The organism is Heyndrickxia faecalis (assembly GCF_040267745.1).
Taxonomy (GTDB): Bacteria; Bacillota; Bacilli; order Bacillales; family Bacillaceae_C; genus Weizmannia; species Weizmannia faecalis.
This window is the reverse complement of the sequence record NZ_CP158453.1, coordinates 1,153,431-1,384,116: the sequence shown is the minus strand read 5'-3', so window position 1 is coordinate 1,384,116 and position 230,686 is coordinate 1,153,431. Positions and strand designations below refer to the sequence as shown.

Sequence of the window (230,686 nt, the reverse complement as noted above, 5' to 3'; positions counted from 1 at the left end):
TTTAAAGCTGGCAGACTAAAAGAAGGCAAATCCGCTTTTCCGGCGGTTCTGCCTTCTTTTTTTACCCTTCCTTGCAGAGCGCGATTAATTCCTTTTTTACCGCCTCTGCCGTTTCCCACGAATACGCGGTGGCCCCGGCCGCAAGCGGATGCCCGCCGCCGCCGTATTTGCGGGCCAGCTCATTGATGGCAGGGCCTTTGGAGCGGAAACGGAGGCGGATTTGGCCTTCTTCTTCGATAAAGAAGCACCAGGCTTTAAGCCCTTTAATATCGCCGAGCGTGGTGACAAGCTGGGAGGCTTCGCGCACCGTTACGCCGAATTTTTCAATCAGTTCTTTTTTCAGCACGACGATGGCCGCCCCGTGCTCAAGAATGTCCAGGTTCTGGTAGATATACCCTTGCAGCCTGGCCACACTTGGTTCAATCTCGTACATCTTGTTAAAGAGCGCTGTCCGGTCAAAATGGTAATGGATCAGTTCTCCGGCATAGTCAAATGTTTTTTCCGTCGCACTCGGATACAAAAACCGGCCCGTATCCCCGACAATGCCGGCAAACAGCAGCCTTGCCGCGGCATCTGTCATCCTGAGCCCTTCTTCTTTCCCCGATAAGTAAAACTCATAAATCATTTCGCTGACAGAGGACGCGTCTTCATCGACCCACTGCAAATCCCCGTAAGCATCATGGTTCGGGTGATGGTCGATTTTGATCAGCCTTTCCCCCAGATGGAAACGCTGGTCGCTGATCCGCTCGCGGTTCGCGGTATCACAAACGATGACAAGCGCCCCGCGGTACGTTTCATCGGAAATCCTGTCCATCCTATTCAAGTAGGCGAGGTCCGGTTCATCATCGCCCACGATGTAAATGTTTTTATCCGGAAAAGACGCCTTCAATATTTCCGCAAGTCCCCCCTGCGATCCATATGCATCCGGATCAGGCCGGACATGGCGGTGGATGATGATCGTGTCAAAAAGCTTGATCGTCTGTAAAATTTTTGTTTTCATCTTACTCCCCGTTTCTCTGGCAAGTTCTTTTTTCATTTTGTAAAATAGAAGAAAATACTGACAACCCAATTTGGAGGTGCACGATGCCGATCCTTGCCGTTTTGATTCTCGCATCCCTTTGCGTGTATGTATATTTTAAACTAAAATACATCCGCAGCCTTTTAGCGATGGAAAAAAAGGTGTTCTCTGCCAAAGCCAATATGGCGCTCGGTTCGTTTATTTTTTTGTTCGGCGTGAATGAATTGTTTCTGTTTCACACTGCCGTCACCTATGCCATCGCAGCCATTTTTATCGCGCTCGGGCTGTTCAATATCGCAGGTGGTTTCAAAAGACTGCAGTTTTACCGGCCCGAAATGCAGAAAGAAAGAAACGAATCGCGGCGCACACTGTAAAAAGGAGTGGGCACGTACCGTTATCTTTCAATCAGTTGGCACATCAGCAGGGCTTTACCAACAAGGCTGCCTTGGTTGAAGACTTCGACATCAATTTTGGCAAATTTCCGGCCGGAATCGAGAATTTTCGGTACAATCCGGATCATACTTTCGAGCTGGACTGGTTTGATAAAATAGACCGTTAAACTTTCGATGATCATTTCGCCTTTTTTTCTGGAGCGCAAAAAGCGGTTGGTCGTTTCGTGCACGAGTGTCGTGAATACACCATATGAAATCGTCCCTAAAGGGTTGGTCATTTGCGGCGTCACTTCAAACTGGTAATCATCCGGGTCTTCCGTTTTGGCCGATGATGCATCAAGCTGGGTCGTGACGATATTGTCGATCGTTTCCCCGACTTGCGGCTGGCGCTGTGTCATTTGCAGCTCCTTTAAGACGTCCTGGCGGCTGACAATCCCCCTCAGCCGGTTAAAATCGTCGGTCACCGGCAAGATTTCGATCCCTTCCCAGACCATCATATGGGCAACAGATGTAACGCTTGTTTTTTCGCTGACCGTAATCGGATTTTTCGTCATCACTTTCTCGATGCTTAAGTGCGTGTCGGTTTCCATCACGTCTTTTGAAGTAATAATACCCGCCACCTTTAAATTGCGGTCGACAACAGGAAAGCGCGAGTGGCCTGTTTCCCGTTTTTTGCGGTACCAGTCCTGAACCGTGTCCGTTGTATTCAAATAAGCCGTTTTTTCAATCGGTGTTAAAATATCTTCAACGAGAATAATTTCTTTTTTGATCAGCTGGTCATAGACAGCACGATTAATCATCGTCGCAACGGTAAACGTGTCGTAGCTCGTCGAGATGATCGGCAGCGATTTTTCATCCGCAATTTTTTTTACATAATCTTTCGTATCAAATCCGCCGGTGATCAAAACGGCAGCTCCTGACCTTAACGCCAGTTCATGCGCGTCCGTGCGGTTTCCGACAATGAGCAGGCTCCCCGGATCCGTATACTTCGACATCGCCTCAAGCTCCATGGCGCCGATCACGAATTTTGTAAGCGTTTTATGCAAGCCGGATTTTCCGCCCAGCACCTGGCCGTCGATAATATTGACGACTTCCGAAAAGGTCAGCTTTTCAATGTTCTCTTTTTTCTTCTGCTCAATCCGGATGGTGCCGACCCGTTCAATCGTGCTGACATACCCTTTTATTTCAGCATCTTTAATGGCGCGGTAGGCGGTCCCTTCACTGACATTCAGCGCTTTTGCAATCTGGCGGACGGATATTTTTTCCCCGACCGGCAGCTCATTGATATATTGTAAAATCTGTTCGTGCTTTGTCGCCATTTTTTCACCTTCTTTCCGTTTTTGTCCGCTTTCAAGGAATATGTATGGAGCAATCTGTATATTTCTATTATAGATGGAAAAAGGGGGAAAGGGCAATCAGGCACCTTTATCTTTCCATCATGGAAAAGGGGAAGTGCGGCCGGCACTTTTTCAGCACATGCCGGCTGCAAGCGAACCCCTGTATTTACCAATCTTGGGCCTCTGTTACAATTCGATCGCATCTCCGGCTTTCATAATTTTACCGTTTACGCCGTCGAGCAAATCGATAAATTTCTGCGGATCCTGCTGAATGAGCGGGAACGTATTGTAATGGATCGGCACGACCGTTTTCGCCTGCAAAAATGTTGCCGCCACTGCTGCGTCTTCCGGTCCCATCGTGAAGTTGTCGCCGATCGGAAGAAATGCAAGATCAATCGGATGGCGTTCGCCGATTAATTTCATATCCGAGAACAGCCCGGTATCACCGGCGTGGTAGATCGTTTTCCCTTCCGCCATCAGCAAAACGCCCGTCGGCATCCCGAGGTAAACGATTTCTTTCTTTTCGTCATCCACAACCGCCGAGCCGTGGAACGCCTGGGTAAGCTTCACTTTCCCGAAATCAAACTGGTACGAGCCACCGATATGGAGCGGATGCGTATTCAACCCTTTCCAGGCAAAGTAATTTGCGATTTCATTATTGGCAATAATAAGCGCATTCTTTTTGCGGGCAAGCGTTTCTGTATCCCCGATATGATCGCCGTGCCCATGTGTGAGAATAATCACATCCGGGCTTTCTTCCTCCACTTTCAGGTCTGTCTGGCTGTTGCCGGTAATAAATGGATCAAAGAGTATCGTTTTGCCCTCCGTTTCCACTTTTACAATCGAATGGCCGTGAAAAGAAACTTTCATCAACATATCACTCCTTTTAAAAATTTGTACGGCTTTTAGGGGCCACTTTCATTATATTATTTCTTTGTCCCGTAATCCTGCCTCGCGCTTCACCTGTAGCATCTTAACTTGTTTTTTGCTATGCTAGTAACGTCTGATAAGGAGATGAATGGAATGAATAAGCGTTTAGCAAGTGTGGCGGCGTGGCTGAAAGCGGAAAAGACCGATGCCGCTTTTATTACATCGCCCGACAATGTCTTTTATTTGAGCGGTTACCGCAGCGACCCACACGAAAGGCTGCTCGGCATTTGCGTATTCCAGGAAAAAGAGCCGTTTCTCGTCTGCCCGGCAATGGAGGCGTATGACGCGAAAAAAGCCGGCTGGGAATATGACATTCTCGGCATCCAGGATACGGATAACGCGTGGGATTTGGTTGCGGAAGAAATACGCGGGCGAATCGGTGATGTCCATACGTTAGCGATTGAAAAAGAGCATTTGAACGTGGAACGGTTCGAAGCGCTGAAAGAACGGTTTGGCGGCGCCCGCTTTACCGCTGCTGAAGAAAAACTGCGCATGATGCGCCTTATTAAAGATGAGCATGAACGGAAGATTTTAAGGGAAGCGGCTGCTTTTGCCGACCTGGCCGTTGAAACGGGCATCCGCGAAATTAAAGAAGGGAAAACCGAACTTGAAATCGTGGCAGCCATTGAATTTGCAATGAAAGAAAAAGGGATTTCAGAAATGAGCTTCGCCACCACCGTCCTCTCAGGTGCGAAGGCGGCTTCCCCGCACGGCGTCCCCGGCCTTGACAAGATCGAAAAAGGGAATTTTGTCCTATTTGACCTTGGCGTTGTGCATCAAGGCTACTGTTCCGATATTACAAGGACGGTCGCATTCGGGGGGCTTAACGAAGAGCAAACCCGGATTTACGAAACGGTATTAAAAGCGGAAGAAGCGGCCGTTGCGGCAGCAAAACCGGGGGTAAAGGCAAAAGAGCTCGACTTGATTGCACGCCGCATCATTGAAGACGCGGGATACGGCGAATATTTTACACACCGGCTCGGCCACGGCCTCGGGATCAGCATCCACGAATATCCTTCTGTCACCCATACGAATGAGCTGGTGCTTGAAGAAGGGATGGTCTTCACGATCGAACCGGGGATATACGTGCCAGGGGTTGCCGGCGTCCGGATTGAAGATGACGTCTGCATTACAAAAACGGGTGCCGAAGTGCTGACAAAGTACCCGAAAGCCTTGCAATATGTTTAAAAAAGAAGCACAAGCGGCTTTCATGCTGCTTGTGCTTCTTTTTTTGTTCCGGCAATTCTTGCAGCCGGCTTTTCAAAACTTATTTTAAAAGCGTTTTCACATCTGTATAGGAGAGCCCGAGTGAATCGGCCACCGCTTGATATGTCACATGTCCTGACAGCGTATTGACCCCTTTTAACAGCGCTTCATTTTCCAAAACCGCTTTCTCATACCCCTTATTGGCAATTTGCACCGCGTACGGCACCGTCACATTGGTAAGGGCAATCGTCGATGTGCGGGCAACCGCGCCCGGAATATTTGCGACTGCATAATGGACGACATCATGCTTGATATAAACCGGATCATCATGTGTCGTGGCACGGTCTGTCGTTTCAAAACTGCCACCCTGGTCAATCGCAATATCCACGACAACAGAGCCCGGCTGCATCGCTTTGATCATCTCTTCCGTTACCAGTTTTGGCGCTTTTGCACCCGGGATCAGAACGGATCCGATGACAAGGTCCGCATCACGCACTGCTTCCGCAATATTGTATGGATTCGACATCAAGGTTGTAATTTTGCTGCCGAAAATGTCATCAAGCTGGCGCAAGCGATCCGGATTCAATTCGACAACGGTCACATCCGCCCCAAGGCCGATCGCGACTTTTGCCGCATTCGTTCCGGCAACCCCGCCGCCGATAATCGTAATCTTGCCTCTTTTGACGCCCGGTACGCCGGAAAGCAGGATCCCTTTTCCACCGTTATTTTTTTCAAGAAACTGTGCGCCAATCTGCGGCGCCATTCTGCCCGCCACCTCGCTCATCGGCGTCAGAAGCGGCAGCGAACGGTTGGCAAGCTGCACGGTTTCATAAGCAATGCCGGTCACTTTCTTTTTCAGCAGTTCTTCCGTAAGCTTTGGTGCTGCAGCAAGATGCAAATATGTAAATAAAATCATGCCTTCACGGAAATAGCGGTACTCGCTTTCGATCGGCTCCTTCACTTTCATAACCATTTCAAAAGACCACGCCTCACGAGCGGTCTCAACGATCCGGGCACCGGCTTTTACATATTCTTCATCACTAAACCCCGATGCAAGGCCCGCATTCTTTTCAATAAAAACTTCATGCCCCGCTTTGGTCAGGGTCACAACGCCGGCCGGGGTCATGGCCACACGGCTTTCATTGTTTTTAATTTCTTTTGGTACGCCAATTCGCATAGAAAGTTCCTCCTCTTGTTCGTGTTTTGCAATCCGTTTTCTTATTATTGTAAGAAAACATATCAAACGGTTGAAAACTTTCTTAAACATCTTTAGTGTAGCAAAAATTCCCTCTTTTTCCTATGCTTTTTTTGCAAATTTCTTATTCGCGCCCGGGAACGGGATAGCGTTTTTATTTTTCCTGGCTTCCGCCCTTTTTGATTAAAAAATAGATCGCCAGGTTTTTTCATTTTTCGCACACAAACCCGGAAAATTCTAGTAAAATAGACATGAAAGGCAGGCAGTTTATAAAGGAGATGAAAGAAGATGGGCACACAATACCGGAATATTTTAGTAGCGGTAGATGGCTCCAAAGAAGCCGACTGGGCTTTTACGAAAGCGGTTGAAATCGCCAAACGGAATGGGGCCGAATTATCGGTTGTCCATGTGGTCGATAACCGAGCACTCGCCACTTTGACCCCGATTGATTCAACGCTCTATGAGCAAAACGAAAAATTTGGGGATGAACTGTTAAGCAATTATAAAGACCGCGCCGCAGAAAAAGGGATCAAAGTCCAGACGATCATCCAGCTCGGCTCTCCAAAACTTCAAATCACAAAAAATGTCGCGCCGAAAGTGCATGCGGATTTAATTGTGTGCGGCGCAACCGGTTTAAACGCGGTGGAAAGGCTCCTGATCGGAAGCGTTTCCGAACATATTGTCCGCACTTCCCCCTGCGATGTGCTTGTCGTGAGAACGCCTAAGGAAGAAGAAGGCAAAGGGGAAAATTAAGCAAAAACCAGCCTTTTACGGGCTGGTTTTTTAACGGCCGCTTTTTTCTGTTAAAAACCGGTATTGATAATATTTCTCCGCAATTTCACAAACCCTTTTAGAAAAATAGTAGTTTGTAAGAGCCCCGATGGCCATCCCGGCCCAGCTGTTTTCTCCCCGCTTTTTCGGCCGGAGCAGCGCCAGAAAAGCGAGTTTGCCGGCATGCCCGATTGCCCCCGGCCACAAATACCGGTGGAATAACTTATCGTTTCCCACATAGAAGCCGGTCTCGCGCGCTTCCAGTTCATCCATCAATTCTTCCCAGAGCGCATATTTCACCATGTCCGGGGCAGCGGCCATCAGCACCATTTTCAGCGCCGCCACGAGTTCGCCGGGCGTTTTTGTTTCAAATCCGTAAGCTGCACCGGTGAGCTGGACCGCCCGGAGATTCACAGCCAGCAGGAAAAACGGATCCGCCGCGGCAAAAACAGCTTTCCCCGTCCCGCTCAATGCTCCTTCGAAGAGTGAGAAACGGCGGTATTTTGCCTGCTGCCGCGCCGCAATAAACCCTGCCTGGTCGATGGTAAGCTTCCTCATATCGGGAATCGTTGCAACAGAACTGTCAAAAAGCCGCCCCGCAGCAAGTATTTTTTCGATTTCATGCCCGTAAGGCAGATTTTCATCGGCAAATGAACAGATTTGAAACAAAACAGCATCTATTTTTTCATGAATATTTTCGAGCGCCTCATCCGGAAAATGGGCAAAGAGCGCATCCAGTTTTTGCTTGCGCCCGTCCCCTTCTTTTCCGGCCGTTTTTAGCTTCTCCGCCCAGTCGTTGATTTCATCCAGTACAATTTTTTCCCTGCCTGTCCATTCCGCCATTTTCAATCCGCTCCCTAACGCTGTTTTACAGCCATTATATCATAAAGTTCATGGACGGCTGTTCGTTTATGCCATGCCAAAGTGACCCTGAAACAATTTATTCGGGCACGGGCAGCAGGAAAGCAAACTGTCGGCGCCAGCCGTTAAGATTCCGCGGTCATGAAGAGAGCCGGACAACATCGCGTGCGATCATCAGCTCTTCGTTTGTCGGGATAACGAGTACTTTTACAGGGGAATGCGGATAATTGATAAACGCTTCCGTCCCGCGGATCTGGTTCAAAGTCGGGTCCCAGTAAATGCCCATAAATTCCAGTCCCGTTAAAATTCTTGCGCGGATGGCATCGCTGTTTTCCCCGATGCCAGCCGTGAAAATAATCGCATCGACGCCGGCCATTTTCGCCGCATACGACCCGATGTATTTATGGATGCGGCTTGCAAAAATGTCAAGCGCCAGTTCAGCCCGCTTGTTCCGCTCGAGTTCCGCCGCCACCTGGATATCGCGCAAATCGCTGGAAACGCCCGAAATGCCGAGAAGCCCGGATTCTTTGTTTAACACTTCGAGCACTTCTTCTGCCGTTTTGCCTGTCTTCTCCATAATAAACGGGATCAGTGCGGGGTCGATATTGCCGGAGCGCGTGCCCATCGTCACGCCGGCCAATGGCGTAAAGCCCATGGACGTATCGATTGACCGGCCGCCCTGGATCGCCGCAATGCTTGCCCCGTTGCCCAAATGGCATGAAATCAGGCGCAGCTGTTCAATTGGCCTGCCGAGCAGCTCAGCGGCACGCATCGCCACATATTTATGGGAAGTGCCATGAAACCCGTATTTGCGGATCCGGTATTTTTCGTAGTATGCATAGGGGAGGCTGTATAAGAAAGCACTTTCCGGCATCGTTTGGTGGAAAGCGGTATCAAACACGGCCACTTGAACCACATCCGGCAGCACGGCACGGAACGCCCGGATCCCCGTTGCGTTCGCCCGGTTATGAAGCGGCGCGAGTTCCGCCAAATCTTCAATTTGCGCGAGCACCTGGTCATTGACGACAGCAGAATCATTGAAAATTTCGCCGCCGTGCACAACCCGGTGGCCCACGCCTTCTATTTCATCCAAAGACCGGATAATGCCGGTTTCCGTTAATTTTTTTAATAAAAACTGCACGGCAATTTCATGGTTCGGAATATCGGTAATTTCCTTCACCCTGTCCCCGTTTACCGTAATGGAAAACAAGGCATCGTTTAACCCGATCCGTTCAATCAGGCCTTTCGTTATAACGCTTTCATTCGGCATCTCAAATAATTGAAATTTTAAGGAGGAGCTCCCCGCATTAATTGCCATAATTTTTGCCATTGCTCGTCTTCCCTTCGCAAAATCAAATGAACCCTTTTATTTTTTTAAAATAGTGATCTCATTTTCTCATTTTGCCATTCTATCCGACTTTTTTCAACCGGTTTTTGGTTCCGTCTCCCGGGAACATATAAAATGATACCATAAAAAAACAAACAAATGGGGGCCGGAACGCAATTTCCTGCTTTCCAGCCCCCATTTTTCCCAATTCGTCAAATTTTGCCGCTTTGGATATTTTCTTTGCACCAGGCGTCAATCTTTGCCATCAGCTGCCTTAGCGCCCCCTCGTTAGACAGGGACGGGAGCGACGCCAGCAGCACTTGTTCCGGTGCTTTTACGTCTTCCGCTTTCTTGCGGATGACAAAAATGCTTTTGGCAGCCTGCTCGTTTTTGAAGATGGTCATCGGCAATTGCAAAATCGCCTGGATATCCGCTTCTTCTTTTAAAAACTGGCGAAGTTTCGGAGCTTCTTTTGTTTCAAATAATCCGTTTGGGATGAGAAAAAACAAAAATCCGCCCGGGCGCGCCGCTCTCAGGCTCTGCTCGATAAACAAATGATGGGCGTACGAATGCCCTTCATCTGCCTTCAGCTTGTAATCCGCGGCGCCCGCATCATTCGGATAGTACCCGACTGGCAAATCGCAAACAACAACATCGACAGGGTCAATGAACAATTGGGACAGGGCATCCTGCGTAAACAGTTCGATTTCATGGTGCAGAAGGTTTGCCCCCGTGTATGCGAGCCGGATCAGCACATCATCGATATCCACGCCGTAAGCGGTGATGTTTTTCCCACTGAGCTGGTTCAAAATGGTCGCAAGCAAATTGCCGGTGCCCACCGCAGGGTCCAAAATTGAAAACGCACTGGTATCTTCTGTAAACTTGCCGATAAAATAGCTCATCAATAGACCGATCGAATCCGGTGTCATTTGATGGTTTGCCTGGACGTTTGCTTTCATCCCCTTCAGAATGGCGAGCTGGTAGGCTTTCCGGATCTGCTCGCGGGTAAAATCCTCGAGGCGGACCGTTCCGTATAGGTTTTCAAGGCGGTTTTCATCATGCGCACCGATCCCATTTTGGCGGATGCTTCCGCTGAATAAGTTTTCCCCGGTCATCGCCACAGCTTCCAGGTACGGAACAGAGAGGCGGTTTTCCAAAATGTGTGCGGATTCGTTTAAAACGTTAAAAAGGGTTTCAACAGGAGAGTCCGACATTCATGCTCCTCCTTCGTATTCTTCTTCCATATAAAATCCCCGATGGAGATCGGGGATTTTATCGCAGTATAGCAAGTGCTCTTCGCTTTTCTTGACGCGAATACCTGTTTTACTCTGCATCTTTTGCAGCTTGCAATGCTTTTTCGTAGTCAGGATGGTTGGTGCCTTCGCTTACATATTCCACATATGTAACCGTATCATTGGAATCTACGACAAATACGGCACGGGCAAGCAGGCGAAGTTCTTTCATCACAACCCCGTAAGCTTTGCCGAAAGACAGGTCGCGGTGGTCGGACAACACTTTTACATGGTCAAGCCCGGACGCCGCACACCATCTTTTTTGCGCAAAAGGCAGGTCACAGGAAAAAGTATAAACGTTGACTTCTTTCCCGAGTTTTGCCGCTTCTTCGTTAAAACGGCGCGTCTGTGCATCACAAACACCGGTATCAATCGACGGAACAACGCTGAAGATGCGGACGCCGCCTTTTGTATCCGAAAATGTCACCTCATTCAAATCATTATCCAGAACCGTAAAGTCCGGTGCCTTATCGCCGACTTTCACTTCTGTCCCTTCCAATGTGACTGGATTTCCTTTAAATGTAACCGAAGCCATGAGATACCCTCCTTATTTTTACCGGGGCTTTCAATCCCCCGTTTTTCAACTGTGCTCATACCCTATCATAATGGACAACGAAAAAAATTTCCAATTTAAAACCCGCGAATCATGCGGGTTGTTAAAAATCAAGATCCTGTTTTTGCTGGTTGGCCGGCTGTTGCCCGCCATTTTGGCCACCTGCATTTTGGCCGTTTTGTTTCAGCATGCTCTGGATTTTTTCGACAACGCCCGGTGCGACATCCATAATTTTTTCAATCAGATGTGTGTTTTGGTCCAGATGCAGCATTTTCACGCCTTGTGCGCCAACAACCAAAAAGGCAATCGGCATAATCGAGACGCCGCCGCCGCTGCCGCCCCCGAAAGGCAGCTCTGCCGGGCGGGATTCGCCGCTGCCGCCGGATCCGGATGGCCCGTTAAATTGGCTGCCGCCTGCCGCAAACCCGAAACCGACTTTGGATACGGTTAAAATGACGCTTCCATCTGGCGTTTCCACCGGATCCCCGATAATCGTATTTACATCAATCATTTCTTTTAAATTTTCCATTGCGGCCGTCATCAGGCCTTCAATCGGATGTGAACCCATTGTTGTTTCCTCCTGTCATTCGTTTCTGCCGGGATTTAAGCATGCCGGCCGTTTTCTGATTCGGAAATCGGTTTAAGCGCGATTTCCGCTTTTCCTCCCCGCCAGTATTTCAACACTTTAAATGCGGCCAGTATAGCTTTCCCAATCTGGATTTTCACCATACATTTTAACTGCGTTTCAGAAACCGGATTTTGGAAAAAGGGTGTAACAGAGAGGACAGGATCCGTTTTTACCCGCAGATTTGTGGTTATGAGGCTTAGTATTCCCCCTTTTACCGCCCAAATACTTCCGGCGGCAATTCCCGTCCACGCGGCGTCATGCAGCCCGATTGCTGTATGCCATTCGAATTTTCTCAACTGGACACTGCGGATGAACTTGCCTACAATCGCCTTTAAACCGATGACGCGCTCCGCAATTTGTTTCACATCTTCAATCCGCTGTTCGAGCACATCCGGCGTAATGCTCCTTTCATACTCTGCATGTTTTGTCTCTTTTTCATATACGACGCCGGGTTTTTTCCTGTCCACTTTCACTGCCGGGATTTTCACGGTATAGCGGATGATGCCCCAAACCCTGATTTGAATAAAAATTTTATCATCATCCCGGCGGTGCCCGTATTCAATGAGGACGGACAGGGAAGAGAACCAAAGAACCGCAACGATTGCGGCAATGCCGAGAACCGCGGACAGCCACCATATCATTTCCATCATCAGCCTTTTTTGCCATCATTATCGCCAACAGGGCAAAAAAATAAACCTGCCTTTAAGCAGGTTCATAATAAGGATAGACCGGTTCCTGGGAACGTTCATGAATGACGACCGTATCGGCAAACAAATCGTGCACCCCTTGTTTTTTCGGCGTAAATGCAACGATAATATAGATGACCGAAATGGTGACACAAACATAACGGACGATCCATTCCCGGAATAAAACGGTGCTCCATTTCAGCGGACCGGGATGGTTCACCGGCACAACCCTGAGGCCAAATACCATTTTTCCAAGCGTCTGGCCGAAAAATTTCGTCATCAGGACAAAGTACCCGTAAAATACAACGGCCGATGCCACCGTAATCGGTGCATAAATTTTATCTTCTGTGAGAGACAAGCCGGAAAACCGGAAAATGGGATGGATAACCAGCCACTTCACACTTACCACAACAAGCAGATCAAGCAAATAGGCCCAAAACCGCATCCAGAACCCGGCATAACGGGCCCCGAATAACTCCTCCCGTTTTTGTTCCTTCCCGGGGTTCACCGTTTCAGGCATTTGGTTTTCGTTTGAATTCATTCAAGCTCCCCCCTTACTCAGCCCCGGAATACAGGTACATCAGGCGCGGTGCGTTCGATTGCGACAATAAACGTGCAAGCCCCGAGGCTTCTGCTTCTTTGCCGAGCATTTTTTGCGCTGAGGCGGAAAACAGCGACCCAAACCCGCCACTTGTTTCATATTCCACAACCTGTGCTTTTCCGAGATGAAGATCTTTTTTCATCGCCGCAATGGTGTCATCCAGGTAACCGTATTTGTCAATCAGATGCAAATCCAGCGCCTGCTTGCCGTCGTATACACGCCCGTCCGCAATTTTGCGCACCTGTTCTTTCGGAATGTGGCGCCCTTCAGAGATGACTTTGACAAAACCGTTATACGAATTGTTCACCATTTTCTGCAACATTTCTTTTTCGCTCTTCGTCATGTCCCGGTAAGGGCTCATAATGTCTTTATACTTCCCGCTTTTGATGACAGGAAAATCAATGCCGTATTTTTTGGCAAGCTTCCCGTAATTCACGCTTTCCATGATCACCCCGAGCGATCCGGTCAATGTTTCCGGACTTGCGAATATTTTATTGGCCGGCGTTGAAATATAATAAGCGCCGGATGCGCAAGTCGGCCCCATGGACACATAAATTTTCTTCTTCGTATCTTTTTTAATTTCCATCAGATGGTGATGGATTTCTGCCGACTCGGCCACCCCGCCGCCCGGTGAATTAATATGTAAAATGATCCCTTTTACATCGCTGTCTTTTTTCGCCTGATCCAGTTCTTTCAAAAAACTTTGGTGGTTATATTCACCGGTGTCAAGCAGTGATGGTGTCGTGCCGGTATCCTGAATTGTCCCGTTCACATTCAGCACGACGATTTTCTTTGACTCATTCCCATCCTGCAATACATTTTCGGAAACATCCCCTTCCCCAGCTTCCACGGTCTCTTTAAAGATTTTGGAAAAGTTGGTTGATGCCGCCATGCTCGCCAAGTTCACAATAATGGAAACGACGAACAGCCCGCCTGCCAAAGCAAGCGCTCCCCATCTTTTTTTGTTCATGCCAACATTTCATCCTTCCACTTTTTTGGTTTTTCTTTTATTCTACTTGAAGATCCGGGACATTAAAACAAAAAGCCGGGCATTTTTTTAAAAAAATGCCCGGCTTTTTGTTTCTTATCTATTCCATTCCTGCTGCCTGAGCTCGACACGGCGAATTTTGCCGGAGGCCGTTTTTGGCAATTCCTTGATAAATTCAATTGCACGCGGATATTTGTACGGCGCGGTCAGTTGTTTGACGTGGTTTTGCAGTTCTTTTACAAGCCCCGGCAAATTCTCGCTGATGCCGTCTTTTAAAACGACAAAAGCTTTCACAATGCTGCCGCGAATTTCGTGCGGGCTTGCAACAACGGCACATTCTTTCACATACGGATGCTTGACAAGGGCATCTTCGACTTCAAACGGTCCGATCGTATAGCCGGAAGAAATAATGATATCATCCCGCCTGCCTTCAAACCAGAAATAACCGTCCTCGTCTTTTCTTGCCCTGTCCCCTGTAATGAAGTAATCGCCGCGGTACTGCTTGGCCGTGCGCTCTGGCTCTTTATAATAGCCTTTAAAAAGCGCAGGCGTGTCTCTATGGACGGCAATATCGCCGGTTTCACCCGGTTTGCACGGCTTCCCGTCATCATTTACGATTTCGACTTCATTCCCGGGAAACGGTTTGCCCATTGAACCCGGGCGCAACGGTGTATCAAGGGAATAACCGACGAGCAGCGTGCTTTCCGTCTGGCCGTAACCGTCGCGGATCGTGATGCCGAAATGGTTTTGGAAAACATCGATGACTTCGCGGTTCAGCGGTTCTCCGGCTGAGACCGCGCTCCTTAAGCTTTTCAGATGATACTGGGACAAATCATCGACTTTTGCCATTAAACGGTATTCAGTCGGTGTGCAGCAGAGCACATTGATTTCATATTTATCTAAAAGGGACAAATATTTTTCAGGGTCAAAACGGCCGTTGTAAACAAACCCGATTGCGCCTGAACCGAGAACGGAAAGGAACGGACTCCACACCCATTTTTGCCATCCCGGTGCGGCCGTCGCCCAAACACGGTCGCCTTCTTGAATGCCAAGCCAGTTCGGGGCAGCCGTGCGCAAATGGGCATATCCCCAGCTGTGCGTATGGATAACGCCTTTCGGATTGCCGGTTGTCCCGGAAGTATAGGACAAAATGGCGATATCATCTTTTGACGTTTTGAAGATTTCCAGTTCACAAGGGGCTGCTTTTTTCTTTTCATCCAGGAACGCCCATCCCTGTTCCGGTTCTCCAATCACGAATTTTTCCAAATTTTCAATACCACGTACATCTCTAAACTGTGCAGTGCATGAATAATGGGCGACAACGCCTTTTACATCCCCTGCTTCGATCCGGTAGTCAAGGTCTTTTGTCCGCAGCATTTCCGATGCCGGCAAAAGAACGATGCCGCATTTCATTGCAGCGAGATATACTTCGTATGCTTCTACAATACGCGGAACCATGACAAGTATGGTATCTCCCTTTTTCAGCCCGCTTTCCAAAAAGACATGGCCGGTCCGGTTTGCATTTTCAATTAATTCTTTATATGTGACTTCTCTGTGCATGCCTTCTTTGTCTTCCCAAATCAGCGCAACTTTGTGCGGGTCCCGGGCATATTTCTCAATTTCTTCGGCTATATTGTATGTTTGTGGCGCAATCAGGTCACTACGACGCAAGCGAATCGCCTCCAGAATTTTTTAGTACCTCATTATTATACCTGATATTAAAAAAATATGATACAAATTTACGCCAAAAACAAGTAGAAGCGGACCCGATTCAGGCCCGCTTCTCTATCCATTCTTCATTCAGTTATCGGGAAGTACCGCCTAATTGTTGTTCAGCCATCGAAACAAGGCGTTTCGTGATTTCGCCGCCGACAGACCCGTTTGCGCGGGAAGTCGTATCAGCACCAAGGTTTACGCCAAATTCCTGAGCGATTTCGTATTTCATTTGGTCCAGTGCTTGTTCAGCACCGCTTACAAGCAATTGGTTGCTGTTGTTGCTTTGTGCCATGTGTCTCACCTCCTTGTGAGTATAGATTGCGCATAAACACATGGCATCATGTTGTAAGTTTATTGGCGGTGCTGCCAATTACTGGATTTTATAACAGCTCAGAAAAATCTTCTTCCTGCGCCGTTTCATTTGGTGTAATAAAGACGTCCTCCGTATTTTGCACCGCTTCTTCAATCAATGGTTCCAGGTCGAGGCGGCTTTCGTAAAGACGCGCAAGCTCGAGTTTCGGCCGTGTTTTCGGCGAAGGCGGCGTGAAAATCGTGCAGCAGTCTTCATACGGAAGGCTTGAGATGTCGTATGTGCCGATTTTTTGGGCAATATCAATAATGTCCAGCTTATCCATCGAAACAAGCGGCCGCAACACTGGTGTCGTTGTGACATCATTGATTGCAACCATGCTGTCGAGCGTCTGGCTGGCAACCTGGCCGAGGCTTTCGCCGGTTACAATCGCAAGCCCGTTATGGATTTTACGGAGCCGGTCGGTAATCTCAAGCATTACCCTTCTTTGCACGGTCATCGAATAGCCTTCCGGAACCCCTTTATGGATCGTCTCCTGGATTTTTGTAAAGGGGACAATATGCACTTTCATGGAGCCGCTGTAGGCGGAAATTTTTTGCGCAAGGTCAAGCGCTTTTTGCTTTGCACGCGGGCTTGTAAACGGCGGGCTGTGGAAATGGACCGCTTCCACTTTCACGCCGCGTTTCATCGCGAGGTATCCTGCAACCGGGCTGTCAATACCGCCCGAAAGCATGAGCATCGCTTTGCCGGATGCACCGACCGGAAGCCCGCCGGATCCTTTTATCACTTCAGTGGACAAATAAACGCCGTTTTTCCGGACATCCACAAGCAGCTCGATATCCGGCTGTTTTACATTGACTTGAATGCCGTCCAGTTGCTTTAAAATATAGCCGCCGACGAGATGGTTCAAATCATTCGAATTGTATTCAAATGTTTTATCGCCGCGGCGGGCTGACACTTTGAAGGTTTTGCCTTTCGCAAAATTTTGCCGGACGAGTTCGAGCCCCGCCTGCTCGATGTCTTCGAGCTGTTTCCGGGTGCGGACGGCCGGGCTGAACGACTGAATCCCGAAGATCGATTTTAAAATGTCGATGACTTGCCCGCCATCTGCGCCATGTAAAAGCACGTACATGCGGTCGTACAGTGCCTGAACTTCAATGCCGGGAAAAGGCCTGAGCGCTTTTTTGACATTGTCTTTTAAATGGCGGATAAAAAACTGGCGGTTATGCCCTTTTGTCGAAAGTTCCCCGTAACGGATTAAAATGCGGTCATAGTTCATTGATTTCTCCCCAACACTTGTTGTAAATTTGTGATTGTTTGCCTTAATATGCGGATAAAACGTTCCGCTTCTTCCATTGTATTTTCATAAGAAAGGCTCACACGCACCGCCCATTCGGCTTCGTCTTCGGAAACCCCCATGGCAAGAAGCGTGCGGCTCAGTTCCCGCGTTTTAGAAGAACAGGCGCTTGTTGTTGAAATATAAATGCCTTCCTCTTCAAGCGCGTGCACGAGCACTTCACCGCGGATGCCGCGGACGGAAAAATTCAGGATGTGCGGCGCTGATACAGCCGGATTGGTATGGACGGTTACAGCAGGCATCTCCTGAAGTTTTTCGATCAGGGCATCCCGGATACGGGCCGTTCTTTCTGCCGCCCCGGCTTCAAATTTTTCATAGATCAGGCGGAGCGCTTTGCCAGCTGCAACGATTCCGCCTGTATTCTCGGTGCCGCTGCGCAAGCCGCTCTCCTGGTGCCCGCCGGTTAAAAGCGGCGACAGGCGGAGATTTGCCCGTTTATATAATATCCCGGTTCCCTTTAAGCCATGGCATTTATGCGCGGAAACCGTGCAAAGGTCGATGCCGGCACCATGCAGGGAAAGCGGGACTTTTCCGCAGCCCTGGACATCGTCTGTATGGAACAGGATTTTCGGATAATGTTTCAAAAGCTGCCCGATTTCTTCCACCGGTTGCACTGTTCCGACTTCGTTATTGACATGCATCACGGAAACAAGAATTGTTTCATCCGTGATGGCCTGTTTTAAATCGTCCAGTTTGATTCTTCCGCTCTTATCAACCGGCAAATACGTGACGCGAAAGCCCCATTCTTCCAGCTGCCGGCACGTTTCAAAAACAGATGCGTGTTCAACAGCCGTCGTAATGATATGGCGCCCCCTTGAACGGTACGCGAGGGCTGTCCCTTTAATGGCCAGATTATTGCCTTCCGTGCCGCCGGATGTGAAAAAAATTTCGTTCTCGTCTGCGCCGAGAAGACTCGCAATTTGCCGTCTTGCCTGCGTAAGAAGTTTCTCTGTACGCGCGCCGAGGCTGTGCAGGGAAGAGGGATTTGCAAAATAGTTTTCCGATGTTTTCACAAAAGCATCCAGCACTTCCGGATAAGGCTTCGTTGTGGCACTGTTGTCAAAGTAAATCATTTGAACACCCTCTGTTGGCATAAAATTGGATCCAATCCTGCATCATTGCCTAATATACCATGCCGGATACCGAACCTACAACCGATATACTCCCGTTATGCAACACCAATTCCGGTCTCCCTGCCGCTTTTTTGCGGCACCGGCTTTAATCTTCAAAATGGGGTGGTAATGGTCCTGCGCCTTCCGCCCGTGCGTGGTTAACCCGTTCAGGCAGAAATGCGTCGCTTAAGGCTCAAAGGTCTTCACCCGTACCTGTTTACCAGGCTAAAGAACCCGGCGTCAAAACGAATGCGTGCGTCCGGCTGAAAGGCATGGAAAAAAGCAAACGAAAAAAACGGGGAGCGCTCCGTATTTTTTCCGTTTGCTTTAAAGTAATTCTTCCGTTTCCAGCATTTTTTCAATTTTTTTCAATGCACCAGGCTCAACCGCCTCCACTGTCGTTGCGGCTTCTTCAAGCGCCTTCTCATAATCATAGCGCCGGAAAGCTACTTCTGCGCGCTCCAGCCCGTCCGCCACTTTCTTATATTTAGCACGGTAACGGTTGCCGTATTGAATCACTTTTTCAGCAAGCTGAACATTTTCCAATAAAGCTTTCGTGCTTTTTTCAAAGTTTCCGACTGCCTGTTCCGCCTCCAGCAGATGGTGGTTGACCCTCTCCATGTTTAGCGGCGTGGCATGGAGGCTGTCGGCAGTATCACGAATCGCGTTCCAGGCCGCTTCATACAGGCTGCGGTACGAGTCCGGCAGCCCGGGGATATTGCTTCTTTCGACAAGGCGGCGCATATCCTGGATTTTCCGCTTCAATCCCGCGATCTTCGCGCGTGCCTCCATTTCTTCCTTCCGCAGGTTCTGCAGAAATTCGTTAAACGTCTTCTGGTCATCCTGCAGTTTTTCAATCTGCCCTTCCATTTCTTTGAGCTGTTCGCTTAACACGGTATAAATCGTTTCGTTTTCGGGAATTTTTACTTCAAGGACCGCCAAACGCGCGGCCAGTTTCTCCAACTGTTTATCGAGTTCAGCAGGAACGGCCATGTTTTCCTCATGCAGTTGGTATGTCTTTTGCACGGATTCTGTTTCTGTTGTGAGGCGCTTGTTTTCTTCCCGTACTTCATCCAGCATATCCTTCACTTCGCGGAAATGCTTGAGCACATAGTTTTTTGCGTACGCTTCTTTTTCTAAAACATCGTAAATCGTTTCTATTCTTTCCTTGATTTCCCGGATGCCTTCCTCGACATCCGCTGTGTCAGCCTGTTCAAGTTGTTTCCGGTAAGCCGATAGCTTTTCTGTAAGCTCCTTCATTTCTTCATCAAACTGCAGGTGATCGAGCGCAAAGCCTTGTGCAGCCATTTCTTTGTAGCCCTCTTTCAATTCAGCAAACTGCATCGGCAAAAGCGATTCCGTTTCCGCCAGCAAATCCGGAATTTTTCCGGCATCCTCCTGCAATGTTTCTGTTTCAGTTTTCAGTTCATCGGCTAATTTCTTTGCCTCCAAATAGTTCCCGGCTTCCGTCAATTCATGGTAACAGACAAATTTCTCCGCCAGGCTGTCCACTCTCAGGTCGAGGCTTTTAATGGCTTTTCCGAATGTATGGCGCCGTGTCAGAAGCTGTTTCTTCAAGTCTTTGAAGATTTTCCCGAGTTCTTCCACTTCTTTCCGGGATTCTTTCTCGGCATCCATCAGTTCATTGACGCCGTCCAGTATATCTTTTATTTTTTGTTCCGCAGTTTGAAGAATCGCCTCTGCTTCCGCCTGTACGGCCTTCGCCTTTTTGAAACGGTATTTGTCAGTGTGCTCCTCGATTTCAAAGAGCTTATCTTCCACTGCCGGCAGTTCCTCGTTTAAAAGGTCCTCCCAGTCTTTGCGCCAGCCTTCAAATAAACTTTCCGCCTCCCCGCCCATATTGAGCCGTTTGACTTTTCCCAGCTCATCGGTGACAGGCCGGTTCATGATTTCAATTTTCCATGCTTCAAGCTTGTCAATCTCTTTGTAAAACTGCCTCCTGATAAAAAAACCGCAAGTCAATAAAACCAGCAATAAAAGAATAGCGCCAATGATGCCATACATCATAAACTTGAAAGCCTCCCGTTCGTCCACAAATCAAGCCTTAATATCCGCTCATTATGTATGTATGAATACCGGAACAATCCTTCCCGATACCCACAGGCATGTATGTTTATTTTTATTCTATGATACCATGTAATGACAATATTTGACTATGAAATTCGAGATTTTTCGATTCATTTTGGGGAAGGTTTTTTCCGTACCCACAATAAAAAAAGCCGGCGCTTATTTTTTGCACGTCGGCGGGCTTTTTCGGAAAGCTGCCGGCATTTTAAAAACAGCCAGCCCGCTCCGGCCATTAAAAAGCGGTTTCAAGCAGCAGCGGTTCCGGCTGCGCCCCCGCGTTTTGCCGGATGCTGTCCAGCCATTCGGCAACCGATTTGCCGTATTTTTCGGCAAAATACGGCTCTTCCGGCTGCATGCCCCATACTTCGCGGATATACTGGCTGTTTAAATACGGCATCGACAGCATGCTTTTCAGCTGGATCATGAGAAAGTTCAGTTTGCCCGCCTGGATTCCGGGACCGCACCAGGCTTTGACGAGCTTTTTTAATAAATAACGCTCTTTCATGAAGTAAGTGGACAAAATTTCGCGGACAATTTGCGAATCAATGGTGACTTCCCGCCATACAAATCTGGACAGCAGGTGGTTTTCGCTTTGAAAGTGCAGGATGCGGAAGGCCGCCCGTTTTAATCCATCCTCCGAAAGATTTTGCACTTCTTCTTCAAGGCAGGCAATATACGGTTCAAAAAAGCGGATAAAACACGCTTCCAATAGCCCCTGTTTGCCGTTAAAGTAATAGGAAATATTGGCCGAATTGACTTTTGCGGAAGCCGCAATCGCCCTGATTGTTGTTCCTTTATAGCCCTTCGTATGAAATAAAGCAATCGCCGTATTAAATATTTTTTCTTTTGTTTCACTGCTGTTTCCGTCCATTTGTTCCACCCTTTCCTCTGTATGTGTAAAATTTTACTCGAAGGGGCAAATGAGTGGAAAAAAATGGGAAGACGCTCTATCATCTAATTGTACACTTCAAGATGAACATCTAGAGAGAGGTCTTCCCATGGATATTATATCAATAATTGCTGGATTATTAAAGGATACAAAGAGTCTTATCGAATTTGAAGAACAGCTTAAACTTCTGATGCAGAAGGCTTTTACACAATGGGTTGGGGATGTATTTGAGGAGTTAGATAAAACAATTAAACAAAAGAAGTTGGAGGAAGGCTGGGAGTACTGCCGTAGTGATAACAGAAGCGTTCAGTTTCTATTTGGAAGTGTGACTTTTAAACGTTCATTAATGCGTGATAAGAGAGGGAACTCACATTATCCCTTGGATGAATGCTTGGGGCTGGTACCCCACCGGAGATATAGCCCGTTAGTGGAATTAAAGGTGGCAGAGTTGGCAAGTGAGAACACCTATCGGGAGGTGGCGAATATTTTAAAAGAATGGACAGCCGTGAGTCTTAGTCATACAACTGTAGGGGAAATGGTGAAACGCGTAGGAAAAACGCAGGTGGAAGCCGACAAGGCCCTTGTAGAAGAGATGGAAATAGCTGCTTCACTGCCTGATGGGAAGAAGGTAGACTACCTGTTTTCCGAAGCAGATGGCGTATTCATCCGGGGACTGGAAAAGAAACAGGGTATGGAAGTCCGCCATGCCATTCTCTATGAAGGTTGGGAAACCAATGGAAAAAGGGTCTCCCTGCGTCAGCCCACAGTCATCATGACGACGGAAGACATTCAGACATTTTGGGATGAAGTCCAAGCCACAGCTGCCAACACCTATTCCCTCGAAAAAGCGCAAGTCATTACAAACAGTGATGGAGGTGCTGGGTACACAGCTGAACGGTTTCAAACAGCATTCTCACAGTCGGAATTTCCGGTGCTCAACCAGCTGGATACCTACCACGTTGCACAAGCCATCATAAGGACATTTGGGGGCGGAAAGAGCGAGATCAAGGAGCAAATTAGAAAAGCGATTAGAACGCATAACCTGGACCAATTCACGTTATATTTGGATACGCACGAAAGCACCTTGACGGATAAAAAGGCTCTCAAGAAAATCAAGGAATTCCGTTCGTATATCTTGAAAAACTGGGACCGCATTTTTGACTGGAGGGACAGGGTGAAAAACGTGCCGGAAGGTGCGAGAGGCCTAGGAGCGATGGAATCGAACCAAAGGCATATCTCCTTCAGGATGAAAAAAAGGGGCATGCATTGGAGTGAACTTGGCGCAGAAGCCATGGTGAAAATCAAACAAGGCATGCTCAATGGGACATTGAGAGAAGCCTATCTGAAACACCGTTCAAGAAGCGAGAGAAAGCAACGGAACTTGAAACAATCCATCAGGATGTCTCAACTACTCAAGCAGCCTGTACGCCCGTCAGTGGGCGTAAAGCACGGATCAGTTGCCCTGCATTCAAGCAGTTCATCGGCAATGGGACATTTAAGCAAAATATTAGAGCTTTCGTTTTAAGCCTGGCTCAGTGGGGACTGATCGTTGAGGCGCGCGAAATTTACGAGACTCCTGCGGGAAAAGCGAGCCAGGAGAGACCCCGCAGCGAGGTACGAGCGAGGAGGCTCGCCGGCCGCCCCCGCGGAAAGCGAGTGAATTTCGCGCGCCTCAACATCCCCGTTATCCATCTTTATACGGAAATATTACATCTTTTCCGAAAATTACACCGAGCAAGTAAAGCACGGTAGCCGAAAGTGTACAAAAAGAGTGTCTTGGAATACCCGATATTTAAACCTTGTCGAGAAAAACTTGACACATACCTTTCCTCTTTTTTGCTTGCCGGGCTTCCCCTTTTGTGTTAAAAATATTCTATTCCGTACTATTCCATATGCCGGGCCGGGGTTCCTTTAAAAACTTTCCGACAAAATCCCGCCCCGTTTTTAAAAAATTTGCTGATGTAAGGATGATGGCGATGTTTCATGCAGAAAATCCCCAGGGAACGAAGAAAGAAAAGTATGATCTTGTCGTAAAACAGCTGATCGCGCTCACAGAAGACGAACCGGATAAAATTGCCAATTTAAGCAATGCTGCAGCGCTGTTAAACCAGTTTCTTGACCGGGTGAACTGGGTCGGGTTTTATTTCGCAAGCGGGGATGAACTCGTCCTCGGGCCGTTCCAAGGTTTGCCAGCTTGTGTACGGCTTCCGTATGGAAAAGGGGTGTGCGGGACAGCCTGGAAAGAAAAACGGGTGCTCCGGGTCGCCGATGTGCAGCAGTTTTCGGGCCATATTGCCTGTGACGCCGCTTCCCAATCCGAAATTGTCGTCCCGCTGATGAAAAACGGTGAAGTGATCGGCGTTTTGGATATCGACAGCCCGGAAAAAAATCGATTTGATGCAGAAGATGAAGCGGGACTGGCAGCTTTTGCCGCAGCGCTGGAAAAAGTGCTGTAAGGCCGGTTTCGCAGGTTGATAAATAAGGAGATAAAAGCATGCCGAGTCCCAAAGGCCGGACGAACTTGGCAGGCAGCAAGGATTAAGCGGCCTGAAGCAGATATTAAAACCATAACCGAATGGATAAAAAATGCCCCCATTGCCGGATCAGGCAATGGGGGTTTTTTAAGGCGGCTGTACAAAAGCAATCAGCTGCAGTGCGCCCTTAATTGGCTTTCATTTCCATATCGCTGATGACCACCTGGTTTTTTCCGAGGCTTTTCGCATGATACAATCCGGCGTCTGCCCTGTTAAAAAGCGATTCCACCGTTTCATTCATCTCTTTATTCCAGTACGACACCCCGCACGAAATGGTAACCGGAGGATTTGTATTTTTCTCAACAGCCGCAAGCACCCTTTTGGCGACCTGCACCCCTGTTTGAAGCGGCACGCCGGGAAGATAAATCGCCATCTCCTCTCCGCCCCATCTTGCTCCGATATCGGTTGAACGAATGTTTTCTTTGATCAGCTTTGCAACCTGGATCAAAATTTCATCCCCGACTTGATGGCCGTATGTGTCATTGACTTTTTTAAAGTCGTCAATATCGAGCAAAATCAGCGTGCCCTGCTCATCTTCACCGATAGAAGTTTCCATCCGGCTGTTCAAGTAATTTTTGGCAAACAGCTGGGTAAGATGGTCGGTGATCACCATTTTTTCAAGCCGCTCGCGAAGCATGGAGTTGGTTAAGGCCATGCCCGATTGATAAATAAGCGACTGAAAAAGTTTGAACCTGTCAAAAGAAAAATGGTAAGGCGCTTCATGAAGAACAAGGCAGAACCCCTTTAAATCATCTTCCTGGATAATCGGGACAGCCATCAGCGAAGAAAAGCAATAGTTTCTGCCGGGAAAACGCTGGTTTAAGTTGCTGATAAACAGGGATTCTTTCGTATCAGCAAAAGAACGGTTTGCAAAATCAAGATACCGGATGCCTTCCTTTTCTTCAAAAATGGGGCTGCTGCCTTCAAGCAGGTCCATTTTTCCATTCTCCATCATCACGAACCCGATTGCCTGGGTATCAAATGAACTGGAGATCTGCTCCATTAAAAAATCGACGGTTTCTTTTAAATTCGCGCTTTTATTTAACTGGCGGGAAACCGAATTGATCAGGCGGAGTTCTTCAATGGACTGCATCGACTGCTGGTACAGCTTGGCATTCTCAAGCGCACTTCCCGCCGTATTGGCGAGCAGGCTGATAAATTCCAGATCGCTGCGGTTAAATTCATAGTTGGCAAAAGTGATGACCTGCAACACGCCGTACACGCCCTGCTTTCCCCTTAGCGGCGCATAAAGCATCGTTTCGTTTGTCCGCCATACCGTGGCAAGATGGACCTGGCCGTTTACATATGATTCGAGCGCCATTTCGTCGACCGCATCATATTGCAGCGATTTGATCGGCAAATCAAGATTGTGGTGATAATCGTCCGACAGCATTAAGGTGTATTCAAAAACCGGATACAGCCTTTTCAGCGTGTAAATGATTTCTGCAAGGATCGTATCCGTATCCATGGAAGAATGGAATTTTCCGGTCACTTGGAATAATTCGATGTAACGCTTTCTGTCGGCTTCGACAACAGACAACTCATACTTCAGCTGCAGGAAGTTCCGGCTTTCCCTGACAAACGCCTGCAAATCCGCGTCAGACAGCTCCCCGAACATCCTGTTTGGAATGGAAAGAAGCAGGCAGCCATCCTCCATGTTTTTTTCCGGAATAAAAAAAGCAATGTTAAACTGTTTTAAATAAGGATCCTTTTGCAGTTTCCCATTTGTGACAACCTGGGAGGCTGTTTTTAAAGCTTTAATTTTTCCGGATGGCACGACAAGTTCGACGTCATGCCGGAAAGGATTGTAAAAGCCGCATATTTTGTAAAACTTTGTGTTCTCGCTGTCCGGCTTATAATACACGATATGATCAGCGCTGAGCACTTCTGCCACGACCGCCACCCAGTCATCCAGGCTACTTGCTGTCTCAAGATTCATTAAATCCAGTAAACGGGACTTATAATATAGGATTAAATGATTTTCTTTCTTTTCCATTTCCTAATCACCCTGACCCTGTTTCCGTATAAAAGCGAAAAACGCATAAAAAGCGCGAGCCTTGAAAATGAAGAATATTAAAACAAAAAACTGCACGGGAGACGTAAAAATGTTAAAAACCGGTCAAATTAATACCATTATAATGCAAAAGAACTATAAATGTACAGTCTGCCTAACCGATATACTGTATATATTGTGTCTTAAGTCCTGTTATGAAGCCGTGCGAACGGGATGTGAAAATTTTTTGTCGCAACACAGACCAATTTGCATTTGTTGTTGACTTTTTATCTTTGAAAACATATAATCAACGTTGTGTAAAATAATGCAGCCTTATTGGACGGCTTTGTGTTTGTATTTTGTTCCTTGCCTGAATGCAAGGTGTATCGTGTAACCCTCTGCTGCTGGGGCGATGGTACATGAAAACAAAATACGCATGAAGAAGTGTCCATGATATCTGTTTTTATTTTACAACAAAATAAAAACAAAGGAGGAGTCTTTCATGGCTCGTTATACAGGTCCAAGCTGGAAATTGTCCCGCCGTCTCGGGATTTCTTTAAGCGGTACCGGAAAAGAATTGGAGAAGCGTCCTTATGCACCTGGACAGCACGGCCCGAATCAGCGCAGAAAATTGTCTGAATATGGCTTGCAATTACAGGAAAAACAAAAGCTTCGCCATATGTACGGCTTAAATGAACGCCAATTCCACAACACTTTCCTGAAAGCTGGCAAAATGCAAGGGAAACACGGTGAAAATTTCATGGTTCTTTTGGAATCACGCCTTGATAACCTTGTTTACCGTCTCGGTTTGGCTCGCACACGCCGCCAAGCACGCCAGCTCGTAAACCACGGGCATATTCTTGTTGACGGCAAACGCGTCGATATCCCGTCTTACCGTGTAGAACCGGGGCAAACGATCGGCGTACGCGAAAAATCCCGCAACTTGGATGTCATCAAAGAAGCGATCGAAACGACAACTTTTGTGCCGGATTACCTTTCTTTTGATGCAGACAAGCTTGAAGGGACTTACAGCCGCCTCCCTGAACGCTCGGAACTGCCGGCTGAAATTAACGAATCGTTAATCGTCGAGTTCTACTCAAGGTAATGTGTAAAACCCCGAAACCGCTGTGGTTCCGGGGTTTTTTATATTCTGAAGGTAACCGGTTGTTCAGCAAGCCATCCCGGCAACCAAGTTAAACATGAGATACAGTCTGGCCATGCCAACGCCAAAGAGAATAGCAAAGCAGCGTCCCTCAGCCTTGACCAAATCATGATGACCGAGGCATCAAAAGACGAACAGCAAAGTATAATGGGAAGCAACACAAATATCGTACGAATGTTTCTAAAAATCGGCCGTGTCATGGTCATTGCCCCTCATTTATCCATATTTTGTGTGCGCACCACGGCTTTCGCTTTCGGAATCCCCGCGGCGGGCTTCATGGTTCATTTTTCTTTTTCAATATTCAGATTCATTGTATAGAAAAAATTCCCCAAAAGTCCACATCATTTATTCGACAAATTGCGGGACGGTTAAAAGGATGGACCCCTTAACCGGACGGGAAAATGAGCAGAGATGGGTCTGTGCCATTGGTTTCCGCTGTTGCGGCACGATTTGCTGATCGCTTGCCCATGCCGGGTTGGGCATGGCAGAAATGCAGATCAACGGGATGAGATAGAAAAGGCCGCTCTGGGCATGGTTGCTTTGCGGAGCGGCCTTTTTCTTATTTCTTCCTTTTGCGTCTCCACAGCATGAAAAGCGAGGCTGTCAGGGCGGCGGTGAGAAGCGGTTCTTTTTTCAATTTGTTGTCTTTTGTATACAGTGCATCCTTTACAATCAGGTTCAAATTTTGTGGGCGTTCGGCAAGGCGCCGCATATAATAGCCGAACCAGTCATTTCCGAACGGCATGTACGTCGTGAAATGGTATTTTTTCGCTAGTTCATACTGCATCTCCTGGCGAAATCCGTACAACATCTGAAACTCAAACCGGTCGTGCGGGATTTGGTTTTCTTCAATAAACGCTCCCAGTTCGCGAATGAGGTAATGGTCATGGGTGGCAATGGACGTATACGCCTCACCGAGCAGCCGTTTTTTTACAAGCTTTACATAGTTCCGGTCAATTTCCGCTTTTGACTGAAAAGCGACTGTCTCGCTTTCTTTGTAGGCACCCTTTACAATTCTGAGCCGGACATCTTTCAGTTCATCCATGACCGCTTCAGCATTGCGCAAATACGCCTGGATCACCGTCCCGACATTTTGATACGATTCAAGCAGGGTTTTCAAAACCTCTATTGTCGCATGAAAATGGGCGTAATCTTCCATGTCAATATTGATAAAAATCCCGTATGCTGCTGCACGCCTCAAAATGTCTTCCATATTTTGCAGGCAGAACGCACGGTCAATATCAAGCCCGAGCTGGGTCAGTTTCACCGAGATATGGCAATCCAGGTTCTCCTCATGAATCCTGTCCAGCATTTGCAGAATGCGCTGTTTCGCCGACTCCGCTTCCGCTTTTTCAGATACGAATTCGCCCAGATTGTCAACGGTACAGCTGATTCCACGGGCATTCATTTCCCGGATGGTCCGGGTGACGGAATCAATATCCGTCCCCGCCACAAATTTTTCAGCACCGAACCGGAAACCCCATTTTTGTGCACTTTTATTTAAAAACCTGCTGTTTGAAAGGCCGATGAAAAAATCTCTCGTCAAATTCGCCATACGCCTTTCCTCCCGTTAAAACATTTCCGATACAGATTTTGCTTCCATAAACAGCTTCAAATAATCCGGGCCGCCCGCTTTCGAATCGGTGCCGGACATTTTAAAACCGCCGAACGGCTGGTAACCGACAACGGCCGCCGTGCATCCCCGGTTAAAATACAGGTTGCCGACATGGAATTCGTACCGGGCGCGTTCCAAATGCTCCCTGTTTTTCGAAATGACGGCGCCTGTCAGCCCGTATTCCGTATTATTGGCAATTTCAAGCAGTTCGTCAAAATCTTTTCCTTTCGCAAAAGCGACAACCGGCCCGAAAATTTCTTCCTGCATGATCCGTGCCTTTGGATTTACATCTTTAAAAATCGCCGGGTAAACGAAAAATCCTTTTTCGCCATCCGTTTCCCCGCCAAAGACGAGTTTGCCCTCTTCTTTGCCGATTTCTATATAACTTTTAATCTTGTTAAACTGCTTTTCGTTAATGACAGCACCCATATACACATTTTCTTCGGACGGGTCGCCGACGGTTACGTTTTTCGCAAGGGCGATCGCCTTTTCGAGCACTTCTTCATATACGTCTTCATGTACGACTGCCCGCGAGCAGGCTGAACATTTCTGGCCGGAAAAACCGAATGCCGACTGGACAATCGCATCTGCGGCGAGATCGAGATCCGCTTCTTTATCGACAATAATCGTATCTTTGCCGCCCATTTCAGCAACGACCCGTTTTAAAAAGTGCTGGTCCTTCTGCACTTTCGCAGCCCGTTCATAAATGCGCAGGCCCGTTGCTTTGGAACCCGTAAAGTTAATCCAATGGGCAGACGGATGATCCACCAGGTAATCGCCGATTTCTGCCGGATCGCCCGGCACAAACTGGAGCACGCCTTTCGGAACCCCCGCTTCTTCCAAAATTTCAACGAGTTTGTATGCAATAACAGGCGTGCTTTCCGAAGGCTTCAGCAGAACCGGGTTCCCGGCAACAAGCGGGGCAACCGTCGTGCCGCAAACAATGGCGAAAGCAAAATTCCACGGTGGAATCGTTACCCCCGGCCCCATCGGCTGATAAAAATAAGTGTTGTGCTCATTTTCACGCTGTTCCATTTCCTGCCCCTTTGCAAGCTCAAGCATCTGGCGGCCGTAGTATTCCAAAAAGTCGATTCCTTCCGCCGTATCCCCGTCCGCCTGGCTCCACGGCTTGCCGGCATCAAACACAAGCCACGCCGACAGCTCATGTTTGCGGCGGCGCGCAATCGCAGCGGCTTTGAACAGCACATTCGCCCGCGCTTCGGGTGCCATTTTCCGCCAGCTGCGAAATGCCTCATTGGCGCCTTCGAAAGCTTTGTCAACCAGTTCTTTCGATGCTTTCGAAACTTTCCCGACAACCTGTTCTTTATTCGCAGGATTGACGGATACGAGCTTATCCTCTGTAAAAATCCGTTCTCCGTTTATTACAAGCGGGTACTCCTTCCCGAGTTCCGCACGCACTTTTTCAAGTGCCGCTTGAAACGCCTGTACGTTTTCAGGCTGGTTAAAATCCGTTAATGGTTCATGTTTAAAAGGCAAGACCAATGAAAAAACCTCCTTCATCCTCGTTCTGGCTTAATACCATGCAAGAATCATGCCAACTTCCGGAACATCCCTATTTCCCTATATCCGCAAAAAAATAAACCGTTTTCTATGTACAATATATTTACACAATTGTAAATCGAATGTACAATACCTTTACACGACAAAGGGAAGGAAGACGGAAATGGCAAATGAACTGTCTTATTTGCAGGCGGTATTATCGGCGGAAAATGATGCGATTACGATCGTAAACGAAAAAAAGGAAGTCATTTATTGGAATGATGCCGCCGTCCGGACCTACAATATTCCAAAAGAAATGATCTTAACCAAAAAAATTACCGATTTTTTTCGCGATGATGATTTAATGGTGCTCAAAGTGCTGCGGACAAAAGCCCGTATTACCGACCAATATCATCGGCCCCGCCCCGACAAGCATGTCGTCGTCAATGCGCGGCCCATTTTTGACAACCGCGGCAGGCTGATCGGCGCGGTATCCGTGGAACGCGATATCACCCAGATTGTTAGGCTGAACGACAATCTCGTCTCCACTTCCATAGAACTGAATGAACTGCGCCAAAAAATGTACACAAGCTATGAAGAAACGCCTTTTTCCAAATTAAAGGGGAAAAGCCGCGCGCTCCGGGATACGATCCAAATTGCGGCGAAAGCGGCGAAAACGGATGCCGTCACGCTTATTCTCGGCGAGTCCGGCACCGGGAAAGAAATATGCGCGCGCGCCATCCATGAAGCAAGCGCGCGGAAAAACGGCCCTTTTATTCCGGTGAACTGCGGCTCGATCCCTTCCGCCCTGTTTGAAAGCGAATTATTCGGCTATGAACCAGGCACGTTTACGGGTGCGGAGAAAAAAGGAAAAGCGGGAAAAATTGAAGAAGCGGACGGGGGTACGCTGTTTTTGGACGAAATCGGCGAACTGCCGCTAGATATGCAGGTGAAGCTGCTGCGCGTGCTGCAGGAAAAAGTGATTTACCGCATTGGCGACGCTTCGGGCAGGAAAATCAATGTCCGTTTTATTGCCGCCACCAACCAAGACATTGAAAAAATGATGAAAGAAAAGACATTCAGGTCGGACCTTTATTACCGGTTAAATGTTATTCAAATTACGATGCCGCCATTAAGGGTGCGCACAGACGATATTCCTGTCCTCGCCCGCTACTTTCTGAAACAATTTGCCGTCCAGTACAAGATGCCTGAACCGGAACTCGCCCCTGATGCCCTTTCTTTCCTGCAAGCGTATCATTGGCCAGGGAATGTCCGGGAGCTCCGGAATTTAATGGAACGGATGGTGATCCTATCAGAAAAGCCGTTTATTGACCGCGCCTCCCTTCTCCGCTTTTTCCAGGGAAATGAAACCCAACCGTCCGGAAGTGCCATCCCGGAAAGCGGCACTTTGCCTGTGGAAAAAGAAAATATGGAAAAACAGCTCATCGAAAAAGCATTGCGCAAAGCAGGCGGGAACAAATCCGCCGCAGCAAAAGAACTGGGCATTTCAAGGGTCACCTTGTATCAGAAGTTGAAAAAATTTGGAATTGGGAGCTGACTTCCGGCGGGAAAAACGAAAAGAGAAAGGCAAGTCGCAATTGGAACCATAAAAAAGGGATGCACATTTTAGGCATCTCCATTGTGCATCCCTTTATCCTCAATGTTTAATTAAAAAGTATTTTTTCTTTCCCCTTCTAATGACGGTAAATTCGCCGCCGATTTTATCCTGTTCCCCTAACGCATAGCCGAGATCCGTTATGCGGTCACCGTTTACGTAAATGGCACCGTTTTGGATATCTTCGCGTGCCTGGCGTTTTGACGGGGAGATTTTGGCGGCAACGAGCAACTCCACAAGCTGCTTTTGTTCTTCGCTTTCAAGCTGGAATGACGGAACATCTTTAAATCCCTGCTTCATTTCTTCAGCCGACAGTTTCTTCACATTGCCGCTGAACAATGCTTCCGTAATATTCAAAGCCTGCTGCAATGCTTCCTCCCCATGGATCAGTTTTGTCATTTCCGCGGCCAGCGCTTTTTGGGCTTTGCGGAGATGCGGTTCGGTTTCAACCGATTTTTCCAGCTCTTCGATTTCTTCTTTTGGCAAGAAGGTGAAGTACTTCAAGTATTTTACGACATCGAGGTCAGCCGTGTTGACCCAGAACTGGTAAAACTCATATGGCGATGTTTTCTCGGCATCGAGCCAGACTGCGCCGCTTTCTGTTTTCCCGAATTTGGTGCCGTCCGCTTTTGTGACAAGCGGAATGGTTAGTCCGAAAGCTTTTTCGCCTTCCGGTTCAAGCTTGCGGATCAGCTCAAGGCCGCTTGTAATATTGCCCCACTGGTCACTTCCGCCGATTTGCAGGCGGCAGTTGTATTGTTTATACAAGTTAAAGTAGTCGACGGCCTGGAGGATCGTATATGTAAATTCCGTAAACGAAATACCAGTTTCAAGCCGGGATGCGATCGTATCTTTTGCAAGCATGTAGTTGATGCCGATATGCTTTCCGTAATCACGCAGGAAAGTAACAAGGTCCATCGAGCCGTGCCAGTCATAGTTATTGACCATGATGGCGGCTGACTCGCCGTCAAAATCGAAAAATCGTTCCAGCTGTTTTCTCAATGCTTCGCCGTTTTGCTTGACCTTTTCAACCGTTAACAGCTTTCTTTCTTCCTTCTTGCCGCTCGGGTCGCCGATCATGCCGGTTGCCCCGCCGAGCACGACAATCGGCCGGTGTCCCGCCTGCTGGAAGCGACGCAGCGTGAGGTACGGGAGAAGATGCCCGATATGCATGCTGTCGCCTGTCGGGTCAATCCCGCAATACAGGGTCACTTTCCGGTTTTGAAGCAACTCCGCGAGCCCTTCTTCGTCTGTTTGCTGGTAAATGATCCCCCGCCATTTTAAATCTTCAAGTAAATCCATTTAAAATCCCACTCCTTTTTTATGTAGCCTCTGGTGCCGGCATCTTTCAGGTTCCAAGTGCCCTACTTAACGATGATGGGATCATGAAACCTGTATGCTGCCTTCTTTTTCCTGTAAACAATAAAAACGCCCCTCCGTCAAAACGAAGGGACGATTGTATCGCGTTACCACCCAACTTGAGAATTGCTTCTCCACTCATTTGGATAACGGCTGGGGGCCGTCTGCCGTATCCGGCAAAAGCTCCGGGGTGTAATTCGCCGCCTGCCTGTACCGGTTCGCACCAACCACCGGCTCTCTTGTATGCAGCAACAGGAAGCTACTTGATCCTTTCGACGCTTCATTCATCAAATTGTAAGTTATTTTTACCATATACATTTTGAAATGTCAACCTTGCCAAGCAGGCTGCACCAGCGCTTTCTTCAAATCCGGTAATGCCCATTTTAACCTTTCCTCATCCGGCAAAGGCCCTGTTCCGTCCCGAAGCACGCCTTCCAGCGTGTCTTCCCGTTTTCTTCCAACCCAAACCGTGCCTTTCCGATCGTATACACCCGGCAATCACCGGGCATGGGCGGCAACACCGGCAATCCGTTCCGGGCAGGTGTAAATATTCATCGACCCGCCGCGGATAAAGCCGATCGTGGTAATGCCGAGTTCTTCGGCGGATTCCAGGGCGAGTGTGGTGGGTGCCGATTTCGATAAAATCACCTCGCAGCCGATTTTGGCTGTCTTCAATAAAATTTCCGAGGAAATGCGCCCGCTGAATGCAAGGATTTTCCCTTTTGTGGAAACCTGATTTTTCAAACAATATCCGTAAATTTTATCAAGCGCGTTATGGCGGCCGATATCCATCCGGCTGACAAGGATCCCGCCGGCATCGCACAGCGCAGCATTATGGACGCCCCCTGTTTTTTTAAACACTTCGGCATTCTCCTGCAATGCTTCCATCAGCCGGAAACAATCATCAACTGTAATCCGGACGTGCACACCGTCCATTTTTTTCGCCGCCAGAGCATCATTGACAAAAACAAACGCCTGCCTGCTCATTCCACAGCAGGAGGTGATATAACGTTTATTTTGCAGCTGTTCGTAATAAGGATTAAGATGATCGGTCCGGACATGGACGAATCCTCCTTTTTCATCCGTCCAGATGTCGCGGATATCTTCATAGCGCCGGACAACCCTTTCCGACACAAGATAACCGACCGCCATGTCCTCGATATATTCAGGTGTGCACACCATCGTCACCCATTCCTGCCCATTCACTTTTAATGTCACCGGGAATTCCGTTGCGACTGTATCCAGCGCCCGTTCGAGCCTCCCGTTCTTGAAACGGAGAATTTCCCTCTGCGTGTCCACATTTTTCATGGGTTCAACAGCCCCCTGTCTATAATGTTTTATTTTAAAGGAATCAGATTAAAAACAAAAGCCGCCCGCTCAAATAGGCAAAACACTCTGATGGTTTGTTCATTTTTGCATCAGATGCTAGAATAAAAAAAGAGAATGATAGTTTTATTTTTGCAAAGGTTTGGTATAAGTAACAGAGTTGCCGGTTTTTTGTATTCTTTTCTGAAGGCCTGCCTTCACTGTTTGCAAAAGGAGGAAAAGAAATGGAAACCAAATCGATTCACATCACGATTGATGGCCGGGATTATGAAGCCCGCCCCGGCGAGAAAATCATCGATGTGATCAACCGGAATGATATTTTTCATCCACAAATTTGCTATTACCCGGAAGTAGATCCGATCCAAACTTGCGACACGTGTATTGCGGAAGTGAACGGGGAACTGATGCGCACCTGTTCGACGGCGGCGGAGGACGGCATGGTGGTCCGCCTCAGCGATGACCGGTCGGAAGCGGCCCGGCATGACGCGATGGACAGGATTCTCGCCAACCACCTTTTATACTGTACGGTGTGCGACAATAACAACGGCAACTGCATCGTCCACAATACAACGGAAAAAATGGGCATCGAACACCAGAAATATCCGTTTACGCCAAAAACGGACGCAAGCGGGGTCGACTATTCGCACCCGTTTTACCGGTACGACCCGAACCAGTGCATCGCATGCGGGAGATGCGTGGAAGCCTGCCAAAATCTGCAGGTGAACGAAACGCTTTCCATTGACTGGGAAGTAGAACGCCCGCGCGTCATTTGGGATAACGGCGTTCCGATCAATGAATCGTCATGCGTTTCCTGCGGGCATTGCGTCACCGTCTGCCCTTGCAATGCACTGATGGAAAAATCGATGCTCGGCGAGGCAGGCTATTTAACCGGGCTTGAAGAGGATCTGCTCGACCCGATGATTGATCTTGTGAAAAAAGTCGAACCGGGTTACGGCAGCATTTTTGCCATATCCGAAATCGAAGCTTCGATGCGCGAACAGCGCACGAAAAAAACGAAAACCGTTTGCACCTTCTGCGGTGTCGGCTGCACATTTGAAGTATGGACAAAGGGCCGGAAAATTTTAAAAATCGAACCGAAGCATGAAGGCCCGGTAAACGCCATCTCCACTTGCATCAAAGGCAAATTCGGCTGGGATTTTGTGAATTCCGATAAGCGGCTGACAAAACCGCTTGTCCGCAAAGACGGAAAATTTGTAGAAACGTCATGGGATGAAGCGCTCAGCGTGGTGGCAAGCCGGCTGAAAGAAATCCATTCCCAATACGGAAAAGATTCCGTCGGTTTTATTTCTTCTTCAAAAGTTACCAATGAAGAAAACTATTTGATGCAAAAGCTGGCGCGCCAGGTGTTTGAAACCAACAATGTCGACAACTGTTCGCGCTATTGCCAGTCGCCGGCAACGGACGGCCTGCTCAGAACCGTCGGCATGGGCGGCGACAGCGGCACGATTAAAGATATTGCGTCAGCCGGCCTTGTCATGATTGTCGGCGCGAACCCGGCGGAAGCCCACCCGGTCCTTGCGACCCGCATCAAACGGGCCCATAAACTGCACGGCCAGAAACTGATTGTTGCCGATATGCGCAAAAACGAAATGGCAGAGCGCGCCGATCTTTTTATCCATCCGAACCAGGGCACAGACCAGGTATGGCTGATGGCGGTGACAAAATATATCATCGACCAGGGCTGGCATGACCAAAAATTCATCGAGGAAAAAGTGAACTTTTTCGATGAATTTAAAGAAACGCTTGAAAAATACACGCTCGACTACGCTGAAAAGATTACCGGCATCCCGAAGGAAACGCTGGTCCAAATCGCCGAAATGATCCATCAGGCAGACGGGACATGTATCCTCTGGGGCATGGGCGTCACGCAAAATACAGGCGGTTCCGATACGTCCGCCGCTATTTCCAATCTGCTCCTTGCCACCGGAAACTACGCGCGCCCGGGTACAGGCGCTTATCCGTTGCGCGGGCATAACAACGTGCAAGGCGCATGCGATATGGGCACGCTGCCGGGATGGCTGCCGGGCTACCAGCATGTGGAGGATGATGCGGCACGCGAAAAATTTGAAAAAGCGTACGGCGTCAAAATCAGCAACAAACCGGGACTGAACAATATTGAAATGCTGCATGCGATTGCAGCCGGGCAGTTAAAAGCGATGTATATCATCGGCGAAGACATGGCGCTTGTCGACTCCGACGCCAACCATGTAAGCGAGGAACTTTCCAATCTTGACTTTCTTGTCGTCCAGGATGTCTTTTTCTCAAAAACGGCCCAATATGCGGATGTTATTTTGCCTGCAGCTCCGTCGCTTGAAAAAGAAGGCACCTTTACAAACACGGAACGCCGTGTGCAACGGCTATACCAGGCGCTCCCGGCTTTGGGCGAATCCAAACCGGACTGGTGGATTATCCAGGAAGTGGCAAAACGACTCGGCGCAGACTGGAATTACAGCCACCCGGGCGAAATATTTGCCGAAATGGCCAGCCTGACCCCGCTGTTTGCACAGGCAGACTACGACAAATTGGAAGGCTGGAACAGTTTCCTTTGGGGAAGCCTCGATGGTGCCAATACCCCGCTTCTTTACAAGGACGGCTTCCCGTTCCCGGACGGCAAAGCGCGGTTTGCCCTGACAGACTGGGTAAAACCGGCCGAATTTCCGGAACAATACGATTTGCATATTAATAACGGCCGGATGCTGGAACAGTTCCACGAAGGCAACCTGACCAATAAATCGGAAGGCATCGAATCAAAAGTCCCAGGCGTATTTGTTGAAGTGTCACCGGAGCTTGCAAAAGAACGCAATCTCGACACCGGAGACCTTGTCCGCGTCACTTCCCCGTTCGGATCGCTGAAACTGCATGTGCTGGTTACAGACCGCGTGCAGGGCAATGAGCTGTACTTGCCGATGCACTCGACGGAAAAGGAATCGGCGATCAACTTCTTAACCGGGCCGATTTACGATAAACGGCAAAGCACACCGGCGTTTAAACAAACGAAAGTGAAGATGGAACTGATCCAAAAAGGCGGGAAGCCGCCGCTGCCAAAAACAAACCACCGCGATAAGAAACGCAATCCTACACGCGGCGTGGAAGTCGAACGGAAATGGCAGCGCGAAGGCTATCAACCATTAACAGACGTACGCTAAGGGAGGGAGAAAAAGGATGGCCGCTCCGATCACAGAGATTGTAAAACAGCAGCCGGCGGAAGAAGAAATCACCCGGCAAAAGCTCGAGGAATTGGAAAAACTGGTTGCCGATCATAAAGATGCGTTTGAAAATTTGATCCGCCTGATCGATGATTTCAATGATACCGGTGCACTGGAAGCCGCAAATGCAATGATTCTCGCAAAAAACGATATTTTAAAAATCGTCCTCGAGCAATTGTCCCGGGAACAGGTCGTCAACCTGATCAACATGCTGCTCGGCACGGCCGGCGTCTTTATGAAAGCCGACCACGACCTTATTATCCACTTGATGAACGGTGTATCATCAGGCTTTGATGAAGGCAAGCAATTCATTGGCTCGGAGGAAAAAGTGACATTGTTCGGGCTGCTGAAATCGTTGAGCGACCCGGACGTCAACCGGGCAGTCGGTTTCGCCATTTCCTTTTTGAAAGGCATGGGAAAAGCGCTCCAGGAACCGGTGCCGAAAAAAGAAGACGTGGATAATGAAACATTGGCAAATATTTAACGCCATTCGAAAAGGAAGCACGGAAATGCGTGCTTCCTTTTTCATTGAAAATATTTTTGGTAGAGCGAACGGGCCTCTCTCTTATCTTTCGTACCGTGAATGAGCATCCTGCCGTCCGGAAATAAAACCGTCCGGTGACCTTCAAGCGCGGTGATCATTAAGTAGCCGTTATACTCTACGGCAGCACCGCCCGCTTTCATCTCCCGCGCCATGTTTTCAAGCTCGAACGCGCCCGGATGACGGATTTGTACTGTATCCCGCCCGCATAGCACATCAGCCGATGATTGGGATTGTAGGGCCGGATAGACCGGATGCCCCCCGCATGACGGACAGTCCTTATTTTTCATTTTTCCTGCTTTGATGAAATGATGTTCGCCTTGCCAAATATCAAAAACGGCAACGGAATCGCGCGGCTTTTCCCCGGAAAGCAGTTTTAAAGCTTCCGTTGTCTCGTAAGCCGCAGTCATTTGCACAGCCGGCGCGATAATGCCTGCTGTATCGCACGTCGCGTGGTAAGCGGGGAGATGGCCAATCAGGCAGCGGAGGCAAGGCGTTTCTCCGGGAATGATCGGAAACGAAACACCACAGCTGCCGACGCAGGAGCCGTAAATCCACGGGATCCGGTATTTTTGCGCCAGGTCATTCACATAAAAGCGCGTCTCAAAATTATCGGTCCCGTCAATGATCACATCAACGCCTTCTCCCAAAATAGAAAGCAATTTCGGATCAAATGCATCGATCACATGCGCCTCGATACGGATGGTGCTGTTGATGGCTTTAAGCCGGTTTTTTGCAGCGATCGCTTTTGGCAAATGGTTGCGCGCATCTTCTTCGCAGTACAAATTTTGCCGCTGCAAATTCGTTTCATCGACATAGTCGCGGTCCACCATCGTGATTTTTCCGACCCCCGCCCGCGCCAAGCTTTCCGCAACAGCGGAGCCGAGCGCGCCGGCGCCAATTATGAGCACATGGCCTTTTGAAATGTTTTGCTGTCCGTTTTCACCGATCGGGGCAAACAGTATTTGCCGGGAATACCGTTCCATGCTCATTCCTCCTGCCTGATAAAATGCCCGCTTTTTCCGCCTGTTTTTTCGATCAGATAGGTCGGCCCGATGACCATGCCTTTGTCCAGTGCCTTGCACATATCATAGACGGTCAGCGCACATACGGACGCCGCTGTCAAAGCTTCCATTTCCACGCCCGTTTGCCCTTTCGTTTTGGCCGTTGTTTCGATGTCAAGGCGATACCCGTCTTCCCGTTTTTGCCAGCTGAACGAAATGTCAACGCCTGTCAGAGGCAACGGGTGGCACATCGGAATGACATCCGCCGTTTTTTTCGCGCCCATAATGCCGGCCACCTGCGCGACGGCAAGCACGTCCCCTTTTTTGATTTTAAAGTTTGTAATCTGTTCATAGACTTCCTTTGAAACGAGCACACTGCTTTTTGCACGCGCCGTCCTGGAGGTTTCCGGTTTTGCCGTTACATCGACCATTTTGACGCGGCCCTGTTCGTTCATATGCGTCAAGTTTCCCATTTTTCAACCTCCGCTGACCGGCGGAATGAGGGCAACGGTATCGCCGCTATGGACCATTTCCTCATCGCGGGCAAATTCTTCGTTCACGGCCACCATCACCGCGTCCTGCTGCAAAATCCCTTTTTCCGCAAGCGTCTCGCGCAGTTCGCCGACCGTCATATTTTCGCCATTGATTTCCATTTCAGAACGGCCAGCCTGTTCTTTTAAATGAGCAAATAACAATACTTTAATCATCATTCAAACGCCTCCGGTGCCCCTGATTCGTAAAAAACCGTTTCCTTTTGGTTGCCAACCCACATTTCGCCGTTTTCCCAATGTTCTTTTTTCCAGATCGGCACCATTTCTTTGATTCTTTCAATTGCGTACCGGTTTGCCCGGTAGGCCTCATCTCGGTGCGGGGCGGAAACCGCAATCGCAACCGCAATGTCGGAGATGTCGAGGCGTCCGATCCGGTGCACGATGGCCGTTTTGGCTGCCGGGAACTGCTGCCGGATTTCGGCACCGATTTGTTCCAATTTTTTCCGGGCCATTGGTTCGTATGCTTCATATTCCAGATACAATGTTTTCTTTCCTTTTGTCATTTCCCGGACAGTGCCGATAAAAGTGACAATAGCGCCCGCATTCCGGTCGGCAACCGCCTCGATCAGTTTGGAAACGTCCACCGGTTCTTTTACAATTTCAAACATACTTTCACTCCTTTAAAAACGCTTCAACCCATTCAATGCAGCTTTTCCGGTCAAAAAGTTTTATGCAGCCGGATAACGCCGGATTCAGGCTGAAGGCGGCCCGCACATTCGGCAGGCTGAGCAAATCCCTGTCTTGTTCATCACGGAGGCAGACCACTTTCGGATAGGGCGCGTATTTGTAGCCTTCAATCAGCAGCAAATCAAGCGGCAATGTCTCGTACCAGCCGATGAGCTGCTCCAGTGCGAGTCCTTGATCGACATGCACAGCGAGAACAAACAAGCCGTCCCCTTCCACCCCGGCTGCCTGGGCGCCCGCTTCAAAGTGCCGCGTGGAATCTTTGCCGGGGGCGAGCAACGGCTTCCCGCCATGGCCGTGGTGTTTTAGTGTGCCGACCCGGTATCCGTTATCCGCCAACACCCGTGTCCAAAGTTCGGCAAGGGCGGTTTTACCGCTGTCTTTGCGGCCTGCGATCTGTAATATTTTCATCCCACAGCGGCGCCCCTTCCCCGTCTTCCAGCATCAGCACATCGACCATCGTCCCTTTTGTAAAGCCGCGGGACCCGCCCGGCAGCACAATCAAAGCATCCGCCTCTATTAAAGAGGAAACAATATTCGATTTATCCCTTCTTACCGGAAGCGCGTGCAGCAGGCCTTCCTGATAAGAAAGTTTGGCGCGGACAAACCGGGTAAACGGGTTTGGTTTCGGGAAATCCTCCCCAAGTAAGGCCTGCGTTTTTTTCAAATAAACATTTCGTTCGCCAAGCATCGTTTTTAAGTACGGGCGGACAAACAGTTCAAAACCGACATAGCAGGCGGACGGATTGCCGGAGAGGCCGAAAAGAATTTTCCCGTCCAGTTCGGCTGCCGATGTCACGCTGCCGGGGCGCATCGCCACTTTATTGAATAAAAGCGTTGCCCCCAGCTTTTCGTAGACTTTCGGAATATAGTCAAAATCGCCGACTGAAACACCGCCCGTTGTCATGACGATATCCGCTTCCTTCACCGCCTGCCTGACCGCTTCATATGTTTCCTCGAAATCATCTTTCACAAGCCGGTAAAAAACCGGTTCGCCCCCGGCGCGGATGATTTGCCCCCAGAGCATATAGGCATTGCTGTTACGGATTTTCCCTTTTTCGAGCGGTTCACCGACTTCAAGCAGTTCGGATCCCGTCGCAATCACAGCAGCTTTCGGTTTTTTTGTGACCGGTACTTCTGTCATCCCGAAAGTTGCAAGGGTCGCCATTACGCCCGGATTAACGATCGTGCCTTTCGGGACAAGCACTTCGCCTTTTTTCATATCTTCGCCAATGCCGACAATGTTCTCACCGGGCCGGACTTTCCGTTTTATCTGCACAAATGTTTTCCCATTTTGCACTACTTCTTTTGTGAGTTCCACCATAATCATGGCATCCGCCCCGTCCGGGATAGCGGCGCCAGTCATGATTTTCACGGCTTGATTCGGCTTTATCCCTTCATCCCATGTAAAACCTGCCCCGATTGTGGCGACCACTTCAAGGAGAACAGGGTGATCCGCGCCCGCTTCAAGCGTAGATCCGGAAAAAATCGCATACCCGTCATATGGCGACCGTTTAAACCACGGCACGTCATGGGTTGCAGCCAAATCTTCGGAAAGCACTCGGTTAAAACTAGTCTGAATCGGCACAAGCTCCTTTTCGCCTGTAAGCGGATGGGCCATCACTTTGCGGATGGCCTCCGCCACTTTGATTGGTTTTCTCATCAACATCACCGGCTTCTTTTTGTTGTAAAATATAATCTTCTTTTGTATTGATATTGGCAAACACCATTTCCTGCGCAAAATCGATACATTTCAGGCGGCAGCGTGCAAAAAGTGCCCGCATGCTGAGGCGGTCTGTTTCCAGCTGCTCCCTTATTTTTTCTTTCACGCTGTTGTGAAAAACGGCAACGAGTGGCTGAATTCTCCCCTCTGTCCGGGCCACGATGGCGTCATATGCCGGATCGCGTTCTTGAAGCAGCCGGGCAACCGTTCTTTTTCCGATCCACGGCGTATCGCACGGCAACACAGTGTACCACCGGGCGTCCACTGCCATCATCGCCGAATAAATGCCGGCGAGCGGACCTTTTCCCCGGTATCGGGGGAGATCACAAATCACCGCAATCGGCCGGTTGCGCGGGATTTTTTCCGCAAGCTCGGCCCGCGCCACCACAACGATCGCGTCAGTTCCGGCGAGCGCATCCACGCTGCGTGCGACCATGGCTTTGCCACCGATTTTCGCAAGCGATTTTTCGCCGCCGAACCGGCTCGACTTCCCGCCGGCCAGCACAATTCCGGCTGTATTCATTGCCGGTTGAGCTCCCAGACGATATGCTTTAATTCCGGCAAAATGAGTTTTTTCATGGCGAGGGACACGGCGTTGCTGGAGCCCGGCATCGAAAATACGGCTTTTTTCCCGATTGTGCCGGCAAGCGCTTTGCTGAGCATCGAGGCGCTTCCGATTTCTTCATAACTTAAATAGCGGAACAGCTCGCCAAAACCTGGCATTTCTTTATCGAGGAGCGGCCGGACCGTTTCAACCGTCACATCCCGTTTCGTAAAGCCGGTGCCGCCGTTCAGCAAAATGGCATTGATGGTTCCTTTCGTCTGTAAAACCGCCTGTCTGATTTGTTCCGCTTCGTCTTTTACGATGCTGTATTCCGCCGCTTCCATCCCTTCCTGCTTTAACAAATTGATCATCAGCCTGCCGCTTTTATCTGTTTCTTCCGTCCGGGTATCGGAAACGGTGATCACTTTGCACAGTACCGGAATATCGGCCTGTTGTTTATGTTCTTTCGTGCTCAACCCTTTACCCTCCAATATACGACATTTCGATTCGTTTTCCTTTCATCGTCGGGTTTTTCCCCCGTTCTTGTGAATAGCGGTCCACCCGGTTTTGCCATACGCCTGCAATGCGGGCAGCCAGCATTTCATCGCTTGCGCCTTCTCTTATTGCCCCAAGCAGGTCCGTGCCTTGTGCGGCAAACAGACAGGTGTATATTTTCCCGTCTGCCGACAGCCGCAAGCGTGTGCATTCGCCGCAAAAAGGCTGGGATACGGATGAAATGAAGCCGACTTCCGTATCTGTCCCTTTGTAACGGTACCGTTTGGCAACTTCCCCGTAATAATTTTCTTTCAACGGCTCAAGCTGCATTTCTTTTGAAATCATGTTGAGAATTTCTTTGCTGGTCACGACTTCATCCAGCTTCCATCCGTTCAGGGAGCCGACATCCATAAATTCGATAAAACGGAGGGAAATCCCTTTTTCCTTGAAATAGGCGGCCATCGGTAAAATTTGCGAATCGTTCATCCCTTTTTTGACCACCATATTCACTTTGACTTTGATGCCCTGGCGGATGGCTTCCTCTATCCCTTCCAAAATTCTTGCCGGTTTTGCCCCAACGCCGTTGATGACTGGAAAGATTTCCGGATCGAGGGCATCCAGGCTGACATTGATGCGCGAAAGGCCGGCCTTTTTTAACGGTGCGGCATATCTTTTCAACAGAAAGCCGTTCGTTGTCACCGATAAATCTTCAAGGCCGTCGATTTGATGGAGCATGGCCACAAGCTGATCGATGTCTTTCCGCAGCAAAGGCTCCCCGCCCGTCAGCCGAATTTTCCGGACGCCAAGAGATACAAAAAGTCTCGCAAGGCGCGTGATTTCTTCAAATGTCATGAGTTCGGACCGGTTCATAAAACAATATTTCTGGCCGTTATCGGCAGGCATGCAGTACGTGCAACGGAAATTGCAGCGATCCGTTACCGAAATCCGCAAATCCAAAAGCGGCCGGTTCAGCATATCGGTCAGCATGTTCTCCATCATCTCCGTTTTAAATTCTGTTTCCCTGTTAAAAATGGACATTTACCAAATGTTTGCAGGCGCCCGGCTGCCATTCTTAACGCCAAAGTTCCACTGCCAATTGTGAGGCACACGCACTGTTCATGGTTTGTCATACGTCATGAACCCGGGCATCTGCCGGGTGGCACACCTCTTTCTTCGATCCCCGGCTTTCATGTTCTGATAGCTGCAGGGTTCCGGGCATCTTGCCGGGCGACGGCGTGTTTCAGCACCTCTTTTTTCGGGCCCTGCTGTAATACTTTCCCATTTCTGTACAAAATGACATTGTCACAAAGCAGATCAGCCTCTTCCATATTGTGGGTAACCAGTAAAACGACCCCGTGAAAATGATCGTGAAGAAACGATAAAAATTCTTCCATCACAAGTTCCTTCGTGTCCGGGTCCAATGCGGAAAAAGGTTCATCCAAAAGCAGGCAGGAGGGCTCGGTGATAAGCGTCCTCGCAAGTGCCACCCGCTGCTTTTGCCCACCGGACAGTTCAGCAGGGTAGCGGTTTTCAAAACCTTCCATTTTGATTTTTTTCAAAAAAGCAGCCGTCTTCTCTTCTATTTCCTTTTTTGGCTGCCCTTTTAAACCAAATGCAAGATTTTGTTTTACCGTTAAATGCGGAAAAAGGGCGTAATGCTGGAACATATACCCCGTATGGCGGTGCCGCGTCTTGATATTCATATGCTTTTCTTTATCAAATAATATCCGGCCGTTTAGTTCAATCTTTCCTTCATCGGGCTTGTCGATCCCGGCAATGCACTCCAGCGTCAGGCTTTTGCCGCTTCCGGACGGTCCTAAAATGCCGGTGACGCCGGGACCCGCCTCAAACGCGATATCCAGCTCAAATTCCGGAAATGTTTTTTTGATGTTTACGCGAAGCATGCCTACTGCCACCCCTCCCCATCTTTTTTTCCATCCGCTTAATGCCGTACAGGACGGCCAGCGATAAAAACGTCATGATCGCAACGAGGAGCCCTGCCGTCCGTTCATCCCCGTTCATCAGGCAATTGTAAATGGCAATGGACATCGTTTCTGTTTTTCCCGGAATACTGCCGGCCACCATTAATGTTGCCCCGAAATCGCCAAGGGCGCGCGCAAATGCGAGCATGACGCCACTTGTAAGCCCCCGCCACGACAAAGGGATCATGACGGAAAAAAAGATATTCCATTCCGTTCGCCCCAAAAGGCGTGCAGCATGAAGGAGCGATTCATCAATACCGGCAAAAGCCGTGCGCGCCGACTGGATGAAAAATGGAATGGAGACGCACATTGCCGCAATGACCGCTCCTGTCTGCGTAAACACAATCGTCACGCCGAATTGTTGTTCAAGAAACCGGCCGAGCACACTTTGCCTTCCGAGAATGACGAGTAGATAGTAGCCGAGCACGGTCGGCGGCAGCACAATCGGAAGCGTCAGCAAAGCGTCTGCTACATCCACCGCTTTTCCCTCCGACCGGCTTAATAGATAGGCTGCCAACAGTCCGGGGATAAGGGAAAAAACGGTTGAAAGCAATGCTACTTTAAAAGACAGATAAATGGGAAATAAATCGATCTGTCCCACTTGTTACTGCCCCGCAGACACTGCATAGCCGTATTTTTTCATCGTATTTTGTGCTTCTTTGCTGGCTAAGTATTGCACAAATTTCTTTGCGGCTGCCTGCTTTTTCGAGCTTTTCACAACCGCTGCCATCTGTTTTAGCGGATTGTACAGGCTGCTTGAAATGTTGGCAACATCCAGCTTTTCACCTTGCGCAAGCGAGAGGGAAACGATGCCAGCTTCTGTATTCCCCGATTTCACGTACGTCAGGGTATCTGCAATATTTTTGGCGTAAACCAATTTTGGTTTCACTTTATCCCAAATCCCCGCTTTTTGAAGCGCCTGTTTTGCCGCCAATCCGTATGGCGCAGTTTCCGGGTTGGCAATGGCGATTTTCTTCACCTCAGGGCGGGTTAAATCTTTAAGGCTGTGGATGGAAAGATGGCTGCTTTGTTTAGCAGCAATCCCGATTTTCCCGTATGCGTAGACGGTTTTCGTGCCGGGAACAAGCATGTTTTTATCCGCCAACTGGTTGACATAATCCGCGTTCGCCGCCGCAAACACATCATACGGCGCACCATTTTCAATTTGCTGCTCCAGTTCGCCCGATGCGGCAAAAACAAGTTTCACCTTGATACCGGTCTTTTTTTCAAACTGTTTGTTGATTTGCTGGAAAGATTTTGTCAAATCTGAAGCTGCCGCTACACTGATTTCTGTTTGTTTGGATTGCTTTTTGGCGGAGCCGGATGCACTCCCTTCTGCAGAACAGCCCGCAAGTAGGAAAAGGCAAAGCAATACCATACCGAACCTTTTCATATCAAACACCAACCTTACACTTTTATAAAAGGATATGTTTTTATGATAGCCGAATATTTTTTCTTTCTCAATTTTTTCACTTACCCGGGGACTTTTCCACTGTTTTCTATCACTGAAACCTTTAGACAGAAAAACCGGGCAGCACTAAAGCTGTCCGGTTGCTTACTCAATCTTCCATTGTCGAAAGGTCGCCGGTTGGCAGGTCCAGTTCCCAGGCTTTCAGGACGCGGCGCATGATTTTCCCGCTCCGGGTTTTCGGCAGTTTTTCGCAAAACTCGATTTCCCGTGGCGCGGCATGGGCGGCCAGCCCTTTTTTCACAAATTGACGGATCTCTTCCTTCAGCTCATCTGACGGTTCGTATCCGTCCCTTAAAGCGATAAAGGCTTTAATGATTTCACCGCGGACCGGATCCGGCTTGCCGATGACGCCGGCTTCCGCAACGGCCGGATGTTCGATCAGTTTGCTTTCCACTTCAAACGGCCCGACCCGCTCACCGGACGTCATGATAACATCGTCCACGCGGCCCTGGAACCAGAAATAGCCGTCCTCATCCATATAAGCCGAGTCACCGGAAACGTACCAGCCGTTCGGGAAAAAGTAAGATTCATATTTTTGCGGGTTGTTCCAGATGGCGCGCATCATGGAAGGCCAGCCTTTTTTAATGGCGAGATTGCCCATCCGGTTCGGCGGAAGCGGGTTTCCCTGGTCATCAACAATGGCCGCTTCAATGCCAGGGAGCGGTTTTCCCATCGATCCCGGTTTGATATCCATGCAAGGATAGTTGCAGATCAGTTGTGCGCCGGTTTCCGTCATCCACCATGTATCATGGATGCGGAGTCCGAATACTTCATTGCCCCAGCGGATAACTTCCGGATTCAGCGGTTCACCGACACTTAAAATATGGCGCAAAGTCGAGAGGTCATATTGGTTAATGATTTCATTGCCGGCCCCCATCAGCATCCGGAACGAAGTCGGGGCGCTGTACCAAACAGTGACGCCGAACCGTTCAATCGTATTGTACCACGCTGCCGGGCTGAAGCGGCCGCCGACAACGACGTTTGTTGCGCCGTTTAACCATGGCGCAAACACGCCGTAAGAGGTCCCCGTTACCCATCCCGGGTCTGCTGTGCACCAGTAAATATCGTCTTCTTTTAAATCAAGCACCCATTTTCCCGTCTGGTAATGCTGGATCATGGCATTGTGGACATGGAGGACGCCTTTTGGCTTTCCGGTCGAACCGGACGTATAGTGGAGGATCAGCCCGTCTTCCCGGTCAACCCATTCGATTTCCAGTTTATCGGAAGCTGCGTTAAAATATTTCAGATAGTCTGCGTACTTTCCTTCTTCTTTGACATTTTCCCCGACAACAAAAATGGTTTCCAATGCCGGAAGTTGATCAGCCGGGACGCGCCCGACAAGGTCAGGGGTTGTCACAAGCACTTTCGCTTCACTGTCTTCAAGGCGGTCTTTTACGGCCCCTTCCATAAACGCTTCAAACAGCGGACCGACAATGGCGCCGAGCTTGATGGCGCCAAGCATGGCAAAATACAGTTCCGGCGAGCGCGGCATAAAGATGAAAACACGGTCACCTTTTTGGACGCCTGCTTTTTCTTTTAAAACATTTGCCGCCTTGTTTGTCAGCCTTTTCATTTCATAGTAAGTATATTTCTCGTTGCGTGAATCACTTAAATACATGAGCGCTACTTTATTTTTTCGGGAGCTTTCGGCGTGTTTGTCAATGGCTTCATACGCCAGATTGACACGCCCAGTTTCATACCATGAAAAATTTTTCTCGGCGTCTTTCCAGCTGAACGTTTTGCGGGCTTCTTCATAGTTTTTCAGATTGAAATCCCCTTGTACGGTTGGTAACGCTTCCAGTTGCATGTAATGTCCCCCTTTGTTTAGATTCACATATTTATTATATATGAAAACTGTTTTATTCACAATTTAAAACTTCTTTCCGCAAATGCCACCATTGTGAACAATTCTGGAATTTCCCTCTTTCCATATTGTTTTTGTTCTGTAAACATGAGATGATGAAATTGTGAAATGAACGGTCATTCATCATACGTTTTTCTTTTGATTTGTTCAAGGGATGGTGGAAAAATGGAACATAAGAAAACATACTACTCTATCGAATTGCCTACAAAAGCAGGGCCACTTGTGATTGAAGGGCCGGTTCCGGGGAAAAGGCTTGCGGAAATGGCATTCCATGAAGACTTAAAAGCTTTCCGCCCCGCGCCGAAACAGCATGCTGCCCTGATTGAAATTGCCGACCTGCCGGAGGGAAGGATCATTCTGGCACGCAGCGGCAATACAGTCGTCGGCTATGTCACGTTTCTTTTCCCGGACCCGCTCGAACGCTGGTCAGAGGGCCATATGGATAATCTTCTCGAACTTGGCGCGATCGAAGTCATTCCGAAATACCGGGGATGCGCTGTCGGCAAGCATTTGCTGAAAGTCTCCATGATGGACGACGCGATGGAAGATTATATTATTATCACAACCGAATATTACTGGCACTGGGATATGAAAGGGACCGGCCTGAACGTGTGGGAATACCGGAAGATGATGGAAAAAATGATGGCAGCAGGCGGATTGAAATGGTTCGCAACGGATGATCCCGAAATTTGTTCACATCCGGCAAACTGCCTGATGGTGCGGATCGGAAAAAGAGTCGGCCAGGAATCAATTGAAAAATTTGACCGGATCCGCTTTAAAAACCGGTATATGTACTAAAACTTCGGCAAAAAGGGGATGGGTAAAGATGATTGTGGAAGAAATCATGCAAAAAGACGTCAAGACGCTGTCACCCCGGCATACCGTACAAGACGCGCTAAAATTGATGCAGAAGGAGCAGATCCGCCATATCCCGCTACTCGATCAAAACGGCAAACTGTGCGGCGTCGTCACCGAACGGGACATCAAGGAAGTGGCGCCCAATCCGTTTTTCCCAGGCGAGCAGCTGGAAAAACTTTCGCTGCCGCTTGAAAAAATTATGAAAACGGACCTTTTGACAGGGCATCCGCTCGATTTTATCGAAGACATTGCCGCGCTCATGAATGACAACCGGATCGGCTGCCTGCCGATTCTTGAAAACGGGCAGCTGGTCGGAATTGTGACAGGGACCGATCTGCTTCAGACTTTTGTAGATCTGACCGGCGCAGGACATCCGAGTTCGCAGATTGAAATCCGCGCCCACAACCGGACCGGCATCCTGCGCGATATCACCGAAATCATATACGAACATCATCTGAATATTTTAAGTGTGCTGATTTACCCCGACCGTAAAAATGAGGAAAACCGTGTGCTCGTGTTCCGTGTCAGCACGATGAACCCGGTGTCCCTCATTACGCATTTGAAGGAGGCCGGCTATGAAGTACTCTGGCCAAATATGCCGGGGATGCCGCGATGAAAGATGCTGTTTTCGTCTATTCCACCGATTTGCTGGCTTATCGTTTCCGCGATGACCACCCGTTTAACCAGATGCGGCTCCAATTGGTTAAAGAACTGCTCGAAGCGATCGGGGCTTTGAGTGGGGAGGATATTGTCAAACCACGGAAAGCTACTGATGAGGAACTGTTGCTCATCCATGACCCGTCATATGTGGAAGCCGTAAAACTGGCCGGGCATGGAAAACTTGATCCGGTCAAAGCAGAGAATTACGGGCTCGGGACAGAAGACACCCCTGTTTTCCCGAATATGCACGAAGCGAGCGCTTTAATCGCCGGCGGTACATTGCAGGCAGCCGAAGAAGTGATGTCGGGGAGGGCGCGGCATGCTCTGCACCTTGGCGGCGGGCTGCATCACGGATTCCGCGGCAAAGCTTCCGGATTTTGCATCTACAACGATACGGCAATTGCCATTAAATATTTGCGCAAACAATACGGCGCGCGCGTTCTTTATGTGGACACGGATGCCCACCACGGTGACGGCGTGCAGTGGGCTTTTTACGATGATGAAAATGTTTGTACGTTTTCCATCCACGAAACGGGCCGTTACCTTTTCCCTGGCACCGGCAATGTTAACGAATGGGGAACGGGAAAAGGATATGGCTATTCTTTCAATATTCCTTTGGATGCGTTTACAGAAGACGAATCATGGCTGGAATGTTATGCAAAAGCATTGGAAGAAATCGCAGCATACTTCAAGCCGGATGTACTGGTCACGCAAAACGGGGCGGATGCCCATTATTATGACCCGCTCACCCATTTGTCCGCGACGATGAACATTTACCGCGAAATTCCGAAACTGGCCCACAAAATGGCGCACGAATATTGTGAAGGCCGGTGGATTGCAACTGGCGGGGGCGGCTATGACATTTGGCGGGTCGTGCCGCGGGCCTGGTCGCTCATTTGGCTGGAAATGGCGGAAAGGGAAGGCGGAAGCGGAGAGATCCCTACTGCATGGCTTGAAAAATGGCAAAAAATCTCCCCCTACCCCCTGCCTGAAAGATGGGACGACCCGGTAGGTTTATACCGCCCGATCCCGCGCAAACCGGAAATTGAAGAAAAAAACCGGCTTGTGCTGAACCGGTTGCTGCAATTCATTAAACAGACAAAATAAAAAGCCGGCCCTGCCAGATCATTCTGGCAGCACCGGCCTTATTCATTCTATTCGTTTCAATGGTGAGCGTTACCGTTTACGCCCATGCTGCTTTTTTATTTTGTCGAATTCCGGTATTCCACACGGTGCGGCAGGATGACCTGGTTTTCCGTTACGGTTTCTTTGTTCATGTATTTCGTCAAAAGCCGCATTGAAACAGCACCGATATCATACAACGGCTGGACAACGGAAGTCAGCTGCGGGCGCACCATTTCAGCGAGACGCGTATTATCGGAAGAAACGACTTCCAGCTGTTCCGGAATGTTAACACCGGCATCAAGGGCGCCGTGGATTACGCCGAGTGCCATTTCATCGTTTCCGACAAACACGGCCGTAGGGGTCTTGTCCAATTCCTGAAGCCGTTGCCATGCTTCTATGCCGGAATCATATGTATAGTCCCCTTCCAGAACATAATCCTCATTGAATTCGATGCCCGCATTACGGAGCGCTTCTTTGTATCCTTCCAGGCGCAATTCGCGGTTGACCGCATCATGCAGCGGCCCGATTACCAATGCAATTTCCTTATGTCCCTTTTTGACAAATTCGCTGATCACTTCAATTGTCGCTTTTTTATAATCGATATTAACGGACGGAATTTTTCCCGTAGGTTCAATCGACCCGGCGAGTACGATCGGAACAGAAGATTTTTCAAATTCCTCAATATGCTCTTCCGTAATATTCCCGCTCATAAACACAATGCCGTCCACTTGTTTGCCGAGCATCGTGTTCAAAAGGCGCAGTTCCTTTTCCTTATTCTGGTCGGAATTGCTTAGAATAATATTGTATTTGTACATCGTTGCGATATCTTCAATCCCGCGGGCAAGTTCCGCATACAGCATATTCGACACATCCGGGATAATGACGCCTACGGTTGTCGTCTTTTTGCTGGCGAGGCCGCGTGCAACCGCATTCGGGCGATAGCCGAGCCGGTCGATCACTTCGAGCACTTTCTTCCTTGTTGTCGGTTTCACATTCGGGTTTCCGTTAACAACCCGCGACACCGTTGCCATGGAAACGTTGGCTTCACGGGCAACATCATAAATCGTAATGTTCATCTTTCAATCACTCTCCAATATACAAGTCCTGTTCATAGTTTTCACCATTCAGCCTGTCTTAAACATAGAAATGTAAGGCTTTTTCCTCTGGTGTATCGTACAAAAAAATGCCCAAACACGATCACGTTCGACACTTTTATCAGTTCATTAGACTTCTCATTATACCATATATGATAAGCCAGGCAAAAACTTCCTGCAAGGTTTGACACAAAATTGCCACATTCTTCACAAAGAATTTTAGGGGTAAAGACGACGTCTGGACGTTGGCGCCGCTTCTTTCGTGCCGTATGTAGCAACATGACAGCGGAATTTTGGCCAATTTGAGCTTTTGCTGGAATATTGCCCGCTTCCTTAGCCGTGGCTGCCTGAACTTTGGATGGATTCCTTTACTTAGAGCGCGTCTACGTTAAGAAAGCAAGCTAATATGAAGGCATTCCTTCACTTAGAACCCGTCTATGTTAAGAAGGCGCGAAAAACGATGGCATTCCTTTACCTAGAGACCGTCTACGTGAAGGAATTTCGCTTATTCAACAATCCCTAGTTTATCCGCCATTCGATGTTCTTGCGTTTAAAAATGACAGGACGACGCCACCACACGGCCGGAAAAATCCCCCACAAAGAAAAACCTTCTGCAAGGCAGAAGGCCGGATGCTGATCCTTATATTTTCGCCGGCAAAGCGGATTGGATTTCCTGATAAAATGCATCGAACTGTTTCAAATCCATTTGCTGAGCTGCGTCCGAAAGTGCGACTGCCGGATCCGGGTGCACTTCCGCCATGACACCGTCCGCTCCGATCGCAAACGCCGCTTTGGCAGCTGGAAGGAGCAAATCCCTTCTCCCTGTCGAATGGGTCACATCCACAAATACTGGCAAATGCGTTTCCTGTTTTAAAATCGGCACCGACGTAATATCGAGCGTATTGCGGGTCGCCCGTTCGTACGTCCGGATGCCCCGTTCGCAAAGTATAATCTGTCCGTTTCCTCTTGACATAATATATTCAGCGGCATTCATAAATTCTTCAATCGTTGCCGCGAGTCCGCGTTTTAAGAGAATCGGCTTTTGGATGGAACCTGCCGCTTTCAACAGCTCGAAATTCTGCATATTGCGCGCGCCGATTTGGATGACATCGAGGTAATCGACCGCTTTTTCGAGATCAGCAGGTGTCACGATTTCACTGATAACAGCGAGATCATATTCATCGGCAATCTGTTTTAAAATTTTCAGGCCTTCAAGTCCAAGCCCCTGAAAATCATACGGAGAGGTGCGCGGTTTGTAAGCGCCGCCGCGAAGCAGTTTCAGCCCCTTCGCTTTTACGGATGCCGCAACAGCCGCAACCTGGTCGTACGATTCAACCGAACACGGGCCGAATACAAAATACGGGTTGCCGTCGCCCACTTTTTCGCCTTTAATATCAACAATTGTATTTTCTGGCTGTTTCTTCCGCGAAACGAGCAATGCTTTCCGATGGTCATCTTCCTGCAGTTCAAGGGCCGCTTTAAAGATCTCTTTAAATAAATGTTCAATGGTAGACATTTCAAACGGGCCATCGTGATGTTCTTTAATGGCATTCAGCATTTCGCGTTCCCGGACTGGATCATAGCGGTTTACACCCTGAGCTTCTTTCAGTTTCCCGATTTCCTGGACGAGCTCACCCCGCTTGTTGATCAGCTCCAGCAGCTTTAAGTTTACTTCTTCAACTTCTTTCCGCAATTGTTCAAGCTCTCTGTTCCCCACGAACCTCTCATCCTCTCTGTCAATATCCTTATCTCATTTTGTTGCCGGCATCTATTACCATAGAAGCTTACAAGTGATTAGCACTTATTATAATCGATTCTTTTTAAAAAGTCACGAAAAAATTCTTTATCGGATAAACGCTTTTATGTGCTAAAGCAATACCCGTCCTGTTATAGTTTTATATGTTTTTCTCGGAAAAAGGTTCCCTCTTTCTTTTCGTTTTGCCAGTCGCCATGTCCATCCTGATCGTAATTGATTATGTCGTGAAAAACTTCAATTCATATTATACCGCTCCATTTGAAAAAAACGCACAAAGAGCGGCTGTCGTTTGGCGCGTATCATCCTTCTTGTTCTGTTTTCCTGTCTGAAAAGCACAAAAAAAGCGGCTGATATGCCGCTTTTTTTGCGCTTACTCACCGACCGATGAGGAACTGCCTGAATTTGAACTTTGTTGATTCACATTTTCCATATCCGTTTGTGCTTTATCTTTTGCCTGCTGCGCGGTCTGAACGGCGCTGTCTTTCAGCTGGCTGCCTTTCTGCACGGCAAAATCGCGGACTTGTTTTGTTTTTTCAGCAGCCTGCGAAGCGAGCTGGGTCCCTTTTTCGGTCGCAAATTCGCGCCAGCCGTCTGTTTTTCCTTTAATGGTTTCCACCTGGCCGCTTAAGTCTTCCCGAAGTTCTTTCCCCGATTTCGGCGCCAGCATAAGCGCTACTGCAGCACCGACAACACCACCGACAATTGCACCAGTCAAAAAATCTTTCGTGGACATTTGTTCTTCAGACATGTAAATTCCTCCTTAAGTTTATGAATTTCTTACCCGTTGGAGCAGCCTTTCATCATTGCGGACCGGTTCTTCAAGAAGGTGTTTCGGGACAGGGTCTTTGGCATGGACAGGATGGGTTTCATTCGTGCCTGTGCCTGTACCTTTTTTACCCGACCATCTATCTTTTATTTCCTTCAGCGCAGCGCCCCATTGCACGGCCTGTGCAATTTTGTCCTGCCTTTTGCTGACGGCCGAAGCAATCGATGTTGTGACTTTACGCAGCGCCTGACTCAGTTGCTGGGCGGAAACACCGATATCTTCCACGGCATAGACGACACTGTTCAGCCTTTCCGATTTATGCTCGATGTCTTCAACCAACACATTCGTTTTTTCCAGTAATTTTGTTGATTCCTCTGTAATGCCGTGCATCTGCCCTTCAAGGCCCTTTACCGTATCCGACAAGTTGTCCAATGTTTTGCTTAATGATTTCAATGTCTTCGTCAGGGCGATGACCAGAATAAGGAATGCAACAGCAATCAGCGCCACGCTTAAATACAGGATGATTTTCATCTTTCGTTACCACCTCCATGTACAATAAAATTACCCCAAATCGCCTTCCTTAAACTATGGGGTTGAAATCTTTGCGGGTACCATCCTTATTTTCGCATAACGGCCGCCTTGTGCCAACAAAAATGGAAACATTTTCTGCTTGACAAATCTTATAACAAAAAAAGACATTGCCCGCCTGTTTTTCGGACAATGCCTTTGCCTTACCGGCTTACATGCTTTTGCAGCAATGCTTCGTATGCCTTTTGGTACTTTTGGATGTCCCCGGCACCCATAAAGAGAATGACACTGTTTTCAATGCCAAGAAGCGGGGACATGTCCTCTTCCTTGATAATTTGAGATCCGCTGACTTTTTCCTGCAAATCGTAAATAGAAAGCTTCCCGTGGTGTTCGCGCGCCGAGCCAAAAATATCGCACAGAAAAACCCGGTCTGCAAGGTTTAAGCTTTCCGCAAACTCTGTAAGAAATGCCTGCGTGCGGCTAAAAGTATGCGGCTGGAATACGGCGACAAGCTCTCTTTCCGGATATTTTTTCCGCGCGGCATCAATGGTTGCCTTGATCTCAGTCGGATGGTGGGCATAGTCATCAATGATGATTTGCGTGCCGATTTCTTTTTCCGTAAAGCGGCGTTTGACCCCGTGAAATGTTTTTAAATGCGTTTCAACCGCTTCTTTTTCGATGCCTTCGTATTGGCAGAGGGCGATGACCCCAAGCGCATTCAGCACGTTGTGGTTCCCGAAAGAGGGAATTTCGAACGTCCCATAAAAATTATTGCGGACCACCACATCGAATTTCGTTCCTTGCGGCTCCGTCACAATATTTCTTGCCTGAAAATCGTTGCCTTCTTCAAAGCCATAAAAAACAACCGGCACTTTCGCCTGGATTTTTTGCAGCTGCTCGTCGTCCCCGTAAGCGATGATGCCTTTTTTGACTTGCAGTGCCATTTCTTGAAAGGCGGAAAAGACATCGTCAATGTTCGCATAATAATCCGGATGGTCGAAGTCAATATTGGTCATAATCGCATAATCCGGATGGTAGGAAAGAAAGTGGCGCCGGTATTCACACGCCTCAAATACAAAATATTCCGCTCCCGGAACCCCTTTTCCCGTTCCGTCCCCGATCAAATAGGAAGTGGGCTTGATCTCATGCATGACATGGGCAAGCAGCCCGGTAGTCGATGTTTTACCGTGCGCGCCTGTTACAGCAACGCTCGTAAAATTTTTCAAAAACTCACCGAGAAATTTATGGTAACGGATCACAGGAATACCGCGTTTCATCGCTTCATCAATTTCTTCGTGCGTATCGGGAAAAGCATTGCCGGCAATCACCGTCAGGCCGGGGTGAATATTTTCCCGGTTGAAAGGCAGGATCTTAATGCCAGCATCTTCTAATGCCTGCTGGGTAAAAAAGCGCTTTTCCACGTCAGACCCCTGCACTTCGTATCCGATGTCATGCAGGATCTGTGCCAGTGCGCTCATGCCCGATCCTTTAATCCCTACGAAATGGTATACAGTCATAATAGAACCTCCAACACTGTCTATATGTATGCAGTATATGATAAAAACCCGCCATGTGCGATAAGGCATGTTTCCATAGCAGCTATACAGGCTTTATACGGCTGCCTTCATGCCCATCATAAAAAATTCATACTCCATCATTATATCATTTCCAGGCAGCCGTGAACATGAAAAAACGGAATTTTGCCCGCAGCCCGCCGGAAGCCGGAAAGGGCAGCGCACATCCGCATTCCGCATGCCCTTTTTCCTCTATCCTTGCCAAAACAGCTGCCGGCTATAAGGAAAAACGATCACTCTCTGCTTTCCGCTTCCTGCATTTGCATAAATTCGCTTTTCGTTATTAAAACATCCCGCGGCTTGCTTCCTTTCGCCCCGGAAATAATCCCCTGCTGCTCCATCATATCAATCAGACGGGCGGCCCGGTTATAGCCGATCCGAAAATTGCGCTGCAAAAGTGACGTGGACGCCCCGCCCTGGTGAATGACAAATTCGCAGGCGTCGGGAAAAAGCTCGTCTTCTTCTTCGCCCGTTTCCGTTTGTCTCAGCAATTCTTCAGGCTGGAACAAATATTCCGGCTCTGCAGTTTCCCTTACAGATGACACAACATCGTCGATTTCACGGTCGCTCACAAAAGTGCCCTGCAGCCGGACCGGTTTGGAAGTGCCGTTTTCCAAAAACAGCATGTCCCCTTTGCCTAGCAGTTTTTCCGCCCCACTCATATCAATAATGGTGCGCGAATCGACCTGTGAAGAGACGGAAAAAGCAATGCGCGTCGGGATATTGGCCTTGATTAAGCCGGTAATGACATCCACGCTCGGCCGCTGTGTCGCCAGAATCAGGTGAATCCCGCAGGCGCGCGCTTTTTGTGCAATCCGGCAGATGGCATCTTCGACATCCCCCGGTGAGGTCATCATTAAATCAGCGAGCTCATCGATGACAATGACAATATACGGCAGCTTTTCGGAAAACCTGCGGGTACGGACGGCCATTTCATTATAACGGTGAATATCGCGCACACTTTCATGGGCAAACAATTCATAACGCCTTTCCATTTCTTCAACCGCCCACTTTAATGCCGCTGTTGCCATTTTGACATCTGTAATGACAGGGCTGACGAGATGCGGAATTTGATTATATGGCGCAAGCTCCACCATTTTCGGGTCGATCAGGAGCAGTTTCAAATCCTGCGGCGCCGCTTTATACAGGAGCGAAACAAGCACCGAATTGATACAGACGCTTTTTCCCGATCCGGTGGCGCCTGCAATCAGCCCGTGCGGCATTTTTTGCAGGTCGGTTACAACCGGTTTCCCCGAAATATCCAGGCCCATCGCAACCGTCAACGGAGATTTGCTGTTTTGAAATACGGGATCACCGATGATCTCACGCAAACGGACAGGGCGGCTTTTCAAGTTCGGGATTTCAATGCCGACCGTATGCTTGCCCGGAATCGGCGCTTCGATCCTGATATCTTTCGCAGCGAGGCTTAATTTTAAGTCGTCGTTCAGATTGGTGATTTTATTGACTTTTACGCCCGGTTCAGGCTGGACTTCAAACCGGGTGACGGAAGGCCCCTGGCTTGCGTTTACCACTTTCGCGCGGACATTGAAATTTTCAAGTGCCTCATCCAGCGTATAGCTTTGTTCTTTGATCCACTCCTCATCCCGGGTCTGCTTCACCGGCGGCTCCAGCAACGAAAGCGACGGGAAAGAAAACGGTTTTTCACCGCTGTTTTCGGCCGGATTTTCTTGTTCCGGCCGGGGACCCGGGGCCTCTTTCTTTTCTGTGATCCTCCGGCGGTCCTGTTTCAGCATCAGCACGTTAAACGGCAGATGCTTTCGCGGGCGTCTTTCCGTTTTTGTTGCTTCGCCGGATGACGGAGAAGTGCCCGCCATCTCCGTATGCCGCTGTTCCGGTTCATTTCCTGCATTTTTTTCGGTTTTTTCCGAAGCATATGCCGAAGGGGTTCCCGGCTCATTTGCAAGGTCCGCCATGCTTGCCTCTTGAGAAACGGCGGCATCCTCTTTTGACAATTCACTTGCCGGATTGAATCCCAGTGTTCCTGCGTTTTGCTGGTCTGGTTCATTTACCAGGATGGCTTCGGTTTTTTCCGAAGCATATGCCGAGGAAGCTTTTTCCGGTTCACTTGCAATGGCCGCCGTACTTGCTTCCGGAGAAACAGCCGCTGCATCCTCTTTTGGCAGCACACTTGCCGAATCGGATCCCGGCGTTTTCGCTTTTAGCTGTTCCGATTCATCTGCCGGGTTTGTGCCGGGTTCTTCCGGAGAAATGGCCGTGGCATTCCCTTTTTCCGGTTCGTTTGCCGGATCGGTTTCGGCTTTTTCCGGTTCACTTGCCGAAGCAGCTTTCTCTGTTTCCGGCTCATCTGCCAGGCTTATGCCGGATTTCTCCAGCATGCCTGCTGCTAAAGATTCCGGCGTGCCCATGCTATGTTGTTCTGGCTCCATGTTCTCCAAAGCGGATGCCGGAGTCTCTTCCGATTTTGCCGGGTCACTTGCCGGGTCGGATCCCAGTGTTCCTGCGTTTTGCTGGTCTGGTTCGTTTACCTGGATGGCTTCGGCTTTTTCCGAAGTATATGACGAAGAGGTTTCCGGTTCATTTGCAAGGCCCGCCGTACTTGCTTCCAGAGAAATGGCCGCCGCATCCTCTTTTGGCAGTTCACTTACCGGGCCAGATTCCGGCATTTCCGCTTTCGGCTGTTCCGATTCATCAGACGGAATTGTGCCGGTTTTCTCAAGCTTGTATGTCGCTTCGGCTTCATCTGCCGCACCTGGTGAATCTTCGCCGCGCCCTGTTTCCGTTTGGACAGGTTCGCCCTTTTCCGCCTGATCCGCTGTTGCGCGCCCGGCTTGATCTGCCGGTAAATCCATTTTTTTCTCTTCGAACAATTGATCCGCCATGCCGTGTTCAGGTGTTGTCAGGTTCCGTTCGCCGTCCGTGCCCGGATTTTCTGCAAAATCAAGCAATTGCTGCAGTTTCGCCATATCCAAGAGACGGATATCCTTTTTGTAATGATCTTCCAGCTCGTATTCCAACACTGTTGTTTCTTCCTGCGCAGAATCATTTGTCGGCCGTTTAAATCCAAAGACCGGGGACGGGATATCCGTCGGCCGGAAAGGATGGCCTTTTTGCACTTTTTCGCTCCGTTCAGACTGTGGCTCGGGACGATGTTTTTTTGCCCGTGGCCGCTGCTTTTCCGGTTTTTCAGCCGTCTTCCGGCGCGCCCCTTCCTGATCCGGAATTACAGGAAAACGAAACTGTTTTTTCGGATAATGATAAGCCACACGGGTATCTATTTTGTCCGGGCGTGCCTGGTAAAGCCCGGGTTGTTCCGGGGCCTCTTCGTGCACGTTTTCATCCTTAAAATATTTTGCCATTTTTTTAATCCAGCTCAAATTCATCACTCTTTCCTTTGCTCATGCGTCCGAAGAGCCTTTCAAAAATTCTTCTCACCTTCCATTATACAAAGGAAACACATGTTTTTCGAGGGATTTTTTAACACAGGCATGCCGGCATAAAAAAATCGGGGTTAGGCACATTATGAGTGATACTATTTTTTTGAAGGAGGGAATGGATTGAAGATCGCAAAAGCATTGCTCGGCATCGGGCTTGCATCCGGGCTGTTGATGGGATGCGGAAACAATAACGGTGCTGGCGACAATAATGGCAACCGCAACAATGCACGGCCTGTACGCTATAACGACACAGCCGACAATAATGATGTGCGTTACAATAATGTCCGTTACAATACAGGAAGAACAAACGGCAATAATGGCGCTGATTTGACAAATAATACACGGGGTACACAAGGGATCAACAACGCCAATTTGACGAACAATAACGGCAACGGCAACAACAACAATAATAACAACAATAACGTCCGGGTGGCCAACCGTATTGCGCGCAGCATTGAGAATTTAAAAGAGGTAGCACAAGCGCGTGTCATCGCCACGAATGACAATGCTTATGTGGCTGTCTTACTGGAAAGGAACCAAAACAACGACAAACTTGACAAAAAACTGAAAAACAAAATTTCGAAAGTTGTCAAGCAAACCGATCCATCGATCAATGATGTGTACATTTCCGAAAATCCGGATTTCTTTGACCAGATGAGTGATTACGTCAATGACATCCGAAACGGCCGCCCGATTTCAGGATTTTTTAACCAGTTTAACGATATCATTCAGCGTGTCTTTCCGAACGGATCAAGATAAGCGAAAAAGGGCCGCATCCCGCGTGATGCAGCCCTTTTTTTGGCATCCGGCTTTTTATTCCGGCAGCGGAAATTCGCTTCCGACTTCGTATTGCCCGTCCAGCACAAGGATGCCTTTTTTCTGCGGTGCATTCGGGAGCCCGAGTTCACGCGCCGAGCAGATCATGCCGCTTGAAGCCACGCCGCGCAGCACGGCATCTTTGATGATCATCCCGTTCGGCATAACAGCGCCTGTTTTTGCAACCACAACTTTTTGCCCGGCTTCCACATTCGGCGCGCCGCAGACAATTTGCAATGTCTCAGCACCGGTGTCAACCTGGCAGATGCTTAAATGATCAGAATCCGGGTGCTTTTCCTTTTCTTTTACATACCCGACAACGAATTTCGGGGACAAGTCGGCGTCCAGTTTTTCATCGAACCCGTTTTCGGCGAGTATTCCGTTCAGCTTGTCGAGTAAAGCTTCCGTCAGTTTCACGGGGCCGCTTCCTTCAAACGCGCCGTACCGGGATGCTTCAAAAATATTGAACCCGGCTGTTTCTTTTGTCTTTTCATCATAAATGCGGGCAACCGTGCCTCTCTTTTCATAAGCGGCATGCTCCGCGTCTTTGATCATAACAATCAATGTATCGCCGATGCCTTCGCGGTTGTAAAAAACATTCATAAACGAAACGTACTCCTTTCAAGACTTCCGGTTTTTGCCCAAAATAAAGACCGGCTCCAATTCGCCGTCCTGATATAAAAATGAGAGGGCAGTAATCGGCACATGGCCGTTTGCAAAAAAATTCATCGCCATTTGCGCGATTATATCATAACCTGTTTCATTGCGGATGTCACCTATAATTAAAACATCCTGATGGGGAACAGCAAGAACCATTTCCCCTTCCGTTTTCTCGGACATTTCCTGCAATAACTTTTCATTTAAAATCCGGCTTGCATCATAGCCATCATTCGTGTTCAAGAAATAAAAATCATTCCCTGCGACAGTGTCTTTTTTCATTTTCGTGGAAAGCGACCGTAAATTAAACCGCGCCGTTTCCCGAATTTGTTCCGGGCTCCACTCTTCCCGCTCCAGCATTTGAAGATCGATCAACCGGTACGTATTCCCCAGATCAAGCGCGTAATAAATGCGCGTCTCGGCCGTGTGCGCATCGGTTAAAAACGGGATGCCTCCTGGAGCTTCTTCTGGAAAAGAAGTGGACCGGATCACAGGAAAAATACTTTTTTCCCGGCCATTAAGCGAATGGTTTTTCCCCATTACACCGAGCGCTGCTTCCGCATAATAGACAACTTCTTTAATCGCTTCTTCTTTTTGGGTAGCCCATTTGGCGGCAATCTCCGGCAGGGAAATATTGAGTCCCTGGTGTGTGTCTTCATTTTCGACCCGAAGTACATCTTTTTCACGGTCATAGGAAAAAATCCGTCCTTTTTTCTCCAGCCTTTTTTCCAGCTCCCGTCTTAATTGTTTCGTATCCATTTTCCGGTTGGCACCTCCTTTATCCCCCAGCTTAGGAAAAATCCCCCGTCCGCAAAGAGGGGGATTTCGGCCTGCTTTTTGTCTTTCCTGAAAATATGCGTATGCATTCGGATGGTGCCGCGTTCAATGCGGCTTGATCATCTATGATTCAGGCAAGGCTTTCGATAAATTTTTCGACTTCTTCTTTTGTTTTCCGGTCTTTGCTGACGAAACGGCCGATTTCCTTGCCGTCCCGGAATGCGACAAAACTCGGGATCCCGTATACATCAAGATCCGCACATAAATCCAAAAATTTATCGCGGTCAACATGGACAAAAGTATAATCGCTGTATGCTTTTTCAATTTCCGGCATAAACGGGTCTAAGAAGCGGCAGTCTGGACACCAGTCCGCTGAGAACAAAAAAATGTGTGTCCCGTTTTCTTTCAAGTTTTTAAAATCTTCCATTGATTGCAATTCTTGCATGGTTAAACCCTCCAGTTTCTGTGTCTTCTTTTTATTATACCGTAACGGCAGAGCTGTTTCATTTTTCACCACCCGGCTTTCCCGGTATAATGAAAATTGAGCAGTTTGCGGGAAATGGACTTTTTACATAAGGGGTAGACTTCATGACCATTTTAATTGTAGATGACCATAAAGTAAATTTATTTGTCATAGAAAAAACTTTAAAAAATGCCGGATATAATCAGTATGTATCTTTCACTTCGGCTAAAGGATTATTCGCTTATTTGCATCTTGGTGAGGAACACGCGCCAAAACCGCCTGCCGACTGCATTTTGATGGATATTATGATGCCCGAAATCGATGGTATTGAAGCGTGCCGGATGCTGCAGCAGTCACAGCGTTTTCGTGATATTCCCGTCATTTTCCTGACTGCGCTTGATGATGCCCGGAAGCTGGCGGAAGCACTGAACGCCGGGGGAATCGATTATATTACTAAGCCGATCAACAAAGTCGAGCTGATCGCCCGCCTTAAAGTAGCACTGCGCCTGAAAGAAGAGAAAGACTGGCATGCGGAACAGGAAAGGCATTTAAAAGACGAGCTCGATCTTGCCATGCAGGTTCAGCGCACACTTTTGAGCGAACCGATAAAAGAAAACTGTCTTTCCATTACATCTTCGTACAAACCGGCTCATCAACTGGCCGGTGATCTTTATTACTGGTATAAAATGGATGATCACCGTTACAGCCTCATGCTTCTCGATGTGATGGGGCACGGGATTTCAGCATCGCTCGTCTGCATGTTTATTTCTTCCAAATTAAGGGATTTAATGCAAAGCAAGGCAGACCCTGAAACGGTGATGCAGAAATTAAACGAACTGATGCTTTACCTGAATAAAAATGGCGGGTTGCAGCATTATTTTACGGCCATCTACCTTGTGCTCGACTGTGCCAGCAAAACGATCGAATATGTGAATGCCGGCCACCCGCCCGCTTTTGCCCTCGTGGATGAAAAGGAAGTTGTGCCGCTTTTGGAAGGCGGATGTGCTGTCGGCTTCTTCCCGCAATTGAAAGTGGAAAAGCAGGTGCTCCGCTACCATGAGAGCCTGCAGCTCCTTTTATTTACAGATGGCGTAATGGAAGCACTCGATTCGGACAGCCACGACGGCTTGAAAATCCTGCAGCAGCTTGCTTCATCCGTCTGGTCTCCGGAAAAGGCCACTTCCCCCTTGGATACCGTCCTTGCCAAAGAACTACAGGAACAACAGCCGGATGATATGTGTGTTGTGCTCGTGCAGGCAAAATAAGTGCTAGGGCTTACTAAGCGAGATATAGGGGTTGTCCGGCGCAAATACAGTAAAAAACGGCGAGATCGCAGTGTCTCGCCGTTTTTTAAATGGTTATGCTTTTTTTCGGTAAATTTTTTCTTCTCTTTCAAAAACCTCATACTTTCCTTCCGTATCAATCGTCCGCACGGTTTCTTTATGGCCGAGCCCTAAAAATCCCCGGTTCGTTAAGCTTTCATCAAATAAACGAAGGACTTTTTTCTGAAGGTTTTGGTCAAAATAGATCATAACGTTCCGACAAATAATCGCATGGAACTCATTAAACGAACCATCCGTGACAAGATTGTGCTGGGCAAATACGATATTTTCTGCAAGGCTCTTATTGAAATAGGCATGCTGGGCATCGGCCGTGTAATAATAGGAAAATTCGCGTTTCCCGCCTGCTTGGAAATAATTTTTCGTATACGTCTGCATTTTATGAAGCGAAAAGGCGCCGCTTTCCGCCTGGCGCAACACTCGTTCATTCATATCGGTTGCATAAATTCTCGTTTTTTCGCGTAGCCCCTCTTCGTCCAAAAGAATGGCCATCGAATAGGCTTCTTCACCCGAGGAGCAGCCTGCATGCCAGATCCGGATTTCCGGGTACTGCCTTAATTCCGGGACGACTTTTTCGCGAAAGGCGACAAAAAAGTCCGGATCCCGGAACATTTCAGTCACTTGAATGGACAAATCATTTAACAGCACTTCAAGGAATTCGGGTTCATGGATCACCCTTTCGATCAGTGCGCTGATGCTCGGGAGATTTTCGAGCCGCATCCGGTGCGTAACCCGTCTTTCAATGGAAGAACGGGCATACTGGCGGAAGTCGTAGCCAGATATCCGGTAAATGGCAAATAGCAGCATATCCAGTTCGAGCTTCCTGATGTCCTCATCCGTTAGTTGGTTTTTTTTCACGCTTTTTGCACTCCATCATTCTAAAGTTTGGGCTTGTTGAAATTGCGGAAATGGCATTCATTCCGCAACGGCCGCTAAAAAGCAACAAAATTTCCCGTGCTTCCTTTACTTGGAGCATGCCTATGTGAAGATAGCGGGCTAAATTTGCGGCCTTTTTTACAAAGAAATTCCTGTAACGAATTTTTTTCGGACTTCCCTGCGTGAAGAAAGCAAGCAAAATGTACAGCCTTCCTTCACCCCGTACCCCTCTCTCCGCTTTTTCACGGGCTTCCTTCCCTCAGCCTGCCTTTATTCTAGCGGCAGCCATACCCGCATGACAGATAACAGCTGGTCCATCTTCAGCGGTTTGCTGATGTAATCTGTTGCGCCGGCATCCAGACACTTTTGCCGGTCGCCTTTCATCGCTTTTGCTGTCAGAGCGATAATGGGCAAATCCGCAAATGCATCGTTCTTCCGAATTCTTTGCATCGTTTCATAACCGTCCATGCCCGGCATCATAATATCCATGAGGACGATGTCGACCTCTTTGTGAAGGTCCAGCATATCCAGGCATTCGAAACCGTTTTGCGACACAAGCACTTTCATGCCTTCTTTCGACAGCGCCTTTTTCAGTGCATAAATGTTCCGGTTGTCATCGTCACAAATCAGCACCGTTTTATTTCGGAGCGCCTGATCGGCTGATTCGGGGTTTCCACCACGCCACCTTCAAGACCAATACCAATATCCGCATTTTTTGCTGCCAGGACCGCCCTCGAGCGGTTAATGGCCCCTTGCAGCGTTTCTTCGTCGGAAAAAGGCTGTTCTTTTACGCCGGATGGCACACCTGCAGCCACAAATTCCATTTTCTGCCCGTCAAGCACTTCAAAGGCTTTCCGGACAGCCGACACTTTTGCCGGATTGGTCGAACCAATTGCAATCATCAAATTCTTTCACCTCTGTATTTCGGGCATTTTTGCCTCAGGAAAATCGAATATTTCTTTATTATTTACTGCGGATCGCATCAACGGTTGAACGGTCACAGGCCTGTACCAATTTCACGATCAAGGCCTTGGCTGCCGCATAGTCATCGACATGAAGGATCGCGGCATGCGTATGGATATAGCGGGCGCAAACCCCAATCACAGCACTCGGGATCCCTTCATTGGTAGTATGAACGCGGCCGGCATCTGTCCCGCCATTCGGGGCTACGAAATACTGGTAGCGGATATCATTGCTCTCGGCTGTGTCGAGAACAAACTCGCGCATGCCTTTATGTGTCACCATCGTCCGGTCGTAAATCCGCAGCAATGCGCCTTTTCCAAGCTGCCCGAATTGTTCTTTATCGCCGGACGCATCATTGGCGGGACTAGCATCCAGGGCAAAGAAAATATCCGGCTTAATCATATTGGCTGCTGTCTGTGCACCGCGCGTCCCGACTTCCTCCATAACCGTAGCGCCCGAATAAAGCGTGTTCGGAAGTTTTACACCCTGCAGTTCTTTTAACAATTCGATGGAGAGGCCGCAGCCGTAGCGGTTATCCCAAGCTTTAGCAAGAATTTTCTTTTGATTGGCCATTGGGGTGAACGGGCAAACCGGCAAGATGGGCTGGCCCGGGCGAATCCCGATTTTTTCAGCATCTTCACGGTCATCTGCGCCGATATCAATCAGCATATTTTTAATGTCCATTGGTTTGGATTTCTGATTTTCATCCAATAAATGTGGCGGAATTGAACCAACAACACCGATGACAGGACCGTTATCCGTATAAATTTGTACGCGTTGAGCCAGCAACACCTGGCTCCACCAGCCCCCTAGTGTTTGAAAGCGGATCATGCCATTTTCAGTGATGGATGTAACCATAAATCCAACTTCATCCATATGCCCTGCCACCATCACGGTTGGCCCGTCTTCCTGATCACGTCTTACGCCAAAGACGCTGCCGAGATGATCTTGTATGATTTCATCCGAATATTTTTGCAACTCCTGCTTCATAAACTGGCGGACGGCCGACTCGTTACCCGGTGCGCCTGGCAGTTCAGTCAGCGTTTTAAATAAATCGAGCGTTTCTTGTTCCATGCTTTTTACTCCTCGTTTCTGTATTTTTTTATCATACCGTATGTACAAGGTTTATTTTACATAATGGGTGGTTTTCTTGCCAGATTTTCACTTCATTTTGTACTTTTGTAAGTGAATTCATTTTCGGTTACCGCCTTGAAAGTATATAATGAGGGGGAGCACCGATTTATTCTGATTAATTGCAGAGGAAAGGATAGGAGAAAGATGAATTGGAAAACTTTTATCGCCGGTATCGCTGTGGGTGCAGCCGCCGGGTATGCCGTCAATGAAACATTGCACCGTACTGTTAGCGTATCCGCCGAAACCGTTCTTGCAAAAGTTAAGAAAGCGTTTAAAGAAAACGGTCCGATTGACGGTTCCTGGATTCAAATGACAGAGGAAGATTATGAAAAGTACCCGTTTAAAACGAGGGTCTATAAGGGCGGGGTTTCGCTTACAAAAGACGGAGAGAAGAAGCAGTACGAATTTATTGCCGACGCCAAAACCGGTACCGTCCTCGATGTCTATCCGATTTAACAGAAAAGCAAATCCGTTTTAAACCGGCTTGTGCCGGATGGCTGGAAAAGCAGAATCCTTTAAGGCTGGCTTTTCTCGCCAGCTCTATCAGGATTTTGCTGAATGGTAACCGGCTCTGTTTCGGAGATCCCGGCTTAGGGCTGGCTTTTCTTGCCGGCTCTATGCGGGAAAGCAGGATAAGCTACTGCTATTTTTAAACTGGCACCCTTCGGAATATTTTATTGGAAAGCAGACGCGCCCTATGTGAAGGGAGATCCTCAATTTTTCGCGCTTCCTTAACGTAGACGGGCTCTAGGTGAAAAAAGGCTTTCGTTTTTGCGCGCTTCCTTCACGTAGACGCCCTCTAGGTGAAGGAAGAACCTCATTTTTGCGTGCTTCCTTCACGTAGACGCGCCCTATGTGAAGGAAGGCCGTCTTTTTTCCGCGCTTTCTTAACGTAGACGCCCTCTAGGTTAAGGAAGACCCTCAATTTTCCGCGCTTCCTTAACGTAGACGGGCTCTATGTGAAGAAAGACCTTCGTTTTTCCGTGCTTCCTTAACGTAGACGGGCTCTAGATTAAGAAAGCGCCTTGTTTTTGCTTGCTTTCTTAATGTAGACAGGATCTATGTAAAGAAAGGCCATCTTTTTTCCATGCTTCCTTAACGTAGACGCACTCTATGTGAAGAAAGACCTTCGTTTTTCCGCGCTTCCTTAACATAGACGGGTTCTATGTTAAGAAAGGCCTTCGTTTTTCCATCCTTCCTTAATGTAGACGCCCTCTATGTAAAGCAAGAGCCTCGTTTTTGCTTGCTTCCTTAACGTAAACGCCCTCTATGTAAAGAAAGGCCGTCTTTTTTCCGCGCTTTCTTAACGTAGACGCACTCTAGGTTAAGGAAGATCCTCAATTTTTCGCGTTTCCTTAGCGTAGACAGGCTCTAGATTAAGAAAGCGCCTTGTTTTTGCTTGCTTTCTTAATGTAGACAGGCTCTAGGTGAAGAAAGGCCCATCTTTTTTCCGTGCTTCCTTAACGTAGACGCACTCCATGTAAATCCCGCGCTTCCTCACATTTTTAAGCCGGCCCTTTGCTGGATGGTTGTTCATTTAACAGGATAAGATGCATTTCGATGTGAAATTTAAAACGGCGCGTTCTCGTTACCGGGTCGGTTTAGCAGGAAAGCCGCAGGGGTTTATGCCATGCAAAAATCGGCACGGATCTTTTCCCATACGCGGCAGTAAAAAACGGTGGACCTTTTGTTCACCGTTTTTTACCACTTTATACGGGCATTTTTTCACGTTCCACTTTTTCTATCATATTCCCGTCCGTATCCCACTTCAGCGCCCGGTAGACAGCGTCGTGGTAAAATACAAACCAGGCATTGTCCCGGATCGCCTCTTCAATCCATTTCTGTTTTTGAAAAATGGAGGTCATCGGGTAATCATCATAAGCCATCACCCAAAGCGGGTTGCGGTGCGCGTGCGTCGGCAAAAGATCTGCCATATGGATCCATTTCTCGCCGCCGGACTCCGCCATTACAATCGCATGCCCGTCACTGTGCCCGCCTGTATGTACCATCCGGACTTTGCCTTCAATGGTAACCTCTTCTTTAAACGTTTGCACCTGATGCTGGATTGCTTCCCAGTTTTCCTTCCAATACGTGCTTTTTGAACGGATATTCGGGTGACGCATTTCGTCCCATTCCGTTTCAGATACATAGATGGCGGCATTTGGAAATGAAGGGACATATCCATTTGTATCATCTGGCATGGTCAAGCCGCATGCATGGTCAAAATGCAAATGCGTCATGAGCACAATGTCGATATCCTCCCGTGTCAACCCGAATGCGCTTAATGAACGGTCGATCTGCGACTCCTCTGTGACGCCGTAATTCCGCTTCTGCTTGTCTGTCAGTTTTCCGTTGCCAATCCCGGACTCAATGAGAATGTTTTTCCCGTACAGCTGAAAAAAGATCGGGTCTGTCCGAAGTTCAATCTGGTTTTTTTCATTATATGGATATTTCCGCGACCAGAGCGGTTTCGGAACAACGCCAAACATGGCACCGCCATCCAGATGCGTGACGCCACCATCGAGCCAGTAAAGTGTCATTTCACCGACTGTTAAATGTTCCATTCTTCTCCCTCCTGTAATCGGTTTCAATTCATTATATTCGCCACCATTTCCCATTTTTCCTGCCTGTGTCGCGTTGTAAAAAAGGCGATCCTGCCTGTCCGCTTTGCCCTGTGGTGTTTCCCCGCCAATTCTGTAATGCAAAAAATTGAAAATGCCGTTCCCTTTTTCCCCAGCCTGTTCCGTAATGTAAAAAACTGAAAATGCTGTTGCGTTTTCCCCAGCCTGTCCCTCCTTGCAAAAAATCGAAAATACCGGTCCCGTTTTTCTCAGCCTGTTCCGCTTTGCAAAAATTGAAAATGCTGACCCCTTTTTTCCCAGCTGTTCCGACTTGCAAAAAAGGAAAATGCCACTCCCATTTTCCCTGCCTGCTTCGCTTTGCAAAAATCGAAAATACCGGTCCTGTTTTTCCCAACTGTTCTGCGTAGCAAAAAATTAGAAATCCCGTTCCCGTTTTTCCATGTCTGGTGCACGATGCAAAAAAAAGCGCCCCGCACTGCCATTATCCTTGCAGTGCGCCGGGCGCGTTGCGGTATTTTGCCTCACAGCGGTAAATGCGCTGCCCTTGTGCGGAAAACTTTTCTTCATATTCTGTCATGACATTGCCGGAAAAATCACTGCGATGCAAATCAAGGCTGATATTTTTTAACTGCAGGCCATATTCCGAAAAACTTTGCAGCGAGTATTCAAACAGACCTTGGTTGTCCGTTTTTAAATGAATTTCCCCGCCGTCCGCCAAAATGTCTTCATACAGCTGCAAAAAAGTGCGGTATGTGAGTCGCCGTTTTTCATGGCGTTTTTTTGGCCACGGGTCGGAAAAATTCAAATAAATCTGTTCGACATCGCCTTTTGCAAAAAATTCCCGCAGCTTTGCACCGTCCACATTTAACAATTTTACATTCGGGCGGTTTTTTTCAATCAGTTTATCGAGTGCAGACACGATCACGCTCGGCTGTTTTTCGATCCCGAGAAAATTGATTTCGGGATGCTGTTCCGCCATTTCAGAAATAAACCGGCCTTTCCCTGTTCCGATTTCAATATGGAGCGGGTTGCCGTTTCCAAACAGCGCCTGCCAATGGCCGCGCCATTTTTCCGGGTCAGGTACGACGAATTGCGGGTACTTTTTTAATTTTTCTTCCGCCCACGGCTTATTCCGTAATCTCATAAAAACACCCCAACTTATATTTTTTGGCAAAAGCCTGGCCTATCTGCATAAAAAAAGAGACAGGTTAAACAATAGAGTATGTATGGAGGTACCGGTGCAAGGCCTTCATGCACATGTCAACAGCTGCATATCTCTAGTGAAGGATGTGTTCCACTTGGCACTCAGCCATCGCGACCAGTTAACCTTATTAACGGATATTTTGTACGATCATCAAACAGACTGCTGCGGATCTGTTTCGGAATGTGAACAATTGGAAAGGCTGGTCAAATCATTGCTCGTCAATCCGGCTGTCGCAAATGATATGAAACAAACGCTGACAGATGTGTACAGCTACAGCCAGGCGGGAAAATATGCCCAGCATTTGGACGACCATATTGAAGCCCACCAAAACAAGCTCGGGGAATGGGTTGACCAGCTGAACACCTATTTTTAAAGAATGAAGAGCGGCAAAAAGAAGAGGAACCATCACCCGGTTTCTCTTCTTTTTCGTTCGAAACCGGTACACTTTTTTCGCTGCAAGCCCTCAACTGGCAGTTTCTCTAAAAAAGAAGACCCAGGCAAACGCGGGATGCAGCCTTCTTTTATTTTTTCACGCCGCCATGCACGTTCTGCAAAAAATCAAGCCAGCGTTGCATTTCTTCGTACCGGCCTTTTTCTTTATGCCAGCAAATCATCACAATCGCTTGGTAAATGGTGTGCCATTTCATCCGGAGCGAAAGGCTTGCGGTCATTTTCGTGCCGTATTGCAGCAACCACCTTTCCCAATTTTCGGGCGGAATGTAGGCGTACAGGAGCATGCCGATGTCCATCGCCGGATCGCCGATCAGCGGGCCGTCCCAATCGATCAGAAACAATTCATTTTCGTTTGATAAAAGCCAGTTGTTATGATTGATATCGCCGTGGCAGACGACACAATCCCCGTATGCAACGTTCGGCTGTTCACGTTCGAGAAATTCAAGGGCATCCAGAACACCTGGTGCATCGGGCCATTCCCCTTTTGCGCCGGATTTAAGATCATGCAGCATGTTTTCAGGCTTCATCGATTCCAGCCCGAGCCTTTGCAGCATCGTTAAAAGCGGTTTTGAATCGTGAATTTTTTTCAGCATCTTGGCAACGCGTTCTTCTTCCATTTCGTAAGGCTTTAGTTCCCTGCCCTCCACCCACTGCTGGGCCGTGATGGTGTCGCCGTTTTCTAGCCTTTTCGTCCAGACAAGCTTCGGGACAATGCCTTCAGCGGATAACACGGCCAGAAACGGCGATGAATTCCGTTTTAAAAAGAGGGATTGTTCCTGGTATTTGGCATAGAAGGCTTCTCCTGTCGCCCCCCCTGCCGGCATGATCTCCCAGCCTTTTCCTAATATATCTTCCAACATGTTCACCTTCAAATTCAGTAAGTCAACCTCACACCGATGAAAAAACAGCGATATCCCTGTTATAAAGCCAGGAAAAGTAGGATTTGTAAAAAAGTAAAAATGCCATTCCATTTTACACAAAACATTGACGCGGATTCTTCCTGTTTGCTGAAAAATCCGCAGCTGCCGGTTTTTTCACTCGGCAAACGGAGACAAAAACAAAAAAAGACAGCTATTGGCAAGTATCATTCACAATAGCCACCTTTCAGTAAATTTTATCGCTTTTTGACTTTTTTCGTCAAGCGTAATTTTGGTTTAACCCGGGGCCGGATTTCCCAGAAATATTGAAATACCGGTAAGGCGGCTGTTTGTACCGAAAATTTTCCAATGTTTGCAGGAAAAATTCCCGCTCTATTCCCCGGCGCCGTCACGGGCAGCCTCGTTCGTTCCGGCACTTTTTTTGTCCAGGCATTCGTTAAGCAGCACTTGGGCCGACTTCAGTTGCATATATTTAAACGGTGAGCGCAAATTTCGCTGTTGCCGGAACCATTCGACATGCGGGCGTTTGTCAAGAATATGGAGGCCATCCGGCGCATCCGGCCATTGAATAAACCCGTTCCGGCAAATGAGCGCCCTTTCGACCGGAAAGGTGATATCATGCCGTTTCAGAATGCTGCGCACGATTTTTTCCGTCCGCGCGAGGGCAATGGCCGGATTTAAAATATTTTCTTCGTTCCCGGCTGTCCGCTTCTTCCAGAAACGGCCGTTCGACCCGAAAAAGACGGCATCCTTTTCTTTTTCCACAAAGGCAATACACCATACCGCCATTGGCGAAATCAAAAGATGTTCCATTTCCAAAACGGCTTTTTTGAATGAAAAAACCGGCCGGTACATCAATAAAAATGTATCCGGAAATCTTTGCAAAAAATATTTTAAGTCCGGGTCAAAATAAAGGACGGCTGGGATTTCGGACTGTTGCAGCAAAGTGGAACTGGCCCATTTCAGCTGGAACCGGAACAGCTGGTCGAGAAATAATTTTTTTAACTGGTCTTCCGTCTCCGGCAAAAAGGCAAGCTGCGGGGCAAAATCCAATTCCCCGGGTGGCGCGTGGAAAACCGGCGCGTCCGGCTCCTCTATTTCGGCCGTATCTTTTCTTTTTAACCAGTGTTTCATGCGGGAAAGGACCTGGCGCGATTCTTCCTGCGCAGGCGCTTCCTCTTCTTCCTCCGGCCCGTTTTCCCAGTTTTCCCGGAATTTTTCCCACTGTTGTTTTTTCAGCCGGATAAACTGGTTGGTGTAGCGGATTAAGTCTGTTTCATAACGTGATACAAAGTCTTGCATTTTTAATAACTGTCCCATTTTCCTTTTCCCTTACTTCAAATTCTGTGCATCAGCTAGCCTGAAAGACTGCACGATTTCGTATTTTGGCGTTTGATGGAGATTCGTCCGGTAGAGCACGATCCGGTCTGCCGAAAAAGGCACCGGTTCAGGCGAAAACGCATCCAGCATGCCGTCAGCAAAAGGTCTGTCACCGTCCCATTTCCGCGCCAGCGTCATATGCGGGTGAAACGGTCTTCGATCAAGTGAAAAACCTGCTTCAAGGCAGCAGCCGGCCACCATTGTCTCAAGATCAGAAAGCGGCGGTGATTCCTGTATGCCTGCAAAGAGTACACGCGGTTCGTCTTTTTTCCCAAAAGTACCGAAGTGGTCGAACACAAGCGGCAGCACGTGGAATGCACCGATTTGATCTGCAATCAGCCGGTTCGCTTTTTCCAATTGCGCCTCTTCTGCCGCTCCCAAAAAGGCAAGGGTAATATGAAGATCATCGCGGTGCACCCATCGCTTAAACGGCAGGCTCCCTTTCAAGCCGGCCGTTGCCTGCTGCAATTTTTGTTTGAACGCTTCCGGCAGCAAGACGGCATAAAAATAATGGTTTGCCATCGCTTTTTTCGCCCCTGTCCATCGTGGTTTTGTGTTTATTTTAACAAAAACTGCCCTGCAGGTATACTGTGCAAAATCTGGTTTCCGGCATTTCCGATGTTTTCATTTTTCCGAATAGGGTATATAAATATGTTAAGGGGGGAGAGCTGGAGTGAAGATTGGCGACCATGTCATGTACAAAGGTGAGAATTGTGAAATCGTATTTATTTACAAAAGCGGGTATTGTGAACTGAAGAAGCCATTTCTTCATCAAATTGTGCTTGCCCACATGTCGGAGCTTGAACCGGCAGGAGAAGAAGAAGCCAGGCTCCAAAAATAGCAAGGGGCATTCCTTTAACCGTTCCTCCGGCTAAAGGAATGCCCCTTCTTTTATTTTGGCGCGCCCGGCACCGCTGCCGAAAGAGCATGAATCTCCCTGTCAAAAGCTTGCTGCAGTTTTAACGTTATTGCGCCTGGTGTGCCGTCTGCAACGGGTTTACCGTCAATGTCCACAATCGGCATGATTTCGGATGTCGTGCTTGTCATCAAGACTTCATCCGCCGCGCGCAAATCCGCTACCGTAAACGGCTCTTCCCGGAAAGGAATGCCTATTTTCCCGCAAATGCCAAAGACCACTTGTCTTGTAATCCCGTTTAAAATGAGGTTCGTTGCCGGATGTGTCAAGAGCACGCCGTCTTTTACGATAAATACATTCGACGACGAGCCTTCTGTCACTGTTTCGCCGCGGTGCTGGATTGCCTCATAAGCGCCGTTTTCCACAGCTTTTTGTTTGGCGAGCACATTGCCGAGCAGGTTCAGGCTTTTGATGTCGCAGCGCAGCCAGCGGATGTCTTCCGCAAGCACCGCTTTTACGCCTTTTCTCATTTTTTCAAGCGGCCGTTCCATTTCACTCGTGTATGCAACAAACGTCGTTTCGCTTGTTTCCGGAAAATGGTGTTTCCGCTTGGCAACGCCGCGCGTAAATTGCAAATAGACAATGCCTGTATCGAGGCGGTTTGCTGCAACCAGTGCTTCCAGTTGTGCCGTGAGCTGCTCCATTGTATACGGAATGTGGAGCGAAAGTTTTTCCGCGCTTTGATAGAGCCGCTTTAAATGCATTTCGCTTGTAAAAAGCCTGCCCCCGTATACGCGGACCACTTCGTAAATGCCATCCCCGAACTGATAACCACGGTCTTCAATATCAACGCTTGCTTCTCCCCTGTCGATCAGGGTGCCGTTTAAAACCAGTTTCTCCATGATGCAACCCCTTTGCCTTTTTTCATTTTATTGCGGCTTTCCCGCTCGTTCTTCTGCTTGCTTGCGGCCCGCCGGCATTGACGCAGCTAAAGTCACGCGTGCTTCCCGGCCAGTTCATAAATGGACTGTGCATAAATAGCCGTTGCTTTAAGCAAATCTTCCACATACATGTACTCATCTTTCTGGTGCATGACATCTTCGCGGCCCGGGAAAAGCGCCCCAAATGCCACACCTTTTTTAAGGGTACGTGCATATGTACCGCCGCCGATTGCCAACAGCTTCGCTTCCTCTCCGGTCTGCTCCTCATACACTTTCGCAAGCGTCGTAATCAGCGGGTCATTTTTGTCAACATAATGCGGTTTCTGATCGGAAAAATGATCAAAACGCAAGCCGTCTTCTTTTAATTTCGACACAATTTTTGTTTTTCCTGCTTCGAGATCGAAAGTAACGGGATAACGCATATTTAATCCTATGCGGCCGCCTTTTTCCTGATGATAGGACATGATCCCGATATTGATCGTCAATTCCCCTGAAACTTCATCTTTGTACCCGATGCCGAAATATTCACCGCGTGAACGGCCGAAGAACTGGTTGAGCGTTTTGATAAATTTTGCCCCGGCACGGTCAAGCGCCACATTATTTAAAAATTTTGCCAAATAAAGCCCCGCGCTTTTTCCGTTTTCCGGTTCCGCACCATGGGCCGAAACGCCTTCCAGTTTTAAAATCAAAACGCCGTCGTCCACAAAATCCTGCCCGCGAAGTCCGGTTTCCTTTTGAAAATCCTGGAATTTTTGCAAAAGTTCCGTCTGCTCGCCGTGCGTGACAATGCGTGCCTCCGCATAATCTGGCACCATATTGTAGCGGCGCCCCGATTCAAAAGAAAGCAGTTCCGCCTGCCCCGTATTTTCCGTTTTTTCCGGATCCTGGATGATGTCAAAATCGGCAATTCCTTTTTCTGCGTAAATAATTGGGAAGTCGGCATCCGGCGAAAACCCGATGGCCGGCATTTCCTCGTTTGCAAAATAGGCGTCCATGCATCTCCAGTTGCTTTCTTCATCTGTGCCGACAATGAGGCGCACCCTTTTTTCAAGCGGCACCCCGAGTTCTTTTACAATTTTCATGCCGTAATAAGCCGCCATTGTCGGGCCTTTGTCGTCGCTTGAGCCGCGTGCATAAATTTTCCCGTCTTTGACTATGCCGCTGTACGGATCAACTGTCCAGCCGTCCCCCTCCGGCACCACATCGACATGCCCGAGGATCCCGAGAATGTCTTCTCCTTCCCCCATTTCAAGGTGCCCGGCGAGATTTTGCACATTTTTCGTTTTGAAACCGTCTTTTTCACCGAGATCGAGCATATATTGGAGTGCCTCCCTGACGCCTTGCCCGAGTGGTGCTTCTTCTGTTGCATTTGCTTCATCGAGGACACTTCTGATCTGCAAAATCCCTTGAAGGTCGCGGATCAAATCCTCTTTCCTTTTTAATACTTCTTCCATCCAGTGGATATCGGCCATTTTTGTCGCTCCTTTACGTTGTCATTCGTTCTTTATTTTACTTCTTTTTCCATTGATTATAAAATGAATTGATATTTTTTGCCGGCCGGGGAATGAAAGACAAAAAGGGAGACGGGAAACAGCATATGGTCTTTCTTTGGAAGGATGAAGGACAAAACATAGGTCGGGGAAGCGGAATATTGTCTTTCATCGGCGGGATGAAAGACAAATCAAAGGTCGACAAGCGGAATATTGTCCTTCATAGGCGTGATGAAAGACAAAACACGGGCCGGCAAACGGCGTTTTGTCCTTCATTACCATGAGTGACCACTGAAAAAAGCCATTTTTTTATGTAAAATTTGCTGTGTAGTGTAAGAAATTTTCTGTAAATGGTACTCTTTACCATAGAAATTAGTAAAAATGACAAATGTTTGGCTATAATTCGCCTTTTTAGAGGATAGTATGGCGGCTATCCTCTTTAAATTTACTGCCAAGGCTGTTAGCTTGGCTTGTAAGCCCATGCTTTTTAGACCGTACCATTTGGCACGATCTAACCCGTGGAAATTCTTCATTTCGCCATTTTTCCCTTCTTGGCATGCTCTTTTTTTATACTTCTCTTTAAATCCCTCCGATTTCTGTTGTTGACTATACTCATAAAATTCTGGGGTGTTGATTCCGATCCCTAATACTTTTCCGACTGTTTTTCCGGTTATGCAAACTTCTCGCATTGGGCAATTTCTACATTGTTCTCTGTCAAAATAGTAATTATACGTTTCTTTTCCACATTTTCTTATATAGTGTTTCTTTTTGATTGTTTTGTTTCCTTGACTACAGAACCACTCGTCAGAATCTTTGTTATAACTGAATCTTTCTTCGTCTATGCGATATGCAGCTTCACTTACAGGGATGTATGCCTTTGCTTTAAGTTCAGAGATTTTGTCTAAGATTGGCTTTTTAAAATAGGCTTTATCACCATATACTTCTGGTATTTTTATTCTCGTTTTCTTGGTTAACTCTAATAATTCATCAAACTTCGTTCCATCCACATAAGCTCCATTACCAGTATGAACAGCTGTAATCATTCGATCTTCTGTTGTCATCATAAATTCCGTTTTATAACCAAAGAAAGGATCATTTTTGCTTTTATACCCTATTCTCGCTTCTTGGTCGACAATCGATCGTACCCCTTTTTGCTCCATAAACTTCGGGTCTGCTAAAATTTCTTTCGCATTATTAACGAGTGCTTTTGTTTCAGGTGCTTTCTCCAGTTCAACTAGTTCTTCTACCTTTGATACCGTTTCTTCAAGATAGGACTTCATTGTTTTTCTAGCTTCATCATGGTTTTCTATTTCTTTATAATCAGGGATTTCTTGGTTGATTTCACTTGGTATTTCTCCGTTTTCTTCTTTAACGGTTTTAAAGATTTTTTTCGCTAATTGTTTCATGACTCGTTCCGGTCTATATTTTTTGGTGTTGGCTTCTGTATGAGTGGAATCAATCGTTATACCAGAAACCTTTTGTAAAATTCCTTTTTCAATGCATTGGTTTATGATTTCAATAATAATTTCATCTATAGTGAGATTGCCTTCTAATCTACTTTTACGAAATTTTGCCAAAAGACTTGGGTGAGGGAGGTCGTCTTCCGGATTGATTCCTAAAAAATACATATATGCAAGGTTTAATGAGCAATTTTCTATAACTTTCTCATCAGATAAGTCATAGAGTTTTTGTAACACCAAGATTTTAACCATAAGTTCGGGCTCTTTTGCTGGCCTTCCATATTCTTTACAGTAAGTTTTTTCAAGCATTTTATTGATAAAACTAAAATCCACTTCATCTCTTAATAATTTAAGTGTATGATTTTCAGGAATTTTATCGTATAATATGGAATAGATGCTTAATTGATTATCTTTTTCTTTAAGCATGATAGATACCCCCAGTTTGGTTTTGGTTTGTAGTATAACTTTATTATACCAAATACTGGGGGTATTTTTTTTCAATTTATTGTACATATAATTATTTTGAATTTTCAGATTGACTTTTTCAGTGGTCCCTTACCATGATGAAGGACAAAACACGGGTCGGCAAGCGGCGAATTGTCCTTCAAAGGCGTGATGAAAGACAAATCACAGGTCGGCAAACGGCGAATTGTCCTTCATAGGCGTGATGAAAGACAAATCACGGGTCAGCAAACGGCGTTTTGTCCTTCATTACCATGATGAAGGACAAAACACGGGTCGGCAAGCGGCATATTGTCCTTCATAACTATGATGAAGGACAAAACGGATGCCGGGAAACAGCTAAATGTTCTTCATCAGGGTGATGAAAGACAGAACGTGGTGCTGGGACCGTTGAAATGTCCTTCATCGGGCTGGTAAAGGCATACCCAGCCGGATAGCGGCAACCCAGGAAAAGGACGGTAAAAAGAAAGCGCTACCAATAGTGGTTATAAACTTAGTGGGCACAACATATGGTGTAAACAAGAGCTGATATATTTGTCAATTCAGGCAAAAAGATGTACAATATAATTGTCTGACATCTTAGAAAAAATTTTTAGAAAAAGGAGTTGTCCGAACGGCACGCATATTCCTGTAAGCTAAACATGTTGTAAAGCTGTTTGTCGTCTTTGTCTTTGGAAAAAAGATGAGGGAGTGGTATTTTGAAACCATCAACAGACCGTATGCTTACTCGTATTAAGTCAATTTATGTGTTTATTAAAGAGAAAGGGACTGTGACAACCCAGGAACTGGTAGATGAGTTCGGCATCACTCCTCGCACCATTCAAAGAGATTTGAATGTGCTGGCATACAACGACTTGGTCAAAAGCACACACAGGGGGATTTGGACAACAACAAGCAAAAAAGTTAAGATGTCATCTTAGAGAAAGAAACAAATTGTTTTTTTGGAAAGCGGCAGCGGAGACATGCAGTGCCGCTTTTGGCATGTTTAAGAGCCGTTTATCCCTGCCATTTACAACCTATTCCCGCAGGTTCAATACTCCTCACCCGTACATCAGTTTCGCCTATCCTGCACCAACTTTTTACCCAAATATGCAAACCCCGCCTCCATGTGATGACCACTACACCGGACAGTTTATCCGCTAAAATGAAGTTAAGCTTTTTACTCCCGCTTGCAATCCCTGCTTCCACACGCTGAACCCTGACACCGGACAACTATCCGCTTAAGGTGGGTTCAACTTTTTATCCAAATATGCAACCCCGCCTCTATGTGATGGCCACTACACCGGACAGTTTATCCGCTAAAATGAAGCTCAGCTTTTTACCCCCGATTGCAATCCCTGCTTTCACGCGTTGAAACCTGACACCGGACAACTATCCGCTTAAGGTGGGTTCAACTTTTTACCCAAATATGCAACCCGCCTCCAGGTGTTGACCGCTACACCAGACAGTTTATCCGTTAAATGGGGTTCGGCTTTTTACTCCCGCTTACAACCCACGGCTAAACGGTTGAACAACCGAAAACGCCAGGAAGTTCAGCGTTTTACCCCCACTTGCAATCCCGCCAGCCATACACAACTTTATTACGCGTCTTGCCCGCAAGCCTTCCTGCCGCACAAATCATCCCGTCTGCTTACCGCATATGCAGCCTCGCCTTCACGCGTTGAATCCTTACGCCGAACAGCTTGTCCGCAAGTTTCGATTTCAGGCCAAGGTAGGCATAAACAACCGCACCGGCCGCGGCGCAAATCACAACAATCAGCAATGCCTGCCACCTTGAAGAAGGCGAAAGCACAAGTGTGAGCCCTTTATAAACAGCACCGACCACCGCCAGCATTACAGCATTAAAAATCAAAATCAGGATCGTGCGCCGGATCACCGTCCGATACGGATAGGCTGCGAAAATTTTGATCACAATAAAGCTGATCAGAATCGACGCTGTATACCCGATTGCCGTGGCGTAGACTGCGCCGAGAATCCCAAACATTTTGATCAGCGGGATATTCAGGCTTAATTTTAACAATAGCCCGACGAGCAAGCTTAAAATCGTCCAGCGCTGCTCATTGACCCCCTGCATGATCGCCGCTGTCACGGAATAAAGCGAGAACAAAATGGCAACCGGTGCATAATGCATCAGCACGCTGACCGAGACGGCGTTATCCGTATTATAAAAAATCGCAAAAATAGGCTTGGCCAAAAGCGACATCCCAAGCGCAGCCGGCACCGTAATAAAAAGCAGCACCTGCAATGTCTGGTCAACAGATCGGACGAGCATATCGCGCTCCCTTTTCGCGAAAGCTTCCGTAATCATCGGAACAAGCGTCATGGAGAAGGCGGTCGCTAGGGAGACCGGAATAATGACAAGCTTGTGCGACTGGAAATTCAATATCCCGAGCTGCGTCTGCCACATTTTCCCGAGCCCGACCGCTTCCATACCGCGCTTCACTGTCAGCTGGTCAACCATCTGGTAAAGCGAATTGGCGATCCCGACAAATACAAACGGCAAAGCAGAAAGGATGATTTCTTTATACAACGTGGGAATCGAAACATGCATTGTGCCTTTATCCTGTTCAAGCAGCCGGTCAAGATGCGGTTTTCGTTTGAACCAGTACCAAATGAGCACAAACAGGCTCGCCATCCCACCGACAAATGCGGCAAATGTCGCCGCGCTGATGGCGGACACGATGCTGCCGTGGAGCATATGTAAAATCACGTAAGCACCGATCAGCATAAATAAAATCCGGACAACCTGCTCCACAACCTGGGAAACAGCAGAAGGCCCCATTGACTGGTGCCCCTGGAAAAAACCGCGAATCAGGCTCATCACCGGAATAATGATCAGCGCAAAACTGACCGCCCGGATCACCACTGTCACGTCGGCTTTTGAGAAAACCTGGGCTTCCTGCTTACCGGCCATTGCCAAATCCGTAAAATACGGGGCAAAAACATACATCACAAGAAAGCCGGCAATACCGGTCCCAATCATTAAATACATGCTCGACCTGAACAGCTTCCGGCTGACTGCATATTCTTCCAGCGCATTGTATTTTGCCACATATTTTGCGACAGCAAGCGGGACGCCTGCCGTGGAAATGCTAATAAAAATATTGTAAGGGACATACCCGAACTGGTAGAGTGCCTCCGGTCCTGATCCGCCGATGATCGCATCAAACGGAATCACATAGAACACCCCGAGAATTTTCGAGATGATCGTCCCAAGTGTTAAAATAAATGTGCCGCGCAATAATTTTGAAGACATAAAATCCCTTCCCGCCCGAAATGATCTTCCGGCCGCCCCTGATGCGGACGGGCCTTTTTTCACACACTATAATGTAGTGTACCGCGAACATACCCGCTTGACAATTTTTTTATGAAGAATTTTTTTCACGGACAGATGGCGGGATGGATGGCAGTTGAGGCTGCAGCTGCCCTGGATCATCTTTTACAATCGTGTGGACAGAAAAAGCCGGGCCGGGCAACCCCCGCTTTATTTATGGTACAAAATCATCGCCGAAAAACAGTAAATCTGGTCATCTTCCTCCGGCTCCACCATGGCGGCAATATTATATTTGATATCAATGAGTTGGTCCTCGCCGATTTTTTCCAAAAACGTATTCATGCTTTCCTCAAGATCCTTTTCATGTTCACAATCAAAAAGTTTGACCTGTACCATTTGTGACCCCTCCCCGTTTTATTTATTTCTATTGTCTCCAATTTCAGAACATTTTAATCAGACGCATCAATTTTTAAAATCCAATTGGCATAAGTATAAAATATCGGGAAAAGGACGCAATAGGCAACAAGCGAATGGAGATTGTCCCATCCTTCCAAATAGTGGAACACCCTGAACTTAACAGCCATCATTTCCATCAGAGACGTGAATGCGATCCAGATGAGTAAATAAAAAAGCACGTGGCGTACAGAGCGGATCCGCGCCCAGGATAAACGCTGCACCGTAATAAACAAATAGCCATACAAGGTAAAGACAGGTATATAAATAATGAAGTCAAAAAGCTCGAGATCAGGCGAATCAAACGTGTTGTATAAGTTTAAAGGGTGCATCGCGCTAAGCACTTCATCCGCAAAGCAGGCCATTGCTGTAAAAAACAGCCCGTTCGCAAGCCCTGCTTTCCATGAAACAGCTTTTGGCAGGAGATACAGCGCCAGTATCAACCCTGCCAAAGCGGCAAGGGTAAAGATTTCATTCTCGTCAAATTTTTTCGGAAGCATGCCGGTGTACCTCCTTTTTCCTGTCCAACCATCTATAGAGCGCATCGCCTACGTGTAAAACCGCAAGATCAGTGAAGAAGAAAGCAAGGACATACCGCCATGACCATCCGTAGGTATACAAAATTTGCAAAAAATGGAGGATGGCGACATAACCTGTAAAAACAAGGAAAAAGCACACTGCAGCCAATGTTTTCCAGCCCGACGTCCGTGACAGGTGAAACACGTGCAAATACAGCAGAAACAAAAGGGGCACCTCAAACAGCACAAGCTGTCTGGAAATATAAAAAATCGGGGTATGGTGATCATGAACAAAGTGCAGGTTCATTTCCAGTATCCTTAAAAAATTGATTGTCCAGTAGTATAGCCATAAGTAAAGCAGCAATGATTTCATTTTTTCTGCCTCAAACAGCGCGCGGGACAAATAGGCCAGCCCTGCCCCTGCCAAAAGTGAAAATAAAAGAACCATCTTTTTTCCCCTTTTTTGTGGTTGATAGTCCTAGTTTGCCATTTCACAAACAAATTATGAATTTCACGCATAAAAAACGGGGCTTACGGCCATTTCACCGTAAAACCCCGTTTTCCGGAAATCCATCAGTTTGCCACAATGTTGACGAGTTTGCCCGGTACGGCAATGATTTTGCGAATCGTTTTTCCTTCCGTAAATTCCTTGATTTTTTCATCCGCAAGCGCGAGTTTTTCCATGTCCTCGCGGCTCATATTGCGGTCGATCTTTACTTTGTTGCGCACTTTGCCATTTACCTGAAGGACAATTTCCACTTCATTTTCGATGAGTTTTGAAGCATCAAAAGCAGGCCATGCTTCATATGTGATCGTGCCGCTGTGGCCGAGTTTTTCCCACAGTTCTTCGGCAATATGCGGGCAAAACGGCGACAGCAGCTTGACGAAGCCTTCCACATACGTTTTCGGTATCACTTCCACTTTATAGGCATCGTTGATAAACACCATTAATTGCGAAATGGCCGTGTTAAAATGAAGGGCATCGATATCTTCTGTCACTTTTTTGACCGTCAGATGATACGTTTTTTCCAGTGCCGGATTGGCCTTGTCCTGGATTTTTTCTGACAGGCTGCCGTCTTCATTCACAAACAGGCGCCAAATCCGGTCAAGGAAGCGGCGGGAACCGTCAAGGCCGTTCGTCGACCACGGGATCGATGCATCCAAAGGGCCCATGAACATTTCGTACAGCCGGAGCGTATCGGCCCCGTGTGACTCAAGAATGTCATCCGGATTAACGACATTGCCGCGCGATTTGCTCATCTTTTCATGGTTCGCGCCCAGGATCATGCCTTGGTTGAACAATCTTTGGAATGGTTCTTTCGTTGACACCACCCCGATATCGTACAAAAATTTATGCCAGAAGCGGGCATACAGCAAGTGCAGCACCGCATGCTCGGTTCCGCCGATGTACAGGTCAACCGGCAGCCATTTTTTCAGCTTTTCCGGATCGGCAATCGCTTTATGATTTTTCGGATCGATGAAACGGAGGAAGTACCAGCAGCTTCCCGCCCATTGCGGCATTGTGTTTGTTTCGCGCCGGCCTTTTTTCCCTGTTTTCGGATCGACAACATTGACCCAGTCTTCCACATTCGCAAGCGGTGATTCACCTGTTCCGCTCGGTTTGATTTCCTTCATTTTCGGAAGCATGAGTGGCAGCTCTTCTTCCGGCACGGCCGTTATGGTCCCGTCTTCCCAGTGGATAACCGGGATCGGCTCGCCCCAGTAACGTTGGCGGCTGAACAGCCAGTCACGCAGGCGGTATGTCACTTTCTTCTGTCCGATCCCTTTTTCTTCGAGCCACTCGATCATGCGTTTAATCGCTGCCTGTTTATCCAGCCCGTTTAAAAATCCGGAATGGACGTGTTCGCCGTCACCGGTATAGGCTTCTTTTTCAACGTTGCCGCCTGCGACGACTTCTTTAATCGGCAAATCGAATTTGCGGGCAAATTCATAGTCGCGTTCGTCATGGGCCGGCACCGCCATGATTGCGCCTGTCCCGTAGCTCATTAATACATAATCGGCAATCCAGATTGGCATTTTTTCGCCGTTCGCCGGGTTCACGGCATACGCCCCCGTAAATACGCCGGTTTTGTCTTTCGCAAGGTCCGTCCGTTCAAGGTCGCTTTTTAATTGCACCTCGGCAATGTAAGCCTGAACTGCATCGGCCTGCTCATCTGTTTTGATTTTATCCACAAGCGGGTGTTCCGGCGCAAGCACGGCATAGGTCGCCCCGAACAGCGTATCCGGGCGGGTCGTGAAAACGGTAAACGTTTCATTTGTGCCTTCAACCTGGAATGTCACTTCCGCCCCTTCCGAACGGCCAATCCAGTTGCGCTGCATATCCTTAATGTTTTCCGGCCAATCCAGCTCCTCAAGGTCTTCAAGAAGGCGGTCTGCATAGGCGGTAATTTTCAACATCCACTGGCGCATCGGTTTGCGGATGACCGGATGCCCGCCGCGTTCGCTCTTGCCGTCAATGACTTCTTCGTTTGCCAGCACGGTTCCGAGCGCAGGGCACCAGTTGACTGGCACTTCATCAATATAAGCAAGCCCCTTTTTCCACAGCTGCAGAAAAATCCACTGCGTCCATTTATAATATTCCGGATCAGATGTGTTGATTTCCCTATCCCAATCATAAGAAAACCCGATCGATTTCATCTGGCGGCGGAACGTATTGATATTTTGAATCGTGAAAACAGCCGGATCATTGCCGGTATCAATCGCATACTGCTCAGCCGGAAGCCCGAATGCATCCCACCCCATCGGATGGAGGACATTATATCCTTGCATCCGTTTCGTCCGCGACACGATGTCGGTCGCCGTATAGCCTTCCGGGTGCCCGACGTGAAGGCCTGCCCCCGACGGATACGGAAACATATCCAGGCAATAAAATTTCGGTTTATTTTCGTCTTCACCGGTACGGAACGTGTGATGCTCTTCCCAGTACTGCTGCCATTTCTTTTCGATTTTCCGGTGGTCAAAACTCATGACAGACTCCTCCTTTTTTATGTATCGACATTGACAATATAGGACGCAAAAAACCTCCCATCCCAAGAAAAAGGGACGAGAGGGTTCTCCCGCGGTACCACCCAAATTAGTGCAAGCACTCACTTTAAGTCCTTAACGCGGAATACGGCAAATACTAAAACGGGTTCATATTTGCAACTCAAAGGCGAGTTCACGGGGTTCCCTGATTGGCTTGCACCTCCCGCCAATTCTCTTGTTTCAGTGCCGCCGTTACTGCTCCTTGTCAACGTTCTTCTATCGTTTATTCAATTTATAACCTATTTTACAGAAATTCATTCCCGGTTTCAACATTATTTTCCTGCCACCTCAGAATGCGGTTTTTTTGCGAGCGGGCGGTCATACAACAAGGCCAGTAAAAGGGAAACGGCGAGAAAGAAAATGAGCAATCCGAACAATGCCTTCATGCCGAATGCATCTGCGACAAACCCGCCTACAACAGGGCCAATCATTCTGCCGCATGTTGCGACACTGTTAATGATGCCCTGGTAAAACCCTTCCCGCCCTTTCGGCGAAAGCGTATTGGCAACTGCGGGCACAGCCGGCCAGACAAGCATTTCCCCGACCGTTAAAATGCCCATTGCCACTGCAAAACCGGGAAAATGCCCGGCAAAGGCAACGACAGCGAATGACAGCATAAAAATGGCCGTCCCAGCAACAATTTGCTGTTTGACTTCCGGCAAGAACCGCTTTAAAAACGACAAAAGGAGCGGCTGGCCGAGCACGATGATCGCGCCGTTCAATGTCCAAAGAAAGCTGTACTTGTTCAGCGATATATGAAGCGTCTGCGTATAAGTGGAAATCGTAGCCGTCCATTGCGTGTACGCCGTCCATGCCAGGAAATAAGCAAAGCATAATATGATGAGGGATGCCACTTGCGCCCTTCCTGCACTTTTGGCAGAAACAGCGGCTGCTCCCGCATACCCAGCATGTTTTTCGGCAATATTCCGGTAGCCGAAGATGGCAATCGCCATAAAAACGAGAAAAAGTGCAAGATTCGCTGCAAAAATAAGGTCAATGGAATAAGAGGCAATCACACCGCCCAGCGCGGCACCGAGTGCAACCCCGATGTTGTTGGCGACATAGATGGCATTGAACGCTTTTCTCCCTCCGCCTTTCCAAGCCGCGCCCGCCATTGCAAGGATCGCCGGGCCGATCATACCGGAACCGAGCCCGATTGCGCCGAGGAAAAATACATAATCCGGCCAAGCGTGGTTCCATGTCAAGCCGGCAAGCGCAACGGCGGAAATCAGGCCGCCCAGCAGCACGGAACGATAACCCCCGATTTTATCATGCAAATAGCCGCCCAAAAGACTGCCGATGACGCTTGTAAAATTATTCAGCATGAGCACGAGCCCGGCGATAAACAGCGATTTGCCGAGATGATCGTGAATATAGATTGAATTTAACGGCCACAAAAAAGAAGCGCCAGTCATATTGACAGCCATGCCAATGACGAGCAGCCACACAGTTTTTGGCAAAATGAATGCCCCCCTGCTAATGAATCGGTCAAAGGAAATTGTAGGGGTTTTTCCCGGCAGTTACAAGCATTCTTGCAAAATATAAATATTATGGCAATTCCCCGCCCTCTGTTTGCGCCGCCATTTGCATTGAAAGCGGGATAAGGCCCGTGCCTTATCCCGCTTTCATGAATCCGGCCGGCTTTACTTGCTGTTTTTCCCAAGTTGCCGTGCCGAAACCGTTCCCATATTCCCGTTGTTCACGCCGGATTTTTCGCAGGAGTATCTTGCCTGGCTTTTCTGTTTTGCTTATCGGCAATTTTGCTCCCGCAAGCTTCGTTTTTGCCGGCAATTACATGGTCGGTTCATGTTCCTGCAAAATCATCTCGTTTTGCAGCTGCTGAATCACAAGGCGCATACGGTGGAGGCGCTCGCGCTGCTGGGAATTGGCACTGATCGCCAGTTTGCAAAGCTCGTTATAAGCGTCTTCCAGCTCTGTTAACGGCTCCGAAAAATCATAATAGCCGTAGTTTTCCTGGCGGTTGCCTTCCGCAAATTGCTCACGTGCCGATTGAACGGCTTGCTCGCAGCGGTTGATACAATTTTCGACTGCTTCCCGTGTGGCCATCACGATTCCCCCTTTATGCTTTGAAGCGTACAAGCTTCATTTGTATGATGCCCCGTGCAGAAAAATTGTTTCCCCTGCGCATTGGGAGTTTCTTCCGGACAGCAATTCCGAATCCGCCCACCTTTGCACCTGCATCCGTTCATGGTAAAATGCAAAAGAGCGCGCTGCAGAAAGACGGTTTATTACCATTTTGGCGCGCGAGCCTGCATGTCTGAAGAATAAGAACGATTTTGCCGTGTTCATTCCGGCATTCCTGTTAGAATGGAAATTTGATGTAAAACATGATTTTTAATGTGTCACTTATGCCTTTTTACGGTAAAAAAGAAACAGGCGTTCAACTTCCGCCTGTAGACCAATCAAAAAATGGAGATGCTGCAAAGATGAATATGCTTCCTGTTCTTCCATTTGCCCATTCACTGTTGGAAAAAGCCGTGAAAGAAGGCAGTTTTGCCATTGATGCCACGGCCGGGAACGGGCATGATACCGTTTTTCTCGCCAAACGGGTTGGAAAAAGCGGAAAAGTGTTTGCTTTTGATATCCAGCCGGAAGCGGTAAAACGGACAAAGGAACGCCTGGAGAAAGAAGGCCTCGTTACGCGCGCCGAACTTTTCTGCACCGGCCATGAACATGCCGGCGAATGCATCCCGGCATCGCTGCACGGCAAAATCAGCGGAGCGGTGTTCAATCTTGGCTACTTGCCGGACAGCGACAAAACGGTCATTACCCGGCCGGAGTCAACCATTGCCGCACTCGGGCAGATTTTCCCCATGCTTGAAACCGGCGGGATCATCGCAGTTGTGGTTTACCACGGGCATGAAGGCGGCGCATATGAACGTGACCGGCTCCTCGATTATGTAAAACAGCTCGACCAGAAAAAGGCGCATGTGCTCCGGTATGAATTCCTTAACCAGGCAAACCATCCGCCTTTTCTCATTGCCGTCCAAAAACGGTAACAAAGCGGACGGGTACGAATCCCTTTTTTCAATCGCGTATAAACACGGCCGGCTCCTGGTTAGCAAAAAGCCCGGACGGAAAAAATGCATGTGCTCCGGTATGAATTCTGTAACCAGGCAAACCATCCGCCCTTTCCCGTTTCCATCCGCCGGCTTATTTTACAATTGTTTTTGCCAGGCTGGCCGGGATCATGTTTTTGATGGCGCGGTACATTTTTCCGTTAACATAAAAGAATAAACTGATCGAGCCGGCAAATTTGATCATTTTCCGCGACAATTTCTGAACGCTCCGCTGCTTCCTCACCTTTTCATCTGACAAATAAACAGCCAAAAGCCCCCGGTTAATCAGCTTATGGAATTTTTCATTCGGAAGCCGGGCCGTATGTTTATCCGCCTCCTGCAAGAAATGCTTCAGCCGCTTAAACAGCTCTTCTTCTCCCGGGTAATAAAAACAAAAATTCAAATCCCCGCCTTTTTTGTCTTCGTCCTGGTCGATAAAATAATCCAGCAAAATATGCAGCCCCTGAATATAAGGAAAATACCCGTCACGGATAATTTTCGCATATTCAGGGCGGAAATCATCCCGGAGCGCATAGGAAACAAGGCAGAAAATCCCGAGGGTCGAGCCGGAACAGGCGGAAAATTCATACCATTCCATATCCGGAAAATCCGCCTTGTAGTGCAAAAACCATTCCTTTAGCCGCGGCACCCGTTCCTCTACGCGCACATGTTTATGTACCTGCAGATCCGAATAATAACGGCAAAGTTCCAGCAAATAAGGCTGAATGGCTTTATATTGGGGGATGCGGCTCAACACAACCTGGCATGTCCGCACGAGTTCATGCAAATAACCGCCGTCATCCTGGTCCTGCCTGTGCCGGTAATAATTTTTCAACGGTGCGCCGACCGTAAGCGCATCGGACATGGACTCGTGCAGCGCCCGGAAATCAACCGGGTCAAGCGATGTGCTGCGGTCGCATAAATTATCAAGATAGTCGCTGATCGTCTGGTATGCGACAATAAACCGGAAAGCCGCTGTCCGCTCTTCCATTGCCAAAAGGCCGAGAATCGACCCGCCTTCGCAGTGGAACGTTTTATGCTGAATGCTGGCGAGCGCCTGTGTCTTTAATTCATCATTGGGAATCCGGCGTGCCTTTTCCCGCCAGTAATGGAGTTCATGGTGGACAGCCGGCATCACCCGGCGGTAAACTTGCGCCATTAATGAGATCGGATAGGATGGGATTGTCACAAGCGTCACCTCATTCTAATATATAGCCTAACGTGCGGAGCCGGTTTTCCACAAAATTTTTCGCATAAAGGAAAACATCTTCCCTCTCCGGTTCATTGAAAATTTCATGGTAGCATTTCGGCCATTCTTTGTATAATTTTTCGGACACGGAAGTTTGGTTAAACCAATTCACGACAGCTCCCTTGTCCACAATTTTATCACTTCCGGCCTGCATGACAAGAAACGGGACGTCCGGCAGCCGCACGGTATCCATGTGTGCCTGCCGCATGGCTGCGAGCAGCTCGCGGTACCAGCGGACAGACACTTTTGTCAGCATCAATGAATCGTTGACCGCCTGCATTTGAATATCCTTATTCCGTGTTGCCATTTGCACGGTCAGCGGGCTGTTAAAGCGGAGGCCCGGGGCAATCCGGTTTAACCCGATTGAAAGCAGGCCGAGCAGCTTTGAAGGATACTGGACAAGCCCGAGGCACGGCGAGGAAAGCATAACCCCCGCAATTTTCAGATGTTCCTTCTCAAGCAGCCGGATGACCGCCAGCCCGCCCATGCTGTGGCCGAGGAGAAAAATCGGGAGGTCGAACTGGTATGCTGCCGTCACCCACTCTTTTATCTCTGTTGTATATTCATCAAAGGAATCAATATGCCCCCTTTTTGCTCTCGACGTCATCCCATGGCCGGGAAGATCACCCATCACAACATGATAGCCGCTTGATCTCCACATCTCAATCAGCCAGCTGTAGCGGCGGTGATGTTCCATCGCGCCATGGACCATGACGATGACTGCTTTTGGGTTTTCATCTGCTTCCCATTTCCACATGTTCCTGCCTCCTTCAAAACCTGCGAAACCATCCTGCTTTTATTTTACCCATAATCCTTCTGTTCTGAAAAACATATGCCATTTTTAATCCGATTTATTCACAATTTGTTCCCAATTCTTTAAGATAAAAGAAAAGATCAAAAAAGGAGGGTACGAATATGATCTATGCTTACAATGGAAAAACCCCTTTGATTGCGCCGACCGCTTATATCGCAGACAATGTGGCCATTACGGGGGACGTTGAAATCGGCGGCCAGTCCGGCATCTGGTTCGGGACCGTCATCCGCGGCGATGTCGCACCGGTAAAAATTGGGCAAAAAGTGAATGTCCAGGATAACTGCGTCCTGCACGAAAGCCCGCAAACGCCGCTCATACTGGAAGATGAAGTGACGGTCGGCCACCAGGTAATTTTACATAGCTGCCATGTCCGGACAAAAGCTTTGATCGGCATGGGTTCAATTATCCTTGACGGCGCCGAAATCGGGGAGGGCGCTTTTATTGGCGCCGGCAGCCTTGTCACGCCCGGGAAAAAGATTCCGCCGCATACGCTTGCATTCGGCCGCCCGGCAAAAGTGATCCGCGCGCTTACCGAAAAAGATATCCAGGATATGCGCCGCATCGTCCGTGAATATGCTGAAAAAGCGCAATACTATAAAAATGCCGCCGGGCGCTGACAAAGGTTAACGGCGGGCACCGGCAGCCGCATTGTTTTAAGCCGCAAACAGGCGAAAAAAGCATGATAAAAATAGGGCCATACTGCTAACCGGGTTTAAAAACCGCCGCGATGCAAAGCTTGCGGGCATGTGCGAAAAAAAGCGTTATACGATAAAGGGCCTGCCCCCGTTTCCGATTGATTACGGAAGCGGGGCCAGACCCCCCTTTTTTCTGTTACAACGAAGCGCCGGCAAGCCGCCCTTGTGCTCCTTTTTGAAAATCGTACTTGTCTTCCATATACACGGCATGCCACAGCATGAAAATCAGCACGGTCCAGATTTTCCGGCTGTAATCCAGCTTGCCTGCACAATGGTCTTCCAGCAGTTTTAATACATATTGTTTGTTGATGATGTCGTCCGTCGGGCTCGTTTTGATGATCTCTACCGCCCAATCATGCATTTCATCTTTCAGCCAGTGGCGGATCGGAACCGGGAACCCGAGTTTTTTCCGGTTCAGCACATGGTCTGGCACGATGCCTTCCACTGCTTTTCGCAAAATATACTTCGTTGTGTTATGGGACGTTTTTAAGCCCGCCGGAATTTGTGAAGCGACCCGGAACACTTCTTTATCCAAAAACGGCACACGCAGTTCAAGCGAATGGGCCATCGTCATCCGGTCCGCCTTCAGCAAAATATCGCCGCGCATCCACGTATGGATATCGATATATTGCATCCGGTCAACCGGGTCGTAGCCTTTCGTTTCATCGTACAGCGGCTTTGTGATATCGCGGTAGTCAAGGCTGTTGTTATAAGTCAACAGCAAGTCGCGTTTTTCTTCTTCCGTGTACATTTTCGCATTGCCGATATAACGGTCTTCCATTGGCGTGACACCGCGTTCGATAAAGCTCTTTCCTTTTACCCCTTCCGGCAGCACTTTCGCCAAAGCCTTCAAAATTGATTTTCCGGCAGCCGGAATTTTATCAAAAACTTCAAGCGACTGCGGTTCACGGTAAATATTATAGCCGCCGAACAATTCATCCGCGCCTTCGCCGGACAGAACAACGGTCACATGCTTTCTTGCTTCACGCGCCACAAAATAAAGGGGTACACAAGCAGGATCTGCGAGCGGATCGTCCATATGCCAAATAATTTTTGGCAGTTCTTTCATATATTCCTCCGGCGTGATCACATAGCTGATATTTTCAACACCGAGTTTTTCCGCCGTTTCTTTGGCAACATCAATCTCGCTGTAGCCATCGCGTTCGAAGCCGACGGAAAATGTTTTAATGCCCGGGTGGAACTGTTTTGCAATCGATGCCGTAATCGAGGAATCGATCCCACCCGACAGGAATGCGCCAACCGGTACATCGCTGCGCATATGGACTTTCACCGAATCAATCATTACGTCACGCACTTCTTGAATAAATTCGTCCTCGCTTTTATGAACCGGGTGGAAGGATGCTTTCCAATATCGTTTGATTTCCATCGGTTTGCCAATTTTTTTCACAAAATAATGGCCCGGTTCAAGTTTCCGGATGTCTTTTGTCATGGTGAAAGGTTCGGGCACAAATTGGTAGGTTAAATAATATTGGACAGCATCATAATTCAGTTCTGGTTTTTCCATGGCAAGCAAAATGCTTTTCTTTTCAGAACCGAAATACATTTTATCGCCGTCTTCATAATAGAAGAACGGTTTAATGCCGAACGGGTCACGCGCGCCGCAAAGCGTTTGTTCCTGCTTATCCCAGATCGCAAACCCGAACATCCCGCGCAGACGTCCGATTGCTTTTTCGCCGTAACGGCTGTACATGGCAAGAATGACTTCCGTATCCGAATTCGTTTCGAATGTCATCCCTTCTTTTAGCAGTTCTTCACGCAATTCCACATAGTTATAAATTTCGCCATTAAAAATAATCCAGTACCGTTCGTTTTCGTATGTTAAAGGCTGGTGCCCCGCCTCGATATCGATAATGCTCAGGCGCCTGAAACCGAACTGGATATGCTCGTCTTCATAAAAGCCTTCATCATCCGGGCCGCGGTGCTCAATCATATGATTCATCTGTTTAAACCGTTGCCTGTCTTCGTCTGATAATGTAACGGGATGGTCATGGACGCAGCCAATAAATCCGCACATGTAAAAAGTCACCTACTTCATTTCGATATACTCTATTGTAAATTTATTTCTTTAAAAAACAAATGCATTTCCGCCAAAATTTGACGGCCAAATTCTGCACATGTAATATAGTTTAGCATGTTTTCCGCCAGTTTGCAGGGTTTTTGTTAAAAATGAGGCAAACAGGATTCCTTATTCCCGCCGTTTTATGAAAAAGAGCGGCCTGTATACCAGGCGCGCTCTTTTTCATATTATTTTCCGATATGATTGCGGGCGAATTCGTTCAACGCCCCGGCTTTGTCCGTTTTTTCCCAAGGCACATCCAAATCATCGCGGCCGAAATGCCCGTACGCAGCGATCTGCCTGTAAATCGGACGGCGCAAGTCGAGCATTTTGATAATGCCGGCCGGGCGCAGGTCAAAATGAGCTTCGACCGCCTCGATCAGCACTTTTTCCGGCACTTTTCCGGTCCCAAACGTATCGATGGAAATAGAAACGGGCTTCGCCACCCCGATCGCATACGCAAGCTGTACCTCGCATTTTTCCGCAAGGCCTGCCGCAACAATATTTTTCGCAACATAGCGGGCGGCATAAGCAGCGGAACGGTCCACTTTCGTCGGGTCTTTCCCGGAAAATGCGCCGCCGCCGTGACGGGCATAGCCGCCGTAAGTGTCGACAATGATTTTGCGGCCGGTCAGCCCCGCATCCCCTTGAGGGCCGCCGATAACAAAGCGGCCGGTCGGATTAATCAAATACTTTGTATCCGCATCGAGCAAGTGTGCCGGCACAACCGGTTCAATGACGTATTTTTTCATATCTTCCTGGATTTGTCCGGCGCTGATGTCAGGATCATGCTGCGTTGAAATGACAATCGTATCAATCCGGGCAGGCTGGTTGTTCTCGTCATATTCAACTGTCACCTGTGTCTTTGCATCCGGGCGCAAATACGGGATCACTTCTTGTTTGCGGAGTTCAGCAAGACGGCGGGCAAGCTTGTGGGCAAGCGAAATGGGAAGCGGCATCAGCTCTTCTGTCTCATTGCAGGCAAACCCGAACATCAGGCCCTGGTCGCCGGCTCCGATTGCCTCAATCTCTTCGTCGCTCATCCCGCCTTCGCGGGCTTCCAAAGCCTGGTTAACGCCGCGCGCAATATCTTCGGACTGTTCGTCAATCGATGTCAGCACCGCGCAGGTTTCCGCATCAAACCCGTATTTCGCGCGCGTATAGCCGATCTCTTTAATGGTCTTGCGCACCACTTTCGGAATATCCACATATGTATTGGTGGAAATTTCCCCCGTGACGAGCACAAGCCCTGTCGTGACGGAAGTTTCACAGGCAACGCGGGCATTCGGGTCTTTTTCTAAAATGGCATCCAAAATGGCATCGGAAATCTGGTCGCAAATTTTGTCCGGATGGCCTTCCGTCACCGATTCCGATGTGAACAAATGCCGTCCTTTTAACATCCGCTTTTCCTCCTTATATGGTTACATATTGGAAACGGTACTCATACCCTAAACTCGATTCATTTCATGTACAAAGCCAAAAATAAAAACCTTCCCCATTCATCATGAGTGGAAAGGTTTTGACTTCAATCAATCGCGCCTTTCACTCTTATCGTTCAAGGAAACATTCCTTGCTGCAGGTTAGCACCTTTGCCTGGAAGTCAAGCGGCAGCTGCGTTGCGAGCGCATTGCCTGTTCCAGAGGCGGGTTGCTGGGTTTCATCGGGCCCGTCCCTCCACCAGCTCGGGATAAGAGTATCCGTTCAAAGTAAAATCATACGCAATTTAGCAGGCGCTGTCAATGATTTTTTCGCCCTTCTCCCCTTTGTCCTCTGCATTTTTCCCGGAAAAAAGTATGTAATAAACGGATGAATATGTTATACTGATATCGTTTAAAGTGAAATAAGTTATTCAAAGGGGCGGTTTATGAAAATGGATCTGATTGGCGCTTCTGACGATTTAAAGTTTTTGTTGTCGGGGGAAAACGTACGCATGCAGCTTTCCGTGCCACAATTAATGGAAAAAATTATCGAACGGAAAGAAGCTGTACTGACAACGGAAGGGGCCATTTCTGCAGCAACAGGAAAATATACAGGAAGGTCACCGAAAGATAAATTTATTGTCGTCGACTCCGAATCAAAAGACCGTGTCGACTGGGGCAAAATCAACCAGCCGGTTTCTCCCGGCGTGTTCAACAGGCTTTATGAAAAAATGGTCCGGCATTTAAAAGGGAAAGACGAAATTTTTGTGTTTAAAGGTTTTGCGGGTGCCGATCCAAAAAGCCGCCTTCCGATCCAGACCGTGAATGAGTTCGCCTGGCATAATTTATTCGCGCATCAATTGTTTATCCGGCCGGATGCGGAGGAGCTCTATCAACACGATGCGCAATTTACGATTCTTTCCGCGCCGCTGTTTAAGGCAGACCCGGCGCTTGACGGCACGCATTCCGAAGCGTTCATCATGATTTCACTTGAACGCCGGATAATTTTGATCGGCGGGACGGAATATGCAGGCGAAATGAAAAAAAGCATTTTTTCCATCATGAATTACTTGCTGCCGCAAAAAGGCATCCTTCCCATGCACTGCTCCGCCAATACTGGGAAAAACGGCGATACGGCCCTGTTTTTCGGCTTGTCCGGGACCGGGAAAACGACGCTTTCCGCCGATCCGGAGCGCGCACTTATAGGGGACGATGAGCACGGCTGGTCCGACAGCGGTGTCTTCAATATTGAAGGCGGATGCTATGCAAAGTGCATCGGGCTTACGGAAGAAAAAGAACCACAAATTTACCAGGCGATCCGTTTTGGGACCGTACTTGAAAATGTGGTCGTAGATCCGGTGTCCCGCAAACCGCAATATGACAACAATGCACTGACGGAAAATACAAGGGCTGCTTACCCGATTGAAAACATCGGCAATATTGCCCGCTCCGGCATGGCCGGCCATCCGTCAACCATTATATTCCTGACGGCCGATGCATCCGGTGTCCTGCCGCCGATCAGCAGGCTGACAAAAGAGCAGGCCATGTACCATTTCTTAAGCGGTTACACTTCTAAACTGGCCGGTACCGAACGCGGCGTCACGCGCCCGGAAGCCGTGTTCTCCACTTGCTTCGGCGCGCCGTTTTTGCCGCTTGAGCCCGCCGTTTATGCGGAAATGCTCGGCGAGAAAGTTGACAGGCACAACGTCCAGGTATTTCTTGTCAATACCGGCTGGACAGGCGGCCCGTACGGAACCGGTTCCCGCATGAAATTAAGCGATACGCGGGCCATGGTCCGGGCTGCGATAAACGGCAAACTGAAAGATACCGAAACACGGCAGGATGATATTTTCGGGCTACACATCCCGGTTCATATTGAAGGGGTGTCAGATGACGTCCTTTATCCGGCAGATACATGGACGGACAAGCAGGCTTACCGTGAAAAAGCGTTCGAACTTGCAGCCCGGTTCAAAGAAAATTTCCGGCAATTTTCGGTGCCGGATGACATTGAAAAACTCGGCGGCCCGCTTATATAAGCATAAACGGGAGCCCGCATTTTAAATTAAAATGAGACTCCAATTAAATTGTGGTATGCTCATTTCTGTAAAAGCGGAAACGCTGCAGCAACCCAAAAGGTTACGGCGAGTACCAAGGGTCTGCTCATTTAAGCAAAAGCGGAAACCCAGTTAAAACCAGGTGCTTGTCTGGACGGCGCTGATTCCTTCCTGCACTGCCCATTGATGGTGGGCACCGGCCATTTTTTCCACAGCCTCGTGAAGGTTGAGCCATTCCAAGTTATGGCTTCCTTTGCGGGGCTGTTCCCATTTTCCTAAATAAAACAGGCCTTCATCCATGGACCGCGCGCCCGTTTCCTGTGCCGCTTTGCCTAAAAAGCCCGCGATTTCAAGTTCCGCGCCGACTGTCCGCATCAGGCAGGCAAGTTCAGACTCCCCGCGGCTGATTTCCCCACCCGGCAGCCTGTAGCCGCTGCCCGATGGCACCACCCCGACTTTTTCTTTTTTCGCATCAAAAATGACGGCATATGCGCCGCAAGCTTTTTTGTAGTCCGTTTCCATCTTTGGACTTCTCCTCCTTTTTCAAGCAAATGCGGAAGGCCGGCCCTTTACCTCAAGTATTCGATTCTGGCGGGAGTAGCTGCCAGCCTTTTTAAATCGCTGCGACCAGTTCTCTTTTCCAGTTTTAGAAGCCGGCCTCTCTTCCGATTAGTATTTTCAATCCTGCCCATTTCATCCCGAAGAACCAGGCTGGCGGCACACTTGCAAGACGTGTTGCGTTCGCCAATATTCCTGTCCACACCGGTCTAGGCCCAGTTGAAAAATTTTAGCAGTTCCATTCACCAATACTCCGGCACCACTCCCGCCGGATCCGTTCTTTCTCCGCGCTACCCGCAAGCTGGTTCACCATTCACAAGGCATTGCCCTTTGGCCGAATTCCGGCGTTCTCCGCAAGACCAGCCAGGCATTACACTTGTAAAATTCCCTTCCGCCCGTCCTGATAAACTAAACAGGCGCCGCGGACCATGGTGCGGCGCCTGTTTAATTCGGCGTGTTCAAAGAAACCAATTCATAGTGAACGATCGTTGTATTGTTTTCCCATTCCAGTTTGCGGATGACAGCGCTTCCGCTCGGCCCGTGTTCCTTCTTTTTCCGGATTTCAACCGGCGTATCAAGCGGATACACGCAGTATCCCGGTTGTTTTAGCAAAAAGAGGTTTTGCTCAATACGCTCTTCTTTTCCGTTCGTCACGAGCATCGTATCGAGTTCCATCGGCATTCCCATTCGGCTCACCTCCGTCGTTGCTTCTATTGTATCATGTGCGGAATGCCTTTTCATCCAAACGCTGGCAGCATGGACAACCCGCCGGTTTACAGGCGGCGGGAAATGGTGGCCAAGTTCCGGGAAATACCATGTTTCAACCGATTTTCCAAGCTGTTTGAGACCGTGTTCGAGACGAATGGCGTGTTCCACGGACACATTTTGATCCTTCTCCCCGTGGATAACGAGAACGGGGCAACCAATTTGCCCGAGCTTATACAGTGGCGTCCGCACCCGGTACCGTTCCGGATATTTTTCCGGCGTGCCCCCGATCACGCGCTTCATCATTTTTCTTAAATCGACCCGTTCCGCATAACAGAGCGCAACATCCGAAACGCCGCCCCATGTGACAATAGACGCGGCCGGCCGTGCTTCCGCGGTGCCGAGTGCCATGATGCCGCCGCGGGAAAATCCGAAAACGTGGACACGCCCGCTCACCCGCTCATTCTCCATCAATACGTCAAAACCAAAATACGCATCATGCATATCGTCTCCGCCAAAGTCTTCATCGCCTTCCCCGCCCCAGTTGCCGCGGTAAAAAGGCGCGAAAACGATAAACCCTTCCGACGAAAACTCGCCGATCCGCGCCGGCCGCACCATCCCGACGCTTTTGATGCCGCCGCGTAAATATAAAAACCCGTCATAAACGCGCCCGTCATCCGGCTCTGCCAGCAACCCTTTCACTTTCAAGCCGTCCGACCAGTATGTCACAAGATACATGCGCACACGCGGATTTGGGGACGGAAAAAGCTGCTTTTCGATCACGGTCTTCAAATTGCATCACCTTTTCAGTGCTTCGTTTAATTGATCCGCTGCAAAGATTGCCTCTTTATCTTGTACAATATCGCCGGGTTTATTGCCTTCTCCAAGAATGTAACCGTCAAAACGCATGCCTAAAAAGTCAAAAATATATGCAAACTGCTGAATCAGCGGCAGCCCTTTGACACGCGGCATATCCCCGCCGACTGCAATCACATAAATTTTTTTCTCCGCCATTCTTTTTTTAAAATCCGGAAACTGCGGATCCCGCAACGTTTGCGACCAGCGATCGATGAAGTTTTTCATCAGCCCCGACATCCCGTACCAGTAAATCGGCGTTGCAAAGATAATCGTATCGCACATGAAAATATGCTGGATGAGAATGCTATAATCATCCTCCACTTTTGAAAACCCTGAATCCGTATGGCGCTTGTCTTCGATTGGAAGAATATGCGCATCTTTCAAATAGAAGCGCTCCACATGCATGCCTTCCACTGCCCGCTCTGTCAGCATCTCTGTATTGCCGCGCGGGCGCGAACTTCCGTAAATCACTGCAATCGTCATGGCTGTACCCTCTTTTATCCATTTACTTTTACTTTCTATGTTAGTATGTCGGCCGCAGCCTTCGCCTGTCAAGCAATTCGGATTCCAGCGATTTTCCAAAAAACTTTTAAAACCCGTCCAGTTTCAGTTAAAATAAAGGTATTGGAAAAAATTAAAAAAACGCTGAACTGTAAACCATTTTGAAGCAACAGGTTCATAAAAAGGAGATTGACTTTTAATGACCTATTATTTAGGCGTAGATATCGGTACAACAACAACAAAATCTGTTTTATTCGGCGAAAAAGGGAAAGTCATCAGCATGCACCATGCAGGCTATCCGCTTTACAGCCCATCCCCTCAGGTCGCCGAGCAAAATCCGGATGAAATTTTCCGTGCTGTCATTGACTCGATGAAAACAGCGATCGTAAAAAGCGACATTGATCCTTCCGAAATAAAACTTGTTTCGTTCAGTTCCGCGATGCACAGCTTGATTGCAGTGGACAAAGACGGAAAACCGCTAACCAACTGCATTACTTGGGCGGACGCACGCGCTAGAAAATGGGCTGAAAAGATAAAGAATGAATGGCACGGCCAGGACATTTACAGGCGGACCGGCACCCCTATCCATCCGATGTCCCCCCTTTCCAAAATCACATGGCTCCGCCACGAGGAACAGGAGCTGTTCAAAAAAACGTTCAAGTTTATCGGCATTAAAGAGTATATTTTTTACCGCTTTTTCGGGCAGTATGTCGTCGATTATTCGCTTGCCTCTGCGACCGGCCTTTTTAACCTCCACGACCTGGACTGGGACAAAGAGGCGCTACATGTGGCCGGCATTACAGCGGACAAGCTGTCAAAACCTGTGCCGACGACCTTTTCCCTCACCGGGCTTGCGCCGGAATATGCGGTCGAAACCGGCATTCCGCAAGACACGCCGTTTGTTGCCGGCGCAAGTGACGGGGTGCTTTCAAATCTTGGTGTGAATGCAATCGACCCCGGTGTTGTCGCGATCACGATCGGGACAAGCGGCGCGATCCGGACCGTTACCGACAAACCTGTGACCGATCCAAAGGGAAGGATTTTCTGCTATGCATTAACGGAAAACCACTGGGTCGTTGGCGGGCCGGTCAATAACGGCGGCATGACGTTCCGGTGGGTGCGCGATGAACTGGCCGCAGCTGAAGTCGAGACGGCAAAACGGCTCGGCATTGATCCGTATGAAGTGCTGACGAAAATTGCCGCCCGTGTTGCCCCGGGATCGGACGGACTCATCTTTCATCCGTACCTGGCCGGCGAGCGCGCACCCATTTGGAACGCGGATGCAAGGGGCTCGTTTTTCGGCCTTGGCCTGCACCATAAACGCGAGCATATGGTCCGCGCCGTGCTGGAAGGCGTGATTTATAATCTCTATACGGTCATGCTGGCGCTTCAGGAAATGATCGGCATTCCGAAAAAAATCCAGGCGACCGGCGGCTTTGCCCGCTCCGATTTGTGGCGGCAAATGCTCGCTGATATTTTCAACCAGGAAGTCGTCGTGCCGGAAAGTTTTGAAAGCTCCTGCCTCGGGGCGATCGTCCTCGGCATGTACGCGCTCGACGAAATAGATGACTTCTCGGTTGTCTCCGACTGGATCGGCGCCACGCACACCCATCGCCCGATTCCGGAAAACACTGCGGTATACGAAGAGATCCTCCCAATTTACATCCGGATCTCCCGCCTGCTTGAAGGGGAATACACCAACATTGCCGCATTTCAGCGAAAATGGGTAAAATAACACACACGTAATGGTGAAAACAACAGACACACATGGATTTGATAGGGCCGCCATTTGCTTTTGTTCATTCTGCAAATGGCGGCGTTTTTTGTAAAACTAGGCCGCCCACTTTGCGAGATCCAATTCGCAAATGGGGGCGTTTTTCCCAAAACCCGTTCGTTCGCTTTGCAAGATCCAATTCGCAAATGGTGGTGTTTTTCGCAAAAACAGTTCGTCCGTTTTGCCTTTAGAAAGACACAGTGTGGGGGTGTATGGAAGACAACCATTCCGCTTTAAAATTTGCGAAGGACCTGGGTTGCAAATAGGGATTGCTGAATAAGCAAAATTCCTAGATTTAGCAAGAATGCTGACAGCTTTGGCATTTATAAAAAATGCAGGGAAAAGCTTGCACTTGAAACGCGCCCTATGTGAAGGAAGGCCGTCAATTTTACGCACTTTCTTAACGTAGACGCTCTCTATGTGAAGAAAGAGACTCGTTTTTGCTTTCTTCCTTAACGTAGACGCTCTCTATGTGAAGAAAGGCCTTCGTTTTTCCGTGCTTCCTTAACGTAGACGCTCTCTATGTGAAGGAAGCGCCTCGTTTTTCCACGCTTCCTTAACGTAGATGCACTCTATGTAAAGGAAGCGCCTCGTTTTTCCGCGCTTCCTTAACGTAGATACTCTCTATGTGACGGAAGACCTTCATTTTTCCGCGCTTCCTTAACGTAGATACACTCTATGTGAAGAAAGGACGTCAATTTTCCTCGCTTTCTTAACCTAGACGCCCTCTATGCCCCGGCATCCGGCTGGTCTCCAGTACTGTCATCGTTTTTATCATAAGCTCTCTTCTCTTCCCCTAACCCGGCAAAATAAATTTTTAATTGATTAGGCGTTCACACAATCAGCGCCCGCGGCATAGGCTGTAAAAAAGCCCAATGAGGAGGTTGCATGATGAAAAAGTGGCTCAAATCCGGATGCACGCTTCTACTTGCCGCATTGCTTGCATTCAGTTTAAGCGCGTGCGGCACTAACGGTTCAAAGAAAAAAGCATTGCAGAAAGTACGGGTTGCCGAAGTGACACGCTCCGTCTTTTACACTCCGCTTTATGTCGCGCTTGAAAAAGGATATTTCAAAGAGGAAGGGCTTGATATTAAGCTGACCACCACATGGGGCGGGGATAAAACGATGACTGCCCTACTTTCAGGGGGAACCGATATTGCGCTCGTTGGATCGGAAACGTCCATCTATGTATACAAACAAAAAGCGGCAGACCCGGTTATCAATTTCGCACAGCTGACGGCGACAGACGGAACATTTCTCGTCTCGCGCAAAAAAATCGACCATTTTTCGTGGGATATGCTGAAAGGCACCACTTTTCTCGGCCAAAGGAAAGGCGGAATGCCGCAAATGGTCGGCGAGTTTGTCCTGAAAAAGCACGGTATTGACCCGCACAAAGACACGAAGCTGATCCAAAACATCGATTTTGCCAATGTCGCTAATGCTTATGCATCCGGAACGGGGGATTTTGTCCAGCTGTTTGAACCGACCGCATCCACAATGGAAAAAGAAGGAAAGGGTTATATTGTGGCTTCTTTCGGCAAAGAGTCCGGCGCAGTGCCGTACACGACCTTCATGGCAAAACAAAGCTATTTGAAAGAGCATGAAAAAACAGCGGTGGAATTTGTCCGCGCCCTGCTAAAGGCCGGAAAATGGGTGCAAGAAACCGATGCGGAAACGGTCGCAAAAACGGTTCAGCCTTATTTTAAAGACACGAAAACTGATATGCTCGCCTCCTCCATTGAACGGTACCGCAGCCAGGGCTCGTTCAGCAGCGATATGATTTTAACCAAAAGCGGCTGGAACACGATCCAGGACATCATGAAAGAAGCCGGCGAACTCGACCATACTGTGCCGTACGACAAACTGGTCAATGCATCGATTGTGAAAAAGGCAAAATAATGGAAAGGGGGTGCGCCCCTCTTCAGGCGGGCAGCACAAATGCATTTTTTGACCGTACAAAACGTCAATCACACCTATTTTACGGCAAAACAGGCCACAAAGGCGCTTGAAAACATTTCGTTTCAAATGGAAGAAGGCGAGTTTGTTTCGCTTTTGGGCCCGAGCGGCTGCGGAAAAACAACGCTGCTTTCGATTCTTGCAGGGCTTCTGCAACCGACTGCGGGGATTGTACAGATTGACGGCAAATTGCCAGGTTCCCGGCAATCTTCCATCGGCTATATGCTGCAGCAGGACTATTTGTTTCCGTGGAAAACAATTGAAGAAAACATCATGATCGGGCTGAAATTGGAAAAACGGCTGAATCCGGAGTCAAGAAAACATGCTCTCGGGCTTTTACAAACGATTGGCCTTGCCGGCACCGAAAAGCAATACCCGCGCCAACTTTCGGGAGGAATGCGGCAGCGGGCGGCACTTGTGCGGACGCTCGCGGTCGATCCGAAAATCCTGCTGCTGGATGAACCGTTTTCCGCCCTTGATTTTCAGACGAAGTTAAAACTGGAGGACCTGGTATTTGACACACTGAAGCAATTCCATAAAACAGCGGTGCTTGTCACGCACGATATCGGCGAAGCGATTGCGATGAGCGACCGGATCCTGCTGTTGGCATCAAAACCCGGCAGGCTCTATAAAATTTTTGACGTGCCAACAGAGCTGCGCCGCCTCCGCCCGTTTGAAGCGCGAAGCCAAAAAATTTATTCCGAACTTTTTAATGACATATGGAAGGAGCTGGAGTCCCTTGAAAACAGCTGAAAATACGGCGCTCCGGCATGAAGATTACCTCGCCGCAATGCGCAAAGAAAAACGCCGGGTTCGCTTTTTCCAGCTTTTCATTTTAATTGTCTTTTTCTGCCTATGGGAAGTGGCGAGCCGCCTGCATTGGATTGACCCGTTGATTTTCAGCTCCCCGTCCAAAGTGTGGGCGTTATTGGTGGCAAAGTTAGAAGACGGCTCGCTTTACGTCCATTTGGGAATCACCGTTTTTGAAACCGTCATGGGCTTTATCCTCGGGACTGTGCTCGGCGCGGCACTTGCCGCCGTTCTTTGGTGGTCGCCGTTTTTATCGAAGATTCTTGACCCGTATCTCGTCGTCCTGAACGCCATGCCGAAAGTAGCGCTCGGGCCGATTTTAATTGTCAGCATGGGCCCGGGATTTTCTTCTATTGTTGCCATGGGCGTCATTATCTCCGTCATTGTGACGACAATTGTGATTTATACGGCGTTCCGGGATGTCGACCCAAATTACACGAAAGTGCTGCACTCGTTCGGCGCCTCCCGTTTGCAAGTGTTCCGGGAAGCCATTTTTCCGGCATCGATTCCTGTGATCATTTCCACGTTGAAAGTCAATGTCGGGCTTGCATGGGTTGGAGTCATTGTCGGCGAGTATCTCGTATCTTCAAAAGGGCTCGGCTACATGATCATCTATGGTTTCCAGGTGTTTAATTTTACGCTCGTCATGCTTTCGATGATCCTGATTGCCATTGTGGCAACCATGATGTACCAGCTTGTCGGGTGGCTGGAGAAAAAGCTGGTAAAAGACAGATAGGCCGGTAAGCTGTTCTGGTATAGCATCTTAGCGTAGACGCGCTCTATATGAAGGAAGCGGCCGTTTTTGCCGACGTATCTTAATGTAGACGCGCTCTATGTTAAGGAACTCCTTCTTTTTTGTTTGCTTCCTTAACGTAGACGCACCCTATGTTAAGATACGCCTTCTTTTTTCCATGCTTCCTTAATGTAGACGTGCTCTATGTTAAGGAACTACGTCTTTTTTTCACGCTTCCTTAACGTAGACGCATCCTATGTTAAGAAACATTTTCTTTTTTTCACGCTTCCTTAACGTAGACACGCCCTATGTAAAAAAACAATGTCTTTTTTGCTCGCTTCCTTAACGTAGACGCGTTCTATGTTAAGGAACTACGTCTTTTTTGCTCGCTTCCTTAACGTAGACGCGCTCTATGTTAAGGAACTACGTCTTTTTTGCTCGCTTCCTTAACATAGACGCGCCCTATGTGAAGGAACATCTTCTTTTTTTCACGCTTCCTTAACATAAACGTGCCCTATGTTAAGGAACATCTTCTTTTTTTCACGCTTCCTTAACATAGACGCGCCTTATGTGAAGATACGGATACCTTCACCGAGATTCACGCTATGTTAAAAAAGGCCCCAATCACCCCGAAATCTTAACGTTTGCGAGATTTCCGTTTAACCCGAGAAACTTCCTGCTGCTTTTTCTTATTATTCGACGTGTCTGAGCGCTGTTTCGACAACCCCGTCTTTCATGAGAAAACTGAATGACGAGGACTGCAATTTTTCAACAAGATCGCCTTCCACAAGCACAGGTCCATCCGTTTCCAAATAGTCGTGTTTGGTTTCAAGCCGGCCGATGTCCGCGTAAAAAACCGCCTTCACAAACGGCCCGCGCACCTGATCATCGACGCAGTATTCCCCGATATATTGAAGGTTTTCCGGAATGCCGCCCGTTTCTTCATACAGCTCGCGTTCAGCCGCTTCTCGGACCGTCTCGCCCGCTTCCCTTTTTCCGCCCGGAAATTCGAGCCCCCGCTTCGGATGCCTTGTCAAAAGCCAGTTTCCACGGTACCGGGCGAGCACAAGCACATGCTGCGGCTCTATAGGAAAAGCATTTTTTTCAAAAATAAATGTAACTGGATTGCCGTTCAAATCTGTAAACCGATACATCAAATCCCTCCTGTTCTTCATTATACGGCAACCGGGTGCAAAAATTGGCGAAATTTTTCTTGAAACCCGTTGCATTTTTCGAGGTACATCGCGTGAAAATAATCATAAAATGTTTAAAAGGGCTCCATTGCGGATAGTGAATAAGAAATGAATAAAGGAGGAGACGGCATGAGGCTAGTCGATGAATTATTTGAGCTGTACCGGGACCGGCTGACGGGGGATGAAGAAGATTTGGACGCCATTTCTGCAGCGGTCGTCGAAAATTACAACCGGAAAGACCTGCTTGGGATTGTGCGCGAAATGAGCACGGCCGAACTGGAACATTTTATCGGATTATACATACTGGAGACACTGAAAGATAAATTTTCCGATTACGCAGGCTTTGATGCTTACCCGACAACAAAATATTTGCAGTAATAAAGGCTGTTCCGCTTTGGCGGGACAGCCTTTATAGCGGGGGCCGGCTCCATTTGACCTCCCACTTTTGCGTTACCGTCTTCCAAGAAAGGCGTTCAGCATCCAAATGTTTTTATCGAGCGTTTCCTGGATGTTGATAAACATGTCGGCGGTTGCGTCATCGCCAATCCTGTTGGCAAGCCCGATCGCTTCCTCCAATTCTTTCGCGATCATCGCAAAGTCATTGGCAGTCGCCTGTACCATTTCCTCCGTGCTCTCATTGCCGCTTGCTTCCTGTACCGATGACAATTCAAGGCTTCCTTTCAATGTCGCTACCGGATTGCCGTTTAAAGCGAGAAGACGTTCAGCCAGTTCATCGAGATAGTCATTTGCAAGATTGTACAATTCCTCAAATTTAGCGTGAAGGCTTAAAAAATTCGGTCCCTTCACATACCAATGGTAGTTGTGCAATTTTGTATAAAGCACTGTCCAGTTGGCAACCTGCTTATTTAAGATTTCCATCAATTGTTCGTTTTCTGCCATGTTTCATCAACCTCCTGCTTTGTTTGTACCCTTTTCCCGGGCCTTCAAACACCCAATCATATGTTGCACATCTTTTTTGAAAACATGCTAAAATAAACGAAGAAAGGGGCAGATCGATGGTGAAGTTCATTTTTATTAAATTGATCCGTTTTTATCAACTTGCGATTTCCCCGCTGTTCCCGCCAAGCTGCCGGTTTCAGCCGACCTGCTCGAATTACGGGCTTGAAGCGGTAAAACGGTTTGGCGCACTACGCGGCGGCTACCTGGCAATCAGAAGAATTTTAAAATGCCACCCATTCCATGCCGGCGGGTACGATCCCGTTCCGGACCAGTGGCCAGTGAAAAAACATTGAACACCATTCGGTTGCTACTCCGCCGTACCGATGAAAAAACAACCCCTCCCCCGTATACGTTTCCCATTTCCGGAAAACGCTACAGGTGGAGGTGTTTTTTATGGAAGAGAAAAAAGAACAGCAAAAAAAGAGCGGCGATTTCGGCGCTGATCCCGACGAACAGGCCATAAACGGCGATTACGGTATGCTTGAAACCGAAGAAGAAGACAAAAAAGATTAAGGGGCAGCATTTGCTGTCCCTTAAAAATTTTTCTTGCCATATGAAGCGGAGTTTAGTAATATATTTTTTGTGAGTAAATCGTAATCATTACGAATTAAAAAAGAAAGGAATCGTCCGCTTTGAAAAAACTTTTTCCCGTACTGCTCGCTTTTACCATGCTATTTGTTACGGCATGTGCAAACAAACAGGAAAGCAAGCAGGATCATAAAATTTCGGTCTATACCACCGTCTATCCACTGGAATATGTTACACAGCAAATCGGCGGGAAGTATGTGTCGGTTAAAACGATTTATCCACCGGGCACAGATGAACATACATACGAACCGTCACAGAAAGATATCCTAAAACTCGCTGATTCCGACTTTTTCTTTTACATTGGGCTCGGGCTTGAAGGTTTTGCGAACAAGGCAAAACAAGTGCTCGAAGGCCAGAATGTGAAAATGATGGCGCTCGGGGACCGGCTTCCTGTTCCGGATAAAACAAGTACGAAGGCCGATCCGCATGTCTGGCTCGACCCAATTTACGTCAAGCAAATGGCCGGCATGATTACAACACAACTTTCGAAAAAAATGCCGAAGCAAAAAACGTATTTCAAGAAAAATTACGCACAACTCGCAAAGAAACTGGATCAAGTCAATGCGGCATACAAACAGGCAGTTGAAAAGTCAGACAACAAAGAACTTGTCGTTTCCCATGCGGCATACGGCTACTGGGTAAAACGATATGGCATCAAACAAATTCCGATTGCCGGGCTCTCCACTTCGGATGAACCGTCACAAAAACAGCTGGAAAACATCATCCAGAAAGTAAAACAAGACCATATTTCCTACATCGTGTTTGAAAAAAATGTGCCTTCCAAAATCGCGGAAGTGGTTCAACAGGAAACGAATACAAAAGCGGTTTACATCCACCATCTCGGCGTCCGAACGAACGCAGAAATCAAAGCGCATAAAGATTACTTTACTTTGATGGACGACAATTTAAAAGCATTGGAAAAAGCTTTACAGTAATGGTTTGCCGCACGCTGCAAAAACTAGAAACGTACGACATGTTTTAAGGGAGGGTGTCCGGATGGCAAAAGATGTGTTATGCGAAGTCAGGAACTGTGTGTTCTGGGAGGAAGGCAATCTTTGTTCTGCCGAAGAAATTTACATCGTGAGCCATACAGGAACCCAGGCTGAAAACCAGCGGGAAACCGATTGTAAAACGTTTGAATCGATGTTTTCATGAAAATTGGCGTGAAGGGTCATTCCATTTATAAAACATTTGAATGAAAAAAAGCCTCGAGCGTCAGCCGTGTGGGCTAATTTCATTTGTGAAATCGAAACTCAAGTGACGTTTGAATCGATGTTTTCACGAAAAAACATCGATTGTCCAGGTGTGAAAACTAAAATCCATGTTTTATGAAAAAATCAAGCGGGATTTCACAAAAAACATCGTTTGTCCCGGCGTGAAGATCGATTTCATATGTAAAATCGAAACTCGAGCGGGATTTCACTTATAAGACATTTGATTCGATGTTTTCAATCGAGTAGGAGGCTAATCATTATTTGATTAGCCGACCTCTCACACCACCGTGCGTACGGTTCCGTACACGGCGGTTCTAAAGTTTACGACCGTACAGACAGATAGTAATCCAGAAAACTTATATACCTTGCTCTTCGGAAGAGTTCGTTTGTAAGGGTTCTAGCTAAGATATGGCTGCCGGAGATTCTCCAGTAGCCTTTTCTTGTGTTAGCCCATTCCCACGCCTTTCTTTTATTGATCCCTAATTTCTTGAGCCAATAAAATCTTGTGCGTACTCTCTTCCATCTTTTCCAAGTTACCATTCGCATTCTTCTTCGTGTCCATTGGTCCAGTCTGGTTACCAGACTTTTCATATCCGCTAGCTTGTAGTAATTTACCCATCCTCGGACAGTGTCGTTTAGCCTTTTCTTTCTTTCCTCTACGCTTAATCCGTTGCTTCTTCCTGTGATTCTGCGAATTTTCTCCTTTAATTTTTGAACACCCTTCGGGTGTACCCGGAATTTGCATTTTCCTTCATAAAGGTAAAATCCATAACTCAGGAACTTGATGTTTCTAATATGTGTGATCATCGTCTTCTCTCGGTTCACTTTGAGTCGCAATTTCTTCTCAATGAATGGGAGAATGTTATGGTATGTTCTTTCGCAGCTTCTTCGGCTTTTACAGAATATGATCACATCATCAGCGTAACGGACAAATCGGTGATTTCTTGCTTCCATTTCTTTATCCAATTCGTTTAACATTACATTGGCAAGAAGCGGACTTAGTGGTCCTCCTTGTGGAACACCGAAATCATTTGTTGTCCTTATTCCTTTGATCATAACACCTGCATTTAGGAATTTATGGATTAAGGAGATTACACGTCCGTCGTGAATTGTTTCACTCAATATCTGGATAAGCTTACTATGGTTTACCGTGTCAAAGTACTGTTCTAAGTCCAGGTCTACTACATACTGGTATCCTTCATTTACATTCTTTTGGCACTTGAGAAGTGCCTGATGTGTACTTCTATGTGGTCGGAAACCATAGCTATTGTCTGAGAACTTTCTTTCATATATAGGGACTAGGACCTGCGAAATGGCTTGTTGGATGACTCGGTCTACTACCGTTGGTATTCCAAGTTTCCTTGTTTTCCCGTTGTCTTTTGGAATTTCTACCCTTCTAACGGGTTGGGGCTTGTATGTCCCATTTCGAATGGAGAGGACGAGTTCCCTCTGATGTTCAGTTAGGTATGCCAAAAGTTCACCTGTTTTCATTCCATCGACACCGCCCGCACCTTTGTTTTTCTTTACCTTTTTATAGGCACGGTGCAGGTTATTACTTGAAAGGATTCGTTCGAGCATCCATTCGTTCTGTCTGTTGGTGTTAGTGGTGTTGTTTTCAGTTATCCTCTTGAAACTATGCCCTCTGCCATATCCTTCCTGTTCCGCAGTATCTTTTTGACAGCAGGTTTCTTCCTGTTTTCTGCATTTGTTCGTTTCTTCGGTAACTTTCATTGACTTCCACTTCCTTTAGTTCAGCCCTTCCTTCGATGCTCCAGGCATCTCCGTACTATGGCTTCTGCTGACTTCTCACGGCAAATCTTGTTTCAACCAGGTTTCATACTCTGTTTCCACCTGTCCGTGAGACCTCCCGTGGTAAGGTGATTTGCTTTCATTCCATGTACCCGCACCATTTACGTTTCCACATCCGGATAGCTTTTGGGCTTTGACTTGTTCAGCAGCCTTACCCTGTGAGAGTACGCCTAATGATGTTCGTGTTCCTCGGGTCAGAATTTTGCCTCCAGCTTCCTTCAGATTCCATCTCACGATGGACACCCTTGCTCTTGGCTAATGGTTGGTCGCTACCTACCCCCATAGCGGACTTACACCGCCTAGCGAATCGCCATGCACGGCGCACTGAAAAAACTGCCGTCTTGTGCGGCAGTTTTTTCATATCGTTTCGGTATATGTCCGGATTTTTTTCGCATAGGCGCGATCGATCTCAAACCCGATTCCCGGTCTGTCCGGCAGGCGGATTTGTCCGTTTTCCACCGTGATTTCCGGTTCAATGATATCTTTTTCCCAGAACCGGCTGGATGAAGAAATATCGCCCGGAATCGTAAAGCCCGGCAAAGAGGCGAGCGCGAGGTTAAAGGCGCGCGATACGCCAAATTCGATCATGCCGCCGCACCAGACCGGAATGCCGCGGGATGCACAAAGGTCATGCAGCTGAATCGCCGGATAGAGCCCGCCAACCCGCCCAATTTTAATATTGAGCACCCGGAAGCTGCCGAGCCGGAGCGCGCTTTCTGCATCATGGTATGTTACGATGCTTTCATCCATACAAACCGGCGTCTCCAGCTGCTTTTGCAAGGCCGCGTGCTCCACAATATCATCGGCGGCAAGCGGCTGTTCAATCATCAGGAGCCCGTACCGGTCGAGCCTTTTCAAACGCGGCGCATCCGCCAGCGTGTAAGCGGAGTTCGCATCCGCCATTAGCGCGAGATCAGGAAATGCATGCCGGATTTCGCGGATAAACGCTTCATCATGGCCGGGCTTAATTTTGACTTTCACCCTTTTATAGCCTTCATCAACAAACGCAGCGATTTGCCGGAGCGCTTCCGCTGTATCATGGCTGCCGACCGCAACGCCGGCATCCACATGGTCCCGCGCACCCCCGATTAACTGCCAAAGCGGCTTTTGCTTCTTTTTCGCATACAAATCCCATATAGCCGTTTCGATTGCTGCTTTTGCCATATGATTGCGCCGGACGGATCGGAACCGGCCGCTCACTTCTTTTGGGTGTGCAACCGGCTTTTCCCGAAGAAGCGGGATGAGCACATCTTTCAGCATGTGAAAGCATGTCTGCACCGTCTCTTCTGTATACCACGGGGTTGAAAATGCAACAGCTTCCCCGAAACCGGCCACCCCGTCCTTGTCTGTCACTTCAAGCAAGATCGCTTCCCGCTCCGTTACTTTTTCGAGTGCATTTTCAAATGGAGACTTAAGCGGCATTTTGACTACAGAAAGCGTTACTTTTTCAATCCCGATCATGACGGCAGCAGCTCCAGCAGTTTCCTGCGCACCAACTTATTCGATGCATTCCGCGGCAGCGCGGGAACGGCATACACTTTTTTCGGGATTTTAAATTTTGCAAGCCGCGTTTCGCAAAAAGCCTGCAGCTCCCTTTCCTGGACTGCCCTTTTTGTGACAATAAACGCAGCCGGCACCTGGCCCCATTTTTCGTCCTTGACGCCAATAACCCCGGCTTCAAGAATATCCGGATGGGCAAGAAGTACTTCTTCGATTTCAGCCGGATAGATATTTTCCCCGCCGGAGATGATCAGATCGGAGCGCCGGTCCAGTACGTATAAAAAGCCTTCATCATCCAGATAACCAATATCGCCGGTGAAAAACCAGCCGTCCCGAAAACTTTTCTGGTTTGCATCCGGGCGGTTCAGATAACCGATTGTCACGTTCGGCCCTTTTACAGCAATTTCTCCGTGCTCAAACGGACCGCACACTTTGCCATCGGAAACGATCCGGATTTGCGCCGGGAATAACGGTTTCCCTGCTGACCCGATTTTTCGCAGGCTATCTTCCGGCGCAAGCGTCACGGTTTGCGAAGCCGTTTCGGTCATGCCGTATGACTGGAAAACCGGGATATTTTTTTCGGCACACGCTTCAAGAAGCGGGCGTGGTGCCGGCCCACCGCCGAGCAGGAGGCAGCGGAAGTTCGGATGAAGGCGCTCTTGTCCGAGTTCACGAAGCAAACGCTGCAACATGTTGGTCACAACCGACATCGTTGTAATGCGGCCGGACTTCAGCAGTTTGGCCGTCTCTTTTTCATCGAATTTTTCCATTAAATAGACCGTCATTCCGTAAAAAACAGAACGCATCAGGATCGAAAAACCGCTGATATGAAAAAGCGGCACTGCGCACAGCCACGTATCGTCCTCCCGCACGCCGAGATTGAGTGCAGAACCGGCGGCGCTCCACCAGTGGTTGCCGTATGTTTGCAGGACGCCTTTTGGTTTGCCGGTTGTTCCGGATGTGTACATGATCGAGCAGACATCCTCGAGTGCAAACTCCGCACGTTCTTCGTATCCTGCAGCCGGCAAATCGTCAAGCGCTTCGCTTTGGATCACTGTTGCTGTTTCGTTTAACACTTCTGCTTTTTCCCGGAACGATTTTTCCGTAATCAGCCATTTCGCCCCGCTGTCGGTGAGCTGGTACTGCATTTCCGCCGGCGTTAAACGGTGGTTAAGAAAAAGGGTGCGGACACGGAGCTGCTGCAGCGCATGGAGAATGACCACCGTTTCCGCGCGGCTGTTTAAAAGGACCGCTGCCGTATCTTCCGCCTGCATGCCGCAGCCGGACAGCTTCCGTGCCGTTTCTTTCGCCTTTTCGTACAGCCCGGCAAACGTCAGGCTTGTACCTTGACTGATGAGCGCAATCCGGTTCGGCGTTAAATACGCACGCTGTTTTAAAAAATTGGGTAGCATAACATCACCTGATAAAAATCTATTTTGAACATGCCACTTTTGCTTTTTCAACATGACAGGTTATCCCTGTCCAATGCAAAATCGTCTTTTAAAAGCGCCTTAAAGGACATTACAGGCTTTGTCACTTGTAAAATTGTCCTTTTGAACCTCTTTAAAGGACAATTTGTGCTTTGTTTCTCTCTGAAATGTCCTTTTGAATCCCTGTAAAGGACAGTTTACGCTTCGTTTCTACCTGAATTGTCCTTTTGAACCCTTCTAAAGGATATTTTGCTTTTTGTCTCTCCCTGAATTGTCCTTTTGGAACACGCTAAAAGACAGTTTGACCTTTGTCAGTTGCCGAAATGTCCTTTTGAACCCCTGTAAAAGACAATTTGCACTTCGTCTTTCCCTAAATTATCCTTTTGAACCTCTCAAAGGACAATTTGCACTTTGTCATTAGTCAAAACGTCTTTTTGAACCACGCTAAGGAACATCTCAGCCACTTGCAGAATTGCCTTTTTGAATCATGGACCACATAGCAAAAATTTCCCCGTGAAAAAATTCAGGCTGCCTCAATCGAGACAGCCCATTTTCCAATCACGGGAAACGCGGGAATTGGCCGAAGTCCGGTTTGCGTTTTTCCTTGAATGCATCGCGGCCTTCTTTTGCTTCGTCCGTTGTGTAATACAAAAGGGTTGCATCGCCCGCAAATTGCTGGAGGCCGGCAAGCCCGTCCGTATCAGCATTAAACGCGGCTTTCAGGAAACGGATCGCCATTGGGCTTTTCTCAAGGATTTCCTCCGCCCATTTGATCGTTTCTTCTTCCAGTTTTTCGTACGGCACGACTGCGTTAACAAGCCCCATTTCCAACGCTTCCTGCGCGTTGTACTGGCGGCATAGATACCAGATTTCACGCGCTTTTTTATGGCCGATGATCCTTGCAAGATAACCTGCACCGTAACCGCCGTCGAAGCTGCCAACTTTCGGACCGGTCTGACCGAAAATGGCATTATCAGCCGCAATCGTCAAATCACAAACCACATGCAGTACATGTCCGCCGCCGATCGCATAACCTGCTACCATGGCAATGACCGGTTTCGGGATCACACGGATCAAATGCTGCAGATCAAGCACGTTCAGGCGCGGAATATTGTCGCTGCCAACATAACCGCCATTGCCGCGCACTTTTTGATCGCCGCCGGAACAAAATGCCTTTTCCCCCATACCGGTTAAAATAATGACTCCGATGTTGGCGTCATCGCGCGCCCGGGAAAACGCATCATACATCTCGGTTACCGTTTCCGGCCGGAAAGCATTGCGCACATGGGGACGGTTAATCGTAATCTTGGCAATGCCATTATAGGATTCGTATAAAATATCTTCATACTCATGCTCAGTCTTCCATTCAACTGCCATGATGATTCCTCCTTTTTATGTACATTTTATGACAATTTATCAACAATTTTTTAAAAATCCCTTTATCATTGTACCAAACTTTTTCGGATCTTCCACATGAATTGCATGGCCGGCATGCGAAAAAATGATTTTTTTGGCATGCGGGAGCTGCTCCTCCATCTCTCCGGCAATCCGGCAAAACTTGGCATCCCATTCGCCAGCTGCAAGTAAGACGGGGAAATGAAGTTCAGAAAGTCTTCCCCACCATGATGGCTGCGCGCCTGTCCCCATGCCGCGGAGGCTGTTCGCCAAACCAGCCGGGTCATTTTCGAGGCGCTGTTTGCGAATTTTTTCTCTTACTTCAGCCGGCAGCTGTTTTTGTGATGCAAACAGCGGTAGATTTTCCCAATGGCTGACAAATGCTTCCATGCCTCCGGTCAAAATCCGTTCCGCCAGCTGTTCATCCCGTTCTCGCCGCGCCAGCCGTTCCGCTTCCGTTTTCAAACCGGGAGACGCGCTTTCCAGTACAAGTTTGTCCACCATTTGCGGGTACTGGACGGCAAACGTAAGCGCCAGCCTCCCGCCCATCGAATAGCCGAGAACAGACGCCCGCCGGATGCCAAGCGCCAGAAGCACCGCACGCAAATCAGCGGCGGCTTTTGTAATGTCATAGCGGCCGGGATCATCTGGTTTTTCGGTTTTGCCGTGGCCGATGATATCCACCACAATGCAGCGGAATTCGTCCCGAAGTATGGAAACCGTATCATTCCAGGTATTACCATTTCCTGTAAAACCGTGAAGCAGCAGCAACGGTTCTCCGTCGCCCGCCGTTTCTACATGATATTCCAAACCGTTGATTCTCATTGTTGCTCACCTTGAAAATAACGTTCCATTTCCCGGGAAACTTGTGACCAGATTTTCCGGTGGGTTTCGACATTTTTCGCCCGGTTTGTCCGCACTTCAATCACTTGCAGCCCGCCTTTATATTCGGAAAGCGCCGCCCGGAATTGATCCCAGTTTTGCGGCTGAATGTAGCTCCCGCCATACATTTTAACCGCATATTCAAACGCGAGGTCCGTCGGCGTGCCGAACAGCTGCTCAAATTTCTCCGGTTCATCCGCCTGGGGCAGGAAAGAAAAAATGCCCCCGCCATTATTATTGATCAAAATCACACAAAGATTGAGCTTGTGCATTTTCGTCATCAGCAGCCCGTTTAAATCATGGAAAAAGGACAAGTCGCCGATCAGCAAAAAGGCTTTGCCGCATCCCGCGCTCACGCCGGCTGCACTGGACACAACGCCGTCAATGCCGTTCGCGCCCCGGTTTGCCAGAATGCGGATCTTTTTATCTGTTGCCTGAAAAAATGTATCGACATCCCGGATCGGCATGCTGTTGCCGACAAAAAGGGTACTGCCGTCCGGCAAAGCAGCAGCAAGTTCGGTTACCGTTTTTCCTTCATCAAAGGTTTCTTCCGCCTCCAGCGAAGCCGTAACAATCTGCCGCGCCTGTTGATTCAATTTTTCCCACATGGTGAACCATTCCGAAACCGGGTTCATTACAATTATATTTGACAATTTTTTACAGAAATCAATTTCATCCGAATAAACAACCGTTGTCCCCCGCTTCACGGGATCGCGCCAGCCGTTTCCGCCGTCAACGATATAATGGGCAGCTGTTTTTACTTTTTTTAGCAAAAGGGTCAGCGGTTTGGAAACGGGCATGGCACCGAAGCGAATCACAACATCCGGTGCAAGGCGGTCGGCCCATTTCGGATCTTTTAGTAAGGAATCATAATTTTCAATGATCCTTTCTTTCCCGTGCCGGCCGCTTCGCAGTTGTGACAGCGGATCGGCCAGCACCGGGTAACCCGTTTTTTCGCTGAGCGCCACAACCGCCTCCGCAAAGCCGGGAATATCAATCGGCCCGCAAATGATCAGGCCGCGGTTCTTTTCCCGGATCTCTTTTGCCACGACTTCAACCGTTTCTTCTGAAAGTTGCAGGGTGCCGGAAAAATTTTCAATTGCCGGCACCGGTACTTCGCCGGCAAAAGGAGACGGCTTAAGAACCGGAACAAGCGGCTCGCGCAACGGAAAATTAAGATGCACGGGGCCCGCCGGCTGCTGTAGTGCCGTCACGACTGCCCTGGCCGCCGTCTGCCGGACAAATTGAAGCACTTCTTCTCCTGCTTCCGGAAGCGGCATCTCCTCAAACCATTTGACATGGGTGCCGTACAGCCGGATCTGGTCAATGGCCTGCGGGGCACCGACATTGCGCAGTTCATGCGGCCGGTCTGCCGTCAGCACAATAAGCGGCACGCGTGAAATATTGGCTTCCGCAACCGCCGGATAATAGTTGGCGGCAGCTGTGCCAGACGTACATAAAAGCACAACCGGTTTGCGTTTTTCTTTTGCAAGCCCGAGCGCAAAAAAAGCGGCTGACCGTTCATCAATATCCATGTAAATTTTAAAATCCGGATGTTCCGCTAACAACATCGCAATCGGCGTCGACCTTGACCCGGGGCTTACCACCGCATAGCGGATCCCCATCGCGGACAACTGCCGGATAAAAGCTGCCAAATAAGTTGTCATGATCTCCTGGTGTTCCACTCTATTTGCCTCCTAAAGCACGCAGCATTGGGGTAAATTTGACGCTTGTTTCTTTATATTCTTCTTCAGGTTCCGATTCCTTGACGACACCGCATCCGGCATAAAGGGATGCATGATCCTCCTTTAATAGTCCGGAGCGGATGCCGACGCAAAATTCGCCGCTTCCCCTGTAATCCACCCAGCCGATCGGCGCACCGTATAAACCGCGGTCCATTTTTTCAAGAAGCCGGATTGCTTCCATGGCCGGCTGCCGCGGAATACCGCCAAGTGCTGGCGTCGGATGGAGCGCTTTGACCAATTGAAAAAGGGTGGTGTCCTTGTCCTTCACTGTCCCGGTAACCGGGGTGTAAAGATGCTGGATATCGCGCATCCGCATCAACACAGGCGCATCCGGCACATTCAGCCCGTTGCAAAAAGGTTCAAGCACCTGCCGAATCATGGATACGACAAAACCATGCTCGCTTAAATTTTTCTGATCCGAAAGCAGCGCTTTTCCAAGTTCCAAATCCTCCGCCTCATTGCGGCCGCGTTTGATCGAACCGGCAAGACACGTCGATAAAATATGCCGGCCCGTTTTTTTCACCAGCCTTTCCGGCGAAGCCCCGATAAAACTTTCACTGCCTTCTTCCAGCACAAATAAATAGCTGTCATGCTGCTGGGCGGAAAGCGCCGCAAGCACCGCATCCGGGCTCGCCACACCGTCAAAAGCAAGTTCCAGTTTTCTTGCCAGGACAACTTTGTCCATTCTCCCTTCCCGGATAAACTCCACGGCTGTTGCGACACTTTTTTTCCATTCGTCCGAACCGATTTCCTTTACAGCTTTTAAAAGCGGAAGTGCAGGGAAAGCTGTACTGCCGTTTAAAAGGCTTCGCGCGGTTTCCTCCGCTTCCTGCACGCTCTCTGTTCCGCCGCATCCGTTTACCGTAAGAAAGACGGCATCTTTTTTAAACGTGAAAAGAATTTGCGGCACGCGGAAAATGCCTTGGCCAAATGTTTTCCATTCCTGCTTTGCAACCGTCCCGTCAAACGCAAAACCGCCGAAAAGCACAGGCCCTGTTCCCGTTTCACCGGTATCCGAATAAACTTCGCCCGCCCCCTTCAAATTTCGCCATTCGTCTTCCATTTGGGCAAAACCGTCAGAGGCTGTGACCGTACAGGACCATACGCGGCCAAAACCGACAAATACGGTTTCGCGATTCTTATCCTGCCAGAAAAACCGGCTGCCGTAAAAACGCGCGGCACCCGCTGTAAAAAGGCGGAGCGGATCCGGTGCAGTGCGGCATTTTATGACTTTGCTTACCAGTTTTAATGCCGGCGCCGTTTTTTCTTTCATTAATATATCCTCATTAGCCAAAAGATCTCCTCCAAACCTCTCTTGCTTTTTGCCGGGCCATCTATCACAGTTTTCATATGAAAACTTAACATTTTTATGAACATACCTCATCTATTATATAAAATTTGCCGGTTAAATTCAGCAAAACGGCTTAAAATAAGATTGCCAACCAAATACATTGACACATGGGCCTGATTTCCCTAAACTTTAAATGTACTAATTTCGCCATATTTATATAAGAATAGCATAAAAGGAGAGTAAGAAGATGAATGCGCAATCTTCTCCATCAATCGGCCCTGACAAAGGCTGGCGGATCTGGTGGCAATTAACACGGCCCCATACTTTAACGGCCGGTTTTGTGCCTGTCATTCTCGGGACAGTACTAGCTTTGGGCATTGCCCGCATCAATCTGCTGCTGTTTGCTGCAATGCTGGTTGCAACCCTGTTAATTCAGGCAGCAACCAATATGTTTAATGAATATTACGATTACAAACGCGGCCTTGATACCGAGCATTCCGTCGGGATCGGCGGGGCAATCGTCAGAAACGGCATCAAACCGAAAACGGTGCTCCACCTCGCCTTTGCTTTTTTCGGCGCAGCCATGCTGATCGGCGTTTACATTTGCTCGCAAAGTTCCTGGTGGATCGCTGTAATCGGCACTGTCTGCATGCTTGTTGCTTATCTTTACACTGCAGGGCCTTTTCCAATTTCATCGACGCCGCTTGGCGAACTGATTTCCGGCTTTTTTATGGGTGTAATTATTATATTAATATCGTTTTTTATCCAGACAAAAACGATCACATGGCCGATTGTATTTATTTCGATTCCGATTATGATTTTAATCGGTGCCATTATGCTGTCGAATAATATCCGCGATCTGGACGGCGATAAAGCAAATGGCAGAAAAACAATCGCCATTCTGCTCGGCCGGAAAGGAGCCATCCTGCTTCTGGCCGCAATGTTTGCCCTTTCCTATCTCTGGATGGCCGGGCTCGTTTTGTTCGGTGTTGTAACCCCGTGGGTATTGCTCGTTTTTGTCAGCACACCGAAACCGGTCCGGGCCATTAAAGGCTTTATTGGAAAAAGTGAACCGTTGCAAATGCTGCCTGCCATGAAAGCAACCGCACAGACAAACACCATTTTCGGGGTGCTTTTATCCATCAGCTTTTTGATCGATCATTTTATTTAAAAACAAACGGCGGAGTGTTGCACTCCGCCGTTTGTTTTTGCGTTTTTTCTATCATACTTTAACGGACCCGTAGCCTGGGTGAAGTCCTGAAGAGGTTTGCAGAAGTGAAAAAACGCGCAAAAAAAGCTGCTCCGGAAGTTTCCGGAACAGCTTCGTGACCAGTATGACCCGTACGGGATTCGAACCCGTGTTACCGCCGTGAAAGGGCGGTGTCTTAACCGCTTGACCAACGGGCCGGAAATGGCGGAGAAGGAGGGATTTGAACCCTCGCGCCGCTAATCGCGACCTACACCCTTAGCAGGGGCGCCTCTTCAGCCACTTGAGTACTTCTCCATATGGCTCCGCAGGTAGGATTCGAACCTACGACCGATCGGTTAACAGCCGATTGCTCTACCACTGAGCTACTGCGGAATATATGGGCCTAAATGGACTTGAACCATCGACCTCACGCTTATCAGGCGTGCGCTCTAACCAGCTGAGCTATAGGCCCAAAGTGGAGCGGGTGATGGGAATCGAACCCACGACAACAGCTTGGAAGGCTGTGGTTTTACCACTAAACTACACCCGCAGCAAAGGGCGGATGATGGGAATCGAACCCATGAATGCCGGAGCCACAATCCGGTGCGTTAACCACTTCGCCACAACCGCCATATATTTTTCATTGAAACCAATGGTGGCTCGGGACGGAATCGAACCGCCGACACAAGGATTTTCAGTCCTTTGCTCTACCGACTGAGCTACCGAGCCAAAACAAGCGGTCCCGACGGGAATCGAACCCGCGATCTCCTGCGTGACAGGCAGGCGTGATAACCGCTACACCACGGGACCAATTGCGGGGGCAGGATTTGAACCTGCGACCTTCGGGTTATGAGCCCGACGAGCTACCAGACTGCTCCACCCCGCGATGATAAAATAATGAAATGGCGGAGGAAGAGGGATTCGAACCCCCGCGCGGTGTAACCCGCCTGTCGGTTTTCAAGACCGATCCCTTCAGCCAGACTTGGGTATTCCTCCGTATGAAAAAATAAAAAATGGTGGACCTTGTAGGACTCGAACCTACGACCGGACGGTTATGAGCCGTCTGCTCTAACCAGCTGAGCTAAAGGTCCGATATATACAAAATATAGCGGCGGAGGGGATCGAACCCCCGACCTCACGGGTATGAACCGTACGCTCTAGCCAGCTGAGCTACGCCGCCGTTATTTGACTCTGTTTGGTGGATTGGTGGAGCCTAGCGGGATCGAACCGCTGACCTCCTGCGTGCAAAGCAGGCGCTCTCCCAGCTGAGCTAAGGCCCCGTTATGATCTTCATGGTCGGGAAGACAGGATTTGAACCTGCGACCCCATGGTCCCTAACCATGTGCTCTGCCAAGCTGAGCTACTTCCCGAAAAAGGAATAAGCGCGCCCAAGAGGAGTCGAACCCCTAACCTTTTGATCCGTAGTCAAACGCTCTATCCAATTGAGCTATGGGCGCATTTGTCATGGTACTGATGCCGAGGACCGGAGTCGAACCGGTACGGTAGTCACCTACCGCAGGATTTTAAGTCCTGTGCGTCTGCCAATTCCGCCACCCCGGCGGGATAAAATGGAGCGGAAGACGGGATTCGAACCCGCGACCCCCACCTTGGCAAGGTGATGTTCTACCACTGAACTACTTCCGCATATCATGTAAACAGTGCGGGTGAAGGGAGTCGAACCCCCACGCCTTACGGCGCCAGATCCTAAGTCTGGTGCGTCTGCCAATTCCGCCACACCCGCGATAAATGGTGAGCCATGCAGGATTCGAACCTGCGACCCTCTGATTAAAAGTCAGATGCTCTACCAACTGAGCTAATGGCTCATATCCGATAACGACATTACTTGTCACAAAGAGAATTATACTATATTGGGTTAAATATGTACATATCTATTTTTAAGATTCCCGGGAAGTATGGTGCCGGTCACAAGCCAGTATCCCCAACCTTCCGATGGAAGCCGGTTGCACCTGAATCGGAACGGCATAAAAATGGAGGATGACGGGATCGAACCGCCGACCCTCTGCTTGTAAGGCAGACGCTCTCCCAGCTGAGCTAATCCTCCGTATTATGGCCCGGCAACGTCCTACTCTCGCAGGGGGAGACCCCCAACTACCATCGGCGCTGGAAAGCTTAACTTCCGAGTTCGGGATGTGTTCGGGTGTGACCTTTCCGCCATTATCACCGGACCTGTATAATTTTGGGATGTGTTCCCTGAAAACCGGATAGGAGAAAAAACTGTAAACGGAGAATAGCTTTGGTTTCTAACTTTGAGAATTGTCCAGCTCCAGCGCCTTTGGCAAGGCACCTCCGCTTTTCTGTTTGGTTAAGTCCTCGATCGATTAGTATCCGTCAGCTCCACGCGTCGCCGCGCTTCCACCCCGGACCTATCAACCTGATCATCTTTCAGGGATCTTACCAGTATAAACTGTGGGAAATCTCATCTTGAGGGGGGCTTCATGCTTAGATGCTTTCAGCACTTATCCCTTCCGCACATAGCTACCCAGCGATGCCTTTGGCAAGACAACTGGTACACCAGCGGTGCGTCCATCCCGGTCCTCTCGTACTAAGGACAGCTCCTCTCAAATTTCCTGCGCCCGCGACGGATAGGGACCGAACTGTCTCACGACGTTCTGAACCCAGCTCGCGTACCGCTTTAATGGGCGAACAGCCCAACCCTTGGGACCGACTACAGCCCCAGGATGCGATGAGCCGACATCGAGGTGCCAAACCTCCCCGTCGATGTGGACTCTTGGGGGAGATCAGCCTGTTATCCCCAGGGTAGCTTTTATCCGTTGAGCGATGGCCCTTCCATGCGGAACCACCGGATCACTAAGCCCGACTTTCGTCCCTGCCCGACTTGTAAGTCTCGCAGTCAAGCTCCCTTATGCCTTTACACTCTGCGAATGATTTCCAACCATTCTGAGGGAACCTTTGGGCGCCTCCGTTACCTTTTAGGAGGCGACCGCCCCAGTCAAACTGCCTGCCTGACACTGTCTCCCACCCCGGTAAGGGGTGCGGGTTAGAATTTCAATACAGCCAGGGTAGTATCCCACCGATGCCTCCGCCGAAGCTGGCGCTCCGGTTTCCAAGGCTCCTACCTATCCTGTACAAGCTGTACCAAAATTCAATATCAGGCTGCAGTAAAGCTCCATGGGGTCTTTCCGTCCTGTCGCGGGTAACCTGCATCTTCACAGGTACTATAATTTCACCGAGTCTCTCGTTGAGACAGTGCCCAGATCGTTACACCTTTCGTGCGGGTCAGAACTTACCTGACAAGGAATTTCGCTACCTTAGGACCGTTATAGTTACGGCCGCCGTTTACTGGGGCTTCAGTTCAGAGCTTCGCCTTACGGCTAACCCCTCTCCTTAACCTTCCAGCACCGGGCAGGTGTCAGCCCCTATACTTCGCCTTGCGGCTTCGCAGAGACCTGTGTTTTTGCTAAACAGTCGCCTGGGCCTATTCACTGCGGCTTCCCGGGGCATACACCCCAAAAAGCACCCCTTCTCCCGAAGTTACGGGGTCATTTTGCCGAGTTCCTTAACGAGAGTTCTCTCGCTCACCTTAGGATTCTCTCCTCGCCTACCTGTGTCGGTTTGCGGTACGGGCGCCTTTCACCTCACTAGAGGCTTTTCTTGGCAGTGTGGAATCAGGAACTTCGGTACTAAAATTTCCCTCGCCATCACAGCTCCGCCTTGGTGCGAAGGATTTGCCTCCGCACCGGCCTAACTGCTTGGACGCGATCAACCAGTGTCGCGCTTACCCTATCCTCCTGCGTCCCCCCATCGTTCAAACGGTGAAGAGGCGGTACAGGAATATCAACCTGTTGTCCATCGCCTACGCCTTTCGGCCTCGGCTTAGGCCCCGACTAACCCTGAGCGGACGAGCCTTCCTCAGGAAACCTTAGGCATTCGGTGGAAGGGATTCTCACCCTTCTTTCGCTACTCATACCGGCATTCTCACTTCTAAGCGCTCCACCGGTCCTTCCGGTCCGGCTTCAACGCCCTTAGAACGCTCTCCTACCACGGACACCAAACGGTGTCCATCCGCAGCTTCGGTGATACGTTTAGCCCCGGTACATTTTCGGCGCAGCGTCACTCGACCAGTGAGCTATTACGCACTCTTTAAATGATGGCTGCTTCTAAGCCAACATCCTGGTTGTCTAAGCAACGCCACATCCTTTTCCACTTAACGTATACTTTGGGACCTTAGCTGGCGGTCCGGGCTGTTTCCCTTTCGACCATGGATCTTATCACTCACAGTCTGACTCCCAAGCATAAGTTTTTGGCATTCGGAGTTTGTCTGAATTCGGTAACCCGATGAGGGCCCCTCGTCCAAACAGTGCTCTACCTCCAAAACTCTCCGCTTGAGGCTAGCCCTAAAGCTATTTCGGAGAGAACCAGCTATCTCCAAGTTCGATTGGAATTTCTCCGCTACCCACACCTCATCCCCGCACTTTTCAACGTGCGTGGGTTCGGGCCTCCAGCAAGTGTTACCTTGCCTTCACCCTGGACATGGGTAGATCACCTGGTTTCGGGTCTGCGGCCTCATACTCTTTCGCCCTGTTCAGACTCGCTTTCGCTGCGGCTCCGCTTCTTCAGCTTAACCTTGCATGAGACCGTAACTCGCCGGTTCATTCTACAAAAGGCACGCCATCACCCGTTAACGGGCTCTGACTACTTGTAGGCACACGGTTTCAGGATCTCTTTCACTCCCCTCCCGGGGTGCTTTTCACCTTTCCCTCACGGTACTGGTTCACTATCGGTCACTAGGGAGTATTTAGCCTTGGGAGATGGTCCTCCCGGATTCCGGCGGGATTCCTCGTGTCCCGCCGTACTCAGGATCCACTCGGGAGAGAACGAAGTTTCAGTTACAGGGCTTTTACCTTCTCCGGCAGGCCTTTCCAGGCCGCTTCACTTACCCCGTTCTTTTGTAACTCCCATATGAGTGTCCTACAACCCCGGAAGGCAAGCCTTCCGGTTTGGGCTGTTTCCTGTTCGCTCGCCGCTACTTGGGAAATCGCAATTGCTTTCTCTTCCTCCGGGTACTGAGATGTTTCAGTTCCCCGGGTGTGCCCTTCCTGCCCTATGAATTCAGGCAGGAATCCTGTCCGATTAAAGACAGGGGGTTTCCCCATTCGGAAATCTCCGGATCAAAGCTTACGTACAGCTCCCCGGAGCATATCGGTGTTTGTACCGTCCTTCATCGGCTCCTAGTGCCAAGGCATTCACCGTGCGCCCTTTCTAACTTAACCATAAAAAGGTTTAAATCCAAAAATAAGCGATTCTCGGTTTACTTGGTTTGTTTCTCCTATCCGGTTTTCAAAGAACACATGTTGAAGGATTGAACCTTCAAAACTGAACAAAACGGAAACGTCAAACTTGATTTTGGAAAACGAAGTTTTCCTTTTATTCCTTAGAAAGGAGGTGATCCAGCCGCACCTTCCGATACGGCTACCTTGTTACGACTTCACCCCAATCATCTGTCCCACCTTCGGCGGCTGGCTCCGTAAAGGTTACCTCACCGACTTCGGGTGTTACAAACTCTCGTGGTGTGACGGGCGGTGTGTACAAGGCCCGGGAACGTATTCACCGCGGCATGCTGATCCGCGATTACTAGCGATTCCGGCTTCATGCAGGCGGGTTGCAGCCTGCAATCCGAACTGGGAATGGTTTTCTGGGATTGGCTTAACCTCGCGGTCTCGCAGCCCTTTGTACCATCCATTGTAGCACGTGTGTAGCCCAGGTCATAAGGGGCATGATGATTTGACGTCATCCCCACCTTCCTCCGGTTTGTCACCGGCAGTCACCTTAGAGTGCCCAACTGAATGCTGGCAACTAAGGTCAAGGGTTGCGCTCGTTGCGGGACTTAACCCAACATCTCACGACACGAGCTGACGACAACCATGCACCACCTGTCACTCTGTCCCCCGAAGGGGAAGGCCCTGTCTCCAGGGAGGTCAGAGGATGTCAAGACCTGGTAAGGTTCTTCGCGTTGCTTCGAATTAAACCACATGCTCCACCGCTTGTGCGGGCCCCCGTCAATTCCTTTGAGTTTCAGCCTTGCGGCCGTACTCCCCAGGCGGAGTGCTTAATGCGTTAGCTGCAGCACTAAAGGGCGGAAACCCTCTAACACTTAGCACTCATCGTTTACGGCGTGGACTACCAGGGTATCTAATCCTGTTTGCTCCCCACGCTTTCGCGCCTCAGCGTCAGTTACAGACCAGAGAGCCGCCTTCGCCACTGGTGTTCCTCCACATCTCTACGCATTTCACCGCTACACGTGGAATTCCACTCTCCTCTTCTGCACTCAAGCCTCCCAGTTTCCAATGACCGCTTGCGGTTGAGCCGCAAGATTTCACATCAGACTTAAGAAGCCGCCTGCGCGCGCTTTACGCCCAATAATTCCGGACAACGCTTGCCACCTACGTATTACCGCGGCTGCTGGCACGTAGTTAGCCGTGGCTTTCTGGCCGGGTACCGTCAAGGCGCCGCCCTGTTCGAACGGCACTTGTTCTTCCCCGGCAACAGAGTTTTACGACCCGAAGGCCTTCTTCACTCACGCGGCGTTGCTCCGTCAGACTTTCGTCCATTGCGGAAGATTCCCTACTGCTGCCTCCCGTAGGAGTTTGGGCCGTGTCTCAGTCCCAATGTGGCCGATCACCCTCTCAGGTCGGCTACGCATCGTTGCCTTGGTGAGCCGTTACCCCACCAACAAGCTAATGCGCCGCGGGCCCATCTGTAAGTGACAGCCGAAGCCGTCTTTCCTTTTTCCTCCATGCGGAGGAAAAAACTATCCGGTATTAGCCCCGGTTTCCCGGCGTTATCCCGATCTTACAGGCAGGTTGCCCACGTGTTACTCACCCGTCCGCCGCTAACCTTTTAAAAGCAAGCTTTTAAAAGGTCCGCACGACTTGCATGTATTAGGCACGCCGCCAGCGTTCGTCCTGAGCCAGGATCAAACTCTCAGTAAAGATGTTTGATAAAAGCTCAAAAAGAATTTGACGTTTCGTTTTGTCCAGTTTTCAAGGAACAATCTGTGTCGCATCTTTATGACTGCGACTTTTCTATTATATCAAATGCCGGATAGCTTGTCAACGTTATGTTGCTTGTTCGCTATCGGACGAGTATTAATATATCATGTCGTGAGCATTTGTGCAATAGTTTTTTTGAAATTCGTTGGTAAATTTGAAACCGGCCACCTCCAGTTCCTTCTACAAAATAAGACAGGACAAACATACATTGCGGCTTTATTGCGAAAACCGGACGGACAAAAAATAATAAGATTCAGCCTATTTTTTGAGATTCCCATGACTAAAGCCGCAATCCCTACATTTTATGATGTGACGAGTGGAATGCTTAAAATGGCTAAGCGTTCGCAGTCCATTTCTGTTTGACACCCTTCAACTCATTACCCTTCCTATGACAGCGCGTATAGCATCTTAGGCTGATTGGCTATTACCACCAACTACAGGCGCATATCGAATATTCATTGCACCAACTAAATCTCTGTGTTTCCGGAGTTGCATTTGCAATCATATTTACGGTCATTTGCCTTATTTCTCTCGGAACAATTCGAGAGCAGGTTTAACTTATATAGACAGGATTAACATGTTCAGCCTTAATCCAACTCATTTTGCTTTATATTCACTGAATTGAGACAGACGATAAAATGACCATGTGTGCAAACTTTTCTCGTTTTTACGGCTTGTTCTTGCGTTGAAATCTTATCCATCGAGAATCCATATTTTGACGGTTTGATGTCGTTTTCCACGCAAGCCCTCTGGTATAGAAGTTCCCAGTCCATCCTTGTGACAATTGCTTCAAATTTCCAGAGAGGATCACAACTTGAAGCTGATTTTTCTCATACTTTGGCATTACGAATGGCCAAAACCTTCTTGGGGGCTTCTTCCAGAAATTCACCTGATCATATACAGCCTTTCCGTCCAACACGGTCAATTCGTCGTCAACATAGCGGATTCACGATGAATCATCGTTTTTAGGTTTTGAAGTCCACCTCCGTTTACGGTATAACCAATCCTACAGTTTTCCCACTAACTGTAGAAATCATCTCCCCAACCCCTTTGTCAAAAAGAGCATAACGAATGGTAATAGGGAGAAAGCAACTGATAGGTCTCTTCTGCAAAACCGAGTACCCCTTGAGATTAAACAAAGACGTGACTTCCCTTCAAACACAAGAAGAGGATAATAACTTTTTCTCCCCGGATTGTTGGGATTAACCGATCTCTGCTTTCCCCTAGCCTCCATAGACGGTTTTCACATTGAATCAAACTCCAGAATGAGCTCCTGGTTCAATCAGATCCATACAGTGCACACACCCTTTAAAATAACAGTTGCATATTTTATTTAAAAATGTATAATGTATTTGACAGTAAAGGAGACTTTACGTTAAGTATGCTTTACCTTTTGAAAGGAGATGCCTACGTTTGAAAAATAACCTACCTGAAATACGGTCTGAATTTGGGTATTCTCAAGAAAAGTTGGCCAAAGAACTAAACGTGTCGAGACAAACCATTATTTCCATTGAAAAAGGTAAATATAACCCTTCCCTGCCATTGGCATTAAAAATTGCTAAGATTTTTAATATGAAAGTGGAGGATATTTTTACACTTAATGAAAAGGAGGAGTTATAAATGTCTAATCGAAAAATGTTACTTATATGTAGTTTCTTTTTTCTCATCGTCACGATAGGACTCTTAATCTTGTCTTTCAAAACAAAATATGGCTTAAATTTTAACGCTTTATTAACGTTGTCGCTTTCTGTTCTCTCATTTAATGTGTGGTATGTATATCCTCATATAAATAAACACGATGAGAGAGCAAAATTCATTAAAAGAAAAACCATAAACTACACTTACTTTTTCATCCTTCTCTATTTGATAGTATTTTTTATATTAAGCCAATTCACACTAAAAGTACAGATAAGCAACTTAATTATTTTGTTAATCAGTTTCATCATTATTACATTGTCATTTACCATGACTATTGTTGCTAAGAAAAACTGAAACCGGATGCCGGTTTCAGTTTTAATGTTTTTTAATACCAAGAGCCTTGCCTACAGGACCAACCAATAGTACCACCGGATGCTCCAGCTGCTAGGTATATACAGGCTGCACATCCAGTTCCTGCTGTCCCCACGCATGCTGCACTACAAAGAACAGAAATAACTGTAATCGTCGACCAAGCAATCCTTTACTAGCTAAGCATTTATGGAGATATTTCGTCCGCAGCCATGCCGCTATTGCAAGAGGTTTTGACGTTTATTTTGGCGGATACTTTAAAAAGGGTTATTTGCTCCTCCTATGCTTGGCAGCCGGAAAACAAATAATCCTCCCAATATAATGCCTATTTTTACTGAATGTTTCTTCCTATTTCAGATTTCTTATAAAATATGCGGTGTTTTTACTTATTTCAAAGTAAACCGCACGACCTCTCGGAAATATAGGTTTATGGTACGGAAAAAAGTGGTATATAAGTTGAGATATATATAGATAAAAACTATGGATCCATCTAGGAGAGTGATTGTTCATGAAACCTATTGCCACACCGTTTCCACCTGTTTCGATGGGAGACATCCATGTATATGATGATATTATCCAGTATTTTAATTTCAAACAAGTAAAACAAGCGTTGCCGCACCGGCCGAAGTCGATTACCTTTGTCACAACCGGGATTATTCCTTATGACGGCGGACAGACGACGATGCTGCATTTAGGTACGGAACTCAGCAAACTTGGTTTCCAGGTTTACTATTTAAGTTATTTTTCCCAACCGCGGAAAGCGATGGAGATAAACGCTGAGTTTAATTACGCCGGGTATCAGGGTACCTGTCTTGATGTGAGCGCATTGAAGACCCATCAGTCAGATATTTGGATAGGGACACTCTGGGAATCGGTTTATGTTTTTAAAGACAAACCCGGATACAAGATGTATTTTGTTCAGGATTATGAACCTTATTTTTACCCATTTGGCGATCGGTATTATCTTGCGAAGAAGACCTATGAATTAGGATTACATATGGTTTCGCTCGGACCTTGGTGTGCCGAGATGATTGAAAAAGAATGCCGGGTGCAAAGTCCGCTTGATGTGATCCGTTTTCCGGTTGACATGGAACAATATCCCTTCCACCCGAGAAACTTCCTGGATTATAAGAAAAAAAAGGAATTCAGAATTGCAGTCTATACAAAATGGGACAGTCCACGAAGAGCACCAATCACTATTCAGATCGTTCTCAATAATTTTCTTAAGCTTTGCCAAAAACACGGATATCAGCTGGATATTGTCTATTTCGGTACCGATCAATCCGCGCAATTTATCAACGGTAAGAATCTTGGCCAGCTGACGAAAAAAGAATTGCACGAGCTGTATCTCAAATCGGATTTTGGCATTGCACCATCGATGACCAATTTTTCTCTTGTGCCCTATGAAATGATGAGCAGCGGTTTGCCGGTTATCGATTTCTATGAAGGTACGGGCCGAAGCTTCATGCCAGAGAATTGTGCTTTATTTTGTCATCTTGATGAGCAAAGTCTTTTCCAAACCTTCCAAAATGCGATCAGCCATCCAGGGCATATCGCGGAAACGGTTAAGAACGCACAGGCACATTTAAACACCGTTACTTGGAAGGAAACGATCAAAGATTTTATCAATGTAATAAACACTATTCAATCCAAAAACAGGATTGTTTCTTGACAAAAGTTTTATATCTTTTTCCAGGGGCTCTTTTTTGATGGGGAAAACTTCTATTGAGGAGGATGAATCCTTCTTACGATGATCCCGATCCCACCTCCTTTTCCCCGCAATCCCCCCTGACCCTCAATTGATTTCGCATTCGTTTACATTGCTGTGGTGAATTTACAGATTTCCCCGTAGCGAAAAAAAGAGAGGCCTCTTAAAATTGCGCTGATCATCCAGTCACGGATGCCAGGAGATATAGCATTTTGGCAAAGGCTCTTAAGATAGCATCATGACCACCCATATAGGATCAACGTTTGTTAATCGTAACGAATTCAGGTTTACCAATAACGGCCTTTTTCTTTTCCTGTGCGAAAAATCCACACACCCCAGGCAAGGACTACTAACAAATTGTATGCCTTAATCCAGCGGGGAGCAGGGCCAACGATCATGTTGGCAATGAAACCTGCCACACTCAAAATTAAAAGGATTGCTAAAAAAATTTGATTTTTCTTGTTCATTCTCAATCCTCCCTTTTCCAAAGAAAGTTGAAATCCCCGATTATGCTTGGCATCTGCCACGCGGATTTTTTTTTTCTTTATGACTGATCCCTTTCCCCCCTTGCATTTGCCAGCCATCCATTGGCCTTAATCGTCTACCGGTCAAATCCAGGGGGGCACAAGTCATCCCCAAAACAGCCGTTAGTTGCTGCAAGTGTATCGGTTGTAGGCCAAGTACCCGGCACGGTATAATATTTTTATATACGAAACTTTCTTGTGGTTTATTTTCTTCCTTTTATCATGGGGTGCATATTAAAGCGATTCAACGCTCACAAGTGCAGCGAAGTCTTAAACGTTCCGAGGCTAACGGGCCGGTTCGCTTTTTTCGTTCAGCCTGACAGCGCGGCGGTGTTCGGCATGATCCTGGGCCAAAAAATAGGCAATGCTCAGCAAAATAATGATCCCGCCAACTGCCTGGAACCAGGAAATTTTTTCTCCAAAAAGCAAATAGGCCAAAATGGCTGCGCCTACCGGTTCGAATAAGATCGCGACAGAAACAACCGATGCACTGATCCATTTGACAACCCAGCTAAAAACAGAGTGCCCGGCAAGTGTTGGCAAAACGGCCAGGAGGAGAAAACAGATCCAGTTGCGGGCGGAATACGGGTAAAAAGCTTCTCCGGCAAAAAGCACATAGAAAAACAGTACAACTGTTGACGCGAGGTAGACGATAAATGTGTATGAAACCACATCCGACCTTTGCCGTACGTACTGGCCAATCATCATATAAGCTGTAACAAAAAGGCAGGAGATGAGCGCCAAAACATCGCCGTAGAGTGCTTTTCCGCTGATAAAAAAATCGCCCCAGCTGATCAGGATGCTCCCGAAAATGGAAAATGCAGCACAAACAATCGCCTTAAGAGAGAGCGATTCCCGAAAAATAAAATAGCTGCCGGCAAATGTAAAAACCGGTTGCAATGTTACAAGGACAGTCGAGCTGGCAACCGATGTCAAATTCAGCGATTTAAACCATAAAATAAAATGGAAAGCGAGCAATGCCCCGGAAAGGATGGAAAAGAACACATCTTTTTTTAGCATGCGCATTTTCGCTTTCTTTCTGGCAGCCAGAAAGATTGGCATCATGATGATGGTGGTAAAGAATAACCGATAAAAAGCAATCACACCGGCATCCGCCGTACTGTACTTCACCAAAATGGCGGAGGATGTGACAGCCAGTACGCCCGCAATTAAAGCAATATAAGGATTCAAATTGCGAATTCTCCTTTTTTTGATTATTTACTTTTATTTTATAGCGCAAAGGCAACATTGAACAGTGTTTTTTATAAGGGGGGAAGCCGGATGGTTTTTGGAAATTTGGAAATTTTATATAAGCTTGGGATTACGGCCGTGCTGGGGCTGATTATCGGGCTGGAAAGGGAATTAAAGCGGAAGCCGCTCGGACTGAAAACCAGCCTTGTCATTTCAATTATCAGTTGCATCCTCACCATTGTTTCCATTCAGTCTGCCTATCTTTTCAACCATGCCCATAGTGTGCAGATTACAATGGACCCGCTCCGGCTTGCCGCACAAATCGTTTCCGGAATTGGTTTTCTCGGGGCAGGGGTGATTTTAAAAAAAGACAATGACACCATTACAGGCCTGACCACCGCCGCCATGATTTGGGGAGCGAGCGGAATCGGGATTGCTGTCGGGGCCGGTTTTTATATGGAGGCGATTGCCGGCGTTGTGCTCATCATCATTAGCGTTGAAATTATCCCTTATTTAATGGGCAAAGCAGCACAATCAAAATTGCGTAATAAAGACCTGATTATAAAAGTGATCGTCTGCAACAGGGATGCCATACCCTCCGTCCTCGATGCGATTGAGAAGCAGCATATTACTATTGAAAATATCCGGATCAAAGATTTAAAAGATCAAACCCATTTAGTCGATTTAAAGGCGCGGGCGAGCTACAAACATACGACTGTGGATGTATACCGCCATATTTCCGGCATGGATGAAGTTGCGGCTGCAGAGGTAGAGAGCTGAATAAAGCTTTTTACTGAGCGAAAACCGCTTGCTTCTTCCGATCAGGCTCAGGTTTCGGATATTCAGCAGCAGCCGCATTTTCTCCATCTTTGCTCGCACCCGCCGGCAAGTAAGGACTTCGTTACGAAGCGCTTATTTTAAACCAGGAAAAGGATGATCGCAAAATAAACGACCATTGCTGCCAGGCCGAGCGGGAATGCAAAGCGCGCATATTCAATGCTTGAGATTTTTAATTTTCCCGCGGCAATGATATTCGGAATATTCCCCGGCACGAGCATTCCGCCGCTAATCAGCAGGCCCATCAAAATATCTTGAATCGCCTTATCACCCATCGCCGGGCTGATTTCAGCTGCGGCAAGGGTGGCGTTATCCAAAACAGCAGAAACCATATTGATCCAATACAGGACAAGCGGGCTGAGATCCAGCAAATAGGCTTCAATAAACGGTTCAAATCCTGCCCCGAGCAAAGTGAGCGCCATGACAAACAAGTAAATCTTGGAACTGCGGATGACAATTTCCTTGTATGATTCTGAAGCCGGTTCAGTTTTTAGCCCTTCATCTTCCTTCGCGGCTATGCCCGGTTCTTTTCCTGCCGCGGTTTCCATGGCGCTTGCATACTGCCCCGGTTTGACGATCAAAGCAGCCAGTACGCCGAAAAGAATGACAGCCGGAATCACTGAAGTACCGGTAAGTCTCAGCAAGTAAAAAAAGTCCGCATCCAGTTTGCTCACGACAATGGTGGAAAGCGGCTCCCCGATCGGCGTGAGCACAGCTCCAAGGCCAATGGCGAAACAGGCGAGGACAACCAAACGGACTTCCGTCTTCCGGTCAAGCCGCAAAAAACGAATGACCGCGACAAGAACGATGGCGGCAACAATGGCGGTGATGACGCTCGACAGCAAACCGAGTATGATGACAAAGAGCGCAATAAACAAACGAAACGGCATCGCATGGCTGATCCAACTGATTCCTTTTTCGATCGGTTTCTCAAACCAGCGGAACAAAAGCCCCATCGCAAGCACAGCAATCGTAATGTTGAGCGGGTGCAGTAGCGCTTCCTGCACAAGATGCCAGGAAAATGACCGGCTGACAATACAAGCTGCCACGCCCATTACAAACAAAAAAACTTCCAGATTCCTTTCCACTATTTTTGTAAACGGCAGGCACAGCACCAATAACAAAATAACCGACAATCCCATTACCATCAAACCACTCCCTTTCTTTTCTCTCGGAAAGCAAAAAAGCCTGCCACCGCGGGACATACGTATCCCTTGGTGACAGTCTCCTCCTTTAAGACAATCTATTCCATTGTCAAAACCATTCGCGTTTCACGGTAATGCTCTATCTATGATAACATCTATCCCGCATTGGCGCAATGGTGTACATTCCATCAATTGCAAAAAAATTTGATCTTCTTTTATCTTAACGGATTGATGATACGAATGATTCATTTCCCAATCATTAGGGTTTGCTGAACGAATCCGATTTGCCAGCAAGCTTTGCCTCAATATTTAAAATCAGGCATCTGCGAAAATGCATGGTGATGCTGAATCAGCTTTCAAGTGCCTGCTTGTTTTTGTTCCACCGGCGCCGGTTCTTTCATAAAGAATACGGCTACGGCCATGGGGCATAAAAGTAAAATAGCCCCCGCTAAAACAGGATAGCTTAAATCGATATTCCCTAAAACTTGTGCACCAACATATCCCGCTAATAAGGTGAAAGTTGTCCCGAATACTTGGTTATTAGAAAATACTTTTTCAAACGGATAATCCTATTCTTCCTCACGAATGCTATCTATCATCCATGAATCCACTGTGCCCGATCTTAAAGATTCGCCAAGCAAGGTAAAAATCGCACTTAGAATAAGAAAAACCATATTTCCCCAATCAAAAAACAGCAGGAACAGGCCAATACTCCTGATCACGCAACTGCTAATCAGCGTTTTTTTCCTTCCAAAAGTATCCGCAATCACGCTGGACGGGATTTCCGTAATAAAACCAACAATCCAAAAAATGGATAAAAACAGATTAATATCAGCATAACTATCATGAATGGACTTCATATATAAATATAACGTCCCGCCAAACACCATAATCCCCATGTTATACAAAATATTGAACGCATAATAGGTGTTTTTAATTCTTTGAATCCTATTCAAGTTTCATTCACCACTCCCAGGATATCCAGTATCATATGAGAAACCGCCGATGCCCGCTATGATTGCTTGCCCGTATGCAATCTTCTCCACAACGAGTGCCGCGGTTAAAACAAACATTGTTAATCCATTTGGACATGTCCATTCTGTTATCAGCAAATTTCAAATCATTTTTAAAAGCAAACTGATCTGATATATTATTGCATACAGAGTACGGATTAGGTGTCTCCATTCAAAAAAATGAAACAAAAAAGCCGTTATTTTGATCGACCAAAATAACGGCTTATTTATTTTCTATATGTCGTTTTATACCGGCTGCCATTTGCGCAAGAACAGGGTATTGCCCACAACTGACACAGAACTGAAGGCCATGGCTGCTCCGGCCAGAATCGGATTTAACAACCCGAATGCTGCAACCGGGATCAGAACCACATTGTAAGCAAAAGCCCAGAACAGGTTCTGGCGGATTTTCCGCATCGTTGCTTTCGACAAGCGGATTGTGTTGACAATCCCCATTAGGTCGCCGCGCATTAAAGTAATATCAGCGGCCTCCATCGCAACATCTGTCCCGGTTCCAATCGCAATCCCGACATCGGCTGCAGCAAGAGCTGGGGCATCATTGATCCCGTCGCCGACCATTGCCGTAATGTTGCCGGCACGCTTCAATTTTTCCACTTCTTTGGATTTATCTTCCGGTAGCACTTCCGCAAGCACATGGTCTACGCCGACCTGCCGGGCAATCGCTTCGGCAGTGCGGCGGTTATCGCCTGTCATCATGACCGTTTCAATGCCCATTTCTTTCAACATGCGGATGGCTTTTGCCGATGTTTCTTTCACCGTGTCCGCAACAGCAATCAGTCCGGAAAGCGCGCCATCCATTGCAACCAGCATGGCCGTTTTGCCGTCTTCCTCAAGTTTTTCCATTTGGTTGATCACATCGTCGATCCGGATATGCGCATCCTGCATCATTTTTTTATTCCCGATCAAAACTTCTCTTTCCTCTATTTTAACCCGGATACCATGGCCCGGGACTGCTTCGAATTCCTTAACATTTGGCAGTTGCAAGCCTTTTTCAGCTGCTTTTTTTACAATGGCTGCACCAAGCGGGTGTTCCGATCCTTTTTCGGCTGCGGCGGAAATGGCAAGCAAATCATCCTCTAAAAAACCGCCGTATGGAATGAGATCTGTTACTTCCGGCTCTCCTTTTGTAATCGTGCCGGTTTTATCGAGTACAACAGTCGTAATGCGATGGGCGCTTTGCAAATGCTCCGCGCTTTTGATCAGCACGCCGTTTTCAGCACCGAGGCCGGTTCCCACCATGACTGCTGTCGGGGTAGCAAGCCCGAGGGCGCAAGGGCAGGCGATGACGAGCACAGCAACCATGCTGACCATCGCAGGGGTGAATCCGGCCGCAAAATACGTTACCGCAAATGTCACCAGTGCAATCAATATGACAATCGGTACGAAAATACCCGAAATCTGGTCAGCCAGATGCTGGATCGGCGCTTTCGAACCTTGCGCCTCTTCCACGAGTTTAATGATCTGGCTGAGCGCCGTATCTTTCCCGACTTTTGTGGCTTTAAAACGGAACGAACCGGTTTTATTCAATGTCGCACCGATGACGGCATCGCCCGCTTTTTTTGAAACGGGCATGCTTTCGCCGGTCAGCATGGACTCATCGACAGAAGAAGCCCCTTCTGTGATGACGCCGTCAACCGGAATTTTTTCCCCGGCGCGGACAAGAAGTATATCGCCGGGGACGACTTCTTCAACCGGTACTTCAATTTCTTTTCCGCCCCGGTTGACTCGAGCCGTTTTTGCCTGCAGGCCCATCAGTTTTTTCATCGCTTCTGATGTTTGGCCTTTTGCCCTCGTTTCCATCAGTTTGCCAAGAACGATCAGCGTCATCACAATGGCGGATGCCTCAAAGTAAAGCATGCGCCCGGAACCGAGGATGGTGAGGACAAGGCTGTATAAATAGGCCGTGGATGTCCCAAGCACAACCAAAACGGCCATATTGGCACTCCCGCCCCGGATTGCATGGTAAGCATCTCGGTAGTAATGGCCGCCGACAAAAATTTGCACGATTGTAGCAAGCAAAAGCTGCAGCCATGGATTCATATGGAATGAAAAACCGCCGCCGTAATGCATAGCGATATCCGAAATCATTTGCAACAGGAAAAAGACGGAGATGACAGCACCAACTGCAAATTTTATTTTTTGCTTTTTATGTGCTTTCTCACGCATCTTCTTTTCATAGTCCGGATCGAGTTCGCCTTTTACTTTTGCGTCATAGCCGGCCTTTTTTACAGCGGCAATCATTTGTTCAGCGCTTGCCTGCCCCGGCAGGTATGTAACACTTGCCGTTTCCGTTGCCAGGTTGACGGCGGCGCGAACAACACCGGGGGTTTTTTTCAGCGCCCGCTCCACGCGGTTGGCGCATGCCGCACATGTCATGCCCATAATATTGAGCTGCGCTTTTTCTTCTAATACACCATAACCCGTTTTCTCCACTTTTTCGATCAAATTTTCGACGGTCGCCTGTTTCGGATCGTATTGAACGGCGGCTTTCTCTGTCGCCAGGTTGACATTTACCTTTTTGACGCCTTCCACTTTCGATAAATTCTTTTCAATCCGGTTGGCGCATGCTGCACACGTCATGCCGGTAATGCCAAGCGTGACGCTTTCGGCCTTTTTTTCCTGTAGTGATGCGGCCATATCCATTCCTCCTGACGCCTTTTATACCCTCTATAGGTATATTTTTTTGAAAAAAGAGAGCGTGCCCGAAAGCACAGCCCGTTTTGCCCGGATTTACGCTACTTCATAGCCTTGGTCTTCAATGGCTTCTTTTACTTTATCAAGCGTCACTTCATTCGGATCAAATTCAACATCCACTTTTCCTTCTGCCAAATGAACGTCTACATTTTTCACGCCTGACAATTCGCCGACGCTTCCTTTAACCGCTTTGACACAATGTTCGCAAGACATGCCTTGTACATTTAAGGTTACTTTTTCCATGATCAACTCGCTCCTTTATTTTCTCATTGTTTTTTGTATGGTCACTAAAAATTCATCCAGCACATCGAGATCCCCTTCTTGAATCCGTTCCAGGACACAATTTTTCAAATGGCCCTCAAGCAGGATCTTCGACACGCCGTTTAAGGCAGATTGGATGGCAGCGATTTGGGTAATGACATCGTCGCAATAGGTATCTTTTTCGATGAGGCCTTTGACCCCTCTTACCTGCCCTTCAATACGGTTCAACCTGCTGACCAGGTTCTTTTTCACTTTTTCCGAATGGTGGCTTTTCCGTTCACTGTGGGCGGGGCAAACGGGAGCTTCATCCCGGGCATCCATCATGATATCCAATTCCTCCATCTCCTTGCCTCCTTCGCAATTTCAATATACCATCCCCCTGTATACTATGTCAACATAGATGCTCCATTTTGAACATTATTTCAGCATGCCTGGAGCGTACGTCCATTCATTTGGCAAAAGGCCCTGGAATTTTGATACCTGTTGAAATAGGCGCACTTGTTTTAAACCACTTTGGAAAAAACAAAGCTCGTTTTAGAATGTGCAAATAACTGCAATTCATCAATGAATTGCTCTGCGTCTTCAAATGAGTGGAAGCGGGCTTTTAACATAAAGCATGCTTCACCAGCAATACGATAACAAAAATCAACATTCGAATACTGGCATATTTGCTTTTTAAAATCGTCATAACGATTATTTTTAATTGTCGCTTCAATGATGGCTTCTATCGGGTATCCCAGTTTTTTTTGGTTCAGTTCAATGGTATAGCGTTTAATGATATCCTGTTCTTCTAATTGTCGTACCCGCTCTCTCACAGCCGGGGCTGATAGATGAATACGCCTGCTTAGCTCGCTCATTGATAACCGGCTATCTTCTTTCAATTCATGTATAATTTGTTCATCAATGAAATCCATTTCTTCAAATTCCTTTCCAATTTGAAATTCAAATCAATCAAATGCCTTTTAATCGGTATGTAAAAGCCGCACGCTTTATTTTACACTATTTTTGGGAGGGATGAGCATGACACTGATACCATTACATGAAAGAGGAAATACGCCATTTCAACAATTGCTGGGATATAATGCGTCCATTCTGAAATACTGGAACAAACTCAGTGATGAATTTGAAAAGGATGGCCGGTTATCAGCGAAGTTAAAAGAAGAAGTCCGGCGTACACTTGCACAAAAAAATGGCTGCCTGTATTGTAAGGCAAAAGGCAAACCGAACCCCGTTGATTACGATGAAAAAACAGCGGTATGTACCGGATTTGCTGAAGCTTTTCTTGCGGGCAAAGGGCAAACATCTCCAAATGTAACAGCGGTTTTAAAGGAGTATTTAACAGATGCGGAGATCAGTGAGCTGATTGCTTTCATTTGCTTCACAACAGCATCACAATATTTTGGCGCCCTCATGCAACTGGGGGAGCAACAAAGATAAGTGAAACTTCCATCAGTGGTGTTTATCCACTGATGGAAACCAATGGAGATGGTTTGATGCCTATTTCTCTCCTCTGCAGAAAGTCCCCTTTTTTTGGAAGAAAGCTAGAAGTGAAACCAAATTGTTATTGCAATATAAAAGTATTTGATGTTATAATACTCTAAATTCTTTAAATCAATAAAGAAAATAGAAATATAGAATAAGAAAGGGATTTTGATATGGCATTATCTTTGGAAGTCGAAAAAATCGATGCATTGGTCGAACAAGTCAAGGAAGATGTAATCCATTGGCGGAGGCATTTGCACCAAAACCCGGAGCTTTCTTTCCAGGAAGTCGAAACATCGCAATTTATATATGATACGCTTGCATCTTTCGGGGGTTTGGTGTTGTCCCGCCCGACAAAAACGAGTGTGGTAGCCCGGCTGAAAGGAGCAAAGCCCGGCCGTGTTTTAGCCATTCGCGCCGATATGGACGCGCTCCCCATTCAAGAAGAAAATGCATTTGATTTCGTCTCAAAGCATGATGGTGTGATGCATGCTTGCGGCCATGACGGGCATACCGCGATGCTGCTTGGGGCCGCGAAAATTCTGGCCGGCTTAAAAGACCAAATCGCCGGTGAAATCCGTTTTCTGTTTCAACATGCCGAAGAACAATTGCCAGGCGGTGCCGAAGAAATGGTCCAAGCCGGTGTCATGGACGGCGTGGACCAGGTGATTGGCGCTCATTTATGGTCACCGCTTGAAGCTGGAAAAATCGAGTTGGTGTCAGGACCGATGATGGCGGCACCAGATGCTTTCTACATCACGATTAACGGAAAAGGCGGACACGGGGCACAGCCGCATTTAGCAATAGACAGCATTGCAATTGGCGCACAAGTTGTAACAAACCTTCAACATATTGTTTCAAGAAATATTGATCCCTTAGATCCCGTTGTTCTTTCCGTGACCCAGTTTATAGCCGGTACTGCGCATAACGTCATTCCCGGTTCGGTTTTCATCAGCGGCACCGTCCGGACGTTTAAGCCGGCGTTGCAGGAAGAAGTGATCCGGCTGATGGAACGCGTCGTGAAAGGCGTAACAGAAGCGCACGGGGCGACTTATGATTTTCAATACGTGAAAGGTTATCGTCCCGTTATTAACGATCCGGAAGTCACGGCAAAGCTGCGTGAAGTACTGGTTGAGACGTTTGGTGAAGATGCCATTCAAGACGGCGTTCCAACCATGGGCGGGGAAGATTTTTCCGGATTCCAGCAAAAGGCACCCGGCACATTCTTTTTTATTGGAGCCGGAAATGCGGACAAAGGCATCGTTTATCCCCACCATCACGCCCGCTTTACTGTGGATGAGGATGTATTGCCTTACGGGGTGAAAGCGTTCGTCGCCGCCAGCCTGACGTTAACTGCCTGAAAAGGATCAGCCGCTTTCTTCAGGTTGGCCTTTTACACTAAAAAAAGTGAGGTTTTCAAATGAAATTCGTCCTGGCATCACTCCCATTTCTTGCTTTAATCATTGGCATGTTTTTTGCAAACCGTACCAATCCGATGATTCTCGGAATGCCTTTTATCATGTTCTGGACCGTGTTGTGGGTTGTTTTATCGACGGTTGTAATGTTCATTATCTATAAAACCGATCCGAAAAACCAAAGGGGGGATGCCGAATGAACAGCGCACTTCTTGTTATCCTCATCTTTTTGCTGGTGTCACTCTATCTCGGCATCCGGGCGCGCCGGGGCAAGCAAATGAACCTTGAACAGTGGGCAACCGGCGGCAGAAGTTTTGGAACATTGTTTGTATTCTTGCTAAGCGCCGGTGAAATTTACACGACTTTCACTTTTCTCGGCGGCAGCGGATGGGCTTACGGCAAAGGGGGCCCGACGCTTTATATACTCTGGTACGGTTCATTGGCCTATGTTCTTTCCTATTGGCTGCTTCCGGCCATTTGGCGTTATGCAAAAGAACATAAGCTGTTGTCCCAATCCGACTTTTTCGCGAAAAAATATAATAGCCCCGCTCTCGGTGTCCTTGTTTCGATTATCGGCATTATTGCAATGATCCCGTACCTTGTTTTGCAGTTAAAAGGGCTCGGCAGTATCGTCAGCATTGCTTCTTACGGCTCGATTTCTTCCGGCGTCGCCATTTGGATCGGCGTGATCGCGGTAACCATTTACACCACGATTTCAGGCGTGCACGGAACAGCCTGGACGTCCGTCATGAAAGATGCGTTGGTTTTGGCCGTCGTCGTTTTTCTCGGAATTTATCTCCCTGTTCATTATTTTGGCGGCTTTTCAGATATGTTTCATGCCATTGACCAGGCAAAACCCGGCTTTCTTGCGCTCCCGCACCAAGGGATGAGTGTATATTGGTTCATTTCGACCGTTTTGCTGACGGCACTCGGTTTTTACACGTGGCCGCATTCTTTTGCCGCCTCCTTTACAGCGAAAAATGAAAAAACGTTCCGCCGCAATGCGGTGATTTTTCCGCTGTATCAGTTGATCCTGTTGTTCGTATTCTTTGCCGGTTTTGCGGCGATTCTGACTGTAAAGCCGGCACTTGAAGGAGCAGCAACCGATAATGCGCTGCTCGTTCTTTCTATTGAAAGCTTCCCGCACTGGTTTGTCGGCGTCATCGGCGCTGCCGGTCTGTTATGTGCACTGGTACCGGGGTCGCTGCTGTTGATGAGCGCATCAACGATGATTTCGAAAAACTTATTTAAAGTATTTAAACCGAACGCAAATGAAACACAAGTGGCCAATGTTGCCAAATACTTGGTTCCGGTCGTATCTTTAATTGCCCTCTACTTCACATTTAACGGCGGGCAAACCATTGTTGCCCTGCTGTTGATGGGGTACAACATGGTTACGCAATTTTTCCCGGCGATCGTATTTAGCTTTATGAAAAATAACCCGATTTCAAAAGCAGGAGCATTTGCCGGAATTGTTGCGGGCGAACTTGTCGTTTCCTATGTGACGATCACGAATCAGACGGTTGCGACGCTGTTGCCGTTTATGCCGCAAGCAGTCAAAGACTTAAATACCGGGATCATCGCCATGGTTTTGAACCTGATTGTAACCTTTGCCGTGAGTGCTTTTACAAGAGACAGACAAAAAAGCGTTGAAATGGCTGCGTAAACTATTTCCCAAAAAGGAGCCGTGCATGCACGGCTCCTTTTTTAACAAGCTTTCCAGGGATCCAAAAAAATTTTAAAAAAGGTATTGCTTTTTTCAACCGGGCATTATATAATAAATTTGTCGCTGATGAGGCGAACAAAAACAAAACAATGCGGATGTGGCGGAATCGGCAGACGCGCTAGATTCAGGTTCTAGTGGTGGAAACACCGTATGGGTTCAAGTCCCTTCATCCGCATCACAAAAAGCAAGGATTTCAGTTTATGGCTGGGATCCTTGCTTTTTTATTTTGATATTAAATTTCCTGCCGCATGTTCTGGAGACCAAGAAATATAAAACAAATACATCGAATTATTTTCTGCCGGCCATCCATTTCATGATATGAGAGCGCCATGAGAAAAATTGGTTTTCACCTTTATTTAAACCGGCGATCCAATTTTTATTTTCTTCCGTTTGCTTAAGCTTAAACACATCATTCCCGTTTTATTGATTTTGCTAAAAGCCGGTTTCCTTTTTGATAAGGGAACCGGCTTTGTGTCAGGCCATTTTCCGGCAAGCTTCCGCACAGCGCAAGCATGCTTCGGCGCATTTTTGGCAATGGTCATGGCTGTATTTCCTGCATTCCTCCCCACATGCTTCGCAAATTTCCGCACACAAATTGCAAATTTGCTTCACAAACGGGCTGTTGCTTTGCATCGCTTGCAATGCCAAAGCACAAATATTTGCGCATTCTCTGTCCATGCGGATACAGCCAGCCATCATTTTCACATTGTCTTCCTTTAAACAGACACTGTAACACTGATTACAGGCTTCCATACACTCCTGGCAGGCTTTGATGCATTCTTCATAGGACTTGTCCATTTATTTCCACCTCCAAATTGTCTTCCCTTATTTTTGCCCGTTCTGTTAAACATTCAAACTGCATCATTTCTGCACATTTTCTTATTTTAGGATCCAATTTTCATCTTCTGCCGTTTGCTTAAACGCAAACACATCCGGATTTTCAGCTAAGCCGGTCCCTTTTGATAAGGGAACCGGCTTTGTGTCAGGCCATTTTCCGGCAAGCTTCCACACAGCGCAGGCATGCTTCGGCGCATTTTTGGCAATGGTCATGGCTGTATTTCCTGCATTCCTCGCTTAACTAAAAAGGCAGGATCATTTTTCTCCTGCCACTTTATCTTCATGATGTTTTCTTCTGATCATATTTATCAAATGCATCCAGCCTTTTTTTCAATCTTTGATTTTCCTCTTCCAACTTCTGAATCCTCTTATGCATCCCATGGCTATGTTCCAGATGGGCTTTTTTTCCGTGCCCGCCTCCATGGCCATGTCCCCCTAACATCATGAAGATCATCATGAGCGGGCATGCAAGAAACAGCAAAGCATTTAACCATTCCATTTGTACTTCCCCCTTCTTTGCATCAATCGTAAAATTTTCTTGTGCAGAAAATGTGGAGATTTTCGAGGAACGCCCCCTCTTCACGCTTTGTTCACAACCCCTTATATCTTTTATAAAAGCACACGAATATGCATACTTTCTTCAAATTTATGATTTATACTATCTTTGATCATTTTTTGCAGACGGCAAATTATAAAGTTACAGGAGATGAAAAGCATGAGCAAAAGATTGGCAGGATTGGCAGCCATTTTGAGTTGCATACTCATTCTTGCAAGCTGCCAAAGCAAAATCAGCCAGGGGAAAGATGCCAGCCCTAACAAAGACCCCGGGCTGAGCGAAAAACAAGTGGAAGCCAAAATCAACGTCCAGCAAAACGGCAAAAATAATCTCTATGCTGTCAACTTAGTATCCGGAAAGCTCGGCACAAAAACAACCGGAAAAGTACTGACGGATACAGACTGCACTGCGGACATCAAAGGCGTGAGCCGCTGTAAATCGAAAATCAAGTTGGCGGATGGAAGCGTGATGAAGGTGATTACGCCACATAATATGAAATATTACCGGTGCTATAATATTGGGGAAAAAGTGACTGTCATACCGGGAAAAGACGGGCAAACCTATGTCCGGGTCAACACATCCTCAAAAGCAAGTTAATTTTTTGCAGAGAATTCCAAACGGGCGGGGGTGACGAAGCTGAAGCATTTAAATCATATTTCTTTTAAAATTGGCTTGATTTTCTTTGTGATTATGATTGATTTGGAAGGATTCGTGATTTACTTTTTGCACCAAAATATAGTCAAAGAGCGTGTAAAAGATGAATTCAATTCGCTTTTAGTGAGAAGCAACAGCCACCGGGATGTGCTGGAACAATACAATGACCCGGATTCCATCCACCGTGTTGCTGTAATGGAATCCAAATCCGATCTCATCGTGATTGTATTAAATGGCAATAAAAAATCCATCATTGCTTCACGCCCGCTCGACCGGGGAATGCGAAACATCATTTCAAAGCCCGTTGGCAAAATCACACACAAGGGAAAAATCATAGAAAAGCATTGGGAAGATGAAAAGTACATTGCATCCGTCAGCCCGTTTAAAAACGGCTATGTCTACATGTTTAAGGATACAAAACAAGTTCAGCAGCTGATCTCACAAATGAACCACCACTTCTGGATCGCCGGCCTTCTCGCATTCGGCATTACGCTGATTTTGATCATCCTTTTATCCCGCATTCTGGCGAGGCCGCTGATTAATATGAAAGTAGCGACAAAGAAAATTGCGAAAGGTGACTTATCTGTTGAAATCCCGGTTTACAGTAAAGATGAACTCGGACAGCTTGCTGAATCGATCCGCACGTTGGCCCGCGAATGGAACCATCTTCGCGAGGAAAGAAGCGAATTTTTGGCTTCCATTTCTCATGAACTCCGCACGCCATTAACTTACATCAAAGGTTATGCAGATATTGCGCGGAAAAACAACTGTGCGGATAACGAAACCTATTTAAATATTATTTATGAAGAAGCCGCGAAATTGTCAGATATGATTCAAAATCTGTTTGATTTGGCGAAAATGGACCGGAATTCATTTCAAATCCAAAAGCAAAACTTCCCGCTGTTTCAAATGCTAAAGCAAATTGAACATAAATTAAGCCCGGCTTTCCAAAACAAAAGGATCATCCTGACAGTGAAGTGTCATCCTTCCATCCAGCTGATTGCAGACCCGGTCCGTTTTGAACAAGTCGTCATCAACCTGCTGGATAACGCTTATAAATATTCAGAGCCACATACGAATATCTTTCTTACCGTAAAAAAAGCAGATGGAGCATGGAAACTCATTGTGCAGGATCATGGAAAAGGGATACCCGAAGAGGATCTTCCCTATATTTTTGAAAGATTTTACCGGGTTGATAAGTCCAGATCAAGGTCTTTCGGCGGTACGGGGTTAGGCCTTGCGATTGTAAAAGAAATTGTAGAGGCTCACAATTGGCATATTCACGCTGACAGCCGGGAAGGTATTGGGACCACTATGGAAATCCGGTTTCAAGGAGGAGATATCATTGAAGAAGCTGCTGCTCGTAGATGATGAAGAAAGGATGCTGGATTTGCTTGCGTTGTATTTGGAACCGGCAGGATATGCCTGCGACAAGGTAACACGGGGACCGGAGGCAATCAGGTATATTCAGGAGGAAACTTACGATCTTATTCTTCTGGATATCATGATGCCGGAAACGGACGGCTGGGAAGTTTGCAGACAGATCCGGAAAATGAGCCAGGTGCCGGTGATCATGCTAACGGCGCGTACAGATAAACCGGATGTTGTCAAAGGGCTGAAAATCGGTGCTGATGATTATATATCCAAACCTTTTGACGAAAAAGAACTTCTCGCCAGAATTGATGCAGTCTTACGGCGTTCCAACCAAAATCAGAATGAAACCATTGAAAAAAACGGATTAAAATGGGATCCGGTATCTTTTCAAGTATTCTACCAGAATCAGCCTGTCAGCGTGACACCGAAAGAGTTTGCGATGCTTGGGCTGTTTCTGCAGCATCCGAATCAGGTTTTCTCCCGCGAGCAATTATTAACTTCTATCTGGGGATATGAAGTGGAAACAGAAGACCGGACCATTGACTCTCATATCCGCAATGTACGGGATAAATTAAGAAATGCGGGATTCCCGGTTGACAGCCATTTGCAGACGGTTTGGGGCGTTGGATATAAGTGGGTATGGTGAAAAATGAAATTTAACGTTGAACACGGCAAAAAAGGGGCTGCCTGAAGAGCCCCTTTTAATCCTATTTAAAATTACTTGGCGGAAAGTTCATCTTCTGTTACCCATTTATGATTGGTTACCTTTTCTCCGCCATTCGTCGGCGTGTAATCCACCATATAGACTGTTGTTTTCTTTGACGAAACAATTTCAGCAGATGCCCCTTTCATGCCTTCCATATGATTTGCTTCCAATGTCACTTTTGTTCCTGGCTTTAACGCTTTATTCCCCGCCCCTTTAATTTCTTCCTGAACAACCCATTTATGGTTTTTTACTTCGGCTCCGCCTGTTACGGGCTTATAATTCACCGCATAAACGGTTGTGGCGTATGCAGCTTTTACAGTTGCTTTCGCGCCATTCATCCCTTCCATATGGTCAGCGTGGATGACAACCTGGCTGCCTGTTTTATATTTTGGGTTGCTTTCTTTTTTCATTCCTTTTGGTACTTCGCTCGAGCCGGAATGATTCATTTCCATGTGTGAATGGGAATCCGCGCTTTTGCTATCCGCAGATTTTGTTTCACTGTTGCCGCATGCCCCTAAAGAAAAGAGAATTGCGAGAGAAAAAATGCCTGCTAATACTTTTTTCATGATCTTACGTCCCCCTTGTCGCTTATCCTTTCTTTTAAAGATACCCGGCATTTGTGCAGAAATTGTGCATTTTACTGTTTACACAAGAAAAATATTGCGTGAATACGGTAGTTTCACGGCTTACACCAGGACTCAACGCTGTTTTCAATATGGCTTTCAAATACATCTGAATAGGGTTTCATCAAATCGAATGGCGACCAGGCGGTTTACCGGGTAACAGATGTGACCAAACCGGAAGATTCCCGGGAGCTTGTCCGGCTTGCCAAAGATGCTTTCGGCGGTGTAGATGTGATTTTCCTGAACGCCGGCATTATGCCGGATTCCCCGCTTTCCGCATTAAAAACGGACGAATGGAACAGCATGATCGGCATTAACATTAAAGGGGTTTTAAACGGGATTGCGGCAGTATTGCCAACGTTTATCGCGCAAAAATCAGGGCATATCATTACAACTTCTTCCGTAGCCGGGCTTAAAGCTTACCCGGGAGAGGCAGTTTACGGCGCAACGAAATGGGCGGTACGCGATTTAATGGAAGTATTGCGCATGGAATCCGCACAGGAAGGGACCAACATCCGGACTGCGACAATTTATCCGGCGACCATTAACACGGAATTGCTGGAAACGATCACGGATAAAAATACATCACAAGGCATGACGGCACTGTATGAGCAATATGGCATTACGCCTGACCGGGTTGCCAATCTCATCGTATCACCCAATTTTCCAGCCGTTTTCCTGTCCCAAAAAAAGAAGCCCGGTTCCCGGCATAATGCCGGTCCCGGGCCTCTTTAAAAAAACGCCCAATTTAATAAAGCCCTGCTTTTTTAAAATACTTATCTTTTTCGCGATTATACCGTTTCGTATCCTGGTTGAATTGGCGAATCGTTTCTTCCATTTTCCCATTGTATCCATTTATTTTTTTAATTTGATCGTCTAACTCGTCCGGGCTGAACTTCTCCAGATTTTCATAAAAGGTGCCTTGTAACGCCAATTGTTTTTTATAATCATCAAAAAAAGTGTTCATATATTTTTTGCGTTCATCCATGATGGTGAGCAGCTTCTGCGCCTGTTTCCGCTGCCCGCCGTCTTTAATTTTTTCCACATTCTCTTTTATGGATGCCGATTGCTCATATGCCTTTTGAAAATTCTTTTTGGATTCCCGCAGCTCTTTCTGCTGTTTTTCGGTATAGTTGTCCGCCTTTTTTAATTTCTGCTTCACTTCCGGGCGGTTTTCGTCATTCAGTTCAAGCTGGTTTAGATCAGCATAAATGGATGCCACTTTTTCTTTGTATTGGTCCAGTTTCTCCTGGTTCGCGACAAAATTTCTTTCATAGGATGCGGATTTCTTCAATTTTTCGTATATGCTGTCCGCCTGTTTTTTGTCTGAATGGCAGCCGGCAAGAAGCAAAAGAAGCCCCGGCAACATCATTCCCAATACAATAAATCTTTTTACCATCATCTTCTCCCCGTTTCAACTGGATGGTGGATTGGATGACAGCGGCCTTCACACGGAAACGTTACCGGGGGCGTTTCATTGGTCAACACTTTTGTTTTATAGCCCTGCTTTTTGATAAACTTTAGCAACTTCGGCAAATATTTAACGGTTTCCGGTTTGTCATGCAAAAGGATGACCGGCGTTTCCCCCGCTTGTTTTTTTTGCCGGATTTGCTGAATCGTATACTGGACATAGCGTCCATTTTTTAATTCCCAGTCACTGCTGTCCACGTTCCAATCCCAAATGTGGAAACCACTTTTATCCAGTAAATCGCGCATTTCATCTGTTAAATACGGAATACTTCCATACGGGAGGCGTACCATATAAGATTTTACACCCGCCACGTTTTCCAATATTCTTTGATCCTCAGCCATTTCGTTTAATGGCGCGGACGTACTGCTGTAAATCGTTCTTGCTTTATGTGTGATCCCGTGCAGGGCAAGCCCGTCTCCATCTTTTTGCATGCGTTTTACGACTGCCGGATGCTCTTTCATCCTCGGCCCGAGCATGAAAAAGGTAGCTTTCATCTGATAAGTTTCCAACAGGTCCAATAACTGGTTGGCCGCACTCGACGGGCCGTCATCAAATGTTAAGTAAATGGCATTTTCTTTCAGATCTTTCTCGTTTTGCTTCGCAACTTCTTTTTGTCTCTCCGCTTCTTTTTTCTGCCGCTGTTGCCCGATCATCGATTTGTACAAAGGAGAACCCGCAAACGCTGTCATCGGCGCAGGCGAAAAAGATAAAGTGCGCAGTGAGACAGCATGTGCATCTTTTCCTTTGTCTTTCGCTGACATCTTTTCCCCTTTGCCAACGAGTCCGGCCAGAACAACAACAATCAACGTAAATAAGAGCGCCAACACAACTTTTCCCTTGAAATTTAATTTCCTGCCGCGCATATCTCTCTCCCCTGCTCAAAGGCTCACCGTATTTTTCATTTGCTGCCATCTTCCGACATCATCCGCAAAAACTACCAAACATATATGATTCAGTATACATGAATATCCACAATTTTACCATACTCTACAAAATCTTAATTGTTTGATCATTTTATTCTACATCTTGCTGCAGTCAAATTTCGACAGAGTGAAACGAGAATAGCGTGCTTATCTCTGCTATGGCCGTTTTTTTGTTTTTATTCCCTTAGAATTTTTGAAAAAACGTTCCACTCTAAGCACCTTCCCTTATTCCTGAACCCTCCCGCCTTTCCCCCTGCCTGTGTGTAAAAGGCAGCGCAACCCGCTCATGGCGAATGATAAAGCTGAAGGTGATGAAAATGAAGGCCATTTTAAAAGCACGATGCGTGATTTTTTATGGTCTCTCAGTTTCCGGATTGCCCGGCGTTAGCTGCATGATTTTTACTGGACCGCGTCATCAAACATAAAGAAATGCCGAATGAAGAAACAATGCTGGCTTCGCTGGAAAATACGGGAGTCGACATCATGCCGGCGGCGGTGATTCCTGGCGATATTCCTTTTTCCTGGAAAAACCATACCTCTAAGCTTTTTCCAAGCCGCCAAACCTTCTTATTTTCCAGTTGAAAAAGGAACGGCTGCCGGCTCGAAACCAGGCCGGAAAAAATTTCTTTAAAAAAAATAAAAAAAGGCTTTGACAAACGAAATTTATTGTCGTAGAATAATATTTGTCAGCAAGAGCTAAGGAGCTGGCAAGCAAAAATAAAATAACCGGGAAGTAGCTCAGCTTGGTAGAGCACTACGTTCGGGACGTAGGGGTCGCAGGTTCAAATCCTGTCTTCCCGACTCTAAAAACCTTGATGTATCGCGGATGCATCAAGGTTTTTTTCGTTTTCAACCGGGGTGATTTGCCCGTTGTTTACGCATTCCGTCAACAATTCAGCATTAAAACTGAATGCCCCTTTGATTAAAATTCCAGTGGGGATAAAAAGCCACTTTTTTCTTCACCCATTATGGCCCATCATTCCTTCATGCTTTATGCGTATTAACTTCTTGCTGCTTGTCCGGATGGAATTCCAAAAGGGGAAGCCTTAGATTGGTTAAAAAACTTCCGATTAACACACCCTATGTTTGGGAGGTGATAAAAATGGAAGAAGAAAAAAGTTACAAATCCAATACTTACTCGTACAATAACCAGCTCGAAGGAAATGTCCAGTCGCAAAATGCCGGCAGCGAAGAGGAAGAAGGGCTGGCTGATACCATTCAAAATGTGATGAACAAAGTCACCGGACTCGGGGAAACCGAGTAAAGCGAGAAGGCTGCCGCAAAAACCGTTGAGACGATCCTCAACGGTTTTTTGAACGCTTCTTGCAAAAGATCAGCCGGTCCGCGAAGTTCTTTTACGCAAAACTGCCCAACGTTAAGATTGGCGCGATTTTGGCACGCTTCTTTTACGCAGAATCTGTTAAGAAGACGCGCATTTCAGCGGCCTTTCTTTTCTTAGGGCGTCTGTGCGTAAATATATAGTACGCTTCCTCTGTGCAGAACGGCGGAAAACTTGGCAGGCTTCCTTTATATAGAGCGGCCCTATGTTAAAGTTGATACGTTTTTTGGCGGCCTTCCTTTACATAGACGCCCCTACGTTAAGATAGGCGCATCTTTTGACCAGCTTCCTTTCCGCAGAGCGGCCCTATGCTAAGATCAATGCGTTTTTAATAAGATTGCTTAACATAAGCCTGATCATAAACGGCTTTTCCCACTACCACGGAAGATGGAACCGTCCTGTCTGATTTGCAGTGCCGCTTGAAAGTCGGATGGATTCTTTCCTCAGTTCGACCCCCGGCTCCAGCTGCACCCAAAAAGACTTTGGATCGTACACAAGCTGGTCGCGATAAACGCTGCGGTGCCCGATGATCAAATACCCGGCGATACAGGCGGCCAATATATACATCCCCGTAACATGACCGTACAGCTCATATCCAAGCAGCACAGCGGAAACCGGCGTATTGGATGCAGCCGAAACCACCGCCAGCATGCCCGCAGCCGCCCCTAATACAGGATTTATCCCGAGCAAAGCGGCAAATGCATTTCCGGCGGCAGACCCGATGACGAGCTGTGGGGTGAATGTTCCTCCGTAAAAGCCGGAACCAAGCGTAACCGCCACAAACAGGATTTTCCACAGAAATGCGAAAAAGCCGACATGGCCCCCGTGCATCGCTTTGTCCAAAAGCGGCAAGCTCAGCCCCAAAAAGTCGGCGGGAAAAATGAATAATGCGGCAGCAATGAGCATACCCCCAACACAGGGCATCAGGAAGGGAGGAAGATGCAATTTTTCCCGGACAACCGAAAATAAGCGGCCCCCCTGCTCAATAGATTCAACAAACAGCCATCCAGCCAGGCCGCAAATCATGCCAAGGGCAGCCACTTTTAAAAGCAGCAGAACAGAAAAAGACGGCATGGCATGGATGGTGAAATATTCATAAGGCGTATGCAACAGCCTTTTATTGACTTCAAAAGCGGCTATGCCGGAAACCGCCGAAGGGAAAAGAAACTGGTGCCGGATTGACCCGATAGCCAATACTTCCAAACCAAACACGGCTGCCGCAACGGGCGCGCCAAACAGGCTGGCAAAAGCAGCACTGATTCCGCATACGATCAGCTGGGCCCGAAGAAACGGCTGAATATGAAAAACTTTCCCGATCCATGTGGCAAGCGAACCGGCAAAGTGAGCGCTCGGCCCGAATTTTCCAGCCGAACCGCCGGATACAAGTGTAATGAGGGCCGCCAGATACTTGGCCGGGAAGCTTCTGTCAAAGGGCGGTTCCCCTTCGGAATGCACAGCAGCAATGGCAGAAGGCGCCCCTGGTTTCATTTTATACAGCAACAGGCCATTCAACAGGCCGCCAACCGGAAGCAGCAGCATCTTATAAGGCACGGGCAGCGCACCTGTTTTTCCGCTCAAAAAATTTAAAGCTTTCAAAAACAAACCGACCGTGGTCCCGGCCACAACGCCAATCAGTACAGCTACAGCGACATAGACGATCATGGTAAAAAACATCACGGCAGGCTCAATGTATTTCATTTGGTTCACATTTTCCCACTCCTGCATGTCAAAACATTGTTAGTTTTATTATACACCCAGTAATATCGAGGGCTAACACAAACGGACAGAGCGGGCTCTTTATACCGCGCGAAAAAATGGGCCGGGCACTGCATCCGGGCCGCAGGGTTAACAGGCTCAGCTAATGCCTTCGGTCTAGGTTCTTGATTGTGAAAAACCCCGCCCTTCTAAGAAGGACGGGGTTTAACAGATTATGTATGTGCCGCAGTTGCCGTAATCAAACTAAGAAAGTTTTAGAACCACACTCCTCAAAGTGGGTGTCCGCAAAAGCGTTCCTGCCATCCTCCCTGCCAAACGGCAAAAGGCTCGGCATTCCCGCAATAATGTTAAACTCCCTATAACAGTTTAAAGGTTAAAACTTTATTAATATTACGTACAACGCAGCTTGTACTCTTATACTACGCTTTATGCGCCGCAAGATCAAGAGGAAAATTTTTCATTCGATTTCGCCGCTCCACGCCATCATGCCGCCTTCCAGGTTTGTGACATCAAAACCCTGGCTTTCGAGAAACTGGCATGCCATATAGCTCCGCCCGCCGGAATGGCAAACGACAATATAGTTTTTGGAACGGTCAAGATCCTCTAGGCGGAATCCCAGCAAACCGAGCGGAATATGCAGCGCGCCCGGAATTTTTCCTTCCGCCACTTCCTCCGTTTCGCGCACATCGATAATATTGAGTTTTTCACCCTTGTTCAGTTTTTCCTCGACTTCCATCGCAGAAATTTCTTTCATCAAAATTCCTCCCTCGTAAAACAAAATCCCCCGATTTTTGCGAAAAGTTCGGCCTTGCCAGCAGCAATTTTGTGAAAAGGGTCAGCGGCTTTTCACAAGCAGGTTGACCGCTTCTTTTACAAGGCTTCCCGCGTCTTCCCCGTTTTGTTCGGCATTTTTCACACATTCCACCAGATTGGCACTGACAATGACGCCGATCGTGCGGTCAATTGCCGTCCGGGCGGCAGACAACTGGGCAATGACCTCTTTGCAATTGTCCTTTTCTTCCATCATCCGCAGTACTCCCCGCAATTGCCCTTCGATTCTTTTGACACGGTTTTTGATTTTCGCATCGTATTCCACCTTTTTCCCTCCCCGGTTCCAAGATCGTATAAGAATAAATATGAAATCCTTTTCTGCGTAATAAACGGATGCTGAAATTGGCTTCAAGCCGGCTGGAAACAATAAGGTGAAGACTGCCTTTTGGAATTTCGCCGGAAAACCGCTTTAAATAAGCCGTCGGAATCACAATGGCATCCGCGGTACCGCTTCCCACATGCTGGTAATCCCTCACATCGACCACCACTTTATGTTCAAGCACATCTTTTCTTAAATCCGCCCGCACAGCACCGCGAACGGGAACGTAACGTGTATAGCCGGTTTTCGCGAGAATGAGCGCAAGAACGAGCAAAACAATATACATTTATACGGATGACCTCCTGCCCGAAGTTCGGTTACAACCCCCATCATATACCCCAGGCGGTATTATTGTCAAATGGATGGCTTAAAGAAACCCGCTTAAAATGGTAAAATAAGGGCGCTACATTTTTTAAAAGCAAGGAGAAGGGGAAATGAAGCCAAAAACAGCAGGCTGGTTCACGCTCTTTTTGGCTATGATGCTCGCCGTTGCAGGGTGCGGGCTGCATCAAAACAGCACAAAAACGGGCACAGAACCAAAAACAGCGCAACAAACAAATACCGGGCCGGGAGAAAACCGGCAAACGGCAGGCAAGCAAATTGCTGTTAAACTTGCCGGTGTTACCGATGGGGACACGATTAAAATTTATTATCTTGGAAAAGAAGAGACGGTCCGCTATTTGCTCGTTGACACGCCGGAATCAAAAAAACCGGATATGTGCGTACAGCCGTATGCAAAAGAGGCCTATTACCGGAACAAGCAGCTCGTTTCAAGCGGCAAACTGACGATCGAATTTGATCACGGGGCCAAACGCGACAAATACGGGCGGCTCCTCGCTTATGTATTCGTAAACGGCAAGTCCGTGCAGGAAAAGCTGCTGAAAGAAGGGTACGCGCGCGTGGCCTATGTGTATGAACCGCCCTATCAATATTTGGGCACTTTCAAAAAAGCCGAACAGCGGGCTAAAAACGAAAAGCTCAGGGTCTGGTCGCAACCCGGGTATGCAACAGACCGCGGTTTTAACGGGTGCGAAAAAGGCAGTTCCGCATCCAGTGCTACCGGCGGGGAGAGCCGTTCCAGCAGCGGGAGCAGCGGTTTCCAAAACTGTACGGAACTGCGCAAACAATATCCAGACGGCGTGCCGCACACGAATCCCGCCTACCGCTCCTATATGGACGGCGACAAGGACGGATACGCATGCGAACCATACAAGTAAGAAGCAGGCTTGCACTCAAGCCTGTTTTTTCTTTTTGCGGCGCAGGGCACCCCGGCTTGCGCCACCCTTCCCCGCCGCTTGCTTCGAGCCTGTTTTTTGGTTTCACAGACAAGCCCGCATGATTTCCGTCTGCCCGGCAACCGCCTCAACCCCGGTGCTTTTTTCGAGCGATTTTACAAGCTCTCCGTTTGTAATGATGATCGCAGTAATCGTATCCGCTGCATTGGCTTTAATAAATTCCAGGTTAAAACGAATCAGCGGGTCGCCCTTTTCCACTTTGTCCCCGGCCTGCACAACCGTTTCAAACCCCTTCCCTTCGAGAGAAACCGTTTCTAGCCCGATATGAATCAAAACTTCCAGCCCAGATTCGCCGCGCAACCCGATCGCATGCTTTGTCGGAAATATCTGGATCACTTCACCGTCAAACGGGGAAACGACCCGGCCCTCAATTGGCCTGATTGCCACGCCATCCCCGATCATTTTTTCGGAAAAGATGGGATCGGGCACTTCCTCAATCGGCGCCACCTCTCCCCCCATTGGCGCAAAAATATGCTCTTCCTTTCGATGTCGGTGGAAAAATGGAAACAAAACGGACACCTGCCTTGTTTTCAACTAAATACACCTTCTATTTTAACATGTATGAAAAAAATCCGGTAGTTTTCATGGAAAATGCCGGATTTATCATCTGTGTTTACTGGCGGGCCGGACTGCATGGCTCCCAAAAATTTATGCATTTGCCTAGCGCCGTCCCCGTTGGGATATGAACCGGGCGTTTGCCGGATGCTGCGTGCATGGAAAATGGAGCAACCAAGGGTTATACCGGAAAGCCTGTGGTGTGTCCATGCAGCTGTTTTAACGATTTTCCGTTTCCTTTAAAAAATCGACTGGACAGCCACCGACTCAACCGGCAAGCCCGCCTCATATCTTTTTATAAAGGCTTCGTACCCTGAAACGCCTTCAGGTTCCGGGCTTAACGTCATGCTTTCGGGATGGGTGAACACGTTTTGGTCCAAAAAGTCTTCCAGGCTTTGCTTCCCGTTTCCGGATTTTGCATAAACCGCGAGCACGGCCATCCCCCAGGCGCCGCCTTCACCGGCAGTGCTCATCACCGTAATCGGCGTATTTAATGCATTCGCCAATACTTGCTGGCCAATTACCGGCGTTTTAAACAGGCCGCCTTGGGCAATCAGGACATCCGTTTTGATTCCTTCTTCATTTTTCAAAATATCCATCCCGATTTTAAGCGGCGCAAATGCTGCATACAACTGGGCCTGGATAAAGTTTGCCAATGTAAAGGCACTGTCCGGTTTCCTGACAAACAGCGGGCGCCCGGCCGGCATTTTTGTAATGTTCTCGCCTGACAAGTAGCTGTAATTGAGCAAGCCGCCCGCATCCGGATCCGCTTTTGCAGCCACCAAAAATAGCGTTTCATATAAACGGTCTGCCGGCAAGTCAACACCGAGTCGTTCAGCAAATTGTTTAAACAGGTTTGCCCATGCATTAATGTCAGACGAGCAGTTGTTGATATGGACCATCGCTACGGGCGCCCCGCTCGGCGTGGTGACAATATCAATATCCCGGTACACTTTTTTGAGCGGCTGGTCCAGCACGATCATCGAAAAAGCCGAAGTGCCGACGGATATATTCCCGGTCCGTTTGCGCACACTGTTTGTGCACACCATCCCGGTTCCGGCATCCCCCTCAGGCGGGGCCATCAAACTGCCTGCCTGAAGATTTCCGTTTACATCCAAGAGTGCCGCTCCTTCGGTTGTTAAAGTGCCCGCATATTCGCCGGCTTTTAATACTTTTGGCAGCACTTCCCTGATGTGCCATGGATAGGGCGCCACATTTTCAAGCCGGTCAAACGTATCAAGAAAATCTTTCCGATAAGTGCCTGTCGCTTCATTCACCGGAAAAACGCCGGAAGCATCGCCAATCCCTAACACCTTTTCTCCGGATAATTTCCAGTGCACATAACCAGCCAAAGTGGTGATAAAGCGAATGTCTTTTACATGGGGCTCCCGATTTAAAATCGCCTGGTAAAGGTGGGCAATGCTCCATCGTTGCGGAATATTAAATTGAAATCGTTCAGTCAATTCATCCGCCGCTTGTTCGGTGATGTTATTGCGCCATGTCCGGAAAGGAACGAGCAGCTCTCCGTTTTCTGCGAAAGCCAAATACCCGTGCATCATAGCGCTTACACCGATGGCACTGATTTTTGTCAAAGTGGTATGGTATTTCCCCTGGACGTCCGCCGCAATTTGGGCATAGCTTCTTTGAATCCCTTCCCACACTTCTTCCAACGAATACGTCCAGATGCCGTTTTCAAATTTGTTTTCCCAAACATAGCCACCGGATGCGATCGTTTCAAAATCATCCGTGACAAGCACGGCCTTTATCCGGGTTGACCCCAGTTCAATGCCTAATGAGACATTTCCTTGTTTAATCGCTTTAGAAGTATCCACTAAATTCATTTTTATTTACCTCCGTCTCATATGTGTAAGTGGGCACCTTTTTTTTCAACAGCTTTTTCTTCCCCAAATTTTTCAATTTCTTCCAACGTATGTCCCTGGGTTTCAGGTACGCGGGTCCGGATAAACAAAACACCAAGCAAACATATCACGCCGAAAATTGCAAAAACAGCTTCTTGGGACATGGAAGCAGTCATGATTGGGAACAGCAGCCCAACCAGGAAAGAACCAATCCAGTTAAAAGAGGAAGCCAATCCTGATGCGCGTCCACGAATGACAAGCGGGAAAATTTCCCCAACGATGACCCAGGTTAAAGGAGCCCAAGTGAAGGAATAAAGAGCTACATAAATGCTTAAAAACGCAACGATCATCATCGGGTTTGCATTTGGAATGAGCAAATTCAAAATGGCTGGCAAAATAAAGGACAGGCCCATAATCGTTCCGCCTACTGTCAACAAAGTGCGGCGTTTAAATTTATCAGCAATCCATAAGAAGACAAGTGAACCCAATACGAGAATGATCCCTTGAATAATCGGCCACATCAATGCAGAACTAGCAGCATGCCCTGTTGCTTTTTCTACAATTAAAGGAATATAGTAAAAAATAGCATTTGCGCCTTGAAATTGTTGGAAAGCCGCAACGCCCACACCGGCAATGACTAAATAACGGTATTTGCCGCTAAATAAAGTACCCCATGATGCTTTTTGATTTGCCTGTTTTTCTTCTCTGGCAGTCTCTTGAATTTGTTTGATTTCAGCATCAATTGCCTCTTTTTTAGCGCGAATATAGCTCAAAACCTTGCGTGCTTCCTCAAGTTTATTGTTCTTTATTAAAAAGCGCGGTGATTCCGGCAACTTTAACACACCAAAGAATAAGATCAATGCTGGTACCGCTGCCAAACTAAGCATCAACCGCCAAGCCAATGTTTCCGGCAAACCTTTTAATAAATAATCGACAATGTAAGAAAGTAACATTCCCGATACAATCATGGTTTGGTTAATCCCTGACAGACGTCCGCGCAAACGTGCAGGCGCCATTTCGGACATATAAGCCGGGACCAGTGCAGAAGCAGCGCCAACCGCTAATCCTAATAACATCCGGACGATGATTAAAAAGTATTGCCCGTTATGAGGGGATATGCCAGATAAAACCGATCCAACAACAAAAATAAAAGCTGAAATTAAAATCATTTTTCGCCGGCCCAAACGGTCGGAAAGTTGCCCCGCCAAAGCGCCGCCGAATATAGCACCGAACATTACAGCAGAGGTAATCCATCCAATAACGCCTGCACTGTTTTGAAGGTTCCAGTCATGTTCAAGGAATGGCAAAGCGCCTGTCATTACCCCAATATCATAGCCAAATAGAATGCCGCCAAAAGCCCCGAAAAAGTAAATGAATCCACTTGAGATTTTCTTTTCACCAACCATTAAAGTTCCCTCCTTGATGTTTCAGCCTTATTTTCTTCTTGCTGATGGCTTCTTTCTTTGTGAGCGGTATCATTTTAGAAAAAAGCGTTTTCATGCTGCAAGTACATGCTAGCACATTTATACCTATAAATCAACGACAAAAATATTTGTACTGATAACTGAGGAAAAATAACGTTTTCCTGCGTTTTTCTTAACCGCTTTCTTACCCATCATTATGCTACTTATATAGATGAAAGGATAGCAGGTAAGGGTACCCAATTGTGTATTTTTTGTGTCTGTAGCTATAGTGAAAAAGCTACGGAAGCTGTGACATAAACCACTCTTTTCCATCCAGTGAAAAACACATTTATACATATAAATATTTTTTTGTTGACTTATACTGATAATTGATATAGCATTCTATTTGTAAGCGGTTAATCGCAGAATCCAAATGACATGTCAAAAACTTTTAAAGAATGATCAATTTCAAAGGGATGATCAATGAATGCTAGAAGAACTCAAGAAAGAAGTCTATGAAGCAAACATGCTGCTGCCGGAATATAATCTGGTCACCTTTACATGGGGAAATGTAAGCGGAATCGACCGTGAAAAGAATCTCATGGTCATTAAGCCGAGCGGTGTCGAGTATGAAGCATTGTCACCGGAAAAAATGGTCGTCGTTGATCTTGGTGGAAATGTAGTGGAAGGCGAGTTAAATCCGTCAAGCGATACTGCAACACATTGTGTGCTTTATCGCCATTTCCCGAATATTAAAGGAATTGTCCATACACATTCTCCCTGGGCGGTTTCATTTGCGCAGGCCGGCATTGATATTCCGGCGGCAGGAACGACACATGCCGATACATTTTACGGGCCGGTTCCGGTCACAAGGGCGATGAAGAAAGAAGAAGTCGTGACGGAATATGAAAAACAGACCGGTGATGTGATTGTTGAGACTTTTGAAAAGCGGCATATTGATCCGGACCAGGTTCCGGCTGTTCTGGTAAATGATCACGGCCCTTTTACGTGGGGAACATCCGCCCATGATGCCGTGCACAATGCCGTTGTGCTCGAAGAAGTAGCGAAGATGACCTACCACTCGCTACAGCTGAATCCGCATCAAATCAACATGGATCAATTTCTTTTGGATAAACACTATTTACGCAAGCACGGAAAAAATGCCTATTATGGGCAAAAAAAATAAATGTCTTGTACATTCCGGGGAGGAAAACAGCATGTTGAAAATAAAAGATTACGAGTTTTGGTTTATCGTCGGAAGCCAGCATTTATACGGCAAAGAAACACTGGATGCTGTAAAGGAAGATGCGGAAAAAATCATTGATGAAATCAACGCAAGCGGCAAGCTACCGTACCCGATCGTATTTAAAACGGTTGCCACAACAGCCGACAGTATTACAAAGGTCATGAAAGAAGTCAACTATAACGATAACGTCGCCGGTGTCATCACCTGGATGCACACATTCTCGCCTGCGAAAAACTGGATCAGGGGAACGAAACTGTTACAAAAACCTTTGCTTCATCTGGCTACACAATTTCTCGACCATATTCCGTGGGAAACGATCGACATGGATTACATGAACCTGCATCAAAGCGCCCACGGCGACCGGGAATACGGATTTATCAATGCGAGACTGAACAAAAATAACAAAGTCGTTGTCGGCCATTGGAAAGATGAAAAGGTCCAAACCCAAATCGGACGCTGGATGGATGTTGCCGTTGCTTATAATGAAAGCTTTAACATTAAAGTAGCGAGATTCGGTGACAACATGCGCAATGTCGCAGTCACGGACGGCGATAAAATCGAAGCACAAATTCAGTTCGGCTGGACAGTCGACTATTACGGCATCGGCGACCTTGTTGCGGAAATGAAAGAAGTCACTGATCAGGAAATAGAAGCCGTTTATGCGGAATGCCAGGAAAAATATGAATTGGTGGTTGGGAACAATGACCCGGCCTATTTTGAAGACCATGTGAAAGAGCAAATCCGGATTGAAATTGCCTTGCGCAAATTCCTCGACCGTGGTGGGTACACAGCCTTTACTACAAACTTTGAAGATTTGTGGGGCATGAAACAGCTTCCGGGCATGGCGGTCCAACGGCTGAATGCGGAAGGTTACGGTTTTGCCGGTGAAGGGGACTGGAAGACAGCCGCACTCGACCGGTTGGTGAAAATCATGGCACATAACGAAAAAACCGGTTTTATGGAAGATTATACGTACAACCTGGTAAAGGGCCATGAAGAAATACTGGGTTCCCACATGCTTGAAGTAGACCCAACTTTGGCAAGCGGCAAAATCAGGGTAGAAGTCCATCCATTAGGCATCGGGGACCGCGAAGACCCTGCACGGCTTGTTTTTGACGGATCAGATGGAGAGGCGGTTGACTTAACGATTTCCGACTTTGGCGACAAATTCAAAATGGTGATGTATGAAGTAGAAGGAAAGAAACCGGCTGAAGCAGCGCCGAAACTGCCTGTCGCACGCCAGCTTTGGACACCAAAAGCAGGTTTCTATGAAGGGGTCCAAAAATGGATTGAAAACGGTGGCGGCCACCATACAGTATTCTCCTTTGCCGTAACAGCGGAACAAATTGAGGATTTTGCAAAAATGGCCGGTATTGAAGTTGTGAATATAAAATAAGTTGATTCCTGTTTACTGATTCTTTGAACATGAAAAAGCATCCTCCAAATTATTTTAGCTGAAGGATGCTTTTTTGTATCAATGAGACCGATTTACTTGGGTCACTCGTTATCTTCATGAGCAAAAGTTGATTTTGTTTATCTGAATGGTGCGAAGGAGTCACGATTTTTGTTTAATGTATATTTGATTTCTCTGCAGCGTCTTTTTTATCCAAGGTAGAATTTCTGACAATTAAAACCGGTTCATAAATAATGGAGTTACGGCTTTTTTCATAATGGTTTTCTGCTTTTTCAACTGCTGCGACGATCCATTTTGCAGCATCGATCCCCATCTGGGTTTTAGGATGTGTAACGGTAGTTAGTTTAATTTCCGAGGCAACCGCAAGATTAGAGTCATCAAACCCTGTGATAGAAATATCTTGCGGAATTTTGATGTCTAATTCTCTTAGCACTCGGATCACTTCGATTGCCATCTGATCATTGTAACAGACAATTGCAGATGGTCGTTCCTTTGTGTTCTTTAAAAACACTTTATAATCCTCAATCATTTGATTCATATTTTCTGTTGAATACGTTTTCACCATGTTTTGAAAAAAAGGCACATGGTTTTCTCTGAGCGCATTTAAATAGCCTTTCATCCGGTACACACCCTGAAGGTCGTCTGTTTTAAACAACCCGGCGATTTTACTGTGGCCTAGCCTGATCAAATGTTCAGTCACCATGTAGGTGCCTCGTTCATCGTCAACGATCAAATGAGGCGGATTCAGCTGCTGATAAAATTGATTGATCATAATATAGGGAATGTGTAGCCTTTCCAGTTCTGTATAAAAGCAAACATTTGGATTAAACCCGCTGCTTTTTGTCGGCTCTACAATGAGTCCGTCAATTTCCCTACTCATCAACGTTTCTAAACATTGTTTTTCTTTTTTTGGATCGTTATCGGTACTTGCTAAAACAAGAGAGTATCCCTTTTCTGTCAAATAGGATTCGATCCCATTCAAAATTGAAGGGAAAATATAATCGGAAATGTAGGTTGTGATGACGCCGATTGTTTTTGTATTTCCGGATGAAGGTTTTTGACGGATTTCATGAAAGTTTCTATCCGCACAAAATGTTCCGGATCCCTGCTCCGTATATAACCACCCCTCGTTTACGAGCTGCCTGATGGCTTGGCGGACAGTGTGGCGGCTGACACGAAACAGTTTAACCAACTCATTTTCTGAATATATTTTTTCTCCCGGTTTAACTTGTCCGTTCAAGATCCATTCTTTAATTTTTTCTTGTACTACAACATATTTTGGTGATTCTGCCATACGTTTCACCCTTATTGTCGTTATTTTTCTGGACTTGAATACAAGTGTCTTACTTTACTATAACAGATGCCGGCCTGATTATCTATTATCTTTAAAGGAATGCTCCGGTGCTCTTGCAGAGATCTTGTTCCGCGGTGAAGGAAATATCTGTTCTGCATTCGGAAGCATTTATTCTGCGTAACAATCCATACTGTTCAACTTTATGGAATGACCGTTTATTTGTTCGTACAAATTTTTGAAATATAATGTTGACATGTACGGATGACTATAATACACTAGGGACAAATAAGAATGCGCTTACAAAATGCGTATTTACTGAACCTAGAGGAAGGAGTGGGTTACATACCAAAAAAATGTAAGCGTTGACAAAATTGAAAATTTGGTTTTCTAATCTAACTATACGAGGGGGAAACATTGTGAAAAAATGGTTTATAACGACCTGTGCACTGATTCTTGTTTTCGTCCTAAGTGCCTGTGGCAGTTCGGGGGCAAGCTCTGGAAAAAAAGGGTATGTAGGAATAGCAATGCCGACGAAATCATCGGAACGCTGGATTAAAGATGGAAACAATATGAAAAAGCAGTTTGAAAAGATGGGCTATAAAGTCGATCTGCAATACGCCGAAGATGATGTGCAAAATCAAGTATCACAGATTGAAAACATGATCACTAAAGGGGCGAACGTCCTTGTTATTGGTGCTATTGACGGAGAAGCATTAACCGATGTTCTCAAAAAAGCGCATGACCAAAAAATTAAAGTGATTGCATACGACCGGTTAATCCGGAATACGAAATACGTAAACTACTATGCTACCTTTGATAATTACAAAGTCGGCGTTATACAAGCAAAATATATTGAAGATAAACTTGGTTTAAAACAAAATAAAGGGCCATTTAATATTGAATTATTCGGAGGATCTCCGGATGATAACAACTCGCTGTTCTTTTATAACGGCGCGATGTCCGTTCTGAATCCGTATATAAAGTCCGGAAAACTTAAAGTGTTAAGCGGCCAGACGAAGTTCAACCAAATTGCAACGCTTCGGTGGGATGGGGCAACGGCACAATCCCGGATGGATAATATTTTAAGTGCCAAATATACAAATGCAAAAGTAGATGCAGTGCTCTCTCCATATGATGGCATCAGCATTGGCGTGATTTCATCCTTGAAGAGTGTCGGCTATGGTTCAAAAGACAAACCGATGCCAGTGATTACTGGGCAGGATGCAGAGTTGGCTTCTGTAAAATCGATCATCAAGGGTGAACAAACCCAAACCGTATTTAAAGATACAAGAAAATTGGCAAAACAGACAGTGAAAATGGTTGATCAGATGCTGAATGACAAGAAAGTGGATGTCAATGATACAAAAACATATGACAATGGCGTAAAAGTTGTTCCATCTTATCTTTTGGATCCTGTTTCTGTTGATAAATCCAATTATAAAAAGGTGTTGGTTGACAGCGGTTACTATAAAACAAGCGAATTGAAATAATATTTGGCAATGGGCTTTCCATTTAGAATGACGTCCTGGAACAGGCGGATCAAACAGTCGTGATAACAGGTACGGTTTTCTTTTTGGAATGCCCTTTTCTGTATAACGGGGGTGAATCAATTGGTTGAATATATATTGGAAATGAACGACATTACAAAAGAATTTCCTGGGGTTAAAGCACTTGATAATGTGAATTTAAAAGTAAAAAAAGGCGAAATTCATGCCCTGTGCGGTGAAAATGGCGCAGGAAAATCAACCCTCATGAAAGTATTAAGCGGTGTTTACCCTTATGGAACGTATTCGGGAGACATCTTATTTAATGGAGAAATTTGCCAATTTAAGGATATAAAGCAAAGTGAGGCTCTGGGAATTGTCATTATTCATCAGGAATTAGCGCTTATCCCCGATCTTTCAATTGCTGAAAACATTTTTTTGGGCAATGAAAGGGCAAAAAATGGCGTGATTAATTGGGCAGAAACATTTATTCAAACTGAAACGTTATTGAAAAAAGTCGGTCTGAATGAATCACCAGATACATTAATCCGCAACATTAGCGTCGGAAAACAGCAGTTGGTTGAAATCGCAAAAGCTTTGTCAAAAGAAGTAAAACTGCTGATTTTAGACGAGCCTACCTCCGCTTTAAACGAGACGGAAAGTGAAAACTTGCTTTCCCTTATTTTGGAGTTTAAGGAACAAGGCATTACTTCTATTATTATTTCACATAAATTAAATGAAATTATGAAAATTTCTGATTCCATTACGATATTGCGGGATGGCAAAACCATTGAAACGCTAAATGTAAAAAAAGATAACATAACGGAAGACCGGCTCATTCGCGGAATGGTGGGAAGAGATTTAACGCATCGCTTTCCTGATCATACACCAAAAATAGCTGAAACCATTTTGGAAATTAAAAATTGGACCGTTTGGAATCCTGCCAACCCGGAACAAAAAGTTGTTGATCATGCAAATATTACAGTAAGAAGAGGAGAGATTGTAGGAATTGCGGGTTTAATGGGAGCTGGCAGAACCGAGATGGCGATGAGTATTTTTGGACGGTCATATGGAAAGAAAATGGAAGGACAAATAATCAAAGATAACAAACCGATTGAAATCAAGTCGGTTCAGGATGCAATACGCCATGGTTTTGCCTATGTAACGGAAGACCGGAAAAATCTTGGTCTTAACTTGATCTCAAGCTTGAAAGAAAATATGACGCTGGCGAATCTAAGAAAAATTTCCAACAAATCGGTAATCGACGAGGGAAAAGAGATTGTAAGTGTTGAGGAGCTACGTAAAAAGCTGAGGATCAAGTCTTCCAATGTGATGCAACTGGTTGGGAATTTGAGCGGTGGCAATCAACAGAAGGTTTTGCTGAGTAAATGGGTCTTTACCGAACCGGACATCTTGATTTTAGATGAACCAACCAGGGGTATTGATGTCGGTGCGAAATATGAAATCTACACCATTATTCATCAACTGGCTGATCAGGGGAAAGGCATCATTCTCATTTCATCAGAACTTCCGGAGTTACTGGGAATGGCCGACCGGATTTACACCATGAACAAAGGAAAAATTACCGGGGAAGTCTTAAAAGAAGAGGCAAATCAGGAAATTTTAATGAAATATATGACGAAAGTTGGGTGACCTCAAATGGATTCTATCCTTCAAATGATGAAAAAAAACATGAGACAGTATGGCATGTTTATTGCGCTTGTTCTGATTATGGTTCTTTTTCAAGTAATTACGGACGGGATCTTGTTAAGGCCGTTAAACATTACCAATCTTGTTATGCAGAACAGTTATGTATTGATACTGGCCATTGGTATGGTCCTCATCATTATTGCCGGCCATATTGATTTATCTGTCGGTTCCGTTGTAGCTTTCATCGGAGCAATATCTGCTGTCCTGTCCATACACATGCATCTGCCGACAATTGTTGTTTTTGTCATTTCTTTAGCAATTGGTGCATGCATTGGTGCCTGGCAGGGATTTTGGGTTGCCTACGTAAAAATTCCGGCATTTATTGTGACGTTAGCTGGAATGCTCGTTTTTCGGGGCCTGACGATGCTGATTCTTAAAGGCGAATCACTGGCCCCTTTTCCGAGAAACTTCCAACTTGTCAGTTCTGGTTTTATCCCGGATGTTTTTAAAGGAAGCTCCTTAAATATTTTGACCATTGCGGTCGGGCTGTTATGTACAGTTGCCTATATCTTCATTGAATTAAATGGAAGAAAAAAGCAGAAAAAATATCAGTTGCAAACAACATCGGGACCGTTGTTCGTTGCTAGAATTATTGTTATTGCATGTTTGATTAATGTATTTTCGTACATTTTTGCGACGTACGAAGGAATCCCTTACATTTTGGTAATTTTAATAGCCTTAATTCTTGCTTACTCGTTTGTTATGAAAAGAACAACAATGGGCAGACAGGTATATGCAATTGGCGGTAATGCAAATGCAGCGAGTTTATCAGGGATCAAAACACCACGCGTAACATTTTGGATTTTTGTAAATATGGGAGTGCTTGCCGCATTGACGGGATTAATTGTTGCAGCCCGTCTAAATGCAGCAACGCCAAAAGCGGGAACGAACTTTGAACTTGATGCCATTGCAGCCTGTTTTATCGGCGGAGCTTCTGCTTATGGAGGAATTGGCACAGTCGGCGGAGCAATCGTAGGTGCGCTCGTAATGGGAGTGATGAACAATGGTATGTCCATTCTTGGCCTTGGCATAGATTGGCAACAAACGATTAAGGGCCTTGTCTTGCTTCTTGCTGTTGCGTTTGATGTTTATAACAAAAATAAAGCGGTTTAAAAAGAAATTGGCGCAAGGCTGTGCAAGTTTGCCTTGCCTCAATTATGTACCTTTAAGTACGTAAATGCCTATTAAGCACAAACAAAATAAATGTCTTGTACATTCCAGGGAGGAAAACAGCATGTTGAAAATAAAAGATTACGAGTTTTGGTTTATCGTCGGAAGCCAGCATTTATACGGCAAAGAAACGCTGGATGCTGTAAAGGAAGATGCGGAAAAAATCATTAATGAAATCAACGCAAGCGGCAAGCTACCGTACCCGATCGTATTTAAAACGGTTGCCACAACAGCCGACAGTATCACGCAGGTCATGAAAGAAGTCAACTATAACGACAATGTCGCCGGTGTCATCACCTGGATGCACACATTCTCGCCTGCGAAAAACTGGATCAGGGGAACGAAACTGCTGCAAAAACCTTTGCTTCATCTGGCTACACAATTTCTGGACCATATCCCGTGGGAAACGATCGACATGGATTACATGAACCTGCATCAAAGTGCCCATGGCGACAGGGAATACGGATTTATCAATGCGAGACTGAACAAAAATAACAAAGTCGTTGTTGGCCACTGGAAAGATGAAAAGGTCCAAACCCAAATCGGGCAATGGACGGATGTTGCTGTTGCTTTCAATGAAAGCTTTAACATTAAAGTAGCGAGATTCGGCGACAACATGCGCAATGTCGCAGTCACGGACGGTGATAAAATCGAAGCACAAATTCAGTTCGGCTGGACAGTCGACTATTACGGCATTGGTGACCTTGTTGCGGAAATGAAAGAAGTCACCGATCAGGAAATAGAGGCCGTTTATGCGGAATGCCAGGAAAAATATGAATTGGTGGTTGGAAACAATGACCCGGCCTATTTTGAAGACCATGTGAAAGAGCAAATCCGGATTGAAATTGCCTTGCGCAAATTCCTTGACCGTGGCGGGTACACAGCATTCACTACAAATTTTGAAGATTTGTGGGGCATGAAACAGCTTCCGGGGATGGCGGTCCAACGGCTGAATGCGGAAGGTTACGGTTTTGCCGGTGAAGGGGACTGGAAAACAGCCGCACTCGACCGGTTGGTGAAAATCATGGCACATAACGAAAAAACCGGTTTTATGGAAGATTATACGTACAATCTGGTAAAAGGCCATGAAGAAATACTGGGTTCCCACATGCTTGAAGTAGACCCGACTTTGGCAAGCGGCAAAATCAGGGTAGAAGTCCATCCATTAGGCATCGGGGACCGTGAAGACCCTGCACGGCTCGTCTTCGATGGCACGGATGGAGACGCTGTAAATCTTACGGTTTCTGATTTTGGTGACCAGTTTAAACTCGTTATGTATGAAGTGAATGGAAAAAAACCGGCTGAAGCAGCGCCGAAACTGCCTGTCGCACGCCAGCTTTGGACACCGAAACCAGGTTTTTATGAAGGGGCCCAAAAATGGATTGAAAACGGCGGCGGACATCATACTGTCCTGTCGTTCGCAGTCACTGCTGAGCAAATTGAAGATTTTGCGAAAATGGTTGGCCTTAAAACTGTAAAAATTTGAATTTAGCAGTAAACAAATAAAAAGATGCACTTCTTTAACAATTTGCCACAACGATTAGGGAGGCCGGAAAAAAATAATCCGCAGTACCGGTGTCCGGCAGAGCCAGGGCTAGGAAGAGGTAATGATTTTAAGACTTGGGAAGTGAAAAAAATGAATTTAATCGAAACTTCACAGGCAATTCAGCAGGGAAATGTTTCTCTCGGCATCGAACTGGGGTCAACCCGGATAAAGGCCGTACTTGTCACGGACGATTTTGAAACAATCGCATCCGGCGGCTATGTTTGGGAAAACAAATTTGAAAACGGCATCTGGACGTATTCGTTGGAAGAAGTGTGGGAAGGGATTCAAAGAAGCTATGCCCAAATTGCGGCAGACGTCCAGGGGAAATACCATACGACTTTAACAAAAATCAGTGCCATTGGTGTAAGCGCTATGATGCACGGGTATTTGGCTTTTGCAGAAAACGGAGAGCTGCTCGTTCCTTTCAGGACATGGCGTAATAACATCACCGAACAAGCGGCGGATGAATTGACTGAACGATTTCAATTTAATATTCCGCAACGATGGAGCATTGCCCACCTTTACCAGGCGATTTTAAACCAGGAGCCCCATGTAAAGGATATTCGCTTTATCACCACGTTGGCCGGTTATGTACACTGGAAATTATCCGGAGAAAAGGTGTTAGGAATTGGCGATGCTTCCGGTGTTTTTCCGGTGGATGAAGAGACCGGCACCTATCGGGAAGATTTTCTTGATACGTTTGACCAGCTTGAAAATGTGGCGCCCTATCCATGGCATATCGGGAAAGTGCTGCCAAAAGTATTAAAAGCCGGCGAATATGCGGGTACTTTAACAACCGAAGGAGCGGCCTTATTGGATGTAAACGGAAATCTTCAGGCAGGCAGTTTGATGGCTCCGCCTGAGGGGGATGCCGGAACCGGGATGGTGTGCACAAACAGTGTGCGCAAACGGACCGGAAATATATCCGTCGGCACCTCGGCATTTTCGATGATTGTGCTGGATCAGCCGCTTGAAAAAGTGTACCGCGATATTGATATTGTCACAACGCCGAGCGGGGCGCCCGTGGCAATGGTCCATATCAACAACTGCTCGTCTGACATTAATGCATGGGCAAACCTGTTTAAACAATTTGCTGAACGGCTCGGTGTTGACTTGCCGGCGGATCGTTTATATGAAACTTTGTTTTTGGTGGCTGCAAAAGCGGATCCGGATGCAGGCGGCTTGCTCAATTACAGCTACTTGTCAGGCGAGAACATTACAAAAATGCCGGCCGGGCGCCCGCTGTTTGTCAGGAAACCGGACAGTGCCTTTACATTGGCCAATTTTGTCCAGGCCCAGTTGTATGCGGCATTTGCACCGCTTAAAATCGGGATGGATATTTTGAAGAATGAAGAAGGAATCAAAACGGATGTCCTGATTGCCCAGGGCGGCCTGTTTAAAACACCGGTCATTGGCCAGCAAGTATTGGCCAATGCATTAAATACGCCGATTACGGTGATGAGCACTGCCGGTGAAGGCGGCGCCTGGGGGATGGCCGTGCTCGCGGTTTATGCAAAATCCGGAAACGGGAAGCAAAGCCTGGAAGACTTTTTGGACCAAAACGTGTTCACCCATCCCGAAAGCATGACGCTAAGCCCGGAACCTGAAGGCGTTTCAGGGTACGAAGCCTTTATAAAAAGATATGAGGCGGGCTTGCCGGTTGAGTCGATGGCTGTAAAGTCGATTGGATAGCAGAAGGCGACGGCATACAATAGAAGCATAACCAACAGGGCTTGCCATTTAGCAAGCCCTGTTGACTTTATACCGGATCCGGCTGCTTCAGAATATCTGACTACCGGAATCATGATCTATTAAAGGCAGATATCATTACAAAAACTTTTGGCCTATTCATAAGTTGTTTTCGAAAAAAGGCAGAATCCATGATATTACTCATCGTTATCACAGATTGCTTTCTCCTCCCTATTTTTTTCCGTCCAATTGTCATTTGAATGATCAAGCGGCTTTACTGAATCCCTTTTTACCAATTCTGGTTCATATATTTTTGAGGTGACTGGTTGCTTATTAAGCATATCAATGATCATTTTACCAGCATCAAGCCCCATCTTTTCCTGCGGATGGCGAACAGTCGTCAATGCCGGATTGATAAACTTTGAAAACTGGTAATCATCAACTCCAATAACGGAGAGATCTTTTGGTACGTTCAGACCGATTTCTTTGACAAAATTCATGACTTGAATGGCCAGTTGATCGTTGTAGCAAACAATTGCAGTCGGAGCAAACTCAGGGCGCGACAGTATTGTATGAAGTTTTTTAAACAGATTGATTTTGTTTTCCTCTGTCTGGTACATCATGATTTCACCCATATTCGAAATCTCAGGGTGCTTCTGAAAAGCTTTGATGTAACCGTTCATTCGATGTATACCTTGCTTATCGTCCACTTTAAAAATCCCGACAATTTTTTTATGCCCCAGGGAAATTAAATAATCTGTGACCATTTCGCCGGTTTTTAGATCATCCATGACCAAGTACGGGATATTCATGTCATCGTAAACCGCATTAATAAACAGCATTGGAATGCCCAGTGATTTGATGTTGTCGTAAATGCTTTTATTGGTATTGCTCAATGCGCTTTTTGTCGGTTCAATGATTAATCCGGAAATTTTATTTGACAATAAATTGGACAAACTTTTCCGCTCTTTCTCCGGATTGTTTTGTGTGTTGGTAATCAAGATGGAATATCCATAGTTTGATACATAGTTATCAATTCCCGTGATGATATTTGGAAAAATATAATCGGATATATAAGTTGTAATCAAACCGATTGTTTTATTTTTCATGACGGTTTGGGGTTTGCCTTTCCAATCGTCAACAAAAATCCCCCCGCCCTGAATACGGTAAACGAAATTTTCTTTCTCCAGCTCATCAATTGCACGCCTTACTGTAAACCGGCTTACCTGGTACATTTCCATTAGTTCTGATTCGGTTGGCAATTTTTCACTTACTTTGTACTCTTCCGTTAAAATTTTTTCTCTAATATCCTGCTTAATTTTTTCGTATTTTTTGCTCATATTCATGTAAGTTTCCTTTTCTAGTATTGAAGAACTTAGCAAATCAGCAATGATTGTTACGTACATATCCGGCAAAAAAATAAAATTTGTGATCTGGGTGGCCACGGTGGCGTAATCCAGTTTCCTTTCGATATTTGTACGTATCATTATAACACGAATGCCCTTGCACAGGAAGAGGACTAAAAAACCGTCTGTTATTCCCGTAATGTATTTTATTCATCTGGATGCAGCAGGCAAAAATCAGGGAGTGCAAGCACGGCTTTCACTCCCCTCCTGTATCATTTTTTAATTGTAAACTCCCCAATCTCCTTCTCCAGTTCCTCCGTGAGGGTGAACAGTTTTTCTGTGTAGCGGGAGAGTTCGCCGGCTGAGGCGGCTTGTTCTTCCATGGAAGATGAGATTTCTTCTGAAGCGGCAGCGGTTTGCTGGGAAACAGCGGAGAGGTCTTCAATCATTTGGACAACGGCATCTTTTTGTTCCCCGATCGAGCGGATCGATGCAGCTTCCTGTTTAATTGAGCTGAGCATCTTCTCCAATCCTTCGGCCAAAACGGCAATTGAAGTGCTCACGGAGTTGACCGCTTTTCTCTGCCCGGTGCTGATTTCATTCGTTTCCTCCATGACGTCCACTAGTTCTTTCATGTCTTGGAGCACGTCCGCAATCGTCGCCCGAATATCTTTTGCCGACTGTTTCGACTGCTCGGCCAGGTTGCGCACTTCATTGGCGACAACGACAAAGCCTTTTCCGTTTTCACCGGCGCGCGCCGCTTCAATCGAGGCATTTAATGACAATAAATTCGTCTGTTCAGCGATTTGCGTGATCACATCCGCGACTTGTGCGATTGATTTCGATTTTTCATTCAGCCCGGCCATCATCGATGTGACTCTTTCAAAAGCCTGTTCCAGTTTTTGATAAGAGGCTTCAAGATTATCGACCTGTTTCGTACCGGATTGGATCTCTGTTCCTGCTTGATCCACCGCATTTTCAATGACCTGCGATTGTGCGGCAAGCTTTTCGATTTCGCCGCCCAAATCGCGCATTGCATTTGATCCGGTTTCAATATGATTGGACTGGTTGGCTGCGCCTGCCGCAATTTCTTCCACTGCCTTAGAAACATCCGTCACAGCCGCTTCATTCTCTTTTGTTACCGTACGAAGGCCGGCAGCCGCATTGTTGACGTTATCGACACTGTCGCTCACTTTTGCAATCAGGCTGCGCATATTGTGAAGCATGGCGTTGTAACTTTTAGCCAGTTCCCCGATCTCATCATTGGAGCGGAACGCAAACGCTGTAACCAGATCCCCTTCCGCCGTTTTTGCCAGCACTTGCTGCAGGTTTTTGATAATCTTCACGAGCCGGCCGGAAATCAACACAGCAAAAACAATGCCGATCAAAAGCCCGATCCCGATGGAAAGGAGGCCCATTTCCTTTATTTTTCCAATCTGAGCGCTGAACTCGGACTGCGGGTTAAACGAGGCTACTTTCCAGCCAGTTTTCGGGATCGTTGTGGCATAGACATCATACCCTTCCCCGTTCCAGTGAAAAGTTGCGGTCGCTGTCTTTTGACGATAAATCTTTTCGACAAAAACAAAATCTTTGTCAAGCCGGGTGCTGCTTTCAAAATCTTTTACCCCTTCTACTTTTCCGCTATTTGCCGGCTTGGCATTTTTCCCGTCGCCGTTTTTTAAAAACGACGTCACGATCACGCCCTTTGCATCGAAAATCGCAAGTTTGTTGTTTGAATCGCGTTCGATGTTTGTCCGGATCTTGCCCATTTCGGATAAATTGATGTCATATCCGACGGCGCCTGCCATCTTTCCGCCCGAAAAAACCGGCGCGACAACGGACGTCATAATGGCGCCTGTCACCTTGTCTTTGTAAATATCCATCCACTGCAGTTGCGGCTTTTTCTGCAAATAGCGGTATGTATTCGTATTGCGCACGTCCAGATCAAGCTTCGCATACGGGGAAATATGGAGTTTTCCCGTCCGGAAATCCATATAATAAGCGGAAACGAGTTGCTTGTTCCGTGTCTGGACCGATTTGATTTTGGCTTCAATATCCTGCATCTTGTTTTTCCGCTGGAGATCCGTTCCGACAAGGCCGGCGAGCTCGTCAAGCGAGGTTTCGTATTTTGCAAGTCCTGCTTCCACCTGCGATGCCGCTTCGTTTGCAACCATTTGATTGACATCGCGGTTTTTCGTTTTTAACAGATGGCTTGTAGTGGCATATTCCAGTCCGACCGTCGCCAAAATGGATATCAACATGGCGGCGCAAATCAGACCACCCCATTTGACGGTAAGCGGAATGAATTTCTTTTGCTTTTTCAATGCTGTCTCCCCTTCGTTGTACGTTCTCACTTATTAGGTATCGGAACCATCCCGCAAAAGCTTTAGGCAAGGGCTTGAATTCGTTGTTTTTGAAAGTTTTTGATATTGGGGGCCCGGCTTCAGGACCAAAGCCAAAACGGAAGGCATCTATAGCGACGGAGTGGGATTCATTTTGCAGCAAAAAAACGGCGGAGCATGCCCCTGCCGTTTTTTCGCCTGCTATTCGCCGTACTGCGCTGCGAGCCGGTTCAATGCCTTGTGCAATTTTTCATATACCACTTCCTTCTCCGTCCGGAAATCTTCCCCTTCCCGGAAAAAAACCGGCGTGCCTGTAACAAGCAATCGTTTCGTCTTGCTGGCGTACAAAGGGACAAACTGGACGTGGCGGCCGGTTTCTTTGTAAAAATATTTTTCCAAATACAGGAAACCCTCGTACATCCCTTTTACACCCGCCGCGTTGTCTGTGTAGTCAATATCGGGATAAATGGCGATGCTCTCCCCGTTCTTTAACGCTTCGACGCTTTCCTGAAACGTCCGGATGATTTTGCGCGAGCTCCGGAAAACGGGAATGCCTCTCCCGGATTTCAGCAGCTTTGTGATCATGAATGAGAGAAAAAAGGCGGCCGGGTTCGCCAAAGCCCGCGGAAAGCCGAATCTTTTTGTGAACGTGTAATCGGCGTATTGCCTGCTGCAAGATTTGCGGTCAAGAAAAACGTGCAAAATCCAGGTGCGGATAAATTCCGGATACCAAAGCAATATAACAAACGGGCCGAATAAATTGCGATGGTGTGAAACATAAACGGCAGGTCCGGCAATTTCCCCGGAAATTTGCGCTTTGTAAGACGGATAAACGAAACGCACAAGTTGGCGCACTGATTTAAAAAATAGTCCGTAACCTTTAGCCATGGCGCCTCTCCCCTGCCAGTTGCCCATATTCCGGGTAGCCGGAAAAAATTCCCCAATGAAGCTGGAGCTGGTAGAAGAAAAGGGCAAGAAAAAGGCTTGCAATCGTTTTTGCCAGCACGGGATCAAATTGAAGCAGACCGGATCCGGCTTCGATGAATAAGAAAGAGACCACGATGAACAACAGGCATGCCATCAAGTACCGGACTAAAAATCGTTTCCATTTTAAAAGCCTGTATTTGACCATAAGAAAGGCGGCAAAGGCAACCACCTGTGAGGCAGCAGTGGCCGCGAGCACTTTCCATACATGCGGAATCCCTGCCAGGACATACCGGTATAAAAGCGAGAAACTGAGCATATCTGCGATTAAAAAGATCAGTGCGGGAAAAGCATAATAAAAAAGCCCGGATATGATTTTACGGAAGATTTTCAACGAATCTTTAACCGGCCGGTAATGGGTACCTTCGTTGCGGTTAAAATAAATGGTGCGGATCGGCACTTCCCGGATTTTTACGTTCATTTTTCTTGCATAAATGAGCATGTTCATTTCATACTCAAACCGTTCGCCTTTCAGCGCCAGCAGCCAGCCGAGCTCCTGCTTCGGGATGCCGCGCAAGCCTGTCTGCGTATCGCCGATCTCTGCGCCGTACAGGGCTTTAAAGAGAAAGCTTGTCAAACGATTGCCGAACCGGCTTTTGGGCGGGACATGCTCCAGGCTAAAATCCCGTGCGCCGAGAATGATGCTGTGCGGATGTTGCCGGAGGCTTGCTGCCATTTTTTCAACATCTTCCGGACTGTGCTGGCCGTCACAATCTGCTGTGACCACACCGGAAAGGCTGCCGTGATGCGCCAAAATATGAGCAAAAGCTGTTTTCAGCGCACGCCCCTTCCCGCGGTTCGCCGGATGATGGAGCACGGTGCATCTCTCTTTTTGCGACAGCATCTGAAAAATCGGCGCACATGCCGGGCTGCTTCCATCGTCCACGACAATAATCCGCGCCGCTCCTTTTGCCAACAGGCGATCGGCATAATGGACGAGCTGCGCTTCCGGATTCAGTGCCGGAATGACAACTGCGACATTTCCGATCATATCATCCAACCCCCTTTTAAACCAATCTGTCTAGAAAAATATCCTATTTTCATATTACATGGAAAAGAGGAGAAAAACAAAGAACCGGCATTGTTCCGGTGCAGGGAAACGGCCGTTTTTCCGAACGCCAATGCCTTACTCTTAAACGGCAGCGCGTGCCCGTTTGCCCCGAGAAAATGCTCAATCGAATGGTCCCCGGCTTCCTTTTTACTCCATTCGCAAATGCTTTTCCGACAAAGTCCAGGTGCTCTTTTTCAGTAACTTCCCGGCGAGTGTTTTCCCCCCGCCTGTTTGTTACAAACGGTTGAAGAACGGGTAAACTACTGTCGTATTCCATCGGAGAGGAGTAAATGAAGATGAGATTGAAAGATAAAGTAGCGATTGTAACCGGCGGCGGGTCCGGCATCGGGGAAGCGTCCGCCTTGAAACTTGCTGCAGAAGGCGCAAAAGTTTGCGTAATGGATATTGAACAGAAACGGGCGGATGAGGTCAAAAGACGGATTGAACAAAATGGCGGGGAAGCGATGGCTTTGGAAGTCGATGTCACTGATCCGGAACAGGTGAAAACGGCTGTTGACAAGACAGTCAGGGAATGGGACCGGCTTGATATCGTATTCTCGAATGCCGGCATTAACGGGACCGTGGCACCGATTGAAGACTTGACCCCGGATGACTGGGAAAAAACGTTGTCGACCAATTTAAAAGGGACTTTTCTCCTCACAAAATATGCCATCCCGCATATGAAAAATAGGGGCGGCAGTATCATCATCACGAGCTCGATCAACGGCAACCGCATTTTTTCGAACATCGGCATGTCCGCTTACAGCAGTTCAAAAGCCGGGCAGGTAGCGTTTATGAAAATGGCGGCTTTGGAACTTGCCCGCTATAAAATCCGGGTCAATGCCGTTTGCCCCGGAGCGATTGAAACAAAAATCGAGCAAAACACGAACCGTACGGAAGAACTGGAAAAGGTGCAAATTCCGGTTGAATTTCCGGAAGGCGACCAGCCGCTTTCCGGAAGGCCGGGAAAACCGGAAGAAGTTGCCGATCTTGTTTTGTTCCTTGCATCGGACGATTCCAGCCATATCAGCGGCACAGACATCTATATCGACGGGACGGAATCGCTGCTGCGGGGATAAATGGATTTTTCACACCAGCTGGCGGGCCTACGGGGTCCTAGCGTTTGCCGGGTGAATCCGGTTCGCTCGGCTATTCCATAACGGTTGCTTTGAAAAAGTGAAAGGCTGGATAAAATCATTTAAAAGACGGTAACGTTCTCCATGTCCGCCGCCTTTTTTTGCGTTTTTTAAAACGGGTACAAGAGGAACACAGTGCTTGTAATCGTACTCCGCAAACTACGATATAGGGCTTACTGAATACATAAAATTTCTATATTTGATAAGGATGTTGACAGCTTCGGCAGAAATTGGAAATAGCTTGCACCTGAAAGCTGATTCAACGTATAGAGAAGACAGAATCGCCTTTTCGAAGACGGATTCTTCTATTTTTTGAGACATAACTTGCTTGCTGACAAATTGGGTACAAACTTAGAATCGGATTCGTTCAGCAAGCCCTAACAGAGACGACCTATATGTTAGGGAAGAGCCTCGTTTTTACTTGCTTCCTTAACATAGACGGGCTCTATGTGAAGAAAGGCCGTCGTTTTTCTTCATTTTCTTAACGTAGACGACCTCTATGTTAAGGAAGACCTTCATTTTTCCACGCTTTCTTAACGTAGACGCGCCCTATGTAAAGAAAGACCTTCGTTTTTCCGCGCTTCCTTAACCTAGACAGGCTCTATGTGAAGAAAGGCCGTCGTTTTTCTTCACTTTCTTAACGTAGACGACCTCTATGTTAAGGAAGACCCTCAATTTTCCGCGCTTGCTTTACATAGGGCTTACTGGACAGAGCGGCCACATTTTGTTCATTTTATATAGTCGGTTTTTTAAAACGGGTACAAGAGGAATGTCAACACGGCGGTGAGGATGCCCGTTATGATCCCGAAAAATACTTCCGCCGGTTTATGCCCTAAAAGTTCTTTCAGTTTTTGCCGGGATTCGGCATTTTTCAGCCCCGGGTCTTTCATTGTATCGAGAAGCCGGGAGAAATCTGCAAGCAGCTGGTTCAGCACTTCTGCATGGAAACCAGCCTGCCTGCGCACACCGATGGCATCATAAATGACAATGGATGAAAATACGATGCTGATGGCAAATGAATTGGAACCGAATCCGGAAGTCAGCCCGATGGCAGTCGTAAGGGCGATAACCATCGCGGTGTGCGAACTGGGCATGCCGCCTGTTGAAAACGCCATTCTCCAGTCAAATTTCCCGGATGTGATCAATTGAATGGGCACTTTTACGATTTGTGCCACGAGCATGCCAAGTAAAGCGGATAAAATCGGATATGATAAAAACATTTTTCCTCCTGTCTTTCACCTTCATGAATTTTCCGTGCATGACGAAACACCATTATTTCCACCCAAGGCCAGGCCGGCTGATTGAAAAAAGCGGCAGCGGGTGTGGGATATTGTCTTTTAACACCATTTGGCTGAGCATTTCTCCAACACTGCTTGCAAATTTAAAGCCATGTCCTGAAAATCCTGCGGCAATGGCCACATTGGGATATGCAGGATGGGTATCGATAATAAAATGTTCATCCGGCGTATGGGTATACAAGCATACTTTTCCCTTTTTTAAGCGTCCGGCTGCCCTTGGCATGTATGTTTTCAAAAATGCCCGGATATCTCCCTCGTCTTCACGGTATGCGCCAAATTCCCGGTTCATTGTATCAGGATCTGTTGCCTGCCCGCCGTCGTGGCGCCCGACTTTCACGCCGCTTCCGTTAAAACTTGGAAAGCCGTAGTATGTTCCTTCGTATCCGTTCATTGTAAAAGCCGGAAATACATCCGCATTGAACAGCGCTTCGTCCGCTTCAAACCAGCCGACCGTTTTCCGGACCGGCTGAAGCGGCAAATGGAGCCCTACGTTTTCAAGCAGTTTCCCGTTCCACGCACCGCCGCTGACAATGCATTTTCCAGCGGTGAATGTGCCGGTTTCTGTTACAACAGTGACAGTTTGTCCGTCGGTTTTCAAATCTGTAACCCGGGTATTCGCAAATAAACGTGCACCGTTTGCTTCCGCCAATGTACGGTAGGCGCGAATGCAGTTTTCGGGAAACAGGACGCCGGCATCCGGTTCATAAATGGCCTGGAAGCCTTCGGGAAGTGAAATGCCAGGCCAGCGTTTTTCCACTTCCGCACCGGTCATCGTTTTAATCGGGAGGTTGTATGTATTTGCGCTTTCGATTGCTTCGTTTAAAAAGGCCGCATGATCCTCCGGGCTGAAACTGAGGACGCCGGTCTTGGCAAAAATCTTTTCTCCGGATGCCTTTTCCAGTTCATCCCAAAGCGTTTGCGCCCGCAACACGAGCGGCACGTAATCCCGTCCTTCCCCGTAGGCATGGCGGATGATTCTCGTTTCGCCGTGGTGGCTGCCGGATGTATGCGGCGGGTCAAAAGCATCCAGCAAAAGCGTTTTTACACCTTGCCTTGCCAGAAAATAACCGGCTGCCATTCCCATTGAACCGGCACCAACGACAATAACATCGTAATGTTTCTCCATTGTATTCCCTCCCTTTCCGTTATTATAACTATACCATGTAGTTTGGAAAATGAGGCAAAAACAGAAGATGCCCTTTTAATAAATGGCATCTTCTGTAACAAGGTCGTTTTCTGCAAACCGTTCGACCCGGAGCGGTGTAAGATCAATGGTTTCATACTTTCCGGTCCGGATCAGTTCCGACAGCCCCTTTCCGACGGCCGGTGCCTGCTGCATGCCGTGCCCGCTGAACCCGAATGCGACAAAATACCCTTTCATTTCCGGATGCTCGCCGATGATGGCATTATGGTCGGCCGTATTGTAGTCATAAAGGCCGGCCCAGCCGCGTTCGACTTTTACCTTTTCAAAATTCGGGATGCGGCCAGCGAGAATAGGCCAAATCTGCTCCTCAAATTCGGACCGTTTCCAGCTGAAGTCGATCGCCGGCTTTTCCTCTTCCCCGTATCCGGCAATGATTTTGCGCCCCTCGTGCCTAAAATAGACACCGGTCGGATCCATCGTCAGCGGCAACGGTTTTGCAAGCGGTTTTTCCACATCAAACATAAAAATCCGCCGCGGTACCGGTATAACCGGAAGCGGCAATCCGGCTTTGCTGCTCAATCCGGAAGCCCAGGCGCCCGCACAGTTCACGACAACAGGCGCAAAAAACGCCCGGCCATCCTTGAGCTGCACGCCTTTTATCCGGCCCTCTTCCGCTAAAAAGCGGTCCACTTCTTCATACATATACTCCGCGCCGAGATGTTTCGCATTTTTTATAAACCCTTGCATCGCCGTGTACGGGTCCAAATACCCGCTTTCCGCGCAATACAGCCCGCCTGCAAGATCACGCGTGCTGAGTTCGGGAATGAGCCCTAGCAGTTCTTTTTTTCCGAGCCATTCAGATGAGACGCCGTTTTGGTGCTGGAGTTTCAAATGCTTTTTAAAATGCGGCATCATTTTTTCTGACGCCAGAAATAAGTATCCGCGCTGTTTCAAATCAATTTCAAACGTTTCGCTGTCGATTGCCATTGATTTGGAAAAGTTTCGGTAAACTTGCAGGCTGTACCGGCTCATTTGAATATTGACCGCCGTTGTAAAAAGCTGCCGGATGCCGCCTGCGCTCCGCGGGGTTGAGGCATATGCATACGAAGGATCCTTTTCAAACACAATGATTCTGCCGGCAAATCCATCCGCGAGCAAATGGTACGCTACACTCGAACCGATAATCCCGCCGCCAACAATGATCACATCCGCCTTGTTTTTCATCCCATCCCGCCTCTATTCTAAAAATATCCGCCGGCTAACTTTCATTCTTTTGCTGGTGCCGTATGCACGGGCCTCTATCCTGAAAACGCCGGCTAACTTTCATTCTTCTGCTGGTGCCGCGTTCAGTGCGGCATGGGCGTCTAATTGTTGCCGGCCACTCTTTTTTGTCTCTGCCAATCCACTGATGACGCTGCCATACATGGGCGCAAATTGTTGTCGATTTTGATATCGCGTACGTCTGATTTCACTTTCATCTTGTAGTTTGGAAAATCTTAAACATTCATGCTGATCATTTTGCCCCTGTTCCTATTGGCGCGAAGATAAAGCATATCATTGCCTGCCAAGCATGCAATGATATGCTGATCCGTTTTCGCGCTGCTGCCCGGTCCACAAAGGGATTTAATTGTTATCGATCTGGGCGCGCTGCAGTTTCCCGCTGAAATCGACATACACAGCCTTCCATTCCGTGTATACATCAAGTGCTGCCGGCCCCGAGTCACGGTGTCCGTTGCCCGTTCCTTTTGTCCCGCCGAACGGCAGATGGATTTCAGCCCCTGTCGTCCCGGCATTGATGTAGACAATCCCGGTATCCAGATCACGCATCGCCTGAAAAGCTTTGTTCACATCTTTTGTAAAAATACCGCTCGACAGCCCAAAAGTGACGCTGTTGTTAACGGCAATCGCTTCTGCAAGGCTTGCCACTGGAATGATCGAAACAACCGGGCCGAAAATTTCTTCCTGTGCAATGACCATTTCCGGGCTGACATCCGTAAAAACAGTCGGCGCATAGTAGTATCCTTTTCCCGGCAAAATGCGCCCACCCGTAAGCAGCCTTGCCCCCTCTTTTTTACCAATTTCGACATACTGGTGGATGCGGTTAAGCGCTTCTGCATTGATAACCGGGCCGACTGCCACCGTTTCATCAAGGCCGTCGCCGATTTTCAGTTCCGCCGTTCGCCGAATCAGCTTTTCCTCCAGTGCATCTTTGATCTTTTCATGGACAATGACCCGGCTTGTAGCTGTGCACCTTTGCCCGCTCGTGCCGAATGCGCCCCAAAGGATGCCGTCCACCGCAAGATCGAGATCCGCATCATCCATAACAATCACTGCGTTCTTCCCGCCCATTTCAAGCGAAGTTCGTTTCAGAAGGCCGCCTGCTCGTTCATTGATTTTACGCCCGACTTCATTCGACCCGGTAAAAGAGATGAGACCGATGCCCGGATGTTCCACCATCGCTTCACCAATCACGGAACCGGAGCCGTTGACAAGATTGACAAGCCCTTTTGGGAGCCCCGCTTCTTCATAAATTTTCACAAATGCACACGCTGTGGCCGGCGTTTCCGTGGCTGGCTTCCAAATCACCGCATTCCCCGTTACAAGCGCCGGCAGTGATTTCCAGGAAGCAATGGCGATTGGAAAATTCCACGGTGTGATCAGCCCGGCAACGCCAACTGGCACACGGATGCTCATCGCAAATTTATTTTGCAGCTCAGATGGCACGGTATCGCCAAATTGGCGCCTTCCTTCCCCTGCCATGTAAAAGGCCATGTCGATCGCTTCCTGTACTTCCCCGCGCGCTTCATCAATCACCTTGCCCATTTCGCTTGTAAGCGTGCGCGCGATCTGTTCTTTTCTTTGTTTTAACAGTTCCCCGACTTTGTATAAATAGTTTGCGCGCTCAGGTGCCGGGACGAGCCGCCACACGCTTTGCGCGCTTTTGGCAGCCTGGACGGCACGGTCAAGGTCCGGTTCGGCGGATTGCGCCACTTCGCCCAATGTTTTCCCGTTTGCAGGATTTACAACCGGGGCAAATTTTCCCGTTGACGGTTCGCACCACTCGCCATCAATGTAATTCAAATATTTTTCCATGTGTTGTTCCCCCTTTAAAAATCGAGCATTTGCCCGATTCCAAGCTGAATGGCTTTTTTATAAACCGTTTCTGCAGCTACCAGGTCAAACAGGGCCATGCCTGTTGATTTAAAAACCTGTAGCGCGTTTGGATCCGGTTTTACTTTTTGTGTGACAATTTTAGAAAACGGAATGGTTTCAAGCCGGCTGTCTACATCCCCGCTTTCCTTTGCGGCATCGTGCGAGTCGATATATATCGATTTCAAGTTTTTTAGAAGCGCATCAGGAAATTCGCGCATATGCGGCTGGTATGAGCCAATACCAATGACAAGCTTTCCGTCGTAAAGGTCTTCTTCCGGCAGTACAGGTGTGGCAGATGATGTTGCCGTAATGAGGATATCGACGTTTTCGGCAAGTTCACGGGCGGATTTGGCAATATGAACCGGGATATTTGGAATGAGCGTTTTGAACCGGCGAATAAACGGAGGAATGTTAGAAGGTGTCCGGTTGAATAAAAAAATGTTTTCGATGTTGCGTGCGGTGCAAACACCGGCAAGCTGATATAGCCCTTGATAACCCGTTCCGATAAGCCCGGCTGTTTTGGCATCGCCTGGCGCAAGATATTTTGCCGCCGCCCCGCCGATTGCCCCGGTCCGGAGCCCGGTTAAAACCGTTCCGTCCATGAGCGTTTTCATGGATCCATTCCTGCTGTCGACGAGCAGCACAGCACCCTGGGTCACCGGCCGGTCCTTGTTGTCCGGGAAAACGGAGACGATTTTTGCGCCGGCTGCCTCATTTGTGCTGCACGGCATGAAAAGGACGGAGTTGTCCCGGATGGTAAAATGCGTGCGCAGCGGCATTTGGTAACCGTTTTCTTCATAGATGCGGTATGCTTTTTCTACAGCTGCAACCATTTCCTGCATGGAGGCTGCTTTGAGGACATCATTTCCATTAAGGACAAGCAAGGCCGCACCTCCTTCCTTCAGGGATTTGGTAAAAATATATGTGAGGCAAAGCAGGAACATGATAAAAAAGGATTTGGCAGCCGGGGAAGCAGCTTTGGGACCCGGACCTGCAGCTTTGTCGGATTGGGGGCTATAACGGGACAGTTCCTTGGTTTCCGGCCCCACATTTTGTCCTTCATCCACCCGATGAAAGACAGTTTGGCGTTCATGTCCCGGTGTTTTGTCTTTCATCAGCCTTGTGAAGGACAATTTGGCGTTCATGGCTCTGAGTTTTGTCTTTCATCGGCTCTATGAAGGACAATTCGCCGTTCCCCGGCCTGGGTTTTGTCTTTCATCGGCCTTATGAAGGACAATTTGCCGTTCATGGACCCGTGTTTTGTCTTTCATCAGCCCTATGAAGGACAATTCGCCGTTTATGGTCCTGTGTTGTTTTGTCTTTCATCAGCCTTATGAAGGATCAATTCTACCTGGGGCTTGTGTCTAATTGGACGCGCTATCGGGACAGTCCTCCGTGGAAGTTCAACGCTTTTGACTGATGGCGTACACCAACGGGACAGTTTCACAGGGGTTAATTTTATTTTTCCTCAGGGGCGCATATACGGAAAAACGCCCAAACCTGTAACAGGGTGGACGTTTTGTGTGATGGAGCATAGCGGGTTCGAACCGCTGACCTCTTGCATGCCATGCAAGCGCTCTCCCGGCTGAGCTAATGCCCCGTGATATAAAGTTGGGAATGGAGCATAGCGGATTCGAACCGCCGACCTCTACAATGCGAATGTAGCGCTCTCCCAACTGAGCTAATGCCCCGTTTTGTCATGATCACCGTTTTTCATCAGCGACAATGTTATTATACAATGCGAAAAACGATCGTGCAACTATTTTTTTAAAAAAATATTTTCCCGTTTGCCGCCTTGTTTTTCCGCATTGAGGCCGGGGAATACTATTGGAGATACCAAAAAAGGAAGTGGACGGTATGTTTCATTTATTTTATTACCGTTTTTTACGCTGGCCGATCATTGTCCGGATATTGAACTTGGCCCTTGCTGTGATCTTTGCATTCGGGCTGGCTATCCATTTTGTCGAGCCGAAAACTTTCCCGACGGTTTTTGACGGTATTTGGTGGGCCGTTATCACGACGGCAACGGTCGGTTACGGGGATTTGTACCCGGTCACTTTGGCGGGCCGGCTGATCGGCATCATCCTCATTTTATCGGGTGCCGGCATACTGTCTGCCTATTTCGTGGCGCTGGCCGGTGCAACGGCTACACGGCAAAACGCTTTTTTGGAGGGAAAAGCGGCGTTTACAGGAGGGAAACAAATGGTCATTATCGGCTGGAACGAACGCGCCAGAAAAGTGATCGGGCAGCTCATGGAATTAAAAGAGCGGCAGCCCGTTGTGTTGGTGGATGAAACACTTGAATCCAACCCTTACCCTTATGACAATGTTTATTTTATAAAAGGAAAGCCGTATCAGGACGAGACGCTGAAAAAAGCAAATGTCAAGGCAGCGAAGGCGGTGCTGATCACGTCCGACCAGCATAAAACGGAGACGGAAGCAGACATGGGCGCAGTCCTGACACTGCTTGCCGTCAAAGGCTTGAATCCGGATGCATATTGTATTGTGGAGATCCAGACAGCCGACCAGGTTGTAAATGCCAAGCGGGCGGGCGCGGATGAAGTGATCCAGGCAAATACACAGGCAAGCTTTGTCATGCTGAACAGCCTGATTTCAAACGGAATGTCCGATACGCTTTTGTCGTTATTGAACCAGCAGGAAAAAAATCACCTTGACTTTATTCCGGTGAAGCCGAAGTGGCGAAACTTGACGGTAAAAGATTTGAGCCGGCAGCTGCAAAAAGAGCGGAAAATTTTAATCGGCATCCAATCGGGGGATGACACCATGATCAATCCACCCTTGGATTATACCATTACGGATGAAGAGCATTTGTTTGTCGTTTTGGAAAAAGACAAGTAACAATGCAAATGCAGAATCCCCTTTTGATCAGCCGAAAGTTTTGGCTTACAGTCGATCCTTGGCGCTTTCCTCAAATGAAAAAAAGCAGGGCTGCCCATTGCCCTGCTTTTTTCTGCATTATTTCAAACGTTTTTCGAGTGCTGCTTTTAAATCTTCATAGCCCGGTTTGCCGAGGAGTGCGAACATGTTTTTCTTGTATGCTTCAACACCAGGCTGGTCAAACGGATTGACGCCATTTAAATAGCCGCTTACCGCACAGGCTTTTTCAAAGAAGTAAACGAGGTAGCCGAATGTGTATGCATCGGTTTTCGGAATCGAGACGACCAGGTTCGGTACGCCGCCGTCTGTATGGGCAAGCAATGTGCCTTCAAATGCTTTGTTATTCACAAAGTCAACGGTGCGGCCGGCCAGGTAGTTCAAACCGTCCAAATCGTTTTCTTCTTTTTCAATTGTCAGTTCTTCGCGCGCCTGCTCGACTTTTACGACCGTTTCAAACAAATCGCGACGGCCTTCCTGTACATACTGGCCAAGGGAATGCAAGTCGGTCGAGAAGTTTGCGGAAGAAGGATAGATGCCTTTTTGGTCTTTCCCTTCACTTTCACCGAATAATTGTTTCCACCATTCAGAGAAATATTGCAGTCCCGGTTCGTAGTTAATCAACATTTCGATCGTTTTGCCTTTGCGGTACAGAATATTGCGGACAGCCGCATATTGATAGGCAATGTTTTCCGCTACTTCAGGGTTTGAGAAATCATCAACGGCTTTTGCTGCTCCGTCCATCATCGCTTGGATATCAACGCCGCTTACTGCGATCGGAAGCAGACCGACAGGCGTTAACACAGAGTAACGGCCGCCAACATCATCCGGAATCACGAATGTTTCGTAGCCTTCCGCATCAGCCAGCGTTTTCAATGCCCCTTTTGCGCGGTCTGTTGTCGCATAGACGCGGCCTTTTGCTTCTTTTTCGCCGTATTTTTCAATGAGCAGTTTGTTGAAAATACGGAAAGCAATCGCCGGTTCTGTCGTTGTTCCGGATTTGGAAATGACATTGATGGAGAAATCTTTTCCTTCCAGAACGTCCATTAAATCTTTCATATAGGTGGAGCTGATGCTGTTGCCGACGAAGAAAATTTGCGGGTTTTTGCGTTTTTCTTTCGGCAGCACGTTCATAAAGCTGTGGTTGAGCATTTCAATGGCAGCACGGGCACCGAGATAAGAACCGCCGATCCCGATCACAAGCAGCACGTCGGAATCATTTTGAATTTTTGCCGCTGCTTTTTGAATACGGGCGAATTCCTCTTTGTCATAATCTTTCGGCAATGTCAGCCAGCCGGTAAAATCATTGCCGACACCGGTTTTTTCATGTAAAAGCTTGTGGGCCAATCGAATCGGTTCGCTTAAGTATGTAATTTCATGTTCGTTAAAAAACGCGAGCGCTTTTGAATAATCAAACTGAATATGCGTCATTGTCCAAATCCTCCTGTTATCGATTTACCATCTCCACTTTATCGAATCTTTACCCTTTTCGCAAGGAATGTAACGAATTTCTCACATTTCCTGCATGCATAATGTTTGCGGATTCTTGCCATGCTATTCCTGTACATTGAACAAGGAGGTAGAGAAATGAGCATTGTACAAAGAATTGCGTTAATTTTCACGATTATTGGCGCGATCAATTGGGGCCTTATCGGTTTTTTCAACTTTGATCTGGTAGCGGCCATTTTTGGCGACAATTCCGCGATCTCCCGGGTCATTTATGGCATTGTCGGCATTTGCGGCCTGATTAACCTCGGCCTGCTTTTCAAACCGGATGCCGAAGTGGAGCGGTCCACCCAGGCAAAACCGACGAGATAAGAGATACAGCCTTGGGAAACCGTGTTTTCATTGTAACAAAGGCAGTGCAGCATGCCTGCCTTTTTTTGTGTTTTTTTATCTTATTTTCCTTTACGCCCGCTTCTTTTTTCATTTAAAATGAAGCTATAAAGATGAGCGGGGAAGTGTGCAGCTTGGAAATTCAAATTGTTCAGAAACATGCATTTAACGCAGTCGGGAACAAATGGACCGGTACCTTCGAACAGGCAGCAAACGGGGAGATCAAAAGATTTTTCCATCAATTTAAGCAAAAAATGGGGAAAATCCGTCATTGCACGGATCCCAGTGTTGTGATCGGGCTTTCCTACCACTCGCAGGATGATGAAGGTTTGTTTTCCTTTTATCTTGTCCGTGAAGTGGCCTACATAGAAGCGGTTCCGGAAGGCATGACAGCTCTGACTGTTCCTTCCTATACATTTGCGGCTGCGAAATATAAAGGCGAAGACGTGCAAAAAGCGTATGCCGAGTTGTATAAATGGATCAGGAAAAACGGCTACACCGTCTTTCAGGGGCAGCTTGAGCATCGTGAAGATTATCCGACATCATACGAACCTTTAACCGATGAACCCGAATTGACCCTTTATATCCCGCTATATATCGAATAATACACGGGTGAGTTTTCCCGCGTTAGGCAAACGATTCTGCATGGCACATGGTTTCAGACGGATGCAACCGGAAAAGCGTTATATAAAATGAGCTTAAGTTTTTCGCGTCAAAATCAATAGACATTGCTTCAGGCAACACATGAAGAATTTAGTTCAAGTTATATACTCTGCATGGCAACGACAGCGCCCGCCTTCCATCCGGCGGGTTTGCGCGTACAAGCGATCTGCATCACGCTTTTCATGCGGCGGCGCTGACAAGTTTTCCGTTATTGGCCATTCTTCCCGCTTCATGCTGTGTGACAGTAGCGGGATTTTCGGCCTGATCTTGGCGGCACGGCACTATGATCCGTAAACTGAATGGTCCGCGCAGACTGCGGTATGCCCGGCTTTTTTCGGATAAAAAAATCCGGACAATCTGTATGCCCGGAATCGCCCGATTATTTTTTAATTAAATCTTCACGTTTTGATTTTTCAATCCACTCTTTTAACTTATCGCGCAGCGTGTTGAACCCTTCCCCGGACTCTTCAGCGGCCTTCACGGCGCCCTGACGCCGGCGCGGTTTCCTTGTGTCCTGGTGCGGTGCTTCTTCCGTGGCTTTAATGGAAAGGCTGATTTTGCCGTTTTCTTCGTCTACCGACAACACTTTTACTTTGACTTCATTCCCGATGTGGACATGATCGTGAATATCTTTGACATATCCGTGTTTAATTTCGGAAATATGGACAAGGCCTTGTGTCTCTTCATCAAGCGCTACAAACGCGCCAAACGGCTTAATTCCGGTCACTTTTCCGGTATATACATTTCCTGCTTCATAATTTGACATGAAAACACTCCTAGTATTGTTTTTTCCTGTTATACGCAATAAAATATTATATCATAGTCACGGGTGCCTGTCATTCCAAAAATATTTTTCAGGCCTGGCCCCGGCTGGCACCCAGACATTATTTAACATTTTTATCGTGCCCGTGTTTAAAAAAGTTCAAAAAATTGCTTCAGCCTGCCACCCGCCTATATGCTACAATAAAATAAAGAAATGAAATGGAAAGGAAGTATTTTTATTCAAAATAATCGTTAAGGGAGGGCGTCTCATGAATAGCTTTGGCGAGAAGTTGAAATTTTACCGTGAATTAAGCGGGATGAGCATTGAAGAACTGGCCGTGAAAGCCCGGATTGGCAAGCATACACTCGAGCAGTACGAAACCGGGGAGCAAATTCCGACCACACAGACGATATTAAAACTCTCCACTGTTCTTGATGTAGCCGCTTCCGTATTTTTGGAAGCGCTCGAAAAAAAATAATTGTATAAGAGGTTTAAATTCACTTCACAACGGCTATCCTAATACTACAATGCTTTCTTTAGTGAGTGCGACTTTCGGAAAGCCGCACTATCATAAGTATTCCCCCTTTTTTTATTTTGCGGGTCCGGTTTTCCGGCCCCGTTTTTTGTATGCTGTAAAAGAAGAAAACAGCGCCTCGTTCAGTGCGCTGTTTTCCTGTTTTTGGATTCGCTTCATTGCAGGCCAAGTTGCCCGGTCCGGGATGCGCGGACGGCCGCTGCAAACAGCCTTCCTTACCTTTTTGAGAACCCTCTTGTGTCTTGGAGCGGCACACCTGCGTCTTTACAGGGCGCGATACCGGCTTCGAGTGGTCGATTCGGATACTTTCACGGATGGCCGCTGCAAACAGCCTTCCTTACCTTTTTGGAAACCCCCTTGTATATTGGATCGGCACACCTGCGTCTTTGCCGAGCGCGATCCCTGCATTGAGCGCCCAATAAGGGTTGCGGAGCATGCCTCTGCCGACCGCAACAAGATCTGCTTCTTCGTTTCCGATTACCGCATTGGCAAGAACCGGGTCTTCCAGCCGGCCGACTGCAATGACCGGAACGTTTAAAGCCTCTTTGATCTGGCGTGCAAGCGGCACCTGATAAGCGGCGTGCGTCCCCGGGCGGCCGGCCGCACCGATATGGCCCTCGCCTCCGGAACTAATATGAAACAGGTCAACACCGGCTTCTTTATACGCCTTCGAAAGCGCAATACTTTCTTCAATGCCATACCCGCCATCGACATATTCACGGGCTGAAATGCGCATAATAAGTGGCATGTCGGCAGGCATTTCGCTTTTGGCAGCGGCAATGACTTCTTTTCCAAATAATGCCAAATCCTGTCCGTATTCATCTGACCGTTTGTTTGTATAGCGCGACTGGAATTCATGGATCAGATAACCGTGTGCGCCGTGCAATTCGATCGTGTCAAAACCGGCCTGGACAGCGCGGCGGACAGATTCGCCAAATTTGCGGACGATTTCTTTGATTTCTTCCTTCGTTAATGCCTTTGGTGTTTTTGCATGGTCATCAAAAGGGATGGGGGAAGGGGCAACCGGTTGTTTTGCATCCTGTGCTTTTCTGCCGGCATGTCCGATTTGAATCCCGACTTTGGCGCCGTACTGGTGGCACGCTTCTACAATTTTGGCAAGCGGAGCGATCTGTTCATCAGACCATAAGCCGAGATCATTGTCGGAAATTCTGCCGTCCGGCTCCACATCGGTCATCTCCATAATGATCAGGCCGGCGCCTCCGATGGCACGGCTGACGTAATGGACATAATGCCAGTCAGTGGCAACGCCGTCTTTTTTCTCAACGGAATATTGGCACATGGGAGGCATGACAATACGGTTTTTCACTTCAAGCGATTTCAGCTTGTACGGGGTAAATAAATCATTCATTGCAAAACCACTCCTTACGGCTGTTATTTTTGCACCTGAACCGCTATGTAAATTGGCGGAAAAGTTCGTTCCAAATATAACAAACCGATGTTCCAACCGTCAAAATTTGCGCTCACAGTCTTGTGCGTGGCACAAAGCTGCTTGATTGTGTTAAAATCATCGTACACTTACATATCTAAATGAAAGAGGGAATGAAGGATGGCTCAAACGATTCCAAATTTAAAATTCAATAACGGCGTTGAAATCCCGCAACTCGGTCTCGGTGTTTTTCTTGTAAAAGAAGAAAATGAGTTGAAAAACGCTGTGAAAGCCGCGCTGGAAACCGGCTACCGCCATATTGATACCGCGATGATTTACGGGAATGAAACATATGTCGGCGAATCAATCCGGGAAAGCGGCGTAGACCGGAAAGAAATCTTCATTACGTCGAAAGTGTGGAACTACGACCATGGCTATGAGGAAACAAAAGCCGCTTTCCAGGCGAGCCTTGACCGTCTTGGCACCGATTATTTGGATCTTTATTTGATCCACTGGCCGTCACCGAAATATATTGAAACATGGAAAGCAATGGAAGAACTTTACCATGAAGGCAAAATTAAAGCGATCGGCGTATCGAATTTCCAAATCCACCATTTGGAAGATTTGCTGGCCCATAGCGAAGTGGTACCGGTGATCAACCAAATTGAGACACATCCGGAGTTTCCGCAAAATGAACTGCATGAATTTCTAAAGCAACACAATATTTTACATGAAGCATGGGGCCCGCTCGGCCAGGGCAAGAACAACCTGCTTGAGCAGCCTGTTTTGGTTGAGCTTGGGAAAAAATACGGGAAAACCCCGGCGCAAATTGTGTTGCGCTGGCACGTGGAACGCGGTATTGTCGTCATTCCAAAATCGGTGACCCCGAGCCGGATTAAAGAAAACAGCGAGATTTTCGATTTCTCGTTAACGCCGGAAGATATGGAAAAAATTGCTTCATTGAACACCGGGAAACGGTACGGAAGGAATCCGGATGACGAAGAATTTTTAGCACAAACTTCCGTAAGGCCGGAATAAAGATGGGCAGCTGTCCTCAGGGCAGCTGCTTTGTTATTTGCTTTTCCGGAAATGATGGCAGTTTTTCCTGATTTGCCTCCCGCTGACCCAAGGCAGCAAGATCAATCATCAAAATAGACGCATTTTCCAGTCATTGGTATACTGGTTACAAAATACGAAAGGAGCGATAGAAATTGTCTATTTCCATTCCTGAAATCAAACTGAACGACGGGATGACCGTTCCGGCTGTCGGATTCGGCACGTACAAACTGAACGGGGCGGCAGGCGTCCAGGCGATCGTAAGCGCGATTGACGCGGGTTACCGCCTGATTGATTCGGCGTTTAATTATGAAAATGAAGGGGCAGTCGGCGAGGCGGTCCGGCGCTCTTCTGTTCCGCGCGAACAGCTGCGCATCACTTCGAAACTCCCGGGGCGGCACCATGCTTATAAAGAAGCGGTCCAAACCATTCAGGAATCATTGTACAGGGACGGCCTCGATTACTTTGACCTTTACCTCATCCACTGGCCGAACCCGAGCAAAGATTTATATGTGGAAGCATGGCAGGCGCTTATCGACGCGCAAAAATGGGGGCTTGTCCGCTCGATCGGCGTTTCCAATTTTTTGCCGGAGCATTTGCAACGGATCATAAAAGAAACCGGGGTTGCGCCGAGCATAAACCAGGTGGAACTCCACCCTTATTTTGCACAGGAGGAGCAGCGCGCCTGGCATGAGGAACATGGGATCGTGACGGAATCATGGAGCCCGCTTGGAAGAGCGAACCATCTGCTTGAAGATCCGGCGATTCAAAAAATTGCTGCGGACCATCAGAAATCTGTCCCGCAAGTGATTTTGCGCTGGCATACGCAGCTTGGCGCCATTCCGCTCCCGAAATCGGCTTCACCGGAAAGGCAGCTGGAAAACTTGTCTATCTTTGATTTTTCGCTTTCTGAAGAAGAGATGCGCACCATATCCGGATTAAGCCGCCCGGACGGCAGGACTTTCGGCCAGGATCCAGCAACGTATGAAGAATTTTAAAGACGTATTTGGTGAACGATGCAGATACGTATTTTGAGAAGGTTCCGGCAATCTATGAAAAATTTTTAAGCCATGTAAAAAAAGGGGCTATCCCAATAGTCGTTAAACGGCTGATGGGAGCCCCTTATTTTTGTAAGTATGATATAGTTGGTTGTTGGTTGTTCATTTCAGTCACGATGCCCACAAACGTTTCATGAATCTCACAATTATCTGTTCAGGAGCCAACGGGACTGCTCCTTTTTTTATAAGCACGATACAATTGGTTGTTCGGTTTCCGTCACGATGCCCACTAGCGTTTCATGAATCTCACAATTATCTGTTCAGGAGCCAAATGGGACTGCCCCTTTTTTAAAACAAGAACCGGACCGGATAGAAGCCGGTTCCGGCCATTAATAAACGATGACCGGTTCGTTTTGTTCCAGGTTGTCATAGACGGTTTTCATGACACTTGGCGGCGTGTTCACACATCCGCCGGAGCCGTGGTGGACATAGGCGTCCATGGCCCAGTTCTTCCGCCAGCTCGCATCATGGAAGCCAACACCGCCGAGCGTGAAAGGCGCCCAATATTTTACCTTAACGGAATAATTCGGGTTGCCCGCTTCACTGCCCTCCAATACAGACGGGGACTCTTTATATTCGATGTACCAAACCCCTTTTGGCGTATCTTCGTGTGTATCATGCCTTCCCGTTACAACCCGGGTCGTGACTTTCAGCTTGCCGTCCTTATAAATCCAGATGCGCTGGTCGGAAATCGACACTTCCGCATACGTATCGCCAATCCCGTTTTCGGCCAGGACATGGTAGCCGACGCCGATCGTGCTGTACCCTTCGCCGTAAATATTGTAAGCCTTGACGGTATCCTTGCCGTTTTGAAAGGCGTCCGCAATCCGTTTCGCTTCCGCTTTCGTATCAATCGCCCAGCCGTACGACTGGCCTTTTACGGAAATGACGGAGCCCGCATGCGTTTTGAAACTGAAGTTTTTATGGAGCGTCGATTTCTCCTTGTTCAACGCATCCAGCCGCGACTGGATGCCGGACGGGTCAATTGCTAGTTTCATATCTTTTGAGACGGATGCATTTTGAATTAGTTCACTTGCCTTGAACGGATATTTCTTTTCCTGCAGGATATAGTTGACAGTCTTGTTCGAGAGTTCCTCAAGCTTTTGCTTTTCCTGCTTTACAATTTTGCTGTTTTCGCGGACCGGTTGAAGTTTTACCGGACGCAAATGAATTTCACTATTGTATTTTTGTGTGTCATATGCCTTTAACATGGCGGAAATGTCGTATTGATTGCCGTTTTCGCTTTTCGATACACCAATTTTTCCGTCCTTCAGATAAGCCTGTGCATCTTTTGGTGCCTGCAGATGTTGATTTTGCTGTTCCAGTTTTTTGGAAACTTCCTGCTTCAGTGTCACATTGCGGTAGTGATCCGTCCGCCCCGGCATGACCATATAATTTTTCTCTTTAAAAGACGGAATCCATGTGCGCTGGGTTTTGAAAACGCGTTTTACCTTCGCCATATCACCGTCTGTAAAACGGACCTTTGTATCTTTCCCGTCCACCAAAACTTTGTTCCCGACATATACTTTATTTGTTAATGTCATAGACTTTAATTTTTTCATCGCCTGTTCAGTGGTCATGCCGCCGACTTTGACGTTGTTGATTTTGACATGCGGATTAAAACGGGTAGCCTGGTAATAGCCGGCACCGCCTAAAAGAATGATGACAACTGCCGCAATGATGCCAATAAGAAGACTTTTCTTCCTGGTTATGGCCGATCACCCCAATAAAGTAGTTTATGTTACAAAAAGATTACATCATTTACATATAAGATATATGAATCAGTCCGGTTATACAAGTCATTTATTCCATTTCATCCAACGTTCACAAATCTTTGGGAAGCGCATGACGCCATCCCCTGCTTTTTCCCCCGGAAACAGCGGTGTTTTAGCCTGACATCTCATCTGTCTGCTCCTATAAAAAAGAAAACACAATAAGCGCATTTGTAATGGCATGCCGTAACCACATCTGCCACCTCCTATAAAAAAGAAAACGCTAATCCGCATGCGGAAAGCGATTTTTCTTCATGATTTCTTCTTCCAGTTTTTTTGCCTGCTTCACCTGCTTTTCATTGATTTTCCGGAAAATGAAAAACACGAGCACCGCAAGCAGCACAAAAAAGGAAAGTGAGATCAACGCCGGGATATAATATTTTTTCTCCTGCGGAAATTGAACAAGAAATCCGATGAGATATGGAAACAATGGCACTTCCCCCTTTTCAACCATTATAACAGCCAGGGGCCGCAAATGAAACGGTTACAGCACCGCATTTTTCACGCGGTGCTGTTGAACAGGTTTCCGAAAAAAGCCGCAGGGCAGGCCGGCATGGTAACTCGCGATTAACGTATGGTGATTTTTTCGATGATGACATCGTGCACCGGTTTATCCTGCAGACCTGTACGGACGCCGGCGATTTCATCGACAACCTCCATGCCTTCCATGACCTGGCCGAATACGGTGTGACGGAAATCAAGCCACGGTGTCCCCCCTTTTTCCATATAAGCTTCTACGACTTCAGCCGGGTAACCCGCCTGTTCCATTTGCCCTTTCATGCTGGGATCAACCGTTTTGCTTTGGACGATGAAAAACTGGCTGCCGTTTGTGTTCGGGCCGCCGTTGGCCATGGACAAGGCACCGCGGAAATTGAAAAGCCGTTCTGAAAATTCGTCTTCGAACGGGGCGCCGTAGATGCTTTCGCCGCCGGTCCCGTTTCCGCTCGGGTCCCCGCCCTGGATCATGAACCCATCGATCACACGGTGGAACGTCAAGCCGTCATAGTAACCGTTTTTGCTGTGCGTGACAAAATTCTCGACCGTTTTCGGCGCAAACGCTGGAAACAGCTTGATCGTGATCGTTCCCATATTGGTCTGCATGTCTGCGACCGTTTCGTTTTCGCGCACGCCCGCTTGAAGTTGCGGATACATGGTTTCGTCTGCCATATGTTTAAAACCTCCATTTGTTTCACTATTCTTGTCTACTTTACTAAAATCCGGGCAAAAAGTCCAAACGTTTTCTTTTGCTTCTTTCCGGCTTTTTCACCATAATGGTAGTAAAAGCGCAAGGGGGAATCAGCTTGGAAGTTGGAGATAAGATTGTGACAACGAAAAAAACCGGGAAATATATTGGAGAAATTACGCAAGTGTTTCCCGACCATTATGTATTTAAGGTACTGGCCGTGTTAAAGCATCCCGCCCAGGGGGATTTGCACCACCCGAATGAAGGGGATGTACCGTTTTTCCATGAGCGGAAAGCTTTGGCCTTCGGAGAACAAGCGAATATCCCGCGGAAAACGGTCAAACCGTACAACGGCGAGATTCCGGATTACGAGGCGTCGCTAAAAACCGCTGTCCGCGAACTGATGGAAAAGCTTGAAAAAGAAGACACACTTTACAGCCGGAAAAGCATCGCCGCGTTAAAAAGTCTGATGAAAGAATACGGCATATCACCCGTTGGATGATTTTTCCAGCGGGTTTTATGATGCTTTTAAAAAAAGTCAACCTAAGGGAATTCTTCTTTCACCCCCCTTTGCGGTATAGTTACAAACTTTATACCCAAAAAGGACCAAGAAATTAAGAGAAATGATGATTTCATCTTATATAGTCATATTTCAATGTTTTTGTCCTGGTTTTTTTTGTTCATGTTAAAATAAAAGAAAAAATAGGGGGTGGCTACCATTTACAAACTGGCTCCATATTTGTTGATGGCAGGGATGATTTGTTTGACAGCAGACGGCCTTTGGGTTGCGGACCACTATGATTGGATCCGTCCCGCTTTTCCTAAACAAACGTGGAACTTTTTGGCAATTGGGGTGCTACTTGTTCTCATTGCACATTTTATCATCCGGCTCCATGAAACGAACGGGGTGAGAGCTGAAAACCATGGTTTGAAAACAGATAATCGCCAATATTTTAACAAATTATGGGAGAAGCGAGAAAGGGTTGGTAACCAACTATGTGTAATCGTTCTTATTTTACTGGGGTGCAGTTTTCTGGTTGATATTTTATTTATGGTCTTTATCGCAAAACTTCTCGTTCTGTTGGGGATTGTAGGCATTGCATTTGTTTATATGGCCCATGATGACCATATGCCTGAACATGAGTATCCGTACGGCAAAAGCACGCGTATAAGACGGATCCTGAAGTGGCTGGACTACAGAAAACATCCTTTCAGCATATCGTTTTTTCTGTATCTTTTTATCGTGATTGCCATTTTACTGCAAAAGCCACTGGATTATGAGCTGGATCTCCAATCAAACGGAAGCTCAAGATACGCTACCGATGTCCCATTTGATATGTATGCACTGGCCGGTTTTCTTTTTGCCTGTACATTCCTCTATATATTCCATCACTGTGACTTTTTTGGCATCCGCCCAAAAAAACAAAGTGATGATAAATTGCTCTTTATTCATTTTGCTGAGATGATGATTTGCGGGATTATTTTTTTTATTTTTATCTTTTTGCTGTTTGAAGCATTGTTGCAAGAATAGTTAACTCTTTCAAGGCTACTCCCTCATCAAGCCGTATGTGCCTTATTAAGGCATACGGCTTACTGATTTGTTATGAATCAAAACACAGACCTTGAGGCAATTCTCAGTTCGAGACAACGATTTTCCCGAAACGGAGCGTCAAACAACTTTTTACGATACCTTTTTTCTAATTCAAAAGATGCTCAAAATCCTGCTAAACTAAAAATCAATCTATAGATTTATTTTAAAGATAAATATTCTTCACTGTCTTTGCCTATTAATCAGGATCCTCCATAATCTATAGTAGTTTACCTTTAAACTGACTGCTTTGAAAAACGGCTGATCTGGTAATCTTTTATAGAAATAGAAGTCGTATCTTTCATAATCAGTTCGGACATTAAAGTCCCGATTAACGGAGATAAAGTAACACCGCTATGGGTTACAGCAATATATAATTGATCTACTTGAGGTACTTTCCCTAAAATGGGAATGCCATCTTCCGGGATTACTCTAATCCCCGAAAAACACCTGACTACATTGGCTTTGGCCAGATCAGGGTAGTACTGTATTCCGAATTTGGCAGTTTCCTGAATAATATCGAGTGTGCTTCTACGATCATAGCCAGCCTTCTCCATTGAGTAGCCAATTAATACAGGGCCACACTGCATTTGTCTCATCATTCCGCCGATTGTATGGTGAATGAATGGTTTTAATGGCTCTGTCACGATGATCTGTCCCCTCACTTTTTCAATCGGGACAGATACATTAAGAAAAGCGCCAAGTTTCTTAGTCCAGAGTCCTCCAGCCAGCACGAGTTTTTCCGCCGTAAATTTCCCTTTTTGGGTGTGTACAACAAACTTCCCTGCCTTCTTGTCGATTCCGGTGACTTCGTTATAAAAAGAAAAGGTGACATCGTGGGCCCGATTCGCTTTTATATACTTTTCCAGTAATTTAAAGGGATTTACATTGCCGTCCACTGGACTATATGTAGCCCCTACAACATTTTGAGAAAAATAAGGTTCCTTTTTTAACACTTCTTCCCGGCTCAATAATTCAACTGGAATTCCTGCATTACTTTGAGACTGTACCATTTTTTCAGCTTCTTTCATTTCTTCAACAGAAAAAAATGGTTCGATACCACCCGTCCGTGCATATTCGATATCGCCAATTTTCCTTTCCAATTCAGGATAGAGTTCTGCACTGCACTTTGTAAAATAGGCATAAGTATCCGGTTTTTTACCATGTACCCATACCCAAGCTTGGGTTGCTCCGGAAGTTCCAGATAATGGGAATCCCTTATCAATGACAAGAATATTTTTCTGTTTCTTATCTGATAGGTGGTACGCAATTCCATTTCCAACTACGCCGGCACCTATGATGATCACTTCATATTCACGTTGATTATTCATTTGCATGACCTTCACTTAACGAAGTTTTCACTGGTTTTTCCTTGTCTTCTCCGAGCAAAGATTCCAAGGGTATCATTCTAAGCGGCAATCTCATATGAGTGTAGGGAATTTTCGATAATGGGATCTGTTTACGTTTGCTTATCAATTTGGAAACTTGATAAAAGCATGCCTTTGCCTGGCAGGACCCCATGCCACATCTTGTAAATCTTTTAACATCATCAAAGGTCTCTGCGCCCAATGAAAGAACGGATTCCAAATCCGAATAGGTAACATCTTCACAGGGACAAATAATCGTTTCTTCATTCAATATGACCGCCTCCATATGTTTTTCAAGACATTTGTTTGATTTTCAACTGTTCAAATTGCTTCACATGCTGAATTCTTGCCTGATAAACGGTTGAATCATAAGCCATTTCAACTGTTTTTAGTTCATTCCACCATTTTTTTCGCTGTTTCGAAACAGTTTCCTTATTTGAATATTTCCCGAGTGCCTCGGCTGCACTTAAGCCTGCGATCAGACCGGTAATCAAAATGGCCCCATGACTGGTAATTCCTGCAGCATTCCCAGCTACAAATACATTTGGCGCACTTGTATGAAAACAGGAATCATAGGATGGGATCCAATTCCCCAAATCAGAATTAAACTGCAATTGGTATCCCAATATAAAATTAGACTCGACAACGGGGGACAGACCTCCATCTATACAAACAAGCTCTGTATTTATGGATTGCTCCTTCCCATCACCGGCCTTAAAGTGAATGTTTTCCACTTCTTCTTCTCCTTCTGCTCTTATCTTGGATACACCGGCAAAGAGAGGAATATTTAACTTTTTCAGGTGCTGTAAATCTGATGGAGAACAGTCAAATTTGGCTTTCTCTTCTATCACCCCCGCAATGATTATGCCTGCCTGCTGCATCTCACTTGCAACTTGGCAGGTTCGACTGCTCGATCCAATCATTACAGCTGTTCTGCCTGGAACAATTTTTTCCCGATTGATTAAGATCTGCATCGCACCAATTGAAAATGATCCCGGTAAAGTCCAACCAGGAAACAAAATAGGTTCTTCCGCTGCTCCCGTTGCTACAATGATACATTTTGCCCGGATTTTCCGCGTTTCTCTTCCATTATTCACTCCTATTGTTCCATCCGCTTCTACACCAATAAAACTAAATCCGGTTAAAGGTTTTATATCATAAGGCTCAATCAGATGGATCAATTCATGCGCCAGTTCAAAACCTGTTAATTGTTGGTTTGTAAAGATATCTGGTAAATTTTGAATCGGTTGCCTCTGCTGCTTTAACTGTCCTCCAAGCATTTGATTTTCATCAACGATGATGACGGATAATCCTGTTTTCCCCGCTTGCCAAGCAGCTGCTAAGCCTGATGGTCCTCCTCCAATGATGCATACATCACAATCCATTGTCATCATTCCTTATATCAAAATATCCTTTTGCCATTTCAACTTCCATATTTTCCTGGACAGGGGTCATGCATGCCCTGACATGTGAGCAGCCATCAATGTTCACTGTGCAGCTGTAACATCTCCCTGTAAAACAGTACGCTCCTCTAGGCTGTCCGAACTTTTTGCTTACAGCTATTTTTTTTATACCATTGTTTATCAAAGCAGCAGCAACAGATTGACCTTTCCGTGCTCTAAGTCTTCTGCCTTCAAAAGAAAATGACACTTCTTCTTGGTCTTCTTGAAGACAGCTCGTTGGATTCCACTGTTTCATCAAATCTTCTCCTTTAAAAATATAAAGTTATAATATCATAATTCCAATTGAATTTTCCTTACCTTTTAAAGAAATGTTGGAAAACCATTTTTTGATTTATCCTCATCCAATATATTAAACGAAACATATAAAAGTTATAATTTTATAACAATTCAAGAGATATATCTAAGTAATAACTAGCATTCTCCTGTTTCATAATAAATTTCGAGTACTCCATGATTTCTTCTTTTCCCGTGTATGTGTATCTTTCCAAAATAAACAAGGGCTTGTTCTTTTCTATTTGTAAAATTTCCGCCTCCTCCACTATCCGGCAGTTCACTAGAAAAATAAATTCTGGCACGGCTTAAATGGACGCTATCGTCACCTTTCAGTACATGAAACATCAAATGATTTTCTGACTGCTTTACATTCGAAATCCGGGCAGAGAGAATAAGAAAATACAAATATTCAATTGCAACAGGGTGACCGATCAATTAAATTACTATATACACCCATTTCAAAACCATTTGTGCTATCGTGCCACCCTCCCGTTTCAAAGCCATCAGCCCTTATTCTTTTTCCAACTCCTCCTTTATTTCAAGGATCTTTTTTTCGGAAAGGCCTGTTGCTTTTTTGATAAAATCAAGGGAGGACCCCAGTTTAATGAGGTTTCGGGTGATTTTGATTCTTCCTTCTTTTCTTGCTTCTTGTTTTAGTTCATCTTCATACGTTATCATCGTGCCGCCCTCCCAATTCAAAGCCATCAGCCCTTATTCCTTTTCCAACTTCTCCTTTATTTCAAGGATCTTTTTTTCGGAGAGACCTGTTGCTTTTTTGATAGAATCGAGTGGTATCCCAAGTTTAATAAGGTTTCGGGTAATTTCAATTTTTTCTTCTTGTCTCCCTTCTTTTCTCCCTTCTTCTCTTGCTTCTTGTTTTAGTTCATCTTCATACGTTATCATCGTGCCGCCCTCCCAATTTTTGATTTCCTGGTCAAATTCCTTTTGGTAATGACTTTCGAGTTTTATCATGTGGTCCATGAAAATGAAAAGTGTCAGTAAATCCTTTTTATCGAGCTGCAAGCGATCTTTCATAACAGTTAAAACCCGGAGCAACTGCTTTTTCAATTCTAATTTGGTTGGCTGTGCAGCTGTTTTTCCATACAGGGCTTTTTTTGCCGCAAGGATTACAAAAGCAAATGGATTAGTCGATTGCAACAATTCATTTTCATCTTGTTCCGCTATTTTATACACATTGTATTCATAATTCAATTTTGTCCCGAAAAAGTTGTATTCATAACGGGGTGGGGTATACGTTTCGGAGTAATCTTCGGTGTAAATCACAAGCGCAAATATCTTTTTATCATACGCATCAAAAATCCGGTAGAAGTATTGAAACATTCTTTCTGCAAAACCAGTATCTTTCCACCCCTGCACTTCGATATGGACAAGTATCCACTGTTCGCTACCATTTTTCAAATACACTTTAAAAAGCCCGTCTGCTTCCCGGTCACGGCTTTTGCCGTCCGGATTCAGCTTTTGGAACTCCTTATCCAGGTCGTCAGGTGGCTTGTCCCAATCAATCATCTCATACAAGCCTGGTGAAAAAAACGCAACAAAATCTTCAAACAGCGAATGAATGACCCGCTTCCAATGACGGTCATATTCATTGCGCCCAGTCCGCATATCCATCCCATTCCCCCTTTTCAAGTATTAAAACTATTCCGTTTTTATTATACAACATTTTTGAAATGAAGGGAACACCAATTCGACAAAAATGATGATTTCAAAATTTTTCGTCTTTTTATCCGAAACGTAGATGGGTGTGAAAACGCCGACTATATTTCAGATGTCTCCGCTGATGTCCGTGAAAGTAGACCGATACCCTGCAAACGCCGCAGATTCTATAAATCAACCGTTCTTGATATCCGCTACAAACCTGCCGACAAGCCCCTCCAGATAACCGACTTTTTTCCTTATCCTCATTTCATCGGCGAGCACCAGCAACTCGAGCCCACAATAACGTCCCCATCGATCACAACGCGACTATTATGCATTGAAAAAACAGATTTTCCACCTTTCCACATATGAAGATATACCTGAGCGGACTTGCTGAAAAATCACTTTTTTGCTTCATCTTCTTCCCGACTTTTTGGCAGGCCGCGTTTTTTTCCATGAGGGCTAAAATCTCTCCTAAAGCAGCGGCATATCATGGCTTGGCCGGAACAGTTTGTAAATGGAAACCAATCTTTTCCAAAATGGGATTTATGTTTCAAACATATAATAGATGTGCAGGCGTCCTATACGAGAGTGCGTTTCAAGCATACGATACAAGGGGGAAATTCTCTGTCAAAAAACGGACACTTTTTTACAAGCCGGTTTTGTTGAAGTTTCGGTGATAAGTTTTATAATAATATTTAGTTCAACGAAATATTTACTCCGTATACTTTTGTTTTCATTGCGCAAGGAGGCGATTTTCTCATCTGATGAGCCAGGAAAAACGCAATTTGTATATCATGTTTGTCTGTAACTTTTTAGTAGGTGCAAGCTTAACGATGATCGTTCCATTTTTATCGCTATATATTCAAACATTCGGCCATTTCAGCGATAGCTATGTCCAGCGCTGGGCCGGATATATTTTTGGCGTGACCTTTCTGGTTGCTTTTTTTATGTCGCCAATCTGGGGACGTATCGGCGACAAATACGGCTTTAAACCGACGCTTATTATTACCGGGTTCGGTATCGCCGCGAGCCTGTTTTTTATGGGGCTTGCAAACAATGTCGCCACTTTATTTACGACCCGGATTTTCATGGGGATCGTGACCGGGTTTATCCCGACTTCTATGGCGCTCATTTCAAAGCAGACCTCTAAGGAGGAAGCCGGCAAGGTGCTCGGCACTTTGCAAATGGGAAATGTTTCCGGAAACTTATTTGGGCCGCTGATTGGCGGGTCGATTGCAGACAATTTTGGTTTTAAATACACTTTTATGATTACAGCCGTTGCCATTTCGATTGCCGCACTTGGCGTTGTTTTCGGCATTAAAGAAAAACGTGCTGATCCGGCCCGACGAAAAGAGAAGTCCGTTTCTCCTCTTGCTGTGATCAAACAAATTGTCAGCCGCCGGATTTTGATTACCGTCATGGTGATTGCGCTTTTGATCCAAATGGCGAACTTCTGCGTCCAGCCGCTATTGGCGCTGTATGTCAGCCATTTGACAAGTTCCGGCAATATTGCGTTCCTATCCGGGCTTGCTTTTTCCGCCACCGGGTTCGGCAACCTGCTTTTGACAAGGCAGTGGGGCATGCTCGGCGACAAATACGGGCATGCAAGGATTCTCTTGATTTTGCTTGTGCTTGCCTGTGCCTTCATGGTGCCGCAAGCACTCGTAAGCCATTTATGGCAACTGATTATTTTACGGTTCCTGTTTGGCATGGTGATCGGCGGAATGAACCCAAGCATTGTGGCGTTTATTCGTCTCGAAGCGCCGCTCAGCATGCAAGGTGAAGTGCTCGGTTATAACCAAAGTTTCCGGTTTCTCGGGAATGTAACAGGGCCGCTGATTGGCGGTTACGTATCCGTGATCTCCGGCATTTCGTCTGTGTTTTATGTAACCGGGGTTTTGTTCCTGTTCGCATTTGCGCTCCTTCTTTACAGTGTAAAATCAGAACAGCGCCGCACCGTCCGGGAAAGCTAAAACGGCAAGATACCCTTTTGATGGTATCTTGCCGTTTTTTTATTTTTCCTTGCCAGGTCGCGAAACTTTCAGCTTTTTTTCGGCACAACCGCAATGGTACAGCGCGACAGGCAAATTAAGTTTTCGTCTTCGTCTTTGATTTTGATTTCCCAAACTTGGGTGCTTTTCCCCCGGTGCACGGCCTCGGCAACTGCGGTTACGGTGCCGTTTCGTTTTGAGCGGATATGATTGGCATTGATTTCAAGCCCGAAGCAGACTTCTTTTTCTAAATCGATCAGCATCGCAGCCCCGAGGCTTGCTGCGGTTTCCGCGAGTGCGACGGATGCCCCGCCGTGCAGGTATCCGAGCGGCTGTATCGTTTTTTCATTCACCGGCATCGTCGCCACTACTTTCCCGGGCTCCATTTGGACAAGTTTTATGCCAAGCGCGCCGATCATTGTATGTTCCAATTCCATCTCTTTCCCCCCGGTTCGGATTGTCCATACATCTTTCAAGCCTTTCTTTCATACGATGTAAAAAATGATGATCCCCGCCTGAGAAAGAAGGTGAGAATATTGTACTACAATCCGTATTATGTTGTTCCTTCCTTTCCATACTATTCCATGCCTTACCGCCAATATCCTGCCGTCCACCCGAAAAAATTTATGGATTCGGCCATGCGCACGCACGCGCTTTTGGCAGATGCACAGCTTTTGCTTAACCGCATTTCCCGCTCTACAGCTTTTGCCGGGCAACTGATGTCTGCTGCACAAAAATCGGATTCGGCCGATGTCGGTCGCATGCTGACGGGCACCGGTATCCAGCATATACCGCGCGTGTTTTATACACCAGACGGCCTTGTATTGCAGTTTGTCCAAAAGGCCCCGGGCAATCAGGAACCTTGCTGCGAGCTCCAGATGAAAATGCGCTGGTCATAACTTGCGGCTTGTCCATAGCTCCGGGATCCTGCCCCCCGAATTGTTTTTCATAAGCTGTATGAAGGACTAAACCAAAGACGCCGCTCTCCGAATTGTCCTTCATAAGCTGTATGAAAGACAAAATCAATGGCTCCGTGCTCCGAATTGTCCTTCGTCAACCCGATGAAGGACAAATTTCAAATCCCAGAACGGCGAAATGTCTTTCATAGACTGAATGAAGGATAAAATCAAGGACTCCTTACCCCAAATTGTCCTTCATCGTTTGTATGAAAGACAAAAACGTGGGCGCCGCTCCCCAAATTGTCCTTCATGTTTTATCATTTGAAGCCGTTCCAACAAAATCCTTGTTTCGGAACTTCTTGCAACCAAAGGAGCCGGGTATCTTTCCGAAAAAATAACCCCCGCTTGAGAAGCGGGGGTTATTTTTAATAATACGGGAATGGCGGATATCCTCCGTACGGAACCGGTGGATATGGCACCGGAGGGTATGGAAAATACGGGCGTGGCCTTACCAGTGCCCCGCCAAGCAAGCCTCCGAGAAAACCACCCAGAAGCGGTCCGGCAAAAAATGGGGAACGAGCCGGGTAATGTGCATGCGGATACATCAAATGACCTCCTCTCTTTCTATTTTTAGTGTATGCATCCCGGCACTGCCGGACTGGGCGTTACGCAGATGCTGGCTTTTGCCTGTTCTTTTTCTTGCGCCTCTCTTTCCACAAAATCAGCAGAAGCGTTATAACCGGAAAAACCACTTGTGCAGGGAGGTGAAAGAAAACAGGCACCACTTTGATGCCCTCGTCGATATGTTCCGCATACGAGGACGCAATCATCGATGATGCGCCCAGCATGATCACACCGAGCGGATAGACTGTTTTTCTGTAGCTGCTTACATGGAACAGCTCCGTAAACGTAATACAAGCCGCATATAAGAAAATCCCCACTTTAAAAAACCCGCCAACGATTAAAGCCACCATAAAAAACACATCCAACCGCTCCAGAAAATGGGCGATTTGAATTTCCTGGATGGTCGTAAGCAGCGGAAACGGGGAACGCATCATTACATCCACGCCAAGTACACAGGTATTGATCAGCATCGAGATCGCCAAATTTGTACCGCTTAACCACATGGCGGACAGCCCGGCTACCTTTACACCCTTTATCTTGTCTACAAGCGGAAAAATGGACAAAAACGCAATCGTTTCGCCGAAAGGAATATAAATCGTCTCTGTCGCCATTGTTTTCATAATAGGCATGGGTCCGTTTTCCAGTACGGGTTTCAAATAATTAAGGTTAATGAGCCCCGATGAAGTAATCAATACGAAACTCATAATCATCAGAAAATAAACAAAGATGAAAAAGATCTCCCCGGTTCTGGCCATCACTTCCATTCCTTTTTTCACTGCATACATGACGCAAAAAGCCATGATCACTGTGATAATAAATCGCGGTGTTTCCGGATAAGCCGATATAATCAGCATTTCTCCAAAGTCGCGCAGCACCCTGGCAGAAAGATACAAAAAGTAAATGCCCATGGCAAAGCCGAAAAACCAGCCAATGACTTTTCCGTAAATCGCCCGCAACCATTCGACCGGCGAAATGCCAGGATAGAAGGAAAATATTTTGTAATAAACGTAAAACAAGAAAAACCCAACGCTCAAGCCGCTTAAAACCGCAAGCCATGCATCCTGCTTTGCGCCCTTTCCGATCCCCAGCAAAAGGGCACTGCCTAGTTCAAACATACAAATTAACACAAATAATTGGTATGAGGAAATCTTCGCCTTTTCCATATATCACCAGGCCCTATTATTTTAAATTTGAAAGGAATGGATTTGTCCGTAGTTCAGAATTGGCGATGACGACATCTGCATGTACTTTCACTTTTAAATGGGCAAAACCATTTTCATTCCAATGATGCTTTAAACTGTGCCACTCTTTCGGGTACTGGCGGTAAATCATTTCCCCGAAGCCGAACACATCACATTGCTCGCGCTGCATATGTCGGATGCCTTTGTTGATTTGCTGCTCCACATTTTTTTCGTATGCTTTTTCAATCCGGACCATTTCCTTGGAATCCATTACATCAAGCGGCACATCGACTTCTTGTAGCTGACCTGCAAGGCGAATGTGAATATGCATTTCCGGCTTCCCGTTTTTCATAACCGGTTTCATTCCGATAATCGTTTTTCTTACCTGCAGCCCGAGCGCACGCGGATGATGTGCCCAGTCTATTTCAAGCGACGTCATTTTTGTTTTTTTCAATAGCCATGTAATCGTACGGGCATCCTGTCCGCCTACCCAGTCAATCAATTTTCCATGTTTTAAGATCCCGATTCCGCCGCTCGTTAAGTATGCGTCCAGTTTTGTTTGATTCTGGCTTTCCTGCTTTCCTCCTTTTTTCGGATCCCCCATCAGCTTGAAGCTTCCCACTACCGCTTCTTTTCCTTCCGTTGTAAAGTCATATAAGATATCGGAAACATCTGTTTTTATTCGCCCACCGACATTTTCTTCCGCATCTTCCAATGTTTTATTGATTTTATTGGTCGGAATATGGTCAATCGGCGTCATCACCTGAAGAATATCTTCCGCCTTACCTTTGCGGGCAATCAGAACGGAAGCAGTATTGCGGAATTCTTTACGCCTGTCAAAAGTATCAATAACCGGATAGATGCCATTTTCCGCCAAGTTTCTGCCAATCAAGAGAACGTTTGTATGAGAAAAATATAGTCTCCTGGAAATTTCCTGGTCTGAAGCGAGAATGGCTTCCTCAATCGTTTTGCCTTCCGTCTGATAGATGGTAACAGGAGGACCCTGCCCGCCGCCGATTTGCATGCCGCTTGGAATGTTTAAGTAATTAACAATTTGATAGGTCAGCAAATAATGCCCGTTCTCAAGCTGGTCAATGCCAATGGCGCTTACAAAGGCAATATCCGTTAACTCTTTATGGCTCCAGCAGCCTGTCAGCAAAAAAGAAGCCATAAAAAGGGCAACGGCCGTTTTCCATCGACTGCTCATCATGGTTGCTCCCCATTCGCATCATTTTTTTGTTTCGGCGGCATTGGCTTTTGATTTTCTGCCTGGCGGACGATATTTTTCTGGCTGAAGAGACGCGGCCTGGCGCTCATCGACCACATTGGCACGCGGATCACCGTATCACCGGAGTTGGAACGAATGAAAGGGGCAATCGGCGCCGTGTATGGCACGCCGAAAGACCGCAAGCTGGTCAAATGGACAACAAGCGCAATCATCCCAATAATGATGCCGTAAAAACCGAAAGTAGCCGCCAGAAGCATAAAAACAAAACGATACAATCTGGCTGAAACAGCAATGAAAAAAGAAGGGGTAGAAAAACTGGCGATGGCCGTGATCGATACCACAATGACCATTGCGGGAGAAACAAGTCCGGCCTGCACTGCCGCTTGCCCGATGACAAGCGCCCCGACAATCGAGACCGTCTGGCCGATCGGTCGCGGCAGACGGAGTCCGGCTTCCCGGAGGATTTCAAATACAATCTCCATCCCAACTGCCTCGACAACAGCCGGGAAAGGAATCGTCTCCCGCTGCGCCGCGATCGTGAAAACAAGCTGTGTCGGGATAAGTTCCTGATGAAAGGTTGTCACGGCGACATAGACAGCAGGCCCAACAAGTGAGATTAAGTAGCTGAGCACCCGCAAAAAGCGGAGCGCTGTCGCAATGTCAAATCGTGTATAATAGTCATCTGCCGACTGGAAAAATTGGATAAAAACAGCAGGCGCGAGCAAAACGAACGGCGTGCCGTCCACAACGATGGCGAAACGGCCCTCCAATAAATTTGCCGCCACCACATCCGGCCTTTCCGAATGGTACATTGTCGGAAAAATGGTATACGTTTTATCTTCAATGAGTTGTTCAATATAGCCCGATTCAAGAATGGCATCGATTTTAATCGTGTTTAACCGTTTACGGGCTTCTTCAAGGATTTTATCGTTTACAATTCCTTTTATGTACATGAGCGCAACATCGGTCTGAGTCACTTCCCCGATTTTAAAGTTCTCGATCCACAGATTCGGATTTTTAATCCGTTTACGAATCAACGATGTGTTGACACGTAAAGATTCGGTAAAACCTTCACGCGGCCCGCGTACAGTTACTTCGGTTGAAGGCTCTTCAATCGCTCGCTGTTTCCCGCCCCTTGTGCTGATGCTTAATCCGCCGTATACGCCGTCAATCAGTAAAATGGACTGGCCACTCAACAGCTCCGAAAACAAGTCATTCCAATTCATGACCTTTTTTACACCGCCAATTTTAATGACGTGCTTTATGATGCTGTCGAGTATATTTTCACCGTCCAAATACCCGTCGATTTCCGGATTACCCATCAAGATTTCAAGCAGGTTTTCATTGATCATTTTCGGATCATACAGGCCATCAACGGATATAACGGCAGCCGGTAAATCATTGCCGCTTCCAAGCATGATTTCATGAATCACAATATCAGAACTGTTCCCGGTTGTTTTTTTCAACTGTTGGATGCACGTTTTTAAATCGGTGCCCATGGTCAAACACGGGATATCCGTTACAGTCCCGCTCGTATCATTCCCGCGCACAGGTGTTTTCTGCACATCCCCGCTTTTCTTTGCACTTTTGTTTTTATTTTTTGCAGCGCTTCTCTGTTTTTTCCACCAATATGGCATACCGATCCTCCTTTTCGCCCGTGCATGACTGTTTGCAACGGAGCACAAACTACTGATGAAGACATCTTGTTGTTAGTATGTTTCGATTCGAAAAAAATATGAAAGGAATTAGCATGCATGAAAATCGCTTTCCTGACCGGGATTGTCGCACTGGTCCTCTATGTCTTCATCGCTGGCATTGATTTTTATATGACGAGGGACCTTATTAGCTCTATCTACCATCCGATCGGTACCTTCGATACTTTTTATCCTATTGAAAAAGGCGTGCTGATGTTATGCATCATGGCGCTCATATTTAAAATCACAATCGGTGTGTTGAAACAGAAAGAACGGCTGCAAAAATGAAGAATCGAGTAGGAGGCTAATCATGATTCATTAGCCTCCTACTCGATTTTAATCCTGTTCTGCCATCTTCTCAGCCAGCACGGCCAGTGTCCGTACCATTACACCGGTTGCGCCGGCCGGGCCAAGATCGGTTTCTTTCCCTGTTAAGGCGGTTCCTGACATTTCCAGATGGACCCACGGGGTGTCTTCCGCAAACGCCCCGATAAAAGCCCCGTTTTCGATCACGCGGCCTTCGCTGCCCGGCCAACCGTTCAAATCGGCAATTTTGCTGCTTCGTACGTTCTCTATGTCCGCTTCCGTTACAGGGAAGCGCCAGATGAATTCGCCTGCTTCCTTTGCAGATTCCAGTACTCGTTCAAAAAAAGTATCGCAATTGGCAACAGCGCCCGTTTTATCACGGCCGAGCGCCGAGACCACGTCCATTGTCAAGGTGGCAACATCCACAATTTGACTTGCACCATATTGTTTCGCATACGTTACGGCATCTGCAAGCATCAGCAACCCACTGGCACCGTTATCCCGCACTTCAATCGTTTTACCGTTCATGCTCGTGATGACAGTGCCCGTTTCAACAGGCATTTTACCCTGTCCATCGTTTGCAGGAACGCCCCCTGTGGTACCGTTTATGCGATTACCGGTTACGGGAAGTACCGCCACCACGTTTTTTGCCGGTTTCCGTTCCCCGACCACTTCCATGGCACCCAGAATAGCTGCTGCCCCTGCCATGCCTACATTTGCACCGGGTGTGCAACCATCGATCACGGCGCCGGTTCCGACAAGTGCAAGCACATTGCCCCATTCTCGTTCGCCCGCATATCTCAGCACGATCATGTTCGGCGGCTCTTTTGATTCCCCGGCCGCAGCCAAAATCGCCCCCATTCCAAGCTTTTCCATCTCCGTTTTTTTAAGGATTTCCACTTCAAAAGCGTATTTTTCAGCAAGTGATGCGGCGTATTCCGCGAGACGGACCGGTGTCCAAATATTCACCGGCGTATTGACAAGCGTTCGTGCCGTATTCACGCCTTTGCCAAAAACGTACCCACGGTGCAGGGCAGTGCCCACTGTTTCCCCGGGGAGATCGGTATTACGGTATGTACCCGTTTGAAGACTGGCGTTTTTAACCGGCCGGCCTTTTGCTTTTCCGGCGGCACCAGCATGTCCAATGTTCTCCGGTCGGATCTCTGCTTCCCCAGCGACATTAACATGCTCTGCGTTTCCCAGCCGGCCTTCTGTTTTTCTGGCAGCACTCGCTTGTTCGGCGTTCCTCAACCTGCCTTCTGCTTTCCCGGCAGCACCCCAATGAGGATTGGCGTTTTGAATCGGTTGTGCACCTGCTTTTCCGTTGACACGAACGTGTTCGGCGTTTTCCAGTCGGGCCTCGGCTTTTCCGTTGGTACTAACATGTTCGACGTTTTCCGGTCTCCCGGGGCCACTAACATGATCTGCGTTTTCCAGTTGGGTTTCAGCCTTCCCGGCAACCCTGGAATGAACATTTGTGACGTTTTCCACCGGTTCCGGTTTTTTCCCGGCAGCCCGGATGTAAACCGCTACTTTTTCGAGCTGCACTTCCGGAATATTCGGCTGTCTTTTGTAACCGGCAAACTGGTATGCGGCCATGGGAGCGGCTTCACCGAGCAACTGCGCGGCTTCCTCCCCGTTGATTGTGCCGGCGCAAAACGTATCGAGAAAAACCGCTGCCGTAGCCCATCTCATTTTCAGGATGTGTTTCACTGCTTTTCCAAACATCCTTTTCAAATGTTCTTTTCTGATTTTTTTCGGGTTGCCAAGCCCGATAAACAAAAGCCGTTTTACAGGCAGTTTTCCGAGGGTATGAATGACAGAAAGGCTGCCGGCGTGCGCGGATAGATCGCCGGATTTTACCAGTTCCGTCAGTTCCCCGTCGAAACGGTTGTCGAGTTTTTCCAGCAAGCCGTCAAACTTTTTTGGAACTTGCTGCAAGCCGATTACAAGGCAGTCTTCCCGGCATTCAAACGGATCCCCTGTACAAATTTCAAACATACAACCACCTCTGTTCCATTATAGCCGTCCGCTTGAAAAAAACGCACAAAAAAAAGCGCAACCGGCATTTTGCGCTATTCTTCCGTTTCCGGTCTAATATATTGCTGCCGGAACACTTGCATCGTTTTGTTTTCGTTCAGTTCAGCCAGTTCCTTTTCAGTCAGGGACCCGTCCCCCATTTTAATAATATACACATCAAGCGTCTGTTTTCCCCATTTCTTGTAAACATCCGAAACCGTTTCAAAATACAGATCGAGCCGGTTCCCTTTTATGGCGGATCCTGTATCGGCCACAACACCGAAATCGTAGCCTGGGATATAAAGGACCGTCCCGATTGGAAAAATGGATGTATCGGCAGCAATCGTTGAATATAAATCCCGTTTCACTTTCACCCCGGAGTAGGTGATGCCGTAGCCGGGATGATCGGGACTTTTTCCGGTCGATTCGGCCCCTGCCGTATACCCCGTTGCTGTCACTTTCTTTTTCGGGTAATTGCTCCAGTCATAGGCATCAAGGGATGGCTGCGGCTGGCTCGCGGCAATAGCGGCCAATCCTTTTTCCAATGTTGAAGCAGGTGCCGCTTTTGCAGCTGCTGCTTTTATCCCCGAAAGCGCCTGGAAAGTGGAAATCATTGCCCATATGAATAAAATGGCCATCAATAAGCGGATCATCCATTTTTTCATGTTCAATTGGTTTCACTCCTCTTAGGGCTATTGTTTCCCATGCCGTTACAAAATATGCGGGCATATTGGCAAAAAAACGACTGATCCGCCTGCCATTTTTTCGCGACAACTTATTCCGCCCACTCTCTGTTCTGAAAATGGCTCTTCCAAAAAGCGCTGGTTGATGTGCATTTTTTAAACGCTTTATCCGGGAATATTTGTGCCGGCTTTTGCCGGTCCGCCTCCAATTTGAAGGCAAAAAAAAGCTGCCTCAAAGGCAGTTTTAAAACATCCGGTATCCGTTTTTCCGGAGCGCTTTTATCGCAACACCGGCCAAAAGTGCCCCCGCAAGGCCGCTCGATAGCACGAGGGCATCCGATAAATGGATGGAAGCAAGATGCTCCCCAAGTTGCCGGAAAGCCGTCCCGGGATCGGTAAAATACCGGGAAAAAGTAATCCGGTCAATCATCGAAAGCGCAATGACCGGGTAAATGAAACAGAGAATCCAGGTCATCCGCAAAAGCATATTGGCAATAAAACCGATACCGAAAAACAAAACAAGAAAAAGGACCATCGAAATGATCAATACCGGTATACTCATAAGCCCCTCCGCATCCCCGTTATACATCTAGTTTACTGAAAAAACCGAATTTCGTCAAAAATAACGCGATGATATTTTTGCTATATAAAATTAAATTTTCCTTTCTTTAAAACAAGCCTCGTGCCGCCGATCATATACAAGGCACGATCATCCACGACTTTTTTCATAACAGAAGCAGAAGTGCCTTTCAGCTTTTTGCCAAACACAATGCCGATCGCATTGTCTTCCCCAAGGGAGCAAACAGTGCCTTTGTCATGAAAGGTAAAAGCTTCAAGGCTTTCTTCACCGCGGATCTTTTTCAGGAGGTTCCGTGCGCATATTTCTCCATGCTGCATGGCCATCTGTGCTGTTGGCGGGTACGGACGGTTTGTGTCCTTATTGATGATCAACGCACAGTCCCCAATCACAAACACATTCTCATGCCCCGGAACGGTCAAATCCGGATTGACTTTCACTCGGCCGCGCACCGTTTCAAACCCGGACGCATCAATCACGGTATTCCCGCGCACACCCGCGGACCAGATGACAGTTCCTGCCTTGATTTCATATGGCTCTCCGCCTTTTTTGCAGGCCCATACCCCGTCTTTTGTTGCTTTTTTAACCGCCGTACCAATATGGAACTCGACACCTTTGCTTTCCAAATACGAAAGGGCATAATCGACAAGTTCGCGGTCAAATTGCGGGAGGACGACAGGATTGGATTCAATCGAAACGATCCGCACTTTATCCCGCTGGATCCCGTATTCTTTGCAAAGCGCCGGAATCCGGTTCACCAGTTCGCCAAGAAACTCGATGCCGGTAAAACCCGCACCGCCGACTACAATGGTGAGACGGTTGTCATCTTTATCGAGTTCCCTTCGATAGGCATCGAACTGGCGCTCAATATGTTCCCGTATTTTTTGGGCAGCGCTTACATCTGTAATCGAAAAAGTATGCTCTTTCAAGCCTTCGATTCCGAATGTTTCCGCGTTGGATCCAAGTGCAATGACGAGATAATCATATGGTAACACTTCCCCGCCTTTTAACTCAACTGTGTTCGCGTCTTTTTTTATCCGCTTGACTTCCGCCTGCTTAAATTGCACTTTATTCTTATTTAAGACGTTTTGAATCGGGTAGTGGACCCGGTCATGGTGCAATGTGCCGGCGGAAGCTTCATGAAGCCATGTTGTTTCGTAATGGTAATCATTTTTGTTCACAAGTGTGATGTCCGCTTCCCCTTTTACAAGCTGTTTTTGCAGCCGCGTCACGGTCATGAGCCCGCCGTAGCCGGCACCTAGTATCACCACTTTCGGTTTCTCCATTTTTCTCACTTCCATCTCTTTATTTTGGACAGGCCGGTGCCTGTATGACAACATCATCCATTATTTGTGATTTTATTCACGATAATTGACACGTCAAATTTGTCACATGATTTCCATCAAATTGTCACAAAAAATACATATTCTCCACTTCAATCATATGCTTTTTACCCGCTATTTTCAATTGAAAACTGTACTAAAATAATAATAAAAATATTCTAATATATCACATCGCACCACGAAATTTTTCCGGACGCATGAATACCTACCTCCTTGCCTCATAGAGTTTTTTTGCCTGTGCGCTTGTGCCAAAATGTGCTATGATGAAGGAGAATGAAGCGTATTGGAGGGGTTTCGTTGAAGGAAGATCAAACCATTTATGATATAACTGTTATCGGGGGCGGGCCGACCGGCTTGTTTACAGCTTTTTATGCCGGATTGCGGAAAATGTCCGTAAAAATCATTGAAAGCCTGCCACAGCTTGGCGGGCAGCTGGCTGCGCTTTACCCTGAAAAGTATATATACGATGTCGCCGGTTTTCCAAAAGTGAAGGCAGCTGATCTCGTGCATCAATTAGAAGAGCAGGCCTCCATGTTCCAGCCGGTGATCTGCACGGGCCAGTCCGCAGAAAAGCTTGAAAAGAGTGAAGACGGCATTTTTACGCTGACAACTAATAAAGAAATCCACCATTCCAGAGCGGTCATCATCACTGCCGGTGTCGGCGCATTCCAGCCGCGCCGCCTTGAAGTGGAAAATGCTACACAATACGAAGGAAACAATCTGTTTTATTTTGTAAATGATATGGACCAGTTTGCCGGCAAAAGCGTTGCCATCCTTGGCGGCGGCGATTCCGCGGTCGACTGGGCGCTTATGCTGGAACCGGTCGCCGAAAAAGTGACGCTCATCCACCGCCGTGACAAATTCCGTGCCCATGAACGCACGGTGGAACAGTTGAAGCAATCGCTCGTGGAGATTAAAACACCGTTTGTCGCGAGCGAAGTGATTGGCGACGGGGAAAACATTTCCCGGCTTGTGATTGAAGAAGTAAAAGGCGAGGCGAAAGAAACGCTTGATATTGATGCCCTTATTTGCAATTACGGCTTTATTTCGTCACTTGGCCCGATTAAAAACTGGGGCCTAGAGATTCAAAAAAATTCCATTGTCGTCAACTCCAAAATGGAAACAAACATCCCAGGCGTTTATGCGGCCGGCGATGTTTGCACGTTTGAAGGCAAAGTGAAGTTAATCGTAACGGGGTTCGGGGAAGCCACCACAGCGGTCAGCAACGCGAAAACGTATCTTGACCCGAAAGCCCGCGTCCAGCCGATGCACAGCACTTCGCTGTTTGAATAAGGAAAAATCAAAATCCCGGATGGCTGCCCAACCGGGATTTTTGATTAAATATTGCTCTTATCGCCGCTCCGGACCCATTTCAGGACGGGGGCATTTTTTTGTTTCAGTTCTTTTTTGTTCTCCCATGCACTGCTTTCTGATCCATCCGCTTTGGCGTCTGCCGCATCATCCACGAGCCATTTTTTTGAATTCTTGTCATATTTAAGCGTATATTTGCGGAGGGTCTTGTAGGAATAGTCCTCATAATTTTTTTCTCCCGTATATTTGATCTTTTCGTTATAGGAAACGAGTGCTTCAATTTCCGCTTTCCAGTCTGCATCAAAATGGTTGATGCTCAGTTCATCCATATTTACGACGGAACCCAAATACTGGGAAGTCACTTCTTTACATAATCTTTAATGGCTTCAAACTGCGCCTGTTCAAGTGAAAAGTCTTCCTTAAAAGAATCGGTCGCGTTTGAAAGCTTATTGGCATCCAGTCCGGAAGTCGTATATACGCTTAGATCCTCGTTGAACTTGCGGATCGCCTCCAAAATCCCTTTTTGTACGTTTTCGCTTTTTTGGGCAAGGCGGCTGTCATCAACAATCATGCTGACTTCGGAATTTCCCCATAAATCCTTTTTCTCTTTTTGGAAAAAGGTTCCCAAACTGTTTTTTACCGTTACATTCGTTTGGTAAGTTCCGGGCAAAAGTGGGCCGTAAGTATGACTTTCTTTTTTTTCCGGAACTTTCATATTTCCGATTGACACATTAAGCTGGTCGTTGTCGCTTTGCCCGGTCACTTTTAAGTGGACGGTCTTCACTTTCAGCTTATAGTCGGGGAAAAATCCCCATTTCTTTCCGTCTTGAACGAGGCTGATCTGCTGGTTCGTTTCCGCGTAATTTTCGTCCTTTATTTGGTTATGAATGCCATCTCTTATCACCTGATAACTGTTTGCATTGGTTTTTAAATACCGGATCATGGCCTGAAGGGAAGTATTGTTCACCAATGCATTCGGATTGTCGGCAACAATCAGCCCTTCCAGCTGCTTCGTATCCTTTGTTTTGACCGCATTCTCGAACTTTTCCAGTACCCGGTCAGGTTTTGAAGCCTGGGAGAGCGCGATCCATATAACCGCAAGTACAACAATCACGGCTGCAGCTATGGCAATCAGCCATTTATGTTTCGTGAGTTGCGCCATAGGTTAATACACCTCTCCGCCTGCAAAAGCTTCTTCCAGCTCATTTGTATAGTCATTCTCCTGCCAAACCGTCCATTTTCCGTCTTTTTTCACCATGGAAACTTCTGCCGGGTCTTCAGCTTCTTTTGGTTCCATGGAACTGACAATGGAATCGAATTTGGAGAGGGCATATTTTTTTGCTTTTTCTGAATCGTAATTTTCGCTGTTATCCAAATATTCATCTGCATATTTTTCCACTTTTTCAGAAATATCGTCCATAGAAATGGTGGAATAGGTCAACTTTACGACCGCTTTATTTTTGTAGCTCGCAACGGCTTCCGCATCCAGTTTCGCTTTTTCGGCAGCGGCCGATTTGTAGGCTTCATAATACTTTTTCATATCTGCATCTGATATATCATCGGTAATATTGTCGTTAAAGGCTTTTTTAAAGGTTTTATACGCATCTGTCTGGACAGCTTCCTTATTCTCTGAAACATATTTTTCATAATCGGCATTGTCCTTGTTTAAATAAATGGTGTCTATATATGCCTTTAACGCTTTTGCCTGGTCCTGCAGGGAATCGTACGATTTACTGTATTTTTTGGTATCCAGCGCAAGTTTCAACTCGTCACTGTCATCCCCGCTTTTTTCCGTAAACGGCTGGATGCCCAATGTATATGTTTTGCCTTTTTTTACTTTTACCAGTACGGTCATCTTTTTTTGTATTGCCCGCCCCGATACTGCCGCCGCGTGAAGTGCCCATATCGAGCCGGGTGCTGTATATGTCGTCTTCTATGTTCACTTCTTCGTTGCCATCGTATAATTTAATATTGCTATATGGAGAGATATGGACCGTATCCGAAGACACATTTTTGATCTTTAAGTCAACGGCCAGGAGGTCTTTCTCACCGTCTTCCGAAACATCCGCATCGTCATCCTTCAACAGGGCATAGGACGCGTCTGTAATTGAAGCTTCAATTAACTTGTTTTTATTGGAAGATCCCCCTTCCGCTTCTGCTTTTTTATCTGATTTCCCGCAAGCAGCCAATCCCCATACCAATGCCAGAACAACAAGCAGCACATGCCATTTTTTCACTGCAGTTTCCCCTTTCCAATCTTCATTCTGCAGCTGATAAATCGCAGAATTTCCTTAACTTTTTATCGAACCCGGGGTACGGTTTTTTTATGTATAATGCGGGTAAAGGAATACATAACGCAGCTTCCCCCTCGACATTCCTTTCTCCCCCATTATGCAAGGACCAAGTTCCCTTCCCCTTTTTCCGAAAAATCCGGGCAAATGAGCAGCTAAGGTATATCTACCCTTTTTTCCATGAATAAACATATTTACGAAAAAGTATTTTATTTTTAATGACTTTGTAAAAAGTTGTGGCTTTTTAGCGCAAGGAAGGCGTTTATAAATGCGGATGTACAAACAGCGAAGGAAATTGGCGTGCCCGGACAGGAAGAAAACCGGAAGACAGGCGCTGGCTGGATTTTTTGAAAAGATTTTTGTGAGGCTTGCGAATGAAAGGGACTTTGCCAAAAAGGAGCTTAAATCAATTCAGCAGCGCAAAAGCCCCGCCTGTCATTGGCGGGATATCCTGCGCTGCTGCAATGAAATGGGAACCTTGCTGGCGTATAAATATCCTGTTTTTGCAGCATCACTTTAAATGCTTCAGCATTTTTCCGGTGTGCCGGCTTTTGTTTTAGTTTTAAATGAGGAGCCGCATCCGCAGGTGACAATCGCATTCGGATTATCGATCGTGAACCCGCCCCCTAAAAGCGACTGCTTATAATCGATGACCGTGCCGGTTAAAATCGGGGCGCTCTCATGATCGACGAGAATCCGGATGCCGTGCTGTTCGCCGACCGCATCGCCTTCTTTGATTTCGTGGTCAAGCGACAGGCCGTACGACAGGCCGCTGCAGCCCCCGCCGTTTACAGACACACGAAAATATGCGTCCTGCTCATCGTTTTGCTCCATCATGTCTTTAATTTGAAACGCAGCTGCTTCTGTAAGATGAATCACTTCACTCATTTTCCGAACCTCCTTTCCTTGATTATAACCATTTACACCGTGCAAAACAATGATTGCGTATCTCCCGGGCGCCGGGCAGTCTTAAAATGCGGGCTGCTTTATTTTAAAATTGCATTGCAACTCGAAAAATTCAACAAAGTCGCTGCTGTAAACGTTTTTTAATGAAAAATTTTTAATCGTGCGCTGCAAACGCATTTTCCGGGATATAGCCGTATTGCTCCATGACCGCATAAATTTTCTTTAGCCTTGGATTGCCTTCTGCCACCGGCTCGCCTTCAATGACAACAACCGGGTAAAACAGATCTTCATCCATCACTTTTTGCGCAAAAGCACGCACTTTTTGATCATCACCGGGTGCAAAAATATCGATATACTGGATGTCAAACGGCTGGCCCGGGTATTTCCGCGAAAGTGCTGCTTTGAGCCATTCAAATGTATCTTTAGAAGACGGCGCACCGACGCAGCTTGCGCATATTTGCTCCGCCCCGTAAACTTGAATCGTCACTTTTTTCTCCATCAAACCCGCACCTCTTCCGGGGATTTCTTATTCATATTGTACACAACAGCTTGCAAAAAGGAAAACACTATATCCCGTTTTTTTATGATAGATTTTTCTTGTAATCCTGTTTATAATGAGAAGTAAGAAAGGAGCGATCATATGCCTGCAGATACAATTACAGAACAAGTTCAGGAAGTATTGGATAAATTGCGCCCGTTTTTGCTCCGTGATGGCGGCGATTGCGAGCTGATCGACGTGGAAGACGGCATTGTTAAACTCCGCCTTTTAGGGGCATGCGGCAGCTGTCCGAGTTCCACGATCACGTTGAAAGCCGGGATAGAACGCGCATTGTTTGAAGAGGTTCCCGGCGTTATGGAAGTAGAACAGGTTTTTTAACGGGCAGTACGCGGTTTCCTATCAAGGAACCGCTTTTTTACTGGAATAAATTTTACTTGGACGGGAAGGTTCTCTGGTTATTCACGATGCCTGACATCCGTGCTTGCCTTCACTACGGGCCGGGCTGCATTCGGAAACCTGGCCGGCATGTGCAAGTGCTTGGCGGCCTTTTCTACTAGGTTTACTGCTGCATCGTGAATGGTTTTCTGAAACGCTCACCATGCCTGACATCCGCACTTGCCTTCACTACGGGCCGGGCTGCATTCGGAAACCTGACCGGAGATGCGTTTTAAACTTGCCGGCCTTGTCTACAAGGAGCCGCTTTTTTATCGGGCTTTGAGCCATGCCACCCTGGGAATATTGTATTTTCTTATCGGAACTTCCGAGAGCTCATAAAATTCAGCCAGAAATGCTTCGTATGCTTCTGCCCCCCGTACAATTTTCCAAAGCTGTTCCTCATGCATTTTTTGTTCTTTTTCGGACCGGGTGAGAAAATAGGTTTCTACACATTCAAAATAGTGAAGGGGAAACAGCAGGCGCGCGAAAATGAGCCGCCACGAAAAAGGCGAAAGCGGCGAAAGCGAAACATATTGCTGCAAAAACGCGCGGACATCAGGGCGGAACGTGTGTGTTTTCTTAAAATACTGCGCGCGGATCCACTCGGCAATATCCCTGCCTGCGTGGTCAAACACCCAGTCAAACGGGTGGTGGATGATAAATTTCCGGCCCCACGTTTCGTTTGAAAACCGTTCATGGCAAATGGTGCCGGCATCTCCCGGGCCAGGCGCCTCATCCATTTCCGTATCGACGACATACTGGATCGCATTTTCACAAAGCCCCATGTAATAGGGAAACGTTTCGGCAAACAGGCGTTCAAACGGGTGGTCGGGGTGCTCTTCTACTGTTCGGTACCATGCCTTTTCCATTTGTTCAAGGCGCATTTCCCAGTAATTTTTCCATTCGCCCATCCGGTTTGTTTCCGTTATCGTGGCGGAAAGCGTGCGGCCGCGCAGGTGGAATTTCGCAAGTTTCCTGCCCGTGCGCATATTTCCGGGCGCTTTTTTATAACGGTTTTCCAGTAAAACATAATCGCTATCCCCGTCTGTTACGAGAAATTTCTTTTCTTTAGATGGATAAAAGGCGGAAGCATAGCGGTCGCCATTCGTCACGAGGTGCCGGGACATTTCATATAATTCAACAAGCACATTTTCTGAAACATTTGTCACGGGAACGAGCGTATAAAGATTACCGTTTGCTTCATAGCGGACCTGTTTTCCGTCAAAAAAAGACTGCCCGGCGTCAATGCCGTAATATTTTTTCAAAATGGCCTGTGCCATCATCTTCCCTCCCCAAAAAATGCATTGCACTTTCTACATTATATGTGAAGGAACGTGTATTCTTGCTTGATCTCATAAAATCCATTAGAATGATCATGCTAAAGAAAATGTCGAATAGTTGAGGTGAGAACATGGAAAACAAGAAAAATATGGATGTGTCAGAACAAATTGCAAGGCAGCGGCTGAAAGAACGGGGCGTAGAATTGGAAGATATTGCGAAACTCGTCCTGTATTTGCAAGAGAAATACTTTCCGGAAATGACGCTTGAGGATTGCATGGAAAGTGTCAACGCCGTTCTTTCCAAACGAGAAGTGCAAAACGCCATTTTAACCGGGATCCAGCTAGATGTGCTGGCGGAAAAAGGGATGCTTGATGAACCGCTGCAAAGCACGATTGCGGTCGATGAATCCCTTTATGGTATTGATGAAATTATGGCTTTGTCGATTGTAAACGTGTACGGTTCGATCGGTTTTACCAACTACGGTTATATTGACAAACAAAAACCGGGCATTTTGGCAAAGCTCAACGACCATTCCGACGGCTCATGCAACACGTTTCTCGATGATATTGTCGGGGCCATTGCCGCTGCAGCCGCAAGCCGCCACGCACACAGAGTGGCGCACGTGCAGCCGTAAAAACACGAAAAAAAGGCAAGATACGTTTTTGTATCTTGCCTTTTTTCGATATTCGTTTTCCAAACAAATCGGACTTTACAACAGGCGGGCATATGGAGCCTTCCTGATTTGCACCCGCGCTTGTCACACTTCCCACTGGTCAAGGGAATCAACCGTATAGGTCGGCAGGATTTCTTTTGTCTTCAACATTTCCTTCGTCGTTATGCCGGTATGGACGAGCAGGGTGTCAATGCCCGTGCGGATGCCCGCCAGAATATCGGTATCGTAATTGTCCCCAACCATGATCGTCTCTTCTTTTTTCGAACCGAGGTATTCAAGCGCCTGCTCGGTAATGATCGGTTCCGGTTTGCCGATAAAGACCGGCTTGGTTTGGGTCGCAACCGCAAGCACCGAGGTTAAAGCCCCGTTTCCTGGTAGCAGACCGCGTTCAGTCGGAAGCGCAATATCGGCGTTAGTGGAAATAAATTTGGCCCCGTTCCGGATCGCAATGGCGCCGAGGGCGAGCTTTTCGTAAGTAATCTCCCGGTCAATGCCGAACACGACATAATCGGGGTGATCGGATGTGATCGTAAAACCTTTTTCTTTGATGGCCGTTTTGATGCCTTCTTCGCCAATCACATATACAGAAGCATCCGGCTTTTCATCATAAATAAACCGGGCGGTCGCCATGGATGTCGTAAAGACCTGCTCCGTTTTTGCCGGGATATCGAATCCGCGCAGTTTTTCGGCAACCTGTGCCGGTGTTCTCGAAGAATTGTTTGTAACAAATAAATACGGAATCCCTTTTTCCTGCAACCGGCTGACAAAATCGCCGGCTTCTTCTATTTTTTCCGTTCCGCGATACATGGTACCGTCCAAATCAATCAAATAGGCTTTATACTTTTTCATGCTGAAATTCCTCTCTGTTTCGTTGCTTATTCCCCTTTAAAAGCGTTGACCGGGCCGAGTTCGTTTGCCAGGTAAGTGCGCACATCTTCCGGAAACCGTTCAAGCGCCTTGAAATTAGCCGCAAGCACTTCCTGAAGGGTGCCGTAATCCAGATCCATATACCCCCGGACAAGCTGCTTCCTGAGCGCGATGACAGCCGTCAGCTGCTTTGCCGATTCAGCGGAAACCACATTTTCATCTTCCAAAATGTCAATGATGTCTTCGTAGCTCCCCGGATCGCGCATAATAAACCCGTCAATGATCGCGTTTCCGACATCCAGAACCGATTCGATGACGGTTTCTGCAATTCTTTCCAAAGCAGCCTTTTCGATTTCCGTCTGCCAGGCCGGCTGCGCTTGAAACGAGGCAAGCCGTTTTTCCATAAATGACAATATCCCGTTTATTTTTTCACGATCGACAAAATACATCCTGTCACCTTCTGCCTAAAGTTTATCAAATGGCGGTGCCGGGCAAAACTTATTTGGCAACGATTTTCTTTGCGACAAAATAGGCACAGCCGAAATTGCAGTATTCATAAAGATATTCCGTGAGTGTACTGATTCTGGTGTCAAAAGTGGATTTCGGATTTCGGTCATCAAAAAAACCGCGCAGCCGCAGCTGTCCGTAACCCCAGTCGCCGACAATATAGTCGTACTTTTCCAGTATTTCACTATATCTGCTTCGGAATGCTTCTTCATTGTAGCCATTCCGGTAATTGGCAATAATCTCGTACGTATGGCGGTGGATGGTGACCAATTTCAATTCCTCCATTTTCCCCGTGTGCCTTCCTGCCTTATTTTATTATAACGAAAAACCGCCCAAATTCTAAGCGGAACGCGAAAAATTTTTTCAGCCCCATTGAACGGAAAAACTGCGCCCATTAAAGTGCGCAGCCCGTTTCTCAAATTTTTTGCGTCTGTTCCACGTTCCCTAAAATATGCTTTGCTTTTGCAGCGGCACTGACCTGTTCATCCGCATGGTATGAAGAGCGGACAAGCGGACCGGATTCGCAGTGGCTGAATCCTTTTTCAAGTGCAATTCTTTTTAATTCGGCAAATTCATCTGGATGGTAATATTTGACCACTTTCATATGTTTTTTCGTCGGCTGTAAATATTGCCCGAACGTCACGATGTCCACATCGTTGGCGCGCAGGTCATCCATCGCTTCCGCCAATTCTTCCATCGTTTCGCCGAGGCCGACCATAATGCTTGATTTAGTCGGAATCTCCGGCTGCATTTCCTTTGCCCGCCGCAAAAATTCAAGCGACCTGTCGTACGTGGCGCGGGCGCGGACCCTTCTTGTCAGCCTCCGGACGGTTTCAATATTGTGGTTTAAAATATCCGGTTTTGCATCCATCAATGTTTTTAAACTTTCGTACCGGCCCTGCAAATCGGAAGGCAGCACTTCAATGGTGGTAAACGGGTTCATGCGGCGGATCGCTCGGATCGTTTCAGCCATCACCGCTGCACCGCCGTCTTTCAAATCATCACGGGCCACCATCGTCACAACCACATGCTTTAAGTTCATTTTTTTCACCGATTCAGCAACCCGTTCCGGTTCCTGCCAGTCGAGTTCGGACGGCAGCCCGGTTTTTACGGCGCAAAAACGGCAGGCGCGTGTGCACGTATCGCCCAGAATCATGAAAGTCGCAGTCCGCCTTGTTCCCCAGCATTCATGGATATTCGGGCATCTCGCTTCTTCGCAAACCGTATGTAAGTTTTCCGTACGCATTAATTTCTTCAGTCCGGTATAATTTTCATTCGTATTGAGCTTGATTTTCAGCCATTCGGGTTTCCGCAAAATCTCTTCCTGTTTGTTCATTTTCCATCTCTCCCACCGGGTTCGTTCTCTCTCACTTTACCACATTCGTCCCTTTTTTGAAAAGAAAACGCCACCGGTTTTTCCAATATTTAATATTGATGAAAATCCGCTTCTCTTTCCACAATAAGCGTAAGAGGATTTTCATATTGCGGTTTTTCTGTTTCGACAACATTGATAGAAAGAGGGTTTTCGCATTGCGGTTTGTTTTGCTTTTCTGCCTTGTAACAGGGCTTTCATTTTCTGCCCTTCATGCCCAAGCAAAAGAAATATCCGATAAAGAAATGTACAAAAAACGGATGGAACTTTATCAGCATATGGAGGCATTTACCCAGATTCCGTGGTACAATTTGGCAGCCATCGACCAGTATGAACGGAGCATCCGGTTTGTCCGTTCCGACCTACCGAAACCAGCCGGCCTTATTTCCATTTATTTTCCCCCTGAAAAATGGTCCGGGCTTGCCAATCCGAACCACAATGATACCCATCCGCTTTCGATTGCGTTTTTCGGCGGGATCGGAAAGGACGGGAACGGGGATGGGAAAGCTGACCGCAACGATGATCTTGACGTGCTTTTTACACTGAGCGAGTATTTGTTGCGGTATGGAACGGATGATGATGACTTTGAAATTGCGCTGTGGCATTATTACAAACGGGATAAAGCCGTACAGCTGATCACGGAAAAGGCGAAGATTTACAAGACATTCGGCACCATTCAGCTGACAGACAAGGCGTTCCCGATCCCGCCCGGATACAATTACAGCTACCGGAGCACATGGGGCGACCGGCGCGGCTGGGGTGGCCGCCGTATCCACGAAGGGACGGATATTTTTGCCGATTATGGCGTCCCGGTACGCGCGACTTGTTACGGGGTGATTGAATTGAAAGGGTGGAACAAGTACGGCGGCTGGCGCATTGGCATTCGTGATTTAAACAATTCGTATCATTATTTTGCCCATTTAAGCGGTTATGCAAAAAATTTACATGTCGGCCAGGTCGTCAAACCGGGCATGTTGATCGGCAGCGTTGGCAGCACCGGTTACGGCCCGCCCGGCACATCCGGAAAATTTCCGCCGCATTTGCATTACGGCATATACAAAGACAACGGACGAAGCGAATGGTCTTTTGATCCTTACCCGTCCTTAAGGAGATGGGAATCGCTTGAAAAACAGCGGAAATAAGGAACGCTGGAGCGAGCATAGCGCTTTTTATTTCGTGTTTTTCGGCAGTTCGATGAGCGGATGCGCCCCGTCGCCGTTTCCGCTATAAAATTGCGGGACATCGCCATTATAGTTGCCCATTGCAAGCGGGACATCATGTGTATAGGTGATGACATCCGATGCAAACGGGATAATGACCTGAATTTTGATTTTGATTTCAACATAAATATAAAAAAATGCGTTGTTAATGCCATATTCTTCTTTTTTCACTTTAATATTGGAGCTTTCAACATCCCCCACCATTTGAAAGGTCACGGGAATATCCGGCCCCATGTTTCCGAGCAGAGCAATATCGGTCACTTTCCCAAGCGGAACGGAAAAAATTTCAGGTTTTGATTTTTTCTTTTTCCCGAGCATGCCGTCGTTTGATATTTCTTCAAGAGACGTAATGTCTCCTTCTTCCACTTCTTTAAATTGGCGGGTAATCTGGTTTTCAATTTCAGATTGGGTGACGGCTAATTCCCGGGGGTCAATCGTATCCAACTTGCTATTTTTTCCGCCACTCACATGGTCTTTGATCGCTTCGTTCGTGACATATGAGGCGATTTTTTTCATTTCCGACTCGGCGTACCGCATTAAAGTAGGTTTTATGCCTTCGTCAATAATGACAATGCTGATAATAGTGGTAACCGTAAAAAATGCGATGGAAAGCAAAAGCACGTACCGCGTCGGCAAGGGTCCCCGCCGTTTTGAGGTGCGGAATTTTCGCATAAAAAATCCCCCCTGCAAGCAAATGTATGTCTGCATAAGGGGGATTATGATCATATTAAAAAGCGTGGGTCCGGATTGTTGTGCTGAAGGACATTTTATGCTTTCAGGCACAGTGGTTTGTCTTTCATGATCTGGATGAAGGACATTTCGCTGGTTCTCGGCTCATGTTTTGTCTTTCATCGCCCTGATGAAGGACATTTCGCCGGTTCTCGGCACGCGTTTTGTCTTTCATTACCTCGATGAAGGACATTTCGCCACTCCTCGCACTCCGTTTTGTCCTTCATCACACGGGAAGGACGAATGCAACATCATCTTTTGTGCTTCAACCTAATCGAACGTTTAAATCATTTTTAACAATGCTTGTTTCCCGATCATGCCGGCGGTAACCCCGATCTTTTCCGCTTCATGGGTAACCGACTCGAGCGGTGCTTCCAGCAATTGTTCGATCGTCTTTACACCGACTGCCCTGCCGGCGATAATATGGCGGTCCTTTAGTTGATCATTCAACAAGCCCACATCAAGCGCGCCGCACATAATATAGCCTTTGTCGCACGATACGGCCAGCAAGGTTGTTTTCGGCAGCCGGACAGTTGTCGCGATAAACGTATGTCCCCCGATCTCAACAGGTGTTACGGTTACCATTTCCATCCGCCCCTTTCTTTCATATTTTATGAAAAGGGCGGTGAAAAGTGCCTGCCAGCCAATGTGCTGCCATATTACATCCCAAATTCTATCTTTGGAAACTCCATTGACCGTCGCTGCTTCTAAGAAGCCAGGAAACTGCCATTGATTCATTGCTACATTGCTTTGCGCAAGGGCATTTCATCCTACTGACCATATTCCTGCAATAACTTCCATTCCATCACATCACGCAAAAATTCCGGCATAAAATAATGGATTTTCGCCTCCCGGATATGCGGGAAAAAGTCGCCAAATGTATACATATCAATCGTACCAAGCCTGTAGATACGATCCGGTTCCAGCGGCCTGCCCCCCACCTCTATTTTCCGGAAAGCATGATTGAAACCGATATTCCGGTAAATAAACCGGCCCATGATTTTCCCGCGGAAGCCGAGCCCCTTCAGCTCCAGTTGCGGCCATTTCGGGTCGAGCGTTGAAAGAAGCACTTCCTGAAGTTTTTCGCCTGTCAGCTCGATCAGACACGGGTTAATCGGATGCGGGAGAATCCGGTGGAGATCAAATTTCGTGACCGGCCCATGTTCCAGACTGTCAAGCACAAGGCCGGCATTCAAAAATGCGCAATCGGCATCGCACCATTCCATGACCGCATCACAAAGCAGGCCCGCAAGCCGGTTTTCCCTGAACCAGTCCGATTCCAGTTTTTCCGGTAAATACACGAGTTTTTGATTCAATAATTTTTTTCCTTCAAAATAATAATGTTCAATCTCGGCCGTTTCTCCGGGCGGTTCCTGGAAGTTCCCGGTCGGTAAAGCACGGGCTGACTGATAGACGATTTTTTTGGCAGCCGGATCGATTTCAAGCTTGACATGCCCGATATAATAGCCGTATTTGCCTGCTGCCGCAAGAAGCGTCCGCCCGTCCAGTTCACCTTTTGCCAACACATGGTGCGTATGCCCGCCCAACACAAGGTCCACTTCCGGGTACAGCTTTGCAATAAGGCGGTCTTCATGAATGCCGAGATGCGATAAGACGATGAGGATATCCGCCTCTTTTTTTAAAATATCCATTTGTTTTCCTAGTTCTTCCAATGGATTAGAAAGCTGCCAACCCAGCAGCCGGTACAGTTTATAAAATCCTGCCGTCACACCGGTTACCCCGATTTTGACACCGCTTTTTGTCGTGTACAGTTTCCGCGGCGCTGCCCACTGCGGCCGTTTCCCGTTTTCATCGAACAGGTTGGCAAGAATCACGTCAAATTGTGCTTCCTCATACAATGTGTCAAGCGCCTCGTGCGGCATCGTAATCCCTTCATTATTGCCAATGGTCGCAGCCAAGTACCCCAGTTGATTTAAAAGCCGGACATTTGCCTTGCCCATGGTCCCTTCTGTATACGGATGCCATCTGTCGACGTGGTCGCCGAGGTCAAACAGCAGCATCTCTTCATTTTGCCGGGCATACTGCACCTGTTTTCGCTCAAGAAAATGCCGGATTTTCGGCCAGTTTTCAAAATGGCTGTGGATATCATTTGTATGGTATATATGTAAAATTTCGTTCATATTTGGTCCCCTTATCATCATGAGGGTAATCTCGTCATGCCGTTTCATACGGCCACTTTTTATCCTTTATGCTTATGCAGTTTATTTTACCACGATTTTCAAATCGGCGCCCCATGAAAAAACAGCCGCGCGGAATCCGCAAGCGGCTGTTTTTTCTGCCA

At 47.3% G+C, this 230,686-nt stretch carries 208 protein-coding genes, 24 tRNA genes, 3 rRNA genes, 1 other RNA gene, 6 pseudogenes, 1 riboswitch and 2 other annotated features (1 of these 245 running past the window's edge); of the genes and pseudogenes, 70 read left to right on the top strand and 172 right to left on the bottom strand.

All coding sequences use genetic code 11. The features are described from left to right. Positions 1 to 19 carry the end of a sporulation membrane protein YtrI gene (ytrI, locus tag ABR335_RS06530; protein WP_014097742.1) on the top strand. Its footprint begins 488 nt before the window's first position, so only the last 19 of its 507 coding nucleotides appear in the window; its start codon lies beyond the left edge, outside the window; it ends in the stop codon at positions 17 to 19. Positions 20 to 61: 42 nt separating this feature from the next. Here the strand turns inward: ytrI and ABR335_RS06525 are convergent, their stop codons facing one another. Next, a complete protein-coding gene (locus tag ABR335_RS06525) occupies positions 62 to 1,000 on the bottom strand; it encodes a DHH family phosphoesterase (protein WP_026683646.1) in 939 nt (312 codons plus the stop codon). Between the two features lie 83 nt (positions 1,001 to 1,083). Here ABR335_RS06525 and ABR335_RS06520 point away from each other — a divergent pair, with 83 nt between their 5' ends. Then, a complete protein-coding gene (locus ABR335_RS06520; RefSeq protein ID WP_017551272.1) occupies positions 1,084 to 1,392 on the top strand; it encodes a YtpI family protein in 309 nt (102 codons plus the stop codon). A gap of 20 nt (positions 1,393 to 1,412) precedes the next feature. On the opposite strand, the gene ABR335_RS06515 is transcribed toward ABR335_RS06520, so the two are convergent. Next, positions 1,413 to 2,729 (bottom strand): CBS domain-containing protein, encoded by a 1,317-nt coding sequence (locus tag ABR335_RS06515; RefSeq protein WP_014097739.1) that lies wholly within the window; start codon positions 2,727 to 2,729, stop codon positions 1,413 to 1,415. A 204-nt stretch (positions 2,730 to 2,933) separates the two neighbouring features. Then, entirely contained in the window at positions 2,934 to 3,617 is a 684-nt protein-coding gene (locus ABR335_RS06510) for a metal-dependent hydrolase (RefSeq protein WP_014097738.1), read from the bottom strand. Between the two features lie 153 nt (positions 3,618 to 3,770). On the opposite strand from ABR335_RS06510, the gene ABR335_RS06505 reads away from it, so the two are divergent. Next, a complete protein-coding gene (locus ABR335_RS06505) occupies positions 3,771 to 4,865 on the top strand; it encodes a M24 family metallopeptidase (RefSeq protein WP_017551274.1) in 1,095 nt (364 codons plus the stop codon). A 79-nt stretch (positions 4,866 to 4,944) separates the two neighbouring features. On the opposite strand, the gene ald is transcribed toward ABR335_RS06505, so the two are convergent. Continuing rightward, positions 4,945 to 6,060 carry an alanine dehydrogenase gene (gene ald / locus ABR335_RS06500; protein ID WP_017551276.1) on the bottom strand — a complete coding sequence of 372 codons (1,116 nt, stop codon included), beginning with the start codon at positions 6,058 to 6,060 and terminating at the stop codon, positions 4,945 to 4,947. Between the two features lie 306 nt (positions 6,061 to 6,366). Here ald and ABR335_RS06495 point away from each other — a divergent pair, with 306 nt between their 5' ends. Beyond that, positions 6,367 to 6,831, top strand: coding sequence for a universal stress protein (locus ABR335_RS06495; RefSeq protein ID WP_013859933.1), 465 nt, complete (start codon positions 6,367 to 6,369; stop codon positions 6,829 to 6,831). A gap of 30 nt (positions 6,832 to 6,861) precedes the next feature. Here ABR335_RS06495 and ABR335_RS06490 read toward each other — a convergent pair whose 3' ends face one another. The 14 genes from ABR335_RS06490 to refZ form a co-directional block, all read right to left on the bottom strand. Continuing rightward, a complete protein-coding gene (locus ABR335_RS06490; protein WP_014097735.1) occupies positions 6,862 to 7,692 on the bottom strand; it encodes an EcsC family protein in 831 nt (276 codons plus the stop codon). Between the two features lie 157 nt (positions 7,693 to 7,849). Continuing rightward, positions 7,850 to 9,040 carry an acetate kinase gene (locus ABR335_RS06485; RefSeq protein ID WP_014097734.1) on the bottom strand — a complete coding sequence of 397 codons (1,191 nt, stop codon included), beginning with the start codon at positions 9,038 to 9,040 and terminating at the stop codon, positions 7,850 to 7,852. A gap of 209 nt (positions 9,041 to 9,249) precedes the next feature. Continuing rightward, positions 9,250 to 10,251, bottom strand: coding sequence for a class I SAM-dependent methyltransferase (locus ABR335_RS06480; protein ID WP_061086538.1), 1,002 nt, complete (start codon positions 10,249 to 10,251; stop codon positions 9,250 to 9,252). Between the two features lie 109 nt (positions 10,252 to 10,360). After that, positions 10,361 to 10,864 (bottom strand): thiol peroxidase, encoded by a 504-nt coding sequence (tpx, locus tag ABR335_RS06475; RefSeq protein WP_014097732.1) that lies wholly within the window; start codon positions 10,862 to 10,864, stop codon positions 10,361 to 10,363. A gap of 121 nt (positions 10,865 to 10,985) precedes the next feature. Further along, entirely contained in the window at positions 10,986 to 11,450 is a 465-nt protein-coding gene (gene ytfJ / locus ABR335_RS06470) for a GerW family sporulation protein (RefSeq protein ID WP_013859939.1), read from the bottom strand. Positions 11,451 to 11,485: 35 nt separating this feature from the next. Next, positions 11,486 to 12,157 carry a DUF2953 domain-containing protein gene (locus tag ABR335_RS06465; protein WP_035188420.1) on the bottom strand — a complete coding sequence of 224 codons (672 nt, stop codon included), beginning with the start codon at positions 12,155 to 12,157 and terminating at the stop codon, positions 11,486 to 11,488. 55 nt (positions 12,158 to 12,212) lie between these two features. Further along, the gene (locus ABR335_RS06460; protein WP_017551281.1) at positions 12,213 to 12,737 is read right to left on the bottom strand and encodes an RDD family protein; all 525 of its coding nucleotides are present in this window, start codon (positions 12,735 to 12,737) and stop codon (positions 12,213 to 12,215) included. 13 nt (positions 12,738 to 12,750) lie between these two features. Continuing rightward, on the bottom strand, positions 12,751 to 13,767 hold the full coding sequence (gene sppA / locus ABR335_RS06455; protein WP_017551282.1) for a signal peptide peptidase SppA: 1,017 nt from the start codon (positions 13,765 to 13,767) through the stop codon (positions 12,751 to 12,753). A 114-nt stretch (positions 13,768 to 13,881) separates the two neighbouring features. After that, positions 13,882 to 15,456 (bottom strand): acyl-CoA synthetase MbcS, encoded by a 1,575-nt coding sequence (gene mbcS / locus ABR335_RS06450; protein WP_017551283.1) that lies wholly within the window; start codon positions 15,454 to 15,456, stop codon positions 13,882 to 13,884. A gap of 133 nt (positions 15,457 to 15,589) precedes the next feature. Beyond that, positions 15,590 to 15,793 carry an alpha/beta-type small acid-soluble spore protein gene (locus tag ABR335_RS06445; protein ID WP_013859944.1) on the bottom strand — a complete coding sequence of 68 codons (204 nt, stop codon included), beginning with the start codon at positions 15,791 to 15,793 and terminating at the stop codon, positions 15,590 to 15,592. Positions 15,794 to 15,881: 88 nt separating this feature from the next. Then, positions 15,882 to 17,090, bottom strand: a complete 1,209-nt coding sequence (gene thiI, locus ABR335_RS06440) for a tRNA uracil 4-sulfurtransferase ThiI (protein WP_035184354.1) — start codon at positions 17,088 to 17,090, stop codon at positions 15,882 to 15,884. Continuing rightward, positions 17,087 to 18,241 (bottom strand): cysteine desulfurase family protein, encoded by a 1,155-nt coding sequence (locus ABR335_RS06435; RefSeq protein ID WP_061086539.1) that lies wholly within the window; start codon positions 18,239 to 18,241, stop codon positions 17,087 to 17,089. The genes thiI and ABR335_RS06435 overlap by 4 nt, the downstream gene beginning before the upstream one ends. A 366-nt stretch (positions 18,242 to 18,607) precedes the next feature. Continuing rightward, positions 18,608 to 20,308: a septation ring formation regulator EzrA gene (ezrA, locus tag ABR335_RS06430; protein ID WP_061086540.1), complete on the bottom strand. Its 1,701-nt coding sequence runs from the start codon at positions 20,306 to 20,308 to the stop codon at positions 18,608 to 18,610. Between the two features lie 292 nt (positions 20,309 to 20,600). Beyond that, positions 20,601 to 21,239 (bottom strand): forespore capture DNA-binding protein RefZ, encoded by a 639-nt coding sequence (gene refZ / locus ABR335_RS06425; RefSeq protein ID WP_017551288.1) that lies wholly within the window; start codon positions 21,237 to 21,239, stop codon positions 20,601 to 20,603. A gap of 127 nt (positions 21,240 to 21,366) precedes the next feature. Between refZ and ABR335_RS06420 the strand changes: the two genes are divergently transcribed. Next, positions 21,367 to 22,782, top strand: coding sequence for an ISLre2 family transposase (locus tag ABR335_RS06420; RefSeq protein ID WP_014095747.1), 1,416 nt, complete (start codon positions 21,367 to 21,369; stop codon positions 22,780 to 22,782). Positions 22,783 to 23,233: 451 nt separating this feature from the next. After that, on the top strand, positions 23,234 to 23,713 hold the full coding sequence (locus ABR335_RS06415; protein ID WP_014097722.1) for a GAF domain-containing protein: 480 nt from the start codon (positions 23,234 to 23,236) through the stop codon (positions 23,711 to 23,713). A gap of 205 nt (positions 23,714 to 23,918) precedes the next feature. Here the strand turns inward: ABR335_RS06415 and ABR335_RS06410 are convergent, their stop codons facing one another. Next, positions 23,919 to 25,787, bottom strand: a complete 1,869-nt coding sequence (locus tag ABR335_RS06410) for a sensor domain-containing diguanylate cyclase (RefSeq protein ID WP_035184349.1) — start codon at positions 25,785 to 25,787, stop codon at positions 23,919 to 23,921. A gap of 499 nt (positions 25,788 to 26,286) precedes the next feature. Here ABR335_RS06410 and rpsD point away from each other — a divergent pair, with 499 nt between their 5' ends. Then, positions 26,287 to 26,889 (top strand): 30S ribosomal protein S4, encoded by a 603-nt coding sequence (gene rpsD / locus ABR335_RS06405; RefSeq protein WP_013859951.1) that lies wholly within the window; start codon positions 26,287 to 26,289, stop codon positions 26,887 to 26,889. Positions 26,890 to 27,505: 616 nt separating this feature from the next. Here the strand turns inward: rpsD and ABR335_RS06400 are convergent. Continuing rightward, positions 27,506 to 28,501, bottom strand: a complete 996-nt coding sequence (locus ABR335_RS06400; RefSeq protein WP_061086541.1) for a proline dehydrogenase family protein — start codon at positions 28,499 to 28,501, stop codon at positions 27,506 to 27,508. 15 nt (positions 28,502 to 28,516) lie between these two features. Then, complete coding sequence (pruA, locus tag ABR335_RS06395) at positions 28,517 to 30,064, bottom strand: L-glutamate gamma-semialdehyde dehydrogenase (RefSeq protein WP_014097717.1); 1,548 nt, start codon at positions 30,062 to 30,064, stop codon at positions 28,517 to 28,519. 181 nt (positions 30,065 to 30,245) lie between these two features. Here pruA and ABR335_RS06390 point away from each other — a divergent pair, with 181 nt between their 5' ends. After that, positions 30,246 to 31,619, top strand: coding sequence for a sigma-54 interaction domain-containing protein (locus tag ABR335_RS06390; protein ID WP_014097716.1), 1,374 nt, complete (start codon positions 30,246 to 30,248; stop codon positions 31,617 to 31,619). A 99-nt stretch (positions 31,620 to 31,718) separates the two neighbouring features. Here the strand turns inward: ABR335_RS06390 and tyrS are convergent, their stop codons facing one another. After that, positions 31,719 to 32,978 (bottom strand): tyrosine--tRNA ligase, encoded by a 1,260-nt coding sequence (gene tyrS / locus ABR335_RS06385; RefSeq protein WP_035184333.1) that lies wholly within the window; start codon positions 32,976 to 32,978, stop codon positions 31,719 to 31,721. Between the two features lie 143 nt (positions 32,979 to 33,121). Then, positions 33,122 to 33,320: a binding site (T-box leader), on the bottom strand. A 213-nt stretch (positions 33,321 to 33,533) separates the two neighbouring features. Then, the gene (gene fdhD / locus ABR335_RS06380; protein ID WP_014097714.1) at positions 33,534 to 34,343 is read right to left on the bottom strand and encodes a formate dehydrogenase accessory sulfurtransferase FdhD; all 810 of its coding nucleotides are present in this window, start codon (positions 34,341 to 34,343) and stop codon (positions 33,534 to 33,536) included. Between the two features lie 242 nt (positions 34,344 to 34,585). Here fdhD and fdhF point away from each other — a divergent pair, with 242 nt between their 5' ends. Beyond that, positions 34,586 to 37,528, top strand: coding sequence for a formate dehydrogenase subunit alpha (gene fdhF, locus ABR335_RS06375; protein WP_350346667.1), 2,943 nt, complete (start codon positions 34,586 to 34,588; stop codon positions 37,526 to 37,528). 16 nt (positions 37,529 to 37,544) lie between these two features. Next, on the top strand, positions 37,545 to 38,072 hold the full coding sequence (locus ABR335_RS06370) for a DUF1641 domain-containing protein (RefSeq protein WP_104851490.1): 528 nt from the start codon (positions 37,545 to 37,547) through the stop codon (positions 38,070 to 38,072). 41 nt (positions 38,073 to 38,113) lie between these two features. On the opposite strand, the gene ABR335_RS06365 is transcribed toward ABR335_RS06370, so the two are convergent. The 13 genes from ABR335_RS06365 to acsA all read right to left on the bottom strand — a co-directional run bounded on the left by ABR335_RS06365 (position 38,114) and on the right by acsA (position 48,390). Beyond that, positions 38,114 to 39,115, bottom strand: a complete 1,002-nt coding sequence (locus ABR335_RS06365; RefSeq protein ID WP_035184323.1) for a ThiF family adenylyltransferase — start codon at positions 39,113 to 39,115, stop codon at positions 38,114 to 38,116. A gap of 2 nt (positions 39,116 to 39,117) precedes the next feature. Further along, positions 39,118 to 39,606 (bottom strand): cyclic pyranopterin monophosphate synthase MoaC, encoded by a 489-nt coding sequence (moaC, locus tag ABR335_RS06360; RefSeq protein ID WP_035184321.1) that lies wholly within the window; start codon positions 39,604 to 39,606, stop codon positions 39,118 to 39,120. Positions 39,607 to 39,609: 3 nt separating this feature from the next. Beyond that, positions 39,610 to 39,840: a molybdopterin converting factor subunit 1 gene (gene moaD, locus ABR335_RS06355; protein WP_026104495.1), complete on the bottom strand. Its 231-nt coding sequence runs from the start codon at positions 39,838 to 39,840 to the stop codon at positions 39,610 to 39,612. Next, a complete protein-coding gene (locus ABR335_RS06350; RefSeq protein ID WP_017550277.1) occupies positions 39,840 to 40,292 on the bottom strand; it encodes a molybdenum cofactor biosynthesis protein MoaE in 453 nt (150 codons plus the stop codon). The genes moaD and ABR335_RS06350 overlap by 1 nt, the downstream gene beginning before the upstream one ends. Positions 40,293 to 40,296: 4 nt before the next feature. Beyond that, positions 40,297 to 40,779: a molybdopterin-guanine dinucleotide biosynthesis protein B gene (gene mobB / locus ABR335_RS06345; RefSeq protein ID WP_014097707.1), complete on the bottom strand. Its 483-nt coding sequence runs from the start codon at positions 40,777 to 40,779 to the stop codon at positions 40,297 to 40,299. Then, positions 40,739 to 42,037, bottom strand: a complete 1,299-nt coding sequence (locus ABR335_RS06340; protein ID WP_350346666.1) for a molybdopterin molybdotransferase MoeA — start codon at positions 42,035 to 42,037, stop codon at positions 40,739 to 40,741. Before ABR335_RS06340 ends, mobB begins: the two co-directional genes overlap by 41 nt. Next, positions 41,940 to 42,614 carry a molybdenum cofactor guanylyltransferase gene (locus ABR335_RS06335; RefSeq protein ID WP_061087211.1) on the bottom strand — a complete coding sequence of 225 codons (675 nt, stop codon included), beginning with the start codon at positions 42,612 to 42,614 and terminating at the stop codon, positions 41,940 to 41,942. Before ABR335_RS06335 ends, ABR335_RS06340 begins: the two co-directional genes overlap by 98 nt. Beyond that, on the bottom strand, positions 42,611 to 43,111 hold the full coding sequence (locus ABR335_RS06330) for a MogA/MoaB family molybdenum cofactor biosynthesis protein (protein WP_035189038.1): 501 nt from the start codon (positions 43,109 to 43,111) through the stop codon (positions 42,611 to 42,613). The genes ABR335_RS06335 and ABR335_RS06330 overlap by 4 nt, the downstream gene beginning before the upstream one ends. Positions 43,112 to 43,115: 4 nt before the next feature. Next, on the bottom strand, positions 43,116 to 44,117 hold the full coding sequence (moaA, locus tag ABR335_RS06325) for a GTP 3',8-cyclase MoaA (RefSeq protein WP_302466528.1): 1,002 nt from the start codon (positions 44,115 to 44,117) through the stop codon (positions 43,116 to 43,118). Between the two features lie 200 nt (positions 44,118 to 44,317). Further along, positions 44,318 to 45,034, bottom strand: coding sequence for a sulfate/molybdate ABC transporter ATP-binding protein (locus ABR335_RS06320; protein WP_017550273.1), 717 nt, complete (start codon positions 45,032 to 45,034; stop codon positions 44,318 to 44,320). Then, positions 44,994 to 45,713 (bottom strand): molybdate ABC transporter permease subunit, encoded by a 720-nt coding sequence (gene modB / locus ABR335_RS06315; protein WP_017550272.1) that lies wholly within the window; start codon positions 45,711 to 45,713, stop codon positions 44,994 to 44,996. The genes ABR335_RS06320 and modB overlap by 41 nt, the downstream gene beginning before the upstream one ends. Positions 45,714 to 45,716: 3 nt before the next feature. Further along, on the bottom strand, positions 45,717 to 46,505 hold the full coding sequence (modA, locus tag ABR335_RS06310; RefSeq protein ID WP_061087212.1) for a molybdate ABC transporter substrate-binding protein: 789 nt from the start codon (positions 46,503 to 46,505) through the stop codon (positions 45,717 to 45,719). Between the two features lie 166 nt (positions 46,506 to 46,671). After that, on the bottom strand, positions 46,672 to 48,390 hold the full coding sequence (gene acsA / locus ABR335_RS06305) for an acetate--CoA ligase (protein WP_061087213.1): 1,719 nt from the start codon (positions 48,388 to 48,390) through the stop codon (positions 46,672 to 46,674). A 222-nt stretch (positions 48,391 to 48,612) separates the two neighbouring features. Here acsA and ABR335_RS06300 point away from each other — a divergent pair, with 222 nt between their 5' ends. From ABR335_RS06300 to ABR335_RS06290, 3 genes are read left to right on the top strand one after another with little or no spacing between them, the layout of a single operon-like run. Then, the gene (locus tag ABR335_RS06300) at positions 48,613 to 49,245 is read left to right on the top strand and encodes a GNAT family N-acetyltransferase (RefSeq protein WP_061087214.1); all 633 of its coding nucleotides are present in this window, start codon (positions 48,613 to 48,615) and stop codon (positions 49,243 to 49,245) included. A 28-nt stretch (positions 49,246 to 49,273) separates the two neighbouring features. Continuing rightward, positions 49,274 to 49,921 carry an acetoin utilization AcuB family protein gene (locus tag ABR335_RS06295; protein ID WP_061087215.1) on the top strand — a complete coding sequence of 216 codons (648 nt, stop codon included), beginning with the start codon at positions 49,274 to 49,276 and terminating at the stop codon, positions 49,919 to 49,921. Beyond that, a complete protein-coding gene (locus tag ABR335_RS06290) occupies positions 49,918 to 51,072 on the top strand; it encodes an acetoin utilization protein AcuC (protein WP_014097697.1) in 1,155 nt (384 codons plus the stop codon). The genes ABR335_RS06295 and ABR335_RS06290 overlap by 4 nt, the downstream gene beginning before the upstream one ends. Positions 51,073 to 51,167: 95 nt before the next feature. On the opposite strand, the gene ccpA is transcribed toward ABR335_RS06290, so the two are convergent. From ccpA to ABR335_RS06260, 6 genes are all read right to left on the bottom strand, one after another. Then, on the bottom strand, positions 51,168 to 52,166 hold the full coding sequence (gene ccpA, locus ABR335_RS06285) for a catabolite control protein A (protein WP_014097696.1): 999 nt from the start codon (positions 52,164 to 52,166) through the stop codon (positions 51,168 to 51,170). A gap of 658 nt (positions 52,167 to 52,824) precedes the next feature. Continuing rightward, positions 52,825 to 53,901, bottom strand: coding sequence for a bifunctional 3-deoxy-7-phosphoheptulonate synthase/chorismate mutase (locus tag ABR335_RS06280; protein WP_014097695.1), 1,077 nt, complete (start codon positions 53,899 to 53,901; stop codon positions 52,825 to 52,827). Positions 53,902 to 54,310: 409 nt separating this feature from the next. Continuing rightward, entirely contained in the window at positions 54,311 to 54,688 is a 378-nt protein-coding gene (locus tag ABR335_RS06275; protein ID WP_014097694.1) for a YtxH domain-containing protein, read from the bottom strand. An 18-nt stretch (positions 54,689 to 54,706) separates the two neighbouring features. Continuing rightward, on the bottom strand, positions 54,707 to 55,237 hold the full coding sequence (locus ABR335_RS06270) for a DUF948 domain-containing protein (protein ID WP_014097693.1): 531 nt from the start codon (positions 55,235 to 55,237) through the stop codon (positions 54,707 to 54,709). A 200-nt stretch (positions 55,238 to 55,437) separates the two neighbouring features. Continuing rightward, positions 55,438 to 56,751, bottom strand: coding sequence for a UDP-N-acetylmuramate--L-alanine ligase (murC, locus tag ABR335_RS06265; RefSeq protein WP_014097692.1), 1,314 nt, complete (start codon positions 56,749 to 56,751; stop codon positions 55,438 to 55,440). Positions 56,752 to 57,041: 290 nt separating this feature from the next. Beyond that, positions 57,042 to 60,170, bottom strand: coding sequence for a DNA translocase FtsK (locus ABR335_RS06260; RefSeq protein WP_046721544.1), 3,129 nt, complete (start codon positions 60,168 to 60,170; stop codon positions 57,042 to 57,044). Positions 60,171 to 60,344: 174 nt separating this feature from the next. Here ABR335_RS06260 and ABR335_RS06255 point away from each other — a divergent pair, with 174 nt between their 5' ends. Further along, a complete protein-coding gene (locus tag ABR335_RS06255) occupies positions 60,345 to 60,983 on the top strand; it encodes a YhcN/YlaJ family sporulation lipoprotein (protein WP_014097690.1) in 639 nt (212 codons plus the stop codon). Between the two features lie 54 nt (positions 60,984 to 61,037). On the opposite strand, the gene ytpR is transcribed toward ABR335_RS06255, so the two are convergent. The 3 genes from ytpR to ABR335_RS06240 form a co-directional block, all read right to left on the bottom strand. Next, positions 61,038 to 61,643: a YtpR family tRNA-binding protein gene (gene ytpR, locus ABR335_RS06250; RefSeq protein WP_014097689.1), complete on the bottom strand. Its 606-nt coding sequence runs from the start codon at positions 61,641 to 61,643 to the stop codon at positions 61,038 to 61,040. Positions 61,644 to 61,661: 18 nt separating this feature from the next. Beyond that, positions 61,662 to 62,456 carry a DUF1444 domain-containing protein gene (locus tag ABR335_RS06245; RefSeq protein ID WP_017550264.1) on the bottom strand — a complete coding sequence of 265 codons (795 nt, stop codon included), beginning with the start codon at positions 62,454 to 62,456 and terminating at the stop codon, positions 61,662 to 61,664. A 148-nt stretch (positions 62,457 to 62,604) separates the two neighbouring features. After that, entirely contained in the window at positions 62,605 to 62,919 is a 315-nt protein-coding gene (locus tag ABR335_RS06240) for a thioredoxin family protein (RefSeq protein WP_071451976.1), read from the bottom strand. A gap of 143 nt (positions 62,920 to 63,062) precedes the next feature. On the opposite strand from ABR335_RS06240, the gene ABR335_RS06235 reads away from it, so the two are divergent. Further along, positions 63,063 to 64,202, top strand: coding sequence for a SpoIIE family protein phosphatase (locus ABR335_RS06235; RefSeq protein ID WP_046721545.1), 1,140 nt, complete (start codon positions 63,063 to 63,065; stop codon positions 64,200 to 64,202). A 93-nt stretch (positions 64,203 to 64,295) separates the two neighbouring features. On the opposite strand, the gene ABR335_RS06230 is transcribed toward ABR335_RS06235, so the two are convergent. The 4 genes and pseudogenes from ABR335_RS06230 to ABR335_RS06215 all read right to left on the bottom strand — a co-directional run bounded on the left by ABR335_RS06230 (position 64,296) and on the right by ABR335_RS06215 (position 67,190). Further along, the gene (locus tag ABR335_RS06230) at positions 64,296 to 65,135 is read right to left on the bottom strand and encodes a CheR family methyltransferase (protein WP_081092990.1); all 840 of its coding nucleotides are present in this window, start codon (positions 65,133 to 65,135) and stop codon (positions 64,296 to 64,298) included. Between the two features lie 288 nt (positions 65,136 to 65,423). Next, positions 65,424 to 65,828: pseudogene (locus ABR335_RS06225) on the bottom strand (response regulator); the annotation flags it as partial. Then, positions 65,816 to 66,055 (bottom strand): annotated as a pseudogene (locus ABR335_RS06220) (DUF84 family protein); the annotation flags it as partial. The pseudogenes ABR335_RS06220 and ABR335_RS06225, both read right to left, overlap by 13 nt. 61 nt (positions 66,056 to 66,116) lie before the next feature. Continuing rightward, positions 66,117 to 67,190, bottom strand: a complete 1,074-nt coding sequence (locus ABR335_RS06215; RefSeq protein WP_014097679.1) for a M42 family metallopeptidase — start codon at positions 67,188 to 67,190, stop codon at positions 66,117 to 66,119. A 204-nt stretch (positions 67,191 to 67,394) separates the two neighbouring features. Here ABR335_RS06215 and ABR335_RS06210 point away from each other — a divergent pair, with 204 nt between their 5' ends. After that, positions 67,395 to 67,706 (top strand): PepSY domain-containing protein, encoded by a 312-nt coding sequence (locus tag ABR335_RS06210; protein WP_014097678.1) that lies wholly within the window; start codon positions 67,395 to 67,397, stop codon positions 67,704 to 67,706. Positions 67,707 to 68,959: 1,253 nt separating this feature from the next. Here the strand turns inward: ABR335_RS06210 and ABR335_RS06205 are convergent. Next, complete coding sequence (locus tag ABR335_RS06205) at positions 68,960 to 69,814, bottom strand: YtnP family quorum-quenching lactonase (RefSeq protein ID WP_014097677.1); 855 nt, start codon at positions 69,812 to 69,814, stop codon at positions 68,960 to 68,962. Between the two features lie 499 nt (positions 69,815 to 70,313). Next, on the bottom strand, positions 70,314 to 70,976 hold the full coding sequence (trmB, locus tag ABR335_RS06200; RefSeq protein WP_026104491.1) for a tRNA (guanosine(46)-N7)-methyltransferase TrmB: 663 nt from the start codon (positions 70,974 to 70,976) through the stop codon (positions 70,314 to 70,316). A 154-nt stretch (positions 70,977 to 71,130) separates the two neighbouring features. Here trmB and ABR335_RS06195 point away from each other — a divergent pair, with 154 nt between their 5' ends. Continuing rightward, positions 71,131 to 71,409, top strand: a complete 279-nt coding sequence (locus ABR335_RS06195) for a YtzH-like family protein (protein ID WP_026104490.1) — start codon at positions 71,131 to 71,133, stop codon at positions 71,407 to 71,409. 148 nt (positions 71,410 to 71,557) lie between these two features. Here ABR335_RS06195 and ABR335_RS06190 read toward each other — a convergent pair whose 3' ends face one another. From ABR335_RS06190 to thpR, 3 genes are all read right to left on the bottom strand, one after another. After that, entirely contained in the window at positions 71,558 to 72,349 is a 792-nt protein-coding gene (locus ABR335_RS06190) for a phosphotransferase family protein (protein ID WP_014097674.1), read from the bottom strand. A gap of 390 nt (positions 72,350 to 72,739) precedes the next feature. After that, a complete protein-coding gene (locus ABR335_RS06185; RefSeq protein WP_014097673.1) occupies positions 72,740 to 73,687 on the bottom strand; it encodes an NERD domain-containing protein in 948 nt (315 codons plus the stop codon). 12 nt (positions 73,688 to 73,699) lie between these two features. Continuing rightward, a complete protein-coding gene (gene thpR, locus ABR335_RS06180) occupies positions 73,700 to 74,269 on the bottom strand; it encodes an RNA 2',3'-cyclic phosphodiesterase (protein WP_014097672.1) in 570 nt (189 codons plus the stop codon). 151 nt (positions 74,270 to 74,420) lie between these two features. Between thpR and ABR335_RS06175 the strand changes: the two genes are divergently transcribed. Next, positions 74,421 to 74,588 carry a hypothetical protein gene (locus tag ABR335_RS06175; RefSeq protein WP_014097671.1) on the top strand — a complete coding sequence of 56 codons (168 nt, stop codon included), beginning with the start codon at positions 74,421 to 74,423 and terminating at the stop codon, positions 74,586 to 74,588. A 50-nt stretch (positions 74,589 to 74,638) separates the two neighbouring features. Here ABR335_RS06175 and dat read toward each other — a convergent pair whose 3' ends face one another. The 3 genes from dat to ABR335_RS06160 form a co-directional block, all read right to left on the bottom strand. Continuing rightward, positions 74,639 to 75,505, bottom strand: coding sequence for a D-amino-acid transaminase (dat, locus tag ABR335_RS06170; RefSeq protein ID WP_014097670.1), 867 nt, complete (start codon positions 75,503 to 75,505; stop codon positions 74,639 to 74,641). A gap of 92 nt (positions 75,506 to 75,597) precedes the next feature. After that, positions 75,598 to 77,016, bottom strand: a complete 1,419-nt coding sequence (gene pepV / locus ABR335_RS06165) for a dipeptidase PepV (protein WP_014097669.1) — start codon at positions 77,014 to 77,016, stop codon at positions 75,598 to 75,600. A 293-nt stretch (positions 77,017 to 77,309) separates the two neighbouring features. Further along, on the bottom strand, positions 77,310 to 78,920 hold the full coding sequence (locus tag ABR335_RS06160; protein ID WP_434063205.1) for an IS1182 family transposase: 1,611 nt from the start codon (positions 78,918 to 78,920) through the stop codon (positions 77,310 to 77,312). Positions 78,921 to 79,654: 734 nt separating this feature from the next. Here ABR335_RS06160 and ABR335_RS06155 point away from each other — a divergent pair. Further along, positions 79,655 to 79,876: a DeoR family transcriptional regulator gene (locus ABR335_RS06155; protein WP_014097668.1), complete on the top strand. Its 222-nt coding sequence runs from the start codon at positions 79,655 to 79,657 to the stop codon at positions 79,874 to 79,876. A 710-nt stretch (positions 79,877 to 80,586) separates the two neighbouring features. Here ABR335_RS06155 and ABR335_RS06150 read toward each other — a convergent pair. The 7 genes from ABR335_RS06150 to ABR335_RS06120 all read right to left on the bottom strand — a co-directional run bounded on the left by ABR335_RS06150 (position 80,587) and on the right by ABR335_RS06120 (position 88,313). Next, positions 80,587 to 82,212, bottom strand: a complete 1,626-nt coding sequence (locus ABR335_RS06150; protein ID WP_014097667.1) for a putative polysaccharide biosynthesis protein — start codon at positions 82,210 to 82,212, stop codon at positions 80,587 to 80,589. 228 nt (positions 82,213 to 82,440) lie between these two features. Further along, positions 82,441 to 82,626 carry a sporulation protein Cse60 gene (locus ABR335_RS06145; RefSeq protein WP_017550251.1) on the bottom strand — a complete coding sequence of 62 codons (186 nt, stop codon included), beginning with the start codon at positions 82,624 to 82,626 and terminating at the stop codon, positions 82,441 to 82,443. A gap of 53 nt (positions 82,627 to 82,679) precedes the next feature. Beyond that, positions 82,680 to 83,183 carry a hypothetical protein gene (locus tag ABR335_RS06140; RefSeq protein WP_017550250.1) on the bottom strand — a complete coding sequence of 168 codons (504 nt, stop codon included), beginning with the start codon at positions 83,181 to 83,183 and terminating at the stop codon, positions 82,680 to 82,682. Continuing rightward, positions 83,164 to 83,649: a hypothetical protein gene (locus tag ABR335_RS06135; protein ID WP_017550249.1), complete on the bottom strand. Its 486-nt coding sequence runs from the start codon at positions 83,647 to 83,649 to the stop codon at positions 83,164 to 83,166. Before ABR335_RS06135 ends, ABR335_RS06140 begins: the two co-directional genes overlap by 20 nt. 125 nt (positions 83,650 to 83,774) lie before the next feature. Then, positions 83,775 to 86,189, bottom strand: coding sequence for a leucine--tRNA ligase (gene leuS / locus ABR335_RS06130; RefSeq protein WP_026683705.1), 2,415 nt, complete (start codon positions 86,187 to 86,189; stop codon positions 83,775 to 83,777). Between the two features lie 68 nt (positions 86,190 to 86,257). Next, positions 86,258 to 86,464 (bottom strand) — a binding site (T-box leader). Between the two features lie 54 nt (positions 86,465 to 86,518). Beyond that, the gene (locus ABR335_RS06125) at positions 86,519 to 87,706 is read right to left on the bottom strand and encodes an MDR family MFS transporter (RefSeq protein ID WP_350346665.1); all 1,188 of its coding nucleotides are present in this window, start codon (positions 87,704 to 87,706) and stop codon (positions 86,519 to 86,521) included. Between the two features lie 331 nt (positions 87,707 to 88,037). Continuing rightward, the gene (locus tag ABR335_RS06120) at positions 88,038 to 88,313 is read right to left on the bottom strand and encodes a YtzC family protein (RefSeq protein WP_013860011.1); all 276 of its coding nucleotides are present in this window, start codon (positions 88,311 to 88,313) and stop codon (positions 88,038 to 88,040) included. Between the two features lie 380 nt (positions 88,314 to 88,693). On the opposite strand from ABR335_RS06120, the gene ABR335_RS06115 reads away from it, so the two are divergent. Beyond that, positions 88,694 to 89,266 carry a class I SAM-dependent methyltransferase gene (locus ABR335_RS06115; protein WP_061567104.1) on the top strand — a complete coding sequence of 191 codons (573 nt, stop codon included), beginning with the start codon at positions 88,694 to 88,696 and terminating at the stop codon, positions 89,264 to 89,266. A 154-nt stretch (positions 89,267 to 89,420) separates the two neighbouring features. On the opposite strand, the gene ABR335_RS06110 is transcribed toward ABR335_RS06115, so the two are convergent. Next, positions 89,421 to 90,515: a tetraprenyl-beta-curcumene synthase family protein gene (locus ABR335_RS06110; protein WP_029141463.1), complete on the bottom strand. Its 1,095-nt coding sequence runs from the start codon at positions 90,513 to 90,515 to the stop codon at positions 89,421 to 89,423. 10 nt (positions 90,516 to 90,525) lie between these two features. Then, complete coding sequence (locus ABR335_RS06105) at positions 90,526 to 91,332, bottom strand: alpha/beta hydrolase (RefSeq protein WP_013860014.1); 807 nt, start codon at positions 91,330 to 91,332, stop codon at positions 90,526 to 90,528. Between the two features lie 158 nt (positions 91,333 to 91,490). Here ABR335_RS06105 and ABR335_RS06100 point away from each other — a divergent pair, with 158 nt between their 5' ends. Beyond that, entirely contained in the window at positions 91,491 to 92,006 is a 516-nt protein-coding gene (locus tag ABR335_RS06100) for a gamma carbonic anhydrase (RefSeq protein ID WP_013860015.1), read from the top strand. A gap of 214 nt (positions 92,007 to 92,220) precedes the next feature. On the opposite strand, the gene asnB is transcribed toward ABR335_RS06100, so the two are convergent. Together asnB and metK are read right to left on the bottom strand one after the other, a co-directional pair. Then, the gene (gene asnB / locus ABR335_RS06095; RefSeq protein WP_350346664.1) at positions 92,221 to 94,119 is read right to left on the bottom strand and encodes an asparagine synthase (glutamine-hydrolyzing); all 1,899 of its coding nucleotides are present in this window, start codon (positions 94,117 to 94,119) and stop codon (positions 92,221 to 92,223) included. Between the two features lie 230 nt (positions 94,120 to 94,349). Continuing rightward, a complete protein-coding gene (gene metK / locus ABR335_RS06090) occupies positions 94,350 to 95,561 on the bottom strand; it encodes a methionine adenosyltransferase (RefSeq protein ID WP_251459898.1) in 1,212 nt (403 codons plus the stop codon). A 145-nt stretch (positions 95,562 to 95,706) separates the two neighbouring features. Continuing rightward, positions 95,707 to 95,855: riboswitch (SAM riboswitch) on the bottom strand. 170 nt (positions 95,856 to 96,025) lie between these two features. On the opposite strand from metK, the gene pckA reads away from it, so the two are divergent. Next, complete coding sequence (pckA, locus tag ABR335_RS06085) at positions 96,026 to 97,615, top strand: phosphoenolpyruvate carboxykinase (ATP) (protein WP_017550244.1); 1,590 nt, start codon at positions 96,026 to 96,028, stop codon at positions 97,613 to 97,615. Between the two features lie 150 nt (positions 97,616 to 97,765). Here the strand turns inward: pckA and ABR335_RS06080 are convergent, their stop codons facing one another. The 3 genes from ABR335_RS06080 to ABR335_RS06070 all read right to left on the bottom strand — a co-directional run bounded on the left by ABR335_RS06080 (position 97,766) and on the right by ABR335_RS06070 (position 100,237). Next, positions 97,766 to 98,155 (bottom strand): DNA mismatch repair protein MutT, encoded by a 390-nt coding sequence (locus ABR335_RS06080; RefSeq protein WP_014097652.1) that lies wholly within the window; start codon positions 98,153 to 98,155, stop codon positions 97,766 to 97,768. A gap of 480 nt (positions 98,156 to 98,635) precedes the next feature. After that, positions 98,636 to 99,679 (bottom strand): DUF2584 family protein, encoded by a 1,044-nt coding sequence (locus ABR335_RS06075; protein ID WP_225620990.1) that lies wholly within the window; start codon positions 99,677 to 99,679, stop codon positions 98,636 to 98,638. A gap of 15 nt (positions 99,680 to 99,694) precedes the next feature. Further along, a complete protein-coding gene (locus ABR335_RS06070; protein WP_014097650.1) occupies positions 99,695 to 100,237 on the bottom strand; it encodes a flavodoxin family protein in 543 nt (180 codons plus the stop codon). A 217-nt stretch (positions 100,238 to 100,454) separates the two neighbouring features. Here ABR335_RS06070 and gntK point away from each other — a divergent pair, with 217 nt between their 5' ends. From gntK to ABR335_RS06050, 4 genes are all read left to right on the top strand, one after another. Further along, a complete protein-coding gene (gntK, locus tag ABR335_RS06065; RefSeq protein ID WP_017550242.1) occupies positions 100,455 to 101,990 on the top strand; it encodes a gluconokinase in 1,536 nt (511 codons plus the stop codon). 930 nt (positions 101,991 to 102,920) lie between these two features. Then, entirely contained in the window at positions 102,921 to 103,928 is a 1,008-nt protein-coding gene (locus ABR335_RS06060) for an ABC transporter substrate-binding protein (RefSeq protein ID WP_017551855.1), read from the top strand. Positions 103,929 to 103,967: 39 nt separating this feature from the next. Continuing rightward, entirely contained in the window at positions 103,968 to 104,738 is a 771-nt protein-coding gene (locus ABR335_RS06055) for an ABC transporter ATP-binding protein (RefSeq protein ID WP_014097647.1), read from the top strand. Continuing rightward, entirely contained in the window at positions 104,725 to 105,531 is an 807-nt protein-coding gene (locus ABR335_RS06050) for an ABC transporter permease (protein ID WP_350346663.1), read from the top strand. The genes ABR335_RS06055 and ABR335_RS06050 overlap by 14 nt, the downstream gene beginning before the upstream one ends. A gap of 689 nt (positions 105,532 to 106,220) precedes the next feature. Here the strand turns inward: ABR335_RS06050 and ytkD are convergent. Beyond that, on the bottom strand, positions 106,221 to 106,682 hold the full coding sequence (ytkD, locus tag ABR335_RS06045) for an RNA deprotection pyrophosphohydrolase (RefSeq protein WP_017551857.1): 462 nt from the start codon (positions 106,680 to 106,682) through the stop codon (positions 106,221 to 106,223). A gap of 168 nt (positions 106,683 to 106,850) precedes the next feature. Here ytkD and ABR335_RS06040 point away from each other — a divergent pair, with 168 nt between their 5' ends. Beyond that, on the top strand, positions 106,851 to 107,099 hold the full coding sequence (locus tag ABR335_RS06040; RefSeq protein ID WP_013860030.1) for a DUF6154 family protein: 249 nt from the start codon (positions 106,851 to 106,853) through the stop codon (positions 107,097 to 107,099). A 72-nt stretch (positions 107,100 to 107,171) separates the two neighbouring features. On the opposite strand, the gene ABR335_RS06035 is transcribed toward ABR335_RS06040, so the two are convergent. After that, entirely contained in the window at positions 107,172 to 107,621 is a 450-nt protein-coding gene (locus ABR335_RS06035; RefSeq protein WP_017551858.1) for a Dps family protein, read from the bottom strand. Between the two features lie 116 nt (positions 107,622 to 107,737). Between ABR335_RS06035 and yidD the strand changes: the two genes are divergently transcribed. The 4 genes from yidD (at position 107,738) to ABR335_RS06015 (ending at position 109,424) form a co-directional block, all read left to right on the top strand. After that, positions 107,738 to 107,974, top strand: a complete 237-nt coding sequence (gene yidD, locus ABR335_RS06030; protein ID WP_017551859.1) for a membrane protein insertion efficiency factor YidD — start codon at positions 107,738 to 107,740, stop codon at positions 107,972 to 107,974. A 100-nt stretch (positions 107,975 to 108,074) separates the two neighbouring features. Beyond that, positions 108,075 to 108,194, top strand: a complete 120-nt coding sequence (locus ABR335_RS06025) for a DUF4021 domain-containing protein (protein ID WP_014097643.1) — start codon at positions 108,075 to 108,077, stop codon at positions 108,192 to 108,194. 119 nt (positions 108,195 to 108,313) lie between these two features. Continuing rightward, positions 108,314 to 109,204: a metal ABC transporter solute-binding protein, Zn/Mn family gene (locus ABR335_RS06020; protein WP_017551860.1), complete on the top strand. Its 891-nt coding sequence runs from the start codon at positions 108,314 to 108,316 to the stop codon at positions 109,202 to 109,204. 61 nt (positions 109,205 to 109,265) lie between these two features. Then, positions 109,266 to 109,424: a DUF1540 domain-containing protein gene (locus ABR335_RS06015; RefSeq protein WP_014097641.1), complete on the top strand. Its 159-nt coding sequence runs from the start codon at positions 109,266 to 109,268 to the stop codon at positions 109,422 to 109,424. 380 nt (positions 109,425 to 109,804) lie between these two features. Here ABR335_RS06015 and ltrA read toward each other — a convergent pair whose 3' ends face one another. The 7 genes from ltrA to ABR335_RS05980 form a co-directional block, all read right to left on the bottom strand. Beyond that, a complete protein-coding gene (gene ltrA, locus ABR335_RS06010; RefSeq protein WP_043052469.1) occupies positions 109,805 to 111,214 on the bottom strand; it encodes a group II intron reverse transcriptase/maturase in 1,410 nt (469 codons plus the stop codon). A gap of 435 nt (positions 111,215 to 111,649) precedes the next feature. Beyond that, entirely contained in the window at positions 111,650 to 112,753 is a 1,104-nt protein-coding gene (menC, locus tag ABR335_RS06005; protein ID WP_061565859.1) for an o-succinylbenzoate synthase, read from the bottom strand. Next, a complete protein-coding gene (locus ABR335_RS06000) occupies positions 112,750 to 114,204 on the bottom strand; it encodes an o-succinylbenzoate--CoA ligase (RefSeq protein WP_265114966.1) in 1,455 nt (484 codons plus the stop codon). Before ABR335_RS06000 ends, menC begins: the two co-directional genes overlap by 4 nt. Positions 114,205 to 114,780: 576 nt before the next feature. Next, the gene (menB, locus tag ABR335_RS05995) at positions 114,781 to 115,599 is read right to left on the bottom strand and encodes a 1,4-dihydroxy-2-naphthoyl-CoA synthase (protein WP_035188984.1); all 819 of its coding nucleotides are present in this window, start codon (positions 115,597 to 115,599) and stop codon (positions 114,781 to 114,783) included. A 39-nt stretch (positions 115,600 to 115,638) separates the two neighbouring features. Next, positions 115,639 to 116,442, bottom strand: a complete 804-nt coding sequence (gene menH, locus ABR335_RS05990) for a 2-succinyl-6-hydroxy-2,4-cyclohexadiene-1-carboxylate synthase (RefSeq protein WP_326244437.1) — start codon at positions 116,440 to 116,442, stop codon at positions 115,639 to 115,641. After that, positions 116,439 to 118,184: a 2-succinyl-5-enolpyruvyl-6-hydroxy-3-cyclohexene-1-carboxylic-acid synthase gene (gene menD / locus ABR335_RS05985; RefSeq protein WP_014097636.1), complete on the bottom strand. Its 1,746-nt coding sequence runs from the start codon at positions 118,182 to 118,184 to the stop codon at positions 116,439 to 116,441. The genes menH and menD overlap by 4 nt, the downstream gene beginning before the upstream one ends. Before the next feature lies 1 nt (position 118,185). Continuing rightward, a complete protein-coding gene (locus ABR335_RS05980) occupies positions 118,186 to 119,517 on the bottom strand; it encodes an isochorismate synthase (protein ID WP_061086742.1) in 1,332 nt (443 codons plus the stop codon). A 265-nt stretch (positions 119,518 to 119,782) separates the two neighbouring features. Here ABR335_RS05980 and ABR335_RS05975 point away from each other — a divergent pair, with 265 nt between their 5' ends. After that, complete coding sequence (locus tag ABR335_RS05975) at positions 119,783 to 120,706, top strand: 1,4-dihydroxy-2-naphthoate polyprenyltransferase (RefSeq protein WP_014097634.1); 924 nt, start codon at positions 119,783 to 119,785, stop codon at positions 120,704 to 120,706. A gap of 164 nt (positions 120,707 to 120,870) precedes the next feature. Here the strand turns inward: ABR335_RS05975 and ABR335_RS05970 are convergent. The 25 genes and pseudogenes from ABR335_RS05970 to ABR335_RS16820 all read right to left on the bottom strand — a co-directional run. Then, positions 120,871 to 120,942, bottom strand: a tRNA-Glu gene (locus ABR335_RS05970). A 5-nt stretch (positions 120,943 to 120,947) separates the two neighbouring features. Beyond that, positions 120,948 to 121,039: transfer RNA gene (locus ABR335_RS05965), tRNA-Ser, on the bottom strand. Between the two features lie 3 nt (positions 121,040 to 121,042). Continuing rightward, positions 121,043 to 121,117 (bottom strand) — tRNA-Asn (locus tag ABR335_RS05960). 5 nt (positions 121,118 to 121,122) lie between these two features. After that, positions 121,123 to 121,196 (bottom strand) — tRNA-Ile (locus tag ABR335_RS05955). A gap of 4 nt (positions 121,197 to 121,200) precedes the next feature. After that, positions 121,201 to 121,274 (bottom strand) — tRNA-Gly (locus tag ABR335_RS05950). 7 nt (positions 121,275 to 121,281) lie between these two features. Next, positions 121,282 to 121,354: transfer RNA gene (locus ABR335_RS05945), tRNA-His, on the bottom strand. Positions 121,355 to 121,377: 23 nt separating this feature from the next. Beyond that, positions 121,378 to 121,453, bottom strand: a tRNA-Phe gene (locus ABR335_RS05940). Between the two features lie 8 nt (positions 121,454 to 121,461). Then, positions 121,462 to 121,534, bottom strand: a tRNA-Asp gene (locus tag ABR335_RS05935). Between the two features lie 2 nt (positions 121,535 to 121,536). Next, positions 121,537 to 121,610, bottom strand: a tRNA-Met gene (locus ABR335_RS05930). A 17-nt stretch (positions 121,611 to 121,627) separates the two neighbouring features. Then, positions 121,628 to 121,720, bottom strand: a tRNA-Ser gene (locus ABR335_RS05925). 18 nt (positions 121,721 to 121,738) lie between these two features. Next, positions 121,739 to 121,815, bottom strand: a tRNA-Ile gene (locus tag ABR335_RS05920). 15 nt (positions 121,816 to 121,830) lie between these two features. Further along, positions 121,831 to 121,904: transfer RNA gene (locus tag ABR335_RS05915), tRNA-Met, on the bottom strand. A 24-nt stretch (positions 121,905 to 121,928) separates the two neighbouring features. Then, a tRNA-Ala gene (locus ABR335_RS05910) sits at positions 121,929 to 122,004 on the bottom strand. 13 nt (positions 122,005 to 122,017) lie between these two features. Then, positions 122,018 to 122,094: transfer RNA gene (locus ABR335_RS05905), tRNA-Pro, on the bottom strand. 13 nt (positions 122,095 to 122,107) lie between these two features. Beyond that, a tRNA-Arg gene (locus ABR335_RS05900) sits at positions 122,108 to 122,181 on the bottom strand. Positions 122,182 to 122,198: 17 nt separating this feature from the next. Next, a tRNA-Leu gene (locus ABR335_RS05895) sits at positions 122,199 to 122,284 on the bottom strand. 9 nt (positions 122,285 to 122,293) lie between these two features. Further along, positions 122,294 to 122,368 (bottom strand) — tRNA-Gly (locus ABR335_RS05890). Positions 122,369 to 122,383: 15 nt separating this feature from the next. Then, positions 122,384 to 122,465: transfer RNA gene (locus ABR335_RS05885), tRNA-Leu, on the bottom strand. Between the two features lie 6 nt (positions 122,466 to 122,471). After that, positions 122,472 to 122,547: transfer RNA gene (locus ABR335_RS05880), tRNA-Lys, on the bottom strand. A 166-nt stretch (positions 122,548 to 122,713) separates the two neighbouring features. Continuing rightward, positions 122,714 to 122,786, bottom strand: a tRNA-Val gene (locus tag ABR335_RS05875). A gap of 8 nt (positions 122,787 to 122,794) precedes the next feature. Beyond that, positions 122,795 to 122,910: ribosomal RNA gene (rrf, locus tag ABR335_RS05870) — 5S ribosomal RNA — on the bottom strand. Between the two features lie 133 nt (positions 122,911 to 123,043). Further along, positions 123,044 to 125,976, bottom strand: a 23S ribosomal RNA gene (locus ABR335_RS05865). Between the two features lie 165 nt (positions 125,977 to 126,141). Beyond that, a 16S ribosomal RNA gene (locus ABR335_RS05860) occupies positions 126,142 to 127,695 on the bottom strand. Together the 16S, 23S and 5S rRNA genes with 20 tRNA genes alongside form the textbook arrangement of a ribosomal RNA operon. Before the next feature lie 468 nt (positions 127,696 to 128,163). Then, positions 128,164 to 128,439, bottom strand: a pseudogene (locus ABR335_RS05855) (zinc ribbon domain-containing protein); the annotation flags it as partial. Beyond that, positions 128,439 to 129,037, bottom strand: a pseudogene (locus ABR335_RS16820) (IS1380 family transposase); the annotation flags it as partial. The pseudogenes ABR335_RS16820 and ABR335_RS05855, both read right to left, overlap by 1 nt. Before the next feature lie 131 nt (positions 129,038 to 129,168). Here ABR335_RS16820 and ABR335_RS05850 point away from each other — a divergent pair. Further along, the gene (locus tag ABR335_RS05850) at positions 129,169 to 129,375 is read left to right on the top strand and encodes a helix-turn-helix transcriptional regulator (protein ID WP_014097633.1); all 207 of its coding nucleotides are present in this window, start codon (positions 129,169 to 129,171) and stop codon (positions 129,373 to 129,375) included. A gap of 895 nt (positions 129,376 to 130,270) precedes the next feature. After that, the gene (locus ABR335_RS05845) at positions 130,271 to 131,434 is read left to right on the top strand and encodes a glycosyltransferase (RefSeq protein WP_013860044.1); all 1,164 of its coding nucleotides are present in this window, start codon (positions 130,271 to 130,273) and stop codon (positions 131,432 to 131,434) included. A gap of 323 nt (positions 131,435 to 131,757) precedes the next feature. Here ABR335_RS05845 and ABR335_RS05840 read toward each other — a convergent pair whose 3' ends face one another. Together ABR335_RS05840 and ABR335_RS05835 are read right to left on the bottom strand one after the other, a co-directional pair. Next, complete coding sequence (locus ABR335_RS05840; RefSeq protein ID WP_013860045.1) at positions 131,758 to 131,937, bottom strand: hypothetical protein; 180 nt, start codon at positions 131,935 to 131,937, stop codon at positions 131,758 to 131,760. 342 nt (positions 131,938 to 132,279) lie between these two features. Continuing rightward, on the bottom strand, positions 132,280 to 133,185 hold the full coding sequence (locus ABR335_RS05835) for a DMT family transporter (RefSeq protein ID WP_014097631.1): 906 nt from the start codon (positions 133,183 to 133,185) through the stop codon (positions 132,280 to 132,282). Positions 133,186 to 133,275: 90 nt separating this feature from the next. Here ABR335_RS05835 and ABR335_RS05830 point away from each other — a divergent pair, with 90 nt between their 5' ends. Beyond that, positions 133,276 to 133,965, top strand: a complete 690-nt coding sequence (locus ABR335_RS05830) for an MgtC/SapB family protein (protein WP_350346662.1) — start codon at positions 133,276 to 133,278, stop codon at positions 133,963 to 133,965. A gap of 137 nt (positions 133,966 to 134,102) precedes the next feature. Here the strand turns inward: ABR335_RS05830 and ABR335_RS05825 are convergent, their stop codons facing one another. The 6 genes from ABR335_RS05825 to ABR335_RS05800 all read right to left on the bottom strand — a co-directional run bounded on the left by ABR335_RS05825 (position 134,103) and on the right by ABR335_RS05800 (position 140,070). After that, positions 134,103 to 135,170 (bottom strand): DUF1646 family protein, encoded by a 1,068-nt coding sequence (locus tag ABR335_RS05825; RefSeq protein ID WP_350346661.1) that lies wholly within the window; start codon positions 135,168 to 135,170, stop codon positions 134,103 to 134,105. 566 nt (positions 135,171 to 135,736) lie between these two features. Continuing rightward, positions 135,737 to 136,123: an MFS transporter gene (locus tag ABR335_RS05820; protein ID WP_061565795.1), complete on the bottom strand. Its 387-nt coding sequence runs from the start codon at positions 136,121 to 136,123 to the stop codon at positions 135,737 to 135,739. A 303-nt stretch (positions 136,124 to 136,426) separates the two neighbouring features. Further along, a complete protein-coding gene (locus tag ABR335_RS05815; RefSeq protein ID WP_350346660.1) occupies positions 136,427 to 138,838 on the bottom strand; it encodes a heavy metal translocating P-type ATPase in 2,412 nt (803 codons plus the stop codon). 93 nt (positions 138,839 to 138,931) lie between these two features. Next, the gene (copZ, locus tag ABR335_RS05810; protein ID WP_013860051.1) at positions 138,932 to 139,138 is read right to left on the bottom strand and encodes a copper chaperone CopZ; all 207 of its coding nucleotides are present in this window, start codon (positions 139,136 to 139,138) and stop codon (positions 138,932 to 138,934) included. Between the two features lie 15 nt (positions 139,139 to 139,153). Continuing rightward, positions 139,154 to 139,498, bottom strand: a complete 345-nt coding sequence (locus tag ABR335_RS05805; RefSeq protein ID WP_013860052.1) for a metal-sensitive transcriptional regulator — start codon at positions 139,496 to 139,498, stop codon at positions 139,154 to 139,156. Between the two features lie 161 nt (positions 139,499 to 139,659). Beyond that, positions 139,660 to 140,070, bottom strand: coding sequence for an Lrp/AsnC family transcriptional regulator (locus tag ABR335_RS05800; protein WP_061087297.1), 411 nt, complete (start codon positions 140,068 to 140,070; stop codon positions 139,660 to 139,662). Positions 140,071 to 140,176: 106 nt separating this feature from the next. Between ABR335_RS05800 and ABR335_RS05795 the strand changes: the two genes are divergently transcribed. From ABR335_RS05795 to ABR335_RS05775, 5 genes are all read left to right on the top strand, one after another. Continuing rightward, positions 140,177 to 140,593, top strand: coding sequence for a carboxymuconolactone decarboxylase family protein (locus ABR335_RS05795; protein WP_014097622.1), 417 nt, complete (start codon positions 140,177 to 140,179; stop codon positions 140,591 to 140,593). A gap of 218 nt (positions 140,594 to 140,811) precedes the next feature. Then, on the top strand, positions 140,812 to 141,999 hold the full coding sequence (locus ABR335_RS05790; RefSeq protein ID WP_019720163.1) for a M20 family metallopeptidase: 1,188 nt from the start codon (positions 140,812 to 140,814) through the stop codon (positions 141,997 to 141,999). A 59-nt stretch (positions 142,000 to 142,058) separates the two neighbouring features. Next, the gene (locus ABR335_RS05785) at positions 142,059 to 142,253 is read left to right on the top strand and encodes a DUF3311 domain-containing protein (protein WP_013860056.1); all 195 of its coding nucleotides are present in this window, start codon (positions 142,059 to 142,061) and stop codon (positions 142,251 to 142,253) included. After that, a complete protein-coding gene (locus tag ABR335_RS05780) occupies positions 142,250 to 143,719 on the top strand; it encodes a sodium:solute symporter family protein (RefSeq protein ID WP_350346659.1) in 1,470 nt (489 codons plus the stop codon). Before ABR335_RS05785 ends, ABR335_RS05780 begins: the two co-directional genes overlap by 4 nt. A gap of 151 nt (positions 143,720 to 143,870) precedes the next feature. Further along, positions 143,871 to 143,954 (top strand) — tRNA-Leu (locus tag ABR335_RS05775). A 299-nt stretch (positions 143,955 to 144,253) separates the two neighbouring features. Here the strand turns inward: ABR335_RS05775 and ABR335_RS05770 are convergent. After that, positions 144,254 to 144,577: a four-helix bundle copper-binding protein gene (locus tag ABR335_RS05770; protein WP_276210419.1), complete on the bottom strand. Its 324-nt coding sequence runs from the start codon at positions 144,575 to 144,577 to the stop codon at positions 144,254 to 144,256. Positions 144,578 to 144,896: 319 nt separating this feature from the next. Then, on the bottom strand, positions 144,897 to 145,115 hold the full coding sequence (locus ABR335_RS05760) for a DUF2933 domain-containing protein (protein WP_013860060.1): 219 nt from the start codon (positions 145,113 to 145,115) through the stop codon (positions 144,897 to 144,899). A gap of 216 nt (positions 145,116 to 145,331) precedes the next feature. Here ABR335_RS05760 and ABR335_RS05755 point away from each other — a divergent pair, with 216 nt between their 5' ends. The 3 genes from ABR335_RS05755 to ABR335_RS05745 are packed head-to-tail and all read left to right on the top strand — an operon-like array spanning position 145,332 to position 147,846. Next, positions 145,332 to 145,769 carry a hypothetical protein gene (locus tag ABR335_RS05755; protein ID WP_350346658.1) on the top strand — a complete coding sequence of 146 codons (438 nt, stop codon included), beginning with the start codon at positions 145,332 to 145,334 and terminating at the stop codon, positions 145,767 to 145,769. 30 nt (positions 145,770 to 145,799) lie between these two features. Next, positions 145,800 to 147,197, top strand: a complete 1,398-nt coding sequence (locus ABR335_RS05750; RefSeq protein ID WP_014097616.1) for a sensor histidine kinase — start codon at positions 145,800 to 145,802, stop codon at positions 147,195 to 147,197. Beyond that, on the top strand, positions 147,172 to 147,846 hold the full coding sequence (locus ABR335_RS05745; protein WP_013860064.1) for a response regulator transcription factor: 675 nt from the start codon (positions 147,172 to 147,174) through the stop codon (positions 147,844 to 147,846). The genes ABR335_RS05750 and ABR335_RS05745 overlap by 26 nt, the downstream gene beginning before the upstream one ends. A 71-nt stretch (positions 147,847 to 147,917) precedes the next feature. Here ABR335_RS05745 and ABR335_RS05740 read toward each other — a convergent pair whose 3' ends face one another. Continuing rightward, the gene (locus ABR335_RS05740) at positions 147,918 to 148,472 is read right to left on the bottom strand and encodes a YdhK family protein (RefSeq protein ID WP_276210421.1); all 555 of its coding nucleotides are present in this window, start codon (positions 148,470 to 148,472) and stop codon (positions 147,918 to 147,920) included. Positions 148,473 to 148,664: 192 nt separating this feature from the next. Here ABR335_RS05740 and ABR335_RS05735 point away from each other — a divergent pair. Then, positions 148,665 to 149,180: pseudogene (locus ABR335_RS05735) on the top strand (SDR family oxidoreductase); the annotation flags it as partial. Positions 149,181 to 149,277: 97 nt separating this feature from the next. Here the strand turns inward: ABR335_RS05735 and ABR335_RS05730 are convergent. Together ABR335_RS05730 and ABR335_RS05725 are read right to left on the bottom strand one after the other, a co-directional pair. Next, a complete protein-coding gene (locus ABR335_RS05730) occupies positions 149,278 to 149,928 on the bottom strand; it encodes a YkyA family protein (protein WP_350346657.1) in 651 nt (216 codons plus the stop codon). Then, entirely contained in the window at positions 149,928 to 150,863 is a 936-nt protein-coding gene (locus ABR335_RS05725) for a polysaccharide deacetylase family protein (RefSeq protein ID WP_350346656.1), read from the bottom strand. Before ABR335_RS05725 ends, ABR335_RS05730 begins: the two co-directional genes overlap by 1 nt. A gap of 787 nt (positions 150,864 to 151,650) precedes the next feature. Here ABR335_RS05725 and ABR335_RS05720 point away from each other — a divergent pair. Together ABR335_RS05720 and ABR335_RS05715 are read left to right on the top strand one after the other, a co-directional pair. Further along, positions 151,651 to 151,724: transfer RNA gene (locus tag ABR335_RS05720), tRNA-Pro, on the top strand. Between the two features lie 301 nt (positions 151,725 to 152,025). Beyond that, the gene (locus ABR335_RS05715) at positions 152,026 to 152,187 is read left to right on the top strand and encodes a hypothetical protein (RefSeq protein ID WP_013860070.1); all 162 of its coding nucleotides are present in this window, start codon (positions 152,026 to 152,028) and stop codon (positions 152,185 to 152,187) included. A gap of 450 nt (positions 152,188 to 152,637) precedes the next feature. Here the strand turns inward: ABR335_RS05715 and ABR335_RS05710 are convergent, their stop codons facing one another. From ABR335_RS05710 to ABR335_RS05695, 4 genes are all read right to left on the bottom strand, one after another. Continuing rightward, positions 152,638 to 153,960 (bottom strand): chloride channel protein, encoded by a 1,323-nt coding sequence (locus ABR335_RS05710; RefSeq protein ID WP_350346724.1) that lies wholly within the window; start codon positions 153,958 to 153,960, stop codon positions 152,638 to 152,640. A gap of 234 nt (positions 153,961 to 154,194) precedes the next feature. Next, positions 154,195 to 154,389: non-coding RNA, 6S RNA (gene ssrS / locus ABR335_RS05705), on the bottom strand. A gap of 46 nt (positions 154,390 to 154,435) precedes the next feature. Continuing rightward, positions 154,436 to 154,732 (bottom strand): rhodanese-like domain-containing protein, encoded by a 297-nt coding sequence (locus ABR335_RS05700; RefSeq protein WP_014097608.1) that lies wholly within the window; start codon positions 154,730 to 154,732, stop codon positions 154,436 to 154,438. Between the two features lie 81 nt (positions 154,733 to 154,813). Next, positions 154,814 to 155,074, bottom strand: a complete 261-nt coding sequence (locus ABR335_RS05695; RefSeq protein ID WP_014097607.1) for a metal-sensitive transcriptional regulator — start codon at positions 155,072 to 155,074, stop codon at positions 154,814 to 154,816. Between the two features lie 488 nt (positions 155,075 to 155,562). On the opposite strand from ABR335_RS05695, the gene ABR335_RS05690 reads away from it, so the two are divergent. Further along, positions 155,563 to 156,345, top strand: a complete 783-nt coding sequence (locus tag ABR335_RS05690; RefSeq protein ID WP_350346655.1) for a thermonuclease family protein — start codon at positions 155,563 to 155,565, stop codon at positions 156,343 to 156,345. 102 nt (positions 156,346 to 156,447) lie between these two features. Here ABR335_RS05690 and ABR335_RS05685 read toward each other — a convergent pair whose 3' ends face one another. From ABR335_RS05685 to ABR335_RS05675, 3 genes are all read right to left on the bottom strand, one after another. Continuing rightward, on the bottom strand, positions 156,448 to 156,957 hold the full coding sequence (locus ABR335_RS05685; protein WP_350346654.1) for a PTS sugar transporter subunit IIA: 510 nt from the start codon (positions 156,955 to 156,957) through the stop codon (positions 156,448 to 156,450). Positions 156,958 to 157,217: 260 nt separating this feature from the next. Beyond that, the gene (locus tag ABR335_RS05680) at positions 157,218 to 158,819 is read right to left on the bottom strand and encodes a xylulokinase (RefSeq protein ID WP_350346653.1); all 1,602 of its coding nucleotides are present in this window, start codon (positions 158,817 to 158,819) and stop codon (positions 157,218 to 157,220) included. Between the two features lie 17 nt (positions 158,820 to 158,836). Then, positions 158,837 to 160,243: a sugar porter family MFS transporter gene (locus tag ABR335_RS05675; protein WP_026685165.1), complete on the bottom strand. Its 1,407-nt coding sequence runs from the start codon at positions 160,241 to 160,243 to the stop codon at positions 158,837 to 158,839. Between the two features lie 484 nt (positions 160,244 to 160,727). Here ABR335_RS05675 and ABR335_RS05670 point away from each other — a divergent pair, with 484 nt between their 5' ends. Together ABR335_RS05670 and araA (ABR335_RS05665) are read left to right on the top strand one after the other, a co-directional pair. Continuing rightward, entirely contained in the window at positions 160,728 to 161,426 is a 699-nt protein-coding gene (locus tag ABR335_RS05670) for an L-ribulose-5-phosphate 4-epimerase (protein WP_014097602.1), read from the top strand. 31 nt (positions 161,427 to 161,457) lie between these two features. Continuing rightward, the gene (gene araA, locus ABR335_RS05665) at positions 161,458 to 162,882 is read left to right on the top strand and encodes an L-arabinose isomerase (protein ID WP_328229367.1); all 1,425 of its coding nucleotides are present in this window, start codon (positions 161,458 to 161,460) and stop codon (positions 162,880 to 162,882) included. Between the two features lie 172 nt (positions 162,883 to 163,054). On the opposite strand, the gene ABR335_RS05660 is transcribed toward araA (ABR335_RS05665), so the two are convergent. Next, a complete protein-coding gene (locus ABR335_RS05660; RefSeq protein ID WP_035184227.1) occupies positions 163,055 to 164,194 on the bottom strand; it encodes a GntR family transcriptional regulator in 1,140 nt (379 codons plus the stop codon). Positions 164,195 to 164,610: 416 nt separating this feature from the next. On the opposite strand from ABR335_RS05660, the gene chvE reads away from it, so the two are divergent. The 5 genes from chvE to ABR335_RS05635 all read left to right on the top strand — a co-directional run bounded on the left by chvE (position 164,611) and on the right by ABR335_RS05635 (position 171,796). Continuing rightward, positions 164,611 to 165,684: a multiple monosaccharide ABC transporter substrate-binding protein gene (gene chvE, locus ABR335_RS05655; RefSeq protein ID WP_350346652.1), complete on the top strand. Its 1,074-nt coding sequence runs from the start codon at positions 164,611 to 164,613 to the stop codon at positions 165,682 to 165,684. Between the two features lie 120 nt (positions 165,685 to 165,804). After that, positions 165,805 to 167,331, top strand: coding sequence for a multiple monosaccharide ABC transporter ATP-binding protein (gene mmsA, locus ABR335_RS05650; protein ID WP_026684698.1), 1,527 nt, complete (start codon positions 165,805 to 165,807; stop codon positions 167,329 to 167,331). Between the two features lie 6 nt (positions 167,332 to 167,337). Beyond that, a complete protein-coding gene (gene mmsB / locus ABR335_RS05645; protein WP_017550147.1) occupies positions 167,338 to 168,501 on the top strand; it encodes a multiple monosaccharide ABC transporter permease in 1,164 nt (387 codons plus the stop codon). A gap of 121 nt (positions 168,502 to 168,622) precedes the next feature. Next, complete coding sequence (gene araA, locus ABR335_RS05640; RefSeq protein WP_350346651.1) at positions 168,623 to 170,044, top strand: L-arabinose isomerase; 1,422 nt, start codon at positions 168,623 to 168,625, stop codon at positions 170,042 to 170,044. Positions 170,045 to 170,194: 150 nt separating this feature from the next. Further along, positions 170,195 to 171,796, top strand: coding sequence for a xylulokinase (locus ABR335_RS05635; RefSeq protein WP_350346650.1), 1,602 nt, complete (start codon positions 170,195 to 170,197; stop codon positions 171,794 to 171,796). A gap of 194 nt (positions 171,797 to 171,990) precedes the next feature. Here the strand turns inward: ABR335_RS05635 and ABR335_RS05630 are convergent, their stop codons facing one another. From ABR335_RS05630 to ABR335_RS05615, 4 genes are all read right to left on the bottom strand, one after another. Continuing rightward, positions 171,991 to 173,139, bottom strand: coding sequence for a GntR family transcriptional regulator (locus ABR335_RS05630; RefSeq protein ID WP_026685163.1), 1,149 nt, complete (start codon positions 173,137 to 173,139; stop codon positions 171,991 to 171,993). Between the two features lie 272 nt (positions 173,140 to 173,411). Beyond that, entirely contained in the window at positions 173,412 to 175,463 is a 2,052-nt protein-coding gene (locus ABR335_RS05625; protein ID WP_350346649.1) for a methyl-accepting chemotaxis protein, read from the bottom strand. 219 nt (positions 175,464 to 175,682) lie between these two features. Next, entirely contained in the window at positions 175,683 to 176,369 is a 687-nt protein-coding gene (locus tag ABR335_RS05620; protein ID WP_035184213.1) for a glycerol acyltransferase, read from the bottom strand. Beyond that, complete coding sequence (locus ABR335_RS05615) at positions 176,362 to 177,456, bottom strand: glycosyltransferase family 2 protein (RefSeq protein ID WP_350346648.1); 1,095 nt, start codon at positions 177,454 to 177,456, stop codon at positions 176,362 to 176,364. Before ABR335_RS05615 ends, ABR335_RS05620 begins: the two co-directional genes overlap by 8 nt. A 356-nt stretch (positions 177,457 to 177,812) precedes the next feature. Between ABR335_RS05615 and ABR335_RS05610 the strand changes: the two genes are divergently transcribed. Continuing rightward, complete coding sequence (locus tag ABR335_RS05610) at positions 177,813 to 178,595, top strand: SDR family oxidoreductase (RefSeq protein ID WP_026685159.1); 783 nt, start codon at positions 177,813 to 177,815, stop codon at positions 178,593 to 178,595. 806 nt (positions 178,596 to 179,401) lie between these two features. On the opposite strand, the gene ABR335_RS05605 is transcribed toward ABR335_RS05610, so the two are convergent. The 7 genes from ABR335_RS05605 to ABR335_RS05575 all read right to left on the bottom strand — a co-directional run bounded on the left by ABR335_RS05605 (position 179,402) and on the right by ABR335_RS05575 (position 185,938). Further along, complete coding sequence (locus tag ABR335_RS05605; RefSeq protein WP_017551378.1) at positions 179,402 to 179,872, bottom strand: divergent PAP2 family protein; 471 nt, start codon at positions 179,870 to 179,872, stop codon at positions 179,402 to 179,404. 52 nt (positions 179,873 to 179,924) lie between these two features. Next, complete coding sequence (solA, locus tag ABR335_RS05600; RefSeq protein WP_350346647.1) at positions 179,925 to 181,076, bottom strand: N-methyl-L-tryptophan oxidase; 1,152 nt, start codon at positions 181,074 to 181,076, stop codon at positions 179,925 to 179,927. A gap of 75 nt (positions 181,077 to 181,151) precedes the next feature. After that, complete coding sequence (locus ABR335_RS05595) at positions 181,152 to 182,318, bottom strand: NAD(P)/FAD-dependent oxidoreductase (protein ID WP_350346646.1); 1,167 nt, start codon at positions 182,316 to 182,318, stop codon at positions 181,152 to 181,154. 399 nt (positions 182,319 to 182,717) lie between these two features. Beyond that, positions 182,718 to 184,187, bottom strand: coding sequence for an aldehyde dehydrogenase family protein (locus ABR335_RS05590; RefSeq protein WP_276210430.1), 1,470 nt, complete (start codon positions 184,185 to 184,187; stop codon positions 182,718 to 182,720). Positions 184,188 to 184,201: 14 nt separating this feature from the next. Beyond that, a complete protein-coding gene (locus tag ABR335_RS05585; protein ID WP_350346645.1) occupies positions 184,202 to 185,131 on the bottom strand; it encodes an ornithine cyclodeaminase family protein in 930 nt (309 codons plus the stop codon). 643 nt (positions 185,132 to 185,774) lie between these two features. Then, positions 185,775 to 185,847 (bottom strand) — tRNA-Ala (locus tag ABR335_RS05580). Positions 185,848 to 185,865: 18 nt separating this feature from the next. Further along, positions 185,866 to 185,938, bottom strand: a tRNA-Ala gene (locus ABR335_RS05575). Positions 185,939 to 186,104: 166 nt separating this feature from the next. Here ABR335_RS05575 and ABR335_RS05570 point away from each other — a divergent pair. Next, positions 186,105 to 187,106, top strand: coding sequence for a potassium channel protein (locus ABR335_RS05570; RefSeq protein ID WP_014097579.1), 1,002 nt, complete (start codon positions 186,105 to 186,107; stop codon positions 187,104 to 187,106). Between the two features lie 117 nt (positions 187,107 to 187,223). Here the strand turns inward: ABR335_RS05570 and ABR335_RS05565 are convergent, their stop codons facing one another. After that, the gene (locus tag ABR335_RS05565) at positions 187,224 to 188,573 is read right to left on the bottom strand and encodes a glucose-6-phosphate isomerase (RefSeq protein WP_014097578.1); all 1,350 of its coding nucleotides are present in this window, start codon (positions 188,571 to 188,573) and stop codon (positions 187,224 to 187,226) included. 156 nt (positions 188,574 to 188,729) lie between these two features. Between ABR335_RS05565 and ABR335_RS05560 the strand changes: the two genes are divergently transcribed. After that, positions 188,730 to 188,960 carry a DUF378 domain-containing protein gene (locus ABR335_RS05560; RefSeq protein ID WP_014097577.1) on the top strand — a complete coding sequence of 77 codons (231 nt, stop codon included), beginning with the start codon at positions 188,730 to 188,732 and terminating at the stop codon, positions 188,958 to 188,960. Positions 188,961 to 189,103: 143 nt separating this feature from the next. Next, positions 189,104 to 189,583, top strand: coding sequence for a GyrI-like domain-containing protein (locus tag ABR335_RS05555; RefSeq protein WP_350346723.1), 480 nt, complete (start codon positions 189,104 to 189,106; stop codon positions 189,581 to 189,583). Between the two features lie 437 nt (positions 189,584 to 190,020). Here the strand turns inward: ABR335_RS05555 and yugI are convergent, their stop codons facing one another. Next, a complete protein-coding gene (gene yugI / locus ABR335_RS05550) occupies positions 190,021 to 190,407 on the bottom strand; it encodes a S1 domain-containing post-transcriptional regulator GSP13 (RefSeq protein ID WP_014097573.1) in 387 nt (128 codons plus the stop codon). Between the two features lie 265 nt (positions 190,408 to 190,672). Between yugI and ABR335_RS05545 the strand changes: the two genes are divergently transcribed. After that, entirely contained in the window at positions 190,673 to 190,882 is a 210-nt protein-coding gene (locus ABR335_RS05545) for a helix-turn-helix domain-containing protein (RefSeq protein WP_026685154.1), read from the top strand. A gap of 394 nt (positions 190,883 to 191,276) precedes the next feature. Here ABR335_RS05545 and ABR335_RS05540 read toward each other — a convergent pair whose 3' ends face one another. After that, positions 191,277 to 192,308 (bottom strand): NADH:flavin oxidoreductase/NADH oxidase, encoded by a 1,032-nt coding sequence (locus ABR335_RS05540; RefSeq protein WP_026685152.1) that lies wholly within the window; start codon positions 192,306 to 192,308, stop codon positions 191,277 to 191,279. A gap of 198 nt (positions 192,309 to 192,506) precedes the next feature. Here ABR335_RS05540 and ABR335_RS05535 point away from each other — a divergent pair, with 198 nt between their 5' ends. Continuing rightward, positions 192,507 to 193,364, top strand: a complete 858-nt coding sequence (locus ABR335_RS05535) for an aldo/keto reductase (RefSeq protein WP_026685151.1) — start codon at positions 192,507 to 192,509, stop codon at positions 193,362 to 193,364. A 173-nt stretch (positions 193,365 to 193,537) separates the two neighbouring features. Then, the gene (locus ABR335_RS05530; protein WP_350346644.1) at positions 193,538 to 194,380 is read left to right on the top strand and encodes an aldo/keto reductase; all 843 of its coding nucleotides are present in this window, start codon (positions 193,538 to 193,540) and stop codon (positions 194,378 to 194,380) included. A gap of 389 nt (positions 194,381 to 194,769) precedes the next feature. Here the strand turns inward: ABR335_RS05530 and ABR335_RS05525 are convergent, their stop codons facing one another. The 3 genes from ABR335_RS05525 to ABR335_RS05515 all read right to left on the bottom strand — a co-directional run bounded on the left by ABR335_RS05525 (position 194,770) and on the right by ABR335_RS05515 (position 197,379). Next, positions 194,770 to 196,020, bottom strand: a complete 1,251-nt coding sequence (locus ABR335_RS05525) for a L,D-transpeptidase family protein (protein ID WP_014097567.1) — start codon at positions 196,018 to 196,020, stop codon at positions 194,770 to 194,772. A 415-nt stretch (positions 196,021 to 196,435) separates the two neighbouring features. Next, positions 196,436 to 196,648, bottom strand: a complete 213-nt coding sequence (locus tag ABR335_RS05520; protein ID WP_235221920.1) for a hypothetical protein — start codon at positions 196,646 to 196,648, stop codon at positions 196,436 to 196,438. Between the two features lie 131 nt (positions 196,649 to 196,779). Continuing rightward, positions 196,780 to 197,379 carry a peptidylprolyl isomerase gene (locus ABR335_RS05515; protein WP_014097565.1) on the bottom strand — a complete coding sequence of 200 codons (600 nt, stop codon included), beginning with the start codon at positions 197,377 to 197,379 and terminating at the stop codon, positions 196,780 to 196,782. Positions 197,380 to 197,513: 134 nt separating this feature from the next. On the opposite strand from ABR335_RS05515, the gene ABR335_RS05510 reads away from it, so the two are divergent. Both ABR335_RS05510 and ABR335_RS05505 read left to right on the top strand, forming a co-directional pair. Next, positions 197,514 to 197,897, top strand: coding sequence for a kinase-associated lipoprotein B (locus tag ABR335_RS05510; protein WP_014097564.1), 384 nt, complete (start codon positions 197,514 to 197,516; stop codon positions 197,895 to 197,897). A gap of 207 nt (positions 197,898 to 198,104) precedes the next feature. Further along, positions 198,105 to 198,926, top strand: a complete 822-nt coding sequence (locus tag ABR335_RS05505; RefSeq protein WP_148261660.1) for a hypothetical protein — start codon at positions 198,105 to 198,107, stop codon at positions 198,924 to 198,926. Positions 198,927 to 199,219: 293 nt separating this feature from the next. Here ABR335_RS05505 and ABR335_RS05500 read toward each other — a convergent pair whose 3' ends face one another. The 7 genes from ABR335_RS05500 to ABR335_RS05470 all read right to left on the bottom strand — a co-directional run bounded on the left by ABR335_RS05500 (position 199,220) and on the right by ABR335_RS05470 (position 203,718). Then, entirely contained in the window at positions 199,220 to 200,314 is a 1,095-nt protein-coding gene (locus tag ABR335_RS05500; RefSeq protein WP_014097562.1) for an NAD(P)/FAD-dependent oxidoreductase, read from the bottom strand. Further along, positions 200,307 to 200,621 (bottom strand): (2Fe-2S)-binding protein, encoded by a 315-nt coding sequence (locus ABR335_RS05495; protein WP_014097561.1) that lies wholly within the window; start codon positions 200,619 to 200,621, stop codon positions 200,307 to 200,309. Before ABR335_RS05495 ends, ABR335_RS05500 begins: the two co-directional genes overlap by 8 nt. Before the next feature lie 22 nt (positions 200,622 to 200,643). Beyond that, positions 200,644 to 201,735: an NAD(P)/FAD-dependent oxidoreductase gene (locus tag ABR335_RS05490; protein ID WP_014097560.1), complete on the bottom strand. Its 1,092-nt coding sequence runs from the start codon at positions 201,733 to 201,735 to the stop codon at positions 200,644 to 200,646. After that, entirely contained in the window at positions 201,725 to 202,048 is a 324-nt protein-coding gene (locus ABR335_RS05485) for a (2Fe-2S)-binding protein (RefSeq protein WP_014097559.1), read from the bottom strand. The genes ABR335_RS05490 and ABR335_RS05485 overlap by 11 nt, the downstream gene beginning before the upstream one ends. A gap of 142 nt (positions 202,049 to 202,190) precedes the next feature. Further along, positions 202,191 to 202,352 carry a UTRA domain-containing protein gene (locus ABR335_RS05480; RefSeq protein WP_196491390.1) on the bottom strand — a complete coding sequence of 54 codons (162 nt, stop codon included), beginning with the start codon at positions 202,350 to 202,352 and terminating at the stop codon, positions 202,191 to 202,193. A 244-nt stretch (positions 202,353 to 202,596) separates the two neighbouring features. Continuing rightward, positions 202,597 to 202,791, bottom strand: a complete 195-nt coding sequence (locus tag ABR335_RS05475; RefSeq protein ID WP_014097558.1) for a hypothetical protein — start codon at positions 202,789 to 202,791, stop codon at positions 202,597 to 202,599. Positions 202,792 to 202,797: 6 nt separating this feature from the next. Further along, the gene (locus ABR335_RS05470; RefSeq protein ID WP_014097557.1) at positions 202,798 to 203,718 is read right to left on the bottom strand and encodes an Rpn family recombination-promoting nuclease/putative transposase; all 921 of its coding nucleotides are present in this window, start codon (positions 203,716 to 203,718) and stop codon (positions 202,798 to 202,800) included. 794 nt (positions 203,719 to 204,512) lie between these two features. On the opposite strand from ABR335_RS05470, the gene ABR335_RS05465 reads away from it, so the two are divergent. Then, positions 204,513 to 205,721, top strand: coding sequence for an MFS transporter (locus ABR335_RS05465; RefSeq protein ID WP_017552034.1), 1,209 nt, complete (start codon positions 204,513 to 204,515; stop codon positions 205,719 to 205,721). A gap of 68 nt (positions 205,722 to 205,789) precedes the next feature. Here the strand turns inward: ABR335_RS05465 and ABR335_RS05460 are convergent, their stop codons facing one another. Then, complete coding sequence (locus ABR335_RS05460) at positions 205,790 to 206,176, bottom strand: PaaI family thioesterase (RefSeq protein WP_013860109.1); 387 nt, start codon at positions 206,174 to 206,176, stop codon at positions 205,790 to 205,792. A gap of 99 nt (positions 206,177 to 206,275) precedes the next feature. Between ABR335_RS05460 and ABR335_RS05455 the strand changes: the two genes are divergently transcribed. Continuing rightward, positions 206,276 to 206,638 (top strand): hypothetical protein, encoded by a 363-nt coding sequence (locus tag ABR335_RS05455; RefSeq protein ID WP_110134107.1) that lies wholly within the window; start codon positions 206,276 to 206,278, stop codon positions 206,636 to 206,638. Between the two features lie 665 nt (positions 206,639 to 207,303). On the opposite strand, the gene ABR335_RS05445 is transcribed toward ABR335_RS05455, so the two are convergent. Genes ABR335_RS05445 through ABR335_RS05435 form a run of 3 tightly spaced genes read right to left on the bottom strand, consistent with a single transcriptional unit; the run spans position 207,304 to position 211,308 of the window. Beyond that, positions 207,304 to 208,425, bottom strand: a complete 1,122-nt coding sequence (locus ABR335_RS05445; protein WP_061086869.1) for a GerAB/ArcD/ProY family transporter — start codon at positions 208,423 to 208,425, stop codon at positions 207,304 to 207,306. Positions 208,426 to 208,441: 16 nt separating this feature from the next. Then, positions 208,442 to 209,650 carry a Ger(x)C family spore germination protein gene (locus ABR335_RS05440; protein ID WP_230951736.1) on the bottom strand — a complete coding sequence of 403 codons (1,209 nt, stop codon included), beginning with the start codon at positions 209,648 to 209,650 and terminating at the stop codon, positions 208,442 to 208,444. Further along, entirely contained in the window at positions 209,650 to 211,308 is a 1,659-nt protein-coding gene (locus ABR335_RS05435; protein ID WP_061086871.1) for a spore germination protein, read from the bottom strand. Before ABR335_RS05435 ends, ABR335_RS05440 begins: the two co-directional genes overlap by 1 nt. 117 nt (positions 211,309 to 211,425) lie before the next feature. On the opposite strand from ABR335_RS05435, the gene ABR335_RS05430 reads away from it, so the two are divergent. After that, positions 211,426 to 211,653: a hypothetical protein gene (locus tag ABR335_RS05430; RefSeq protein ID WP_035184158.1), complete on the top strand. Its 228-nt coding sequence runs from the start codon at positions 211,426 to 211,428 to the stop codon at positions 211,651 to 211,653. 48 nt (positions 211,654 to 211,701) lie between these two features. On the opposite strand, the gene ABR335_RS05425 is transcribed toward ABR335_RS05430, so the two are convergent. The 4 genes from ABR335_RS05425 to ABR335_RS05410 form a co-directional block, all read right to left on the bottom strand. Beyond that, on the bottom strand, positions 211,702 to 213,672 hold the full coding sequence (locus ABR335_RS05425; protein ID WP_350346643.1) for a M17 family peptidase N-terminal domain-containing protein: 1,971 nt from the start codon (positions 213,670 to 213,672) through the stop codon (positions 211,702 to 211,704). A gap of 74 nt (positions 213,673 to 213,746) precedes the next feature. Next, positions 213,747 to 214,361 (bottom strand): 3D domain-containing protein, encoded by a 615-nt coding sequence (locus tag ABR335_RS05420; protein WP_014097548.1) that lies wholly within the window; start codon positions 214,359 to 214,361, stop codon positions 213,747 to 213,749. Between the two features lie 256 nt (positions 214,362 to 214,617). Further along, positions 214,618 to 214,935: a YuiB family protein gene (locus tag ABR335_RS05415; RefSeq protein ID WP_014097547.1), complete on the bottom strand. Its 318-nt coding sequence runs from the start codon at positions 214,933 to 214,935 to the stop codon at positions 214,618 to 214,620. Positions 214,936 to 215,015: 80 nt separating this feature from the next. Continuing rightward, positions 215,016 to 216,236 (bottom strand): NAD(P)/FAD-dependent oxidoreductase, encoded by a 1,221-nt coding sequence (locus tag ABR335_RS05410; RefSeq protein ID WP_035189657.1) that lies wholly within the window; start codon positions 216,234 to 216,236, stop codon positions 215,016 to 215,018. A gap of 354 nt (positions 216,237 to 216,590) precedes the next feature. Here ABR335_RS05410 and ABR335_RS05405 point away from each other — a divergent pair, with 354 nt between their 5' ends. Continuing rightward, complete coding sequence (locus ABR335_RS05405; protein WP_071452010.1) at positions 216,591 to 217,586, top strand: NAD(P)/FAD-dependent oxidoreductase; 996 nt, start codon at positions 216,591 to 216,593, stop codon at positions 217,584 to 217,586. A gap of 44 nt (positions 217,587 to 217,630) precedes the next feature. On the opposite strand, the gene ABR335_RS05400 is transcribed toward ABR335_RS05405, so the two are convergent. The 6 genes from ABR335_RS05400 to ABR335_RS05375 all read right to left on the bottom strand — a co-directional run bounded on the left by ABR335_RS05400 (position 217,631) and on the right by ABR335_RS05375 (position 221,300). After that, positions 217,631 to 217,951 (bottom strand): hypothetical protein, encoded by a 321-nt coding sequence (locus tag ABR335_RS05400; protein WP_225620907.1) that lies wholly within the window; start codon positions 217,949 to 217,951, stop codon positions 217,631 to 217,633. 11 nt (positions 217,952 to 217,962) lie between these two features. Continuing rightward, positions 217,963 to 218,766, bottom strand: a complete 804-nt coding sequence (locus ABR335_RS05395) for a TcaA second domain-containing protein (RefSeq protein WP_225620908.1) — start codon at positions 218,764 to 218,766, stop codon at positions 217,963 to 217,965. Positions 218,767 to 218,769: 3 nt separating this feature from the next. Next, positions 218,770 to 219,459 carry a DUF5105 domain-containing protein gene (locus tag ABR335_RS05390; protein WP_080666395.1) on the bottom strand — a complete coding sequence of 230 codons (690 nt, stop codon included), beginning with the start codon at positions 219,457 to 219,459 and terminating at the stop codon, positions 218,770 to 218,772. After that, positions 219,380 to 219,841: a DUF4352 domain-containing protein gene (locus ABR335_RS05385; RefSeq protein WP_051357540.1), complete on the bottom strand. Its 462-nt coding sequence runs from the start codon at positions 219,839 to 219,841 to the stop codon at positions 219,380 to 219,382. The genes ABR335_RS05390 and ABR335_RS05385 overlap by 80 nt, the downstream gene beginning before the upstream one ends. 579 nt (positions 219,842 to 220,420) lie before the next feature. Next, positions 220,421 to 220,783, bottom strand: coding sequence for a HesB/IscA family protein (locus ABR335_RS05380; RefSeq protein WP_013860122.1), 363 nt, complete (start codon positions 220,781 to 220,783; stop codon positions 220,421 to 220,423). 172 nt (positions 220,784 to 220,955) lie between these two features. Next, positions 220,956 to 221,300, bottom strand: coding sequence for a YuzD family protein (locus tag ABR335_RS05375; RefSeq protein ID WP_014097542.1), 345 nt, complete (start codon positions 221,298 to 221,300; stop codon positions 220,956 to 220,958). Between the two features lie 141 nt (positions 221,301 to 221,441). On the opposite strand from ABR335_RS05375, the gene ABR335_RS05370 reads away from it, so the two are divergent. Then, complete coding sequence (locus ABR335_RS05370; RefSeq protein ID WP_014097541.1) at positions 221,442 to 221,678, top strand: NifU family protein; 237 nt, start codon at positions 221,442 to 221,444, stop codon at positions 221,676 to 221,678. Between the two features lie 326 nt (positions 221,679 to 222,004). Here ABR335_RS05370 and yutH read toward each other — a convergent pair whose 3' ends face one another. Further along, the gene (gene yutH, locus ABR335_RS05365) at positions 222,005 to 223,015 is read right to left on the bottom strand and encodes a spore coat putative kinase YutH (RefSeq protein WP_014097540.1); all 1,011 of its coding nucleotides are present in this window, start codon (positions 223,013 to 223,015) and stop codon (positions 222,005 to 222,007) included. Between the two features lie 131 nt (positions 223,016 to 223,146). Between yutH and ABR335_RS05360 the strand changes: the two genes are divergently transcribed. Next, on the top strand, positions 223,147 to 223,650 hold the full coding sequence (locus tag ABR335_RS05360) for a phosphatidylglycerophosphatase A family protein (RefSeq protein ID WP_014097539.1): 504 nt from the start codon (positions 223,147 to 223,149) through the stop codon (positions 223,648 to 223,650). A 123-nt stretch (positions 223,651 to 223,773) separates the two neighbouring features. Here the strand turns inward: ABR335_RS05360 and ABR335_RS05355 are convergent, their stop codons facing one another. The 4 genes and pseudogenes from ABR335_RS05355 to lipA all read right to left on the bottom strand — a co-directional run. Beyond that, positions 223,774 to 224,538, bottom strand: a complete 765-nt coding sequence (locus ABR335_RS05355) for a TIGR01457 family HAD-type hydrolase (RefSeq protein WP_328230044.1) — start codon at positions 224,536 to 224,538, stop codon at positions 223,774 to 223,776. Between the two features lie 26 nt (positions 224,539 to 224,564). Further along, on the bottom strand, positions 224,565 to 225,005 hold the full coding sequence (locus ABR335_RS05350; RefSeq protein ID WP_014097537.1) for a DUF86 domain-containing protein: 441 nt from the start codon (positions 225,003 to 225,005) through the stop codon (positions 224,565 to 224,567). A gap of 49 nt (positions 225,006 to 225,054) precedes the next feature. Beyond that, entirely contained in the window at positions 225,055 to 225,348 is a 294-nt protein-coding gene (locus ABR335_RS05345; protein WP_017552020.1) for a YutD family protein, read from the bottom strand. Positions 225,349 to 225,478: 130 nt separating this feature from the next. Continuing rightward, positions 225,479 to 226,402, bottom strand: a pseudogene (lipA, locus tag ABR335_RS05340) (lipoyl synthase); the annotation flags it as partial. Positions 226,403 to 226,593: 191 nt separating this feature from the next. Between lipA and ABR335_RS05335 the strand changes: the two are divergent. Continuing rightward, the gene (locus ABR335_RS05335) at positions 226,594 to 227,577 is read left to right on the top strand and encodes a M23 family metallopeptidase (RefSeq protein ID WP_061577178.1); all 984 of its coding nucleotides are present in this window, start codon (positions 226,594 to 226,596) and stop codon (positions 227,575 to 227,577) included. A gap of 27 nt (positions 227,578 to 227,604) precedes the next feature. On the opposite strand, the gene yunB is transcribed toward ABR335_RS05335, so the two are convergent. The 3 genes from yunB to ABR335_RS05320 form a co-directional block, all read right to left on the bottom strand. Further along, positions 227,605 to 228,327 (bottom strand): sporulation protein YunB, encoded by a 723-nt coding sequence (gene yunB / locus ABR335_RS05330; RefSeq protein ID WP_061577179.1) that lies wholly within the window; start codon positions 228,325 to 228,327, stop codon positions 227,605 to 227,607. A 339-nt stretch (positions 228,328 to 228,666) separates the two neighbouring features. After that, on the bottom strand, positions 228,667 to 228,969 hold the full coding sequence (locus ABR335_RS05325; RefSeq protein ID WP_014097532.1) for a YunC family protein: 303 nt from the start codon (positions 228,967 to 228,969) through the stop codon (positions 228,667 to 228,669). 185 nt (positions 228,970 to 229,154) lie between these two features. Beyond that, positions 229,155 to 230,525 carry a bifunctional metallophosphatase/5'-nucleotidase gene (locus ABR335_RS05320; protein ID WP_350346642.1) on the bottom strand — a complete coding sequence of 457 codons (1,371 nt, stop codon included), beginning with the start codon at positions 230,523 to 230,525 and terminating at the stop codon, positions 229,155 to 229,157. Positions 230,526 to 230,686: the final 161 nt, after the last annotated feature.

What these genes read in the sequence shown, in the direction of transcription:
- ABR335_RS05515 (WP_014097565.1), bottom strand. Translation starts at nt 197,379, where the DNA reads ATGGCAGACGAAACCATGTATCCGCAACTTCAAGCGGGCGTGCGCGAA.
- ABR335_RS06015 (WP_014097641.1), top strand. Translation starts at nt 109,266, where the DNA reads ATGGCAAAAGATGTGTTATGCGAAGTCAGGAACTGTGTGTTCTGGGAG.
- ABR335_RS06525 (WP_026683646.1), bottom strand. Translation starts at nt 1,000, where the DNA reads ATGAAAACAAAAATTTTACAGACGATCAAGCTTTTTGACACGATCATC.
- ABR335_RS05590 (WP_276210430.1), bottom strand. Translation starts at nt 184,187, where the DNA reads ATGGAAAAATATTTGAATTACATTGATGGCGAGTGGTGCGAACCGTCA.
- ABR335_RS06490 (WP_014097735.1), bottom strand. Translation starts at nt 7,692, where the DNA reads ATGGCGGAATGGACAGGCAGGGAAAAAATTGTACTGGATGAAATCAAC.
- ABR335_RS06260 (WP_046721544.1), bottom strand. Translation starts at nt 60,170, where the DNA reads ATGAATTTGAGCTGGATTAAAAAAATGGCAAAATATTTTAAGGATGAA.
- ABR335_RS05760 (WP_013860060.1), bottom strand. Translation starts at nt 145,115, where the DNA reads ATGGAATGGTTAAATGCTTTGCTGTTTCTTGCATGCCCGCTCATGATG.
- ABR335_RS06115 (WP_061567104.1), top strand. Translation starts at nt 88,694, where the DNA reads ATGAATATGCTTCCTGTTCTTCCATTTGCCCATTCACTGTTGGAAAAA.
- ABR335_RS05980 (WP_061086742.1), bottom strand. Translation starts at nt 119,517, where the DNA reads ATGAAAGAAAAAACGGCGCCGGCATTAAAACTGGTAAGCAAAGTCATA.
- copZ (WP_013860051.1), bottom strand. Translation starts at nt 139,138, where the DNA reads ATGGAAAAAGTAACCTTAAATGTACAAGGCATGTCTTGCGAACATTGT.
- thiI (WP_035184354.1), bottom strand. Translation starts at nt 17,090, where the DNA reads ATGAACTATGACCGCATTTTAATCCGTTACGGGGAACTTTCGACAAAA.
- moaA (WP_302466528.1), bottom strand. Translation starts at nt 44,117, where the DNA reads ATGCTGACCGATATGCTGAACCGGCCGCTTTTGGATTTGCGGATTTCG.
- yunB (WP_061577179.1), bottom strand. Translation starts at nt 228,327, where the DNA reads ATGCGAAAATTCCGCACCTCAAAACGGCGGGGACCCTTGCCGACGCGG.
- ABR335_RS06445 (WP_013859944.1), bottom strand. Translation starts at nt 15,793, where the DNA reads ATGGCACAAAGCAACAACAGCAACCAATTGCTTGTAAGCGGTGCTGAA.
- ABR335_RS06485 (WP_014097734.1), bottom strand. Translation starts at nt 9,040, where the DNA reads ATGGCAAAAATTATGGCAATTAATGCGGGGAGCTCCTCCTTAAAATTT.
- ABR335_RS06060 (WP_017551855.1), top strand. Translation starts at nt 102,921, where the DNA reads ATGAAAAAGTGGCTCAAATCCGGATGCACGCTTCTACTTGCCGCATTG.
- ABR335_RS05610 (WP_026685159.1), top strand. Translation starts at nt 177,813, where the DNA reads ATGAGATTGAAAGATAAAGTAGCGATTGTAACCGGCGGCGGGTCCGGC.
- ABR335_RS05360 (WP_014097539.1), top strand. Translation starts at nt 223,147, where the DNA reads ATGGAAAACAAGAAAAATATGGATGTGTCAGAACAAATTGCAAGGCAG.
- ABR335_RS05525 (WP_014097567.1), bottom strand. Translation starts at nt 196,020, where the DNA reads ATGACCACTGAACAGGCGATGAAAAAATTAAAGTCTATGACATTAACA.
- ABR335_RS05540 (WP_026685152.1), bottom strand. Translation starts at nt 192,308, where the DNA reads ATGAATGATTTATTTACCCCGTACAAGCTGAAATCGCTTGAAGTGAAA.
- ccpA (WP_014097696.1), bottom strand. Translation starts at nt 52,166, where the DNA reads ATGAACATTACGATTTATGATGTTGCCCGTGAAGCCAACGTTTCCATG.
- ABR335_RS05345 (WP_017552020.1), bottom strand. Translation starts at nt 225,348, where the DNA reads ATGGAGGAATTGAAATTGGTCACCATCCACCGCCATACGTACGAGATT.
- ABR335_RS06190 (WP_014097674.1), bottom strand. Translation starts at nt 72,349, where the DNA reads ATGTTGGAAGATATATTAGGAAAAGGCTGGGAGATCATGCCGGCAGGG.
- trmB (WP_026104491.1), bottom strand. Translation starts at nt 70,976, where the DNA reads ATGAGATTACGGAATAAGCCGTGGGCGGAAGAAAAATTAAAAAAGTAC.
- ABR335_RS05425 (WP_350346643.1), bottom strand. Translation starts at nt 213,672, where the DNA reads ATGTTTGAAATTTGTACAGGGGATCCGTTTGAATGCCGGGAAGACTGC.
- ABR335_RS05325 (WP_014097532.1), bottom strand. Translation starts at nt 228,969, where the DNA reads ATGGTAACCGTAACACCTGTTGAGATCGGGGGACATACGTTTATCGCG.
- rpsD (WP_013859951.1), top strand. Translation starts at nt 26,287, where the DNA reads ATGGCTCGTTATACAGGTCCAAGCTGGAAATTGTCCCGCCGTCTCGGG.
- ABR335_RS05375 (WP_014097542.1), bottom strand. Translation starts at nt 221,300, where the DNA reads ATGGAGAAAAAAGTGACGATTCAAGTTTACGGGGCGGAGCAAATATGC.
- ABR335_RS06415 (WP_014097722.1), top strand. Translation starts at nt 23,234, where the DNA reads ATGTTTCATGCAGAAAATCCCCAGGGAACGAAGAAAGAAAAGTATGAT.
- ABR335_RS06460 (WP_017551281.1), bottom strand. Translation starts at nt 12,737, where the DNA reads ATGAATTCAAACGAAAACCAAATGCCTGAAACGGTGAACCCCGGGAAG.
- metK (WP_251459898.1), bottom strand. Translation starts at nt 95,561, where the DNA reads ATGTTAAAAGGACGGCATTTGTTCACATCGGAATCGGTGACGGAAGGC.
- fdhD (WP_014097714.1), bottom strand. Translation starts at nt 34,343, where the DNA reads ATGAAAAATGTGGACACGCAGAGGGAAATTCTCCGTTTCAAGAACGGG.
- ABR335_RS05670 (WP_014097602.1), top strand. Translation starts at nt 160,728, where the DNA reads ATGCTAGAAGAACTCAAGAAAGAAGTCTATGAAGCAAACATGCTGCTG.
- yidD (WP_017551859.1), top strand. Translation starts at nt 107,738, where the DNA reads ATGGTGAAGTTCATTTTTATTAAATTGATCCGTTTTTATCAACTTGCG.
- ABR335_RS05795 (WP_014097622.1), top strand. Translation starts at nt 140,177, where the DNA reads ATGACACTGATACCATTACATGAAAGAGGAAATACGCCATTTCAACAA.
- ABR335_RS06275 (WP_014097694.1), bottom strand. Translation starts at nt 54,688, where the DNA reads ATGTCTGAAGAACAAATGTCCACGAAAGATTTTTTGACTGGTGCAATT.
- ABR335_RS06495 (WP_013859933.1), top strand. Translation starts at nt 6,367, where the DNA reads ATGGGCACACAATACCGGAATATTTTAGTAGCGGTAGATGGCTCCAAA.
- ABR335_RS06215 (WP_014097679.1), bottom strand. Translation starts at nt 67,190, where the DNA reads ATGGAACAAGAAACGCTCGATTTATTTAAAACGCTGACTGAACTGCCA.
- yugI (WP_014097573.1), bottom strand. Translation starts at nt 190,407, where the DNA reads ATGTCAAATTATGAAGCAGGAAATGTATATACCGGAAAAGTGACCGGA.
- ABR335_RS05475 (WP_014097558.1), bottom strand. Translation starts at nt 202,791, where the DNA reads ATGGCTTTGAATTGGGAGGGCGGCACGATGATAACGTATGAAGATGAA.
- ABR335_RS05470 (WP_014097557.1), bottom strand. Translation starts at nt 203,718, where the DNA reads ATGGATATGCGGACTGGGCGCAATGAATATGACCGTCATTGGAAGCGG.
- araA (WP_350346651.1), top strand. Translation starts at nt 168,623, where the DNA reads ATGTTGAAAATAAAAGATTACGAGTTTTGGTTTATCGTCGGAAGCCAG.
- ABR335_RS06340 (WP_350346666.1), bottom strand. Translation starts at nt 42,037, where the DNA reads ATGTTGATGAGAAAACCAATCAAAGTGGCGGAGGCCATCCGCAAAGTG.
- ABR335_RS05545 (WP_026685154.1), top strand. Translation starts at nt 190,673, where the DNA reads ATGAATAGCTTTGGCGAGAAGTTGAAATTTTACCGTGAATTAAGCGGG.
- ABR335_RS06435 (WP_061086539.1), bottom strand. Translation starts at nt 18,241, where the DNA reads ATGATTTACTTTGACAACAGTGCCACAACGAAGCCTTATCCGGAAGTG.
- ABR335_RS06370 (WP_104851490.1), top strand. Translation starts at nt 37,545, where the DNA reads ATGGCCGCTCCGATCACAGAGATTGTAAAACAGCAGCCGGCGGAAGAA.
- ABR335_RS05785 (WP_013860056.1), top strand. Translation starts at nt 142,059, where the DNA reads ATGAAATTCGTCCTGGCATCACTCCCATTTCTTGCTTTAATCATTGGC.
- ABR335_RS05825 (WP_350346661.1), bottom strand. Translation starts at nt 135,170, where the DNA reads ATGGTAATGGGATTGTCGGTTATTTTGTTATTGGTGCTGTGCCTGCCG.
- ABR335_RS06055 (WP_014097647.1), top strand. Translation starts at nt 103,968, where the DNA reads ATGCATTTTTTGACCGTACAAAACGTCAATCACACCTATTTTACGGCA.
- ABR335_RS06140 (WP_017550250.1), bottom strand. Translation starts at nt 83,183, where the DNA reads ATGCTTCCGAAAAAATTTGACGAGAATGAAATCTTTACCCTTGCCGCT.
- ABR335_RS06505 (WP_017551274.1), top strand. Translation starts at nt 3,771, where the DNA reads ATGAATAAGCGTTTAGCAAGTGTGGCGGCGTGGCTGAAAGCGGAAAAG.
- ABR335_RS05440 (WP_230951736.1), bottom strand. Translation starts at nt 209,650, where the DNA reads ATGAGCAGTCGATGGAAAACGGCCGTTGCCCTTTTTATGGCTTCTTTT.
- ABR335_RS05780 (WP_350346659.1), top strand. Translation starts at nt 142,250, where the DNA reads ATGAACAGCGCACTTCTTGTTATCCTCATCTTTTTGCTGGTGTCACTC.
- ABR335_RS05410 (WP_035189657.1), bottom strand. Translation starts at nt 216,236, where the DNA reads ATGGAGAAACCGAAAGTGGTGATACTAGGTGCCGGCTACGGCGGGCTC.
- refZ (WP_017551288.1), bottom strand. Translation starts at nt 21,239, where the DNA reads ATGGACGGAAACAGCAGTGAAACAAAAGAAAAAATATTTAATACGGCG.
- gntK (WP_017550242.1), top strand. Translation starts at nt 100,455, where the DNA reads ATGACCTATTATTTAGGCGTAGATATCGGTACAACAACAACAAAATCT.
- ABR335_RS05675 (WP_026685165.1), bottom strand. Translation starts at nt 160,243, where the DNA reads ATGGTTGGTGAAAAGAAAATCTCAAGTGGATTCATTTACTTTTTCGGG.
- thpR (WP_014097672.1), bottom strand. Translation starts at nt 74,269, where the DNA reads ATGGCAAACCATTATTTTTATGCCGTCTTGCTGCCGGAAGCGTTCAAA.
- ABR335_RS06300 (WP_061087214.1), top strand. Translation starts at nt 48,613, where the DNA reads ATGGAACATAAGAAAACATACTACTCTATCGAATTGCCTACAAAAGCA.
- ABR335_RS05500 (WP_014097562.1), bottom strand. Translation starts at nt 200,314, where the DNA reads ATGAATAATCAACGTGAATATGAAGTGATCATCATAGGTGCCGGCGTA.
- ABR335_RS06150 (WP_014097667.1), bottom strand. Translation starts at nt 82,212, where the DNA reads ATGTCTTCAAAATTATTGCGCGGCACATTTATTTTAACACTTGGGACG.
- menC (WP_061565859.1), bottom strand. Translation starts at nt 112,753, where the DNA reads ATGATCGGGATTGAAAAAGTAACGCTTTCTGTAGTCAAAATGCCGCTT.
- ezrA (WP_061086540.1), bottom strand. Translation starts at nt 20,308, where the DNA reads ATGATGTATGGCATCATTGGCGCTATTCTTTTATTGCTGGTTTTATTG.
- fdhF (WP_350346667.1), top strand. Translation starts at nt 34,586, where the DNA reads ATGGAAACCAAATCGATTCACATCACGATTGATGGCCGGGATTATGAA.
- ABR335_RS06335 (WP_061087211.1), bottom strand. Translation starts at nt 42,614, where the DNA reads ATGAATACAGCCGGAATTGTGCTGGCCGGCGGGAAGTCGAGCCGGTTC.
- acsA (WP_061087213.1), bottom strand. Translation starts at nt 48,390, where the DNA reads ATGCAACTGGAAGCGTTACCAACCGTACAAGGGGATTTCAATCTGAAA.
- ABR335_RS05800 (WP_061087297.1), bottom strand. Translation starts at nt 140,070, where the DNA reads ATGGATTTCATTGATGAACAAATTATACATGAATTGAAAGAAGATAGC.
- ABR335_RS06365 (WP_035184323.1), bottom strand. Translation starts at nt 39,115, where the DNA reads ATGGAACGGTATTCCCGGCAAATACTGTTTGCCCCGATCGGTGAAAAC.
- ytkD (WP_017551857.1), bottom strand. Translation starts at nt 106,682, where the DNA reads ATGTATCGGTTTACAGATTTGAACGGCAATCCAGTTACATTTATTTTT.
- ABR335_RS05770 (WP_276210419.1), bottom strand. Translation starts at nt 144,577, where the DNA reads ATGGACAAGTCCTATGAAGAATGCATCAAAGCCTGCCAGGAGTGTATG.
- ABR335_RS06210 (WP_014097678.1), top strand. Translation starts at nt 67,395, where the DNA reads ATGAATTGGAAAACTTTTATCGCCGGTATCGCTGTGGGTGCAGCCGCC.
- ABR335_RS05435 (WP_061086871.1), bottom strand. Translation starts at nt 211,308, where the DNA reads ATGCCATATTGGTGGAAAAAACAGAGAAGCGCTGCAAAAAATAAAAAC.
- ABR335_RS06480 (WP_061086538.1), bottom strand. Translation starts at nt 10,251, where the DNA reads ATGTCGGACTCTCCTGTTGAAACCCTTTTTAACGTTTTAAACGAATCC.
- ABR335_RS06465 (WP_035188420.1), bottom strand. Translation starts at nt 12,157, where the DNA reads ATGGAAATGATATGGTGGCTGTCCGCGGTTCTCGGCATTGCCGCAATC.
- ABR335_RS06105 (WP_013860014.1), bottom strand. Translation starts at nt 91,332, where the DNA reads ATGTGGAAATGGGAAGCAGATGAAAACCCAAAAGCAGTCATCGTCATG.
- ABR335_RS05710 (WP_350346724.1), bottom strand. Translation starts at nt 153,960, where the DNA reads ATGAAATACATTGAGCCTGCCGTGATGTTTTTTACCATGATCGTCTAT.
- ABR335_RS05390 (WP_080666395.1), bottom strand. Translation starts at nt 219,459, where the DNA reads ATGACCGTACTGGTAAAAGTAAAAAAAGGCAAAACATATACATTGGGC.
- ABR335_RS05490 (WP_014097560.1), bottom strand. Translation starts at nt 201,735, where the DNA reads ATGGATTGTGATGTATGCATCATTGGAGGAGGACCATCAGGCTTAGCA.
- ABR335_RS05830 (WP_350346662.1), top strand. Translation starts at nt 133,276, where the DNA reads ATGGTTTTTGGAAATTTGGAAATTTTATATAAGCTTGGGATTACGGCC.
- ABR335_RS05465 (WP_017552034.1), top strand. Translation starts at nt 204,513, where the DNA reads ATGAGCCAGGAAAAACGCAATTTGTATATCATGTTTGTCTGTAACTTT.
- ABR335_RS05700 (WP_014097608.1), bottom strand. Translation starts at nt 154,732, where the DNA reads ATGAAAGAAATTTCTGCGATGGAAGTCGAGGAAAAACTGAACAAGGGT.
- ABR335_RS05615 (WP_350346648.1), bottom strand. Translation starts at nt 177,456, where the DNA reads ATGATCGGAAATGTCGCAGTTGTCATTCCGGCACTGAATCCGGAAGCG.
- ABR335_RS05660 (WP_035184227.1), bottom strand. Translation starts at nt 164,194, where the DNA reads ATGGCAGAATCACCAAAATATGTTGTAGTACAAGAAAAAATTAAAGAA.
- ytpR (WP_014097689.1), bottom strand. Translation starts at nt 61,643, where the DNA reads ATGAATGTTTTTTACAACCGCGAAGGCATCGGCGATACATTGATTGTT.
- ABR335_RS05815 (WP_350346660.1), bottom strand. Translation starts at nt 138,838, where the DNA reads ATGGCCGCATCACTACAGGAAAAAAAGGCCGAAAGCGTCACGCTTGGC.
- ABR335_RS05740 (WP_276210421.1), bottom strand. Translation starts at nt 148,472, where the DNA reads ATGAAAAAAGTATTAGCAGGCATTTTTTCTCTCGCAATTCTCTTTTCT.
- ABR335_RS06205 (WP_014097677.1), bottom strand. Translation starts at nt 69,814, where the DNA reads ATGGAACATTTAACAGTCGGTGAAATGACACTTTACTGGCTCGATGGT.
- moaC (WP_035184321.1), bottom strand. Translation starts at nt 39,606, where the DNA reads ATGGGAAACTTGACGCATATGAACGAACAGGGCCGCGTCAAAATGGTC.
- ABR335_RS05690 (WP_350346655.1), top strand. Translation starts at nt 155,563, where the DNA reads ATGAAGCCAAAAACAGCAGGCTGGTTCACGCTCTTTTTGGCTATGATG.
- ABR335_RS06000 (WP_265114966.1), bottom strand. Translation starts at nt 114,204, where the DNA reads ATGCTACCCAATTTTTTAAAACAGCGTGCGTATTTAACGCCGAACCGG.
- ABR335_RS05320 (WP_350346642.1), bottom strand. Translation starts at nt 230,525, where the DNA reads ATGAACGAAATTTTACATATATACCATACAAATGATATCCACAGCCAT.
- ABR335_RS05975 (WP_014097634.1), top strand. Translation starts at nt 119,783, where the DNA reads ATGAATGCGCAATCTTCTCCATCAATCGGCCCTGACAAAGGCTGGCGG.
- ABR335_RS05535 (WP_026685151.1), top strand. Translation starts at nt 192,507, where the DNA reads ATGGCTCAAACGATTCCAAATTTAAAATTCAATAACGGCGTTGAAATC.
- ald (WP_017551276.1), bottom strand. Translation starts at nt 6,060, where the DNA reads ATGCGAATTGGCGTACCAAAAGAAATTAAAAACAATGAAAGCCGTGTG.
- ABR335_RS06100 (WP_013860015.1), top strand. Translation starts at nt 91,491, where the DNA reads ATGATCTATGCTTACAATGGAAAAACCCCTTTGATTGCGCCGACCGCT.
- ABR335_RS05445 (WP_061086869.1), bottom strand. Translation starts at nt 208,425, where the DNA reads ATGGAAAAGGCGAAGATTTCCTCATACCAATTATTTGTGTTAATTTGT.
- ABR335_RS06270 (WP_014097693.1), bottom strand. Translation starts at nt 55,237, where the DNA reads ATGAAAATCATCCTGTATTTAAGCGTGGCGCTGATTGCTGTTGCATTC.
- ABR335_RS06240 (WP_071451976.1), bottom strand. Translation starts at nt 62,919, where the DNA reads ATGCAAGAATTGCAATCAATGGAAGATTTTAAAAACTTGAAAGAAAAC.
- ABR335_RS05630 (WP_026685163.1), bottom strand. Translation starts at nt 173,139, where the DNA reads ATGAATATGAGCAAAAAATACGAAAAAATTAAGCAGGATATTAGAGAA.
- ABR335_RS06400 (WP_061086541.1), bottom strand. Translation starts at nt 28,501, where the DNA reads ATGGCGAATTTGACGAGAGATTTTTTCATCGGCCTTTCAAACAGCAGG.
- solA (WP_350346647.1), bottom strand. Translation starts at nt 181,076, where the DNA reads ATGGAGAAACATTACGATGTTATTGTCGTTGGTGCCGGTTCAATGGGA.
- tyrS (WP_035184333.1), bottom strand. Translation starts at nt 32,978, where the DNA reads ATGGATTTACTTGAAGATTTAAAATGGCGGGGGATCATTTACCAGCAA.
- ABR335_RS06120 (WP_013860011.1), bottom strand. Translation starts at nt 88,313, where the DNA reads ATGGCCACACGGGAAGCAGTCGAAAATTGTATCAACCGCTGCGAGCAA.
- ABR335_RS05430 (WP_035184158.1), top strand. Translation starts at nt 211,426, where the DNA reads ATGAAAATCGCTTTCCTGACCGGGATTGTCGCACTGGTCCTCTATGTC.
- ABR335_RS06410 (WP_035184349.1), bottom strand. Translation starts at nt 25,787, where the DNA reads ATGGAAAAGAAAGAAAATCATTTAATCCTATATTATAAGTCCCGTTTA.
- ABR335_RS06520 (WP_017551272.1), top strand. Translation starts at nt 1,084, where the DNA reads ATGCCGATCCTTGCCGTTTTGATTCTCGCATCCCTTTGCGTGTATGTA.
- ABR335_RS05395 (WP_225620908.1), bottom strand. Translation starts at nt 218,766, where the DNA reads ATGGCGCAACTCACGAAACATAAATGGCTGATTGCCATAGCTGCAGCC.
- sppA (WP_017551282.1), bottom strand. Translation starts at nt 13,767, where the DNA reads ATGAACAAAAAAAGATGGGGAGCGCTTGCTTTGGCAGGCGGGCTGTTC.
- ABR335_RS06235 (WP_046721545.1), top strand. Translation starts at nt 63,063, where the DNA reads ATGACCATTTTAATTGTAGATGACCATAAAGTAAATTTATTTGTCATA.
- ABR335_RS06025 (WP_014097643.1), top strand. Translation starts at nt 108,075, where the DNA reads ATGGAAGAGAAAAAAGAACAGCAAAAAAAGAGCGGCGATTTCGGCGCT.
- ABR335_RS06510 (WP_014097738.1), bottom strand. Translation starts at nt 3,617, where the DNA reads ATGAAAGTTTCTTTTCACGGCCATTCGATTGTAAAAGTGGAAACGGAG.
- ABR335_RS06350 (WP_017550277.1), bottom strand. Translation starts at nt 40,292, where the DNA reads ATGTTTGAAATTGTAAAAGAACCGGTGGACGTTTCCAAACTGATCGAG.
- ABR335_RS05570 (WP_014097579.1), top strand. Translation starts at nt 186,105, where the DNA reads ATGTTTCATTTATTTTATTACCGTTTTTTACGCTGGCCGATCATTGTC.
- ABR335_RS06040 (WP_013860030.1), top strand. Translation starts at nt 106,851, where the DNA reads ATGAGGCTAGTCGATGAATTATTTGAGCTGTACCGGGACCGGCTGACG.
- ABR335_RS06070 (WP_014097650.1), bottom strand. Translation starts at nt 100,237, where the DNA reads ATGACGATTGCAGTGATTTACGGAAGTTCGCGCCCGCGCGGCAATACA.
- ABR335_RS05355 (WP_328230044.1), bottom strand. Translation starts at nt 224,538, where the DNA reads ATGAAAAAGTATAAAGCCTATTTGATTGATTTGGACGGTACCATGTAT.
- murC (WP_014097692.1), bottom strand. Translation starts at nt 56,751, where the DNA reads ATGACTGTATACCATTTCGTAGGGATTAAAGGATCGGGCATGAGCGCA.
- ABR335_RS06320 (WP_017550273.1), bottom strand. Translation starts at nt 45,034, where the DNA reads ATGCTTCGCGTAAACATCAAAAAAACATTTCCGGAATTTGAGCTGGAT.
- ABR335_RS05605 (WP_017551378.1), bottom strand. Translation starts at nt 179,872, where the DNA reads ATGTTTTTATCATATCCGATTTTATCCGCTTTACTTGGCATGCTCGTG.
- ABR335_RS05715 (WP_013860070.1), top strand. Translation starts at nt 152,026, where the DNA reads ATGGAAGAAGAAAAAAGTTACAAATCCAATACTTACTCGTACAATAAC.
- ABR335_RS06245 (WP_017550264.1), bottom strand. Translation starts at nt 62,456, where the DNA reads ATGGATACGAAACAATTAAGACGGGAGCTGGAAAAAAGGCTGGAGAAA.
- menH (WP_326244437.1), bottom strand. Translation starts at nt 116,442, where the DNA reads ATGAGAATCAACGGTTTGGAATATCATGTAGAAACGGCGGGCGACGGA.
- modA (WP_061087212.1), bottom strand. Translation starts at nt 46,505, where the DNA reads ATGAAAAGGTTCGGTATGGTATTGCTTTGCCTTTTCCTACTTGCGGGC.
- ABR335_RS05485 (WP_014097559.1), bottom strand. Translation starts at nt 202,048, where the DNA reads ATGAAACAGTGGAATCCAACGAGCTGTCTTCAAGAAGACCAAGAAGAA.
- ytfJ (WP_013859939.1), bottom strand. Translation starts at nt 11,450, where the DNA reads ATGGGTTCACATCCGATTGAAGGCCTGATGACGGCCGCAATGGAAAAT.
- ABR335_RS05370 (WP_014097541.1), top strand. Translation starts at nt 221,442, where the DNA reads ATGCCTGCAGATACAATTACAGAACAAGTTCAGGAAGTATTGGATAAA.
- leuS (WP_026683705.1), bottom strand. Translation starts at nt 86,189, where the DNA reads ATGAGTTTTGACCACCGGAAAATCGAAAAGAAATGGCAGCAGTACTGG.
- yutH (WP_014097540.1), bottom strand. Translation starts at nt 223,015, where the DNA reads ATGGCACAGGCCATTTTGAAAAAATATTACGGCATTGACGCCGGGCAG.
- ABR335_RS06420 (WP_014095747.1), top strand. Translation starts at nt 21,367, where the DNA reads ATGGATATTATATCAATAATTGCTGGATTATTAAAGGATACAAAGAGT.
- ABR335_RS06135 (WP_017550249.1), bottom strand. Translation starts at nt 83,649, where the DNA reads ATGGTTCTTTTATTTTCACTTTTGGCAGGGGCAGGGCTGGCCTATTTG.
- pckA (WP_017550244.1), top strand. Translation starts at nt 96,026, where the DNA reads ATGAAAATGGATCTGATTGGCGCTTCTGACGATTTAAAGTTTTTGTTG.
- ABR335_RS05790 (WP_019720163.1), top strand. Translation starts at nt 140,812, where the DNA reads ATGGCATTATCTTTGGAAGTCGAAAAAATCGATGCATTGGTCGAACAA.
- ABR335_RS05460 (WP_013860109.1), bottom strand. Translation starts at nt 206,176, where the DNA reads ATGGAATTGGAACATACAATGATCGGCGCGCTTGGCATAAAACTTGTC.
- ABR335_RS05595 (WP_350346646.1), bottom strand. Translation starts at nt 182,318, where the DNA reads ATGAAAAACAAGGCGGATGTGATCATTGTTGGCGGCGGGATTATCGGT.
- ABR335_RS05415 (WP_014097547.1), bottom strand. Translation starts at nt 214,935, where the DNA reads ATGAGTATACCGGTATTGATCATTTCGATGGTCCTTTTTCTTGTTTTG.
- ABR335_RS05635 (WP_350346650.1), top strand. Translation starts at nt 170,195, where the DNA reads ATGAATTTAATCGAAACTTCACAGGCAATTCAGCAGGGAAATGTTTCT.
- ABR335_RS05805 (WP_013860052.1), bottom strand. Translation starts at nt 139,498, where the DNA reads ATGGAGGAATTGGATATCATGATGGATGCCCGGGATGAAGCTCCCGTT.
- mmsB (WP_017550147.1), top strand. Translation starts at nt 167,338, where the DNA reads ATGGATTCTATCCTTCAAATGATGAAAAAAAACATGAGACAGTATGGC.
- ltrA (WP_043052469.1), bottom strand. Translation starts at nt 111,214, where the DNA reads ATGAAAGTTACCGAAGAAACGAACAAATGCAGAAAACAGGAAGAAACC.
- ABR335_RS06290 (WP_014097697.1), top strand. Translation starts at nt 49,918, where the DNA reads ATGAAAGATGCTGTTTTCGTCTATTCCACCGATTTGCTGGCTTATCGT.
- ABR335_RS06160 (WP_434063205.1), bottom strand. Translation starts at nt 78,920, where the DNA reads ATGCTTAAAGAAAAAGATAATCAATTAAGCATCTATTCCATATTATAC.
- ABR335_RS05350 (WP_014097537.1), bottom strand. Translation starts at nt 225,005, where the DNA reads ATGTATTTTGTCGATCGTGAAAAAATAAACGGGATATTGTCATTTATG.
- ABR335_RS06035 (WP_017551858.1), bottom strand. Translation starts at nt 107,621, where the DNA reads ATGGCAGAAAACGAACAATTGATGGAAATCTTAAATAAGCAGGTTGCC.
- ABR335_RS06145 (WP_017550251.1), bottom strand. Translation starts at nt 82,626, where the DNA reads ATGGTACAGGTCAAACTTTTTGATTGTGAACATGAAAAGGATCTTGAG.
- ABR335_RS06295 (WP_061087215.1), top strand. Translation starts at nt 49,274, where the DNA reads ATGATTGTGGAAGAAATCATGCAAAAAGACGTCAAGACGCTGTCACCC.
- ABR335_RS06185 (WP_014097673.1), bottom strand. Translation starts at nt 73,687, where the DNA reads ATGGGACAGTTATTAAAAATGCAAGACTTTGTATCACGTTATGAAACA.
- ABR335_RS06390 (WP_014097716.1), top strand. Translation starts at nt 30,246, where the DNA reads ATGGCAAATGAACTGTCTTATTTGCAGGCGGTATTATCGGCGGAAAAT.
- asnB (WP_350346664.1), bottom strand. Translation starts at nt 94,119, where the DNA reads ATGTGCGGATTTATTGGCTGCGTCCATGACCATCCCGTTACATTATCA.
- ABR335_RS05680 (WP_350346653.1), bottom strand. Translation starts at nt 158,819, where the DNA reads ATGAATTTAGTGGATACTTCTAAAGCGATTAAACAAGGAAATGTCTCA.
- ABR335_RS05840 (WP_013860045.1), bottom strand. Translation starts at nt 131,937, where the DNA reads ATGAACAAGAAAAATCAAATTTTTTTAGCAATCCTTTTAATTTTGAGT.
- mobB (WP_014097707.1), bottom strand. Translation starts at nt 40,779, where the DNA reads ATGAAAATATTACAGATCGCAGGCCGCAAAGACAGCGGTAAAACCGCC.
- ABR335_RS05560 (WP_014097577.1), top strand. Translation starts at nt 188,730, where the DNA reads ATGAGCATTGTACAAAGAATTGCGTTAATTTTCACGATTATTGGCGCG.
- dat (WP_014097670.1), bottom strand. Translation starts at nt 75,505, where the DNA reads ATGGAGAAACTGGTTTTAAACGGCACCCTGATCGACAGGGGAGAAGCA.
- menB (WP_035188984.1), bottom strand. Translation starts at nt 115,599, where the DNA reads ATGGCAGTTGAATGGAAGACTGAGCATGAGTATGAAGATATTTTATAC.
- ABR335_RS05725 (WP_350346656.1), bottom strand. Translation starts at nt 150,863, where the DNA reads ATGCGCGGCAGGAAATTAAATTTCAAGGGAAAAGTTGTGTTGGCGCTC.
- ABR335_RS05620 (WP_035184213.1), bottom strand. Translation starts at nt 176,369, where the DNA reads ATGGCTAAAGGTTACGGACTATTTTTTAAATCAGTGCGCCAACTTGTG.
- tpx (WP_014097732.1), bottom strand. Translation starts at nt 10,864, where the DNA reads ATGGCTTCGGTTACATTTAAAGGAAATCCAGTCACATTGGAAGGGACA.
- moaD (WP_026104495.1), bottom strand. Translation starts at nt 39,840, where the DNA reads ATGATTAAAGTATTGTTATTTGCTCATTTAAAAGAACAGGCTGGCCGT.
- ABR335_RS05380 (WP_013860122.1), bottom strand. Translation starts at nt 220,783, where the DNA reads ATGAGTGAAGTGATTCATCTTACAGAAGCAGCTGCGTTTCAAATTAAA.
- pepV (WP_014097669.1), bottom strand. Translation starts at nt 77,016, where the DNA reads ATGGCCGATATCCACTGGATGGAAGAAGTATTAAAAAGGAAAGAGGAT.
- ABR335_RS05755 (WP_350346658.1), top strand. Translation starts at nt 145,332, where the DNA reads ATGAGCAAAAGATTGGCAGGATTGGCAGCCATTTTGAGTTGCATACTC.
- ABR335_RS05565 (WP_014097578.1), bottom strand. Translation starts at nt 188,573, where the DNA reads ATGACGCATATTCAGTTTGATTATTCAAAAGCGCTCGCGTTTTTTAAC.
- ABR335_RS06080 (WP_014097652.1), bottom strand. Translation starts at nt 98,155, where the DNA reads ATGGAAACGGACTACAAAAAAGCTTGCGGCGCATATGCCGTCATTTTT.
- ABR335_RS06515 (WP_014097739.1), bottom strand. Translation starts at nt 2,729, where the DNA reads ATGGCGACAAAGCACGAACAGATTTTACAATATATCAATGAGCTGCCG.
- ABR335_RS05845 (WP_013860044.1), top strand. Translation starts at nt 130,271, where the DNA reads ATGAAACCTATTGCCACACCGTTTCCACCTGTTTCGATGGGAGACATC.
- araA (WP_328229367.1), top strand. Translation starts at nt 161,458, where the DNA reads ATGTTGAAAATAAAAGATTACGAGTTTTGGTTTATCGTCGGAAGCCAG.
- ABR335_RS05730 (WP_350346657.1), bottom strand. Translation starts at nt 149,928, where the DNA reads ATGGTAAAAAGATTTATTGTATTGGGAATGATGTTGCCGGGGCTTCTT.